This window comes from Acinetobacter sp. WC-323 (assembly GCF_000314615.1).
Lineage (GTDB): Bacteria > Pseudomonadota > Gammaproteobacteria > Pseudomonadales > Moraxellaceae > Acinetobacter > Acinetobacter courvalinii.
On the sequence record NZ_AMZS01000060.1, the window covers coordinates 1 to 230,686 of the forward strand.

216 protein-coding genes, 2 tRNA genes and 3 pseudogenes (1 of these 221 cut by a window edge) are annotated in these 230,686 nt (G+C 42.2%); 112 read left to right on the plus strand and 109 right to left on the minus strand.

The genetic code is table 11. The features are described from left to right. The 6 genes from ACINWC323_RS04680 to ACINWC323_RS04655 all read right to left on the minus strand — a co-directional run. Positions 1-766, minus strand: a 766-nt coding sequence (locus ACINWC323_RS04680; protein WP_009514659.1) for a hypothetical protein, incomplete at its 3' end; no start/stop codon positions are given. Between the two features lie 49 nt (positions 767-815). Further along, the gene (locus tag ACINWC323_RS04675; protein WP_009514736.1) at positions 816-1,934 is read right to left on the minus strand and encodes a hypothetical protein; all 1,119 of its coding nucleotides are present in this window, start codon (positions 1,932-1,934) and stop codon (positions 816-818) included. A gap of 18 nt (positions 1,935-1,952) precedes the next feature. Next, entirely contained in the window at positions 1,953-3,506 is a 1,554-nt protein-coding gene (locus tag ACINWC323_RS04670; protein WP_009514639.1) for a hypothetical protein, read from the minus strand. Further along, a complete protein-coding gene (locus ACINWC323_RS04665; RefSeq protein WP_009514611.1) occupies positions 3,496-6,339 on the minus strand; it encodes a type VI secretion system Vgr family protein in 2,844 nt (947 codons plus the stop codon). The genes ACINWC323_RS04670 and ACINWC323_RS04665 overlap by 11 nt, the downstream gene beginning before the upstream one ends. A 229-nt stretch (positions 6,340-6,568) precedes the next feature. After that, on the minus strand, positions 6,569-6,931 hold the full coding sequence (locus ACINWC323_RS04660; RefSeq protein WP_009514520.1) for a 5-carboxymethyl-2-hydroxymuconate Delta-isomerase: 363 nt from the start codon (positions 6,929-6,931) through the stop codon (positions 6,569-6,571). A gap of 12 nt (positions 6,932-6,943) precedes the next feature. Then, entirely contained in the window at positions 6,944-8,656 is a 1,713-nt protein-coding gene (locus ACINWC323_RS04655) for a DEAD/DEAH box helicase (protein WP_005229701.1), read from the minus strand. A gap of 195 nt (positions 8,657-8,851) precedes the next feature. On the opposite strand from ACINWC323_RS04655, the gene ACINWC323_RS04650 reads away from it, so the two are divergent. Together ACINWC323_RS04650 and ACINWC323_RS04645 are read left to right on the plus strand one after the other, a co-directional pair. After that, positions 8,852-9,817 carry an alpha/beta hydrolase gene (locus ACINWC323_RS04650; RefSeq protein ID WP_009514573.1) on the plus strand — a complete coding sequence of 322 codons (966 nt, stop codon included), beginning with the start codon at positions 8,852-8,854 and terminating at the stop codon, positions 9,815-9,817. Positions 9,818-10,020: 203 nt separating this feature from the next. Next, the gene (locus ACINWC323_RS04645) at positions 10,021-10,734 is read left to right on the plus strand and encodes a glutamine amidotransferase (RefSeq protein WP_009514597.1); all 714 of its coding nucleotides are present in this window, start codon (positions 10,021-10,023) and stop codon (positions 10,732-10,734) included. A 411-nt stretch (positions 10,735-11,145) separates the two neighbouring features. Here ACINWC323_RS04645 and ACINWC323_RS04640 read toward each other — a convergent pair whose 3' ends face one another. Continuing rightward, positions 11,146-12,873 (minus strand): glutamine--tRNA ligase/YqeY domain fusion protein, encoded by a 1,728-nt coding sequence (locus tag ACINWC323_RS04640; protein WP_009514493.1) that lies wholly within the window; start codon positions 12,871-12,873, stop codon positions 11,146-11,148. A 167-nt stretch (positions 12,874-13,040) separates the two neighbouring features. Here ACINWC323_RS04640 and ACINWC323_RS04635 point away from each other — a divergent pair, with 167 nt between their 5' ends. From ACINWC323_RS04635 to nfsB, 3 genes are all read left to right on the plus strand, one after another. After that, positions 13,041-13,550, plus strand: a complete 510-nt coding sequence (locus tag ACINWC323_RS04635) for a peptidylprolyl isomerase (RefSeq protein WP_005229682.1) — start codon at positions 13,041-13,043, stop codon at positions 13,548-13,550. Positions 13,551-13,629: 79 nt separating this feature from the next. Next, a complete protein-coding gene (locus ACINWC323_RS04630; protein ID WP_009514524.1) occupies positions 13,630-14,346 on the plus strand; it encodes a UDP-2,3-diacylglucosamine diphosphatase in 717 nt (238 codons plus the stop codon). Positions 14,347-14,586: 240 nt separating this feature from the next. Then, positions 14,587-15,240 (plus strand): oxygen-insensitive NAD(P)H nitroreductase, encoded by a 654-nt coding sequence (gene nfsB / locus ACINWC323_RS04625; RefSeq protein WP_009514819.1) that lies wholly within the window; start codon positions 14,587-14,589, stop codon positions 15,238-15,240. Between the two features lie 34 nt (positions 15,241-15,274). On the opposite strand, the gene ACINWC323_RS04620 is transcribed toward nfsB, so the two are convergent. The 5 genes from ACINWC323_RS04620 to tsaE all read right to left on the minus strand — a co-directional run bounded on the left by ACINWC323_RS04620 (position 15,275) and on the right by tsaE (position 20,185). Next, complete coding sequence (locus tag ACINWC323_RS04620; protein ID WP_009514489.1) at positions 15,275-16,132, minus strand: EamA family transporter; 858 nt, start codon at positions 16,130-16,132, stop codon at positions 15,275-15,277. Positions 16,133-16,213: 81 nt separating this feature from the next. Beyond that, positions 16,214-16,729 carry an RNA chaperone Hfq gene (gene hfq / locus ACINWC323_RS04615; protein WP_005229674.1) on the minus strand — a complete coding sequence of 172 codons (516 nt, stop codon included), beginning with the start codon at positions 16,727-16,729 and terminating at the stop codon, positions 16,214-16,216. A gap of 92 nt (positions 16,730-16,821) precedes the next feature. After that, a complete protein-coding gene (miaA, locus tag ACINWC323_RS04610) occupies positions 16,822-17,766 on the minus strand; it encodes a tRNA (adenosine(37)-N6)-dimethylallyltransferase MiaA (protein WP_009514679.1) in 945 nt (314 codons plus the stop codon). Between the two features lie 6 nt (positions 17,767-17,772). Continuing rightward, on the minus strand, positions 17,773-19,719 hold the full coding sequence (gene mutL, locus ACINWC323_RS04605) for a DNA mismatch repair endonuclease MutL (RefSeq protein WP_009514599.1): 1,947 nt from the start codon (positions 19,717-19,719) through the stop codon (positions 17,773-17,775). Further along, the gene (tsaE, locus tag ACINWC323_RS04600) at positions 19,709-20,185 is read right to left on the minus strand and encodes a tRNA (adenosine(37)-N6)-threonylcarbamoyltransferase complex ATPase subunit type 1 TsaE (protein ID WP_009514745.1); all 477 of its coding nucleotides are present in this window, start codon (positions 20,183-20,185) and stop codon (positions 19,709-19,711) included. Before tsaE ends, mutL begins: the two co-directional genes overlap by 11 nt. Positions 20,186-20,298: 113 nt before the next feature. Here tsaE and ACINWC323_RS04595 point away from each other — a divergent pair, with 113 nt between their 5' ends. From ACINWC323_RS04595 to ACINWC323_RS04580, 4 genes are all read left to right on the plus strand, one after another. Then, positions 20,299-20,811 carry a hypothetical protein gene (locus ACINWC323_RS04595; RefSeq protein ID WP_009514452.1) on the plus strand — a complete coding sequence of 171 codons (513 nt, stop codon included), beginning with the start codon at positions 20,299-20,301 and terminating at the stop codon, positions 20,809-20,811. 95 nt (positions 20,812-20,906) lie between these two features. After that, entirely contained in the window at positions 20,907-21,806 is a 900-nt protein-coding gene (locus tag ACINWC323_RS04590) for a pseudouridine synthase (RefSeq protein ID WP_009514553.1), read from the plus strand. A gap of 109 nt (positions 21,807-21,915) precedes the next feature. Then, on the plus strand, positions 21,916-22,224 hold the full coding sequence (locus tag ACINWC323_RS04585) for a type II toxin-antitoxin system RelB/DinJ family antitoxin (RefSeq protein ID WP_005229661.1): 309 nt from the start codon (positions 21,916-21,918) through the stop codon (positions 22,222-22,224). Positions 22,225-22,327: 103 nt separating this feature from the next. Continuing rightward, the gene (locus tag ACINWC323_RS04580; RefSeq protein WP_005229658.1) at positions 22,328-22,771 is read left to right on the plus strand and encodes a GNAT family N-acetyltransferase; all 444 of its coding nucleotides are present in this window, start codon (positions 22,328-22,330) and stop codon (positions 22,769-22,771) included. Here the strand turns inward: ACINWC323_RS04580 and ACINWC323_RS04575 are convergent, their stop codons facing one another. Then, positions 22,772-23,485: a pseudouridine synthase gene (locus tag ACINWC323_RS04575; RefSeq protein ID WP_009514683.1), complete on the minus strand. Its 714-nt coding sequence runs from the start codon at positions 23,483-23,485 to the stop codon at positions 22,772-22,774. 246 nt (positions 23,486-23,731) lie between these two features. Here ACINWC323_RS04575 and ACINWC323_RS04570 point away from each other — a divergent pair, with 246 nt between their 5' ends. Continuing rightward, positions 23,732-24,211, plus strand: a complete 480-nt coding sequence (locus tag ACINWC323_RS04570) for a glycine zipper 2TM domain-containing protein (protein ID WP_009514514.1) — start codon at positions 23,732-23,734, stop codon at positions 24,209-24,211. Between the two features lie 143 nt (positions 24,212-24,354). Then, on the plus strand, positions 24,355-25,356 hold the full coding sequence (locus ACINWC323_RS04565) for an LLM class flavin-dependent oxidoreductase (protein WP_162137919.1): 1,002 nt from the start codon (positions 24,355-24,357) through the stop codon (positions 25,354-25,356). A 41-nt stretch (positions 25,357-25,397) separates the two neighbouring features. Here ACINWC323_RS04565 and ACINWC323_RS04560 read toward each other — a convergent pair whose 3' ends face one another. Together ACINWC323_RS04560 and ppsR are read right to left on the minus strand one after the other, a co-directional pair. Next, entirely contained in the window at positions 25,398-26,114 is a 717-nt protein-coding gene (locus tag ACINWC323_RS04560; RefSeq protein WP_032881656.1) for a hypothetical protein, read from the minus strand. 80 nt (positions 26,115-26,194) lie between these two features. Next, entirely contained in the window at positions 26,195-27,031 is an 837-nt protein-coding gene (ppsR, locus tag ACINWC323_RS04555; RefSeq protein ID WP_005229647.1) for a posphoenolpyruvate synthetase regulatory kinase/phosphorylase PpsR, read from the minus strand. Between the two features lie 158 nt (positions 27,032-27,189). On the opposite strand from ppsR, the gene ppsA reads away from it, so the two are divergent. The 13 genes from ppsA to alr all read left to right on the plus strand — a co-directional run bounded on the left by ppsA (position 27,190) and on the right by alr (position 40,224). Beyond that, positions 27,190-29,568, plus strand: a complete 2,379-nt coding sequence (gene ppsA, locus ACINWC323_RS04550; protein WP_004771590.1) for a phosphoenolpyruvate synthase — start codon at positions 27,190-27,192, stop codon at positions 29,566-29,568. A gap of 67 nt (positions 29,569-29,635) precedes the next feature. Beyond that, the gene (locus ACINWC323_RS04545) at positions 29,636-30,400 is read left to right on the plus strand and encodes an RDD family protein (RefSeq protein ID WP_009514716.1); all 765 of its coding nucleotides are present in this window, start codon (positions 29,636-29,638) and stop codon (positions 30,398-30,400) included. A 298-nt stretch (positions 30,401-30,698) separates the two neighbouring features. After that, positions 30,699-31,751 carry a ubiquinol oxidase subunit II gene (gene cyoA, locus ACINWC323_RS04540; RefSeq protein ID WP_005229642.1) on the plus strand — a complete coding sequence of 351 codons (1,053 nt, stop codon included), beginning with the start codon at positions 30,699-30,701 and terminating at the stop codon, positions 31,749-31,751. Positions 31,752-31,754: 3 nt separating this feature from the next. Further along, the gene (gene cyoB / locus ACINWC323_RS04535) at positions 31,755-33,746 is read left to right on the plus strand and encodes a cytochrome o ubiquinol oxidase subunit I (protein ID WP_009514544.1); all 1,992 of its coding nucleotides are present in this window, start codon (positions 31,755-31,757) and stop codon (positions 33,744-33,746) included. Between the two features lie 4 nt (positions 33,747-33,750). Beyond that, positions 33,751-34,371 (plus strand): cytochrome o ubiquinol oxidase subunit III, encoded by a 621-nt coding sequence (cyoC, locus tag ACINWC323_RS04530; protein WP_005229636.1) that lies wholly within the window; start codon positions 33,751-33,753, stop codon positions 34,369-34,371. Then, a complete protein-coding gene (locus ACINWC323_RS0119295) occupies positions 34,371-34,700 on the plus strand; it encodes a cytochrome o ubiquinol oxidase subunit IV (RefSeq protein WP_005229635.1) in 330 nt (109 codons plus the stop codon). Before cyoC ends, ACINWC323_RS0119295 begins: the two co-directional genes overlap by 1 nt. Positions 34,701-34,710: 10 nt before the next feature. Beyond that, a complete protein-coding gene (cyoE, locus tag ACINWC323_RS04525) occupies positions 34,711-35,589 on the plus strand; it encodes a heme o synthase (RefSeq protein WP_009514438.1) in 879 nt (292 codons plus the stop codon). A gap of 381 nt (positions 35,590-35,970) precedes the next feature. Then, complete coding sequence (rpsF, locus tag ACINWC323_RS04520) at positions 35,971-36,354, plus strand: 30S ribosomal protein S6 (RefSeq protein ID WP_004638540.1); 384 nt, start codon at positions 35,971-35,973, stop codon at positions 36,352-36,354. An 11-nt stretch (positions 36,355-36,365) separates the two neighbouring features. Further along, entirely contained in the window at positions 36,366-36,593 is a 228-nt protein-coding gene (rpsR, locus tag ACINWC323_RS04515; protein WP_000090661.1) for a 30S ribosomal protein S18, read from the plus strand. Positions 36,594-36,605: 12 nt separating this feature from the next. Then, complete coding sequence (gene rplI / locus ACINWC323_RS04510) at positions 36,606-37,052, plus strand: 50S ribosomal protein L9 (RefSeq protein WP_005229629.1); 447 nt, start codon at positions 36,606-36,608, stop codon at positions 37,050-37,052. Between the two features lie 115 nt (positions 37,053-37,167). Next, entirely contained in the window at positions 37,168-37,467 is a 300-nt protein-coding gene (locus ACINWC323_RS04505; protein ID WP_009514577.1) for a TM2 domain-containing protein, read from the plus strand. Positions 37,468-37,648: 181 nt separating this feature from the next. Next, entirely contained in the window at positions 37,649-39,094 is a 1,446-nt protein-coding gene (dnaB, locus tag ACINWC323_RS04500; RefSeq protein ID WP_004771579.1) for a replicative DNA helicase, read from the plus strand. Positions 39,095-39,153: 59 nt separating this feature from the next. Beyond that, positions 39,154-40,224, plus strand: coding sequence for an alanine racemase (alr, locus tag ACINWC323_RS04495; RefSeq protein WP_009514436.1), 1,071 nt, complete (start codon positions 39,154-39,156; stop codon positions 40,222-40,224). A 48-nt stretch (positions 40,225-40,272) separates the two neighbouring features. Here the strand turns inward: alr and ACINWC323_RS04490 are convergent, their stop codons facing one another. Continuing rightward, complete coding sequence (locus ACINWC323_RS04490; RefSeq protein ID WP_005229623.1) at positions 40,273-41,007, minus strand: proteasome-type protease; 735 nt, start codon at positions 41,005-41,007, stop codon at positions 40,273-40,275. A gap of 202 nt (positions 41,008-41,209) precedes the next feature. On the opposite strand from ACINWC323_RS04490, the gene ACINWC323_RS20305 reads away from it, so the two are divergent. Continuing rightward, on the plus strand, positions 41,210-42,220 hold the full coding sequence (locus tag ACINWC323_RS20305; RefSeq protein WP_009514728.1) for a helix-turn-helix transcriptional regulator: 1,011 nt from the start codon (positions 41,210-41,212) through the stop codon (positions 42,218-42,220). 328 nt (positions 42,221-42,548) lie between these two features. On the opposite strand, the gene ACINWC323_RS04480 is transcribed toward ACINWC323_RS20305, so the two are convergent. The 6 genes from ACINWC323_RS04480 to ACINWC323_RS04455 form a co-directional block, all read right to left on the minus strand. Beyond that, positions 42,549-42,866, minus strand: coding sequence for a putative quinol monooxygenase (locus ACINWC323_RS04480; protein WP_009514672.1), 318 nt, complete (start codon positions 42,864-42,866; stop codon positions 42,549-42,551). Between the two features lie 78 nt (positions 42,867-42,944). Continuing rightward, positions 42,945-44,264, minus strand: a complete 1,320-nt coding sequence (locus ACINWC323_RS04475) for an adenylosuccinate synthase (RefSeq protein WP_005229615.1) — start codon at positions 44,262-44,264, stop codon at positions 42,945-42,947. Positions 44,265-44,321: 57 nt separating this feature from the next. Further along, positions 44,322-45,488, minus strand: coding sequence for an ATP phosphoribosyltransferase regulatory subunit (locus tag ACINWC323_RS04470; RefSeq protein ID WP_005229612.1), 1,167 nt, complete (start codon positions 45,486-45,488; stop codon positions 44,322-44,324). A 177-nt stretch (positions 45,489-45,665) separates the two neighbouring features. Then, the gene (locus tag ACINWC323_RS04465) at positions 45,666-46,760 is read right to left on the minus strand and encodes a hypothetical protein (RefSeq protein WP_009514631.1); all 1,095 of its coding nucleotides are present in this window, start codon (positions 46,758-46,760) and stop codon (positions 45,666-45,668) included. Positions 46,761-46,829: 69 nt separating this feature from the next. Then, positions 46,830-47,144 carry a hypothetical protein gene (locus ACINWC323_RS04460; RefSeq protein WP_009514482.1) on the minus strand — a complete coding sequence of 105 codons (315 nt, stop codon included), beginning with the start codon at positions 47,142-47,144 and terminating at the stop codon, positions 46,830-46,832. Between the two features lie 39 nt (positions 47,145-47,183). Further along, positions 47,184-48,209 (minus strand): type I glyceraldehyde-3-phosphate dehydrogenase, encoded by a 1,026-nt coding sequence (locus ACINWC323_RS04455; protein ID WP_009514798.1) that lies wholly within the window; start codon positions 48,207-48,209, stop codon positions 47,184-47,186. A 257-nt stretch (positions 48,210-48,466) separates the two neighbouring features. Here ACINWC323_RS04455 and alaS point away from each other — a divergent pair, with 257 nt between their 5' ends. From alaS to csrA, 3 genes are all read left to right on the plus strand, one after another. Continuing rightward, positions 48,467-51,157, plus strand: a complete 2,691-nt coding sequence (gene alaS / locus ACINWC323_RS04450) for an alanine--tRNA ligase (protein ID WP_009514681.1) — start codon at positions 48,467-48,469, stop codon at positions 51,155-51,157. 66 nt (positions 51,158-51,223) lie between these two features. After that, complete coding sequence (locus ACINWC323_RS04445) at positions 51,224-52,504, plus strand: aspartate kinase (protein WP_005229607.1); 1,281 nt, start codon at positions 51,224-51,226, stop codon at positions 52,502-52,504. A 237-nt stretch (positions 52,505-52,741) separates the two neighbouring features. Next, positions 52,742-53,005, plus strand: coding sequence for a carbon storage regulator CsrA (gene csrA / locus ACINWC323_RS04440; RefSeq protein WP_004771563.1), 264 nt, complete (start codon positions 52,742-52,744; stop codon positions 53,003-53,005). Between the two features lie 56 nt (positions 53,006-53,061). Here csrA and rnhB read toward each other — a convergent pair. Further along, a pseudogene (rnhB, locus tag ACINWC323_RS04435) lies at positions 53,062-53,634 on the minus strand (ribonuclease HII); the annotation flags it as partial. Between the two features lie 36 nt (positions 53,635-53,670). Beyond that, positions 53,671-54,054 (minus strand): hypothetical protein, encoded by a 384-nt coding sequence (locus ACINWC323_RS04430; protein ID WP_004771561.1) that lies wholly within the window; start codon positions 54,052-54,054, stop codon positions 53,671-53,673. A 225-nt stretch (positions 54,055-54,279) separates the two neighbouring features. Here ACINWC323_RS04430 and ACINWC323_RS04425 point away from each other — a divergent pair, with 225 nt between their 5' ends. Next, positions 54,280-54,837: a cytochrome b gene (locus tag ACINWC323_RS04425; protein ID WP_005229594.1), complete on the plus strand. Its 558-nt coding sequence runs from the start codon at positions 54,280-54,282 to the stop codon at positions 54,835-54,837. Between the two features lie 55 nt (positions 54,838-54,892). Here ACINWC323_RS04425 and ACINWC323_RS04420 read toward each other — a convergent pair whose 3' ends face one another. From ACINWC323_RS04420 to ACINWC323_RS0119300, 4 genes and pseudogenes are all read right to left on the minus strand, one after another. Continuing rightward, the gene (locus ACINWC323_RS04420) at positions 54,893-55,891 is read right to left on the minus strand and encodes an adenosine deaminase (protein ID WP_009514741.1); all 999 of its coding nucleotides are present in this window, start codon (positions 55,889-55,891) and stop codon (positions 54,893-54,895) included. Positions 55,892-56,003: 112 nt separating this feature from the next. After that, on the minus strand, positions 56,004-57,323 hold the full coding sequence (locus ACINWC323_RS04415) for an NCS2 family permease (RefSeq protein ID WP_009514810.1): 1,320 nt from the start codon (positions 57,321-57,323) through the stop codon (positions 56,004-56,006). A 329-nt stretch (positions 57,324-57,652) separates the two neighbouring features. Then, complete coding sequence (locus ACINWC323_RS04410) at positions 57,653-57,838, minus strand: hypothetical protein (protein ID WP_032881658.1); 186 nt, start codon at positions 57,836-57,838, stop codon at positions 57,653-57,655. Positions 57,839-58,146: 308 nt separating this feature from the next. Next, positions 58,147-60,393, minus strand: a pseudogene (locus tag ACINWC323_RS0119300) (TonB-dependent receptor). Between the two features lie 326 nt (positions 60,394-60,719). On the opposite strand from ACINWC323_RS0119300, the gene ACINWC323_RS04405 reads away from it, so the two are divergent. Then, positions 60,720-60,941 carry a DUF6500 family protein gene (locus ACINWC323_RS04405; protein ID WP_009514772.1) on the plus strand — a complete coding sequence of 74 codons (222 nt, stop codon included), beginning with the start codon at positions 60,720-60,722 and terminating at the stop codon, positions 60,939-60,941. Between the two features lie 224 nt (positions 60,942-61,165). On the opposite strand, the gene ACINWC323_RS04400 is transcribed toward ACINWC323_RS04405, so the two are convergent. Together ACINWC323_RS04400 and mnmG are read right to left on the minus strand one after the other, a co-directional pair. Then, positions 61,166-61,498 (minus strand): DMT family transporter, encoded by a 333-nt coding sequence (locus ACINWC323_RS04400; protein ID WP_009514501.1) that lies wholly within the window; start codon positions 61,496-61,498, stop codon positions 61,166-61,168. Between the two features lie 118 nt (positions 61,499-61,616). After that, positions 61,617-63,497: a tRNA uridine-5-carboxymethylaminomethyl(34) synthesis enzyme MnmG gene (gene mnmG / locus ACINWC323_RS04395; RefSeq protein WP_009514640.1), complete on the minus strand. Its 1,881-nt coding sequence runs from the start codon at positions 63,495-63,497 to the stop codon at positions 61,617-61,619. A 251-nt stretch (positions 63,498-63,748) separates the two neighbouring features. Between mnmG and ACINWC323_RS04390 the strand changes: the two genes are divergently transcribed. The 9 genes from ACINWC323_RS04390 to ACINWC323_RS04350 all read left to right on the plus strand — a co-directional run bounded on the left by ACINWC323_RS04390 (position 63,749) and on the right by ACINWC323_RS04350 (position 73,145). After that, positions 63,749-64,141, plus strand: a complete 393-nt coding sequence (locus ACINWC323_RS04390) for a hypothetical protein (protein WP_005284740.1) — start codon at positions 63,749-63,751, stop codon at positions 64,139-64,141. A gap of 184 nt (positions 64,142-64,325) precedes the next feature. Continuing rightward, entirely contained in the window at positions 64,326-65,228 is a 903-nt protein-coding gene (prmA, locus tag ACINWC323_RS04385; protein WP_005229571.1) for a 50S ribosomal protein L11 methyltransferase, read from the plus strand. 14 nt (positions 65,229-65,242) lie between these two features. After that, on the plus strand, positions 65,243-66,103 hold the full coding sequence (locus tag ACINWC323_RS04380) for a DUF3426 domain-containing protein (protein ID WP_009514641.1): 861 nt from the start codon (positions 65,243-65,245) through the stop codon (positions 66,101-66,103). Positions 66,104-66,477: 374 nt separating this feature from the next. Beyond that, positions 66,478-66,747 carry a DNA-binding transcriptional regulator Fis gene (gene fis, locus ACINWC323_RS04375; protein ID WP_001086304.1) on the plus strand — a complete coding sequence of 90 codons (270 nt, stop codon included), beginning with the start codon at positions 66,478-66,480 and terminating at the stop codon, positions 66,745-66,747. A gap of 80 nt (positions 66,748-66,827) precedes the next feature. Continuing rightward, on the plus strand, positions 66,828-68,402 hold the full coding sequence (gene purH / locus ACINWC323_RS04370; RefSeq protein WP_009514779.1) for a bifunctional phosphoribosylaminoimidazolecarboxamide formyltransferase/IMP cyclohydrolase: 1,575 nt from the start codon (positions 66,828-66,830) through the stop codon (positions 68,400-68,402). Between the two features lie 179 nt (positions 68,403-68,581). Continuing rightward, entirely contained in the window at positions 68,582-69,868 is a 1,287-nt protein-coding gene (purD, locus tag ACINWC323_RS04365) for a phosphoribosylamine--glycine ligase (protein WP_005229564.1), read from the plus strand. Positions 69,869-70,476: 608 nt separating this feature from the next. Further along, positions 70,477-71,352 carry a MetQ/NlpA family ABC transporter substrate-binding protein gene (locus ACINWC323_RS04360; protein WP_009514678.1) on the plus strand — a complete coding sequence of 292 codons (876 nt, stop codon included), beginning with the start codon at positions 70,477-70,479 and terminating at the stop codon, positions 71,350-71,352. 72 nt (positions 71,353-71,424) lie between these two features. After that, complete coding sequence (locus ACINWC323_RS04355; protein WP_009514505.1) at positions 71,425-72,453, plus strand: methionine ABC transporter ATP-binding protein; 1,029 nt, start codon at positions 71,425-71,427, stop codon at positions 72,451-72,453. Further along, positions 72,450-73,145, plus strand: coding sequence for a methionine ABC transporter permease (locus tag ACINWC323_RS04350; protein WP_004654491.1), 696 nt, complete (start codon positions 72,450-72,452; stop codon positions 73,143-73,145). Before ACINWC323_RS04355 ends, ACINWC323_RS04350 begins: the two co-directional genes overlap by 4 nt. A gap of 45 nt (positions 73,146-73,190) precedes the next feature. Here ACINWC323_RS04350 and ACINWC323_RS04345 read toward each other — a convergent pair whose 3' ends face one another. Together ACINWC323_RS04345 and ACINWC323_RS04340 are read right to left on the minus strand one after the other, a co-directional pair. Beyond that, entirely contained in the window at positions 73,191-74,060 is an 870-nt protein-coding gene (locus ACINWC323_RS04345; protein ID WP_032881659.1) for an arginase family protein, read from the minus strand. Next, on the minus strand, positions 74,054-75,040 hold the full coding sequence (locus ACINWC323_RS04340; RefSeq protein ID WP_009514710.1) for a hypothetical protein: 987 nt from the start codon (positions 75,038-75,040) through the stop codon (positions 74,054-74,056). The genes ACINWC323_RS04345 and ACINWC323_RS04340 overlap by 7 nt, the downstream gene beginning before the upstream one ends. 353 nt (positions 75,041-75,393) lie before the next feature. Between ACINWC323_RS04340 and gloB the strand changes: the two genes are divergently transcribed. The 10 genes from gloB (at position 75,394) to ACINWC323_RS04290 (ending at position 87,042) form a co-directional block, all read left to right on the plus strand. Then, a complete protein-coding gene (gene gloB, locus ACINWC323_RS04335; protein WP_009514602.1) occupies positions 75,394-76,125 on the plus strand; it encodes a hydroxyacylglutathione hydrolase in 732 nt (243 codons plus the stop codon). A 299-nt stretch (positions 76,126-76,424) separates the two neighbouring features. Beyond that, positions 76,425-76,631, plus strand: coding sequence for a hypothetical protein (locus ACINWC323_RS04330; RefSeq protein ID WP_004771531.1), 207 nt, complete (start codon positions 76,425-76,427; stop codon positions 76,629-76,631). A 301-nt stretch (positions 76,632-76,932) separates the two neighbouring features. Beyond that, positions 76,933-78,315, plus strand: coding sequence for an adenosylhomocysteinase (gene ahcY / locus ACINWC323_RS04325; RefSeq protein ID WP_009514753.1), 1,383 nt, complete (start codon positions 76,933-76,935; stop codon positions 78,313-78,315). Between the two features lie 73 nt (positions 78,316-78,388). After that, positions 78,389-79,225, plus strand: a complete 837-nt coding sequence (gene metF / locus ACINWC323_RS04320) for a methylenetetrahydrofolate reductase [NAD(P)H] (RefSeq protein ID WP_005229551.1) — start codon at positions 78,389-78,391, stop codon at positions 79,223-79,225. Between the two features lie 22 nt (positions 79,226-79,247). Then, positions 79,248-79,964 carry a 16S rRNA (uracil(1498)-N(3))-methyltransferase gene (locus ACINWC323_RS04315; RefSeq protein ID WP_005229549.1) on the plus strand — a complete coding sequence of 239 codons (717 nt, stop codon included), beginning with the start codon at positions 79,248-79,250 and terminating at the stop codon, positions 79,962-79,964. A 119-nt stretch (positions 79,965-80,083) separates the two neighbouring features. Continuing rightward, positions 80,084-82,954, plus strand: coding sequence for a putative bifunctional diguanylate cyclase/phosphodiesterase (locus tag ACINWC323_RS04310; RefSeq protein ID WP_009514685.1), 2,871 nt, complete (start codon positions 80,084-80,086; stop codon positions 82,952-82,954). Between the two features lie 191 nt (positions 82,955-83,145). Then, a complete protein-coding gene (locus ACINWC323_RS04305; protein ID WP_009514604.1) occupies positions 83,146-85,416 on the plus strand; it encodes an NADP-dependent malic enzyme in 2,271 nt (756 codons plus the stop codon). Between the two features lie 96 nt (positions 85,417-85,512). Further along, the gene (locus ACINWC323_RS04300) at positions 85,513-86,739 is read left to right on the plus strand and encodes a multifunctional CCA addition/repair protein (protein ID WP_009514748.1); all 1,227 of its coding nucleotides are present in this window, start codon (positions 85,513-85,515) and stop codon (positions 86,737-86,739) included. A 142-nt stretch (positions 86,740-86,881) separates the two neighbouring features. Next, positions 86,882-86,957: transfer RNA gene (locus ACINWC323_RS04295), tRNA-Asn, on the plus strand. A gap of 9 nt (positions 86,958-86,966) precedes the next feature. Beyond that, positions 86,967-87,042 (plus strand) — tRNA-Asn (locus ACINWC323_RS04290). 109 nt (positions 87,043-87,151) lie between these two features. Here the strand turns inward: ACINWC323_RS04290 and ACINWC323_RS04285 are convergent. From ACINWC323_RS04285 to ACINWC323_RS04230, 13 genes are all read right to left on the minus strand, one after another. Then, the gene (locus tag ACINWC323_RS04285) at positions 87,152-87,808 is read right to left on the minus strand and encodes a MiaE family protein (RefSeq protein ID WP_009514820.1); all 657 of its coding nucleotides are present in this window, start codon (positions 87,806-87,808) and stop codon (positions 87,152-87,154) included. Between the two features lie 4 nt (positions 87,809-87,812). Beyond that, the gene (gene pdxJ / locus ACINWC323_RS04280) at positions 87,813-88,541 is read right to left on the minus strand and encodes a pyridoxine 5'-phosphate synthase (RefSeq protein WP_009514627.1); all 729 of its coding nucleotides are present in this window, start codon (positions 88,539-88,541) and stop codon (positions 87,813-87,815) included. Positions 88,542-88,596: 55 nt separating this feature from the next. After that, a complete protein-coding gene (recO, locus tag ACINWC323_RS04275) occupies positions 88,597-89,304 on the minus strand; it encodes a DNA repair protein RecO (protein ID WP_009514802.1) in 708 nt (235 codons plus the stop codon). 9 nt (positions 89,305-89,313) lie between these two features. Beyond that, positions 89,314-89,511 (minus strand): NF038104 family lipoprotein, encoded by a 198-nt coding sequence (locus ACINWC323_RS04270; RefSeq protein WP_005284684.1) that lies wholly within the window; start codon positions 89,509-89,511, stop codon positions 89,314-89,316. A 15-nt stretch (positions 89,512-89,526) separates the two neighbouring features. Then, positions 89,527-90,555, minus strand: a complete 1,029-nt coding sequence (gene era, locus ACINWC323_RS04265; protein ID WP_005229533.1) for a GTPase Era — start codon at positions 90,553-90,555, stop codon at positions 89,527-89,529. Between the two features lie 4 nt (positions 90,556-90,559). Beyond that, entirely contained in the window at positions 90,560-91,255 is a 696-nt protein-coding gene (gene rnc, locus ACINWC323_RS04260; RefSeq protein ID WP_004771512.1) for a ribonuclease III, read from the minus strand. Beyond that, positions 91,224-91,601: a DUF4845 domain-containing protein gene (locus ACINWC323_RS04255; protein ID WP_005284677.1), complete on the minus strand. Its 378-nt coding sequence runs from the start codon at positions 91,599-91,601 to the stop codon at positions 91,224-91,226. The genes rnc and ACINWC323_RS04255 overlap by 32 nt, the downstream gene beginning before the upstream one ends. Positions 91,602-91,625: 24 nt before the next feature. After that, positions 91,626-92,489, minus strand: a complete 864-nt coding sequence (gene lepB, locus ACINWC323_RS04250; protein WP_005284675.1) for a signal peptidase I — start codon at positions 92,487-92,489, stop codon at positions 91,626-91,628. Positions 92,490-92,560: 71 nt separating this feature from the next. Further along, positions 92,561-94,378: a translation elongation factor 4 gene (gene lepA / locus ACINWC323_RS04245; RefSeq protein WP_005229528.1), complete on the minus strand. Its 1,818-nt coding sequence runs from the start codon at positions 94,376-94,378 to the stop codon at positions 92,561-92,563. A 531-nt stretch (positions 94,379-94,909) separates the two neighbouring features. Then, positions 94,910-95,023 carry a hypothetical protein gene (locus tag ACINWC323_RS20560; RefSeq protein WP_009514844.1) on the minus strand — a complete coding sequence of 38 codons (114 nt, stop codon included), beginning with the start codon at positions 95,021-95,023 and terminating at the stop codon, positions 94,910-94,912. Positions 95,024-95,312: 289 nt separating this feature from the next. Continuing rightward, positions 95,313-95,498, minus strand: coding sequence for a hypothetical protein (locus tag ACINWC323_RS04240; RefSeq protein ID WP_005284672.1), 186 nt, complete (start codon positions 95,496-95,498; stop codon positions 95,313-95,315). A gap of 226 nt (positions 95,499-95,724) precedes the next feature. Then, complete coding sequence (locus ACINWC323_RS04235) at positions 95,725-96,183, minus strand: acyl-CoA thioesterase (RefSeq protein WP_005229525.1); 459 nt, start codon at positions 96,181-96,183, stop codon at positions 95,725-95,727. 115 nt (positions 96,184-96,298) lie between these two features. Next, on the minus strand, positions 96,299-97,675 hold the full coding sequence (locus ACINWC323_RS04230; protein ID WP_009514777.1) for a Do family serine endopeptidase: 1,377 nt from the start codon (positions 97,673-97,675) through the stop codon (positions 96,299-96,301). A 372-nt stretch (positions 97,676-98,047) separates the two neighbouring features. Here ACINWC323_RS04230 and nadB point away from each other — a divergent pair, with 372 nt between their 5' ends. Beyond that, the gene (gene nadB / locus ACINWC323_RS04225; protein ID WP_171062219.1) at positions 98,048-99,685 is read left to right on the plus strand and encodes an L-aspartate oxidase; all 1,638 of its coding nucleotides are present in this window, start codon (positions 98,048-98,050) and stop codon (positions 99,683-99,685) included. A gap of 80 nt (positions 99,686-99,765) precedes the next feature. Here nadB and ACINWC323_RS0119305 read toward each other — a convergent pair whose 3' ends face one another. From ACINWC323_RS0119305 to pabC, 5 genes are all read right to left on the minus strand, one after another. Then, the gene (locus ACINWC323_RS0119305; RefSeq protein ID WP_249364869.1) at positions 99,766-100,119 is read right to left on the minus strand and encodes an immunity 22 family protein; all 354 of its coding nucleotides are present in this window, start codon (positions 100,117-100,119) and stop codon (positions 99,766-99,768) included. A gap of 43 nt (positions 100,120-100,162) precedes the next feature. Continuing rightward, positions 100,163-100,588, minus strand: coding sequence for a tetratricopeptide repeat protein (locus ACINWC323_RS04220; RefSeq protein ID WP_009514609.1), 426 nt, complete (start codon positions 100,586-100,588; stop codon positions 100,163-100,165). Positions 100,589-100,669: 81 nt separating this feature from the next. Further along, on the minus strand, positions 100,670-101,275 hold the full coding sequence (tmk, locus tag ACINWC323_RS04215) for a dTMP kinase (protein ID WP_009514557.1): 606 nt from the start codon (positions 101,273-101,275) through the stop codon (positions 100,670-100,672). Next, entirely contained in the window at positions 101,275-102,354 is a 1,080-nt protein-coding gene (mltG, locus tag ACINWC323_RS04210; RefSeq protein WP_009514523.1) for an endolytic transglycosylase MltG, read from the minus strand. Before mltG ends, tmk begins: the two co-directional genes overlap by 1 nt. A gap of 1 nt (position 102,355) precedes the next feature. Beyond that, positions 102,356-103,168, minus strand: a complete 813-nt coding sequence (gene pabC / locus ACINWC323_RS04205) for an aminodeoxychorismate lyase (RefSeq protein WP_009514843.1) — start codon at positions 103,166-103,168, stop codon at positions 102,356-102,358. A 252-nt stretch (positions 103,169-103,420) separates the two neighbouring features. On the opposite strand from pabC, the gene ACINWC323_RS04200 reads away from it, so the two are divergent. The 6 genes from ACINWC323_RS04200 (at position 103,421) to ACINWC323_RS04175 (ending at position 108,947) form a co-directional block, all read left to right on the plus strand. Continuing rightward, complete coding sequence (locus ACINWC323_RS04200; RefSeq protein ID WP_009514723.1) at positions 103,421-104,428, plus strand: sulfate ABC transporter substrate-binding protein; 1,008 nt, start codon at positions 103,421-103,423, stop codon at positions 104,426-104,428. 31 nt (positions 104,429-104,459) lie between these two features. Beyond that, positions 104,460-105,062 (plus strand): RBBP9/YdeN family alpha/beta hydrolase, encoded by a 603-nt coding sequence (locus ACINWC323_RS04195; RefSeq protein WP_009514522.1) that lies wholly within the window; start codon positions 104,460-104,462, stop codon positions 105,060-105,062. 75 nt (positions 105,063-105,137) lie between these two features. Further along, positions 105,138-105,971 (plus strand): sulfate ABC transporter permease subunit CysT, encoded by an 834-nt coding sequence (gene cysT, locus ACINWC323_RS04190; RefSeq protein ID WP_005229508.1) that lies wholly within the window; start codon positions 105,138-105,140, stop codon positions 105,969-105,971. After that, the gene (gene cysW, locus ACINWC323_RS04185; protein ID WP_009514839.1) at positions 105,968-106,867 is read left to right on the plus strand and encodes a sulfate ABC transporter permease subunit CysW; all 900 of its coding nucleotides are present in this window, start codon (positions 105,968-105,970) and stop codon (positions 106,865-106,867) included. The genes cysT and cysW overlap by 4 nt, the downstream gene beginning before the upstream one ends. Positions 106,868-106,878: 11 nt before the next feature. Further along, positions 106,879-107,949 carry a sulfate/molybdate ABC transporter ATP-binding protein gene (locus tag ACINWC323_RS04180; protein ID WP_005229505.1) on the plus strand — a complete coding sequence of 357 codons (1,071 nt, stop codon included), beginning with the start codon at positions 106,879-106,881 and terminating at the stop codon, positions 107,947-107,949. Positions 107,950-108,023: 74 nt separating this feature from the next. Continuing rightward, positions 108,024-108,947, plus strand: coding sequence for a CysB family HTH-type transcriptional regulator (locus tag ACINWC323_RS04175; protein WP_009514756.1), 924 nt, complete (start codon positions 108,024-108,026; stop codon positions 108,945-108,947). Between the two features lie 103 nt (positions 108,948-109,050). Here the strand turns inward: ACINWC323_RS04175 and carO are convergent, their stop codons facing one another. Beyond that, on the minus strand, positions 109,051-109,800 hold the full coding sequence (gene carO / locus ACINWC323_RS04170; protein ID WP_005229499.1) for an ornithine uptake porin CarO: 750 nt from the start codon (positions 109,798-109,800) through the stop codon (positions 109,051-109,053). A gap of 556 nt (positions 109,801-110,356) precedes the next feature. Here carO and dapD point away from each other — a divergent pair. From dapD to ACINWC323_RS04130, 8 genes are all read left to right on the plus strand, one after another. Beyond that, entirely contained in the window at positions 110,357-111,178 is an 822-nt protein-coding gene (dapD, locus tag ACINWC323_RS04165) for a 2,3,4,5-tetrahydropyridine-2,6-dicarboxylate N-succinyltransferase (protein WP_009514743.1), read from the plus strand. Positions 111,179-111,313: 135 nt separating this feature from the next. After that, positions 111,314-112,024: a 7-carboxy-7-deazaguanine synthase QueE gene (queE, locus tag ACINWC323_RS04160; protein WP_005229495.1), complete on the plus strand. Its 711-nt coding sequence runs from the start codon at positions 111,314-111,316 to the stop codon at positions 112,022-112,024. Positions 112,025-112,098: 74 nt separating this feature from the next. Further along, the gene (queC, locus tag ACINWC323_RS04155; protein ID WP_199949367.1) at positions 112,099-112,767 is read left to right on the plus strand and encodes a 7-cyano-7-deazaguanine synthase QueC; all 669 of its coding nucleotides are present in this window, start codon (positions 112,099-112,101) and stop codon (positions 112,765-112,767) included. A gap of 32 nt (positions 112,768-112,799) precedes the next feature. Then, positions 112,800-113,222, plus strand: coding sequence for a hypothetical protein (locus tag ACINWC323_RS04150; protein ID WP_005229494.1), 423 nt, complete (start codon positions 112,800-112,802; stop codon positions 113,220-113,222). 94 nt (positions 113,223-113,316) lie between these two features. Beyond that, on the plus strand, positions 113,317-114,003 hold the full coding sequence (locus tag ACINWC323_RS04145; protein ID WP_009514559.1) for a Dph6-related ATP pyrophosphatase: 687 nt from the start codon (positions 113,317-113,319) through the stop codon (positions 114,001-114,003). A 19-nt stretch (positions 114,004-114,022) separates the two neighbouring features. Next, positions 114,023-114,484, plus strand: coding sequence for a peroxiredoxin (locus tag ACINWC323_RS04140; RefSeq protein WP_009514495.1), 462 nt, complete (start codon positions 114,023-114,025; stop codon positions 114,482-114,484). 114 nt (positions 114,485-114,598) lie between these two features. Then, the gene (locus ACINWC323_RS04135; RefSeq protein ID WP_005229488.1) at positions 114,599-115,165 is read left to right on the plus strand and encodes a CAP domain-containing protein; all 567 of its coding nucleotides are present in this window, start codon (positions 114,599-114,601) and stop codon (positions 115,163-115,165) included. A gap of 12 nt (positions 115,166-115,177) precedes the next feature. After that, entirely contained in the window at positions 115,178-115,540 is a 363-nt protein-coding gene (locus ACINWC323_RS04130) for a glyoxalase superfamily protein (protein ID WP_009514747.1), read from the plus strand. A 13-nt stretch (positions 115,541-115,553) separates the two neighbouring features. Here the strand turns inward: ACINWC323_RS04130 and ACINWC323_RS04125 are convergent, their stop codons facing one another. Beyond that, positions 115,554-116,126, minus strand: a complete 573-nt coding sequence (locus ACINWC323_RS04125) for a nicotinate-nicotinamide nucleotide adenylyltransferase (protein ID WP_162137921.1) — start codon at positions 116,124-116,126, stop codon at positions 115,554-115,556. 107 nt (positions 116,127-116,233) lie between these two features. Here ACINWC323_RS04125 and ACINWC323_RS04120 point away from each other — a divergent pair, with 107 nt between their 5' ends. Beyond that, positions 116,234-117,034 (plus strand): enoyl-CoA hydratase-related protein, encoded by an 801-nt coding sequence (locus tag ACINWC323_RS04120; RefSeq protein WP_009514835.1) that lies wholly within the window; start codon positions 116,234-116,236, stop codon positions 117,032-117,034. A 128-nt stretch (positions 117,035-117,162) separates the two neighbouring features. Further along, positions 117,163-118,305, plus strand: a complete 1,143-nt coding sequence (locus tag ACINWC323_RS04115; protein WP_009514771.1) for a glycerate kinase — start codon at positions 117,163-117,165, stop codon at positions 118,303-118,305. Positions 118,306-118,311: 6 nt separating this feature from the next. Here ACINWC323_RS04115 and ACINWC323_RS04110 read toward each other — a convergent pair whose 3' ends face one another. Both ACINWC323_RS04110 and ACINWC323_RS20490 read right to left on the minus strand, forming a co-directional pair. Further along, complete coding sequence (locus tag ACINWC323_RS04110) at positions 118,312-118,626, minus strand: YqfO family protein (protein WP_009514486.1); 315 nt, start codon at positions 118,624-118,626, stop codon at positions 118,312-118,314. 62 nt (positions 118,627-118,688) lie between these two features. Further along, positions 118,689-118,820 (minus strand): KGW motif small protein, encoded by a 132-nt coding sequence (locus ACINWC323_RS20490; protein ID WP_005284612.1) that lies wholly within the window; start codon positions 118,818-118,820, stop codon positions 118,689-118,691. A 257-nt stretch (positions 118,821-119,077) separates the two neighbouring features. On the opposite strand from ACINWC323_RS20490, the gene ACINWC323_RS04105 reads away from it, so the two are divergent. Further along, on the plus strand, positions 119,078-120,076 hold the full coding sequence (locus ACINWC323_RS04105) for a hypothetical protein (protein WP_009514607.1): 999 nt from the start codon (positions 119,078-119,080) through the stop codon (positions 120,074-120,076). Then, on the plus strand, positions 120,066-120,680 hold the full coding sequence (locus tag ACINWC323_RS04100) for a hypothetical protein (RefSeq protein WP_009514740.1): 615 nt from the start codon (positions 120,066-120,068) through the stop codon (positions 120,678-120,680). Before ACINWC323_RS04105 ends, ACINWC323_RS04100 begins: the two co-directional genes overlap by 11 nt. Before the next feature lie 75 nt (positions 120,681-120,755). On the opposite strand, the gene ACINWC323_RS04095 is transcribed toward ACINWC323_RS04100, so the two are convergent. After that, positions 120,756-121,952 carry a multidrug effflux MFS transporter gene (locus ACINWC323_RS04095; RefSeq protein WP_009514790.1) on the minus strand — a complete coding sequence of 399 codons (1,197 nt, stop codon included), beginning with the start codon at positions 121,950-121,952 and terminating at the stop codon, positions 120,756-120,758. Between the two features lie 74 nt (positions 121,953-122,026). Then, positions 122,027-125,857, minus strand: a complete 3,831-nt coding sequence (gene purL, locus ACINWC323_RS04090) for a phosphoribosylformylglycinamidine synthase (RefSeq protein ID WP_009514449.1) — start codon at positions 125,855-125,857, stop codon at positions 122,027-122,029. A gap of 541 nt (positions 125,858-126,398) precedes the next feature. Here purL and ACINWC323_RS04085 point away from each other — a divergent pair. The 12 genes from ACINWC323_RS04085 (at position 126,399) to pal (ending at position 138,717) form a co-directional block, all read left to right on the plus strand. After that, the gene (locus tag ACINWC323_RS04085; protein ID WP_009514571.1) at positions 126,399-128,567 is read left to right on the plus strand and encodes a tetratricopeptide repeat protein; all 2,169 of its coding nucleotides are present in this window, start codon (positions 126,399-126,401) and stop codon (positions 128,565-128,567) included. A gap of 257 nt (positions 128,568-128,824) precedes the next feature. Continuing rightward, positions 128,825-130,165: a deoxyguanosinetriphosphate triphosphohydrolase gene (locus ACINWC323_RS04080; RefSeq protein WP_009514702.1), complete on the plus strand. Its 1,341-nt coding sequence runs from the start codon at positions 128,825-128,827 to the stop codon at positions 130,163-130,165. Beyond that, positions 130,165-130,839, plus strand: a complete 675-nt coding sequence (locus ACINWC323_RS04075) for a hypothetical protein (protein WP_009514471.1) — start codon at positions 130,165-130,167, stop codon at positions 130,837-130,839. Before ACINWC323_RS04080 ends, ACINWC323_RS04075 begins: the two co-directional genes overlap by 1 nt. A gap of 8 nt (positions 130,840-130,847) precedes the next feature. Further along, the gene (gene ruvA / locus ACINWC323_RS04070; RefSeq protein WP_005284596.1) at positions 130,848-131,453 is read left to right on the plus strand and encodes a Holliday junction branch migration protein RuvA; all 606 of its coding nucleotides are present in this window, start codon (positions 130,848-130,850) and stop codon (positions 131,451-131,453) included. Positions 131,454-131,460: 7 nt separating this feature from the next. Further along, complete coding sequence (gene ruvB, locus ACINWC323_RS04065) at positions 131,461-132,456, plus strand: Holliday junction branch migration DNA helicase RuvB (protein WP_005229454.1); 996 nt, start codon at positions 131,461-131,463, stop codon at positions 132,454-132,456. A gap of 174 nt (positions 132,457-132,630) precedes the next feature. Then, positions 132,631-133,521, plus strand: a complete 891-nt coding sequence (locus ACINWC323_RS04060) for a hypothetical protein (RefSeq protein WP_009514762.1) — start codon at positions 132,631-132,633, stop codon at positions 133,519-133,521. Between the two features lie 151 nt (positions 133,522-133,672). Further along, the gene (ybgC, locus tag ACINWC323_RS04055; RefSeq protein ID WP_004771451.1) at positions 133,673-134,080 is read left to right on the plus strand and encodes a tol-pal system-associated acyl-CoA thioesterase; all 408 of its coding nucleotides are present in this window, start codon (positions 133,673-133,675) and stop codon (positions 134,078-134,080) included. Between the two features lie 24 nt (positions 134,081-134,104). Next, positions 134,105-134,803 (plus strand): protein TolQ, encoded by a 699-nt coding sequence (gene tolQ, locus ACINWC323_RS04050; protein ID WP_004771450.1) that lies wholly within the window; start codon positions 134,105-134,107, stop codon positions 134,801-134,803. After that, positions 134,803-135,255, plus strand: coding sequence for a protein TolR (gene tolR, locus ACINWC323_RS04045; RefSeq protein WP_009514473.1), 453 nt, complete (start codon positions 134,803-134,805; stop codon positions 135,253-135,255). Before tolQ ends, tolR begins: the two co-directional genes overlap by 1 nt. 3 nt (positions 135,256-135,258) lie before the next feature. Further along, positions 135,259-136,746 carry a cell envelope integrity protein TolA gene (tolA, locus tag ACINWC323_RS04040; protein WP_009514803.1) on the plus strand — a complete coding sequence of 496 codons (1,488 nt, stop codon included), beginning with the start codon at positions 135,259-135,261 and terminating at the stop codon, positions 136,744-136,746. Between the two features lie 98 nt (positions 136,747-136,844). Next, positions 136,845-138,128 (plus strand): Tol-Pal system beta propeller repeat protein TolB, encoded by a 1,284-nt coding sequence (gene tolB, locus ACINWC323_RS04035; RefSeq protein ID WP_009514575.1) that lies wholly within the window; start codon positions 136,845-136,847, stop codon positions 138,126-138,128. Positions 138,129-138,150: 22 nt separating this feature from the next. Further along, positions 138,151-138,717 (plus strand): peptidoglycan-associated lipoprotein Pal, encoded by a 567-nt coding sequence (pal, locus tag ACINWC323_RS04030; protein ID WP_005229441.1) that lies wholly within the window; start codon positions 138,151-138,153, stop codon positions 138,715-138,717. Between the two features lie 58 nt (positions 138,718-138,775). Here the strand turns inward: pal and ACINWC323_RS04025 are convergent, their stop codons facing one another. Continuing rightward, entirely contained in the window at positions 138,776-138,961 is a 186-nt protein-coding gene (locus tag ACINWC323_RS04025) for an NF038105 family protein (RefSeq protein ID WP_005229431.1), read from the minus strand. Positions 138,962-139,138: 177 nt separating this feature from the next. Here ACINWC323_RS04025 and ACINWC323_RS04020 point away from each other — a divergent pair, with 177 nt between their 5' ends. From ACINWC323_RS04020 to ACINWC323_RS04000, 5 genes are all read left to right on the plus strand, one after another. Next, the gene (locus tag ACINWC323_RS04020) at positions 139,139-140,110 is read left to right on the plus strand and encodes a class 1 fructose-bisphosphatase (RefSeq protein ID WP_005229430.1); all 972 of its coding nucleotides are present in this window, start codon (positions 139,139-139,141) and stop codon (positions 140,108-140,110) included. A gap of 59 nt (positions 140,111-140,169) precedes the next feature. Further along, positions 140,170-140,946, plus strand: coding sequence for a TrmH family RNA methyltransferase (locus ACINWC323_RS04015; RefSeq protein ID WP_005229429.1), 777 nt, complete (start codon positions 140,170-140,172; stop codon positions 140,944-140,946). Between the two features lie 160 nt (positions 140,947-141,106). Next, on the plus strand, positions 141,107-141,724 hold the full coding sequence (locus tag ACINWC323_RS04010) for an RNA polymerase sigma factor (RefSeq protein ID WP_004771436.1): 618 nt from the start codon (positions 141,107-141,109) through the stop codon (positions 141,722-141,724). Next, positions 141,711-142,034, plus strand: coding sequence for a hypothetical protein (locus tag ACINWC323_RS04005; protein WP_005229427.1), 324 nt, complete (start codon positions 141,711-141,713; stop codon positions 142,032-142,034). The genes ACINWC323_RS04010 and ACINWC323_RS04005 overlap by 14 nt, the downstream gene beginning before the upstream one ends. Next, positions 142,024-142,413, plus strand: a complete 390-nt coding sequence (locus ACINWC323_RS04000; RefSeq protein ID WP_005229425.1) for a DUF3106 domain-containing protein — start codon at positions 142,024-142,026, stop codon at positions 142,411-142,413. The genes ACINWC323_RS04005 and ACINWC323_RS04000 overlap by 11 nt, the downstream gene beginning before the upstream one ends. Before the next feature lie 58 nt (positions 142,414-142,471). On the opposite strand, the gene ACINWC323_RS03995 is transcribed toward ACINWC323_RS04000, so the two are convergent. From ACINWC323_RS03995 to cxpE, 4 genes are all read right to left on the minus strand, one after another. Beyond that, positions 142,472-144,934: a CSLREA domain-containing protein gene (locus ACINWC323_RS03995; RefSeq protein ID WP_009514841.1), complete on the minus strand. Its 2,463-nt coding sequence runs from the start codon at positions 144,932-144,934 to the stop codon at positions 142,472-142,474. A 14-nt stretch (positions 144,935-144,948) separates the two neighbouring features. After that, positions 144,949-146,817, minus strand: coding sequence for a rhombotarget A (gene rbtA / locus ACINWC323_RS03990; protein WP_009514448.1), 1,869 nt, complete (start codon positions 146,815-146,817; stop codon positions 144,949-144,951). Positions 146,818-146,933: 116 nt separating this feature from the next. Beyond that, complete coding sequence (locus ACINWC323_RS03985; protein ID WP_004771428.1) at positions 146,934-147,632, minus strand: DnaA regulatory inactivator Hda; 699 nt, start codon at positions 147,630-147,632, stop codon at positions 146,934-146,936. A gap of 20 nt (positions 147,633-147,652) precedes the next feature. Continuing rightward, complete coding sequence (cxpE, locus tag ACINWC323_RS03980; RefSeq protein WP_009514801.1) at positions 147,653-148,846, minus strand: chloramphenicol efflux transporter CxpE; 1,194 nt, start codon at positions 148,844-148,846, stop codon at positions 147,653-147,655. A 133-nt stretch (positions 148,847-148,979) separates the two neighbouring features. On the opposite strand from cxpE, the gene purM reads away from it, so the two are divergent. Next, positions 148,980-150,050 (plus strand): phosphoribosylformylglycinamidine cyclo-ligase, encoded by a 1,071-nt coding sequence (gene purM, locus ACINWC323_RS03975; RefSeq protein ID WP_009514808.1) that lies wholly within the window; start codon positions 148,980-148,982, stop codon positions 150,048-150,050. Then, positions 150,047-150,676, plus strand: coding sequence for a phosphoribosylglycinamide formyltransferase (gene purN / locus ACINWC323_RS03970; protein WP_171062221.1), 630 nt, complete (start codon positions 150,047-150,049; stop codon positions 150,674-150,676). The genes purM and purN overlap by 4 nt, the downstream gene beginning before the upstream one ends. A gap of 30 nt (positions 150,677-150,706) precedes the next feature. Here purN and ACINWC323_RS03965 read toward each other — a convergent pair whose 3' ends face one another. The 3 genes from ACINWC323_RS03965 to sppA all read right to left on the minus strand — a co-directional run bounded on the left by ACINWC323_RS03965 (position 150,707) and on the right by sppA (position 153,088). Beyond that, positions 150,707-151,081 (minus strand): hypothetical protein, encoded by a 375-nt coding sequence (locus ACINWC323_RS03965; RefSeq protein WP_009514785.1) that lies wholly within the window; start codon positions 151,079-151,081, stop codon positions 150,707-150,709. 8 nt (positions 151,082-151,089) lie between these two features. Further along, on the minus strand, positions 151,090-151,881 hold the full coding sequence (locus ACINWC323_RS03960) for an alpha/beta fold hydrolase (RefSeq protein WP_032881661.1): 792 nt from the start codon (positions 151,879-151,881) through the stop codon (positions 151,090-151,092). 184 nt (positions 151,882-152,065) lie between these two features. Beyond that, complete coding sequence (gene sppA / locus ACINWC323_RS03955) at positions 152,066-153,088, minus strand: signal peptide peptidase SppA (protein WP_005284545.1); 1,023 nt, start codon at positions 153,086-153,088, stop codon at positions 152,066-152,068. Between the two features lie 102 nt (positions 153,089-153,190). Here sppA and ACINWC323_RS03950 point away from each other — a divergent pair, with 102 nt between their 5' ends. Beyond that, positions 153,191-154,180 (plus strand): lysophospholipid acyltransferase family protein, encoded by a 990-nt coding sequence (locus tag ACINWC323_RS03950; protein WP_349303597.1) that lies wholly within the window; start codon positions 153,191-153,193, stop codon positions 154,178-154,180. Position 154,181: 1 nt separating this feature from the next. Here ACINWC323_RS03950 and ACINWC323_RS03945 read toward each other — a convergent pair whose 3' ends face one another. The 4 genes from ACINWC323_RS03945 to ACINWC323_RS03930 form a co-directional block, all read right to left on the minus strand. Then, on the minus strand, positions 154,182-156,608 hold the full coding sequence (locus ACINWC323_RS03945) for a DNA internalization-related competence protein ComEC/Rec2 (protein WP_009514845.1): 2,427 nt from the start codon (positions 156,606-156,608) through the stop codon (positions 154,182-154,184). Positions 156,609-156,696: 88 nt separating this feature from the next. Next, a complete protein-coding gene (locus tag ACINWC323_RS03940) occupies positions 156,697-157,932 on the minus strand; it encodes a lipoprotein-releasing ABC transporter permease subunit (RefSeq protein WP_005229407.1) in 1,236 nt (411 codons plus the stop codon). Next, positions 157,925-158,614, minus strand: coding sequence for a lipoprotein-releasing ABC transporter ATP-binding protein LolD (gene lolD, locus ACINWC323_RS03935; RefSeq protein ID WP_005229406.1), 690 nt, complete (start codon positions 158,612-158,614; stop codon positions 157,925-157,927). Before lolD ends, ACINWC323_RS03940 begins: the two co-directional genes overlap by 8 nt. Continuing rightward, positions 158,607-159,842, minus strand: a complete 1,236-nt coding sequence (locus tag ACINWC323_RS03930; RefSeq protein ID WP_032867489.1) for a lipoprotein-releasing ABC transporter permease subunit — start codon at positions 159,840-159,842, stop codon at positions 158,607-158,609. The genes lolD and ACINWC323_RS03930 overlap by 8 nt, the downstream gene beginning before the upstream one ends. Before the next feature lie 25 nt (positions 159,843-159,867). On the opposite strand from ACINWC323_RS03930, the gene ACINWC323_RS03925 reads away from it, so the two are divergent. Continuing rightward, positions 159,868-160,449: a PilZ domain-containing protein gene (locus tag ACINWC323_RS03925; RefSeq protein ID WP_005229403.1), complete on the plus strand. Its 582-nt coding sequence runs from the start codon at positions 159,868-159,870 to the stop codon at positions 160,447-160,449. Between the two features lie 8 nt (positions 160,450-160,457). Here the strand turns inward: ACINWC323_RS03925 and ACINWC323_RS03920 are convergent, their stop codons facing one another. Further along, a complete protein-coding gene (locus ACINWC323_RS03920) occupies positions 160,458-161,351 on the minus strand; it encodes a DMT family transporter (protein WP_005284533.1) in 894 nt (297 codons plus the stop codon). 7 nt (positions 161,352-161,358) lie between these two features. Beyond that, positions 161,359-161,829, minus strand: coding sequence for a YaiI/YqxD family protein (locus ACINWC323_RS03915; RefSeq protein WP_005284529.1), 471 nt, complete (start codon positions 161,827-161,829; stop codon positions 161,359-161,361). Positions 161,830-162,058: 229 nt separating this feature from the next. Between ACINWC323_RS03915 and ACINWC323_RS03910 the strand changes: the two genes are divergently transcribed. Both ACINWC323_RS03910 and ACINWC323_RS20285 read left to right on the plus strand, forming a co-directional pair. Next, complete coding sequence (locus ACINWC323_RS03910; RefSeq protein WP_009514561.1) at positions 162,059-162,997, plus strand: hypothetical protein; 939 nt, start codon at positions 162,059-162,061, stop codon at positions 162,995-162,997. A gap of 35 nt (positions 162,998-163,032) precedes the next feature. After that, positions 163,033-163,176, plus strand: coding sequence for a hypothetical protein (locus tag ACINWC323_RS20285; RefSeq protein WP_004771301.1), 144 nt, complete (start codon positions 163,033-163,035; stop codon positions 163,174-163,176). A gap of 76 nt (positions 163,177-163,252) precedes the next feature. On the opposite strand, the gene serC is transcribed toward ACINWC323_RS20285, so the two are convergent. Continuing rightward, positions 163,253-164,332: a 3-phosphoserine/phosphohydroxythreonine transaminase gene (gene serC, locus ACINWC323_RS03905; protein WP_009514815.1), complete on the minus strand. Its 1,080-nt coding sequence runs from the start codon at positions 164,330-164,332 to the stop codon at positions 163,253-163,255. 348 nt (positions 164,333-164,680) lie between these two features. Here serC and ACINWC323_RS03900 point away from each other — a divergent pair, with 348 nt between their 5' ends. Genes ACINWC323_RS03900 through ACINWC323_RS03885 form a run of 4 tightly spaced genes read left to right on the plus strand, consistent with a single transcriptional unit; the run spans position 164,681 to position 169,596 of the window. After that, positions 164,681-166,177, plus strand: coding sequence for a TolC family protein (locus ACINWC323_RS03900; protein WP_032881664.1), 1,497 nt, complete (start codon positions 164,681-164,683; stop codon positions 166,175-166,177). A 12-nt stretch (positions 166,178-166,189) separates the two neighbouring features. Next, positions 166,190-167,353 carry an HlyD family secretion protein gene (locus tag ACINWC323_RS03895; RefSeq protein ID WP_009514510.1) on the plus strand — a complete coding sequence of 388 codons (1,164 nt, stop codon included), beginning with the start codon at positions 166,190-166,192 and terminating at the stop codon, positions 167,351-167,353. 3 nt (positions 167,354-167,356) lie between these two features. Beyond that, positions 167,357-168,487, plus strand: coding sequence for an ABC transporter permease (locus ACINWC323_RS03890; RefSeq protein WP_009514670.1), 1,131 nt, complete (start codon positions 167,357-167,359; stop codon positions 168,485-168,487). After that, complete coding sequence (locus ACINWC323_RS03885) at positions 168,484-169,596, plus strand: ABC transporter permease (RefSeq protein WP_009514707.1); 1,113 nt, start codon at positions 168,484-168,486, stop codon at positions 169,594-169,596. The genes ACINWC323_RS03890 and ACINWC323_RS03885 overlap by 4 nt, the downstream gene beginning before the upstream one ends. Before the next feature lie 25 nt (positions 169,597-169,621). Here the strand turns inward: ACINWC323_RS03885 and gyrA are convergent, their stop codons facing one another. The 7 genes from gyrA to xerA all read right to left on the minus strand — a co-directional run bounded on the left by gyrA (position 169,622) and on the right by xerA (position 178,560). Further along, positions 169,622-172,351 (minus strand): DNA gyrase subunit A, encoded by a 2,730-nt coding sequence (gene gyrA / locus ACINWC323_RS03880; protein ID WP_009514697.1) that lies wholly within the window; start codon positions 172,349-172,351, stop codon positions 169,622-169,624. Between the two features lie 345 nt (positions 172,352-172,696). After that, positions 172,697-173,353 carry a hypothetical protein gene (locus ACINWC323_RS03875; protein WP_009514447.1) on the minus strand — a complete coding sequence of 219 codons (657 nt, stop codon included), beginning with the start codon at positions 173,351-173,353 and terminating at the stop codon, positions 172,697-172,699. A gap of 213 nt (positions 173,354-173,566) precedes the next feature. Beyond that, on the minus strand, positions 173,567-174,529 hold the full coding sequence (locus ACINWC323_RS03870; RefSeq protein ID WP_502322129.1) for an MBL fold metallo-hydrolase: 963 nt from the start codon (positions 174,527-174,529) through the stop codon (positions 173,567-173,569). Between the two features lie 87 nt (positions 174,530-174,616). Next, positions 174,617-175,456 carry a helix-turn-helix domain-containing protein gene (locus ACINWC323_RS03865; RefSeq protein ID WP_009514638.1) on the minus strand — a complete coding sequence of 280 codons (840 nt, stop codon included), beginning with the start codon at positions 175,454-175,456 and terminating at the stop codon, positions 174,617-174,619. Between the two features lie 76 nt (positions 175,457-175,532). Beyond that, positions 175,533-176,468: an FAD-binding protein gene (locus ACINWC323_RS03860; protein ID WP_004771288.1), complete on the minus strand. Its 936-nt coding sequence runs from the start codon at positions 176,466-176,468 to the stop codon at positions 175,533-175,535. 17 nt (positions 176,469-176,485) lie between these two features. After that, complete coding sequence (locus ACINWC323_RS03855) at positions 176,486-177,235, minus strand: electron transfer flavoprotein subunit beta/FixA family protein (RefSeq protein WP_004771287.1); 750 nt, start codon at positions 177,233-177,235, stop codon at positions 176,486-176,488. A 431-nt stretch (positions 177,236-177,666) separates the two neighbouring features. After that, positions 177,667-178,560: a site-specific tyrosine recombinase/integron integrase gene (gene xerA, locus ACINWC323_RS03850; RefSeq protein WP_162137922.1), complete on the minus strand. Its 894-nt coding sequence runs from the start codon at positions 178,558-178,560 to the stop codon at positions 177,667-177,669. A 160-nt stretch (positions 178,561-178,720) separates the two neighbouring features. Here xerA and ACINWC323_RS03845 point away from each other — a divergent pair, with 160 nt between their 5' ends. Continuing rightward, the gene (locus ACINWC323_RS03845; protein WP_009514705.1) at positions 178,721-179,332 is read left to right on the plus strand and encodes a LysE family translocator; all 612 of its coding nucleotides are present in this window, start codon (positions 178,721-178,723) and stop codon (positions 179,330-179,332) included. A 48-nt stretch (positions 179,333-179,380) separates the two neighbouring features. Here the strand turns inward: ACINWC323_RS03845 and dapF are convergent, their stop codons facing one another. The 5 genes from dapF to ACINWC323_RS03820 form a co-directional block, all read right to left on the minus strand. Then, a complete protein-coding gene (gene dapF, locus ACINWC323_RS03840) occupies positions 179,381-180,235 on the minus strand; it encodes a diaminopimelate epimerase (RefSeq protein WP_009514792.1) in 855 nt (284 codons plus the stop codon). Positions 180,236-180,241: 6 nt separating this feature from the next. Beyond that, complete coding sequence (lysA, locus tag ACINWC323_RS03835) at positions 180,242-181,492, minus strand: diaminopimelate decarboxylase (RefSeq protein WP_009514450.1); 1,251 nt, start codon at positions 181,490-181,492, stop codon at positions 180,242-180,244. Between the two features lie 22 nt (positions 181,493-181,514). Continuing rightward, entirely contained in the window at positions 181,515-181,751 is a 237-nt protein-coding gene (gene lptM / locus ACINWC323_RS03830) for an LPS translocon maturation chaperone LptM (RefSeq protein ID WP_005229357.1), read from the minus strand. 144 nt (positions 181,752-181,895) lie between these two features. Then, positions 181,896-183,308, minus strand: a complete 1,413-nt coding sequence (locus ACINWC323_RS03825) for an amino acid permease (RefSeq protein WP_032880417.1) — start codon at positions 183,306-183,308, stop codon at positions 181,896-181,898. A 286-nt stretch (positions 183,309-183,594) separates the two neighbouring features. Next, the gene (locus ACINWC323_RS03820; protein WP_009514668.1) at positions 183,595-185,103 is read right to left on the minus strand and encodes an alanine/glycine:cation symporter family protein; all 1,509 of its coding nucleotides are present in this window, start codon (positions 185,101-185,103) and stop codon (positions 183,595-183,597) included. Positions 185,104-185,464: 361 nt separating this feature from the next. Between ACINWC323_RS03820 and radA the strand changes: the two genes are divergently transcribed. After that, positions 185,465-186,853 (plus strand): DNA repair protein RadA, encoded by a 1,389-nt coding sequence (gene radA / locus ACINWC323_RS03815; protein WP_005229351.1) that lies wholly within the window; start codon positions 185,465-185,467, stop codon positions 186,851-186,853. Between the two features lie 98 nt (positions 186,854-186,951). Then, entirely contained in the window at positions 186,952-187,941 is a 990-nt protein-coding gene (locus ACINWC323_RS03810) for a Tim44 domain-containing protein (RefSeq protein WP_009514749.1), read from the plus strand. Between the two features lie 488 nt (positions 187,942-188,429). Here the strand turns inward: ACINWC323_RS03810 and ACINWC323_RS03805 are convergent, their stop codons facing one another. After that, positions 188,430-190,058: an inorganic phosphate transporter gene (locus tag ACINWC323_RS03805; RefSeq protein WP_005229345.1), complete on the minus strand. Its 1,629-nt coding sequence runs from the start codon at positions 190,056-190,058 to the stop codon at positions 188,430-188,432. 438 nt (positions 190,059-190,496) lie between these two features. Here ACINWC323_RS03805 and metH point away from each other — a divergent pair, with 438 nt between their 5' ends. Beyond that, complete coding sequence (gene metH / locus ACINWC323_RS03800; RefSeq protein WP_009514502.1) at positions 190,497-194,183, plus strand: methionine synthase; 3,687 nt, start codon at positions 190,497-190,499, stop codon at positions 194,181-194,183. A gap of 190 nt (positions 194,184-194,373) precedes the next feature. Then, positions 194,374-194,946, plus strand: a complete 573-nt coding sequence (locus ACINWC323_RS0119310; protein WP_032881665.1) for a hypothetical protein — start codon at positions 194,374-194,376, stop codon at positions 194,944-194,946. A 93-nt stretch (positions 194,947-195,039) separates the two neighbouring features. Here the strand turns inward: ACINWC323_RS0119310 and ACINWC323_RS03795 are convergent, their stop codons facing one another. From ACINWC323_RS03795 to def, 3 genes are all read right to left on the minus strand, one after another. Beyond that, positions 195,040-195,510, minus strand: a complete 471-nt coding sequence (locus ACINWC323_RS03795) for a hypothetical protein (protein WP_009514563.1) — start codon at positions 195,508-195,510, stop codon at positions 195,040-195,042. 164 nt (positions 195,511-195,674) lie between these two features. After that, positions 195,675-196,952, minus strand: a complete 1,278-nt coding sequence (locus ACINWC323_RS03790) for a glutaminase (RefSeq protein ID WP_009514831.1) — start codon at positions 196,950-196,952, stop codon at positions 195,675-195,677. Positions 196,953-197,096: 144 nt separating this feature from the next. Next, complete coding sequence (gene def / locus ACINWC323_RS03785) at positions 197,097-197,582, minus strand: peptide deformylase (RefSeq protein WP_009514483.1); 486 nt, start codon at positions 197,580-197,582, stop codon at positions 197,097-197,099. Between the two features lie 132 nt (positions 197,583-197,714). On the opposite strand from def, the gene ACINWC323_RS03780 reads away from it, so the two are divergent. Next, on the plus strand, positions 197,715-197,918 hold the full coding sequence (locus ACINWC323_RS03780) for a hypothetical protein (protein WP_009514579.1): 204 nt from the start codon (positions 197,715-197,717) through the stop codon (positions 197,916-197,918). 46 nt (positions 197,919-197,964) lie between these two features. Here the strand turns inward: ACINWC323_RS03780 and ACINWC323_RS03775 are convergent, their stop codons facing one another. Together ACINWC323_RS03775 and ACINWC323_RS03770 are read right to left on the minus strand one after the other, a co-directional pair. Then, positions 197,965-198,456 carry a DUF2505 domain-containing protein gene (locus ACINWC323_RS03775; RefSeq protein ID WP_005229336.1) on the minus strand — a complete coding sequence of 164 codons (492 nt, stop codon included), beginning with the start codon at positions 198,454-198,456 and terminating at the stop codon, positions 197,965-197,967. Positions 198,457-198,563: 107 nt separating this feature from the next. After that, complete coding sequence (locus ACINWC323_RS03770; RefSeq protein WP_009514813.1) at positions 198,564-198,854, minus strand: hypothetical protein; 291 nt, start codon at positions 198,852-198,854, stop codon at positions 198,564-198,566. A 248-nt stretch (positions 198,855-199,102) separates the two neighbouring features. Between ACINWC323_RS03770 and ACINWC323_RS03765 the strand changes: the two genes are divergently transcribed. The 3 genes from ACINWC323_RS03765 (at position 199,103) to ACINWC323_RS03755 (ending at position 201,562) form a co-directional block, all read left to right on the plus strand. Next, complete coding sequence (locus ACINWC323_RS03765) at positions 199,103-199,543, plus strand: universal stress protein (RefSeq protein ID WP_005284457.1); 441 nt, start codon at positions 199,103-199,105, stop codon at positions 199,541-199,543. A 263-nt stretch (positions 199,544-199,806) separates the two neighbouring features. Continuing rightward, positions 199,807-201,048: an OmpP1/FadL family transporter gene (locus ACINWC323_RS03760; RefSeq protein WP_009514767.1), complete on the plus strand. Its 1,242-nt coding sequence runs from the start codon at positions 199,807-199,809 to the stop codon at positions 201,046-201,048. Between the two features lie 145 nt (positions 201,049-201,193). Continuing rightward, the gene (locus ACINWC323_RS03755) at positions 201,194-201,562 is read left to right on the plus strand and encodes a hypothetical protein (protein ID WP_009514610.1); all 369 of its coding nucleotides are present in this window, start codon (positions 201,194-201,196) and stop codon (positions 201,560-201,562) included. Between the two features lie 63 nt (positions 201,563-201,625). Here the strand turns inward: ACINWC323_RS03755 and ACINWC323_RS03750 are convergent, their stop codons facing one another. The 3 genes from ACINWC323_RS03750 to ACINWC323_RS03740 form a co-directional block, all read right to left on the minus strand. Continuing rightward, the gene (locus ACINWC323_RS03750) at positions 201,626-202,789 is read right to left on the minus strand and encodes an alanine racemase (RefSeq protein ID WP_009514691.1); all 1,164 of its coding nucleotides are present in this window, start codon (positions 202,787-202,789) and stop codon (positions 201,626-201,628) included. 240 nt (positions 202,790-203,029) lie between these two features. After that, positions 203,030-204,316, minus strand: coding sequence for a D-arabinono-1,4-lactone oxidase (locus ACINWC323_RS03745; RefSeq protein ID WP_009514754.1), 1,287 nt, complete (start codon positions 204,314-204,316; stop codon positions 203,030-203,032). Then, positions 204,313-206,061 carry a neutral/alkaline non-lysosomal ceramidase N-terminal domain-containing protein gene (locus ACINWC323_RS03740; RefSeq protein WP_009514834.1) on the minus strand — a complete coding sequence of 583 codons (1,749 nt, stop codon included), beginning with the start codon at positions 206,059-206,061 and terminating at the stop codon, positions 204,313-204,315. The genes ACINWC323_RS03745 and ACINWC323_RS03740 overlap by 4 nt, the downstream gene beginning before the upstream one ends. A 62-nt stretch (positions 206,062-206,123) precedes the next feature. Between ACINWC323_RS03740 and ACINWC323_RS03735 the strand changes: the two genes are divergently transcribed. After that, entirely contained in the window at positions 206,124-207,215 is a 1,092-nt protein-coding gene (locus tag ACINWC323_RS03735) for an AraC family transcriptional regulator (protein WP_032881666.1), read from the plus strand. Positions 207,216-207,502: 287 nt separating this feature from the next. On the opposite strand, the gene tauD is transcribed toward ACINWC323_RS03735, so the two are convergent. From tauD to tauA, 4 genes are read right to left on the minus strand one after another with little or no spacing between them, the layout of a single operon-like run. Further along, positions 207,503-208,348, minus strand: a complete 846-nt coding sequence (tauD, locus tag ACINWC323_RS03730; protein ID WP_004654708.1) for a taurine dioxygenase — start codon at positions 208,346-208,348, stop codon at positions 207,503-207,505. A 16-nt stretch (positions 208,349-208,364) separates the two neighbouring features. Then, positions 208,365-209,246, minus strand: coding sequence for a taurine ABC transporter permease TauC (gene tauC / locus ACINWC323_RS03725; RefSeq protein WP_009514724.1), 882 nt, complete (start codon positions 209,244-209,246; stop codon positions 208,365-208,367). Continuing rightward, positions 209,243-210,034, minus strand: a complete 792-nt coding sequence (locus tag ACINWC323_RS03720; RefSeq protein ID WP_009514775.1) for a taurine ABC transporter ATP-binding protein — start codon at positions 210,032-210,034, stop codon at positions 209,243-209,245. Before ACINWC323_RS03720 ends, tauC begins: the two co-directional genes overlap by 4 nt. A 9-nt stretch (positions 210,035-210,043) precedes the next feature. Beyond that, positions 210,044-211,084 carry a taurine ABC transporter substrate-binding protein gene (gene tauA / locus ACINWC323_RS03715; protein ID WP_171062217.1) on the minus strand — a complete coding sequence of 347 codons (1,041 nt, stop codon included), beginning with the start codon at positions 211,082-211,084 and terminating at the stop codon, positions 210,044-210,046. Between the two features lie 407 nt (positions 211,085-211,491). On the opposite strand from tauA, the gene ACINWC323_RS03710 reads away from it, so the two are divergent. From ACINWC323_RS03710 to ACINWC323_RS03695, 4 genes are all read left to right on the plus strand, one after another. Further along, positions 211,492-212,001 (plus strand): rhodanese-like domain-containing protein, encoded by a 510-nt coding sequence (locus ACINWC323_RS03710; RefSeq protein ID WP_009514629.1) that lies wholly within the window; start codon positions 211,492-211,494, stop codon positions 211,999-212,001. 35 nt (positions 212,002-212,036) lie between these two features. Continuing rightward, complete coding sequence (gene epsC / locus ACINWC323_RS03705; RefSeq protein ID WP_150953190.1) at positions 212,037-212,993, plus strand: serine O-acetyltransferase EpsC; 957 nt, start codon at positions 212,037-212,039, stop codon at positions 212,991-212,993. A gap of 231 nt (positions 212,994-213,224) precedes the next feature. Then, entirely contained in the window at positions 213,225-214,157 is a 933-nt protein-coding gene (locus tag ACINWC323_RS03700; protein WP_009514725.1) for a family 2A encapsulin nanocompartment shell protein, read from the plus strand. Beyond that, on the plus strand, positions 214,132-216,102 hold the full coding sequence (locus tag ACINWC323_RS03695; protein ID WP_009514572.1) for a family 2A encapsulin nanocompartment cargo protein cysteine desulfurase: 1,971 nt from the start codon (positions 214,132-214,134) through the stop codon (positions 216,100-216,102). Before ACINWC323_RS03700 ends, ACINWC323_RS03695 begins: the two co-directional genes overlap by 26 nt. Before the next feature lie 46 nt (positions 216,103-216,148). Here ACINWC323_RS03695 and ACINWC323_RS03690 read toward each other — a convergent pair whose 3' ends face one another. Beyond that, the gene (locus ACINWC323_RS03690; RefSeq protein WP_009514499.1) at positions 216,149-216,790 is read right to left on the minus strand and encodes a LysE family translocator; all 642 of its coding nucleotides are present in this window, start codon (positions 216,788-216,790) and stop codon (positions 216,149-216,151) included. 92 nt (positions 216,791-216,882) lie between these two features. Here ACINWC323_RS03690 and ACINWC323_RS03685 point away from each other — a divergent pair, with 92 nt between their 5' ends. Beyond that, entirely contained in the window at positions 216,883-217,839 is a 957-nt protein-coding gene (locus tag ACINWC323_RS03685; protein WP_009514787.1) for a LysR family transcriptional regulator, read from the plus strand. Between the two features lie 117 nt (positions 217,840-217,956). Next, complete coding sequence (gene chrA / locus ACINWC323_RS03680; RefSeq protein ID WP_009514812.1) at positions 217,957-219,300, plus strand: chromate efflux transporter; 1,344 nt, start codon at positions 217,957-217,959, stop codon at positions 219,298-219,300. A 46-nt stretch (positions 219,301-219,346) separates the two neighbouring features. On the opposite strand, the gene dmeF is transcribed toward chrA, so the two are convergent. Next, positions 219,347-220,279 (minus strand): CDF family Co(II)/Ni(II) efflux transporter DmeF, encoded by a 933-nt coding sequence (gene dmeF, locus ACINWC323_RS03675; protein ID WP_009514738.1) that lies wholly within the window; start codon positions 220,277-220,279, stop codon positions 219,347-219,349. 56 nt (positions 220,280-220,335) lie between these two features. Between dmeF and ACINWC323_RS03670 the strand changes: the two genes are divergently transcribed. Further along, positions 220,336-220,602, plus strand: a complete 267-nt coding sequence (locus ACINWC323_RS03670; protein ID WP_005229281.1) for a metal/formaldehyde-sensitive transcriptional repressor — start codon at positions 220,336-220,338, stop codon at positions 220,600-220,602. On the opposite strand, the gene ACINWC323_RS03665 is transcribed toward ACINWC323_RS03670, so the two are convergent. The 11 genes and pseudogenes from ACINWC323_RS03665 to tssM form a co-directional block, all read right to left on the minus strand. Then, entirely contained in the window at positions 220,597-221,214 is a 618-nt protein-coding gene (locus ACINWC323_RS03665; RefSeq protein WP_009514637.1) for an ATP-binding cassette domain-containing protein, read from the minus strand. The two genes, ACINWC323_RS03670 and ACINWC323_RS03665, sit on opposite strands and share 6 nt — an antisense overlap. Then, positions 221,211-221,906 (minus strand): molybdate ABC transporter permease subunit, encoded by a 696-nt coding sequence (modB, locus tag ACINWC323_RS03660; protein ID WP_009514805.1) that lies wholly within the window; start codon positions 221,904-221,906, stop codon positions 221,211-221,213. The genes ACINWC323_RS03665 and modB overlap by 4 nt, the downstream gene beginning before the upstream one ends. Positions 221,907-221,910: 4 nt before the next feature. Continuing rightward, a complete protein-coding gene (modA, locus tag ACINWC323_RS03655; RefSeq protein WP_032881667.1) occupies positions 221,911-222,681 on the minus strand; it encodes a molybdate ABC transporter substrate-binding protein in 771 nt (256 codons plus the stop codon). A 570-nt stretch (positions 222,682-223,251) separates the two neighbouring features. Next, positions 223,252-223,662 (minus strand): hypothetical protein, encoded by a 411-nt coding sequence (locus tag ACINWC323_RS0119315; RefSeq protein WP_032881668.1) that lies wholly within the window; start codon positions 223,660-223,662, stop codon positions 223,252-223,254. A 58-nt stretch (positions 223,663-223,720) separates the two neighbouring features. Further along, positions 223,721-224,133, minus strand: a pseudogene (locus tag ACINWC323_RS20425) (NF045616 family extracytoplasmic (lipo)protein). Positions 224,134-224,177: 44 nt separating this feature from the next. Beyond that, complete coding sequence (locus ACINWC323_RS03650) at positions 224,178-224,588, minus strand: NF045616 family extracytoplasmic (lipo)protein (protein ID WP_009514807.1); 411 nt, start codon at positions 224,586-224,588, stop codon at positions 224,178-224,180. 30 nt (positions 224,589-224,618) lie between these two features. Continuing rightward, entirely contained in the window at positions 224,619-225,071 is a 453-nt protein-coding gene (locus tag ACINWC323_RS03645; RefSeq protein ID WP_009514480.1) for a hypothetical protein, read from the minus strand. 167 nt (positions 225,072-225,238) lie between these two features. Then, a complete protein-coding gene (locus ACINWC323_RS03640) occupies positions 225,239-225,502 on the minus strand; it encodes a PAAR domain-containing protein (protein WP_009514642.1) in 264 nt (87 codons plus the stop codon). A 33-nt stretch (positions 225,503-225,535) separates the two neighbouring features. Beyond that, on the minus strand, positions 225,536-226,303 hold the full coding sequence (locus ACINWC323_RS03635) for an OmpA family protein (RefSeq protein WP_009514755.1): 768 nt from the start codon (positions 226,301-226,303) through the stop codon (positions 225,536-225,538). Positions 226,304-226,305: 2 nt separating this feature from the next. Continuing rightward, entirely contained in the window at positions 226,306-227,265 is a 960-nt protein-coding gene (gene tagF, locus ACINWC323_RS03630) for a type VI secretion system-associated protein TagF (protein ID WP_009514829.1), read from the minus strand. Between the two features lie 37 nt (positions 227,266-227,302). Continuing rightward, positions 227,303-230,686, minus strand: partial view of a type VI secretion system membrane subunit TssM gene (gene tssM / locus ACINWC323_RS03625; protein ID WP_009514727.1) — the 3' portion only. The gene runs 426 nt beyond the window's last position; only the last 3,384 of its 3,810 coding nucleotides appear in the window; the start codon falls outside the window, past its right edge; its stop codon occupies positions 227,303-227,305.

Consider the following 230,686-nt stretch of genomic DNA (forward strand, 5'->3'; position numbering starts at 1 on the left):
CTTCTTCTGAATTTTCAATTGTATCTGGTGTCGTAAAAAGGTCAGGATTCGTTTTAAAACACTGAACCGCTGGAGCTAATTTCCAGTCTTCAGGATGCTTAGCTGACATTTTTTCTTCATGTATCAGAAACTTACATGCTGAATATGGTTCAGTAGATCGATAAAAACCTGTCACCATAATTGGTTCATCAGTTTTTACACTTATATTAGGATTTAAATAATATTTAGGTAATATTGGAGGATACTCTATACCCACATTTCTTTTATATAGATCATTTTTTAATAGATCTTTATAGTCCCATTGCGAGTCATAGTAATCACTTGCAATAAAGGTATTATTAGCTCTTATTGATACAATATCCTGTTTAGCTTTATAAATAGCAGCCGAGCCTTTTTCAACATGATCCATCCAGTCATAGGGATAATCTCTCCATTGAGCAATAAGAGCATTACGAATGCCATTCATTCTTCTTAATATAGGCAAAAAGCCCTCTTTTAAGTCATCCAAGCCATCAACTAAATGATGGAGGACTCCTTTAAAATTTGGTAGTACGATGGTTCCCCACACATAGTCGGCTTGATGGGATGGATGTTGGGCACGATGATCGGGTGCTAAATGAGCACTATATTTGACTAATAATCCTTCAGCATATTGAATCAGCTCCTCCCATAACTTTACCGTTTTATAGTAATAATCATAAGAAAGAAATTGCTCTAATAAATAGATTTCCCTTGGAAATAGCTCTAGTTTATTTAAATCAATCATTTGAATTATATAAATCTCAAAATTTTAAATGCCCAGAAGGGCATATTAGTTATTCTTCACCATCAAAGATCCAATATTCCTCACCCCAGTCTTTATTATATTTCGGAATTAATGTTCCCTTAGTAAAATACAAGCGCTTCTCCTTTTGGCTAGATAAAATCCAATAACCTGTTCTTGGGCATAGCTCGCCACCTATAACTTTTAAATCAGGTGTAGCAAAAACATCTATCTCCTCTCCACCAATATCCTCAAACTCACCATCAACCAATTCAACAAAGTACCAACTACAGTCAAAGCCAGTAAATGCATTTCTTGCAATCAGCTCTGGGGCTAATCTTAATTGGGTGTCATAATCAAACTTTACATAACCAAAATCGTCATCTATTTTCTTCTTTTTAATATTTTCAATTGCGAATGTTCTTAGTTCTTCAGATGGAGTCCAGGCTGTATATTCATTAAACTTAGAAAATAACTTCTTACCTAAAGCATTTAATGTTTCACATTCTTCCAATTGCCCACCCTCAAAACCACTTTCATCACGGTAAGTCCAAGCAAATTGTGGTGTACCCAATTGATCGCCTACAGGGATATAAACGCCCGTCCTATAAATAGATTCCTCACTATTTATACGTATATCTGTATGAACTCTAAGCTTTGGGACTTTATGATCAAAAATTCCAAGCTCTTTAATCACTTCAAATAAACTATATAAAGTCCATGATCTTGGAGGCTTAACACAAGAATCATAATAACTACATAATCTATATAATTCATCAAAACGCATTTTAAAATCAGCTTCTTCTTCTTCTGACATCCAATTAGGTCGAAACTCGCCCAACATACGTGCTGTATTATATGCAGGTGTCCAACCATATTCATCTAATTTTGTTTCTTCAATTATTCTAATTAACCCTATTCTAAAATCGAGTAAAGATGGGAAAGCATAGGTACTCCAATTGGCTGAGGTATCACCCATTCCCCAACCTTCTTGCAATAGAACACGGTCACGATACTGCTGATCAGCCAAATCAATTACACCACCAGTATACTGAATCAAATCTTCCAGTTTGGTCAGCAACATTTCCAAATAAGGCCGTGAAGTAAAATAATATAACAAAGCAATTGATTGCTTTTGAAAACGAGTCAATTGCTGTTCTGTATTCTGCATTATAACAATCTCTTAATTTTATCTATTAATAACTTGTCCAGATATATTTGGAAGACCAATTCTGACATCTTTTAACTGCTCATCAAAATCCGTCATTCCCCAATTCGTATCATAAGGACCATGAAGATTCGGTTCTTTAATTTTGCTTCGAACTGCCTGATATTTCGCTTTCTCGGCTGGAGACAGACTATTATAAGCATCTCGACTTTTTGGGGATTTAAGCGATAAACGTCCGTAACTATCTATAGGGTAGTAGAAGGTATCATCATACTCTCCCTTTCTAAAAATAATCTGCTCCCAGCCCCCTTCTAAATGATAGGTTTCTTTTCTTAAAGCATCTTTTGTCTGACTTGAAGCTGGGCCTCGCCATACCTTAATAGATTGACCAACAGGAATATCGTAAATTACAAACTGCCCATTCGCATTCCAGTCTGGCCAAACCGCTAAATATTTTCGCCAAGCCGCTTTCGGATCAGGACTATTCTTAATTTTAACGAAGACTTCTTCTGTAACCCAACACTCACCAAACGCACCATTTGCAGGTGAAGTTACCCGGTATAATCTGGCAGGTCCTGAAATAATATCTGCAGATATTTTACTAAAAGATTCAATATTATAGTCAGCTAAAGAAGGATATCCTTCTTTGACTTTTTTATCTATATCACTTCTATAGTCACTAGGTCTCAATGGCTTATTTTTCATACTTCCTTTGCTTAACCAAGTTGGACGTGGCTTTTTAGTACGCATTAAAGTAATGGCACGCGCTTCCGGTAATGTACCTCTAAAGTGAACATTAGTAGTATTTCTCACTGCTGTTCTTTGTAGATATGACTCCATATCTAATCTATAAATAACTCTTGCTAAAGCATCATTAAGTGGTGCCAAAGCTTTTGCCAATGGGGCATCAGCAGCATTTCTAATTTTTCTCACAATAGCGACAGTATTTCTAATTTTATCTTTTAGACCAGGAATATATTTGGCCTTATTTGTTAAGTTATCCAATAGCTGAATTCCTCGGTCAAAAGCAGCCAACAACTCCTTTGCACTAAGCTTATTTTTTACTTTTATAATTTCATTCTTTAAATAAATAAGAATATCTACGTTCGGTAGATATTTTTTAATATAATCTTGTACTTGTTTTTTTCTTAAAAAAGTAATAACCCATGTCATAGCTGAATCGACAGCTTTAACAACGGCTTTGCCCCCGCTTCGCCTTACAAACAAGAAGAATATTTTTAGGACCCCTTTAACCAAACTCCCTAGGCTTGGAAATAAACCAATTAAAGTAAGTGCTAAAGCGACCCAAGCCCACTGATCTGAAATATCTTCATTTAACTTCTTACAATTTGCCACTAAATCACGGACATCACATATCTGATCCACAAATGGGATCATGGAAATTGCAGCATCAAATACAATTTGCCCTGTACTACGATTATCATTGAAGTCTCCTTCAATGGCTTCTACCATCCACTCCCATATACTTTTTTCCTCTTGAATATCTTTTTGTTCACCAGTCATCCAAGCCAATGCATCTCTAGCTTGCGTAGCATTAGGAATACTATTCGCCATTATTTACATCCCCATAACTACGGATTGATGAGTCGTCTTCAATTTCTAATAACTCTTCTAATGGATTGGCAATTTTTTCTTTACCTTCTTGAGTTTCATATACTACTTTTTTTATCGTTTCAGGTGGTACATTTTCATGCCTAGCAAATCCATTAGCATCTAGTTTTCCTGCTAATGTTGTTCCATTTTTGAAGAAAATTTTATAGCCATTATTTGCGATACCCTTTCTTGTTTCAGGGTCAAGATAATCTAATTCAATCCAATTTTTTATATCAGCGCCTGGTAAAGTTATTGGTGTTAACTGAACATTCGCCCCGCCCATAAACAAATGCTGCCCCGCCTTCACCTCAAACTTGCCACCTGTGGTCGGAAAAATCCCTGAGCCATTGAGCTTGATTTGCGAACCACCCGCTGTAATTACAATTTCTTTTGGACTGGTGATTTCTATACGATCTTCGGTCGAGATAATCTGGATGCCTTGCTTGGCCAGTAAATCCATACCCTCCGATTGGGCATGCGCTTCAAACTTACCTTTCGCAGCCACCTGCTTGATCCCATTCTGTGCCGCAAACAGACTAATTCGATTTTGCGCATGCGTAATCAGGTTCTTTTGCGTGCTCAGGTTAATGCTATCGCCCGCCAGCTGATTAATCTGTCCATCCGCAGAAACATGAATATCTTCATGGGTACTCAGGCCAATCCCCGCCGGTGAACTCAGTAGCAATAAAGCTTTATTAAATCTGGCAATTTTTGCTTCTATCTGTTCGGCAAATGCTTTCAATTGTTCAACCGATTCAATTTCGTCAGTCTGTTGGTTCTTGGCAACTTCGCTTAAGGCTTTGGCATTGCTTTGATTACCTTCAAGCTGCTGTTTGGCAGGTTGTGCATCAAGATGCTCGCCTTGCGCCTGATCCTGTTTCTGCGTACTCAGCAACAAACCTTGCCCTGCACGTAGGGCTCCCCATTGATCGGTACGCAGTTCAAAACCTTCACCACGGTCCTCACTTTCAGCCTTGTCCTTTGGGTGGCTCAGTTTACCGAGATTCAGCTGGCTGGCAGCATGACTGCTTTGTAGTTGTGCACTGATTTGTCCCGTGGTGTCATCAAAACGCAGTTGGTTAAAGCCTTCACCTTGATATTCCTTAGACTTGATTCCTGCCAGTTTCTTGGTATCTGGCAGCTTGCCGGCATTGTCAAACCTGGTTGGACTCCGTTTTGCTTCATTAATCCTCCCCACCACATAGGGACGATCAATATTGCCGTCAAAGAAGTTGATCACAACAATCTCACCGATACGTGGCAAGAAACGTGCACCATAACCTTCACCTGCCCACGGCGTCAGCACATCGATCCAGGCTGAATCGGTGTCGTTGTCGTTTGCCCCTGCACCACCATCGTGGCTATGGTCCTCTGTACGGGTAAACAGGAAGCGGACTTTAATGCGTCCCCATTCATCTACATGGATCTCATCACCACTCGGTCCCACCACGCGAGCGCGTTGTGGATGGGCTGCTGGTCGATGCTGCAAAGGGTTGTATTCTGGCACCAATGCCATATTACGGCGTTGTAGCGTCAGCTGATTTGCCTGACGTTCGTCGGCCTGTGCTGCACTCAAGCCTTTTAACGGCCAATGACTGTGCTGAAGTAAGGCATGAACCTGATCTGTCAGGTCCTTGGGTAAATTATTCTGGTTATAAAAGCGTTTTGAGGTAATTAAAAATTCTTTGTCTGCGCCCTGATGCTGATCAATTTCAGGATGTTCATTCAATTCAAACCAGTAACCGACCTGCGCATCCCGAACTGTCGAATTTGCAACAAACTGCTTGGCCTGAGCATCGTAGTATTGTCCTAAATTCTGATTCAGTTTTTCGATCTGGGCATTGCCTGCTTTGGTGGTGCCATCTTCACCATTCAGGTCCTGAATCCAGGCCGGTGAAAAATGCCATGCCTGTTCCAGCGCCAGTTGCTGGTTATCATGTTGGTCACTATGTTGATGCTTACTCTGAACACTACCCGCACCTTCTTCCTGTTCCAAAGCATCGGCCTGCCAACGTTGTACATGGACCGCGCCAGGTTGTAATGTACGCTGGGCGACGAATGCCGTGATACTGTCCTGTGTTTCCGTGGCGCTACTGCGATGAAAACGGATATGACGGCGATCCAAAGCGTTATATTGACTATTATCATCAATCAGTCTGAGTTTCTGGGCCTGAATCTGCTCACTTGAGCTGGCAACTTTTAACTGGGCTTCATCAATCAGCCAGTTAATCCCTTCACTCCGCATCAAACGGGTCAGAAAGTCATAATCGCTTTCATTACTCTGCATAATAAAAGGACGGACATCATAGTCTTTGCTAAGTCCGCTGACATCCAGAGTCAAACTGGCTGCAAATAACGGACTTTTAGACTGCCATTCCTTAAAGATGGTCTGGATGACATCTGGAACTGATTTGGCCATAAATACACGGCTATTACGTCGATGCGTCCATAAAGCTGTCGGGTCTTGTACGCCGAGTTTATACAGGGTGAGCGAACCATCGCTCGCACCAACATCAGCCTGGGTCACGATACCGGTGATACGGGTCAGTTCAGCGCGATCAGTCACAATATCAATGGCAACCTGACTGCCAATAAAACTTTTTAATGGAATGACGGCACTGGTCGAAAGACAGAGCAGTTGAAGCTCAATGCCCTGATTGAGCTGATGAGTGCCTTCTACATATTGTAAGAATACTTGATCATTTAAAGATGAGTTGGAGAACTGAGCATGGATCGCACGTTTTTGCGCGTTCAGCCCTAAAGTCTCTAAAGCTTGAAAGATATTTTTCAGCATCTTTTTATAGATTATTTAATAAAATTTCGCGCATTTTATAAACAGCATACATACTTGTCTATATTTTTAATGTTACGCCCTTACCAGCTTTTCTGCCCATGAACAAAATCATCTGAGAAAATAAAAACATAGCTCACTGTACGGATAAGTCTAAAAAATCAGGAATATTTTTTATTCAAAAATGAATCAACTTCACCTGTGCACTCAAGTGCAGTTGATTCAGATAAAATTAAATGCTTGCCTTAAAATAATATTCGCTTGGCATATCAATTACTTCCACACATAGCTGTAACGGTGATTGATTCTCTACTGGCAGATAGGTCTTTTGTTCCAGTATCGCCAATAAGATGCTGCCTAAATCCTGCTTTTGTGCCGCAGTTCTACCGCTGAGCAAATACAGCTTTAAATGGATATAGGCATCTTGCGTTTCGCCCATTCCAATCAAAAAGGCCTCATCTTTAAAAATACGCGACTTTACATCATTCGGGCTAAACAGCTGGGTTGCAATCAATGCCGAATTGACACTGCTGAGCAATGTGTGCTGATCCAGTTCGGTCAGATTGGCTGAATAGTTGGCAACGAGATGAGGCATGTTTGATTTGTCCTATTCAATAAACAGTAAAGCCAGACGAACCTGATCATAGGCCATACGCGGGCTGGTGGCTTCCACGATGGGACGCAACTTGATTGCACCATCATCGGTAAAATGTTCCGGATTTTTACGCTTATGCAAGCGTTTATAAATCTTGCGCACTTCTTCAACCACTTCATCACCAGGATTGGCCACCGAAATATCCAGCCCCTGCTCCTTATGCAGTCGCGCCAGATGATTGATAATCGTGGCAGGCGTTAAACCACGCTCATGCGCAATATCTTCAATTTCATAACCGCCTTCAAATAAAGCACGGGTTTCATCTAACGTCGCAGCAGCGTAATTCTGCTTGCCGCCTTTGGCAATTTTCTTCTCATTGCGTGCGATTTCAGTCGCGTTCAGCGTACCGCCACAATGACGAATAAAGGCATTGTGCTGGGTCGTGAGATCAATATTTTCAAAGTTGGCTTCCGCTTCGGCAGACAGTTCCTGAAAACGGCGATCAGCTTTAATGGCCAGACTATCCAGTTCCAGTGCCTGCTCATTAAAGCCCAATAATTTCAAACCTGTCAGTGACTTTAAGCGGGATAAAGCCACATAGCCCTGACCTTTCTCAAAGGTATGGCTTAAATTGATTTCTGCCGCTTCCAGCGTCATGCCTTGGCTTTTATGAATGGTAATGGCCCAAGCCAGACGTAAAGGAATCTGCTGATAACTGGCAATCACCTTACCTGCTTCATTTTCGATTGACCATGTTTCTGGCTCAACCAGGAAAGTGGTGCCATCGGTCAATTTGACTTTCGGCAAAATACCTTGCTTATCATCTTCTTCAAAGCCAATGACTTCGCCCAAGCTGCCATTGATATACCCCATATCAAAGTTATTTTTGACGAACATTACTTTGGCATGTTTTTTAAGGGTCAATTCTTCTGGCGCACGGACTGAGGATTTCAGGGTTTCAATTAACTTTTCATTACCGTCCAGCACTGCATTAAATTGATGACTTTCGTTGTCGATTTCATTGAGATGCTGATAGTTAATATTATCCACATCCATATTATGCGTGTACAACCGGGTAAAGGTTTCCCCAATATCATGCTGGCGTGACTGATGTAAGGCCGAGATATGATTGTCCTGAATACTTTGCGCCCGAATCGCATTCAGAATCTGGTTAAGAATCTCGTCATCCTGACGATGTTGTTCAGTTAAATAACAGACCCGGAATTTGGCTTCGACCCAGGCATCGGACATAAAACAGAATTTATCACGATTGTTTTCATCTTTTCTGCCCACAGGCGGTAACTGGAAGAAATCTCCAGCCACAATCACCTGAATGCCACCAAAGGCTTCATCACTTTCTTTAAAGTATTTTAAGACCTGATTCACCAGATTTAGCTGCTTGGCATGCAACATGGAAATCTCGTCAATAATCAGAACTTGGGCATTTTCCAAATGCTCTTTTAAATATTTACGCTCTTTCATACGCTTGAGATCATCATCACTCAAGCTGTCCTTAATCCCGATACCCGCCCAGGTATGAATCGTCATCCCGTTCATATGCGTTGCCGCAATACCGGTCGATGCGGTAATCGCAACCGGAACTTTACGTGCTTTTAAATAATGAATGTACTGATTAAGCGTATAGGTTTTTCCTGCACCAGCTGAACCCGTCAAAAAAACATTTTCCCCAGCTTTAAGTAACTTCAGTGCAGTCTCTTGTTTCATAATTTCTTCAGTCAAAAACAACAGCACATAGCTTAACGATTTTTTAGTAAAAATAAAAATGCAATCCAGTCCCAATCTGCGCTCTAACATGAAATGATGATCCGTGACTCAACTGCTGAGATCGTATATTTACGTTGACATCCAGAGGTTTTCATTTAAGGTATTTATTAATGAATTCAGACTTGATCTATAAAAATGACGACTTCAAATCTTTATACTTATCAGCCAGATATACTAGGTGAAGATTATCAGCAACTGACCTTGAATTTCGCTGATGATTATGATGGGAAAGTTGTAGCCACGCTGGTACGCAAGAAAGCTGCTCAGACCACAAAAAAAGCAGTTTTATATATTCATGGATTTGCCGATTATTTCTTTCAAAAAGAAATGGCAGAACAGTTTAACCAGCATGGTTATGATTTCTATGCACTGGACCTGAGAAAATATGGTCGTTCCAGACTGCCCCATCAGAAATTCTACTATGTACTTGATTTACGCGAATACGATGCCGAAATCAGCAAAGCCTTAGAAGTCATTGGTCAGGAAAATCATCAACAGGTGGTATTGGCTGGGCATTCGACTGGCGGCCTGATTGCGACACTTTATGCGGCACATTATCCGGATCACCGTCTAATTAAAGCGGTATGGGCCAACAGTCCATTTTATGATTTCTACAAAAGTACCCTCGAGAAAAAACTCGGCATTCCCTTGCTCAGTGAAGTTGGTAAAAGACTACCAAAGGCGAAGTTCCCAAGTGGTCTCAATCCATGGTACACCCCAAGCTTACATCAAGATTTCTATGGAGAATGGGATTTCAATTTAGACTGGAAACCGAAAACCATGCCCTTTGTGAATTTAAGCTTTGTGACCGCGATTCACGAAGCACAAAAAGAAATTCATCAAGGCGTGAGCTTAAGTGTTCCAACCTTGATCATGCACTCACATCAATCCAACAATCCGAGAAAATGGGATATTGATGCACAGCAGAGTGATGTCATTCTGGATGTCAAAGATATGACACAGAATGCCAAAAAAATGAAAGGTGATGTACAAACTCTAGCGATTCACAATGGTTTACATGACCTTGTGCTTTCAGCCCCACCGGTACGGGAAAAAGTCTATCAAGCACTGTTTGACTGGCTGGCAGAAAAAATTAAATAATCACATGAGCTTATGATGCTCAGCAGTCACGATAACGTCTGAGCATCTGCCTTGCAGTCAATAACTCCAAACAAACAGGCCATTCTACGAGCATATCTTTAAAATATGCGCTTCTTGCTACAACTTGAGACAGGATGAGGACATCTGCGGTATAAATGTTTTAAGATGCACAAGTTTCCTCTATCCATCCTTGGTACGCGATAATGGCAAAGTCCACCTTTATGAAAACCGTCAATGTGATTCAACATCTTGCCTTTGAAGATCTGGGTACTTTAGAAGATGTCTTTTATCAGCTCGGTTTTCGTGTACGGTATTTTGAAGCAGGTGTCGATGATCTCAGTCCGGCCCTGAATTATGAAGGCCTCACTGTAATCTTGGGTGGACCAATTGGGGTATATGAAACCGAAGATTATCCTTTTCTGCTCGATGAAATTGCCGGATTGAAACAACGCCTGAAAGCCAATAAACCCACCCTCGGCATTTGCTTAGGCGCACAATTGATTGCACATGCATTAGGTGCAAAAGTTTATGCAGGGCAGCAAAAGGAAATTGGCTGGAGTCAGCTAGAGATCAAAGCGGTTGCAAATAATCCGCTAGCATCACTTGAGCATGTAGAAGTATTGCACTGGCATGGTGATACCTTTGATTTACCTGAGCATGCAACATTACTGGCAAGTTCGGCAATCTATCCGAATCAGGCCTTTTCTGTCGGCAATAATATTCTGGCCTTACAATTCCATCTTGAAGTGGTCGGACAGAATTTTGAAAAATGGCTGATTGGCCATACCTGTGAAATACGTCATGCCGGATTATCTATCCCTCAACTCAGAGCAGATAATTTGGCATATGCCATGCAACTGGAACAACAGACTGCAAAAGTCGTGCAACACTTTTTAAATAACTTAGCAAACGCATAATTTTCAAAACCTCCCTAACCATACTCATTTCAAGTGCTTTAATTTTTAAAGCACTTCTTTTACGCCTAAAAATAAGAAAATATGAATTAGAACACATAAATAAATACACTTTAGACAGAAAATAAATACGTTTTGGGACAAATATAGCCCTATAAGAGCTGAAATATTGAAAGAAAATCTAATTCACTCTACTGTTCAAGGAATATGCAGTTATTGCCAAACGATTAATAATATTTTTGTGATTGAGAAAAATGGTTATATTAAAATTCATCAAAAGTTTTCATACGTTGAATACGTATTTAGTCTTGGCTTCCGTTTTACTCATTGTGCTATTGGTTTATTTCTACCAAGTCAATCCGCTTTAATCATGTCCAATTAAAAAGGGCCTAATCTATTTAGGCCCTTTTACTGTTACTTCTTGTCGGCTTTAAAGCTATCTTTCAAGTCAAGAATACGGTTAAACACCGGTTTTTCTGCTTGGTGATCATGCTGATCCGCCACAAAGTAACCTTCACGTTCAAACTGGAAACGATCTTCAGGTTTTGCTTGTGCCAAAGCAGGTTCAATCACGGCCTGAACCACTTTTAATGATTCTGGATTCAGATGAGCCAAAAAGTCATCATCAGCATCTGGTGCGGCTTCGTTAAACAAACGATCATAAATGCGAACTTCAGCCGGGACACCTTTGGTCGCAGAAACCCAATGAACCACACCTTTCACCTTACGACCTTCAGGATTCTTGCCTAAAGTTTCTGGATCAATCGAGCATTTAAGCTCAACCACTTCACCATTGGCATCTTTAATCACTTCATCACATTTGATCACATAGGCATGGCGTAAACGCACCTCACCCTCAGGAATCAGACGCTTAAAGCCTTTAGGCGGTACTTCTTCAAAATCTTTACGATCAATATAAAGTTCACGCGTTAACGGAATAATGCGTTCGCCCATATCCACGTTCGGATGACGTGCATGAGTAAGTTCCAATTCTTCAGGTAAGTTGGTAAGCGTAACTTTAAGTGGGTTCAATACTGCCATACCGCGTGCTGCAGCATTTTCCAATGACTGACGAATACAGAACTCAAGCATCGCCACATCGACAATACCATCGGTTTTTGAAACGCCAACACGCTTACAGAAATCACGCAAGCCTTCAGGGGTGAAACCTCGGCGACGCATCCCCACCACGGTTGGCATACGTGGATCATCCCAGCCGTGTACATAGTTGCCTTCAACCAGTTTACGCAATTTACGTTTAGAGGTAATGGTATAGTCGACATTTAAACGAGAAGACTCGTACTGACGTGGTACTGCCTGCGAATGAACTTTCTCGACAATCCAGTCATAGAATGGACGGTGGTCCTGAAACTCTAGGGTACAGAGTGAATGGGTAATGCCCTCAATTGCGTCTGACAATGGGTGAGCATAGTCATACATTGGATACATTTTCCATTTATCACCGGTTTGGTGATGCTCTGAATGCAATACACGATAAAGAATCGGATCACGCATATGCACATTCGGGCTGGCCATATCAATTTTGGCACGGAGTACAGCGCCGCCCTCTTGGATTTCACCATTACGCATTTGTTCAAAGCGTGCCAGGTTCTCAGCAATTGTTGCATCACGATAAGGTGAGTTTTTACCAGGTTCAACGAAATTACCGCGGTTTAGCTTGATTTCCTCTGGAGTTTGCAAATCCACATAGGCATCACCTTGTTCAATTAACTGAACGGCCCATGCATATAACTGATCAAAATAACCAGATGCATAACGTGGCTCGCCATCCCAGTTAAAGCCTAACCATTTTACGTCGTTGGCAATACCATCAACATATTCTTGTTCTTCAGCATCCGGGTTAGTATCGTCAAAACGCAAATTACATAAGCCATCGAATTCTTCAGCAATCCCAAAGTTCAAACAAATCGCTTTCACATGACCAATATGCAAGTAACCATTTGGCTCAGGCGGGAAACGTGTCACCACTTTTTGGGTACGACCTTCTTTTAAATCATCAGTAATGACTTGACGAACAAAATCTAAGCCTGCCTGTTGTTCTTGCTGCGCAGCATCGACAGAGGCTTGAGTATTCGGCGTCGGGGTCTTTGGCAGTTCTGAAACAACATCATTTGGCTTCATAGGGTGTAAATCACTTCTTACAGTTAAAAATGGGAAATAAAAACGCAATCTTTACTATTTATGAAAGATTTTAACGTTTTTTACTTGCCTTGTAGTTTACAGTTTGCTTATGCTTCTCTCAACCAAAAACCCATGGTCAATTTGCCCATGTTTAGGAGATTAATGTAATGAGTTTTCCTCAAGTCGAATTAAACACCAACAAAGGTCGTATTGTTCTTGAGCTTAACGCTGAAAAAGCACCAAAAACGGTTGCAAATTTCTTAGAATATGTACGTGACGGTTTCTATGACGGCGTAATTTTCCACCGTGTGATTGATGGTTTTATGATCCAGGGCGGTGGCATGGACGAAAACTTCAAAGAGAAAGCAACGCGTGATTCAATCGAAAACGAAGCTGACAACGGCTTAAGCAACGATGAAGGCACAATTGCAATGGCGCGTACTCAAGCTCCGCACTCTGCTTCTGCTCAATTCTTCATTAACGTTAAAAACAACTCGTTCTTGAACCACACGGGTAAAACAGCTCAAGGCTGGGGTTACGCTGTATTCGGTAAAGTCGTTGAAGGCATGGACGTTGTTGAAGCAATTAAAGGCGTTCGTACAGGTAACCGTGGTTACCACGCTGACGTTCCTTTAGAAAACGTTGTGATTGAATCTGCTAAAATTATTTCTGAATAATAATCTCTCCTGAGTAGCATCGCTACGCAGGTCCCTCTTTGTTAAAGAGGGATTTAGGGAGATTAAAAAGGATAAAAATGTGACCTATCTGTTTATCTCAGATTTACACTTGTCACCTGATCACCCTCGACTCGTTCGAGGGTTTTTGGCTTTACTGGACGAATACAAGAATAAAAATACCCAGCTCTATATTTTAGGTGACTGGTTTAATGCCTGGATTGGCGATGATTACACTGCACCGTGGCTGGATGAAATTGTCACTGCCCTACAATCCTTTTCTGCTGCTGGTAATCAGATTTACTTCCAAGTCGGTAATCGTGATTTTGCCTTAGGCCAAAAATTCTTGGACCAATTCAACGCTATTTTACTGCCCGATGTTTATACTCTGGAAATTCATCACATTAAATTTCGACTGGAACATGGCGATGCCTTATGTACCGATGATGTGGCTTACCAGCGTTTCCGCAAAGTGATTCGTAATCCAGTGTTATTAGGCCTAATAAAACGAACGCCGCTCAGTTTTAGGCAAAAACTTGCTAACGGTTTCCGTAAAAAAAGTAGTGCAACCAAACAGCTAAAAAGTTACGACATCATGGATGTGAATGCTCAAGCCGTAGAATCTGTGATTGAACAGGTTGATTATTTAATTCATGGTCATACTCATCGTCCTGAAATCCATCAACTGCAAAATAAGCAGCGTATTGTATTAGGCGACTGGCGTGAAGATACAGCCTGGATCTTAGAGCTCAATCCACAAGAAAATTATCAATTAGATTTTAAACAGTGGAATTATTAAGTATTTAACTAGCTTGGTTACTAAACTATCTATTTCTTATTTGTGTACTTTTTTAATGTTTAAATTCATTTCACTCCTCTCGTGATATTAGGCTTTAATCTTCTTACGCTTGATCAGCGTTTTAGTCATTCTGATCAAGCGCATATACGACTTAAACCGATATCAAAATCACATTTAGCTACTTTCAGCGGCAGTGAGATCAAGTAAAATAAATGAAACTTTTAATTGAGTGAATGACGGATGGATACCTTAGCTACAGCAAAAACACGTTATGCAACCAAAGCTTATGATGCAGAGAAAAAAATTCCAAAACAGCAGTTTGAAAAGCTTTTAGAAATTTTACGTTTCAGCCCTTCTTCTGTGAATATCCAGCCATGGCATTTTCTGATTGCTGAGACAGATGAAGCCAAACAACGTATCGCATCAGGCTTGACGGGCAACTATGTATATAACGCGGCCAAAGTGCTTCATTCTTCGCATACTTTAATCTTTTGTACCCGTACCGATATCTCGGCTGAGTATTTAGAACAGTTATTGCAACAGGATGATCTCAGTGGCCGTTTTAAAGATGAAACAGCCAAACAAGGTCAACGCACCACACGCGAAGGCTATGTCGAGTTTTATCGTAATGAACTGAAAAATCTGCCTGCCTGGATGGAAAATCAGACCTATCTGGCATTAGGACAATTACTTTTTGCTGCAGGTCTGGAAGGCATCGACGCCACCCCAATGGAAGGCTTTGATCGAGATACCATCAATAAGGAATTTGGATTAACCGAAAAGGGTCTAAAAGCCTCGGTCATCGTGGCCTTAGGTTATCGCAGTGACAGTGATTTTAATGCCAAACTGCCTAAATCACGTCTCCCTGATGACGTGATTTTCACAAGTTTATAAGCATTCAAAAAAGGGAGTATTGGTTACTCCCTTTTTACATCATGGCTTTTGCCAAACAAAGTACCGCAACAATACCACTAACCAAACCAATCCAGGTATAGGCCTGTAAACGTTCTTTAAAGAAGATTACACCACTCAATACACCTAATACCACCACCAGAATATTCATACCCGCAAAAACAATGGCAGGCGTTTCCTTGAACAGCATATGTGCCTTGACATATAAAGCGATATTGGCAAAATTCAGTACACCGAGCACTAAACCCGTGAAAATATTTTTAGGCTGCCAATTCGGCTGTGTAATCGCGATATATGCGATTGAAAGGATAAAAGCACCAATAAAGGCCAAGTTAAGCGTAACAGCCGATTGAAGCCCCAGACTACTGCTGTATTTAAGCAGCACATCAATTGCAGCATAACCCGCCCAGACACTGAATAAAAACAACGCAGATTTTAAATTGATGCCTTTACTGGCCTGCTCCGTAGCCTGACCAATAATAATGGCTAAGATTGCAATGATTCCCAAAACCACACCAATCAATTTGATCTGACTAAACTGTTCCCCAAAAATAAAATAAGCGGCGAGTAATGACAAAATCACCGCAAGTCGCTGCGCAATTTCTGTTTTAAGAATCCCTGCGAACTGCAATGATTTTGCCAGGCATAAAAAAATACTCGGCAATAGCACAGCAAGCACTAAAATCAGCCACCAGGGTGTGTGATTGAAAGAAATATGGGTAAGATCGGTTTTAAACCAGTAATAACATAAAATGCTTGCACTTAAATAATTCCATGCAATCATTTGAAAAACATCAAATCCCTTGGCTTTCAGGTATTTCAATACAATCGAGACGAGAACACTACAACATGCCGCAGCAACAATCATTTCCATAATATTTATTCTAACTTTTCAACACACAAAAAAATGCCAGTCGATTAAAAGACTGGCATTTTCTTAAAGATCATCGATCAATTAACGATTATTTTCGTCTTCTTGACCATCTTCAAATTTAGTTTCGCCATCAAAGCCACCTTGATGACCGCCGCCGAAGCCGCCTTGACCACCGAAGCCACCTTGACCACCGAAGCCGCTTTGACCGCCACCGAAGCCACCTTGACCACCGAAGCCACCTTGACCACCGAAGCCACCTTGACCACCGAAGCCACCTTGACCACCAAAGCCACCTTGACCGCCGAAGCCGCCAGTAGAACCTTGACCACCGAAGCCACCAGTAGCGCCTTGAGCCGGGAAGCCACCTGCAGCGCCTTGAGCACCAGCTGGACGTGGGTTACGCGCAGGAACAACTGTAGAAATCGCGTGTTTATAAACCATTTGGCTTACAGTGTTCTTCAATAAAACGACATATTGGTCAAATGACTCAATGTGTCCCTGCAATTTGATACCGTTTACAAGGAAAATAGAAACTGGAATACGTTCTTTACGGAGAGAATTTAAGAACGGATCTTGTAAAGTTTGACCTTTAGACATTTTTAACTCCAAAAAATTTTTAAATCAGCGCAAAAAAACTATCTTTATTTTTCAACTAAAAATTATTAAAAAGACAGCTTGCGAATTTTGCTTTATCCAAAGAAGTTTCGCAAGTCTTCTTTCGCCTGCTTTATCGTCACGTAAGTTTTAAAATCGTGTATTTCTTGCAAAGAACGTAACCAAGTGTATTGACGTTTTGCTAATTGCCTTGTAGCAAATAGCGCTTTGTTCTCCATTTCTACTTTATTTTCGAGACACAAGTCACTTTTTAATAAAAATTCTAAAGCTTGACGATAACCGACAGACCGCATTGATGGTAAATCCTCATTTAAATCGTATTTTTCAATCAACCCCTCTACTTCATTCAAAAAACCCATATCCCACATCTTGCGCAATCTTTGCTCAATGCGTTGATGTAATTCTAACCGATCTGGCATCAATGCGTAGTTATGAAATGTGTAACGATATGGTTGATTTTTAGGTTGTTCAGCTTGTAATTTTGTTATGGGTTGACCGGTAATTCGATACACTTCCAGTGCCCGAATAATCCGCTGTTTATCTGATACTTTAAACTTTTGTCCCGCCACAGGATCAACCGCAACCAGCTCATCATAAACCGCCTGCCAGCCTTCCTGCTCTGCTTTAGAACTGATTGCATCGCGTATACTTTGATCTGCATTCGGTAGATTATCAGCCAGCCCTTCCAGCAAAGACTTAAAGTACAGCATGGTTCCACCCACCAGAATCGGGGTCTTGCCACGCGCATGCATATCATCAATCAATGGACATACATCTTCCACAAATTGTGCTGCCGAATATACTTCTAATGGCGTAATAATATCGATTAAATGATGCGGATACTGCTCTTGCTCTTGTTTGGTCGGCTTGGCAGTACCAATGTCCATATCTTTATAAACTAAAGCCGAGTCCACCGAAATCAGCTCATAATTACCACGCTCGTAAAGTTCACATGCCAATGCGGTTTTACCACTTGCGGTAGGCCCCATTAAATTGATCACGGGCAATTGATTTGACATGTCAAACTACTCTCCTCGAGCAAATAATTTATCTAGTTGATGCAATGGAAACGCGCGCCAGGTTGGACGACCATGATTACATTGACTGGCGAATTCGGTCTGTTCCATTTGACGTAATAAGGCATTCATTTCTGACAGGCTCAATTGCCGATGGGCACGTACTGCCCCATGACAGGCCATGCCCGCCAAAAGCTCATCACGTTTTTGCAATAAACCTCTCGCCTCATCATTGGGGTCCAGATCATTTAATAATTCTGGAATCAGATTAGCAAAGTCAGCCTTGTGCAAAATCGCAGGAACACCACGTACAATTACCTGCTCATCGCCATACTGATCTATTTCCAGACCTAAACGTTGCAATTGTGACTGTAGATCTTCGATCCGCGTCGCCTGCATGCGGGTGATCGAAACCACCTTCGGAATCAGCAATTGCTGTGAGGTCCAGAACTCAGGCTTATCCCATGCCGATTTCATTTGTTGTAACAGAATCCGCTCATGAGCAGCATGCATGTCCACAATAATCAGGCCTTCCGTATTCTGAGCCAGAATGTAGATGCCATGTAGCTGTGCAATCGCAATACCTAACGGAAACTCATCTACTCGAGACGGTGTATTGTCTTCTTCAGTCGCAGTTTCAGACTCATCACGCAAAGGTGCCAAATAGGTTTTCAAGGCATTATTCAATTGTGCCGAACCGTTATATTTGGGTTGCTGAGTTTGGGCTGAATTGTACTGTACCGCCTGCGGGCGACTCTGATGAAAGTCGGTCAACAAATCGGTCGACACCTCGGCAGGCTGAGTGGCCTGTGGTGCAGCTTCTACAGCGGCACGATGTAAATTGAATTGTTCTTGGTATTTTGGCTGTGGTTGATAATTAAAATTATCATCTGCCCCATCTGTTTTCATGGCCTGTGCCAGATCAGCTGTTGCCGTCTGGAATTGCGACAAAGTTGCTTTGGCATAATGCCGGACAAACTCATGCACTTCACGCTGGTTCAGAAAACGGATTTCATGCTTGGTTGGATGCACATTGACATCAATATTTTCGGGATCAACTTCCAAAAATAACAGATAGGATGAATGTTGATGACCATGCAAAATACCGTCATAGGCCATACGTAAGGCATGCGAAATGGTCTTGTCCTTCACAATACGACCATTCACATACACATATTGCAAATCGGCCTGTGCCCGCGCATCGGATGGATGTCCTAGCCAGCCAGACAAACGCATTTTAATACTATCCGAATCAATCCAGTAGGCATTCTGGATAAATTGCTGTCCCAATAATTGTTGCACCCGCTGATATCGTAGTTCACCACTGTCCGCGATCGGCAGGTTTAAACGGATATTATCGTTATGTTCCAGTACAAATCGGATATCGAAATGGGTTAAAGCCAGACGACGCACAATTTCTTCAATATGATTATATTCTGTGGTCGGTTTTTTTAAGAATTTACGGCGTGCAGGCACATTAAAAAATAAATCCTGCACCCGAATATGCGTCCCTTTCTGGGCCGCCACCGCCTGAATCTGCTGATGATCAAATGCTGTCCCGTTCACTTCAACCTGATAGCCAACACCCTGCTCATCCTGACTGCTGGTCAAGGTCAAACGCGATACGGCTGCAATCGAAGCCAAGGCCTCGCCGCGAAAGCCCAGACTCACAATCGCATGTAAATCATCTGCAGTCTGAATTTTGCTGGTGGCGTGTCGCATCACGGCTAAAGGTAAATCTTCCGGATGAATTCCGTTACCATTATCAATGATTTCAATCAGGGTTGAACCACCCTGAGCAATCCGGATAATCAGTTCAGTTGCGCCCGCATCAATCGAGTTTTCTAATAATTCTTTGACCACTGATGAAGGACGTTCAATAACCTCACCCGCTGCAATCTGGTTGGCTAATGCAGCATCAAGGGTATGAATACGACGGGTTGAATCATGCGCCATTCAATTGTTCCTGCAAAATTTGAATTAAAGATTCTGATTCTGTAGTTAAGGTGACAGACCGGGTCAATTCATCCTCTGATTTTTGAATATCAATCACGATATCCGGCTTTGGAATCTCATCGCCACCTTTGGATGGCCATTCAAACAGAAATAAAGCATCGGGCGTTTCCAGATAATCACGAATCCCCATTAACTCCAATTCATAAGGATCATCCAGACGATAAAGATCGAAATGGAAAATTTCTTTACCCTGAATGGTATAGGGTTCAACCAGCGTATAGGTCGGACTTTTTACTGACCCTTTATGGCCGAGATTTTGTAAAAAATAACGGGTAAAGGTCGTCTTGCCAGCACCCAGATCACCAATCAAGTAAATAATGCCTGAATGCACATGCTGAGACAGGATGCGTGCAAACTGTTGGGTGTCTTGTTCATGATTTAAGTTAAATTTCACTGAATATGACATGGCAAATAAAACAAAATTGGGATGCTGGCTATGATAACATTGCCCTGCTTCAAAGCCTAATCAAAGCCATCGACTATTTACCTCAATAACCAATAACAGAGTTAAAAACGCACATGACAGATCAAAATATCACAGGTGAATGGCATCTTGTTGCAAGCACCTCAATCCAACCTGAATCACATCTTGAATTTCTTAAAGATGGCCCCGATCATAATGGCATTTCAAACTGGTTAAATGGCTTTGATGACAAACTTATAGAAGAAGCTCAAGAAACTTCGGGTTTGGTTCTATGTATAAAACAAGATGGCAGTTTTACTGAAGAAGTGACAGGAAACCCTAATGTTTATTGGTTTAATGACGAAGGTTGCTTAGTAGATGTCGCTCCTTTTAATGGCGTACTAGTAGAGACCGAACAAGGGTGTTACCTCAAACCTACAAATATCAATGAATGGGCAATTCCAATTGAAGAAGCCTATGGTGCTTGTGTACTCCGTTATGACGATGGAGATACAAAAATCACCGACCATCTAAGACGTGTAGGAGAATATCTAGTTCGAACCGTAAATGTCGTTACTGATGAAGCATATCTTGACCGTGTTCTGATTAAGTACAAACGAGACAGTTAATTTATTCTTCTTTTGACACACTCAAATTAGCACTTGAATTGAAACAAAAATTTAAGTGCTTTAACACCTCTATTTTTATATAAAAATGCAATCTGATGAAAACTTTCACTCCACCTCTCATTAATGGCGTCAGCGCGAGTAAAGTCTTTTTACCTCATGATCGTTGTGCAAATACCATTTTTGACTATCTCTGCCAGCATTTTCCTCATATCCAGCCCGAAGAATGGCAACAACGCTTTGCCGATGGGCTGATCTATGCAGCAGACGGCACAAAACTCGGTATCGACAGCATTTATACACCCAATACCCATATCTTTTATTATCGTTTTCTGGCAAACGAAATCCATGTGCCCTTTCAGCATGAAATTTTATTTGAAAATGAAGATTTGCTGGTGGTCGATAAACCGCACTTCCTCACCATGACGCCAACTGGACAATATGTCCAGGAAACACTTTTGGTAAGATTAAAAAAGCAGACAGGTTATGCTGAGCTCACTCCTATTCACCGACTGGATCGCGAAACGGCGGGTGTGGTTTTATTCTGCAAAACACCCGCAACCCGTGGCATTTATCAGCAGCTTTTTGCCGAACGCCAAGTTCAAAAGACCTATCACGCGATTGCTGCCTATCGAGCAGAACTCAACTTTCCGCAGAGCTTGCAATTGCATCTGGAAAAGGGAACGCCCTTTTACACCATGCAAATTAATCCTGATAACCCCCCGAATACGGAAACACTGATCGAGTTGCTGGAACATAACCAGCACCTTGCAAAATATCTGCTCAAACCGACAACTGGAAAGCAGCATCAACTACGCGTCCACCTCAACTCTCTTGGCATTCCCATCTTAAATGATCCGTTTTATCCAGTGGTCGCACATAAAACAGATGATGATTTCAGCCATCCATTACAGTTGTTGGCCAAGGAGATTCGTTTTGTTGATCCGGTGTTACAACAGCAAATGCACTTTAAATCAAATTTCGAACTGACATTGTAGATACACCGTAATGACAAAAATTCTATTTTTTCACCTCAAAAATATTGAAATTACATTGCAATGGTTTAAAATACATGACGATAACTAAAAATATGTGGTTACATTTTTTATGCGTAAAACAGAAGTTTATCAGGTTCGCCTCGATTCTCAGGAAAAGAAACAGGCTTTTGCCGTTTTTAAGCAGTTGGGTATCTCCCCTGCTCAAGCCGTTCGTCTTTTCTTTAAACAGGTTGTCCTGACCAAATCGATTCCTTTCGCAATTGAAAACCAGAACATTAATATGGAACAATTGCTTAAGTTACGTAAATCCAAAGCTGCTGCATCTGCCGAAAATCCGTCTGCGATCGAGATTGAGGATGATCATGAAGATCTATTCGAAGAGCTAAATGCACTATTGGGTGAAAGTGACAAAACTTAACAATGTTGCATTTATAAACAAGTTTTTATTTTTTAAGCTGAATTTTTTTCGCTATTCTGACAGTCCAAATAAAATTATAACTGTAAGGTAAGGATGGGCTGGAATGATTGTTAAGCGAGCCACAAAGGAAGATCTTCATCAACTTGCTGTCTTGTTTGACGAATACCGTCAATTCTACGGTGCATCATCAAATCTTGAACAATCCTATCAATTTCTCAAGCAACGTTTTGACAATAAAGAAAGTGTCATTTTCATTCATGTGAAAGACGATGTTATTACAGGTTTTGTTCTACTCTACCTTGCTTTTTCTTCGGTGGCCTGTGAAACCTATTATATTTTAGATGATGTTTATGTCACCCCAAGCTATCGCAAACAGGGTTCCGCCAAACAACTGATTGATACTGCCATCCTTTTTGCACGCCATGAAAATGCGCTACGGATTAGTCTGGAAACTCAAAAAAATAATTACCAATCCCATCGTCTCTATGAACACATGGGATTTATTCAGGACAGCGAATTTAAGACTTATCACTGCTTCTTGAAGTAATTAATCTTCTACCGCAATATTTTGACTCAACTGTTTTTGCTCAGCACTTAAATACATCCATTCACCTTCAGGCAGCTCAGGCAGTTCAAGTAAACCCACTTGATGTCGGTGTAATGCTTCCACCTTATTCCCTACGGCAGCCAGCATACGTTTGACTTGATGATAAACTCCTTGATGAATAGTCATGCTCAACTGATGTTCCGAAAATAATTTAACATCCGTTGCAGCAAAGATTCCTTTTTCATTTCGAAGTTCCACACCCTGCTGTAAGCCCTGAATTTGCTCAGGTGTGATCGGATCTGCAGTAGTGACATGATACACCTTAGGCACATGTTTACGCGGATGAGTCAAGGCTTGTAAATATTGCCCATCATCAGTCAAAAGTAACAGACCTGTCGTGTCCTGATCCAGCCGCCCCACACACTGAATGCCACGATGCAGTAAAATTTCAGGAAATAAACTGAATACACTTTTATGATGTGTGGCCTGATGTGAGCATTCATAGCCCTGCGGTTTATTCAAAACCAGATAAACATGCTCACGATATTGATATTCTTCACCAAACACCTGAAACAGCAACTGATCGGTATTGATATTCTGTTTGGGATTATCACACATCTGATGATCGATCTGGACAGAACCATTTTTAATTAACTGCTGGCAATACTTACGTGAACCAAAGCCTTGAGATTGCAAAATTTTTTCCAGCAGCATATCTAGATCCTAAACCAAACTTTTTCTATTGTACCTGATTAGCACACAGTCCGTTGTTCATTGCTTATTCATTCTTTATTTTTATAATTTATTCACAATTTCTTCACTTGTAATAGAACCCATACAAAACCCTCGTGAAATACTCTCAATCCAGATATTGCACTCCATAATTTCACTAAAAACTCTTGTTACATTTGTCCCAAGCAAAAAGAATACTGTCCAAAAGAATGGATAAGGAGTTTCATCATGAAAGCAAATATGTGGTTATGTAGCGTTATCTTGGCAACCTCGTCAATGGTGACTGTAGCACATGCAGACAATGCAACCCGCGTTGCGGCAACTTCAGCGTTAGGCAGTGTGGTCGGTACCGCATTAGGTAAACAATTTGGTGGTGATACCGGTGCCATGATTGGCTCGGCTATTGGTGGTGCTGGTGGTGCAGCTGCATCCAGTAATAAACGTAACCGTACCGAAGCTGCCATTGGTGGTGGTTTAGGTGGCGTCGGTGGTTATACTGTAGGTCGTAACATGGGTGGTTCCAACGGCGGTTATATTGGTGCAGCCTTAGGTGCGGCTGGTGGTGCAGCGCTCGGTCAAAAAGTTGGCCAAGATCGTGATGAAGACAGCCGCTATGACCGCCGTTATGACAATCGCCGTTACTATAATTCACGTCATAACTATCGTCATGACAATGGACGCCATCGCGGCTGGTACAAAAATCGTTAATCCAGTCGGTTTCTTATTCGCTTTACCTTTTATAGCACCTTCGGGTGCTTTTTTTATGGGCTGAAACAATATATCGAACAAATTCGATATACAAACTCAAACTTATATCGTAGTATTTCGATATATGGTTTTGAGATGTAATGATGAAAACACTACAAGATATAAAGTTCTCTATTCTGGAATTAGCTCCTGTTAGAGATGATAAGAGTATTGAATTTTCACTACGCCACGCTTTAGAGCTTGCACAGCATGCTGAAAAGTTAGGCTATGAACGTTTCTGGTTGGCAGAACATCACAATATGGATGGGATTGCCAGTTCTGCCACAGCGGTTTTATTAGGTTTTATTGCGGCAAACACTCAAAACATCCGTTTGGGTTCAGGCGGGATCATGCTGCCCAATCATGCACCATTGGTGGTGGCAGAACAATTCGGCACCTTGGCAACACTTTATCCAGATCGTTTTGAACTGGGTCTGGGCCGTGCACCGGGTACCGACCAGATGACCATGCGTGCGTTACGTCGAGGACGTCAGGAAACAGAGGATCAATTTCCGCAAGATGTGCAGGAAATTTTACAATATTTTAAAGCACCGCAACCGGGTCAACGAATTATTGCAACGCCTGGGCAAAATACCCATGTACCAGTCTGGTTACTCGGTTCAAGTTTATTTAGTGCGCAACTGGCAGCCAAGCTGGGACTGCCCTATTCGTTTGCTTCGCACTTTGCGCCAAGAATGTTAGGTCAGGCCATCGACATCTATCGGGATAATTTCCAGCCTTCTGAATATCTGGATCAACCTTATGTATCGATGGGTGTCCCGACCGTGGTTGCCGAAACCGATGAAGAAGCTCAACATCTGGCAACCAGTTCTTATCAACGGATCTTGAACCTGATCCGGGGCCACAGCCTGAAACTCAAACCACCCATTGCATCGACTCAAGGTCTGGCAAACAGTTCTGAGCAACTTGCCATTCAGAATTTCTATGCCATGGCGCAAATCGGTTCAGCAGAAACAGTGAAAGCCGGTTTAAATAAAATTGCCAGTCAATATGAAGTAGATGAGTTTATTTTCACCTGTGATATTTACGACACCCAGAAACGGTTAGAAAACTTTAGCCTGTTGATGGACCTTAAAAACAGCTAAATGGCTATCTGAAAGTAAGCATTATTTTTCATAAATGATGCTTACTTCACGACGCCTATATACTGATAAACCGTATTGCTTTTGCGATAACGCAAATACTTGGCCTGTGGTTTTGAATTTTGATCCAGCAGCATAATATCAATCGTATTTAATTTTTTATCACTGCGAATATAATCAGGCACATCATTCCGATCTTCATGATTGTTACAGTCAAAATCAACCTGAATATGATCCAGCAGCTTTGTTTTGGTCTGGAAGAGCTTTATTGGCCGCACCGCTCCCGTTTTAGTCGGCTGAAATGCAGCAATCGCATAAGCACCGACACAACTGCTACCTTTATAATAGCTCTTAACCAGATAAACCGGTTGTTTCGCCAATATCGTTTGCTTCACATCAAAAATGAATCCTGTTTCAACTGCAGTTAAGTGCGTTTTGCCATCATTTTGAATTTGCACATAAGAGGCGTATTCGCCCATGGTTCCACCACCACCGACATCAAAAGTATAAAACTTCAACTGCTGATCCGGTGAAAACTGGATACGCACATGGTAATGGTCTTGCAAAGCAGGAAAGGAATATTTAAAACTGGCTGGATCATGCTCGATTTTCTCGATGATTTCCGACTCGACTGCCTGATTGACCTGATAAAAATCTTTATTTGCATATTTTTGAATGAGCTTTTTTTCAAACTGCGCCAAGGTTTCCGCATGCGTTTGCGAAATCATCAGTAGAGCTAAAAGAACTATATATCTTTTCATTCTATTGTCCTGTTTTTATTATTCCCAAAATAGAAAAAAGCGCAGCACATCGACCACGCTTTTTCTATTAAATCGCATCTTTAACCAATACGACGTTTTAAACCGGTCATTTGCAAAACACGGGTTGAGATTTCTTCAATCGACATTTCTGTGACATTAAGATATTTAATTCCTTCCGAGATATAGATGCCTTCAACTGCACGAAGTTCCATCTGGCATTGACTAAAGCTTGAATAACGACTATTGGCCTTACGTTCATTACGAATCGCGACCAGACGCTCGGCATCAATCATCAGGCCAAACAGTTTATTCTTATGTTCACGCAGCACTTTTGGCAAACGGTTGTCATCCAGGTCTTCCTCGGTTAAAGGGTAGTTTGCTACACGAATCCCGAATTGTAATGACAAATAAATCGAGGTTGGGGTTTTACCAGAGCGCGATACCCCAATCAAAATGATATCGGCTTTGTCATAATGACGTGTTCTGGCACCATCATCATTGTCCAGCGCAAAATGCACCGCATCGATACGGGCTTTATAATATTCAGAATCGGTAACCGCATGCGTTTGCCCGACCAAAGTGGTAGGCGGTACCCCGATTTCTTGTTCTAATTTACTGATCAGGCCTTCAAATACATCCAAATTAACCGCTTTGGCCGTATTAATGATTTCACGAACATTCGGATCAACCAAGGTATCAAAAACCAGCGGCAAAGAGCCATCCCGAGATTGGCAGGCATTGATCTCTGCCACAGCCACCATTGCGGCCTCTTCGGTCGCGATATAAGGCATGATATGGATGTCAAAATCCACGTTCGGAAATTGCGCAAGTAGTGAATGTCCAAGGGTTTCTGCAGTAATTGCGGTGCCATCCGAAATAAAAAAAACGCTCCGTTTAATTTCTTTACTTACGGGCATCAAAATTCTCCTTAAACATTTGTCTTAGTGCTCTATAATCTTTATAGTAAACTCATCTAACATGACTGTCGCTTAGTAAAATACTAAATCTAGGCACTTTTGTATAATTTCATACCAATGATGGTCATTCATACTGCAAAAAAAGTGGAGTAAATACTTTGGAAGCGCGCGTAATCGGTCTGGAAAAATTAGGAAAACACGATGTCGAACTCGTAGGTGGGAAAAACTCATCTCTGGGTGAAATGATCAGCCATTTATCCAATGCTGGTGTATCGGTACCAGGTGGTTTTGCAACAACTGCTGCTGCCTATCGTGAGTTCTTGGATCAAAGCGGCTTAAATGCTCGAATTCAGGCTGAACTTACCCAACTCAATGTTGATGATGTCATTGCACTTGCTGAGACTGGTGCAAAAATCCGTAAATGGATTGTTGACACTCCGCTTACTGCGACATTAGAACAAGAAATTCGTGATGCCTTTGCAGCACTTTCAAACGGTAACCCAGACATTGCCGTTGCTGTACGTTCTTCGGCAACTGCTGAAGACTTACCGGACGCTTCATTTGCAGGGCAACAAGAAACTTTCTTAAATATCCGCGGTATTGATAACATTCTTATCGCAATTAAAGAAGTATTTGCATCGCTTTATAATGACCGTGCCATTGCTTACCGTGTACACCAAGGTTTTGAACATAGTGTTGTTGCCCTTTCTGCTGGCGTACAACGTATGGTTCGTTCTGAAACTGGTGCTGCTGGTGTTATGTTTACACTTGATACCGAATCTGGTTTCCGTGATGTGGTGTTCATTACTGCATCTTATGGCTTGGGCGAAATGGTCGTACAAGGTGCGGTTAACCCTGACGAATTCTATTTATCAAAACCGCTGCTAAATGCGGGTAAACACTCTGTGTTACGTCGTAACCTCGGTTCTAAACACCAGAAAATGATTTATGGTGAAGAAGGTGCAGCAGGTAAATCAGTGGTGATTGTTGATGTTGAAAAACAGGAACGTCAACAGTTTGCCTTAAATGATCATGAGCTTCACGAATTAGCGAAGCAAGCTTTGATCATTGAACAGCATTATGGTTCTCCAATGGACATCGAATGGGCGAAAGATGGCGATGATGGCCAAATTTATATCGTTCAGGCACGTCCGGAAACAGTAAAAAGCCGCCAGAATGTCGGCACAATGGAACGCTACCTGTTAAAACAACGTGGTACTGTAATTTGTGAAGGCCGTTCAATCGGTCAACGCATTGGTTCAGGTAAAGTTCGTGTTGTGACTTCGATTAAAGAAATGGATAAGGTTCAGGACGGTGACGTACTGGTATCTGACATGACTGACCCAGACTGGGAACCAGTGATGAAGCGTGCCGCTGCCATTGTGACCAACCGTGGTGGTCGTACTTGTCACGCAGCGATTATTGCACGTGAATTAGGTGTGCCTGCGATTGTCGGTTGTGGTAATGCAACAGAAGTACTTGCTGATGGTCAGGAAGTGACTGTTTCATGTGCTGAAGGTGACACAGGCTTCATTTATGAAGGTGCGCTTGACTTTGAAGTTCAACGCAACTCAATTCACTCAATGCCACAATTACCGTTCAAAATCATGATGAACGTCGGTAACCCTGACCGTGCATTTGACTTTGCCCAGATTCCAAACGAAGGGATCGGCCTTGCACGTCTTGAGTTCATCATTAACCGTATGATCGGCGTACACCCGAAAGCATTGTTGAACATTGACAGCTTGCCACGTGAAACCCGTGCAGCAGTAATGGCGCGTACCGCGGGCTACTCTTCTCCAATTGAATTCTATGTCGAGAAACTGGTTGAAGGTATTTCTACCCTTGCAGCCGCATTTGCAGACAAGCCTGTGATCGTGCGTATGTCTGACTTCAAGTCAAACGAATATGCCAACCTGATCGGCGGTAAACTGTACGAGCCTGAAGAAGAAAACCCGATGTTGGGCTTCCGTGGTGCAAGTCGTTATGTTTCAGATAACTTCCGTGACTGCTTCGAACTTGAATGCCGTGCCTTGAAAAAAGTTCGTGATGAAATGGGTCTAACCAATATTCAAATCATGATCCCATTCGTACGTACGGTTTCTGAAGCTAAACGTGTGATCGAATTACTTGCTCAAAACGGCCTAAAACGTGGTGAGAACGGTCTCAAAGTGATCATGATGTGTGAACTTCCCACCAATGCATTATTGGCTGAACAGTTCCTTGAACACTTCGATGGTTTCTCGATCGGTTCAAATGACTTGACCCAGTTAACGCTTGGTCTGGATCGTGACTCGGGTATCGTGTCGCACCTGTTCGACGAACGTGATCCAGCAGTGAAAGCGCTTCTTTCTATGGCAATTCATGCGTGCCGTAAAGCAGGCAAATATGTCGGTATTTGTGGTCAAGGTCCTTCGGATCATCCTGATCTTGCAAAATGGCTCATGGAACAAGGCATTGAATCTGTATCATTGAATCCTGACTCAGTGCTTGATACCTGGTTCTTCCTTGCTGAAGAGCAAATCAAGAAAGCCTAATCTTTTTTAGAAAAAGACCCTCTCTGGCAGGGTCTTTTTTCATCTTTAGAATAGAGAATTTTTATTTATGCAAATTTACTTGGCTCGTAACAATCAACAAGCTGGTCCCTATAGTTTAGAACAAGTGAACCAAATGCTTGCCAGTCAACAAGTTTTATTGACGGATCTGGCTTGGCACGAAGGTATGGCTGAATGGAAAACACTTGGTGAACTTACTCAAGGTAAACTTGTATACGAACCTGTAGGTTACTCAGCTTTTGCTGCCCCCGTTGCAACCGAAAGCAATGAGTCTTCTTTTAAAATCAAGGTGGAGCAAAAAGCCAAAGCTGAATTGGCGCCTTTTCACTCTCGTGCGCTGGCAAAAGTCTTGGACTTGTTGCTTTGGTTGCCAATGGCCGCCATTCCTTCATTCTTTTTTAATGAAGCTCAATATAAAGAATTATTTGAAATTCAAAAGCAATTACAGACAGCGCAAGTTGCGTCGAGTAAAGCGGTTGAATTACAACAACAGCTGATGCAGCTCATCCCCAATGAAGCCTGGATGAGTATTTTTGCCTACTTGATTATCATGTTGATGATTCAGGCTTTTTTTATTGCAAAATCAGGCCAGAGTATTGGTAAGAAAATTGCAAAAATTAAAATTGTAGATGCTGAAACATTGACCCAGGTCAACTCAATTCGGGCTTTCTGGTTGCGCAGCATTCTCTTTATTATTCTCAATTTACTGTTTATGCCATTTATTACAATTGTTGATTATGCTTTCTTCGCATTGAACAAAAATCGTCAAACCCTGCACGATAAATTGGCTAAAACTAAGGTAATTAAACAGTAGTCACAATTCGATAAAGAAAAGAGGATTTAATCCTCTTTTCTTTTATATTAAATTGATATCTATACAAAAAGAACTTAACTCAACCTTAATTCCTACAAGATAAATCGGGTTTTAAAACAAGCATTTCAGGCCACTTTATCAGTAGCTTAGTTCTTCAATATGAGGCATAATGCCCAACAACGTAGCGGTGTCGCGTGATTGCTAAGCATTTTTTAAACAATTCTTATCAATCACGCGACACTTTAATCGCTATCCCATAATTTAATTAGGGAATGGGACTCTTCACCGAGGTTGTAAAATGAGACAAACGATTTTAGCTGTATTGTCTTTATCTGCGATGGCCGCGCTCTTAACTGGGTGTGGCGGTGATATGGTACTTCTAAACAATAAAGGTCCAGTTGGTCAAGGTCAAAGTAACTTGATGATGACTGCGATCTATTTAATGCTATTGGTGGTAATTCCATCAATTATTATGGCATTGTGGTTTGGTTGGAAATATCGCGCGTCGAATAAAGATGCAGACTATAAACCTACTTGGGCACACTCTACGACAATTGAGATCGTTGTTTGGGGTGTTCCTGTCATTATTATTGGTATTTTAGCTTGGTTAACTTGGTGGGGTTCCCACAAGTACGACCCTTACCGTCCGTTAGAATCTGATAAAGCACCATTAACTATTCAAGCTGTCGCTGAACAGTTCAAGTGGATTTTTATCTATCCTGAGCAAAACATTGCAACGGTAAACGAAGTACGCTTCCCAGAGCAAACACCAGTAAGCTTTAAGATCACTTCTAACTTTACGATGAACTCGTTCTTCATCCCGCAGTTAGGCGGCCAGATCTATGCAATGGCTGGTATGCAAACTCACCTGCACCTGTTAGCAGATGAACCAGGTGTTTTCCGTGGTTTCTCAGCAAACTATTCAGGTTATGGTTTCTCACAAATGCGCTTTAAAGCACACAGCGTGACTGAGCCGGAATTTGCGCAATGGGTAGAAGCAGTTAAAGCTGGTAATGGTACAAGTATTAACCCTGAAGCAATTCAGAAAGGTACACTTGACCAAGCTGAATTAGCAACTTTGAAAGATGGCGATCGTTCTAAGCATCAGATCGAGCATTTAGTCAACCGTGCTAAAGCTGCTGGTGATGAAGAAGCGCTTGCTAAAGCTGAAGCGATGAAACCGTTCCCGACTAAGCCACACCCAGTGACTTATTACTCATCAGTTGAACCAAAATTGTTTGAAACAATTATCAACCATTATATGAGTAACTATCACGGTGCTGACCATTCTGCTGGACATGCAACAGCAGAAACTCATGCTGCAGCAGAACACGCTGCTCAAGGGGAATAAGACATGGATATGATTTTTGGTAAACTTGGGTGGGATTCGATCCCGACAGAACCCCTTGTACTTGTCACCATGGTCTTTATGGCACTTGGTGCAATTGCTGTTTTAGGCGGTATCACCTATTTCAAAAAATGGGGATATTTGTGGAATGAGTGGTTTATTACGGTAGACCATAAAAAGATTGGTATCATGTATATCATCGTATCTGTCGTCATGCTGTTGCGTGGTTTCGCTGATGCGATCATGATGCGTCTACAACTTTTCCTCGCGAAAGGCGGCGGTGAAGGTTACCTACATCCTGACCACTACGACCAGATCTTCACCGCACACGGTGTGATCATGATCTTCTTCGTAGCCATGGGTCTCGTTGTTGGTATGATGAACATCTCTGTACCTTTACAGATCGGTGCTCGTGACGTTGCGTTCCCATTATTGAACTCTTTAAGCTTCTGGTTATTCGCCGGTGCTGCTGGTTTGATGATGCTTTCACTGGTATTGGGTGAGTTTGCTGCGACTGGTTGGATGGCTTATCCTCCTCTATCTGGCATTCAATATTCTCCTGGTGTAGGTGTTGACTACTATATCTGGGCGCTTCAGGTTTCTGGTCTAGGTACGCTGTTATCTGGTGTTAACTTCTTTGTTACCATCATCAAAATGCGTGCACCTGGCATGAAACTCATGGATATGCCTATTTTCACGTGGACTTCACTGTGTACGGCTGTACTCATCATTGCATCATTCCCTGTATTAACAGGTACCCTTGCAATGTTGACGCTTGACCGTTACTTCGGTTTCCATTTCTTCACCAATGAGCTTGGCGGTAGCCCAATGCTTTACGTGAACTTGATCTGGACCTGGGGTCACCCTGAAGTATATATCTTGGTATTACCAGCATTTGGTCTATACTCAGAAATCGTGGCAACCTTCTCTCGTAAAGCGTTGTTCGGTTATAAGTCTATGGTGTATGCAACCATCGCGATTACTGTTCTTGCGTTCGTTGTATGGCTTCACCACTTCTTCACCATGGGTGCTGGTGCGAACGTGAATGCGTTCTTCGGTATCATGACCATGGTTATTGCGATTCCGACTGGTGTGAAAATCTTCTCTTGGTTATTCACCATGTATAAAGGTCGCATCACCTTTACTACGCCTATGTTATGGACGCTTGGCTTCCTCGTAACATTCGGTATCGGTGGTTTAACTGGTGTACTTATGGCTGTTCCACCTGCGGACTTCCTGGTACACAACTCATTATTCTTGATCGCTCACTTCCATAACGTAATTATCGGTGGTGTGGTGTTTGGTATGTTTGCCGGCATCATCTTCTACTGGCCGAAAATGTTTGGTTGGAAGCTCAATGAAGCATGGGGTAAAGCTGCGTTCTGGTTCTGGTTCTTCGGTTTCTATTTTGCATTCATGCCACTTTATATCCTTGGTTTCATGGGTATGACACGTCGTTTGAATACATATGACAACCCTGAATGGGATCCATACTTGGCTATCGCGTTATTCGGTGCTGTTCTTGTTGCAATCGGTATTGCATGCTTCTTGATGCAAATCATTGTTGGTTTCTTACAACGTAAGGACAACATGGACCACACTGGCGATCCATGGGATGGCCGTACCCTTGAATGGGCGACTTCTTCCCCTGCTCCGTTCTATAACTTTGCGCATGAACCAGATGCAAGCGGCATTGACCGTTTCTGGACTGACAAAGAAAATGGTGTAGCATACGCACGTAACACTAAATATGAAGACATCCACATGCCGACTGATCGTGCTGCTGGCTTCGTCATTGCCATGTTCATTACCCTTCTTGGTTTTGCACTGATCTGGCATATTTGGTGGCTCGTTGTTGTTTCATTCGTTGCAGCTGTTGTTAGCTTGATCGTAAGCTCATTCACCAAGAATGTGGATTACTATGTTCCTGCTGCTGAAGTTGAGCGTATTGAAAACGAACGCTATGCTTTACTTGAAAAACACTTGAAGAAGGACTAAGGAAATGGCTGAAGTACTTCATCACGACAACCACGGCCACGATGGTCATCATGAGCATGATGATACAGACTTGACGGTCTTTGGTTTCTGGACATACTTGATGAGTGACTTGATTCTTTTCGGATCACTCTTCATCGCGTTCGCTGTATTAAGCAGTCATATCCCACCAGGAACCCCAAGTGCATATGACCTGTTCCATGATTCATTAGGCTTCGTGTTAACTGAAACATTTGCCTTATTGATTTCATCGGTAACATTTGGTTTTGCTGTACTGGCATCTTATAAAAAGAATGTAAATCAGGTGATCACCTGGTTATTAATTACATTCCTTTTTGGTGCATCGTTCATCGGGATGGAAATCTACGAATTCCGTCACCTTGTACATGAAGGCCATGGTCCAACTCACAGTGCATTCTTATCATCGTTCTTTACCTTGGTTGGTACACACGGTATCCACGTAACTTCTGGTTTAGTGTGGATGCTGGTATTGATGTATCAGATCAAAAAGAATGGTTTGACTTTACCGAATACACGTCGTCTTGCTTGCTTAAGCTTGTTCTGGCACTTCCTTGACATCGTTTGGATCTGTGTATTCAGCGTCGTTTACTTACTGGGAGTTCTCTAATGAGTAGTCATGAGCATAATGCTGCAGGTGCGTCACACGGTAACTTTAAACAATACACTGTTGGATTTATCCTCTCTGTTATCCTCACCATCATCCCGTTCGGGATGGTGATGGCGGGTGGTTTCAGTCGTGGCGTCTTAGTTACAGTAATCGCAATCACTGCCGTTGCTCAGGTGCTTGTACAACTTGTGTACTTCTTACACATGAATACATCATCTGACCAACGTTGGAACCTTATTGCATTTATCTACACAATTTTATGTATCGCTGTACTGTTAGTCGGCTCTGTGTGGATTATGAATTACCTACACTACAACATGATGATCTAAACTGATTGTCATGTGGAAAAAGTATTTATTCCTGACTAAACCAGGAATTCTCTTCGGTAATTTTATTACCACCTTGGGCGGCTTCTTCTTAGCCGCCCAAGGCTCTATAGACTTCCTCTTATTATTACTGACCTTGCTTGGAACAACTTTTGTCGTTGCTTCGGGTTGTGTCGTCAATAATGTAATTGATCAAGACATCGATCAAAAAATGCAACGCACCATGAACCGCGCGCTTGTGACTAAAACCATTTCCCCTACTGTTGCCATGTGCTATGCCTTGGTCTTAGGTATTATCGGCTTTAGCATTCTCTGGTTCTATGTCAATGCTTATGCATTTTTATTCGCTGTGATTGGTTTTGTGGTCTATGTCGGTTTTTATAGTTTGTGGACCAAACGCACCACAATCCATCAAACCGTCATTGGTAGTATTTCCGGAGCGAGTCCTCCTGTTATTGGTTATACGGCTGTAAGTCATCAGTTCGATATGGCAGCCTTATTGATTTTTGTTGCATATGCTTTATGGCAAATGCCACATTCATGGGCGATTGCAATTTATCGTTTTGACGATTACAAAAATGCAGGCGTTCCGATTTTACCTGTAGCGCGTTCGATTTTAAGAACCAAGATTGAATCACTGATTTATGTGGTTTTATTTACTGTTGCAATGAATGCACTGTATGTTTATGGATACACCAACATGATTTTCTTGGTGATCTGTAATGCACTTTGTATTTACTGGTTCTATATTGGTATTTTAGGATTTAAGGCTAAAGACGATCAGCTTTGGGCAAAACGCTTTTTCCTTTTTTCAGTAATTCTGATTACTGTCATCAGTTTAAGCTTTAGCTTTAGCTTCAAAAGCCCTGCACCATTCTTCCCTATTTTTTAAAAAGATAGAGAACGCTCTATCTTTTTATTCTCCCTCGCTGTAATCATTTCGTGCAATAAAAACATTCGCTTCTTTATTGCCTAAATGAACTCTCTTTTATCCTCCCTCCTCAATTGTTCTGCACTTAATTTAAGCTAAGATTCTCACCCTACCTGCACCTTGCTGTAATTCCATAAACTGTATTTCATCTCCAAAACAAATTGCCGTTACTTTTTTGCTGACCCTACAAAAAATTAAAAAACACAATCCCACTACATTTGCTTTATCACGCTGATTTGACTATAATCCCCGCTTCGCAATTTGCGACATAACTTTTTAAGTTATGACTCCTTGCTTCTGATTTTTATAATCAGGGGCTGCTTAAACCGTAAGGAGCTGACAATGCGTCACTACGAAATCGTACTATTGGTACATCCAGACCAAAGCGATCAAGTTGTAGGTATGGTTGAACGCTATATCTCTCAGATCAAAGAAGCTGAAGGTCAAATTCACCGTTTAGAAGATTGGGGCCGCCGCCAATTGGCTTACCCGATTAACAAAATTCACAAAGCACACTACATTCTTATGAATGTTGAATGTGGTCAAACGACTCTTGATGAATTAGAAGAATTGTTCCGTTATAACGACGCGATCATTCGTAACATCATCATCCGTCGTGAACACGCAATTACTGAAGAATCTTTACTTGCTAAGAGTGCTGAAGAAAAACGTGCGCGTAAAGCTCAACGTGAAGAAGCACAACAAGCAGTTCAAGAAGCTGAATAAGGAGAACATCAATGGCACGTTTTTACCGTCGTCGCAAGTTCTGCCGCTTTACAGCTGAGAATGTTGCGTACATCGACTACAAAGATATCGACACTTTAAAACAGTACATCACTGAAAACGGCAAGATTGTTCCTAGCCGTATTACAGGTACTAAAGCTCGTTATCAACGTCAATTAGCGTTAGCTATCAAACAAGCTCGCTATTTGTCTTTGATTCCGTACACTGACAACCATAAGTAAGTGAGGTGAGCTGTGGACGTTATCTTATTACAACGCATTAAAAACCTTGGTAAATTAGGCGACAAAGTATCAGTTAAAGCTGGTTACGGTCGTAACTTCTTGATCCCTCAAGGTAAAGCTGTAGCTGCAACTGAAGCAAACACTGCTGCTTTTGAAGCTCGTCGTGCTGAACTTGAGAAGCAAGAAGCTGAAGTATTAGCTGCTGCGAATGCACGTGCTGAACAATTGAACGAAGTAAACATCGTTATCACTGCGAAAGCTGGTGATGAAGGTAAACTCTTCGGTTCTATCGGTACTCGTGACATCGCTGATGCTTTAACGAATGCTGGTCTTACTGTAGACCGTGCAGAAGTTCGTTTACCAAACGGTGCGCTTCGTCACACTGGTGAATTCAACATCGCAATCCAATTGCACCATGATGTTGTTGCTGAAGTTCTCGTTACTATCGTATCTGAGTAATTTCTGCAAAGAAAAAGAGCATGTTTTACATGCTCTTTTTTTATGTCTAAAAAATACAAAAAGACTTCGAATTAAGTTTTAAATTTTATAATTCTCACGCTATAGGGTCGCAGATATGCAAAAAAAGAATCGTATCATTGCTTTGGTACTCGCCATGTTTTTAGGTTTTTTTGGAATAGATCGTTTCTATCTCGGTAAAAAGACCAGTGGCGTTTTAAAATTAATTACCTTTGGTGGCTTGGGCGTGTGGTGGTTTATTGATACTACCCTGCTGTTACTGGATGCCTTCCTCTACTCTTTGGGCAAAGACACCGGCTTTGTTAAAGATGCGCAAAAGAATGATCTTCGCTACGGTCTTTCAGCTTATCGCTTAAAAAATGGAAAGTTCGTACAGGACTGGTTTGCACAACCTTAAAGTAAAACGGCCCTTTTTTCTTACATCGATCTGGCCCATCAAGCTGCAATAGCAGAAATGACTATCTATTATGCTATTGCACCACTTACACAATTTTCCCTGAATTAAATTGTCCAGATCAGCTTCATTTGGATTAAGATAGTCACTCGGTATTGTTTCATCTTTTTTATTAGGTCTTGTTATGTCACAGGCGAATGCCAATTTTACAAAAAATTCTCCAAACACAGAGAGTAAAGTGAGTGACTCAGGTCAGCTAAAAGAATTCCGTACCCCGCCACACAATCTCGCTATCGAGCAGGCGGTCTTAGCAGCCTTAATGACAGTGGCTGAATCTTTTGAACAAGTCAGTGACTTGCTCAAAGAAAATGATTTCTATGCAACGCGTCACAAATATATTTATCGTGCCATTGAAAAACTGGCCCAAGAAAACTCGCCTTATGACGCAGTTTTGGTCAATGACTGGTTGCTCAAACAAAACCTGCTTGATGCCATTGGTGGTGAAGAATATTTGATGCAATTGATGGCAGACTCGCCATCAAGCTTCTACAACCTTGAAATTTATGCCAATAAAATCAAGGAATTTTCAACGCTGCGTAACATGATCAAGATCAGCAGTGATATTTTACAAAATGCCTATGACACCAAAGGTCGTCCAGTCAGTGAAATTCTTGATTTAGCAGAAACCAGTATTTTCTCTTTAGCGGAACAGCACAACAACAATAAAAAAGACTCTGGGCCAAAATCAATCAGTTCTGTGACTGCGGACGTTATTACCAAATTAGATGAATTGTCTAAACTAGATGGCAACATTACCGGATTAACCACGGGCTTCCTAGAACTGGATAATAAAACCTCAGGCATGCAACCGGGTGACTTGATTATTGTGGCGGCACGTCCATCGATGGGTAAAACCACCTTCGCCATGAATCTGGTTGAAAGCGTCTTACAATATAACCGCTTACCAGCGCTGGTATTCTCTATGGAAATGCCAGCCGACTCGATTGCCATGCGTTTGATTTCTGCCATGGGTAAAGTCCATCAAGGACATTTACGTTCGGGTAATCTGGATGCGGATGAATGGACCAAAGTCACCGGGACCATTCTGCAATTACAGGAAATGCATCTCTATATCGATGATTCCTCTGCCCTGCCACCTACCGAACTTCGTGCCCGTGCGCGTCGTGTGGCCAAAATGCATGATGGCAAAATCGGTTGTATCATGGTCGATTACTTGCAGTTGATGAAAGTACCCGGTATGGGCGATAACCGTGTCGGCGAGATTTCGGAAATTTCCCGAAGCCTGAAAGCACTTGCCAAAGAAATGCAATGTCCTGTTATCGCACTATCACAGCTAAACCGTAGTTTGGAGAACCGTCCAAACAAACGTCCAGTGATGTCCGACTTACGTGAATCCGGTGCGATCGAGCAGGATGCCGACTTGATCATGTTTATTTACCGTGATGAAGTCTATAACAAGGAATCTAAAGAAGCAGGCACAGCCGAGATCATTATTGGTAAACAGCGTAACGGTCCAATTGGTAGCGTGCGTCTTGCCTTCGAAGGCCAATATACCCGTTTTAGTAACCTCTCACCTGAGTTCTATGCCCAGTATGATGATGAGGAATAATTCTTCCCCTATTTAGCTGCTTTATCTACTTTCCAAGTCGTCCCAAAGGAGAAATCAGGGTGCGCCAAGCAACAGTTTATATTGATAGTGATGCACTACAATATAATTTCAACCGCGTTAAACAACTTGCTCCACATTCAAAAATTGTCAGCATGGTCAAGGCCAACGCTTACGGACACGGAGTCAAAGATTGTTTAGCCGCCTTGGACGCCACAGACGCCTTTGGTGTCGCTTGCCTAGAAGAAGCGCTAGAGATCAGGCAACTTGGTTATCATCAGCCGATCACGCTGATTGAAGGCATATTTTCTGAAGATGAAATGGCACAGGTGATTGAACAGAAACTTGAATGTATCGTTCACCATAGCCAGCAAGTCGAATGGCTAATCCAGCACAAGCAAGCTTATAATGCGTTAGGATTAAAGGTCTGGGTCAAACTGAATAGCGGAATGAACCGTTTAGGTTTTAAAGTGACCGAAATTATCGAGGTCATCCAGCGTTTAAAAGCAGAAGGTTTTACCTGTGTCCTTGCCATGCATTTTGCCAATGCCGATGTCGATAATCCATTGAACGAACAGCAAATACAACAATTTTTGCAGGTTAAACAGGCATGCGCACCAATATTAGCCTCATGCTGCAATTCAGCAGCGATTTATAAATATCCGGAACTGCATTTTGATTTTGTCCGTCCGGGAATCATGCTATATGGTGCCTCTCCCTTTGCTGACAAGAATGTGCATGAGCTCGATTTAAAACCGGTGATGACTTTTAGCGCAGAAATCATGGCCTTGAACCAGATTCAACAAGGTGAATGTGTCGGCTATGGTTCCACTTATGCCGCAACCTGCCCTTCAAGAATTGCCATTGTTTCGATTGGCTATGGAGATGGCTATCCACGCGCCTATATCCAGCAAAACTTTGTAGCTATTGGTCAGCAACTGGTTCCAGTGGTTGGACGCGTCAGTATGGATATGATGGCGATTGATGTAACGAATATTACAGCCGAGATTGGTACCAAAGTAGAGCTTTGGGGCACCCATCGTCTCGTGGATGATGTTGCTACTGCAAACGGCACCATTGGCTATGAGTTATTGTGTCGTTTAAGCAATCGGCCACTGCGTAAAGTCATTTAAGTACACCAAGAATCCAGGCCAATGTCTGGATTTTTTATTTTCCTAGATTTATAAATCATAATCTGCTGTCGGCTTCGGCAATTCTTGCAAACCACGTCTTAAGGTTTCCGACCACTGCTTACTGATCTGGGTGAAATAAAGATCATTTTCACTGATCCGTTTACCGGTTGGAATCTTAAAGCTATCTTTATGATAAACCAGTGCATCGAGTGGCAAGCCGACCGAGACATTGGAACGCAAGGTCGAATCAAATGAAATCAGTGCACAACGCAATGCATCATCCAAAGGCATTTTATAATACAAGGCTCGGTCCAGAATCGGTTTCCCGTATTTACTTTCACCAATCTGGAAATAAGGCGTATCTGTGGTCGCACAAATAAAATTACCCTGCGGATAGACATTATACAGTTGCATTTTATCGCCCTGAATTTGCCCGGCCACCAGAATACTGCAAGAGTAATTCATCTGCTCATGTGGATCAGAAGTAATATCTGCCAGCACCTTACGTAACGTTTTACCAATCAGTTCAGCCACTTCAAACATGGTATTGACGGTATTCAGATTCGGTTCCTGCCGTAAGGTCAGCGCATTTTGCAAATGCCCAATCACCGCCTGAGTCGTCGCCAGATTACCGGAGGTTTGCAAAGCAATAAACCGCTCTCCATCTACCCCAAAGGTGTGAAGCTTTCGAAAAACAGAAATATGGTCCACCCCGGCATTGGTGCGGGTATCACTGATTAGTACCAAGCCTTGTTCCAGTCTTAAAGCACAACAATAGGTCATCTTTTTCTCTCTACATTTAACAAGCCCAAACCTGAAGCGTAGACACCTTATAAATGAATATTTTTTGTCCTTATTTGAAATATTTAAGCAAAAGCGTGTTCATTTCAGTCGTAAATACGTAATCTGGATCGGATGGACTTGCTAAATAGGTATAGTTTTTTTATTGTGTGTGTTTCAGACCATTGAATTACGTATTACGCTTATGTCATCCGTACAAGAAAAAGAAACTTCAAATAGCCTTTATCGCCAGTGGCAGATTTTATCCCGCCTTTCGACCGGAAAATGGATGGGGACCCGAGAACTACAAGAAATTTTAGAACGAGAAGGCATTGATATTAGCCTGAGAACGATTCAGCGCGATCTAAATCAGATTGCGCAACGCTTCCCTATCGAGAGTAATAAAACCGTCCCTCAAGGCTGGCGCTGGCGTTCTGACGCGCCTATTCAAAGCTTGCCGCACATGACCAGTTCGCAAGCAGTGACCTTCATGATGGTAGAAGAGCATTTACGTCACCTTCTGCCACCCAGCTTGCTAGAAGAGATGATGCCTTGGTTTGATCTTGCCAAGCGCAGCCTTTCAACCCAGAACAACGTAAGACAGTGGATTAACCGTGTCCGTATTGTACCTGCGACGCAGCCTTTAATCCCGCCTGTGGTGGACAAACATGCCCAACAGGCGATTTACGAAGGTTTATTACAAGATAAACAGATTGAATGTATTTACCGTGCCAGAACCCATCAGGGCGAAGATAAGACCTATATTCTGAATCCATTGGCATTGGTGCAAAAAGGTGCCGTGATTTACCTGATCTGTACCCGTAATGATAAAACCGAAGTCCAGACCTTCGCCTTACATCGTTTTAAATCAGCAACCGTACTGGACAATCGTGCATTGCATCCTGTGAATTTTGATATTGATAATTATATTGAATCAGGTGCTCTTGGTTTCCGGGTCGACTATAACAAGCCAACTGAACAGATTCAGTTAAAACTGACCATGAGCGAAAGTACCGCCAAAAGCTTCTACGAAAGTCAGCTTAGCAAAGATCAGGTCATCCAAACTCTGGAAGAGAATATTGTTGAAGTTTCTGCAACTGTTCCCTTTACTTCACAACTGGTGTGGTGGCTTAGAAGTTTTGGTAAAAAGATTCTGAATATCGAACCTGCTGCTGTTTATAATGCAGTGAAAGAAATTGAAGAAAATGAGCAATAAAAAAAGAGAACCTTTTCGGTTCTCTTAGACTTTTTATAGGTTTTATTATTAATCACTCAATATTATTCTTCTTGTTATAAATGTCAAACCAACCTCTCTCCCCGCCTTGATCAAAATTGGTTTGCACCTTTTTTAGCGCTGTGATGCAAATTAACATCGGCACGCCAATTCATAGCCATTGTAACGGATTCTCTTTTTCGTCATCGTTAAAACCCTCTTGGTTTGAACGTAAAGCTAATATAACGAGGATTTTTGAGACTGTGAAATAACAAAGTCTGGAATCCAAAGCTGATTTTTTGCTATCACCATTTGCTAGATCAAAGCCGTATTACTGATCATCTTGATTCTCAAACAAGGTCTCAAAACGATGTAGATGCGTAAAACGTCCAGCTTGTGTTTGATATTGATCAATTTGTGGCACCAAGCGCTGAAAATGCTCAGACTGTACATGTAAATCCAGTGCAGCCCGACCATCCCATTCTTCAATAAAAACAAAATGCCCTTTCTGCTTATGATCATGGTAAAGGTCATAAGCGATACATCCTGCCTCAGATCTGGTCTTTTCAACCAGTTCCTGATACAGCGGTAAAACCATCTCAATGTATTCGGGTTGAATAAAGTCTTCTGCAATCAGCTTTAAGGTCATATTGGCTCTTATTTTTCCGAAATTTTTGCATAAAAAAAGCTCTCAAATTCATGAGAGCTTTTTTGTCATCAACTCAGCTTATGCTGAAAATGGATGACGTAATACGATTGTTTCTGCACGGTCAGGACCTGTTGAAACGATATCAATTGGGCAACCAATTAATGTTTCAATACGGCGTACATAAGCCAATGCATTGGCAGGAAGTTGATCGATTTGAGTCAAACCTACAGTAGACTCGCTCCAACCTGGCATGGTTTCATAGATCGGCTTCAAGCTTTCGAATGAAATCGCATCAGAAGAACCGGCACAGCCTGAATCTACATCTTCATAACCCACACAGATTTTCACTTCTTCTAAACCATCTAATACATCAAGTTTAGTCAAGCAAATACCAGACAATGAGTTTACTTCAACTGAACGACGTAGAATTTCTGCATCGAACCAGCCACAACGACGTTGACGGCCAGTAGACGCGCCAAACTCATGACCGACTGTACCTAAGTGACGACCAATCGCATCACCGGTATCGGTTGCTGCATTGTAGTGTAATTCAGTTGGGAATGGACCAGCACCTACACGTGTTGTATAAGCTTTGGTAATACCCAGAACATAGTCTAAATGCAGTGGTCCCATACCTGAACCAGAACTTACGCCACCTGCAGTGGTATTCGAGCTGGTTACGTATGGATAGGTACCGTGATCGATGTCAAGTAATGAACCTTGCGCGCCTTCGAACATGATTGCCTTACCTTCTTTACGGTAATCATGTAACACTTTAGTCACGTCAATCACTAATGGTTCAAGCACTTCACGCCATTCATTGCAAAGCGCAAGTACGTCTTCAAACTTAACTTCTTCAACGCCATAGAATTGAGAAAGCTGGAAGTTATGCAACTCAAGCATTTCCTGAAGTTTTTCTTCAAGCAACGCACCACCGCGGATCAAGTCAGCGACGCGTACTGCACGACGTGCAACTTTATCTTCATAAGCTGGACCAATACCACGACCTGTAGTACCAATCTTGGCATTACCACGTTTTTTCTCACGTGCCTGGTCTAGCGCGATATGGTTCGGCAAGATTAATGGACAGTTTGGAGAAATACGTAAACGTTCTTTAACAGGTACGCCTTCTTGTTCCAGAATGGCCATTTCCTTGATTAATGCTTCAGGAGAAAGAACTACACCATTCCCGATTAAGCACAATACGTTTTCACGTAAAATACCTGATGGAATGAGGTGTAATACAGTCTTCTTACCACCTACGACAAGAGTATGTCCTGCGTTGTGACCGCCTTGATAGCGTACTACCGCAGCCGCTTGATCTGTGAGCAGGTCGACGATTTTACCTTTTCCTTCGTCGCCCCATTGGGTACCAAGTACCACAACATTTTTGCCCATAATAGCCTCATTACATCATGCTGTTAAAATTGGAAACCAAGTCTTAAAACCCGGCAATTAAATCTTTTCAATCACCCACTGACCATTTTGAGACACCATCTGATGGGTCGCATAGGGCACTGAGCTTAAATCATCATTACCTAACAGTTGCACCACACGTAAACCTTGGCTACGCGCATCTACAATTGCATTGAATAAATCTTGTTGATTACCTTTTGGCGCGACAACAGTTTCGATGTCGACAAACTGTGTTGCACCTAGTGCATATAAGTCACAGCTAAAACCGGTTGCTGGACGCGCACGGCCAAAATGTTCGCCAATACCGTCATAACGCCCACCTTGAGCCAGTGGCGCAGCACGATTTGGTGCATAAATGGCATACATCAAGCCCGTGTGATAGTGATAACTACGTAGCTCAACCACGTCGACACCCACATTCAGATTCGGCCAGCTTGACTGAATTTGCGCTAATGTTGTTTTCAATGCATCAAAGGCAATCTTGAAATCAACATCATTTAAAATTTCCTGACTTAAATGTGCCTGCAATGCATCCAGATCACTTGCATAACGACCTAAAGCATAAAAATCTGCACCCATCGCCAAACTCTGGGTAAATTCTTCCAGCTCCGGCAAGGCTTTACGCTGATATAAGTCAGAAAGTTCACTTTCGGTATTTTTATTCAGGCCAGCATGCTTCACCAGACTACGGAATAAACCGACGTGGCCCAGATCTAGATGCGCTCCTTCAAGCGTATGTGTGTGCTCAATTAAAGCGAGCATCACATTGACCATTTCAACATCAGCTTCGATGCTGTCATGACCATACAACTCTGCACCTAACTGTAAAGGCGCACGCGTTGCATTAAAATTCTGTGGTTTGGTATGCAAGACTGAACCTGCATAGCAATAACGTGCCACGCCTTCGACTGGACGTACGTGGGCATCAATACGTGCAACTTGCGGTGTCATATCCGCACGAACGCCAAGCAAACGGCCTGACAGCTGGTCAATGACCTTGAACGTAACTAGATCTAAATCTTGATTCGATTCTGAAAGTAAAGACAACGATTCAATGTATTCAATAAATGGTGTATACACCAATTGATAACCTCGAACTGCGAGGAAATCTAGCGCTTCTCTACGCAATGTTTCAACAACTTGCGCTTGTTCGGGCAATACATCTGCTACCCCGTCAGGGAGCAACCACGTCTCTGAAATGGTCATGTTCCAAACCTAAAATCTGTTCAATGTGGAGGCATCCACACAAAAAGCAACCACATAAAAAAATCGGGTGAATGCCCGATTCAGCGTAGTGTAGCACGAAGATTTATGTGATGCACCTTCGAATTTGCATAAATCTTTATAGTTTTATAATCCGCCCCTCTCAACTCGAATATAAAATTAATGAGTAGATTCAACAGATTGAGTGTTTACATTTGAAAGTCTCGTCGTTGTTCTTATCCCTAAGAACTGCCCAACATCTGAACTATCGCCTTGCTTCCAGTTGATCAGATTCAGATTTTTGATTGTGTTGGCTGCCTGAGTATTGAATGCAAAACAGCCGTTCTCTAATTTGGCATTATTCAATCGTTGATTTTGCTTTATCCATAAATCAATTGGGCTGTCTCCACCTTGATAAGGATGACTTTTTTCATAGGCTAAATGCTTGTCTGCATCCCATACATGACTAGAAAAAAATTGGCTATTGGTACTTTGATTTTCACTATTTCCTAATCTACTGTCTGTTTCAGCCGTCTCTAAGTTTTCCAATCCAATCACTTTATAACCATGCCACTGTGTATCTAAAAGTCTGAAATATTTCTTATCCTCACCCAGATTATTATATCGGTCTACAATTTGTTGCTTCTGCTCATTAAAAGTTGGAGAATCAGTGAAGGAAAAATCAGATTCAATATAAGCTTGATTCCACTGGCTCTGTTTTAGCCGATAACAGTAACTCCCCTGAGGAAATACAGCATCTTTATAGATGGAATAAAATTTAATTAAATTCTGGTCAAGTCGATCAGGATTCGCTGTTAAATCAGAATGATCTCTATAACCCGGCATTACCCGATCAAAAATATTTTGACCTTCTAATTTTACCAGTTGAAAGTTTAAATTCTGCTTAAGTTCAGGTGTGCGTTCATAAAGCCATTGCGTAGAAGATAGCCGTTTAACGACATTCGATTGTGGCGTACCTTTTGCTATCACTTTTGTTTCAGTCAATACCTTCTGATCTAACGGCTCGTTATGTGACTTATTGAAATTAATCTGATTATTCTTAATAAAATAGTTTGTTATCTCAAAATAGTCTTCAACAATATTGTCAGTAGGTTTGGGTTCCTGATAATAAACTTGGTAAAGCACATTTTCCTGAGTTGGTTTTTCTTCAACTTTAGCTCCGTCATTATGACCAGAGCCCCCACCACCACAGGCCGATAGCAGCAGACTGCTTGCGAGAATACAAATACCCTTATTTTTAAAATTCGACTTCATAAAATCACTTCATATTATTTGTTATAAAAATCATATTATATAAATCAACCACATCATACAAAATGTATTTTAATGGCTCTTGTTACTACCTTTCACCATTATTTCTAACACATTGACCATTTCAACGTTTTGCTTTTCTAATGCCGCCATATTTGCCACGGTCCGATCCAGCACTTCCTGTTGCACATGCATTTTTTTGGCAAGGTCCTGCATAATTTCCAGACTCTTTTTAAGATGCAACTCTAAATGCACAACTTTTTCTTCAAGATGCAAAACTTGAAGGTCTTGGTTTTGTACGTCTACATTTTTAAACTGTAACCAGAATAAAAAAGCCACCGCCACCAATAAAATAACAATAAATCCCCAAACCAATATCAATGTCATTGAATACCCCACATTATTTTTTATATCTTATTTAAAATATTAAGTACAAAAAGATTCACACAAATCTAGTAAACGATTTGCATAGCCCCACTCATTATCATACCACGCAAAAACTTTCGCTTGGTGTCCCACTACCATGGTTTGGGTTAAATCCACAATTAAAGAATAAGGTGAATGATTAAAATCACTCGACACCAGATCCTCATCTGTCACCTGCATAATCTGCGCATAATCAAACTGAGCCGCTTTGCTGAGGACTTCATTGACTTTATGCACGGTAATCGGTGAATGTGAAACAAAAGTAAGATCAATCGCTGCCACATTAATGGTCGGTACACGAATAGAATAACCGTCAATCCGGTCTTCCATTTTTGGCATGACCTGTTTTAGCGCACCTAAGGCACTCGATGTTGTTGGAATAATATTTTGCCCAGACGCACGTGCGCGACGCAAATCCCGATGCGCATGATCCAATACTGATTGATCGGCTGTGACTGCATGGATTTCAGTCATCAATGCTGTATCAATACCAAAGGCATCATCAATGATTTTAACCAGCGGCACTAAAGCTTGCGTGGTACACGATACGCTGGAAATGATCTGATCGCTTGCTTTCACCTCGTTGTGATTAACACCATAGACAATCGCAGCATCGACAGAGTCAAAAGGCGCCGCCCCAATAATCACACGCTTCGCACCTGCCTCGACATGACGGGTTGCATCGGCACGTGAACGGAATAGACCGGTACATTCCAGTACTACATCAATATTTAAATCTGCCCAAGGCAATAATTCAGGTTGCTCTTGCTTCAGAACTTGTAGTTTTAGTTGGCGTTGATTGGACTGAATGTTTAGAAAAATACATTCATTTTCAATCAGAATTTCAACTTGCCCGGCAAAGCGTCCGTGCGTGGTATCGTACTTAAATAAATGCACCAGCGTCTGAACATCGGCCACATCATTAATCGCAACGATTTCAAATTGAAACTGTTTTGGACTTTCAAACCATGCACGTAATACATTCCGACCAATTCGACCAAATCCATTGATAGCGATACGTTGCATGTAGCGTCCTTATTCATCAAAACATCATCTTTTCTGTGCTATATGGTAAAACATCAGTTGCCCTATTGAATATAGATTTTTAGCTTAAACACAGTTTTATATGATATTGCTTGTAAAATCGTTGGTGAGGCGGGTATTTTCCGTTATAATTTAGCACTTTTAAAATCTATGCCACGCACCGGGTTCGATTGTAAAACTTTAAAAACAACGTACCTTGTTGCATATAGCCAAATTCAAAATTATGGAGTGTCTTGGTTGTGAGTACTCGCTTTATGACATCAGCTGAAATCCGTGAAGCATTTTTGCGTTATTTCGAATCGCAAGGGCATACACGCGTCGCGTCGAGTTCTCTCGTTCCCGCCAACGACCCAACGTTGCTATTTACCAATGCTGGTATGAACCAGTTTAAAGACTGTTTCTTAGGTCTGGAAAAGCGCGATTATGTCCGTGCCGTTTCATCACAAAAATGTGTCCGCGCAGGCGGTAAGCATAATGACCTCGATAACGTAGGTTACACCGCACGTCACCATACCTTCTTTGAAATGTTAGGTAACTTCTCTTTCGGTGATTACTTCAAACAAAACGCGCTTAAATTTGCCTGGGAATTCTTGACCAGCGAACAATGGCTAGGTTTACCGAAAGATCGTTTATATGTCACGGTTTATCACACTGATGATGAAGCCTTTGATATCTGGAATAAAGAAATCGGTCTAGACGCAGATCGTATTATCCGTATTGGTGACAATAAGGGTGGACAATACGCATCAGACAACTTCTGGGCAATGGGTGATACAGGTCCATGTGGACCATGTTCTGAAATTTTCTATGATCATGGCGACCATATCTGGGGTGGCTTACCCGGCTCACCTGAAGAAGATGGCGACCGTTTCATCGAAATCTGGAACAACGTTTTCATGCAGTTCAACCGTACTGCGGATGGTGTGATGCACCCTCTTCCGGCACCTTCTGTCGATACAGGTATGGGCTTGGAGCGTATTTCTGCAGTATTGCAACATGTTAATTCAAACTATGAAATTGATTTGTTCCAGCACTTATTAAAAGCAGCGGCTGAAATCATTGGTTTGGATACCACTGCCATTGAAGCTGAAGCGAAAGCACAAAATAAACCGGTTGAATACCCTGCTTCTTTAAAAGTGATTGCAGACCATGCACGTTCATGCTCATTCCTGATTGCTGACGGTGTTAATCCTTCAAATGAAGGGCGTGGTTATGTGTTGCGTCGTATTATTCGTCGTGCAGTCCGCCACGGTAACAAGCTCGGTGCGACCGGTTCATTCTTCTACAAGATGTTGCAACCGCTGATCGAAGTGATGGGCGATGCTTATCCAGAACTTGCTGCACAGCAAGCACGCATTGAAGCGCAACTGCTGAAAGAAGAAGAGCAATTTGCGAAAACACTTGAGCAAGGCCTGAAATTACTTGAAGGTGAATTGGCTCAACTGAAAGGCAATGTCATTCCAGGTGAAACTGTATTTAAACTGTATGACACTTACGGTTTCCCAACGGATTTAACGGCTGATATTGCACGTGAGCGTGACCTGACCATTGATGAAGCTGGCTTCGAAGTTGAAATGGCTGCACAACGTCAACGCGCACGTGATGCAGGTAAATTCGCAGTTGACTATAACAGCATTGTCAAAGTTGAAGGCGAAACTCAGTTTGATGGCTATGACGCGACTCAAGGCCAAGGTCAAATTGTTGCGATCTACAAAGATGGCGTTCAGGTTGATGAAATTAACGAAGGTGACGAAGCACTTATTGTTCTAAACCAAACCCCTTTCTATGCAGAAAGCGGTGGTCAGATTGGTGACACAGGTATCTTCAAAAACGATACCGGTATCTTCGAAGTACAAGATACTAAAAAATCGGGTGGTGCTTTTGTCCATCAAGGTATCGTGACCATGGGTAGCCTAAAAGCAGCTCAAAATGTTGAAGCGACTGTTAAAGCAGACATCCGTGCTGCAACAGCGCGTAATCACTCAGCGACTCACCTTCTTCATGCCGCTTTACGTCAGATTCTTGGTGAACATGTACAACAGAAAGGCTCTTTGGTTGCCAGTGACGTTTTACGTTTTGACTTTGCCAACGACCAACCAGTTTCATTTGAACAGTTGCAACAGATCGAACGTTTAGTCAATGCTGAAGTGATTGCAAATACTGCGGTAACCACTGAACTGCTTGATATCGATACAGCAAAAGCCAAAGGCGCAATGATGCTGTTCGGTGAAAAGTATGGCGAGGAAGTTCGCGTACTGTCGATGGGTTCAGTGATTGAAGAGAAAAACTTCTCAATCGAACTTTGTGGCGGTATTCACGTGAAGCGCACGGGTGATATTGGCTTGTTCAAAATCACTTCTGAAGGTGGCGTAGCTGCGGGCGTTCGTCGTATTGAAGCCGTGACGGGTACCAAAGCAGTTGAAGTCGTTCAAAAAGCTGAAACTGATATTCAAACCATCAATGGCTTATTAAAAGCACAAAAAGATCAAACAGTTGAAAAAGTTGAAGCGATTGTCGAAACCGCGTCTAGCCTGCAAAAGCAAATCGAGCAGCTAAACCAAAAATTAGCCAGCTTCCAGGCGGCTGATCTGTTGGATCAAGTCAAAGAAATTGCGGGTCGTCAAACTTTGATTACCACTGTACAAGGTTTAGATGCCAAATCATTACGCAATCTACATGACAGCGTAAAATCAAAATTGGAAGATGCAGTCATTATTTTAGCTGGTGTTGATGGTGATAAAGTGAGTTTAATCGCCTCTGTCGCTAAACAATATGCTGCAACTCTAAAAGCAGGTGACATCATCAAACACTTGGCTCAAGAGCTGGGTGGTAAAGGTGGTGGCAAACCTGACTTAGCACAAGGTGGCGCGCCACTTAACGAGAAGTTTGATCAAGTGATGGCAGCATTACCTGCCTGGCTTGAGCAATAAACAAAACTTCACTTTTGTGTAACTGACCCTGATGCCTCTCAGGGTCATGGCTTATATGGAACAACTATGGCATTAATCGTTCAAAAATATGGCGGTACCTCTATGGGTACTCCTGAGCGCATTTTAAATGTTGCTCGTCGTGTCAAGCGCTGGCATGATCATGGTCACAAGGTGGTCGTGGTCGTATCTGCAATGAGTGGTGAAACCAACCGCTTACTTGCGCTTGCCAAAGCCATTACCAGCACCCCTGACCCACGTGAATTAGATCAAATGGTGTCAACGGGTGAACAAGTAACGATTTCCATGTTAGCTATGGCACTGAATTCAATTGGTGTAGAAGCTAAATCATATACAGGTCGTCAGGTTGGGATCAAAACCGATAGCGCGTTTACCAAAGCACGTATTGAATCGATTGATACTGACGTGATGACGGCTGACTTAGATGCAGGCCGTGTAATCGTTGTTGCTGGCTTCCAGGGTTATGATGCCAATGGCAATATCACAACGCTGGGCCGTGGTGGTTCTGATACTTCTGGTGTTGCCCTTGCAGCCGCATTAAAAGCAGATGAATGCCAAATCTATACCGATGTGGACGGTGTTTATACCACTGACCCACGTGTAGCACCAAAAGCGAAAAAAGTCGACCGTATCTCTTTTGAAGAAATGCTTGAAATGGCATCTTTAGGTTCAAAAGTTTTACAAATTCGCTCTGTTGAATTCGCAGGCAAATATCAAGTGCCATTACGCGTATTATCAAGCTTTGATAATGAAGATGATGGCGCATTTGATGAAGATTTCAAACAAAACGTAGGCACACTAATTACGACTGAGGCAGAAGACGACATGGAACAACCAATCATTGCAGGTATTGCATTTAACCGTGACGAAGCAAAATTAACCATTTTGGGTGTTCCTGACGAGCCAGGTATTGCTTCTAAAATCTTGTCACCTATCAGTAATGCCAACATTGAAGTGGATATGATCATCCAGAATGTTGAAGAAGATGGTACGACTGATTTCACGTTCACGGTCAACCGCAACGATTTGGCGAAAGCGAAAGCGATTTTAGACCAAACTGCTAACAGCATTGAAGGTTGTGAAGTTGTAACCCGTGATGACATCGTAAAAGTCTCAATCGTGGGTGTGGGTATGCGCTCTCATGCAGGCGTAGCGAGCAAAATGTTCACTGCACTGGCTGAAGAAAGCATTAATATTCTCATGATTTCTACATCAGAAATTAAGGTTTCTGTCATCATCGAAGAAAACTACCTTGAGTTGGCAGTTCGTTGTTTACATACAGCTTTCGGCCTAGACCGTGAACACGGCGAAAGCAGTGCTCGTGCTTAATTAATAGCTGCTTAAACATATTTACTTGTGAGTAAATAAGAAAAAAAACAGAGCCACTATAGTTTTTTTTATAGTGGCTCTGTTATATTAGCCCTGAGGTTTTTAAGAAGATTCTCACAGAACTTACGAAAAAGAATGTTTTTTACATATTTCTGTTAGAATTTTCTGTATATTAGGCTGTGCTTTCGAACAATGAATTCCCTGTCGCAAGTTTAAGCGTTTAGCAAGGAGATAAACATGCTGATTCTGACCCGTCGTGTCGGAGAAACATTAATGATTGGGGATCAAGTCAGTGTTACTGTGCTTGGCGTAAAAGGCAATCAGGTGCGTATTGGTGTAAATGCTCCAAAAGAAGTTTCTGTGCATCGTGAGGAAATTTACCAACGTATCCAACATGAACGTGCCATGCATGAGCATCTGCAACATCTTGATCAAGATTATCAACATTCTTATGAAGAAGATAATAACGAGTTCCCTCGTCATAATAACTTCAACCGTTAATGTGCAGAATTCTTTTCTGAACAATTAAAGCGACTATTTATAGTCGCTTTAATTGTTTATATACCTAGTGCTTTTTTCACAGGTCCATAACTGCGACGGTGTTGATCAATTACACCATGGGTCGCGATCGCTTCAAAATGAGCCTTGGTTGGATATCCTTTATGTTTGGCAAAGCCATAGTCCGGATATTGCTGATCAAGCACCTGCATCTGGCGATCACGTGTGACCTTGGCCAGAATACTGGCTGCACTGATCTCGGCATGACTTGCATCTCCCCCGACAATTGCTTCACACGCAATCGTTATTCCTTTTGGAATCTGATTACCATCCACAATCACTTTTAATGGCTGGGTATGCAAGCCTTCTACCGCACGACGCATTGCCAGAAAAGTCGCCTGTAAAATATTAAACTCATCAATTTCAGCATGTGTTGCTTCAGCAATTGACCATGCCAATGCCTTTTCCTGAATTTCCAAGAATAATTTTTCGCGCTTCTTCTCTGTTAGTTTTTTAGAATCATTTAAACCTTGAATCGGATTATTTGGATCTAAAATGACGGCAGCGGCAACCACAGAACCTACTAAAGGTCCACGACCCGCTTCATCTACACCTGCAATTGTCATACTACTTCTCTCAAAATAGGCTGATGACTCAGCCTGATCTTATTAACCTGCTTTTTTAAAGGTTTCCGCCACACATGCATTTACAGTTTGTGAAACCACTTGAGTCACAATGGTTGCACGAGCAGTAGGATCAATGGCAGCTGTCGCTAATTCAACTGCTGTTACGCTGTTTGGTGCTTTTTCGCTAACACAACCACAGACTTCAGTCTGGATATTTTCACGTTGTTCAGCAGTCATTACACGTGTTGCTGTTTTCCAAGCCGGTAATGTATTAATCTCATTAATACATTTTGCATTTACCGCAACTTTTAATGCCGCCATACCCAATTGCTGAGAAGTCGCGCCAGCCGAGTTGCTGCCATCTGGTGTTACACATCCTGTTAGGGCTAAAACAACAGGGGCAACAATAAGTACCAACTTTTTCATGATTCCTTACCTGTATCTAAATTTTTGGCAGGCGTATTGTGCCTAAATGAATGGCTTTATGATATGACTCAGCACAAACTTTACATAATATAACAATTATAACTAAGCAAGCTTTTGTACCACCGTTCTAAGCATAAAACGCTCCGTTACATTTCCATTGTATGAGAAATAACAAGGTGTTATTAGAATAAAAAAATCCATTTATAAAAATGCCAGGATGTTGCAATGTCAACCTCATCACAATATTACACCCGTACGGCGCAAGTCATTCATTGGCTCATGGCTGCAATTTTTATCATTGCCTGGCTGATTGGTTTTTACAGTGGTAATTTTCTGAGCTATGAGGTTGATGGCAGCTTTAAAGGCGATGTAATCACCCTACATAAGAATATTGCCACGACTATTATTTTCTTGGTGGTGATCCGGATTTTCTGGCGCTATACCCACCCTGTTCCGCAACTGCCAGATACCATGTCACCCATGATGAAAAGCTTGGCCCATGTCGGACATTTCTTGCTGTATTTAATGTTATTAGCTTTACCGATTACTGGCTGTTTATTTAGCTGGAGTGCCGGACACCCTGCACCGGTTCTGTATTTATTCGAAATTCCACGTTTAGTACAGGACAACCCTGATCTGATGGCCATTGTTAAACCCATCCATATTTATCTTTCATGGTTTGCAGGCTTATTGGTTGCTGGGCATGCCTTAGCGGCCATCAAACATCATGTAGTTGATAAAGATAATGTGCTACTTAGCATGTTACGCCAGCCTAAAAAATAAAATGTCCAAATATAAAAAAACCGCTTAAAGCGGTTTTTTTATTATACGAAAACAATTAGAGCATGTTGACTTCAGCAATCCACTTTTGCTTTTCTTGATCCGAGATAAATGAAGCCTCAAAAGAGTTAATCGCAAGCTGCTTTAATTCTTCATTGCTCAGATCCAGCGCCTGCTGAATGGCAATAAAGTTATCATTCATATAACCACCGAAGTACGAAGGATCATCTGAATTAACCGTTACGTGAACGCCTTTCTGTAATAAACGGCGAATGTTGTGATCAGCCATATCATTCACGACACAAAGCTTTAAATTACTGAGCGGACAAACGGTCAAAGGCATCTTTTCTGCAATCAGACGTGTCATCAGTTGTTCATCTTCTTCCGAACGCACACCATGGTCAATACGATTGACTTTAAGCAAATCCAGCGCTTCCCAGATATATTCTGGTGGACCTTCTTCACCTGCATGCGCCACAATCAGGAAACCTGCTTCACGTGCTTTGGCAAATACACGCTCAAATTTCGCAGGCGGATGCCCTACTTCACTTGAGTCCAGCCCAATGGCAATAATGTCATCTTTAAAAGGTAAGGCCTGTTCAAGGGTTTCAAATGCTTTCTCTTCGCTTAAATGGCGTAGGAAGCACATGATCAATTGAGAGCTAATGCCTAATTTCGCTTCGGCATCTTTACAAGCACGTTTCAGACCCGCAAGAACCGTTGCAAACTCTACCCCACGCTCTGTATGCGTTTGCGGATCGAAGAACATTTCAGTATGTACGACACGATCTTCAGCACATTTTTCAAAATATGCCCAAGCAAGGTCATAAAAATCCTGCTCATGCACCAGCACATTCGCGCCGGCATAGTAGATATCTAGAAAAGATTGAAGATTGTGAAAGTTATACGCCTGCTTCACTTCTTCAACAGATTGATAAGGAATCTGAATCTGATTACGCTGTGCAATTGCAAACATCAGTTCCGGCTCAAAAGTCCCTTCAATATGCACATGCAATTCGGCTTTGGGTAAGGCACGAATCAGCTCGATTTGATTCATATAAACTCCACGTCTAAAGAAAAAAGGGTGTTACCAAACGGACACCCTTTTCGGGTTCTTTGCTGGAATAACAATAGCAGCAAAGAATAATGTAAAAATAATAAATCTTGGATTAGCCGCCAAAAGCAGCGAATTTAAATACCCAAAGTGCTGCGATGATCCAGACCATATACGGTACAGTTTTCGCTTTACCTGTAAATAATTTCACCAATGCGTAGCTAATAAAGCCCATGGCAATACCATCAGCAATTGAGTAGGCAAATGGCATAAATACAATGGTTAAAAATGCAGGTACTGCTTCAGTAATATCATCCCAGTCAATATTGGTGATTCCTTGGATCATCAACACACCAATGAACAATAAAGCAGGTGCAGTTGCAAAACCTGGTACAGATTGAGCCAATGGCGCAAGGAATAAACAGCTTACAAACAAGACTGCGACCACAACAGCAGTCAAACCTGTACGACCACCTGCAGCTACACCTGATGCAGATTCAATATAAGGTGTCGTTGATGAGGTACCTAAAGCAGCACCCGCGACAATCGCAGTTGAATCGGCAAATAAGGCTTTTTTCAAACGTGGCAATTTACCATCCTGCAATAAACCTGCACGATGCGAAACACCTACCAGCGTCCCTGTACTATCAAATAAATCGACAATAAAGAAAACAAAGATCACGCCGACCATACTGGCTGTAAACAGACCTTCAAAGTCCATTTGCATAAATGTCGGTGCAATCGAAGGAATCTCGCCAACCACACCCTTAAATTCATTTAAGCCCATTAAGGTTGCAATCGCAGTCACCGCCAAGATACTGATAATGATAGCGCCACGTACCTTAAACTGATGCAACACCACAATGAGCAGGAAGCCGAATAAGGCAAGCAAGACAGTTGGCTGTTTAATATCACCCAGTCCAACCAAAGTTGCCTGATTGGCAACAATAATGCCTGAGTTCTTTAATGCAACCAAAGCCAGGAACAGGCCAATACCGCCACCAATGGCAAATTTAAGTGACATAGGTATCGCATTGACAATTGCTTCCCGGATTTTAAAGAAGCTGATCGCAAGGAAAATAATCCCTGAAACAAAAACCGCAGCGAGTGCTGTTTGCCAAGGCACACCCATGCCCAAACAGACAGAATAGGTAAAGTAAGCATTCAAGCCCATACCAGGTGCCAGTGCGATTGGATAGTTCGCAATAATCCCCATGACCAAACAGCCGATTGCAGCAGCCAGACAGGTCGCAACAAACACCGCTCCATGATCCATCCCTGTTTCAGAAAGAATGAGCGGATTTACAATAATGATGTAGCACATGGTTAAGAATGTGGTTACACCTGCCAAAACTTCTGTTCTAAAGTTAGTTTTGTTATCGCTTAATTTAAATAAGCGTTCTAACAAACCAGCTGAAGCATTAGGCGTTGTCATAACATAGCACCTGTTAAAATCTAAGATCGTAGGACGTGAAATCTATACTCTTGTGCGGCAATCTTTTTTGAATTTGCACAAAAGAGTACTCGAAGCTAGAAAGCAATCTATATGCCAGCTTGGTACTTGTTACATAGACAACATGTATAAATTTAATTTCGCTATCAAAACGTAAAAAGCCGCATATCTTGATGCAGCTTTTTATTTAGTGGTAAATATTTTAACAGATTCTATTTAAAACTTGCGCATCGCCAAGCAAAAAAAGACCATTTAATCGACGATCCCAAGTAAACCATTGCATTACCAGCCCCATACCTGATCAATGCCTACTAATTACTTGGCTTATATGAAGACAGTTGGTTGCGGGGATCGTGTTGAATCGTATCCAGGCTATGCTCTGCATCCTGTACAATTTTCATGAGTTCTTGGCGCTTTTTGGTTTGTGCATCGACATAGGCAACATAGCCTAAAATGACAATGGCAAAGCTCACAAGCAAACTAAGTATAATCTTCATTATTATTATCTCTATTTTAATGTTTTCTTTAATACTAGCAAAAAAGTATTAAACCAAGTACAAATAAGCATAATAAAACCAAAAATGAGAACCAAATCACAATTATACAGTTCTTTTTAAGTTTTATTGCTTATTTTTCATACAATTAGATATTAGAATATTACCGTAATTTAAGCAATAGCATTTTATATAATTCAATAAGATAGATATGAATTACATCTTTATTTTCATAGTCTATTTTATTGATTAACAAGAAAAAAGCATCTTTGCTAACACAGAGATGCTTAAAAGAAAATCAACTCACTTATTTAGAACTGGTAATTTAAACGCACCAAGAAGTTGCGTGGCGTACCAGGCATTGACTCAGAGCGCCAATATTCTTTATTAGTCAAGTTATTAACGGCTAAAGTAATATTCCAAGGATTAGCACTATATCCAATCGCAGCATCAAGACGAGTAAAGCCTGCAAAATCGTTCGGTTCTCTATCTAAGTTACCATTTGGATAAACCTTGGCATCACCGACATAAGTTGCACCAATTTCACCATAAATCTTATCTGTTGGTAAATAACGAACAAATACATTACCTGTGTGACGAGGTGTATTATTTAACTCTTTGCCAATATTTGCAGGTTTGTTGTCTTTAGTGACCTCTGTATCCATATAACTATAACCGCCACGGACAAAAAGATTATCCAAAGCGCGCCCGATAAAGCTAAACTCGATGCCTTTAGATTGATGCTGCCCACCCACAACCCATTCTTCTGGCTTATTTTCAGGATCTGGTTTATAGCGGATATTATTTTTACGAATATCATAAATAGAAAATTGTGTACTTAGACGATCATTCAACCAGTCACTTTTTACACCCACTTCATATTGTTCGTTATATTGCGGTTCTGCATCAAATGCACTCACTTTTGTATCTGCAGAGACGACACTTACCCCTACACGCCCACCGAATGGTGCAAAGCTTTTGCTATAAGAAGCATAGAAACTCTGACTCTAAACCGGCTGCCAGATCAAACCGATATTAGGACTAAAACTCTCGCCATCAATACTACGGTGATAGTCTTTGTCATCAGTCGGTTTTAAATGATTCGTAGTTTGTGAATGAAAATAGTCATATCTACCACCTAACATTACTTTAAAATAGTCATTGAAACTGATGAGGTCTTGAATAAACACCCCATAACCTTCTGACTGGTTGTAGTTATGTTGATTAATGGCTTTATTGCCTGCGCGATTTTGTTGTGTAAGCGCACCTGTTAATGGATCATAAAATCCATCAATTCTTGAACCATTCATATTTTTATTTGCCAATAGTGGTTCACGTTGTTCGTAGGTCCAGTCGGCTCCGACAAGCAGGTTATGCTTTAAACGACCAGTATCAAACTCACCACGAATATCAAAGGTATTGCTGGTGGTTTTATTATTTGTTTTCTGCCAATAATAATTTTGCGAAATTTTTCCTACATTATTATAGCAACGGCGTTGCTCCTCCGGGACATAATTACTGTCTCCAACCCTACTGCTTTCACCATTAGTTGTAGTTGATCTGGTAGCACAGTAGGTACCACCATAAAAATGATCAAAATTTTGCTCAGCTTGACGGTAGCTTAAAGCCCAATGGAAATTCCAGTTTGGTGCAAATTCATAATTCAAATCAGAACGCGCGACTTGCAATACATCATTAACAAAATCACCCTCTTGCGCAAAACCAGTTTTTATTGAGGTACCTTTTGGAAGCGATGTATATGACGGTCCACGATCAGGAACTCGATGCAACTTGTCATAGGTATATTGCATGGTCCAAGTTAAACCTTCATCATTTTTATAAGTAAAACTCGGAGAAAGCATTTCGATTTTATTTTCAATGCCTGAACGGAAACTATTCGACTCTCCGTATTCACCTGTCAAACGTACTGCTACGTTGTCATTCAATACTTGGTTGAAATCGACTGTGGTACCATAATTATCATATGATCCACCATAAATACCAACAGAACTTTTAGAATCAAAATTGGCGAATTTACTCACCATATTGATCACGCCACCACCCGAGCTACGCCCATAAAGTACAGATGCAGGGCCTTTTAAAATCTCGATACGTTCAATATTTGCAGTACTACGACGAACTTGACCGCTTTCACGAATACCATCACGATAGATATCACCAGTATCTGCATTAAATCCTCTTAAGTTGATACCGTCTCCACGCATGTCATAACTGGTAGAAACCCCTGGCGTACCTTGCAACATGACACTCAGATCATTGGCACCATAAATTTTGTATTTTTGCACATCAATCGTATCAATGGTCTGCGGAATATCTTTTTTCTTCAAACCATTACGCGTTACACTTGCCTGCTCATAATCGATATAGCTCTTGATCGGATCAAGCTCACTCATCGCTTCAATTTTAATGGTAGGCATCACTGCCGTTGGCGTAGTTACTTCATCTGCAAACGCATAGTGCGCTTGCAACATCATCACGGTTAACAAACTTAGCTTAAAAGCAAATTTGCTGTTCCCACCCAAATGAAAATTACTCATAAAACTCTCAAAAAATTCAGACGAAAAATTCAGACGAAAAATTAAAAACAAATTAAAAAATATAAAACATTACAATTTTAATAAAAATCATTCTCATTTTCACTATATTTTCCTCCAATTCCATTTTTTAGATGTTTTCTTAAACAACCTAGACAATTACCAAGGCTCTACTCAACCTAAATTAGACGCAAATCCCTCTACTCTACACTTTAAAAGATATGAACCATCTAACTGTAGCTACAGGAAAAATTGCCTAAATATTCAATAAAGACTTAGCCCGAAAGTGCTAGAATCAGCTCATCTAGCATCAATTGTTTTTATAAAAAATGAGAAAAGAACTTCAAACCAAAATCATTCAGGTCTGCAATGAAAAAATTGTCAAAAAAGGCAGTGATGTCGGGCTTTCTTTTTATGCTTTCTTTGCCAATAAAAATGATGATCCTGAACGTTTAATGGAAGCTGCTCACTGGTGGATCATGAAGCATCAGCTTAATCATTTTGAAAAGGCCACTAAAATTAAAGCTTTAATTTTAAGTGAATCTATTTAAAAAATGAGTCATGAGAAATGCATGGGTCATAGAACTGATAGACTAAAGGAACAAAGCTTTGATTAAGCAGCACGTTTTCTTTTAATAGAAGCTTATAACCATATTAAAATCCAAACGAACATTGAGCAGCAGAATCAAAAGCAAAATATTGCAGTAATGTTATAAAAATAGCCAAAGGATTTTAAACCGAACTCAACCAGTTCGGTTTTTTTATTATTAAAAAATTAATGCGAACTGGATTTTGACAATAGATTCAAGATCAATACGCCACTCATAATCAGCGCAATTCCAATAATCCCCCAGACATCCAGTTTTTGATCAAACATGAACCAGGCTACTATAGTAATTAAAACAATCCCGACGCCTGACCAGATCGCATAGGCAATCCCGACTGGAATGGTTTTAAGCGTCAAAGAGAGACCGTAAAATGCAATCACATACCCCAGCACAACAACAATTGAAGCGAGCGGCTTGGTAAAACCTTCACTGCTTTTCAATGCTGAAGTGGCAATCACTTCCGCGATAATTGCGATAAATAAAATAATCCAGTTTTTCATTTCACCGCACCTCAGCAGGTCTATATTTATGACGATAAGAGTAAAATACTCAGAGAAAAAAACACCCTTCTATTAAAGGGTGTTTTTAGTATTTATTTCAACAAGTCGAGTTGAAAGCTTAGGCTGACTTCTTGGCCATATTGTTTTTACGGATGGTAATCATCAGTAATTGTACAGCGGCTGGTGTTACACCTGGAATACGGCTTGCCTGCGCTAAGGTTTCTGGACGAACTGTCTTTAACTTTAAGGTAATTTCACGTGATAGACCTGAAATACCATCATATTCAAAATCAGCAGGAATCTTGGTTTCTTCGAGACGCTTCAATTGCGCCACATCTTCATGCTGACGATTAATATAGCCTTCATATTTCACCGCAATTTCAATTTGCTCGCCGACTTGTTGTGAAACTTCCGAACCTGTTAATTCCGCAATTTGACTGAAATTGATATTTGGACGTTTCAACAAATCAACCGCACTACATTCTTTGCTGAGATCGGCACCCGTCATTTCAACGAATTTTTTACCCATTGGGTTGTTTGGTGCAGCCCACAAATGTTGTAAACGAGAGGTTTCGCGCTCAACTGCTTCCATTTTTTCGCTATAAGCCGCCCAACGCTCATCATCCACCAGACCCAGCTCACGACCAATCGTAGTTAAACGTTGATCTGCATTGTCTTCACGCAACATCAAACGATATTCCGCACGTGAGGTAAACATACGGTACGGCTCTTTGGTGCCTAATGTAATCAGGTCATCAACCAACACGCCCATGTAAGCCTGATCACGTTTTGGTGTCCACTCTTCTTGTTCCCAAGCACGGCGCGCAGCATTTAAGCCTGCAAGTAAACCTTGTGCTCCCGCCTCTTCATAGCCTGTGGTACCGTTAATTTGACCAGCAAAATACAGGTTTTGAATCGCTTTGGTTTCAAGTGTGAATTTCAAGGCTTGTGGATTGAAATAATCGTATTCAATCGCATAACCCGGACGCAGGATATGCGCATTTTCCATACCACGGATCGAACGTACCAAATTGAACTGCACATCAAATGGCAATGAAGTCGAAATACCATTTGGATAAAGCTCATGGGTATCTAAGCCTTCTGGCTCAAGGAATACCTGATGTGAATCTTTATCTGCAAAACGATGAATTTTATCTTCAATCGATGGGCAATAACGTGGGCCAACACCTTCGATTACACCCGTGTACATTGGTGAACGGTCTAAACCGCCACGGATAATTTCGTGGGTTTTTTCACTGGTATGCGTGATATAGCAATTGACTTGCTCAGGGTGCATTGAGGCATCACCCATAAATGACATGACAGGAGATGGAAAATCACCCGGTTGTGGCGTCATGACCGAGAAATCCACTGAGCGAGCATCAATACGTGGTGGTGTACCTGTTTTTAAACGTCCCACAGGAAGTTTAAGTTCACGTAAACGATGAGCCAGTGCAATTGATGGTGGATCCCCTGCACGGCCGCCACTCGAGTTTTGTAAACCGACATGGATCACACCACCGAGGAAAGTACCGGTTGTCAGTACCACAGTTTTGGCATCAAAGCGAATACCCATCTGGGTCACAACGCCCTTCACTGCATCGCCTTCAACAATTAAGTCATCTGCCGCTTGCTGGAAAATGTCCAGATTGGCCTGATTTTCCAACGTATCGCGAATTGCAGCTTTATAACGTACGCGATCTGCCTGTGCACGTGTTGCACGAACCGCAGCGCCCTTACGCGAATTGAGAATACGGAATTGAATACCACCTTTATCCGCCGCAAGCGCCATGGCGCCACCAAGGGCATCAATCTCACGGACCAGATGTGATTTACCAATACCACCAATTGCCGGGTTACAGCTCATCTGACCCAAAGTTTCAATATTATGCGTCAACAATAATGTTTGTCTTCCCATACGTGCCGCAGCAAGCGCCGCTTCCGTACCAGCGTGACCGCCACCAATTACGATAACGTCGTAAACTTTAGGATAGTGCATAGTGGTAAATATGTATTCAAAAAATGACAGAGTATTATATAGGAGTTTTGCAGCAAATTGGCAAAAACCGTCAACATTCTGATGAATTCTAAGCCGCAGTTATGCTGACAAAACATACAAAAAGAAACGTTCTGTTGCATTTTCATCTTATACTTAACAGAGCTACTTAAACTATTAACTCGAACACCATTGTTTTATTTGATGAATTTCTTATCCTAAAAAGTGCATAACAAATACTTTAGGAAAATGATATGAACACAAAGCTTTTATTTTCATCTCTTATTTGTAGCCTATGTTTTAGCGTAGCTGCACATGCGGCGGATACCAAAGCTACCCAAGACCCACAAGCCAAAAAGTATCAACAGGTTTGTAAAGGCAAAAAACAAGGTGACCCAGTTTCATTTGCGTATAAAGGCGTTGTTTTCAACGGTTCGTGTGAACCGAACGAAGCAGGTAAACTCGCATTCCAGCCACCTATGCCGGCTTCTAACGCTGCTGTAGACACACAAAGTCGTCTCTCTGAAACCCAGTCCGCGCCACGTCCAGTGAGCAGTGCTCCTATGGAAGCTGCGCCCGCGATGAATGCACCGGCAGCGACTCCTGCTCCGCCAGTTGCTCCAGATGTTGAACAGACTGCGCCATAATTGCAGCAAGAATAAAGAAGGTCTTCATGACCTTCTTTTTTTGTCTATAAAATCTAAAAACAATGTTATAGCGCTCACGCCGTCAAATATTTGCTGTTAAAATTGTAATCTGTCTATTTTATAATCCCTTTAATAAGTTTTAATCTATTACAATACCCACAAATACATTTATTTAGGTTTTCCTGTGAACTGGCTACAAATTCATATTACTGTTGATCAAAATCAAGTTGAACTGACCGAAACATTGCTTCTTTCATTGGGTGCGGTGAGTGTTACTTTAGATGATGCAGAAGATCAGGCCCTGCTTGAGCCGTTACCAGGTGAAACACCTTTGTGGAATAAAGTCATCGTTACAGGTATTTACCAACAAGAAGAAGATGACCCGATTGATGTAGATGCTTTGGAAACTTTCCTTAAAGCTCAACTTCCAGATGTGCCGATGCGCCATGAATACCTTGAAAATCAGGTGTGGGAACGTGCCTGGATGGATTATTACGAACCGATTCAAATCAGTGAAAAATTCTGGATTGTTCCTGAATGGTTAGAACCACCTGAAGCCGATGCAACCAACATCAAGCTTGATCCAGGTCTGGCTTTTGGTACAGGTAACCATGCCAGCACTTTCTTATGCTTACAATGGTTAGGCAAAACCGATGTTAAAGATAAAGTTGTCATCGACTATGGCTGTGGTTCAGGTATTTTAGGCGTTGCTGCCCTTTTATTAGGTGCTAAAAAAGTTTATGCAACCGATATCGATCCACAAGCTGTACTCGCAACCAAACAGAATGCCGAGTTAAATGGCGTGCTCGACCGCCTTTATGTCGGCTTGCCGGAAGAGTTTGATCAGGAATTCAAACCTCAACAGGCTGATATTCTGGTTGCCAATATTCTTGCAGCCCCACTGATGGCACTTGCGCCTGAATTCTCAACTTTATTAAAAAATGAGGGCGAGTTCGCACTAGCAGGTGTAATTGAAGAGCAAGTTGCTGATGTTTCTAGCGTTTACGCCGAGTTTTTTGATATATTAGAAATTGAAAAGCGTGAAGAAAACTGGTGCCGCATTTCAGGAAAACGAAAAACAAGCTGAGAATTTTATAAATTATGAGTGAAAAACAAACCCGCTGCCCTAAATGTTCAACTGTGTACAAAGTGACCCTTTCACAACTCAGTGTTGCACAGGGCATGGTTTGTTGCCCAAAATGCGTGATTAACTTTAATGCATTAACTAATTTGCTCGAAACAGACAGTGAAGCAACACCAACACCCATCAATCGCTCACTGTTTTCCTCGATCCAGCCAGATAGCTCATTTGCAGAAAAACAGATGCAGATCCTACGCATCTTCGACCAGAAAATTGAAAATTCTAATATTGATCTGCTTACCTATCTAAATAACCTGAATTATTTTAATACCGAACCGGTTACCGCCCTGCCCAACCTGAATCTTTCAGAAGATGCACTTTTAATTGAGCAGGAAAATAATGACAAACAACATGGCTGGTTGTATTACACCCTTTGGGGTATCGGTAATATTGCCCTGATTCTGGTGTTTGCTTTCCAGATTTTATGGTTTAACCCGAAACTGATGCATGAAAGCCCGGCATTAAATCAGATGTTTAATTATGTCTGTGGTGTTTTCAACTGCAAGATCAGCAATGAGCAATATCAGTCGCTGTCATTTGAGAAAGTAAAATTGAAACGGGTTGAGCAGGATGCCACAGGTTTTTCAGGCGTATTGCTTAATCAGGATGCCAATAGCGTAGTGTTGCCTCCAATAAAAGTGGTACTTAAACAAAATGGTGAAGCGATTTCATCTACGGTTTTAAAACCACAAGACTATTTAGTTGACAGTTTAAAAACGATTCAACGCATTCCATCCAATAGCCCTTTTCGCTTCGAATTTACCATTCCAAAAAGCAAAAATAGCTTCAATGACTATAGTTTAGAATTTGTACAGCCCTAAAAGCTCAAAAAAGTGACAAAAAAACAAAAAAAAGTGCAGTTAATTTGCTCACTTTTTCGCTGACAGTGGTATGATACGCGCCACGAATGCTTTGACCCACTTACTCCTCGTAATTTACAGACAATAAAATCGTTAAACGAACTGTGCTTTTACCCAATAAGCGCATTGTTGGTTTTTTTGTTTTTGAAAGTAGGCGGTAACAAATATTTAACTATTGTTACGCTTATTTTTTACACAACTCGAGGATTTGTGGCAAGCTAATAGTCCTTTTGTTTTAGAGTCACTGTTTTAGGATCTAAAACGGGGCTCAGTAATTTAGACCACATTTATATCACTTTACCCAAGTGATATTTTGATTTTTCGGATTAACACGCATGAATAGCAAATCTCCTATTTTTACGGCTCAATCTGATGTCGCTCTTCGCATCCATGTAGATCGCGCAGTTCGTCATTATTTTGCACAATTGCAAGGTGAGCAACCATCTCAAGTTTATGACATGGTTTTAGCAGAAATGGAGAAACCTCTTTTATCTGTGGTCTTAGAATATACTCGTGGCAACCAAACGCGTGCTGCTGAGATTTTAGGCCTTAACCGCGGAACTTTACGCAAAAAGTTAAAAGCTCACGGTTTAATGAGTGAATAATTGATAAAATGCTCACGTTCTCGTGGGCATTTTTTTTGCCTTTGTTTTAATCTGTAGACTTCAAACTGTTGACTAAAATCATGACTATCAAACGTGCTTTAATCTCTGTATCCGACAAAACCGGAATCGTTGAATTCGCTCAAAATCTTGTAGCGCTAGGGGTAGAAATTTTATCTACGGGCGGTACCTATAAGTTGCTTAAAGACAACAATATTGCCGTCGTAGAAGTTTCTGAACATACAGGTTTTCCTGAAATGATGGATGGTCGTGTTAAAACACTGCATCCAAAAATTCATGGAGGCATCTTGGCGCGTCGTGGTCTGGACGAAGCGGTGATGCAAGAACACAACATTGATCCGATTGATCTGGTGATTGTTAACCTGTATCCATTTGCGGCAACGGTGGCGAAGCCAAACTGCTCGCTTGCAGATGCAATCGAGAACATCGACATCGGTGGTCCGACCATGGTTCGTGCGGCAGCGAAAAACCACGCTTCAGTGGGTATTATCGTCAATGCAGCGGACTACGACACAGTCGTTGCCGAGCTAAAAGCAAATGGTACGCTGTCTTATGAAACACGTTTCGATTTAGCAGTTAAAGCATTTGAGCATACAGCACAATACGATGGCATGATTGCATCTTATTTAGGGGCACGCGTGGGTAAAGCAGAAGGCGAAGCGGATCTCTTCCCGCGTACCTTCAATACGCAACTGAATAAAGCACAAGATTTACGTTATGGTGAAAACCCGCATCAGAACGCAGCCTTCTATGTAGAAGAAAATGCAAAAGAAGCGTCTGTTTCTACTGCCAAGCAATTACAAGGCAAAGAACTCTCTTATAACAATATTGCAGATACCGATGCAGCACTTGAATGTGTGAAATCATTTGCGAAACCTGCTTGTGTAATCGTAAAACATGCTAACCCTTGCGGTGTTGCAGTTTCACTGGATGGCATCAAGGCAGCATATGATCTTGCTTATGCAACCGATCCTGAATCAGCATTTGGCGGCATCATTGCATTCAACCGCGAATTAGACACTGCGACAGCACAAGCAATCGTTGATCGTCAATTTGTTGAAGTGATTATTGCACCAAGCATTGCGGATGGTGTACTTGAAATCACCGGTGCGAAAAAGAATGTACGCGTACTGGTCTGTGGTGAACTTCCGGCCATTGATGCACGTGCGCCACAGCTTGACTATAAACGCGTGAATGGCGGTTTATTGGTTCAAGACCAAGACTTGGGCATGATCACTAAAGATGACCTGAAAGTTGTGACCAAACGTGCGCCGACTGAACAGGAAATTGATGATCTTATCTTTGCATGGAAAGTTGCAAAATATGTGAAATCAAATGCGATCGTGTATGCGAAAAACCGCCAAACCATTGGTGTAGGCGCAGGTCAAATGAGCCGCGTCAACTCGGCACGTATTGCTGCGATTAAGGCTGAACATGCTGGTTTAGTGGTTGAAGGTGCAGTCATGGCCTCTGATGCATTCTTCCCGTTCCGTGATGGTATTGATAATGCTGCCAAAGCTGGCATTAAATGTATTATCCAGCCAGGCGGTTCAATGCGTGACGAAGAAACCATTGCAGCAGCAGATGAAGCTGGTATTGCCATGGTGTTCACGGGTATGCGTCACTTCCGTCACTAAATGATCTGAGTCTCAACGCAATCCCCCTAAATCCCCCTTTAAAAAAGGGGGACTTACTTTTTCACCCGAATAAGCTTGCTCCCCTCTTTCGCAAAGAGGGGTTTGGGGGAGATTCAGAGGGACTTTTTTATTCTGAACAGGTATATTCTTAGATACGGAAAAAGGGAAATAACTTTATAATGAATATTTTAGTTTTGGGTAGCGGTGGCCGTGAACATGCACTTGCATGGAAAATCGCACAAGATGCAAAAGTCACTCAAGTTTTTGTGGCGCCAGGTAATGCAGGCACTGCAACTGAAGACAAATGCAAGAACGTTGAACTCGATATTTTAGACAATCCAGCCATTATTGCTTTTGCCAAAGAAAATGATGTGGCATTAGTGATTGTTGGCCCTGAAGCACCTTTAGTAAATGGTGTGGTGGATGCAGCACGCGAAGCTGGCTTAAAAATCTGGGGACCAACCCAATATGCAGCGCAGCTAGAAGGCTCTAAAGCATTTGCAAAACACTTCTTAAAGCGCCACAACATTCCAACCGCTTTTTATGATGTCTTTACTGAAGTTGATGCCGCTAAAGCTTATGTAGAGCAAAATGGCGCACCTATCGTCATCAAGGCAGATGGCCTTGCTGCGGGTAAAGGTGTGATCGTAGCCATGACCAATGAAGAAGCTTTTGCTGCGATCGACGATATGCTTGCAGGCAACAAATTTGGTGATGCGGGTTCACGAGTTGTGATTGAACAATTCCTTGCAGGCGAAGAAGCAAGCTTCATTTGCATGATCGATGGCAACAACATTTTGCCAATGGCAACATCGCAAGATCATAAACGTATTTTTGAAGGCGATGAAGGTCCAAACACAGGTGGTATGGGTGCTTACTCTCCTGCGCCTGTGGTTACTGCGGAAGTCTTTGAACGTGTCATGAATGAAGTGATGCGCCCAACCGTTGATGGTATGGCTGCGGACGGTCACGTTTATACAGGTTTCTTATACGCGGGCTTGATGATTGATGAACAAGGTCAACCACGTGTGATCGAATTCAACTGTCGTTTTGGTGATCCAGAAACCCAACCGATCATGATGCGCTTAAAATCATCTTTAGTTGATTTGGTAGAAGCAGGTATTGCAGGTAACTTGCCAGCTGAAGCTGAATGGGATGAGCGTAAATCGATTGGTATCGTGCTTGCTGCCGGTGGTTACCCTGAAACTGTTCGCAAAGGCGATGTCATTTCAGGTCTTGGTCAATCTCCAGAAGACACCAAAATTTTCCATGCCGGTACAGCAATGAGTGCTGATGGTCATGTGATTACTGCAGGTGGTCGCGTACTCTGCGTTACGGCATTAGGTGATACGGTACTTGAAGCACAAATCAATGCACTAGAGGTGTGTGGTCAGGTCACTTTCACTGGCATGCAATACCGTAGCGACATTGGCTATCGCGCCATCGCCCGTGAAAAAGCAGAATAAGTAAATCCTGTAAAAAAGCCTTCTTCGGAAGGCTTTTTTTATTCCTTAAATTGCATAATTTCCACTTCTATATTCATTATTTAAATATAAAATTCAGAAAAATATATATTTATGTTTTAATTCAACCTGCTACAGCACTTTTTTTAAAAAACCATAAAACTATCATCAATTTATATTTACTTAAGCTGCAATTTCTCTTAAATAATCATAGTCTTATACCTTATTGTACACGCTGTTGCTCTGTCCCCTGCACTAAATTATTGCTATGATTGCCGAAATTTTAGATGTTGTTTTTATGTTAAATCAGTATTCTTTTTCATTGATTTCAAATGATTAGAATATTTAGCCTAACAAAACAAATTGCAGCTAAATCCAAATTTGATTAGAAAAAGATATGAATACTTATTTCCCGCTGTATATATACTGAATGGGAGCATGAATATTCATTTATTTTTCGCGTGTTGTGGAAAGGACTCTACTGAAAACCTCAAGAATAATTCACGTGATTGTTTGAGGACGATGCCAATTTACAACATACAAACCTATTGCAATCATTAATGCTCGAGAAAGGCTGATTTTCTCGACATTATTCCGATTAGGATTTATACATGAAAAAGCTGATTAGTCTTTTTTTAAGTGTATCGGTGTTATTACTTGCAGCTTGCAGTAAACAACCGGATACCGCATCTACCGAGCAAAAAGGTGATGCTGCTGCATTACAAACTGTTGTAATCGCTTCTACAGGTTCTGACGCCGATATCTGGCGTTATATTGCAACTTTACCTGAAACTAAAGCTGCAGGTCTAAAACTCGAAATTAAAAACTTCACTGATTATGTTGCAATGAATACTGCAGCAGCAAACAAAGAAGTTGATCTGAATGCATTCCAGTCTTACGCTTACCTTGTGGCATTTAATGCTGCCAATAAAGATAAGATTGCACCGGTTTCAACCACCTATTTAGAGCCAATGGGGATCTACTCAAGCAAAGTCAAGAAAGTTGAAGAGTTTGCTGAAGGTGCCACCATTGCCATTCCAAATGACGGCGCGAACGAATCACGTGCATTATTACTTTTACAAAGCGCGGGCTTAATCAAGTTAAAAGCTGACTTTGATCCGGTAAAAGGCACGCCTGCTGACATTACTGAAAACCCGAAAAAAATTGTGATCAAACCAATTCAAATGGCAACAGCTGTACGTGTTAAAGACGAAGTTGATGCAATTTTATTAGGTAATACACTGGCAATGGAAGGTGGTTTAAACGTTCTGAAAGATGCGATCTTCTATGAGCCTGTAGATCAAAGCACCAAGCTGAATGTAAACGTTTTAGCCACTGCAGAATCGCGTAAAGATGATCCTGTATTGCAAAAAGTTGGCACGCTTTACCACACTGAAGCAGTGAAGAAATATGTACAAGAACACTTCGCGGGTACGAAAGTTGACGTGAACAAACCAACAAGCTACCTCACCGAAGCGAATTCGTAATATAATAGTCTCAAATAAAACAGGCAAAGTGATTTTGCCTGTTTTTTCTTTTCTGCCATAGTACTGACGAACATGATCCAATTTAAAAACATTTCGAAACACTATCAGTTGAAAGGTCAAACGATCAATGCACTGGACCAGATCCATTTAGAGATCCCGGACGGCAGTATCTTTGGCATTATCGGCTATAGTGGTGCAGGTAAAAGTACACTGATCCGTTTGATTAATTTGCTTGAACGCCCGACGCAGGGACAAGTCATTATCAATCAAAAAGACTTTACTGCGATGGACGCACGCACACTTCGTCAAGAACGTGCAAATATTGGCATGATCTTTCAGCACTTCAATCTTCTTCAGACCAAAACCGTGTCTGAAAATATTGAGATGCCGCTTAAATTATTGGGGCACAGTAAAGCTGAACGGGATAAACGTCTGGCTGAATTGCTCGATTTTATCGATCTAAAACATAAAAAAGATGCCTACCCTGATGAACTTTCAGGTGGTCAAAAACAACGTGTTGGTATCGCACGTGCGCTAGCCAATCACCCTAAGATTCTACTCTGTGACGAAGCAACCTCGGCACTTGACCCACAAACCACCAAATCAGTTCTGGCACTCTTAAAAAAGATCAATCAGGAACAGAACATTACCATTGTCATGGTCACCCATGAAATGGATGTGATCGAATCGGTATGTGACTATGTAGCCGTAATGGAATCAGGTCATGTGATTGAAACCGGTCCAACCTTGGATATTTTCAGCCAGCCGCAGCACCCAACCACCAAAACCTTTATCCAAACGGTTTTGCAGCAGCAGTTACCTGTCAATATTTTGAGTAATCTTGAACACCAGCATCACAATAGTATCTATAGCCTGCAGTTTCTGGGCACTTCGGCACAGGAAACCGTGATTCAGGCTGCGATTAAACAGTTTGATGTCAGTTTAAATATTCTGTTTGCCAACATGACCGAGATTAATGGTACCGTGATCGGACAAATGTTTATTCAACTGCTGGGCGATCCGTTGATCATTCAAGAAACCGTAAAGTTCCTTGAACTTCAAGGCGTGAAAGTAGAACAATCTGGAGTGGTCAGCCAATGAGAGATTTAATTGTACAATGGCTCACGCAAGTCACTGCTCCTTTTTGGCATAGCTCGCTCTCGATCGACCAGTTTGTAACGGCGCTGCAAGAAACTTTCCAGATGGTATTCTTCTCTTTGCTATTTGGTTGTATTTGGGGCTTGATTCAGGGTATTACCCTGGTCGTGACCCGCACTGGGGGTATCCTACAAAATCGTGCGATTTATTATTTCCTCAATCCGATTGTGAATGCCCTGCGCTCCCTGCCCTTCATTATTCTTTTGATCGCTGTGATTCCACTGACTAAAATGCTGGTGGGTACATCAATTGGCACATGGGCTGCGATTGTACCGCTCACTATCTATGTTGGGCCATACTTAGGTCGTTTGATTGAAACCTCTCTGCTCGAAGTCAATGAAGGTATTGTTGAGTCCGCTCAGGCTATGGGCGCGTCACCATGGCAGATCATCTTCAAGTTTATTATTCCTGAAGCACGTAGCTCCCTGATTCTTAACCTGACCACAGGCACGATTTCCCTGATCGGTGCAACAGCAATGGCAGGTGCAGTCGGTGCAGGTGGTATCGGTGACTTGGCAATTTCGTATGGTTATCAACGTTTCGATACCAGCGTGGTGATTTTAACTGTAATCGTGTTATTGCTATTGGTGCAAATGGTACAGATGCTTGGGGATTGGTTGGCTAAATTGCGCTAATCAATTACTTCAAAAAAAACGCTCAACTTGAGCGTTTTTTGTTTTTTAGTTGGAAAAATAGATTTCATTGGCGGCCTTAAAAGTATTCACATGTAAAGGCACCAAATCATCCAGCGCCTGATATCCCCCTGCCAATACAAACAAGAGCGGAATTTTCATTTTCTTGGCCATGTCAAAGACAATACGATCCCGTTCAAATAGCAACTCAGTGGTCAACCATCTGGAACCATATTTATCATGTTGATGACAGTCCATCCCGGCCTGATAAATCATCAGATCCGCTTCCCAGCGTGATGCATACTGAAAAGCCTCAAAGATCGCCCCCCGGTACAAATCAAAATTTCCCTGTTTCGGATGAATATATCGGGTCAGACTACGTTCACCCGCCTTGCAGCCAAAACGGATGCCAAAAATGCCAAAATTAATCAGGTTGGTCATACGGTTGGTAAAAATAGCCGTACCATCCCCCCCATGTTGATCACAATCCAAAATGAAGATCCGTTTCTCAGGATATTGCTTGGCGACCAGTGCCAGACCATTAAAAGTGCAATACGCGGCACCCGATTCATAACTGGCGTGATGAAATCCTTGGGCAATATTGGCAGCGATTCCTTCTTTCAAGGCAATCTCAGCGCCTCGCAATTGTCCCGCCTGAACCGATAAAATTGCATCTCTCAACTGCTCGTTCCATGGCTTAAAACCTTGGATGGTGGCGAATGCCGATTGCCCTGATAAAAAAGCATCGACGTAGTGTGGATGATGTAATTTTCTTAAGATCTCAATATCAATCAGCCCTGGATCAACCAGCTCTGCCATTTGCTGCGTACGCAGCACATCGGCAACAGCAGTGAGTTTTTCCATACTATTGGTATGCGTCTGTGCAAAGTAGCGCGGAGAGTAACAAGCCTTTAGCATGGATGTCCTACATAAATCTGATCTTTGGCAATATCCATCAGCTGACTTAACTCAGTGCTATCTGGTCTGAATAATCCATTATCGATCTGTTGTTTAAAATGATAACCAAATGCCCGCGCACGATGTTGTGGCGAAACAGCCAAGGTGGTTAGACGTAAAAACCAGAAACCATTCATTTTGGCAATCGGGATCACATAACCTTTATATTGCTTGTTTTTATACTTTTCGAGTTGCTCAATTTCATAATGTGTAGAGAATAAACTGCCTGCCGGTAATCGCACACCATTCATCATTAAAGGAACCAGACTGATACAGGAATGGTTATCCCCCATATTCAGCTTTTCCATCATCACCGGTTGATCCTGTTGATCTACAAAAATATTGATTTCGCCCTGCCGCAATAAACGGTGATGGGCAATGCGCAAAAAGAATTTTTCCGCCATGGGACAAGAACCTACCTTAGGCTTTTCAGCCAAAGCCTGACATTCGATCATGCTGAAATCCTGCGCTGTATGAGGGAGGATAATATCGGCAAGCAACTGACAGATCAGCTTACTTTCTTCGAACTGGGCATATTGATGAATATTTCTGAGTTTGGCTTGGAATTCCACTTCCTGTCGCAAATATTGAGTAAATGGTTCTTGTATATCTAAACGCTGTAAACATTGCTGGACATCCGCATTCATATCCAGATTACGCCATGTTTGTAGTGACAGGCCATAGGAAGCAGATTGGTTGAGAATATTTTTCAGCGCTTTGCTTTCATAATCTTCAAAAATGCGTAAATCCTGAAACCCGACCGGATCACGCACCTGCGAAACAAAATCTGCAATCACCCGCGTTGCTTGTGTATAGCCACAACCTCTGCGCTCTGTTTGATGGCTAAAGTGTTCATTTAACATTTCTGTCAGTTTGGCAGAGAGCGGATATAAATATTTTTTAAAAATCATGACCACTTCGTGATCAGCCACATCAGACATAAGCTCCCCCTGCTTTGTTATGATGATTTACAACGACCTCATCCTTATTTTGTTAAATCTAATTTTTAAATAGTTTAGCTTTAATAAAGTATTTCTTATAGGATCAAAGATGAATATAAATGATTCACTTATAAGACTTTTCTTTCATCTTTATTGAAAATACAACACTTGTCAACTATTAATAAATTGCGTGGATATCGACGTCAGAATCTGCCTTAAAAAGTCAGTATTACTGTACAAATGCAGCGCTTTTTTGCACTGAATGACATTTGCACTTAAACTAGAGGCAGGCACTAAACGTTTAGTACCCCCACCCACAATAACCACATGCAATAAAGATTCAGGATTCGGTCATGCACTATAAGATTCATGTCATTGACGTCAAAAATGCCTTAAAAAATTATATCTGGTTATTGGAAGATACCCGCAGCAAAGAAGTGGTTGCGGTCGATCCCACAGAAGCCGATCTGGTCATCGCCTTTTGCCAGCAGCATCAACTCACGCTGAAACAGGTCTGGCTGACCCATTGGCATCCAGACCATATCGGTGGTGTCCCTGGCTTATTGGCCAATCAGAATATTGAGGTCTTTGGGCCGCGAGATGAATTGAGCAAAATCTCTCTCATCTCAAACCCGCTACAGAATAATGATCATTTTCACTTTAATGATCTGAAAATTGAGGTGATTGCAACACCAGGCCATACCTTAGGTCATATCACGTATTTTATTGAAGAAATGGATAGCCTGTTCAGTGGCGATACCCTGTTTGCAATGGGCTGCGGGCGCTTATTCGAAGGCACAGCCGAACAAATGTACCATTCCTTAAATCGACTGGCGGCATTACCTATCCAGACCAAAGTGTATTGCACCCATGAATATACCCTTGCCAATGGCGAGTTTGCCTTGACTGTCGAGCCGCATAATGTGGCCTTGCAAGAACGGATGCGACAGGTCAAAGCATTACGTGATGCAGAGCAAATTACCTTGCCGAGTAGCATTGAACTGGAACTTGCAACCAATCCATTTTTACGTACTGATAGTGCTGAGGAGTTCGCGTGCATCCGTAGCCTGAAAGATCAGTTTTAATGATTGATGTTAATTTAAGCGATTCATTTTCTAGGCTTCATTTAAGCTAGAAAATGAAATCATTTTTTACATTTGTCATGAAATATTTATTTAAAAAATAATTTTTAAATCCCAAAAATTAAAAATAGTTTAGTATTTAAATTCAAATAGATATAAAAACACTAGATAAAATTATACTTAGAAAAATTACGCTAATTTTACATTACTTACACGTGGCAAAATAATTCTATGTATTGCCCCTTTAAAAAAATTTGGCTGACCCTTATTAATAAATACATGTTCACAAGGAGATCTCTGGCATGAAAAACAGAGTTGTTAAAGCAAAAAACGTATTGGCTTTCCGTATTTGGTTAGAAAAATTGGGATATTCAGTTAAAAATCTTACAGATAACCGTGGTTTTACCTTCAGCTTTAAAAAAGAATATGGTTTGGTGACAGGCGATCTCTCAGGTAATGCTTTAGCAATGCAGTTGGGTGAAGAATTCGAAGATCATTTAAAAGCCTAATGATAAAATTTCCAAAACACGAGGGTTCCAAAGGGATTTGGAATCCTTGATTTATAAAGATAAGCATAGTTCCAACTTTATCTCCCTTTTTAATTCTTCATTTTCTAGCCATTTCCAATAAAAATTTCATTGGAACGCAACCGATTTCCAAGTATCATATTGCCCAGTCGAGGGATGCTGCGACAATTGATCGGCACGAAAGATCAATTTGCCAGGCTCGACGATCGGTTAAACATTCGCTTTAGCCAACAACGGCATCCGCGAACAGAATGATCCATACTATTTTTTCTAGGAGATCCTGATGAACGCGGTGAATGCTTCATTTACAGATTATAAAGTTGCCGATATTTCCCTTGCTGACTACGGTCGTAAAGAGATCAAACTTGCTGAAGCAGAAATGCCAGCTTTGATCGGCTTACGTAAGCGTTATTCTGCTGCTAAACCACTTGCTGGGGCAAAAATTCTGGGTTGTATCCATATGACCATCCAGACTGCTGTTTTAATTGAAACATTGGTTGAACTTGGCGCAGAAGTACGTTGGACTTCATGCAACATCTTCTCGACTCAAGACCATGCTGCTGCTGCCATTGCTGCAAGCGGCGTGCCTGTATTTGCCTGGAAAGGTGAAACAGAAGAAGAATATGTATGGTGCCTAGAGCAACAGATCAATGTGAATGGTCAGCCTTGGGATGCCAACATGATTCTGGACGATGGCGGTGACTTGACTGCACTTGTTCACGAAAAATACCCTGCGCTGTTAGAACGCATTCACGGTATTACCGAAGAAACCACAACAGGCGTACAACGTCTATTGGAAATGTGGAAAGACGGTTCACTTAAAGTTCCTGCCATCAATGTGAATGATTCGATCACTAAATCGAAAAACGACAACAAATACGGTTGCCGTCATTCATTAAACGATGCGATCAAACGTGCAACTGACATGTTGCTTTCTGGTCGTCGTGCACTTGTGATCGGTTATGGTGATGTGGGTAAAGGTTCGGCGCAATCTTTACGTCAGGAAGGCATGATCGTACGTGTTACTGAAGTGGACCCGATTTGTGCAATGCAGGCATGTATGGATGGCTACGAAGTTGTTTCTCCATACAAAAATGGCGTACAAACTGGCAAGAAAGAAGACATCAATCACGACCTACTCGGCAATACTGACCTTGTTGTAACAACGACTGGTAACTATCACGTATGTGATTCAGCCATGTTAGATAGCTTAAAAGCGGGTGCGGTTGTATGTAACATCGGTCACTTTGACACTGAAATCGATACAGCTTACCTCCGTGGTTACAAGTGGGTTGAAGTAAAACCACAAGTCCACCAGGTGTATCGTTCAGAAGATGAAAACAACTATTTGATCCTTCTTTCAGAAGGTCGCCTAGTCAACCTTGGCAATGCCACAGGTCACCCATCACGTGTCATGGATGGTTCTTTCGCCAACCAGGTTTTAGGTCAAATGCATTTATTCGCTGAGAAATTTGCTGATTTGCCTGCCGATCAAAAAAAAGCAGCGATTCGCGTAGAAGTACTTCCTAAGAAATTAGACGAAGAAGTTGCTGCGGCAATGGTTGTTGGCTTCGGTGGTGTATTAACACAACTGACGCAAGTACAGGCAGATTACTTAGGCGTTCCTGTGGAAGGCCCGTTCAAATCTGACGCTTATAAATACTAAGAACATCAGGGCAGACGTTTTACGGACTGCCCTTTTTTCTAAAATTTTCCAGGCGAGTTAAAAAGGATTTGAAATGACCAAGCGTGTTCCTATTTCTTTTGAATTTTTCCCACCCAAAACTGATGCGGGTGCGGAAAAATTACGTGTTGTTCACCAAGAACTACAACTGTTAAATCCAGAGTTTTTCTCCATTACTTATGGTGCTGGCGGTTCTACCCGTGAACGTACCTTAGCGGCGATCAATGACTTTAATGGTCAAGGCACCCCTGTTGCACCGCACTTGTCTTGTATCGGGGATGATAAGGCACGTATCGCTGAGCTATTAGACTTATATAAATCTCAAGGGATTGACCGTATTGTGGCATTGCGTGGTGATTTACCGTCAGGTCAGGTCGGCCTGGGTGAACTCCCTTATGCTCAGGATCTGGTTCGTTTTATTCGCGAACATTCAGGTGACCATTTTCACATTGAAGTCGCTGCCTATCCTGAAATGCATCCACAAGCAGACAGTTTCGATGGGGATATCCAGCGTTTTGTAGAGAAAGTCAATGCGGGTGCCAATGCGGGCATTACCCAATTTTTCTTCAATCCAGATGCATATTTCTACTTTATTGAACGAATTGCCAAAGCAGGCGTGAATATTCCAGTTGCACCAGGTATCATGCCGATCACCAATGCAAGCAACCTGATCCGCTTTGCTGATGGTACAGGTGCCGAAATTCCACGCTGGATCCGTAAGCAACTGGCTGCCTATGGTGATGATAGCGCAAGCATCAAAGCTTTCGGTCACGAAGTGATTGTGAATCTGTGCGAACGACTGATCGCGGGTGGCGCACCAACCCTGCACTTCTACTCAATGAACCAAACCGAACCGACTCGACAACTGGTTGTTGATCTTGGTTTAAACTAATTTGTACGAGCCCTACCCAAGCATGAATCGTTTTTATATCGAAACCGAATTAAATACTGGCCATACCATTGAATTAACAGAATCGGTATTTCATCACTGGGTACGCGTGCTTCGTGCCAAAGAACAAGAACAGGCCATCTTTTTCAATGGAAAAGGTGGCGAATATGTGGTCACACTGACTCAGATCAACAAAAAAAATGCCTTTGTTTCAGTTGATCAATTTGATACAGCAGATCGTACTGCACCTTTTAAAGTGATCTTAGGACAAGTTATGAGTAAAGGGGATCGTATGGATTATGCGATCCAGAAGGCCACTGAACTCGGCGTGAGCACCATTCAGCTCTTAACCAGTGAACGTTGCGAAATGCGTTTAAAGTATGATCGTGACCAAAAGAAACTGGATCACTGGCAGTCTGTTGCCATTGCCGCATGTGAACAATGCGGCATGAACCGTGTACCGGAAATTCTTGCGCCAATTTCACTCAGCGACTGGGTTGAGTCCGATTTACCTGCCTCACGTTTTGTACTTGCCCCGAATAAAGATCAGGAAAATGTATTGTTAAATAGTTCACCGGATCTGGCCTTACTGATTGGCCCCGAAGGTGGCCTAAGTGAAGCAGAAATTAACACGGCCAATCAAAATAATTTTAAAAACTGGTGTATTGGAGATCGGGTTTTAAGAACAGAAACCGCGCCGGTTGTGGCTTTGTCCATTTTGAATTATCACTTTGCTCCCTAATCATGCCTGAGCATTGCTTTCCATTTTATTTAGCGCTAATTTAAATCGCGAATCGACTATGTTTACAAAAAAACAAAGACTGTGCACATAGATAAAAAATGAAAAGGATTATGCTTTATATGTTAGGGGTACAGGACAAAAGCTTGCCACAGTTTATCTATACGGATCAAATTAGTTATCCGAATCATGTCCGCTTATTTGTCATAAGTGTGTTTGGTATTTGTCTGTTAGATTATGCGCTGTTTGGCGCTTTTTATACATTTGAATCCAATATTTTTACCATCTGGATGAGTATAACCCTTGCCATCCTGTTGGGTTTTTCCTGTATTTGTCATTTTTTATTAAAACGTTACTCCGCGATTCGCTATAGCCACACCACCCATCTTATCTTTCAATTGATCTGTTTTTTTACCGGTTTATTGATTGGTGCCAATACGGTTATTATTAATGATTATTTAGGCAATGATGTTCCGAATTTAATCGGCACGCATGTTTTAACACTTACCGCGTTATTACTGACTGCCTCTCATATTATTGCGCTGACTTTTTTAACCCAACATATTCGTTATTTCTTCTTATTTTTTATCCCGAGTATCACGCCATTATTTATTTCCCAGCTTATACAACGGGATCATGAACATAATTTATTCTATCTGGCCTATTATTCATCTTTTTTCGCAACCGTACTTTGTGCTCAGGCCACCTACAAGATTCACAAGCATCTGGCACTGGTGCTTGAAAAAAATAAACAGCTGATTGATGTCGCAGAACAGCACAACCACTGGACAGAAGAACTGTGCCAGCAACTGCAGCATGAGGTGAACAAGTCTAAAGATATCGAAGCCCAGTTGCAGTTCAATAATCATTTGCTCGAACAAAAAGTTCGTGAGCGTACTTTTGATCTGACCCAGATGAACGAAAGTTTAGAGGAAAATCGTCAGAGTCTGGCCTTGGCACACGAAACTGCAGGTATTCAGCATTGGGACTGGAATCTTGAAAATACCATTCATAATATAACTCCACCGCATGAAGTTGAGCATAATGCCCAGAACCTTTATACCCTGCTCAATGAGGTTGCCCACCCTAATGATGTTGAACGGGTAAAAAACACCCTCCATCAACACTTATCCGGCCAAACCCCACGTTATGAAGAAACCTTTCGTGTTAAATATGGAAATGGCGACTGGACCTGGATTCACGCTGTCGGTCAGGTCATTTTAAGAGATCCGAAAAATGGCAACGCTTTACGTATGGTGGGTGTGCACCGTGATATCAATCAGGAAAAGAAAGATCAGGAACGGCTGAAATTGGCTGCCAATGTGTTTGAACAGGCCTCCGAAGGTATTTTCATTCTGGATGAACACTTTAATTATGTTGAGATCAACCCTAAATACGAACAGCTGACTGGTCTGGATAAGCAAGCTGTTGTAGGCAAACAGCTGTTTGAAATTACCAGACAAAATAAACAGCATCATCATAATTTTCATCTCTCCATCTTGGATACCCTGCGTGAAGCGCAGGAATATGAAGGTGAATTTCAGGAAACCTATATCTCAGATAAGTCATGTTTCCTCTGGATTCATATCAATGCGGTCAAAGATGAACAGGATCGCGTTATTAATTATATCGGTATTGTTTCGGATCAGACTGAACGTAAGCATCAGGAACAGCGCTTATCGTATTTGACCAATTACGATACGCTAACCGACCTGCCCAACCGTTTTTATTATCAGCAGCAACTGCATCAATATCTGGTCAATGAACCTGCCATTCAACATTTGGCTGTTATCCGTCTAAACATTGACCGTTTCCGCGCACTCAATGAAATCATCAGCAATAAAGCCGGCAATGAGTTGCTCAAACAGGTGGCACAACGTCTACGCATCAGTAATATTGATGCCCTGCTGGTGGCGCATTTAAGTGCAGATGATTTTGCGATTATTTATGAGATATCCCATCTGCATCCGCCTATTCATCAACTCTGCAATAACATTGTAGAAGCTTTTAGCAAGGCTTTTTATATTGCCGATCAGGAGTATTTTGTCAGCATTTCTATTGGCGTGGCCATTTATCCAGAGCATGGCCGTCAGGTGGATAATTTAAATACCCATGCTGAACAGGCACTGAACGAAGCCAAACGTTTAGGCGGTAATACCATCCATTATTATTCCAATGAAAGAGCCAATTTTGTTGCCAAATACAGTGATCTGGAACTTGATCTGCGAAAGGCCATTCAGAACAAGGAACTGGTGGTTTATTATCAACCAAAGATCAGCGCAATCGATGACCAGATCAATGGTTTTGAAGCCTTGATTCGCTGGAAACATCCAAGCAAAGGATTAATTATGCCAAGCATTTTTATTCCTTTGGCAGAAAGTACCAGTTTAATCTCTGATATCGGACAGTTTGTATTACATGAAGCAGCCAAGCAGTTACAGGCCTGGCAGCAACTTGGCTTCAATAATATCAATATTGCCGTCAATATTGTGGCCCAACAGATTTTGCGCGGTCAATTACTGCATGATATTGATGATGTCCTGTTGACGTATGGCATTTCTGGCAAAAATCTGGAACTGGAAATTACCGAATCCGCTTTTCTGGAAAATACCGAAAATGTTAAAACCATTCTCAATGCCCTGAAACAACGTCAGATTTGCATCGCACTGGATGACTTTGGTACCGGCTATTCTTCTCTGGCCTACTTAACCGAATATCCAATTGACATTTTAAAAATTGATCGTGCGTTTATTTTGAAAATTGGCAATCCGAAACAGGATGCGATCGTTAATGCCATGATCGCTATGGGCAAAACCATTGGCTTAAAAGTTGTGGCCGAAGGTGTGGAAACCGAACAGCAACGCGACTATCTCAAAAAACAAAACTGCGACATATTACAGGGTTACCTGTTCTCTAAACCATTAACTGCGACTGCTGCAACGGAGTACCTGCAACAACACCTACAGCTGTCAACGGCAAGATATTCCATTTAAATGTGAATTTTAAGCTTTTTGGTCCTTTTCTTCGAAGCAAATCTAGCCTGTGAATCGCTGTAACGTTGAGTGAAAATAAGCTTTTTTGACTGTGCGAAAGCATGAACTAGTGCTATATTCTTGTGCACTTATCTTAATATAGTAATTGGACGTGTATATGTCTGATTATTATCGGAACAAATGAGACTCAGATGGACGATCAATCTTTAAAACAAGCCGCTTTGTATTACCATGAATTTCCTACACCTGGAAAAATCAGTGTGACGCCAAACAAGCAGCTCGTTAACCAACGAGATCTAGCGCTTGCTTATTCCCCTGGTGTTGCAGCTCCATGTTTAGAAATCGAACGTGACCCTTCTACCGCTGCAAAATATACAGCACGTGGTAATCTGGTCGCCGTCGTGAGTAATGGTACTGCCGTGCTTGGTTTGGGAAATATTGGTCCTCTTGCTTCTAAGCCGGTTATGGAAGGTAAAGGCGTTCTATTTAAAAAGTTCGCTGGTGTTGATGTCTTCGATATCGAAATTGATGAAAATGATCCAGACAAAATCGTTGATATCGTTGCGGCCCTAGAGCCAACTTTTGGTGGTATCAACCTTGAAGATATCAAAGCGCCAGAATGTTTCTATATCGAAAAGAAACTTCGCGAACGCATGAAAATTCCGGTATTCCATGATGACCAACATGGAACCAGTATTATTGTCGGTTCAGCATTGCTCAATGCTTTACAGATCGTAAATAAGAAAATTGATGAAATTAAAATTGTTGCCTCAGGTGCAGGTGCTGCTGCACTTTCTTGCCTAGATTTACTTTGCGCATTAGGCGTAAATAAAAACAACATCGTTGTAGCCGACTCTCGTGGTCTTTTGACCACTGCCCGTGAAGGTCTGGACGAGTCTAAAAAACGTTATGTTCAAGACATTCAAGCCAGCCAGTTGCATGAGGTCATGGCAGGCGCAGACATGTTCCTTGGTCTTTCCGCTGCAGGCATCTTGACCAAAGAAATGGTTAAGGAAATGGCTGAGAACCCGATTATTTTTGCCTTGGCAAACCCTGATCCGGAAATTTTACCTGAACATGCACACGAAGTTCGCCCAGATGTGATTATGGCAACAGGTCGTTCTGACTATCCGAACCAAGTGAACAATGCACTTTGTTTCCCTTATATCTTCCGTGGTGCACTGGATGTTGGTGCGACAACCATTAATGAAGACATGAAAATTGCCTGTGTCCACGCGATTGCGCGTATGGCACATGTAGAAGCAGATGCTGCAACTTATGGTGAAAAATCAGCTTCATTTGGTCGTGACTACCTGATCCCTCGCCCGCTTGATCAACGTTTGATTCTGGAAATTGCACCAGCCGTTGCCAAAGCAGCAATGGATTCTGGCGTCGCAACCCGTCCAATCGAAGATTTCTCTGCATATCGTCAACGTCTTTCTGAGTTTGTTTATAACTCGGCATTCTTGATGAAACCAATCTTTGCACAGGCGAAGACCGACCCGAAACGCATAGCTTATGCTGAAGGTGAAGATCTACGCGTATTACGTGCAGTTCAGATTGCTGTTGACGAAGGCTTGGCAAAACCGATTCTTGTTGGCCGTACCGCGGTAATCGAAGAGAATATCAAAAAGCTTGGTTTACGCTTACAACATGGTGTAAACATTGAAATCGTCGATCAGGAAAAAAATCCTCAGTACGAAGAGTTCTCTAAAGAATATCACCAGATCATGCAACGCAAAGGCGTTACGGTTGAATACGCGCAACGTGAAGCACGCCGTCGTTCTACACTCATCGCAGCCATGCTGGTGAAGTTTGGTCAAGCAGATGGCATGTTATGTGGTACTTATTCAAGCTATGACATTCACTTGGATTTCGTGAAAAATATCATTGGCTTGAAAGAAGGTCGCAGCACATTCTTTACCTTGAACGCCTTGATGCTTGAAGATCGCAATTTATTTATTGCCGATACCTATGTAAACACCAACCCAACTGCGGCTCAGCTAGCTGAAATGACCATTTTGGCAGCAGAAGAAGTTCGCCGTTTTGGTATTACACCGCGTGTTGCCCTGCTTTCACACTCGAGCTTTGGTAGCGATCAAACCGATCCAAGCGCACAAAAAATGCGTGAAGTTTACCGTTTGTTGTCTGAACAGGCTCCTGAACTTGAAGTTGAAGGCGAGATGCATGGTGATGCTGCATTAGATGAAAATATTCGTCATTTTGCATTCCCGAATTCACGCTTCAAAGGCTCGGCAAACTTGTTGATTATGCCTAACCTCGATTCGGCAAACATTTCATTCAACCTGTTAAAAGCAACTTCTGGGAATAATGTGACCATTGGTCCTATTTTACTCGGTGCTGCAAAACCTGTTCATATTCTGACACCTACGGCAACGACTCGCCGTCTGGTCAATATGACAGCATTAACAGTTGCTGAAATTCAACAAAGCCAGAACTAAGTTCACCTAAGCGAAGCTTTTCTGGAAAAGCTTCGCTTAGCGCTTGAGAAAACCTCTATTCTGTAGCATGATTGTGTGAAGAATAGAGGTTTTTTCATGCAAGTTTATTTAGTAGGCGGTGCAGTCCGGGATCATTTACTCGGCCACCCCTATCACGAAAAAGATTATGTGGTGGTTGGAGCAACACCCGAGCAATTATTGGCCGAAGGTTATCAACCTGTCGGTAAAGATTTTCCTGTATTTCTACATCCAAAAACAAAAGAAGAATATGCGCTGGCACGTACCGAACGCAAATCTGGTGTGGGTTATCATGGCTTTCAGTTTTTCACTGATACCAGCGTAAAATTAGAAGACGATCTGATTCGTCGTGACCTGACCATTAATGCAATGGCAATGGATGAAAATGGCACAGTCTATGATCCCTATGGTGGTCAGCAGGACTTGCAACACAAAATTCTACGTCATGTTTCAGATGCATTTACCGAAGATCCATTACGTGTACTCCGCGTAGCCCGTTTTGCCGCACGTTATGCCACTTATGGCTTTACTGTTGCAGAAGAAACCCTGCAATTGATGCGGAAAATTGCCCAGTCAGGTGAATTAAGTGCATTAACGCCCGAACGCGTCTGGAAAGAAACCTCTCGTGCCTTAATGGAAGATCATGCAGATGTGTATTTCCAGATCTTAAAAGACTGTGATGCCTTGGAAGTCTTATTCCCGGAAATCAATGCATTATTCGGCGTTCCTCAACGTCCAGAATATCATCCTGAAATTGATTGCGGCATTCACACCCTGATGGCACTAAAACAGGCCTGTCTAGCGAATTATGCGCTTGAAGTGCGTTTTGCGGTGCTGGTACACGACCTAGGCAAAGCACTTACTCCTGTAGAAGAATTGCCAAGACATATTATGCATGAAGAACGTGGTATTCCGCCCGTTACTCAAATCTGTGATCGCTTGAAGGTACCGACTGCGCTTAAAAATCTGGCACTGATCGTATGTAAAGAGCATTTAAAATGTCATCAGGTAAAGAATCTGAAACCAGGTACCTTATGGCGCTTGTTACAACGTTTGGATGTGCTACGTCGGCCAGAGAAAGTAGAAGCTTTTGTACAGGCCTGTGAATGTGATGCCAAAGGTCGTTTAGGTTTAGAGCAACGTCCTTATCCGCAAGCCCAATATATGCTAGATGCAATGCAAATCGTCAGAAATATACGTGCGCAGGATTTGCCCGAACATGTCAGCGGCCCTGAAATTGGAGAAATGCTGATTCAATATCGAATTGATGCGTTGGCAAAGTTCAAGGAACAGCACATTAACTGATTAATTTTTAAGTAAATAAGATCTTTTTCCAACATTTTTTGCTCGGTTTACGCTGAAAAGATTATTAATCAAGCAAACGATTAATTTTATTTACTATTGTTGTTGACGCATCTGCTTTTCATGCCTAAAATGCGCATCAGATTCTCCAATAGCTCAGTCGGTAGAGCGACGGACTGTTAATCCGCAGGTCCCTGGTTCGAGCCCAGGTTGGAGAGCCAATCTACTATTCTCCCATAGCTCAGTCGGTAGAGCGACGGACTGTTAATCCGCAGGTCCCTGGTTCGAGCCCAGGTGGGAGAGCCAAGATTCTAAAAAGCCCTGATCATTGATTGGGGCTTTTTTTATGAGGGTATAACATCAAATCCCATAAAAAAACCTCTGTTGATCAGAGGTTTTTTCTTTCAGATTCAGGTTAAGCAGCCACTGTTGCAGGTATACCACTATGAAAACGGAAGGTATCATCTGGAGTTAAAATCAGATTTTTTTCGACTTCACGGATATATTCAATACGTTGCTGAATATCTTCTTCCGGGTCTTTGAGTTTCGCTGATTTTGCAACATCTAAAGCCAATGCTAAATAGTCCTCAAAATGGCGAGATTCCGATTTAAGTAAATAACGGTAGTAACGCCCCAGCTCATCATCAACAATCGGTGCCAGCGCATAGAAACGCTCACATGAACGGGCTTCTACAAAAGCACCAATAATCATGACATCAATCAATGCTTCAGGCTCATAAGTACGGATTTCTTTACGCAATCCGCCTGCATAACGCCCTGCACTCAAGCCCTTCCATTCTTGGCCGCGCTTGTTCATGAATTCCAGCACCTGCTCATAATGTAGCATCTCTTCACGCACCAATTGTGCCAATTTCACTTGCAAATCGGTAAAGAAGCTATAGCGGAACATCAAATTCATGGCTGTACTTGCTGCTTTCTTTTCACAGTTGGCATGGTCTTGCATCAAGATATCAAGGTTATTTACCGCTTCATCTAACCATGCCTGAGGCGTTGTACAACCCAAAAACGCAATGACGGGTTGCATCAGCTCATCATAATTTACACTACTCATCAATTTATCTCGCAGCAGCCTGAATTGCTGCTTTCATATCTTTTACCGCTTGGGCCAGTCCAACGAATACGCTATCGGCAATAATTGAATGCCCAATATTCAGCTCATGAATTTGCGGGATCGCTGCAATCGCAGCAACATTGTCCAGATTTAAACCATGTCCTGCATTGACCACCAAACCTTTGGCAGCTGCGTACTCTGCACCTTTGATAATACGCGCCAATTCGGCTTGTTGCTGTTCGTCAGTTTCTGCATCTGCATAAGCACCGGTATGAATTTCAATCGTCGGCGCACCACATGCGACAGCCGCATCAATCTGTGCCAGATCTGCATCGATAAATAACGACACATCACTACCAATTGCGGTCAGTGCTGCCGTTGCCGCCTTCACTTTTTCAAAGTGCCCTACAACATCCAGACCACCTTCGGTGGTCACTTCTTGACGACGCTCTGGGACAAAGCAAACATGCTGAGGCTGAATCTCTTTGGCAAATGCAACCATTTCGTCTGTCACTGCCAACTCAAGATTCATTCGAGTTTTCAGCAACGGACGCATACGACGTACATCATCATCCTGAATATGGCGACGGTCTTCACGCAAATGTAAGGTAATCCCCTCTGCACCCGCTTGCTCACAAACCAAAGCAGCCTGAACTGGATCAGGGTAAGTTGTACCACGTGCCTGTCTTAATGTTGCAACATGATCAATGTTTACACCCAAGATTGCAGCCATAAAAAATATCCTATCGGTTGAGCCCTGAATAATAATTTTCAATACATCAGGAATATCAAGTTTGTGTACTTTGAATCCAGAGTTGACGGCTTTTGAGTGGCCGGTCACCCAGCAATGAGCTAATCATTTGACGGTATAGTTTACCCAATAATTGCAATTGTTCGTGAGAAAAATCCTGACCATCTTCATAGTTTTGCATAGCCGCAATCAACGTACCGGAAAGTGTCGAACGTGACGCTTGTGCAACCGGCAAAAAGCCATCATTCAACTGAAATTGGTAATGCCGAAGTGGCATAATTTGCTGCTGATTGGCATCCACTGAAAAATCGATGGCATAGCCCAGCTCTTGCAATAAGACATGCTCGAATTGACGCAGGATTTGGCGCAAGAATAAGGACGCTTGCTCATGTGAGGCGAGCTGCTGTAATTGCAACAAGGTCAACTGATATTGCTCAAATGTCTGAGGCATTGCTTCTTCCAAAGGACAAAGGCGCAACACAATTTCATTGAGATAGAACCCAGCAAAAAAAGCATCGCCATGAAAGAAAACAGGCTGGTTCAGAATTTCCAGTTTAGTGAAGTTTTTAAGCTCGGATTTGCCTGTCGCTTGCAAGCAAATAGGTTGATACTGCGGTGGAGGAATCTGTCTTAAGATTCCATCCACCCGACCATATTCTTGTGTAAATAAATGCACAATATGGCTTTTTTCACGATATTTACGATGATGAATCAAATAGCCATGCAGGACTTCATTACGCATCATGGAACGAGATTAGTCCTTCTTCTTGTCATCCTTTTCTTCATCATCGCCATCAGGAATAACCGCACCGACCACAGCAGCCGTGCCTTTGACCACCCCTTTGGTTGTCTTATAAGCCACTTTAACAGGTACGGTCACAAGTTTATGAATACAGCCCTGCAACATGAAAATACATGTCACGATTGCGAATACACGAATTGTTGTTTTCATACCTGTTTCCATTGCTTAAATATCGCTATAGCCCAAGCTCTTTAAAGCACGCTCATCATCAGACCAGCCGCCTTTGACTTTCACCCAAAGCGTGAGCATGATTTTTTGTTCAAACATTTTTTCCATGTCTGCACGTGCATCCATACCGATACTTTTCAGCTTCGCACCTTTATCACCAATGACAATGGCTTTTTGTCCTTGTCGCTCAACAAAGATGGTTGCATCAATATAAGTACAAGGTGGTTTTAAACGACCGGTTTTTTCATTGACAGTCGCTTCTTCTGTTTTAAAAGATTCAATCTGTACAGTCAAATCGTATGGCAGCTCTTCACCTAACTGGCGCATGATTTTCTCGCGAATAATTTCACTCGCAAGGAAGCGTTCCGAACGATCGGTAATCTGGTCCAGTGAATACAACGGTGGCTGATAAGGTAAATACTTTTCAATGGTATCACGCAGATGTTCAAGATTGGCACCACGTAATGCCGATACCGGAACAATCTCGGCAAAGTTCATTAACTTGGCACGTTCACGAATCAATGGTAATGCTTCGTTTTTGTTCTCGAAGGTATCCAGCTTATTGATCACGAGGATCACAGGCATATCTGCATTTTTCAGCTTTTCCAAAACCAGTTCGTCGTTTTGAGTCCACTTTTGTGCATCCACCACAAATAAAACCAGGTTTACATCACGCAATGCCGAGTGAGCAGCGCGGTTCATCATCTTATTGATGGCACGGACTTCTTTCTTGTGCATCCCTGGCGTATCTACAAATACTGCCTGTGATTTTTCGCGAGAATCAATACCAACAATCTTATGACGTGTGGTTTGTGGCTTACGTGAAGTAATTGATAGTTTTTGACCCAATAAATGGTTCATTAAGGTCGACTTACCGACGTTTGGACGACCAACGATCGCAACAAAACCGCTTTTAAAATCTGAAGGAATCGTGGTTCCTTGAGAACTAAAAAATTGATCAATCAAGTTATTGCCGTCTTGCTGCTCAGCTGCTGCTTCTGGCTTATTTTCTTCTGAATGGGACATCAGGTTATTGCTCCAATAATTTTAAAATCTCTGCCGCTGCCGTTTGTTCGGCAAAACGACGACTTGAGCCCTCGCCTTGAATTTTTGGCAATCCATCGACTAAACATTCCACTTTGAAATGCTGATTCGGTGCATCGCCCTGAATATCTACAACCTCGTAAACTGGGAGAGGTTTTTTACGTGCTTGTAAATACTCTTGCAAACGTGATTTCGGGTCTTTCAGTTGATCTGTCGGTTCGATATGATCAAGATATGGTTCATACCATTTTAACACAATGCGTTCCAGCAGGTTGAGATCATTACAGTCTAAATAAATAGCACCAATAATTGCCTCTACTGTATCCGCCAAAATCGATTCACGGTGATGACCACCTGATTTTAGCTCGCCAGTGCTTAAAATTAATGACCGACTCAGTTGTAAATCATTTGCAATTTTTCCTAAGGCCTCCTGTCGAACCAGCGTCGCACGCATTCGCGTTAAGCGGCCTTCATTTTCCAGCGGATAGGCATTGTACAAATAATTTGCAACGATCATTCCCAATAACGAATCGCCTAGAAATTCTAGGCGTTCATAATTGTGTTTATGGCTGACAGAACGATGGGTTAAGGCCAGTTTTAACAAATCAATCTGTTTAAACTGGTGACCAATTCGTCCTTGCAACCGAGTATCATTGAGCTTGTTTTGCAGATTTTTGGTCAAAAGTCTTCTCAAAGGTCATAACTAGACTAATATTTAGCATGAAAGGCTTACGGATTTCATACTTCTTGATTACCACAAGATCATCTTTATAAGTCACTTGTGCAATATCTTTAAAATGTAGATCACGGATTCCGTTCATATCAAAACGTTGATCCATCTGGGAGGCAAACTTACTTGGTGTAATGTTTGCTGGGCTATCTTTTAATAAGCTTTCAATCTGATTATTAATCAGCTTGTCATCCCAGTATGCTGGCCAAATTGCAATTGCTGCTTTTACAGCAACTGCAAATAAAACCACCCCAAATAAAATTGCAATATACGAAGTCCCAAGTTGAGATTTACGCATCTTTATATTTCCTTTATGTTTTTATCAATCAATCTTACCATTTCGGTTGAAACTTGGAAGATTAAAGCCTGGCTCTTTATGCATCCATATATAAAAAGCTCGACCCGTTAAATTCGCTTCAGGTACAAAGCCCCAAAAACGACTGTCCGCACTTTGGTCCCGGTTATCGCCCATTGCGAAATATTGACCTTCAGGTACGGTGACTTCCCAATCCTGTCCATTGCTTTTGATAAAGACGTCATTGGCTTTAGCAACAAATGGCACCAAGGCTTCAGCACCTTTTAACTGCGCAAACTGGAACTGTTCAACCAGTGGGTTACGCCCTTCCAAATAGCGGATCAGATGCTGATGCTCACCTAAGGTTTCTTTAAAATACAAAGCAGTCGGCGTATCTTGCTGGTCTTTCACACGTGAAAATTGTGTGGCAACTTTTGCAATTTGCTGACCATTAATCGTCAACTCACCCGCTTTAAACTGGATATGGTCACCAGGCAAACCCACTACACGCTTAATGTAGCTAATCGTAGGTTGTGGCGGATAGCGGAACACAATTACTTCGCCACGTTTCGGCTCGCCAACATTAACCACTTTGGTATTGACCACAGGTAGACGTAAACCATAATCAAATTTATTGACCAGAATAAAATCACCTGTCTCCAGGGTCGGTACCATCGAGTCAGAAGGAATATTAAACGGTTCATATAAGAAGGAGCGTAAGATCAGCACGACCGCCAACACTGGCCAGAAGTCATATGCCCATGTGATAAGAAAGTTTTCCTGATTCCGCCCTTTATTTGCACGTTGTTTAAATACAAATTTATCAAGCAACCACACCAGAAAGAAAATCAGTGTCGCTGGTACCAGAATCAAATTAAAATCAAAATCCACAAACCCTCTCTTGCAGTCTCACTGCTCGTTTTGCAGCTGGGTAAACCAGAGGTTTCCCCAGCCTCATTTCTTTATCTATCGACTTTCAATACAGCCAAGAACGCTTCTTGTGGAATTTCAACACTTCCCACTTGCTTCATACGTTTCTTACCTTCTTTCTGCTTCGCAAGAAGTTTCTTCTTACGTGAAACGTCACCACCATAACATTTGGCCAATACGTTTTTACGCATCGCTTTCACAGTAGAACGGGCAATGATTTGTGCACCAATCGCAGCCTGAATCGCAACATCATACATTTGGCGAGGAATCAGATCTTTCATCTTCTCTACCAATGCAATACCACGATGACGTGCATCCTGACGGTGGCAAATCATCGCCAAGGCATCGACCTTCTCGCTATTAATTAATACATCTACCTTAACCAAAGCTGAACTTTCGAAACGAACGAAGTTATAGTCGAGTGATGCAAAACCACGTGAACATGATTTTAATTTGTCAAAGAAATCCATGACCACTTCAGCCATTGGAATTTCAAAAGTAATGGAAACCTGATTCCCCAGGAATTTCATGTCTTTTTGAACACCACGACGTTCGATACACAGTGTCATGACGTTACCTAAATATTCTTGTGGCACAAGGATATGGCATTCGGCAATTGGTTCACGCAAGTCTTCAACTGTAGAACCATCCGGCATTTTTGATGGACTGTCGATATAAATGATATCGCCTTTCTTAGTCAAAGCTTCGTAAATGACCGTTGGCGCAGAACTGATCAGATCCAGATCGTATTCACGCTCTAAACGCTCTTGTACGATCTCCATGTGGAGCATACCCAAGAAGCCACAACGGAAACCAAAGCCTAATGCATCTGAACTTTCCGGTTCAAAGAATAAAGCTGAATCGTTGATCTGTAGTTTTTGTAGCGCTTCACGGAAGGGTTCAAAGTCACTTGAATCAATCGGGAAAAGTCCAGCATATACCTGTGGTTTTACCTTTTTAAAACCAGGCAAAGTTTCCACTTCCGGCGTAGAGGAAAGCGTGATGGTATCACCGACTGGCGCACCAAAAATATCTTTAATACCCGCAATCACGAAGCCAACTTCACCGGCTTCGAGGATGTCGGTTTCAGTATGTTTCGGATTGAACACGCCCACTGAAGTGACCGGATGAGTTTGACCTGTCGATTTAACCAGCATCTTGTCGCCCTTACGGATACGACCTTGCTTGATACGGACTAGGGAAACAACCCCTAAATAGTTGTCAAACCATGAGTCAATAATCAATGCCTGCAATGGTGCATCACGGTCGCCTTCAGGTGCTGGAATGACATCAACCAGACGCTCAAGCACACCTTCCACACCTAGACCGGTTTTTGCAGAACAGGTGGGTGCATCAGTCGCCTCAATCCCGATAATTTCTTCAATTTCGTGAATGACACGTTCAGGCTCGGCCTGAGGCAAGTCAATCTTGTTCAAGATGGGTAAAACTTCCAGCCCCTGCTCAATTGCGGTATAGCAGTTAGCAACCGACTGTGCCTCAACCCCTTGTGCAGCATCGACAACCAGCAAGGCACCTTCGCACGCGGCCAAAGAACGCGACACTTCATAAGAGAAGTCAACGTGTCCTGGGGTATCAATAAAGTTTAATTGATATTCCTGACCATTCGGATGGGTGTAATACAACGTCACCGAAGCGGCTTTAATTGTAATCCCACGCTCACGCTCAAGCTCCATAGAGTCTAATACTTGAGCTTGCATCTCACGATCTTGTAAACCACCGCACATTTGAATGAAACGGTCAGCCAGCGTCGACTTGCCATGGTCAATGTGTGCAATGATCGAGAAATTGCGTATATTTTTGATATCTACGGATTTTTTAGCTTGCGCCATGGGTTACCTTAAGAATATGTACACAGCAATCTAATCAATTAAATAATTGCCTATTGCTGCGAAAAATAATGTTTAAAAAGTTCGGCACAGTATAAGCACAACAATGTTAAAAATATAGTGTTAAAAGTATATGTGACCGAGACTACATCGCGATGCTGAAAAGCAATATTTAAGCGAGAAATTAATTTTCCCCACCTGAACCTGACAATTGCTTTAAAAAATGCTGCAGAGTTTGTGAGTGGTACAAGGCTAAGAATGGATGACCTGTCTTGGTGCCGTGCCATTCCATCCTTAATTTGATAATGCAAAGCTTGTATGACGAGTTGAGCAAGATTCGAAAACAGCAACAGGATACTTCACGGTATGTATTCAACAAGCGCATATCGAACCTGAGAAGAATTTTCTTCTCCGCCTGAAGTTTGGTTTATGCTTCCAAATGCTGATAATGAACAAACTAAACCACTTAAAAGTAGCAGGATGAGCCCCCTTCCAGAACAACTTAAAACCTATTTAACCATTTAATTTTTAACATTAATTTGGATTTACATAATAGAAATAAAAAATCAGAATCGCGAGCAAAATGCTGGCAAGAGTTAAATAGCATCCCACGGTATTAAAGCTTTTTACGAATTTTAAGATATCCATACTTCATGATTTTTAAAAACATTGTGATCATTATCACAGATTTTACTCAAAACAGTGAAATAACCTCCGATAAAAGCATCAATTAATCCGACCAGCTTTTTCGCTCGGTTTTACACACTTTTGATATTAAACATTCACGGTGAGAGCTATCAAAAATGCTCAATTGCGTAAATTTCGGTTTCAATGTCAGCCTTCAAGGCAAAAATGCATGGCTGAGCTATCGCGATAAATTTTCTCCCATACAAAAGCCGTACTTGATCAGTACGGCTTTTTCATCATCTTTTTTTAATTATTCAATTTTATGCCAGAACATCACGGTTAAATTAAACTCGGATTTAATTAAAAAAGCACAAGCAATCAGACCTAGCCCCACAAACAGGAGTGTCATATCAAAAACAACACTTCCGATTACAAGTACAATGCCTGCAAACAAGCACAGCAAATAAAAAACAACAACCCCCACGTTGTCATTCATCATGTTCCCCAAAACACAATCTAAGAGACTACAAAATAACCAATATACAAAAATTATACAATCAGCTTAATCTATTGAATTTTTCGCATAAGCTAGCGTTATTAAACGTTTTTTTAAGTGTTTAATCCGAGTTTAGGTTAATTGATTCACTATTTTTAAACTTAGCTTGATGAATTGATCGTAAAATGCTGCCCTCTGATCATTCATTTGCTGCTGATTCCTAAATTTATTCAGACTGCGTATATGAAATTGAAAAATCCATTGGATTTAAATCTGGTGAAATCGGTTGGTAAGCCTGAGTAAAACTCGGTGACATCCGTTTTGGACGTCCTGTTTCAATTTCAATACAGGCCCATTTGGTATTTCCCATAAACAGAACACTTTGGTCTTTCGGACGATAAAACGCATACTGACGGAAAGAATATAAGGCATTTATATCATCTAGCCATGTACGCAAGATGATGTGTTCACCTTCCAGAGCGGCTTTGCGATACTGCACATGATGTTCAACCGCGACCATTGCATGTTTAAGTTCCAGATACTGAGCAAGTCCTAACCCTAATGTTTCGATATGTGCTGCAGCGACATCCTGCATCCACTGGATATACATCACGTTATTGACATGGCCCAATACATCGATATGCTCAGGTTGAACTTGTAATTCCAAATCAAAAATCGTACTCATTTATCTGGCTTCTTTCATCAATCAAAACTCAGCTAGATACACTAGTCTAAACTGCAGTGTATTACAAAATAAAAAACCACCCTTTTCAGAGTGGTTTTGAGCAACCCTAGCAGATTTAAGGTAGACGTAAACCTAGAATTGCACGTTGGCCCTGACGGATAATGGTCACACGGGCAACACTATTCTTCGGCAAGGCACCCACCGTTTTAGCGAACATCTGACTGTTGGTAATCGCTATACCATTAACCTGAACAATCACATCCCCTGCGACCAGATTTGATAATGATGCAAGGCCACCACGTTTCACATCCTGAATCAGAATACCATTACGGATATCCAAACGCGCTTGCTCAGCCGCAGTCAGGTCTCGAATACTCATGCCTAAACCGCTGGTTGGATTATTTTTCTCAGCATCCGCAGCCGTATCGTCTGGTGCCGTCCCCAGTGTTGCAGAAATGGTGCGTGTTTTATCATCACGTAAAATTTCGAGCTGGACGGTTTGATTTGGCGCAATGCGATTCAATGAATAAAGTAAATCGCCTGTGCGTGAAATCGGCACACCATTGGCTTTTAAAATCACGTCGCCTGATTTTAATCCTGCTTTTTCAGCAGGTGATTTCGGTGCAACCTGTGTGATCAAAGAACCTTCCGGTTTTGGTAATTTATAAGCTTCGGCCAGATTACGATCGATGTCTTGCAGCATGATACCAAGATATGAACGTGTTACTTTACCTGTAGTCTTTAACTGTTGTACCACATCCATTGCAACATCGATTGGAATCGAAAAAGACAATCCCATATAACCGCCGGTACCACTGAAGATACGTGAGTTAACTCCCACCACTTCACCACGCTGGTTAAACAATGGACCACCAGAGTTCCCCGGGTTCAGTGCGGCGTCTGTTTGGATAAACGGTACTGAAGTTTCACCACTCATATTACGTGATTTGGCACTGACAATCCCCGCTGATGCAGAATAATCAAAGCCAAATGGCGAGCCAATCGCGAGTACAGGTTCACCGACGCGAAGCTGGTTAACATTACCAATTTTTAATTCCGGGAAATTGCTTCCATTGACTTTAAGTAATGCAATATCCGTACGTTCATCGCTACCAACAAGTGTTGCATCAATTTCACGGCGGTCATTCAGGATGATACTAATGCGGGAAGCATTTTCAACCACATGACGATTGGTTAACAAGTATCCGTCCTTACCAATAAAAAATGCACTGCCGTAGCCGGTTTTTTCCTGTGGTCCCTGTTGTTGCGGGATAATCACCTGATTACCAAAAAAACGACGCAAAATTTCCGGAACCTGTTGTTGTAATAACTCTTCCTGAGTCATTTTCTTGACCACATTGACACTCACCACAGCAGGACTGACCTGCTCAACGAGATTTGAAAAATCTACTGGCGATGCAGCATTGACTTGAGCAGCTGCTACCGTAAATACCGCAGCATACATTCCTTGTTGTAAATAGCGACTTTTCATGAAGCAAGAACCTACATACTGTTGATTAAAATAAAAGTTATGATCTATGTTTGTAGCATAACCCTAGCATTCTTTTCGTAAAAAAATGTTTATATTTTCAATGCATACAACCAAATAGAACAATAAAATGTGAATAAATTATGGAGCCTTTTCCAGATGTTCACCTTTCAATTAAGGTTTTATCTCGGACAGCTTAAGGCTAGATTAAAACCATGTATTGAAAGTTAATCGTTTTCTCATTCATACAGATGAGGCCAAATTAATCAATAAATAAATCACATTCGCTAAAAATTCACTCAATTTCAGGCAGATTGGCCCTTGCCTTTTTGACAAAAAAGCGGTGTCATTAGCGAACGTTTAAAACTGAAGCAGATTGACATGCCTGATTTAAAAACAATTCACCATTTTGATGTGATTATTGTGGGCAGTGGTGGTGCAGGTTTAAGCCTCGCACTCTCTTTACCAAGTCATTATAACATTGCAATTCTGGCAAAGGCGGCGCTGACGGAAGCCAGTACCTTCTACGCACAAGGCGGTGTTGCGGCAGTCTTAGACGAAACCGATTCTATTCAACAACATATTAATGACACCATGATTGCAGGCGGTCATTTGTGTGAGCTAGATGCAGTCAAACATACCGTCGAAGGTGGCAAACCATCCGTTGATTTCCTGCTCAAGCAAGGCGTGCAATTTACGCTAGATGAAGACGAACAACTGCATCTCACCCGTGAAGGCGGCCACTCCCAACGTCGTATCATTCACTCTGCCGATGCAACCGGCAAAGCCATTTCAACCACGCTGGTTGAACGCGCTAAAGAACGAAAAAATATTACAATTTTTGAAAATTATATTGCGATTGATCTAATTACCCTACACAAGCTTGGTCATCAACATCAAGCTAATCGTGCGATCGGCCTCTATGCTTTAGATGAAGCCAGCGAACAGGTTCATACTTTCTTGGCTCCATTTACTGCACTTGCCTGTGGCGGTGCAATGAAAGCGTATCTCTACACCTCAAATCCTGATATTGCGACTGGTGATGGGATTGCCATGGCCTATCGTGCCGGTTGTCGTGTCGCCAATATGGAATTTAACCAGTTCCACCCCACCTGTTTATATCATCCAAAAGCGCGCTCATTCTTAATTACCGAAGCGATGCGTGGTGAAGGTGCTTATTTACGTTTACCAGACGGCGAACGTTTTATGCTGCGTTTTGATGAACGTGCTGAACTTGCTCCACGCGATATTGTGGCACGTACCATTGACCATGAAATCAAACGTTTAGGTATTCGTCATGTCTGGCTAGATATCACCCATAAATCGCCAGAGTTTATTACTGAACATTTTCCGACACTGTATGCCCGTCTGCTTGAACTCGGTATTGATATCACCAAAGATATGATTCCTGTGGTTCCAGCAGCACACTATACCTGTGGTGGTGTAGTGGTCGATGAACATAGTCAGACTGATCTCGATGGTTTATATGCCATTGGTGAAACCTCTTATACAGGTCTACACGGCGCCAACCGTATGGCCAGTAACTCACTCCTTGAATGTTTCGTTTATGGCATGAGTGCAGCAGAAGATATTGAACAGAAGTTTGATGCTGAGTTTCAATTTCCAGATGTCCCAACCTGGGATGAAACGCAAGTCACCGATGCCGATGAAGATGTGGTCATCTTACAAAACTGGGATGAACTGCGTTCGACCATGTGGAACTATGTGGGTATTGTCCGTACCACCAAACGTTTACAACGTGCCTTACATCGTATTGAAATGCTCAAGCATGAAATCACTGAGTATTATCAGGATTATCGCGTTAGCAAGAACCTGATTGAATTGCGTAACCTGGTTCTGGTTTCAGAAATGATTGTACGCTGTGCGATGGAGCGTAAGGAATCACGTGGTTTGCATTACACACTGGATTATCCTGAACTCTCCAATGAAATTCGTAAGACGGTGCTCACACCGCCAAACTTTAAAGTAGAACAGCCGTTGGTGAATGAGTAATATTTATTTTAGACAAATACTAAATTAATAATTGGGCTGAATTACTAGATATAAGTAATGTTGGCCCAGCCAAAACTTGATTATTTATAAGGAACTGCGCACAAAAAAGTAAAGTTTTCTGTTGTCTTGTCTAATTCATATGAAAAATTATATATCAATATTATTGAATTAATAGGAAAAGGCAACCTAAAGCCCTTTAAAGTTATTTCCTCTTTTATCTTATCTAAATAAGAAAAACCTTCTAAAATTATCTCGAAATTACTAGTTAAATTATGGAAATCCTTTTCAATAAAATCGTCATCTACAAAATCTATTTCAAATTCTTTTGAAAAAATAGATCCTATAAACTCACCATCCAATGAATAATCATTAAATGTATAACTATTTAACGAATCATGAGAATCTAATACCCCCCCAAATAGAGACATAGTCATTTTTCTGCATCACTCATCACCTAATACAACATAAACCATCTGATTAAATATCAACCATTTGTTCTAAAAATTCTAAATATTTGGGATCATCTTCCATGAAAATATCGATGCCCCCTCCCATATAAGCTCGAACAAATTCATCTTGTGCTTTTTCCCAATTTTCTTGTTCAAAATAATACTGTCCTAAACGAAAGTGTATATATGGATTACCCAAACCATTTGGACATTGCAAAGCATTATAAAAAGCTTTGAAAGCTTTCTCATTATTATTAAGGTGTAAATGTGCATCACCTACTGCAACGTATATCCATGTTGCTGCTTCCCACTCTTGATGATTGGAAGGCAATAAAAGCAAAGCATCCAAATATAAATCCTTTGCTTCCTCAAACTGCCCTTCTGCAACCTGCTTATCGCCTTGTTTACATAAGTCCATAACATGTTGATAAACATTATCAGCTAATTTTTTCATAAAAAACCAACCAAACAGAAGTAAGCCATTGATAATTCGTTAGTTCACAATAATGGAAAATAAATTGTAATAAAACAGCTCTTAGAGCAGTTTTATATAATTTAATGCCTCTTCAAACACAACATCAGCATTTTGTGTTGCATCCAAACGTTTGATCCGTTCAGGCTCTGCTTGCCACAAGGTCTCATAACCCGCACGTACTTTAGCAAAGAAACTCAGTTTCTCTTGCTCAAAACGATCCAATGCCCCGCGCTCTCGCGCACGAGTCATGCCCAACTCAATCGGCGCATCTAACCAAAAGGTAATATTCGGCATTTTCGCCACAAAGGTTTGATTTAACAGTTGCAGCTTTTCCTGACTCAAACCACGTCCAGAACATTGATAAGCAAAGCTGGCATCGGTAAAACGATCACTCAGCACAATTTTACCTGCCTCTAATGCAGGTAAAACCACTTGCTGTAAATGCTGTGCACGTGCTGCATAAATCAATAACAGCTCAGTATCATGACTCATTTGCTCTTCATGATTTACTGCTAATAATAATGAACGAATCTGCTCAGCCAATGGGGTGCCGCCCGGTTCACGGGTCAACACCACTTCTTTACCTTGCTGTTCAAAGTACTGATGAATTTTACGAATCAGCGTAGTCTTCCCTACGCCTTCCGTCCCTTCAAAACTAATAAACATTATTCGCCCTGCTTTTTCTTTGAACGTAGTACAGTTAAATATTCTTGCACTGCACGATTATGGTCTTCTAAAGACGCGGTAAATTTATGTCCACCATTGCCTGTAGCAACAAAATAGATATTTTTGGCATCGTCAGGATGCATCGCTGCTTCAATTGCTTTCTTACTTGGCAAAGCAATAGGTGTTGGCGGTAATCCATTGATGGTATAAGTGTTATAGGCCGTTGGCGTACGTAAGTCATTACGGGTGATATTGCCTTTATAGTTGTCGCCCATGCCATAAATCACGGTTGGATCGGTTTGTAAGCGCATACCTATTTTCAGACGACGGACAAACACACCTGAAACCTGCTGTAGCTCACTATCCAGACTGGTTTCTTTTTCAATAATCGAAGCCATGATCAAAGCTTCATACTTATCTTTGTACGGTAAGTTCGGTGCTTTCTTGGCCCAGGCTTCATCTAATGATTTCATTTGACGGCGATATAAATCGGTTAAGATTTTCTTGTCCGTTTCACCTTTGGCAAAGAAATAAGTATCTGGTGCAAATAGACCTTCTGGGTGTGTATATGGAATGTCTAATTGCTTTAACAGTTCAGATTGAGGAAGGTCAAGCAAGGTATTAGTGACATTCGAATCTTTTCTTAAACTCTGAATCAACTGAGAAAATGTGGTTCCCTCAATCACCAAAATACGGTTCATCTGCGCATTATCTGCATCAGACAGCATATCCATGACCTGACGGACCGTCATGCCTTGCGTAATTTTATAAACACCTGCTTTCATGGTGTCATGAATCATAAACTTCTGATAGAGCTTTAAAACTATCGGAAAGTTCACATTATTTTCTTTGGCTAAACGATCAATAAAACGTGAATAGGTATCGCCAGAAGAGATGACCAGAAGTTGTTTCTTGCCTTCTACTGGATAAGCTTTGAATAAACTTGACCATACAATGCCAAAGATCACCAAAATAAAAACCACAATGGCGATCAAAAAGGCTTTAAAAAAAGAAAAACTGGATTTTGGTTTCGCTTTTGGCTTTTTCTTACTTTTGCTGGAACTAGGCGGCTTTGGCATATTAATCAATCTGGCTAAGTTTTAACGTTTCAAATAAATCAAGATAAGGTTGTTGCTCTAAACAACGGTCATGAAATCGAATCACCGCTTTCATCGGGTGCAATGCATTGCAGAAGAATAAACTCTGAATACGGCCAATTTCATTCATCTCAATACAACGCTGCTCACATTTAACCTGATTTTGCTGCATTCTCGATAGAATTTTGGCCCGCATCACACCGTGGACGCCATTATAGCGAAGTTCAGGCGTAATCCACCGATCATTTATACGAATAAAACAATTACTGCTCACCCCTTCAACAATAGCCCCCTGCACATCACTGACCAATGCTTCCAGCCAGCCATGCTGATCTGCCTCTTGCTTGAGTAAGACCTGCTCTAATCTATTTAATGTTTTCAGTCCAACCAGATGTGGCATATTCAACCCCAAGGCATGATTTAACAGGCCACTTTCAATCCATTCAGGTTGAAAAACCTGCGTCACTCTCGGGTAATACCAGACATAAATATCGGCTGCATGTAGCGGTAGACTATAGCCACGATCTCCCTCACCGCGGCTAATCACCACTTTTAAGGTACCATTCAGCATTGCATATAGCTGCTGTAAATGTACAAGTGACTTTTCAATCAAGGATAAATCGGCATCGAGGCTTAGGCTATTACAGGCCAGTTTTAAACGTGCAAAGTGCAACTCTTTTAGCTCAAAATTTCCGTGAAAAATACGTGCTGTGGTAAAGCAACCATCACCATAATGAAAAGCACGGTCTAATAAAGGAATGGCGTCAATTAACTGTCCATTTTTATAACACTGCATGATCTAAGCACCTACTCACTTAACAAGACCGCACGACCAAAAAGAAATAAATATTTGATTTTAAACAATTATAACAATTAAAAGAGTGAATTAAAAATGTGTTATATATCAATAATTCAGCAAAGCTTATCTGTTTTATCTATTTCTATATTTTTCATAACAAATTCGATTTTAATTATTTTTTTTGCAAAAAAACTGGCGTTATGCTGCGTACATATTCCAAACAGTGATTTAGTTTTTAAGGGGTTTTCCATGCGTTTTTCTCAAGTTAAAGTCGGCGTCATTGCTGCATTACTCTCAGTTTCTTCATTTGCGGCACAAGAGTTCTTAAATGTCTCTTATGACCCAACTCGTGAACTCTATACCGATTTCAACAAACAGTTCAGTACCTTCTGGAAACAGCGTACCGGTCAGGATATCGATTTTAAACAGTCACATGGCGGCTCAGGTAAACAGGCCCGTTCCGTGATTGATGGCTTAAATGCAGATGTAGTTACACTTGCGCTTGCAGCAGATATCGATGAGATTGCTCAAAATGCAAAATTACTCCCAGCAGACTGGCAAAAGAAATTACCGAACAACTCTACGCCATACACCTCAACCATTGTTTTCCTGGTTCGTAAAGGTAATCCAAAACAAATCAAAGATTGGGGTGACTTGGTTAAACCAGGGGTAGAAATCATTACACCAAATCCGAAAACCTCTGGCGGTGCACGCTGGAACTACTTAGGTGCCTGGGCATGGGCAAAACACCAGAAAGGTGGTAACGACGCCAAAGCTCAAGAATTTGTTCGTCAAATTTATAAACAAACCAAAGTACTTGATTCAGGTGCCCGTGGCGCAACTACAACCTTTGCTGAACGCGGTATCGGTGACGTATTGCTGGCTTGGGAAAATGAGGCCTACCTAGCCGTACGTGAGCAACCAGGCAAATTCGAAATCGTTACACCTTCTCTTTCTATTCTTGCAGAACCGCCAGTTGCAGTGGTTGAAAAGAATGCCGAGAAAAAAGGCAATCTACAAATCGCCCGTGGTTACTTGAACTACCTGTATTCACCGGCAGGACAAGAGATTGCTGCACGTAACTTCTACCGCCCACGTAATGCAGCGGTATTAAAGAAATATAGCAATGTATTCAAACCACTAAAACTTGTCACGATTGATCAAGAGTTCGGTGGCTGGACCAAAGTGCAAAAAACCCACTTTGATAATGGCGGTATCTTTGACCAAATCGTCAAACAGAACAGCACAGGTAAATAATTTACTTGACGGGTAAATAGGGAGAGCGGACATGATTCATACGGTAATTGTTCCAGGTGTAGGTGGTAGCGAAGCGCAGCATTGGCAGTCTTGGTTACAACAGCAACTCGTGTCTAGCTCTCGCGTTGAACAGAAACATTGGGATCTTCCAGTATTAAGTGAATGGATTGCCCAGTTTGTAAAAACAGTCGCAGCCGCGCCTGCGCCAGTGCAAATCGTGGCACATAGCTTTGGCTGCTTGACCAGCGTTGCTGCACTTGCTGAGCATCCAGAACTTCGGGCCAAAGTTAAAAACCTGCTTCTGGTTGCGCCTGCCAATCCAGCACGTTTTGGTGAAGCCGGCTTTGCACGTCATAGCTTGACAGACTATCAACAGTATTTTCAGCAGCTCAACATTGAGGTACCCACCACCTTATTGATTAGTGAAAATGATCCTTGGCTGGGATATGTCGATGCATTACAACTGGCCCAGGCATGGAAACTGACACCAATTAATTTAGGCGCTGTGGGTCATGTTAATGTTGCTTCCGGATTCGGTCCTTTTCCGGAAATCCTGAATTATCTGTTACCTGAAAAAAAGACGCAGTTCGTTGCCCGAATGAGTCAGGCAAACTTTAATCTGAAGTTTGCCTAAGTTCCGCCCCGTATTTTTAGTCATCGCATTATTTATTTGCTGGTTTTAGCAAACCTTTCTCTTTGAGGAAATATCATGTCGCAGCGTTCCCGAGTGCTGCCTGGGTTTGGTCTCTCATTAGGCTTTACCCTCGCTTACGTGTCTTTGATTGTGCTTATTCCTTTATCTGCTGTATTTATCAAATCTTTAGGGATTGGATGGGATGGCTTATGGGAAATCTTAACCTCAGAACGAATTTTAAAATCCTTGCAACTTAGTTTTAGTGCAGCGCTGATTGCTGCATTAGTGAATGTTATTTTTGGCTTGTTACTGGCTTGGTGTCTGGTTCGCTATAGCTTTCCTGGTAAACGTATTATCGATGCTTTAGTCGACTTACCTTTTGCGTTACCGACGGCGGTTGCAGGTATCGCGCTTACCTCTTTATATGCTCCAACAGGCTGGATCGGACAGTATCTTTCTCCTCTTGGAATTGAAGTAGCGTATACGCCAATCGGGATTACACTGGCACTGATCTTTATCGGGTTACCTTTTGTGGTTCGTACCGTACAGCCTGTACTCAGTGATATTGAAACCGAGCTAGAAGAAGCGGCTTCTGCCCTCGGTGCAAATCGTTGGCAGACGATCACTAAAATCATTTTACCGATCTTGTTTCCAGCGGTACTTACCGGTTTTGCCTTGGCCTTTGCCCGGGGTGTCGGAGAATATGGCTCGGTGATTTTTATTGCCGGTAACCAGCCTTATAAAACCGAAATCGCGCCACTGATGATTATCTCTCGTTTAGAAGAATATGATTATGCAGGTGCAACCACGATTGCGGTCGTTATGCTTGTTCTGTCATTTGCCATTTTATTTTTAATTAATTTAGTACAAGCATGGGCAAGCCGCCGTACAGGGAGAGTTGCGCAATGAGCTTAAATACCAATAGCAATGCTTTGGCACTCAAACTGCAAAGCAGAGACGCCACCCGTGAACCGATCTGGGTACGTTATAGCTTAATTGCTGTGGCTTTAATCTTCTTTTTAAGCTGCTTACTGTTACCCCTGATTCTGGTTTTTGTTGAAGCGTTCAAGCAAGGGATTGCAGTCTATATCAATGCTCTGACCGATTCGGACACCTTATCCGCAGTCAAACTCACCTTAATCACTGCAGCGATTGCAGTTCCAATTAATGTGGTGTTTGGTGTAGCAGCGGCATGGGCTGTTGCCAAATTCCAGTTCCGAGGTAAAGCCATTCTCACCACGATTATAGACATACCGTTCTCGGTCTCTCCTGTAATTGCAGGTCTAATGCTGGTACTGATTTTTGGTGCTCAAGGCTGGATGGGTGGCTGGTTAATGGATAACGATATCAAAATCCTCTATGCCGTACCTGCGATTGTATTAGCCACTATTTTTATTACCGTTCCTTTTGTTGCACGTGAATTGATTCCGTTGATGGAAGCACAAGGTACCGAGGAAGAAGAAGCCGCAATTGTACTTGGTGCTTCTGGCTGGCAAACCTTCTGGAGAGTCACTTTACCCAATATCAAATGGGGTCTGATTTACGGCGTGATTCTGTGTAATGCCCGGGCAATGGGTGAGTTTGGTGCAGTATCCGTGGTTTCTGGCCATATCCGCGGTCAAACCAATACCTTACCGCTCCACGTCGAGATTCTTTATAACGAATATACCTTTAGTGCTGCATTTGCTGTGTCATCGTTACTGGCATTTTTAGCAATTCTCACTTTGATCTTGAAAACGTGGCTCGAAGTCCGCCAAGAACAAGCCAATCAACATCAGCCCACTCAAGATCAACCTAGCCATTAAGGAATAAGCACATGAGTATTCAAGTTAAAAATATTGAAAAACACTTTGGTGCATTCCATGCGCTAAAAAATATCTCTTTAGATTTTCCTGAAGGTGAGCTGGTTGCCCTACTTGGTCCTTCAGGCTGTGGTAAAACTACCTTATTACGGATTATTGCAGGTCTGGAATCTGCCGATGGCGGACAGGTTTTACTTGAAGGTGAAGATGCAACCGATATCCATGTGCGTGAACGTCAGGTTGGTTTTGTATTCCAGCATTATGCCCTGTTCCGTCACATGAGCGTTTTTGACAATATTGCCTTTGGCTTACGTGTGCGTCCGCGTGCCACACGTCCATCGGAAGCTGAAATTAAGAAACGCGTGACGCGCTTGCTGGATCTGGTGCAACTTGGTTTCTTGGCAGATCGTTACCCGGCCCAGCTTTCTGGTGGCCAACGTCAACGTATTGCCTTAGCCCGCGCACTTGCAGTTGAACCACGTGTTTTATTGCTGGATGAACCATTTGGTGCACTGGATGCCAAAGTCCGTAAGGAATTACGCCGCTGGCTACGTACCTTACATGATGAACTGCATATTACCTCGATCTTTGTCACCCATGATCAGGAAGAAGCTTTGGAGGTTGCAGATCAAATTATTGTCATGAACAAAGGCGATGTTGAACAAATCGGTTCACCACGAGAAGTGTATGAAAAACCGGCAACGCCTTTTGTTTTTGATTTCCTTGGTCAAGCAAATCGTTTTGAGGGTGAGCATACAGGCGGTATTATCCGTATCGGCGATGATCGTATTCAGTTACCAACCAGCCTTGAGGCCCCGCAAGGCAAAGTCATTGCATTTGCACGACCAAATGAATTACATATTCATACCCAGCCTCAAGCCAATACCATTGAGGCAACCTTCTTACGTGAAGTATGGATTGCTGGCCGGGTTGTCGCTGAATTACAAGATCGTAGTGGACGAACCATTGAAATTTTATTAAGTGTAGAAGAGGCGAACTTACATCAATTCAAACCAAATCAAACCGTTTGGATTAGTGCTGCTCAACTTCATTTATTTGCAGATCAATCAACGCAAGTTGCTTAGAAGAATACTTTGAGGGCGGTTAAACTATCCTTGCAGGACTTTAGCCGTTTCTCACCTTATGTGGAAAAAAGACTATGAACTTTCAACAACTCAGAATTATTCGAGAAACTGTTCGCCAAAACTTTAATTTAACCGAAGCATCTGCGGCCCTTTATACCTCTCAATCTGGCGTCAGCAAACATATCAAAGATTTAGAAGATGAACTCGGCGTACAGTTATTTGTACGTAAAGGCAAACGCTTACTGGGTCTGACCGAGCCAGGTCAGTCTTTACTCAGCATCGTGGAACGCATGTTGGTCGATGCCGATAATATTAAACGCCTCGCAGATGATTTTAATAAAGTTGATGAAGGCACACTGACCATTGCCACCACACATACCCAAGCACGTTATGTGCTGCCACCGATTGTGAATCAATTTAAGAAACTATTTCCTAAAGTTCATTTGGTTTTACAACAAGCCAGTCCTGTTGAAATTGCAGAAATGCTGCTTCAGGGTGAAGCCGATATCGGGATCGCAACCGAATCATTAACCACAGAAGAAAATCTGGCCAGTGTGCCGTATTATGAATGGCACCATAGCATTATTACCCCGAAAGACCATCCATTGGCAAAACTAGATAAAATCAGCCTGGATGTATTGGCTGACTACCCACTGATTACTTACCACGGCGGTTTCACGGGTCGTTCAAAAATTGATAAAGCTTTTGAAGATGCACAACTTCATGCAGACATCGTAATGTCAGCACTTGATGCCGATGTCATTAAAACCTATGTTGAACTGAATATGGGCGTCGGGATTGTCAATGATGTCGCTTATGATGCTGAACGTGATTATCGCCTCCAACAGATCAAGACTAATGTATTTGGCGTAAATACCACTTGGATCGCAGTACGTAAAGGACATCTATTACGTGGCTATGGTTATGAATTCATTTCCTTATGCTCCCCAGAAACCGATATTAAAGCTTTGAAAAAAGTCGCTTATCCCGAAGAATAATTGATCCTGAACATAAAAGGCGCATGATGCGCCTTTTATGTTGTCTATTTCACAGGCATAAAAAAACGAGCATAACGCTCGTTTTTTATGCTGGATGCATGGATTAGAACTTGAAGCTCACACCCACTTTCGCAACTGGCATCCATTCATATTTGTTTTTGTTGGCAATTTTGTCTGCTTCACGATCAGCTGCCGCTTGACCAGACTCAGTACCACCTACTTTTACCAGTCCTTCAGATTTTAAATCAACTTCAGGGTTACCAGTATAGTAAGCACCGACTTCACCAAACACACCAACGTTTTTATAAACTGGAGTATTTAAACCAAAACCTAGGTATGGAGCAAGTTGGTTATCATAATTTAAATGGCCTTTAACCGAACCATTTCCGCTTGGGGCGTTATAGTTAGAACCATCAATTTTAATGGTGTCATTTGAGTTAGATACTGATTTTTTCAAATCATAGCTATTATCAAGGTAACCAACACCTGCCGCTACGTATAACGCACGCGCAAATGCATTTTGATTCGTTCCCCATGGATAAATTTCAGCATTTAAATATGCATTTTTGTTATCCATATCCATATCATATTTCGTGCCATCAATTTTTAAACTGTCTGACCAAGAAATATCGCCACCATTGTAACCAAGGCTTAAGCTAACGTATGGGTTGACTTTATATGAAATTGCCCCACCGTAACCAGTAGTACCCACTTCAGCACGAACTGAAACTGGATCTAAGTATGAAGGAAAAGCGTAAACAGATTCCTGCACAACTTGTTCATCTGCCGCAAATGCAGTACCTGCAATCGCTGTTAATGCACCTGCTGCTAACATAACACGCAAAGCTTTCATTGAAGTCTCCTCAAAAATGCTCTTATTTAAAGTATAATTGTTACTGTGGACACAGCATAAAATAAATAGCGCTATTTTTTTATACAGAAACTGATTATTTTTTGTTATTTTTTGATACAAATTCGAAGGAATTATGTATTTATAAATTATAGATAAAAAACAATAAGCTCCATTTTTATGACAGTTTTGTTGCTCAATTTTAAAACAAAATATTGTAACTACTTTTTTCAAAGATTCTGAGGGTCTGCTGCCACTTTATCTATGGTTGCGACAATGGAGATTTTTTAGGCGCTACAAGGCATGGCTTGTGAAGTTTAGGCTTTCTAAATGAACAAGACATAACGATGTAGCGACAAAAAAACTCCTTGTCCCAAAGGGTTATAGCTAAAACTCCCTCATACTTCGTTATGAAACTTGGCAAGGGAATAGCCATTCCCTGCGTTTCATGCCTCGTCTGATAAAATTTTAGCTTATAACGCAACCTATTTATAAAATGGCAACAGACCCTACAAAATTAGTGTAAAATCTTCAAAATTTTTTTGGAAGAAGGAAGATCATGTCTCAGCTTTCTACAATCATTGAGCAAGCATTTGAAGACCGTACCAACTATAGTGCAGCGGACTGCCCAACTGAAATCCGTCAAGCTGTAGAACAAGCATTGGCTGGATTAGATAACGGTACACTACGTGTTGCCGAAAAAATCGATGGTGAATGGGTTGTTCACCAGTGGCTGAAAAAAGCCGTTTTGCTTTCATTCAAACTCAATGATAACAAACCGATCGAATCGTGTGATCTTCGTTTCTATGACAAAGTAGATACCAAACATTCAGGCTGGACTGAAGAACAGTTCAAAGCTGCGGGTGTACGTGTGGTACCGCCTGCAGTTGCCCGTCGTGGTAGCTTCCAGGCTAAAAATGTGGTGTTAATGCCTTCTTATGTCAATATTGGTGCTTATGTAGATGAAGGTACAATGGTTGATACTTGGGCAACTGTAGGTTCATGTGCACAAATCGGTAAAAATGTTCACTTGTCTGGTGGCGTTGGTATCGGTGGTGTTTTAGAACCTTTACAGGCAAACCCGACTATTATTGAAGATAACTGTTTCATCGGTGCACGTTCTGAAATCGTTGAAGGCGTGATTGTTGAAGAAGGTTCGGTCATTTCAATGGGCGTTTTCATCGGTCAATCTACCAAAATCTTTGATCGTGAAACGGGTGAAATTCACTACGGCCGTGTACCAGCAGGTTCTGTGGTTGTTGCGGGTAGCCTTCCATCAAAATGCGGTACTTACAGCTTATATGCAGCCATCATCGTGAAAAAAGTGGATGCAAAAACACGTGCAAAAACCAGCTTGAACGATTTATTACGCGCTGACTAATTTGTAATATATACGGAACTTAATGGTTCCTCGGAGCTTTCGTGGCTCCTCGTCTCTACGATCAGTCATGGTCGTAGAGATTTTGTTTTTTATGTAGCATGCTGCTTGTGTGGCACCTGTCTGTGGTAACTATTTATGGCTTCCTTACGTTCTTCTGCAATTCCTGTCTCTGATCCTGCGGCTGGTTTACGCATTACGGAGATCTTTTACTCTTTGCAAGGCGAAGCGAATACCTTTGGTCTACCGACGGTGTTTATTCGCTTAACAGGTTGTCCGTTACGTTGCAGTTATTGTGATACCACCTATTCTTTTGAAGGCGGCGAGCGTTTATCACTGGAACAGATTATCGAAACCGCAAGCCAGCATAAAACACCTTATATTTGTGTCACAGGTGGCGAACCGCTTGCACAACCAAACTGTCTGATCCTGTTACAACGTCTTTGTGATCTTGGTTTTCAGGTTTCTCTTGAAACCAGTGGCGCTTTGGATGTTTCCAAGGTTGACCCACGTGTTTCCAAAGTGCTGGATTTAAAAACACCCACCTCGAAAGAAGATCACCGTAATTTGTTCAGCAATCTTGACCATCTCACCCCACATGACCAGATTAAATTTGTGATCTGTAATCGTGAAGATTATGAATGGTCAAAACAACAGCTGGAACAGTTCCAATTGCAAGACAAAGTGAGTACGGTTTGGTTCTCACCTGCTTTTGCAGTGGAAAAAGGTGCAGTTGCCCTGCCAGCATTGGCACGCGACTTGGCCCAATGGATTTTAGAAGACCATCTCCCTGTTCGTTTCCAGCTACAGTTGCACAAACTGTTATGGAATGATGAATCCGGTCGTTAAAAGCTTATGAAAACCATATCTCCCATAGAAATGGTTTCCTCAAATTTATTTTAGGTTGAATAATGGAAAATAATATGCGTTCTCGTGCCATCGTATTATTGTCTGGCGGCTTAGACTCAACAACATGTCTAGCCTGGGCACAGGCAAATTATGAATGTATCGCCCTCAGCTTTATGTATGGTCAACGTTCAACCACTGAACTTGATGCAGCAAAAGCACTCGCTCAACGTGCAGGCGTTGAACACCGTATCATTAATATTGATTTAGGCAATTTAGGCGGTTCTGCGCTTACAGATCATAACATTGAAGTTCCAGAACAATTACAAGAAGGGATTCCTGTAACTTATGTTCCAGCACGTAACACAATTTTCTTGTCTTATGCCCTTGCTGCGGCCGAAGTTTTTGACGCTGCTGCCATTGTAATTGGGATCAATGCTGTTGATTATTCAGGATATCCAGATTGTCGACCTGAATTTATTGACGCTTTTGCCAATCTTGCGCATTTAGCAACCAAAGCGGGCGTTGAAGGAAAACCCCTTAAAATAGAAACACCTTTGTTACATTTATCCAAAGCGAATATTATACGCTTAGGCATCGAACATGGCGTAGACTACAGTCAAACGGTATCCTGCTATCAGGCAGATGCTCAAGGACGTGCATGTGGCAAATGCGACAGTTGTCGTTTACGTCAACAAGGTTTTATCGAAGCAGGTATTGCGGATCCTACGCGTTACGCTGAATAATCGATATTAGGGTAAAAAATTAGGTACATTATATGAAGTTTTCTAAATCAAATCTTATTCTTTCTACAATGATGTCAGCTGCTGCACTTTTTGCGACAGCAACTCACGCAGCTGATAATCCATTACAAACTGCGTATAAAAGTACCAATGTAAAAGCAGCATTGGTCAACGTATGTAAAGACCAGACTGCAAAAGGCGGTAAATTAACAGCGGCTGAAGTTAGCAAGTTCTGTGGTTGCCAGATTGATGCTCAAGGTAAAGTAACTGAAGCGCAAAAATGGGAAATCCAGAGCGCAATCAATGCCAAGAAAAGCCCAAGCTCGTTAGGTTTTGTGCAACAGCAAAATAAAGACCTACAAGCATGTTTAGGTGCTCCACTTGTCAGCAAGTTAGAGAAACTGACTGAAGAAGCAATGAAAGCTGCTCAACAACAGCAACAGGCTCCAAAAAAATAAGCCTGTATTGTTGAAAACAAAGCCTGCATTTATGCAGGCTTTTTTATTGGGCTTTGTTAAAATCCCCTTTATCTAGAATCAGTTGAATAACACCATGCAAGATCAATGGAAAACCAATGCCGAGCAACGACAGTCGATCGTCTCGTTCAGTGGTGGTAAAGACAGTTCCCTCGCCTTATACCATGCCATGCAAACAGGCACTGTGATTGGGCTCATTGTCATGCTGGAAGAACAAGGTCAGCGTTCTCGTTCCCATGCGATGCCGCTGGAGATTATCCGGGCACAAGCAGATGCGGTTGCTTTACCCGTGTTTATGACCTCTTCCAGTTGGGCTGATTATGAAACAAAGTTCATTGCCCTGCTCGATCAAGCCAAACAACATGGTGCAGAAGTGCTGGTTACTGGTGATCTGGATATGCCTGAGCATGGTTGCTGGCATGATCGAGTCACCCAGCAAGTGGGACTGAAACTGGGCATGCCACTTTGGTTACGCCCTCACCGTGAGGTGGTCGAAGAATTTATTCAGCTGGGGTTTAAAAGTGTCATCGTCACCATCAATCTGAAACTGGGTATGCAAGTCGAAGATCTGGGTAAAATTTTAACACTGGAATACATCCAAGAGTTGGAAGATCGTGGCGTTGATCCATGCGGTGAAGGTGGAGAGTTTCACACCACCGTGATTGACGGACCAATTTTTAACAAAGCTATTCCTGTACGTCACGGCGATATTGTTTATCATGAAGAATATGCTTTTTTACCGCTTGAGCTTGAGCAAAACTAATTTTATCGAAGGATGAACAATGTCTGAGAATATTCAATTACCGAATCATGTATTCCCAACCACACAAGGTGAAATCAATCTGGCCGAAACTGGCAGTGAATGGTTAGTGCTCTATTTCTATCCTAAGGATTCAACCCCTGGCTGTACCACTCAAGCAGTAGGCTTTTCTTGCTTGAAAGATCAGTTTGATGCCTTAAACTGCCAGATTATCGGGGTATCTCGTGATTCAGTTAAAGCACATCAGAACTTTACCGAAAAGCAATCGCTCAGTATTGATTTAATCAGTGATAAAGAAGAAGTGCTGTGTAAACATTTCGACGTGATTAAAGAAAAAAATATGTATGGCAAACAGGTCATGGGCATTGAACGCTCAACCTTTATTTTCCATAACAAGCAGTTAGTAAAAAGCTATCGCAAAGTTAAAGCGGCTGGACATGCTGAACAAGTATTAGAAGACTTAAAAGGCCTGCAAACAGCTTAAGATGATTCTATAAAAAAGCGGATTCCATATCCGCTTTTTTATTCAGGCAAATTGCTGTTCACTTGCTGCTTAGCGTATGATAAGAAAATTAAAATTAATTAAAAGATACTGAAAATGAATCCTCTAAAACCACTTTCTAGCCTTATCTGTCTCATGTTCTTATCCGCTTGTAGTACAAGCACACCTGCGACATCTCAACAACAGTCCTTTAGTGTCGCACAAATCAATCAGCCGACCGCCTCAATACGCTGTCAGGATATACAAAACCCTGCTTATCAGCAGGCTATTCTGAATGCAATCAATGAAATTCGACAGCATCCTCAGCAATGTGGTGGTCAGCATTTCCCTGCCGTAGCTCCGTTAAAATGGAGTAATGCTTTATCCCAAAGTGCGTTTGCGCATGCGCAGGATATGGCTCAACACAGTATGCTCGGACACACCAGTAGCACAGGTCACGATTTTAGAAGCCGCTTAAAGACACAATTTAAAGGCCACGGCGGTGGAGAAAATGTGGCACGTGGACAAAATAGCTTGAATGAAGTGATGGCAACATGGCTGGCCAGTCCGGTACATTGTCGCAATTTGATGCATCCAAAATTTACAGACTATGCGATCGCCTGTACAGTTGATCAATCCGCGAAGCAAAAAACGTATTGGACTCAACAATTTGGTGTTCGATAAAAGGGAATAAGCATGCAATCTGGCTCAATTACCCCCATTCTCCGTATTTTCGATGTCGAACTTGCCCAATCATTTTATCTGGACTATTTGGGCTTCCAACTCGACTGGCAGCATACTTTTGGGGATAACTTCCCTGTTTATCTACAGATTTCCAGAGAGGATTGCATCATTCATTTATCTGAGCATTTCGGTGATGCTAGCCCGCACAGTGCCATTCGTATTTATTGGGAAAACCTCAGTTTGCTTCATGCGGAACTGGATGCAAAAGACTATAAATTTGCCAAACCTCAAATGCAGAAAACCGATTGGGAGACATTGGAGCTGAGTATCACCGATCCATTTTCAAATCGAATTATGTTTTGGGAAGATGCCTAGTCTCCCCAAGCGATCAAGCTTCATCAATATTGGAACGATCATTATCCTTAAATTTTTGCTGTAATTTCGGATAAACTGCCGATTGCTGAAAGTCATTTAAAAACTGAATGGTGCCATCAGGGAAAAATTCGGTTTGAATCTCCCCCCGATAGTACGCTTCACGCATGGGCGTTGCAGAAATCGAGTTTTTCAAACTCTCCAGTTCCACCATCTGCCACTCAGGAAATAAACGTAAATAATAGGAAGATTCATCCTTAAAGTGACCAATCAGACCGACTTTTGCATCTGGTTGAATGATCCCGTTGACCAAATCTTTGACCTGCTTGACCCATTTTTCATCGTTATACACATCAACCACATGGACAAAATGAATGCGCTTTTGATTTTGTTCAGAAAAGTTCGACAAGATCATTTTCTCACGCTCAACCGCCAGAAAAGGATTCTTGATGTTACGTTCCGATTGAGCCGAACCTAAAGCCAAGATCACGTTTTGACTTTGTTGTAACGCAATTTCAATGGTTTGCAAATGTGCCAGATGAAATGGCTGGAAGCGTCCAATAAAAACGAGATAGTCAAATGTGTACATAGGCTTAATTTCACTTTTTTGTGAACTCATCAGTTGTGCCATTCTGGTAAATATGCGACATAATGAGTGCACTTAACAACAATCTGGATTAAAGCAAGGATAGTACGATGACACTTAGCTGTATTCAACAACCTCATCAACATTTGCAAGCAAATTTAGAAGATGGCGTACTCACCTTAGCCATTAACCGTTCAGAAGCAAAAAATGCCCTCTATGGCGAACTTTACCTGTGGATCGCAAGAGCCCTAGATGAAGCCGATGCGGATAAAGACGTTCGTGTGGTGATCTTCCGTGGTGCAGAACAAGACTTTACCGCGGGTAATGACATGAAAGACTTTATGGGCTTTATTCAAAAGCCGCATGAAGGTAAAGCGGGCGATCAACCGCCATTTGTGTTATTAAAAGCAGCTGCCCGTTTTTCAAAACCGCTAATCATTGCAGTCAAAGGGGTTGCGATTGGTATTGGGGTTACGATTTTATTACATGCCGATCTGGTGTTTGCAGACAATACGGCCCTGTTCCAGATTCCATTTGTCAGCCTTGGCCTGTCTCCGGAAGGTGCAGCTAGCCGTTTACTGGTCAAACAGGCAGGCTATCAAAAAGCAGCCGAGTTATTATTCACGGCGAAGAAATTTGATGCAGCAACGGCGGTAAAAGCCAATCTGGTCAATGATGTGGTTGAAGATGTCTATGCCACTGCACAGCAAACTGCACAACATTTAGCTACGCTGCCATTGGCTTCAATCAAACAAACTAAAGCACTGATGAAACAGGACTTGGCTGAAATCATTCAGTGTGTTGATGATGAAGCTGAAATCTTTATGCAACGTGTACGTTCTCCAGAAATGATGGAAGCGGTACAAGCCTTTATGCAAAAACGTAAGCCTGATTTTTCTCAGTTTAATTAATCACGATCCAAATCATTTAAACAAACCACTTAACCCCAAAAGTTAAGTGGTTTTTTATTTTTTCCAATCTGGATATTTACGGGCAGACCGTCTAAGCTCGACTCAGATCAAAACTAAATTTTAAAACTATGAAAGTCGTCATTGCGCCTGATTCATTTAAAGACAGCTTATCTGCCCAATATGTAGCAGAAGCGATTGCTTTGGGTTGGCAACAGGTTTTTCCTGATGCAGAAATCGTGACTTGCCCCATGGCGGATGGCGGCGAAGGAACAATTGACGCAGTTTTAACAGCTTGTTCAGGTCAATGGCGTGAGCAAAGAGTACAAGGCCCACTTGGTGAATCGGTACTGGCAAAATGGGGCTGGTTAGAGGCTGAAAAGATCGCCATCATTGAAATGGCACAAGCCAGTGGTATCCAGTTGCTAAAGCCTTCACAACGTAATGCCTGTATCAGCAGTACTTTTGGTACAGGTGAGCTGATCCTTGCTGCTTTGGATGCCGGTGCTAAGGAAATTATTCTGACAATTGGCGGTAGCGCAACCAATGATGCAGGTACAGGGTTACTCCATGTATTAGGTGCCAGATTTCTGGATGTGGATCATCAAGTCTTGACTGCTGGTGGTCTTGCCCTGAAAAACCTGGCACAGATTGATCTGGAAAATTTTGATTCACGAATTCAACAGACTAAATTTTTATTGGCCGCTGATGTCACCAATCCACTTTGCGGAGTAAACGGCGCTTCACATATTTTCGGGCCACAAAAAGGGGCTTCACCTCAACAAGTGTTGGCCTTAGATCAAGCCCTCTCCCACTTTGCCGACGTTACTGCTCAATACTTTGGCTTCGATCAACGCAATGAGGCTGGTTCGGGAGCTGCGGGTGGTTTAGGTTTTGCGGCTAAAACATTCTTAAAGGCCGAGTTTCGATCGGGTGTCGAAGTCATTGCAGAGTTAAATCAACTTGCCGATAAAATTCAGGGGGCGGATTGGGTGATTACTGGCGAAGGTAAACTTGACCAACAAACCTTAAATGGCAAAACCCCATTCGGAGTCGCCAAAATAGCACAAGCTGCCAATATCCCTGTGATTGTGATTGCAGGAACACTTGGGCAAAACTATCAAGCTTTATACGAACATGGCATTACCGCTGCCTTTTCTTTAACTTCCGGCCCAAGCACGCTAGAACAAGCCTGTCAAAATGCAGCAGAGTTGATCCGCACACGCACAACCGATATCGCCCGATTAATTCAAAGCACGATGCCTGGTAAATAATAAAGCTTATTGAATATCTAAAATCTGGATAAACTCAAAGGCCGGTTCTTCATAAGGATGGCTTGCCTTTAAAGCTTTTGCCACCGCACTAGCCTTTTGTTCAGAGACAATGGTTTCAACTCGCCATTCTTCGAGCTGCTCTAATTCATCCAATTGCCCCAAAAAAGGATTTGCACCTTTAACGGGCTTAAATTGCCCGATGCCTTTGACTTGCCAAGCACAATGTTCGTAATTACCAATACCGCCCGCACCAGCTTCAAAAACCGCTTGTTTGGTCACTTCCAGATGAGATTCAGGTACGTAATAAATCAGTTTTAACATCGTAAAATGGCTCAAATTAAAATCAATCTGGCTTCAATCATAACGGTATAAGTGCTGAACAATCAAAGTGGAAGATTAATCATGAGATAACTTACAGCAATAAATAGCAATTGGATAAACACCGTGAAGCCAAACCAAAACCAGCCTTTGTCTTTTGAATAGCTTGTTCTTAAATAGTTTTCATTTTTCATCATGCGGTTCTCGTCTATGTTATTCATTGTGAAAATATAAGAAGCAAGAATTGAGCCAATTATTTTTAATTAAGGTTATTGATTGTGTCATTAATTGAAAAAAATCAGGAAAATTTTATGATAAATAAATCTCTCTGAAATAAAAATCTCATATATAGAGATTAATACATAAAACTCTTTCTTATTCAAAAATAGAGTGCTGGCTTGAAATAAAAAAACTAAATGTTATATTTAAGCAAAATCATTTTTAAATTAATTATATGACTTCTAATACTTATACCTATGAACTTGCAAATTTCGTATGTAAATTTAACAATCACAATCTAGTTGATATGCTTCACGAAATTATATTACCTGCTTTTACAATTGAGGACTCATGGAAGGTTAAGCGAGGAGTTTTTTTCTTTCAATCGGTCAACGTTATCCAATTACCTAATAATAAAGAAGAGACCTTTGCCATAGTAGGCCGATTTATCCGCGACACCAGATTAACAAGCACCCAAGTCTATGACTATGAAACTAAAGAACTAAAATCTCAAAAAAGTTCAATACAGACCTCACCATCAGCAATTTTTGTTCTTATTTTAAATAATCATCGCTTGATCTATTTGAAAGAAACACCTCATGCTCCAACCTTAGAGATGTTTAAAGATACTTGCCAAACATTCTTTCGTCGTCAAACTAAGCAATATATTGAGACTCTACCTCAAGAAGCTCGGAAAGATTTTATCAAGACATATGGTTTACCAGATGTCACTATCACACCTCTAAATACTCGAGAGAGTTTAGAGGAATTTCTCAATCAATATAAAAAGATTGAAAGTATTAGAATTACTTTAAAGAAAAGAAATGATGAACTACAATTTAAAAATGATTTAATTAAAAAAGCACAATTAAAAACTGATGCAATTAAAAGTTCGACTACTACAATTTCCTTCGCAAACAAAAAAGAGGGATTAGATTTCGATCAAACACTCGAACAGCTCGATGAAGCAACTGAGCAAGGCAATCAAGGAATTCTTATAGAAGGAGTGAATGAATCTGGAGATATGATCAAAGGAAACAACGAAAAATTTAAAGTTATTAAAACAATTAGTGGTGTTAATCTAGAAAATATTCTTGAAACTGGAAAAAAATTATATGAATCTTTTTTAAAATTAAGTAGTCAAAAGAAAATTATTATCCCCGAGACAAAAGATTCTGTTAAAAATAAATTAGAAGTTCTTAAAACTCTTGAGAAACACAACAATGGAAAGTAATAAAAATGTAAAAATGTGCGAAGAGTTATTAAAAGAAAATAATCTATTTGAGGTCTATATAGCTTCAAGAAAGATTTCTTTTTCTAAAACAAATAAATTTCTACTACTTATATTTAGTATTATATCTATATTTTCCACTCTAGGGATTGAGGATAAAGAATTTGTAGAGGCTATTCCAGCAATTGCCTCTACACTTTTAGGAGCTGTATTAACAGTTTTAGGATTTCTAATCGCAGGCTATACAATTTTTTGCTCTGTGCTTAGCCACAACCTTTCAATGGAACTATACAACTCTGAAGATAAACCTTTTGGCTTCTCAAAACTCAAGTACTCTCACCTCTTATTTATGAGAGTCTTTTCCTATTATCTAATATATACCTTCCTCCTATTTATCATAGTTTTTTTCTGCAAATCTACATCCTTATCTGCACTCATCTCACTTATATCACAACATGATGAATGTATTTTCTTAATAACTAACTACATTTTATATAATTTTCTTTTTATAGGAATATCATTTCTCCTATTACAATTAGCATCATTCATATTCAATATTTATCATACTGTAATGACATCTATATGTTCAACAGAAATTAATAAATAAAAAAGATCTTAAATTTTTTATATAAATATCAAATAAATCAACATTAACTTTGGTTAATTTAAAGACTTAAACCATCTACAGGTTTAACTGCCTTTTCTCATACAATGTCATCGCAAACGCCAAACCACACAAAATCACAAAACCACTGGTCATTGGAATCAAGGTGCCGTTATACAGCTGCCCAATGATCGAAGCGAGTATTAAAGACAGTACAGATGAAGATGCCCCAATAATCGCCGAAGCCATACCCGCAACATGCCCCATCGGTTCCATTGCTATCGCATTCAGATTTCCAAACAATGTACCAAACAATAAAAACAGAATGCAGGCATACAACATAAACATCCAGAATGAAACGGTTACACCTGCAAGCTGGATGATCAAAAATACCAATGAAATTAAACACAGGCCAAGAAAGCCATAAATACAAATCGGACGCATGCCAAACTTCATCACAATTCTAGAATTGGTAAAAGACGCAATCCCCATCACACCTGCTAATAAAGCAAAGTAGGCACTAAACTCCTGCCCTGTTTTGCCAAATTGCTGCATAAAGATTTGCTGTGACGTTCCAAGATAGCCAATGAATCCACCAAAACAGAAACCTGCACAAAGCAGATAACTCATGGTGGTTTTATTGCTCACCACCTCTTTAAAGCCATCCTTAAATGCTTGTACCCGCATCGGCAGACGATTCTCAGGCACTAAGGTCTCTTCCAAGCGCAAAGCAACCCATGCTCCCACAACCGTGGCATAGACCATATACAATACAAAAATATCGCGCCAGCCAAAGAAATGGATAATCAGTTGCCCCAAACTCGGCGCAATTGCAGGCGCGACCATAAACACCATCATGATCAGAGACATGATGCGCGCCATTTGGGCACCGCTATATTTATCCCGCACAATCGAAATCGAAGCGACATAAGGTCCAGAAACGCCAACACCCTGAATAAAACGTCCGATCAAGAACCATTCAAAGCTTTGGGTGGAATAGCACAATAAGCTTCCTAAAAAGTAGATCACAATACCTGTGAATAAAATCCGTTTCCGTCCAATCGCATCGGACAATGGTCCTGCTATCAATTGACCAATGGTCATGCCTGAAAAAATGCTAATAATCACCCATTGGGTCTGATTGCTATTTTGCAGGGTAAAAACACGACCAATTTCACCCAGTGCAGGTAAAACCGCATCAATTGAAAATGAGACGATCGACATCAGTAATGCCATCAATAGTGCAAATTCGTGGAAATGGATTTTTGATTTCATTTTTGTTGTCCATTGATGATTATTGTATTTGGAATTAAATAAGCCACCTGACGGTGGCTTATGGCATGGATTGATTAACCAATAAATTTACGTGCGTTACGGAACATACGTAACCAGGCACCATCTTCAGCCCAGTCTTCTGGCTTCCAAGAATGCTGTAAAGCACGGAAATTACGTTCTGGATGCGGCATCATTACCGTTGCGCGACCATCTTTAGAGGTTAAGCCTGTAATTGCTTCAGGTGAACCATTCGGGTTCAACGGATAATGTTGAGTTGGATTACCCAAGCTATCTACATAACGCAAGATCACTTGGTTCTCAGCATTTAAAGCAGCAATTTGCTGTTCAGTTGCAACCAGACGGCCTTCACCATGCGCAACCGCGATTGGTAAAATCGAACCTTGCATATCTTCAAGCAAGACCGACACCGATTTTTCTACACGAACGTTCACGGCACGCGCTTCAAATACTTCTGAGGTATTACGGTGGAAACGGCCCCAATGTTCTGCACCCGGAATCAGTGGTGCAAGTTGCGACATCATTTGACAGCCATTACATACGCCTAAGCTGAAGGTGCTCTCACGATGGAAGAACTGTTCAAACTGGTCACGTAACTTGGCATTGAACAAGACTGATTTCGCCCAGCCACCGCCAGCGCCCATCACGTCACCGTATGAGAAACCACCACACGCCACTAAACCTTCGAAATCGCTCAAGCTGACACGACCGGCAAGCAAGTCACTCATGTGTACGTCGATGGTATTAAAGCCGACTTTGTCAAATGCAGCAGCCATTTCAACGTGACCGTTGACACCTTGCTCACGCAAGATGGCCATATTTGGACGACGTGTATTAATAAACGGCGCTTCAACAGGTTCATTCAAATCATAAGTCGCTTGTGCAATCAAACCTTTATGGTTTTGATCTGCGATTAATGCAAACTCTTGATCCGCAGTTTCTACGTTGTCACGTAAGCGTTGGATCTGATGCGATACTTCTGCCCATGCTTGTTGCAATTCAGCACGCTCTAGCGTTAAACCATTGACAGCCAATTGATCCGTGCTATTTACACGACCAACCACTGCGATTGCATCTTTCAGACTAGAGGCTGCAACCTCAACTTCTAACTGTGCCCAATCCGCCGCTGTGATTTGCAGCACCGCACCAATTTCTTCAGCAAACAAGCTTTCAGTGCTTTGATTTTCTAAAGCTACACCCAAGCGTGAAGCAAACATCATTTCAGCAACAGTCGCGAGTAAACCACCATCACCGATGTCATGGTAAGCCTTGATCACACCACGATTATTCCAGTCCTGAATCAAGGCAAAGAATGCTTTGAAGTCATCAAAACTATCGACGTCAGGTGTCACTGAACCAATGGCTTTATATACCTGCGCAAGGATCGAACCACCTAAACGGAACTGTCCTTTAGATAGGTCAATACGCACAAGGACTGAATCTTCTAAATTTTTAAGTTCAGGTGTTAAAGTTTTACGTACATCCAATACAGGTGCAAATGCAGTAATGACACCCGACATTGGCGAAGTCACGGCTTTCTCTTCACCATCGTTCCACGTCGTACGCATTGAAAGTGAATCTTTACCGACTGGAATTGCGATGCCTAGAGCAGGACACATTTCCATACCAATCGCTTTCACACCTTCAAACAAGGCTTGGTCTTCACCTTTTTGACCCGCCGCTGCCATCCAGTTCGCAGAAAGTTTAATATCGCTGATTTGTTCGATGTTGGCACACGCAATATTGGTGATTGCTTCAGCAACAGCTAAACGTGCAGATGCCGCAGGATTTAACAAAGCAACTGGCGGACGTTCGCCCATGGCCATTGCTTCACCTGTGAAGCCTTGCAAGCTTGTGGTCGTTACTGCAGCATCTGCTACAGGAACCTGCCAGCGACCAACCATCTGGTCACGTGCAACCATACCGGTAATCGAACGGTCACCGATGGTGATCAGGAACGATTTAGACGCAACGGTTGGATTTTTCAAGACGCGGAAAATCGCATCTTTTAAATCAACTTTTGCAGCATCAAAGTCATTTCCAGTACGTTCAATCGTTTCATAGGCACGTTGCATACGTGGCGTGCCGCCCAACATCACTTGCATTGGAATGTCGACCGCATTGTTGTCAAACAGTGGATCTTCAACGGTTAAATGACGCGCTTCAGTCGCTTCACCCAATACTGCAAACGGGCAACGCTCACGTGCACAGATTTCTTCAAACTGTTCTAAAGACTCTGGACGAATCGCAAGTACATAACGCTCTTGCGCTTCGTTTGACCAGATTTCCATCGGGCTCATACCTGGCTCTAAAGATGGAATCTTACGAAGATTCAATACCGCACCTAACTCATGATCATTCACCAGTTCAGGCATGGCATTGGATAAACCGCCCGCACCTACGTCATGTACAGACACGATCGGGTTGAAGTCTTCCAAGCGCCAGCAAGTATCGATCACTTCCTGGCAACGGCGTTCCATTTCCGGGTTTTCACGTTGAACAGAAGCAAAGTCCAAGCTCTCGCCCATGGTACCGCTGTCTACAGAAGATGCCGCGCCACCGCCAAGACCGATCAACATGGCAGGACCGCCCAATACAATGAGCAAGTCCCCCGGTTGAATCGCATCTTTTTCAACATGGTCAGGACGAATGTTACCGTAACCACCTGCAATCATGATTGGCTTATGGAAGCCTTTCACTTCACCATTCACATTCTGTTCGAAAGTACGGAAATAACCATTTAAAGCAGGACGACCGAATTCGTTGTTAAACGCAGCACCGCCCAATGGACCTTCAATCATGATTTGTAATGGCGATGCCATACGTGAAGGTTTGCCGTAGTTTTCTTCCCATGGTTGTTCGAAACCAGGAATATTCAAGTTTGAAACGGTAAAGCCCGTTAAGCCTGCTTTTGGTTTACCACCACGACCGGTTGCACCTTCGTCACGGATTTCACCGCCCGAACCTGTTGCAGCACCCGCAAATGGCGCAATTGCAGTTGGATGGTTGTGGGTTTCCACCTTCATCAGGATATGAGCAGCCTGACTCTTATATTTATAAACGAAGTGGCCATTTTCATCCGCTTTCGGATAAAAACGCATGGTGTCATAACCCACGATCACAGACGCGTTATCTTTATATGCCGATAACACATCGGTTGGCGATTCTTTATAGGTATTCTTGATCATCTGGAACAAGGACAATGGTTGTTTCTCACCATCAATTGTCCATTCAGAACCAAAGATTTTATGACGACAGTGTTCAGAGTTCGCTTGAGCAAACATCATTAATTCGATGTCGTTTGGATTACGACCGAGCTTGGTAAAAGCTTCGGTAAGGTAATCAATTTCCTGCTCAGATAAAGCAAAGCCAAACTCATTGTTGGCTTTGACTAATGCTTCTTTACCTTGACCCAAGATATCAATTGAGTTTAACGGCTTCGGTGCGGTTTCCGAGAATAACGCTTTTGCATCATCAATATGAGCAAAAACGCTTTCTGTCATACGGTCATGTAAGGCCAGTTTCACTTCGTTTGAAATCTCTTTCACCCCTTTCAAGGTAAATAAAAGACCACGTTCCAAACGGTGAACCGGGGTATTACAGTTTTTGAAAATATCTGTTGCTTTAGATGACCACGGCGAGATTGTCCCGACACGCGGTGTCACTAAAATCTGGATTTCATCACTTGCAGCTTGGCGAAGTTCGAAAGATTGACCATCGTTTAAAAGTTGTAATGCCGATTGATGTTGCTGCTCGTTGAGCGCTTGATCAAACAAATAAACCCACTGGCTGTCAAAAGATTGAACAGAACTCATTGACGTTAATCGGTTTAAGAGTTGAGCTTTCTTGAAAGAAGAATGTGCTGATGCACCGGCCACGATAAACATGTTGACTTTGGCTCCACGGGCGGGTCTAACGAACCTACCACAATGTGACTTATAAGAGAGCGCATATTCTACTGTGAAAGGCGCTTTTCAGCTAGCCATATCCATCTTAAAAATCAGAGTTTTCTGCTTCAAATGATTTAATTTATTGTAGCTTTATCCATTTTACTTTATTCGTAACAATTCATTTACTGCAAGGGACAAAATATCGGTGCATTCCAAATTTGGTTTCCTGATCCGGCAGCAAATACCACACACCCAGTCAAGCCGACCATAAAACGACTTTTCTATACGCTGATTCTCCGGTACATCTCAGCAGAGATCACAACAAGCTCAGCCACTCGATAAATACGGTGGAATGGGTGCATCACTTAAACCCTACACCAGTACCTATCTGCTGTTTATCTCAATAGCTAAGCTTTAATTTTCTCAGCTCTATTTGCCATGACCCGGATCAGATCAATAGCTTGATAGTAACTTGACTGAAAAAATATATAATACAGACCTGTCTTCCTAACAACTTAGAACGGCCTAGAGAGCTTCAATGAATAAGCAAATAATCGAGCAACTATTTAAACAAAAGAAAATTTCCCAATGTATTGAAGCTGCTGAAGAATATTTAACAGAACATCCCAACGACCTGGATACCCTCAAGACCATGCTGGAATATCTGTTTGAGCATGAAGCCTCTTTAGAAAGTACAACTCAACCTCTCTCCTTGCTGAATAGTGAACAAGCAGATCAATATAAAGCGCTAATACAACGCCTTTATCAGCAGGAAAATGAGAAAGAAGCAGCACTGCGTTATTATTTATTGCTCGCCAAACAACAGAAAGATGTAAACGATTTCTTAAAATATGATGCTGAATATACTGAGCTTTATCAACAGCACTATGCTCATAACCGTGAAAGCCGCGATATCATGATTTCACAGCTCTGGCTCGACAAAGTGTATTTTTTAGCGTCACAACAATATCCTGACTTAATCACGCAAATCGAAAATGGTATTGATCTGCTCTCTGTTGAAGATGAAACCGAGTATTTGCATTTGGCAGAAATTGCGTATGAGCATCAAGAAATCACGCTGGCGCAAAAAATATTATTAAAACTGATTAAAGGATTAAATTACCAACCCGAGGTTCCGGCTGGATTAGTCCGCTGGTATCACCGCTTTGAAGAGCTAATTAACAACGGTTATGAGCATCCGGAAGTGCGCTATTACCAAATCATTATTGAACGGAACTATTATGAACAACTCAATAAGACAGAATCTGCCTATTATCAACGCAGTTTAGCCACTATTGAAAAATATCCAGATGAAGCTGCTGCTTTGCATTTTGCTGGAACTTATCTGTATGAAAACGAACAATATCAGCAAGCATTCACTTATCTGGAAAAAGCCCAAGCCTTAAAACCGGATGTTGTGACCTGGCGTAGATGGCTAGAATCAAAATATCTGCTGCAACAACCCATCAATCTGGAGGTTCCGGTATTCAGCACGGCCCTGCCCAGAGATCTCTATGCTGCGGGGGTGAGTCTGAACGAGTTTTATGAGGAGAATTACCATTTCGATGATCAGATCACATTCGAGCTGACTCATTTAAATTGTGAAATTTATCGTCAGTCTTATCACGCCTTTAAACAGTACTATGAGCAGAATCAATACCCAAGCGACTATCACGGTAATTACCATTATTTTGCGATGTGTTGTAATAACTATGCCATCAAGCTGATCAGAACCGGACACTATGATCAGGCAGCTGCTATTGCCACGGAAGGATTAAATTACTCCGAGTTTATGGAGTTACACTTTACCCGAATCTGGGCTTATAAAGAGGCGCAAAATTACCAAGACATGGAGCATGCCTTAGCAGAATATTTTGAAAAATATGATGCAAGCTGTGTGCCATTTACTGAACATCAAATTCGGGTAGCAGAGTATGTGGCCTGCAAAGCAAAATTAGGCAAAATCAACAATATTCAGGAAGAAGCTGAAAAAGTCCTGTTTCAGCTATATCAATATGCTGCTAAAAAACCTCATCTGCATGATGAAGATTATCGCAACCTACAGGTGGCAGAATGTGCAGTAGAGAATCTGATTTATGAACTGTATGAAGATCAGGATGCATTGATTCGCAAAGACTATTATGAAAGTGTTACTACGCGCTTCCCTCTCGCGTCTCAACCCCATTATGTGTTAATGCAGGTCTATAATGAGTTAGAGGATTATGAAAATATAAATGCATCCGCTTATCGCTATTTAAAGTTGAAACGCAGTTTTATGATGGCACAACAGGACTGGGACAAGACGATTTACCTGATCATTAAAAGTTACTGCTTACTTGAACAACATGAGCAAGCGATCCAGTTTTATCAGCACCATGCAGCCAGAATAGAGCAGGAATTTGATCCGGAAGATTATCCGTTGCTCAATCAATACCTCATGAAAAGCTTTCTCAGATTGGGTGATTTTGCAATGGTACATCAGCTGGCGGAACAGTCTCGAATGATTTATGAACAGCAAGCCTGGGCCTATAATGACCTTATGGAAAACATCTATCTGCTTGAAGCTGAAGCATACTATAACAGCGGTCAGATCAAGCAGGCGCACCAACATCTGGATCACATCCTGTCATATAGCGACCATATCCCTATTGCCGCGCACTACAAGAAATCATGGAAAAAACCAGGCTTCTTCTCCAGATTTTTTTAAGCTCAATTAAATGGCTTTGCTCTGACTTATTTATAGGTTTTTATTTAATGTATGAATAAGTCAGATCTTTTGTCTGACTTGCTAGGACGTTCCGAAATAAGCCTGCTGCTTGTAGGCTGTTTATTGCACAGCATAGCAGTCGATTCGATAGCCTTAAGCCCCTAAAACAAGCAGCAAGACAATTTATGTCGCCCTACTCTAGTGCTTTAATCTTTTTTTTGGCATGATGAAACTGAATTCATAGTGAATAATGATAAATGGAACAAATGCGTTGGTTAGAATTGCTTTCTGCAATTCGTTTAGGCAGTAAAAAAAGCAGTACCGAATTGGCTCGAAGCCCATTCCATAAAGATTATGACAGAATTATATTTTCCCAAAGCTTTCGCCAACTGAATAGAAAAACCCAGGTTCACCCGCTTACACAACACGATGGTATTCATACCCGCCTTACTCACTCACTGGAAGTGTCTTGTATCGGCCGCTCACTCGGCATGCTTGCCGCTGAAAAAATCAAAGATGAATTACCGATGTGGATCTCACCTGCCGATGTCGGGGCGATCATTCAGGCGGCTTGTCTGGCCCATGATATTGGCAATCCACCCTTTGGTCATGCCGGTGAATATGCCATCCGTGAATGGTTTGATGATGCCTCTCATCGGGACTTCCTCACCAAACTGACACCCGAAGAACAAGCCGATGTGCGTCAATTCGAGGGCAATGCCCAAGGACTTCGCCTGCTTAGCCGGATTGATTATCATCCAGATGATGGCGGAATGCGCCTGACCTGCGCCACGCTAGGCGCTTATTTAAAATATCCATGGCTATCCAAAACCATTGAAGAACAAGGTGATACGCCTTCCCATCAACGGGCAAAGTTTGGTTGCTATCAATCTGAAAAAGAAATTTTAAAACAACTGGCTGAACAGCTTGGCCTGATTCAACTCGGTGAATATCATTATTGCCGTCATCCTCTGACCTATTTATTAGAAGCTGCTGATGACATGTGTTATGCGCTGATTGATCTGGAAGATGGCATTATTCTGAATATGTTGAACTATGCCGAAGTTGAACCGATTTTTTTGAACCTGATTGCCGATTACGGTTATCCCGAGGAGCTCCATTTACCGCATACCACCTGGCAACAAAAAATTGCGGCTCTACGTGGTCGTGTCATGAAGCGTTTGGTCGATGAAGTCACCACTGCTTTTGCCAAGCATCATTTTGAAATTCTGACAGGCCAGCTCAAAGGTAGCCTGTTACAATATTGTTCACCGGATATTGAAGCCGGTATTCAAACCGCCAAGAATCTTGCCAGAGACCGTATCTTTGAACATCCTCAAAAATCCGGTTTAGAAATTATTGCACATCAAAGTTTGCAAACCATTCTGGATGCCTTTATTCCCCTGACCATGCCACATAAGGCACTCAGCTTTAAAGAGCAGCGATTGATGTCAATTTTGCAACATTCAGGCGTAAATCTGCAAAACAACCATTATAGTAATATCATGCAAGTTCTTGATATTATTAGCAAGTTCTCAGACCATCAGGCTTATAGTCTGGCGCAAGAGTTGCAAGGCAATAAGATAGGCTTTTTTTAGTGAAGCGATTTCTTGATGACGGGAAGACTTGGGGTACTTTTGCGAAGTATCCTATTTTAGTTGTATGTCCTTTTTGCCAGAGTCATGCACGAGTAATTCAACCCGAACAAAATGATCAGACTGAAAAAAAAATAATTTTTACTTGTATATTCTGTTGTAAAACTTTTGATCAAGACCAGCAGCAACAAAACAACTTAGGCTATTTTGACGAGATCAACGTAGAAATTAATCAAACCTGCACTTGTAAACGTGGGAAATATTACTTTTCCCAATCTTATGCTCGGCCCAGTATTCTTCCACCTTTTATCAAACTGAATTGTACTTTCTGCCAAAAAGAGCAAGTGTATAATTCCCCTTATCCGTTATGGACCTATAAAATCCCCAGAAAATCAGGGTTTGAAATCAATAAAGATCCTTTCTTTGGTTATCGGCTATATCTCACTACAGAAACCAGGCATGGTCTTATTTTCGTGTATAACATGGAACAGTTAAATGATTTGAAGGCTTACATCTCTGCTGAGCTAAGACAGAGAAGCTATACAAATAAGAATAAAACTTACTTAAGCCGATTGCCTGCCTGGATAAAATCCGCACGAAATCGCAAAGAAATCCTGAAAGCTATTTTGCGTTTAGAACAAATGGCTACTACTATTCAACCATTAACAAATAAGTGAAAGATTCAATGATCGGATGTTTGATTGGCGAAGTGTTTGCCCTGGAAGCCCCAACCGTATTACTCAATGTAAATGGTGTAGGTTATGAAATTGACACACCACTTTCGACATTTTGCCAATTACAAAAAGGACAAAAAGTCACGTTATGGACCCATTTAGTGGTCCGTGAAGATGCGCAGCAACTATATGGTTTTAGCGATGCTCAGGAAAAAACCATTTTCCGCACACTCCTCAAAGTGAATGGTGTAGGGCCTAAAATGGCACTCGGTATTCTTTCAACCTTGAGTGTTGAATTACTGATTCATACCATTGAACATGATGATGTGAATACCCTGATTAAAGTTCCGGGTGTAGGTAAAAAAACTGCTGAACGCTTAATGATTGAATTACGTGACCGCTTTAAAGCATTGGCTCATCCTGCAGGTGGCTCAAGCAATGCTGCGGCAACGCAAATCCAGTTCATGTCAAATTCACCTGTTGCCGAAGCCGAAGCCGCATTACAATCACTCGGTTATAAGCCGGCTGAAGCACAAAAAGCCGTTGCAGCCGTCAAAGCAGATTATACTGAATCAGCCGACATTATCCGTGCTGCGCTTAAATCCATGATGAAGTAATAGATATATGCAAGATCGTCTTATTAGCGGAACAGAAAAACCTGAAGATCATTTTGATCGCGCCATTCGCCCTACGTCTTTGGCTGATTATATCGGTCAGCCCGTAGTGCGTGAGCAAATGGAAATCTTCATTGGCGCAGCCCGTGGTCGTGGTGAGGCACTCGATCATACCCTGATCTTTGGCCCGCCAGGCTTGGGTAAAACCACCTTGGCAAATATTATCGCACGTGAAATGGGCGGTAATTTAAAATCGACTTCTGGTCCAGTGTTAGAACGTGCTGGCGATTTGGCTGCCATGCTGACCAATTTGGAAGAAGGTGATGTTCTGTTTATTGACGAAATCCATCGTCTTTCACCCGTAATTGAAGAAATTCTGTATCCGGCGATGGAAGATTATCAACTGGATATTATGATCGGTGAAGGCCCTGCTGCCCGCTCAATCAAGCTCGATCTACCTGCGTTTACTTTAGTTGCAGCCACCACACGTGCGGGGTTACTCACTTCGCCTTTACGTGACCGTTTCGGGATTGTGCAACGCTTAGAGTTCTATTCGGTTGAGGATTTGACCCATATCGTGACACGTTCTGCCAATTTGATGGACGTGCCGATTACCCATGAGGGTTCAACCGAAATCGCCCGCCGTGCACGCGGTACCCCACGTATTGCCAACCGTTTATTACGTCGTGTTCGTGATTATGCCCAAGTCAAAGGTACAGGTGAAGTAACTCAAGACATGGCACAACGTGCTTTAGACATGCTCAATGTCGATAAAGCTGGTTTAGATACGCTCGATCGACGTTATCTGAGTATGTTGCTGGAACGTTTTGAAGGACGACCAACTGGTGTCGAAGCTTTAGCCGCAGCGATGGCAGAAGACAGCGGAACGCTGGAAGATGTAATTGAACCGTATTTAATTCAGCAAGGATATGTGATGCGGACTGCACGCGGCCGTATTGCAACCAATATGGCGTATTTGCAATTTGGTATGACACCGCCTGAATAAATACTGAATAGAATAAATATCGTATTAATGCGATATTTATTCTATTAACTAGTTCGATCATTTTAAAAACAAAATATCTGGATATTAAAAATAAAATTTCCTGTTATAATTTTTCATCTTAAAATTACACCACACATTCAAACCAATCAAAATCCAATATAAAGGGTGAAAGAAATGTCAAACAAATTATTAATTTCTACTATATGCTCTGGGGCGCTATTATTAACCGCCTGTGGAGGTGGTGATGATGACAACCAGCCCAGCTTTAATGGTAAAGAAAAAATAGACTACACCAAAGCAGAGTCAATCCAATCAATTTATGAACCAATCGTCACATTATCTCAAGAAGATGACAATATCGTTCTCATTGGTAATGAACTTGCAGAAAGTATTTATTATGACATCAATGCTGGCAATAACTTTAAATGTTCAGTAGGCTCATATACAAAAAATAATGATAAAAGCATTACCTTCAATAACTGTAGCTTTGTAACTTCCGTAAATGATGAAGACAATGCATTAAATCGCTTAAGATTTTTTACTATCTCTGGATCAGTAAATAGTAAAGAAGTATTATCTACAGATTCGGTACGTTATGAAACCACGTTAAAAAATTTCAAAATTATTTCACCAAGTGACTCCACAATTACTTACAATGGGAGCCTTGTAAGTAAATACACACCTGCATCCACTCAATATCAAATTAAAGCAATGACATTGAATGTATTCGATGACAAAACAAAAAAATCTCAACAGTTGATGATCAATAATTATCAACTTAATGTAAATAATCTTATGCTTACTGCACTAGGAGATATTCAGGGTAATCCTGAAAACAAATTTTTCTCAGTAACTTTCAAAAGTAATCTCAGATTCGCAAGCAGTAATGATAAATTAGCTTTCCGTCCTAATTTTGCTGAAATTATGATTGAAGATACTAACAATATAAAAAACACGATTAAAATTTCAAATACAAGCAACTCCCAAGCATTGATTAGTGCATATGCAAATGGCATCACAGTGGTTGGTTTCCCTAAAACTATGGATTGGGATGAGCTTAATTAACTTTAGATAATTGTCTTTTTTATGAAGCCCTACATGTTAGGGCTTTTTTTATCCGCATCAAGAATATGTTATTTATTACTATTTCCATCTTCGAATTGACCCCCTATCATTCGCTAACTAGTGCCGACTGAGCATGGAAATAGGTAAAAACATGGCTAATCATTTTGAATTTAAAATTCGCGTTTACATCGAAGATACAGATGCAGGTGGTATCGTCTATCACGCCAACCATATCCGTTTTATGGAACGTGCGCGCACTGAATGGTTACGTGCTGCGGGTGTAGATCACTACTGGCATCAACAAGATTACAACTTTGTAGTGCACCAGATTCAGGTCAAATATGTACGACCTATATTAATGGATGATTTAATTACCGTTACAGCACGTGTTATTTCGTGTAAAGCCGCATCATTTGTGTTGCAACAAAATATTTATCGTGGTGAAATCTTGCTGGCTTCAGGTGAGGTTGTGTTGGCATGTTTAAACAAAGAGTTAATGCCACGTCGACTTCCTGATGAAATTCGTGACCTGATTCAAAAAGAATTGGCACAGGACTAAAATAAACTTTCGGCACAGTAACTTATGGCAACTAATTTAGAATCTTCTCTACACATCTCCGACCTTATTTTACAAGCAAGTCCTGTTGTACAGCTGGTCATGCTGATCTTATTACTTGCTTCAATTTACAGCTGGTATCTGATTGCAAAATTACATATGGGCTTCAAAAAAGCAGGACAAGATGATGAGCATTTTCAAAAGATGTTCTGGTCAGGTGCCGAATTAAATACCCTTTATAACAATGCTCAACTCAACTCTAAACGTCGTGGTTTGGAAGACATCTTCTATCAAGGGTTGGGTGAGTTTTTTAAATTACAAAAACGTAAAGCAGATACCAACCAGACTATCGAAGGAACTGAACGTATTCTTCGTGTCGGTTTAAGCCGTGATCAAGGTGGTTTGGAGCAAGGTTTAGGCGCGTTGGCCAGCATTGGTTCGGTTGCACCTTATATCGGTTTATTTGGTACTGTCTGGGGTATCATGAATGCCTTCATCGGTCTCGCTGCAGTTGATCAAGTCACTTTAGCCACCGTTGCACCGGGTATTGCCGAGGCTCTTATCGCCACCGCAATCGGCTTATTTGCAGCTATTCCAGCGGTACTTGCGTTTAACCACTATACCGCCAAAGGTGAATCAATCTATTCAGACCGTGCCTTATTTGCAGAAGAAATGGTTGCTCTTTTACAGCGTCAAGCAATTGGAACGACACAGGAAGATGCATAATGGCGATTCAACGATCTGGACGTTTTGAGCGGATTAAGAAACCACTAAAAAGCGATATGAACGTGGTTCCTTATATCGACGTCATGTTGGTGCTACTGGTCATTTTTATGGTGACCGCACCCATGATCACCAGTGGTATCAAAGTGGATTTACCTCAAGCCAATAACCATCCCATTGAATCTAAAGACATGCCAGCAATGGTCACGATTGGTAAAGATGGTGATATCTTTTTGCAATATCAAGAGCACAAAGGCAGCGAACCGCTATCACTTAACCAGCTTGAAACCCTTTTAAGTGAGGCACAAACTCAAGCCGAGCAAGAAAATAAGCAACTGACTGTTCTGGTGAATGGTGATAAATCTCGTCCTTATGGTGAAGTGGTTTCACTGATGGCGAGTCTACAAGAAGCTGGCCTAACTCAAGTTGGCTTACTGACTGAGCCGTTAAAATAAGCTATGAAAAAATTTCAAGAGCCGCCTTTTAAACAAAATGCGATTGCACTGGGTTTCACACTCGGTGTGCATGCAATCGCGATTGTTGGCTTACTGTTTTTAGGCTTGAGTAAACCACCAGAAGAGCCTAAAAAACTCACCACTATTTTGGTGAAGCCAGAAGATTTACCTTCATCGCTACAGCAGCCTGAACAACAGGTCACGGCTGACAAACAGGCACCAGAAGTGGTCAGTCCGAATGTAGATCCGACCCTACCTGAAAATATTCCTGTAGCCCCTCCACCACCAACGGCTCAACAACTTGCAGCCGAGAAGCAAAAGGCAGCACAAGCACAGCAGGCAAAATTAGCTGAACAAAAACGTAAAGCTGAAGAAGCTGCTCACGCTCAGCAAGAGCAGCAACAACGTAAACTTGCAGAAGCACAAGCACAAAAACAACGTGCAGATGCTGAAGCAAAACGTCAGGCAGATACGAAAGCTAAAAATGAAGCTGAAGCAAAACGCAGAGCTGAACAAAACGCGAAAGCTGAAGCAGCCGCTAAAGCTCGCCAGAAAGCAGAGCAAGATGCCAAGTTAAAACGGCAGAAAGCGGCTGAAAATGCCAAGCTTCAAGCTCAGCAGGACGCGAAACGTAAAGCTGAGGCAGATGCTAAACGTAAAGCTGATGCCGATGCCAAACGCAAAGCTGATGCAGACGCTAAACGTAAAGCCGACGCCGATGCAAAACGCAAAGCCGATGCAGACGCGAAACGTAAAGCTGATGCCGATGCAAAACGGAAAGCTGACGCAGATGCTAAACGCAAAGCCGACGCAGATGCTAAACGTAAAGCAGATGCCGATGCGAAAGCAAAAGCTGACGCGGATGCCAAACGCAAAGCTGATGCAGACGCGAAACGCAAAGCTGAGGCAGATGCTAAACGTAAGGCTGACGCGGATGCCAAACGCAAAGCCGATGCAGATGCGAAAGCAAAAGCTGACGCGGATGCAAAACGCAAGGCTGACGCCGATGCAAAACGCAAAGCTGAGGCCGACGCCAAACGTAAAGCTGATGCAGATGCGAAAGCAAAAGCTGATGCCGATGCAAAACGCAAGGCCGACGCCGATGCAAAAGCCAAAGCTGAGGCAGACGCGAAACGTAAAGCTGAAGCAGAAGCCGACGCAAAAGCCGCTGCTGCTAAAAAAGCAGAACAGGATGCTGCTCAGAAAAAAGCCGATGCAAAACGTATTGCATCAACAGCCAAACGTGATTTTGAACAAAAAATCTATCGTGCCTGGAATATGCCATCGGGTTCATCAGGTCAGCGTGCCAGCGCACGTGTTACCTTGAGCGATAGCGGTGCTGTATTATCTGTTGTTGTTTCTGCAAGCGATCCAGACGTGAAAGCAAGTGTAGAAGCTGCTGTTCGTGCTGCTGCGCCTTATCCAATGCCAGATGATCCTGTTGCACGCCGTGAGGCAAGAAGCTTTACTTCAAGTTTTACTGCAAAATAGTAATGAATAGTTAACGTTATAGGCTTTTAATAGCACAAAGCCTATAACTGTGTTAAATAATCAACAGCCACAAAAATACGACGCAAGTAATTGTAACTATGGACAAGACTCGTAAACACCTCCTCTCTTTAGCAGTTTTCGCTGCAATTAGCACAGTTGTTCCTACTGCAACTTTTGCTCAATTACATCTAGAAATTGCTAAAGCACCTGAACAAGCACCAAAAATCGCGATCATTCCATTTGCCAATGACAATGCGATCTATCCAATTGTGGAAAGCGACTTGAATCGTTCAGGCCGTTTTACCAGTGCATCTCAAAACCTACCTGCAACTGCCAGCCTCAATCAGGTACAGGCAGGCGATTGGCAAACTGCGGGTGTGCCTTATGTCGTCGTGGGTCAAATGAAGGCTGTGGATGCCAATACATTTGAAATTCACTACCAGTTGTATGACGTACAAAAACAACAATATCTACTAAATGAAGTCCTGACTGTGCCTCGTTCACGTGTGCGTCAAGCAGGCCACCTGATCAGTGATACGATTTATCAGGCCTTAACCGGTATCGCAGGTGACTTTAGCGGTCGTATTGCCTATGTATTACGTAATCAGGCGACTCCTGCACAACGTTATACCCTGCAAATTGCAGATACGGATGGCGAACAGCCTAAAACAGTTCTGTCATCACGTGATCCGATCCTTTCTCCGGCCTGGACACCTGATGCCAAGAAAATTGCCTATGTGTCTTTTGAAACCAAACGACCTGCAATTTATCTACAGGATTTAGCGACTGGCCAGCGCGAAGTGCTAGCTAGCTTCCGTGGTTTAAACGGTGCACCGAGTTTCTCGCCAGATGGTAAATCAATGCTATTTACTGCATCGATGCACGGCAACCCTGAAGTCTATCAAATGGATTTAAGTACCCGCCAAGTACAACGCATGACCAATGACTCTGCGATTGATACCGAAGCGCGCTACTCACCAGATGGCAAATCTTTCATCTTTACCTCGGATCGCGGCGGTTCACCACAAATTTACCGCTATAGCTTTGATAACAGTTCAGTCAAGCGTCTTACCTTTAAAGGTGCATTCAATGCGCGCGGTACCTTAAGCGCAGACGGTAAAAAGATTGCCTTGGTGCATCGTCCAAGTGGCAGTAACTACAAAGTTGCGATTCAGGATATTAATACAGGAATCACCAATATTCTCACGCCAACCAGTTTAGATGAATCACCAAGCTTCTCGCCAAATGGTCAAATGGTGGTTTACGCAACGCGTGAAGGAAATCGTGGTCTTTTATCAGTCATGTCTACTGATGGTCGTTTCCGCATGAATTTACCAAGCGAACAAGGTGAAGTTCGTGAACCTGCTTGGGCACCAAAATAAATTTAATTGATTGGAGAATCATATGAACATTAAATATCTAACGCTGCCATTAATTGCTGCGACACTGGTTTTTACGGGTTGTGCAAGCCGTAAACCTGCTGCTGAAATTACCACAGGCACAAATCCGAATGGTGCATCATCAGTCAGCACTGACGGTTTAAGTGAAGATGCCGCTTTAAATGCACAAAACCTTGCTGGCGCATCTTCAAAAGGCGTAACTGCTGCCAATAAAGCATTCTTGGCAAAACGTGTTGTTCACTTCAACTATGACAGCAGTGATTTATCAAACGAAGATTATCAAACATTACAAGCCCATGCCCAGTTCCTGGTTGCAAATGCGAATTCTCGCGTTGCCCTTACAGGTCATACTGATGAACGCGGTACACGTGAATACAACATGGCACTTGGTGAGCGTCGTGCCAAAGCCGTTGAAAGCTTCTTGATTACCAATGGTGTGAATCCGCAACAGCTTGAAGCAGTTAGTTACGGTAAAGAATCTCCAGTGAATGCAGGTCATGACGAAGCTGCATGGAAAGAAAACCGCCGTGTAGAAATTAACTACGAAGCAGTTCCACCACTATTAAAATAATTGTGGTTTCGCTATAAATAAAAATGCTCACTTCATGTGAGCATTTTTATTTGATTATTTAAGATGAGGATTGAGCGTCAGGCTTATTTTGCATCGACTCAATCAAATCATGCTTATTAAACTCTTTATATTCTGGCTTGGCCTCATACTCTTTCCATGCATCCTTCACATTTTCTTTGGAAATCGTATCCAAGTTAATGGGTTCACTTGGCGTGGGCGTTGCCTCAAAATTCTTGGTTGTCATCTTTAGCCTCCAAACATCCTGTTTAGTATCTATGCAACATAGCATGTAATGGCTTAGTTGTAATCATAAAAGCAACATAAATAAAGTAAGATAATTTTTATTTTTGGACGATCTCATCTAGAATAGCCACATTCATTTTTATCAATTTTTGACACGGCTAAATCGGAGCTATTCAATATGTCAAACCTTACTTTGACCCAATACCTAGAACAACAAAATGGGAATTTGACTCCAGAGTTGGCACAAGTCATTGAAACAATTGCAGCAACCTGCCAGACCATTGACCAAGCCTTACAAAAAGGTGCTTTAGCGGGTATTTTAGGTAGCGCGGGTAATGAAAATGTCCAAGGTGAAACCCAGAAAAAATTAGATGTCATTTCAAATGATTACCTGATTGATGCATTGAAAGCACATCCACAGGTAGGTGGCTTGGCTTCAGAAGAGCTGGATGACTTCACCCCTGCTCAAGAGAACGGTAAATACCTAGTTTTATTTGACCCATTAGACGGTTCAAGCAACATCGACATCAATATGTGTGTGGGTACCATTTTCTCTATCCTTCCAGCAAAAAATGCAGTTACCCAAGCTGCTGATTTTATGCAGGCAGGGACTGAGCAAGTTGCTGCCGGTTATGTACTTTATGGGCCTTCAACCATGCTCGCACTGACTGTTGGTGCTGGTGTTGTATTCTTTACTTTTGACCCGACGACACAAAGCTTCTTGTTAACTTCTGAAAAAGTTCAGGTTTCAGCAGATACACAAGAATTTGCCATTAACTCGTCTAATCAACGTCATTGGGAAAACCCGGTAAAACGTTATATTGATGAATTACTTGCAGGTAAAACCTCGGTGCGTGAGAAAGACTTCAACATGCGTTGGGTTGCATGCATGGTTGGCGACATTCACCGTATCTTATGCCGTGGCGGTATCTTCCTTTATCCTTATGACTTGAAAGACCCTAAAAAAGCAGGTCGTTTACGTTTGATGTATGAAGCAAACCCGATGAGCATGTTGATCGAACAGGCTGGTGGTGCCTCTACAACAGGCCGTGTTCGTATTCTGGATATTCAACCAACCGAACTCCACCAACGTGTTCCAGTGATTATTGGTTCAAAGAATGAAGTTGAACGCGTCACCAGCTATCACTAATTAATTTTAAAATCAGGGCATTATCATCCATTTATAATGCCCTTTTGGATGTTTATCTTATGGCGGTTATTTTTCTAGAATCAAAAGACAATGCAAAGATCAAACATTTGCGTGGACTGATCGAGCTGAACAGCGCCCGAAAAAAACACCAGCAAACAGTTCTGGAAGGTACTCATCTTTGCCTGGCTTGGTTACAACAGCAGAAAAAAATCTTTTCTCTCTTTACCACTGAACAGGCTCTCAATCACCCAGAGTTACAACAGGTGATTGAATTACACCAAGGGCATATTTTTGTCATTAGCGAAGTACTCTATAAAGATTTGAGTACTCTAGGCACAACCTTGCCCTGCTTAGCCATTATTGATCTGCCAAAAAGCTCAGTGACCATTGATTTTAAAGCAGATACACTCATTCTTGAAAATGTTCAGGACCCAGGAAATGTCGGTACACTGTTGCGTTCTGCAGCAGCTGCCAATATTAAACAGGTAATTTGTACGCAAGGCTCGGCTTCATTATGGTCACCTCGTGTATTACGTGCGGGTATGGGTGCCCACTTCAGTCTGACTTGTTTTGAAAATTTCCAACTCAACGATCTGCTTCCAAAGTTTCAAATTCCTGTATTTGTAACCAGCTCACATCGTTCAACCAGTTTATATACCCAAGATTTAACCCAACCTTGTGTATGGATCCTGGGTAATGAAGGCCAAGGTGCAAGTGACTACGCCCTAGAACATGCTCAAGCGGTTACAATTCCTCAGCCGGGTGGTCAAGAGTCTTTAAATGTTGCAATTGCGGGTTCAGTCTGCTTCTTTGAAATGGTGCGCCAACGTCAGTAAAACGTTATTTTATTTTAAATACGCGTTTTTTACTGGGAAAATCTATTACACTACTAAAAATAATTGCTTAAGTTGTCAACGCGCCCACCATTTTCAACGTTATATGATTAATGAATTGAAATAATAATGGTGGGTATCCATGACAGGATTTTCCATCTCTATGGATTTAGCACCTAAACAGGCTCGAACAGAAAACGGTACTGATCGTAGTACGGTTGAACAACGTCTGCGTTTCTTTATGCAAGACGTGACTGGTCGTGCGCTTGTGATGATGGAAAGTGCGACACAGGGACAACAAGGTATTGCAATGGATCTGGTTCAGGAAGCCTTTATTTCATTGCATAAATCCTATGCCGATAAGAGTACCGACGAATGGTATCCCCTGTTCTATACCATATTGAATAATAAGCTCCAGGACTGGAGAAGAAAGGAGGCCCGCCGGGCAAGTCCATTCTCATTATTTAAAAAGATCAGTTTAGACGATGACGAAGAAATCATTGATGTAGTCGATGAATCAACTCCAAATCCATTTGAGTTCCTTGATCAGGAAGTCACCATGGAGGAAATTCAGGCTGCAATCAATCAACTACCGGTCCGTCAGCAACAAGCGTTCATGTTAAGAGCATGGGAAGGCTTTGATACGATGACGACAGCGCAAATTATGGATTGTAGTGAAGGTAGTGTAAAAACACATTATCACCGTGCAATTCAGGGACTCAGAATTGCCTTAGAGCACTTAAATCCACATACGGGAGGATCATCAGATGAAAAAAGATGAGTTCGCTAAACAAGTGACTTCCAAACTTGATCAACTTGCAAGAGAGCAGCACCACAATAAAATGCGGGTGATGAATCATGTTTTAGATACCGTACAAAAGAAACCAACCTCTTATTACAGTATCTGGAAAATGACAGGTTTCGCCTTTGCAGCCGCGATTATGGGCATTGCCGTATTGCCAAGTTCTTTACAGTTAATCGATAAACCACAGAATCAGGTGGTGGTGAATCCAAAACTTTCACCTCAGATGGTTGAAGACATGGAAATGTTACTGGTTCTAGGTGAGGATAAAGTTCCGCATGGCAGCTAAAAAATTAGCACTTGTTGTGTGTACGCTTGGATTATTGCAAACCAGTTTTGCGGGTTCAGAACGTTTCTGGATTTTTTCCAAACAGAATAAACCGACGACTGAAGAAGCATGGGATGATTTAACCCCTGAAGAACAACGCGTTTTAATTAAACGCTATCAGTCTTTAAAGGAAATTCCAACCACACAAAGCTCGCAACTCCAGCAGAGAATGGAGTGGTTTACCCAGCTGCCCGAAGATGAAAAACAAAAAATGCGTGATGTCTGGCAAAAAATGAGTACTCAAGAACGCACCACCTTGCGTAAACGCATGCAAAATGCGAGTACCGAAGAACGCGTCAATATCCGCGAAGAATATTTAAGTAAATACGCCGAACATTGATTTTTGAATTTCATAAAAAAAAGAGCGCCAAATATGGCGCTCTTTTCTATTTCATGTTTTATTTTTTCATACGGCGATAAGCCAATAGACTGAATAAACCAAATATAGATAGGAAATTCAAACTACCGCCTCCACCTTTACCACTGGCATTTGCTGTACTGTTAATTTTTACAGTCGCAGTATTTGAGATCAAACCATCAGCATCAAAAACCTGATAATTAAATGAATACTTAAATGGATTAAAGATATTTATTTCCTGAACATAAATATTTCCACCATAACAAGTTTCTTTTTCAAAATCTCCAGGAGGACATGAACCTTTACGGTCAGCCGTCACGCTAATATTTTCTGATGGGACATTAGACAATCGAATTGGTAGCTCAACACCGTCTGCATTTTTCCAGAACTGAGGCTTATTCGGATTACTGTCTGGCCCTTTTCCACCCTCTCCCGTATCACCATAATCATTGGCGAAGTTCAGCAGGTTGATAGCAACCTTTTCCTTCTTCTGATATTTTAATGTAACAGAAGTATCCTTTGCTTCAGGCGCGATATTCTCAAATAGTGCACTAATCAATCCAGAAGAGGTAATTGAAGAGTCTGCTCGATACTGAATAGTATATTTACAAAAGAAATTATCGCCCCCTTGTTTCGGTCTATCATCTTTACGGTAGAAAATAATTTGCTCTAAATCTTCATTCCATTCACAAACCAGATTTTCAGCGTCACTTTCATCTATATTTTCAACATCTTCATTGATTTGCCCTTTCCCTAAAGGTTCAGTTGTAACAATATAATTTTGTTTATTAAAGAACGCTAATTTAGAAGTACCATCAGCTTGCTGAGTTTCTTGGGGAATCGGCAACTGATAATTTTTTAAATCAATATAGATTGCTCTATACTTTAAAGTACTCTGGGTCTTCTCATATAAGTTTTTATACTCTTGTGCACGAACCTTATAGTAAGTTAAGAAGTCAGGATTATTTGGCTGCTTAACGAGATCGTTAAAGAAATCTAGCTGGTTTTTGTAGTTTGCCAATAATGTTGTCAATGAAATATTGGAGACATCAACAATATCACCCGCTGTCAATTTCATTAACTCTACGGAACCAATATCGCAGGAATTACGCGAGTCTGGATCATAATGCAATGTACCATCGGTAATACGTGCTATATTGCGCTGGTCTGTTGCACTACAGCCAGTGACACCCGTATTAAGCAAATCTTTTTCCAACTTGGTATTTACTGGATAATATAGGGGTAAGAAAGCCGTAGACTCTGATTCTGGTTGCAAGGTAGTTAAAAGCGTACGGATATTAACAGCACTAATATCAATATTGGTATGCTTCTCAGGTAAGGCCAGTTTTGGTAAATCACACTTACTTGCCCCATTTAGAGAAAAAGCGTTATAAAGCGGGACGATATCTACTTCTTTCTCTTCGGTGACATCCCCTAACAAATAACGGCAAGAATAGCCTCCATTATTATAAGCAAGCACATTGAAGCTTAATATTTTCAGCCCTAACTTATCATATAGAAAAGCAGAGTAAGCATTGTTCTCCACGATGGTATTACTGAGTAAATTAATACTACTCAAGTTACTTAAAATACTAGAGTTGTTTGTAGGCGTACTGCCTATCTGACTATCACCTGTAAATTTAATCAAGCTACCATTTGATAAGTTTGCTGTATTTTGCGCAATCGTATTCGTGCTTAAGGTGACTAGAGGTTCTCCACAGAAATCTAACATACTACTTGAATCTGTAGATCCATTCGCAATAAGACTACTTCTACTGATATCAATCTTGCGTTTAGAATATACATTATCATTAATACAACTCATGGCGAGTAGGCTACCTAAAGGTGCCTTGTTATTTTTCAGTAGGCTCCCTACAGGCGCCTCATCCTTATTATCCAATAAATCACTATCAATATTTAAAGAGGATGATGATCCAGCCAAGAAGATTGCTCCTCCACTGATCGCCGCCTGACTATCTAGGATTTGAGTGTTTTGTAAATTGACATTGCCCCCTGCATAAATTGCACCACCACGGTCCGCAGTTTTACCATTCACCAGAATAATATTCATTAAATTTAAGGTACTATTATTACCGGTCGTATTAAAAATACGGCCTTTTCCTCTGGCATCAATCGTTGTTTTCAACGCCGTTTGTGCAGGATAATCATTAGTAATAATACTTCTTTTTTCCCAATCAACAGGACTTTTACCCCAAATAACAATATCAATCTTTGGGGCCAATTCTCTATCGAGTACATAAGTACCTGCATCTAATTGAATTGATTTAGTGGTAGCGGGTGAAGTATCTGTGACTTGACACCCACCATAAGACTTTCTGTCCGCTGCCGTTTTAAGTGCTTCTCGTAATGAACAGGCAGAGTTATTTTCACCATCTTCATCTACAAAAGTTGTGACCTGAATTGGCGCGCTACTTGTTGCTGCAAAAAGCGGCATCGCCGCAAGCACCAAGGTCGCAAGCAAAGTTTTTTTATAGTTTTTCATCTCATCATCCCTGATTATGATTTAAAGCGACGTAATCCAATTAGCCCGAATAATGCAAAAATTGCACCTAAGCCAAAGCTGCCACCACTAACATTGACAGTTTTACTTTGAAAATTATTAGGCGGAGCTTGAGAAATCTTGCTTGGGATTGTAATGTAATAATTTGAGACATCATTAAAACGCGTTGTTGTTGTCATCACCCGCATATTAAATTCATCAGACCCATGCCAATTTCCATCGGGTACATACGTAATATTGCCTTGCTGATCAATGGTCAATTTCCCTTTGGAGGGTGTCTGTCTTTGCTGGATATCCAGACAACCTGGTTGCCAAGGTAAACCATCCTGACGTTTACCCAAAACCTTCTCACATGAAGCCGGATCAAGTAGTTCACCATCCAACAAACTATCGGCGATACTGAATTTAGCAATTTCGCCATACAGAATATCTTCCCCAGTAATAGGAATTTCATCTCGATTTATAACTAATTCAATCGCCCCAAGATCACATAATTCACCATAACCACTACGTTTTTTTCCACGCTGGTCTGAAACTTCACAAATTGTTGCAGAGCCAGCAGTTGTTCCATCACTATAAATGCGCCCTTTGTTCACAATTAAAGAGTCTGTGAGCTTGGTATATGACATCAATAAACGTGGCTTAAAATAACCTAACATTTGATCTTTTGGTGTGTAATATGGACATAACAGACCATCTGCAGGAGGTGCAGCACATTCGCCTTCATCATTAGTGCCACCTGCGATGAGTTTATTATTTTCTATGAAAAAGTTAGGGCTACCACTTGGTGCATTACGATCACATTCCGGGGTAATTAAGTTACTTTGTATAACCGCTTCATCATCGGCAGAACTAGCACAGTTATTTGCTTCATTTGCAACCATAATACTATTGGAAATATAAGCACTTGGTTCCAGTTTTGTCGTGGTTTTACCATCTGTCGTGGTTGAAACCTCTCTCATCGGTGCCTGTAAAAATAATCCCGCGGCATTTTTAATTATCGTTACATTATTTAGCAACATCCCGCCACGAATATTTGCAACATAGCCACCTTTATTATGAAAAACGGTACTATTGCGTAGGCCTGATACACGATCTTCAAGCACCTGTGATGTCGATTTATCTGTAAATGCTGTTTGTGAGTAAAGTAAGGCGCCAGTTTCTCCTTGAGTACCTTCGTTATCACGAATTACAGATTGGGTTATTAAATATAGAGGCATCTCACTATAAATGACTGCGCCCTGATCTGCCTTATTACCTTGTAGCAGGCTATTACTGATCGTTAATATACTTGCGGTTTTTTTTCCATCTGCTACCGTACCTGCATTATAAATTGCACCTCCTCGAACAGCATTTCCTCCCAATAAACGGGAATACTGAATGCTAAGCGCCTCTCTATTAAGGATTAAGCCTCCATCAGTAACTTTATAGCCTGAACCCTTTAAGTTTAATTCAACAAGAATTACAGGAAGTAAAGTCTCTTCCACACTTTCATCGTTAATGACAAATAAACGATCATTGCCTGCCATTTTAATAGTCGCATTATGCATGCCTTTCTGATTATCGTTAAAACTGCCACTTACCGCAGTCATGATAGCCATGCCAGCTTTAATATGAATTGCTGATTTTAATGTATACTCTTTATCTCTTTGCAGGATGATCGTATTACTAGAAGTTTTATCACCACAGCCCTGATAGCCATTTTCATATTCTTTTTGACTTCTTTTATTTAAAAACTCTACGGCGTTGCGCAGAGAACAACCGGTATAATTCTCGTCATCAGCTAATGTGTTGACTTGGATATCCGCAGAATAAGCGTGCCCAGTCATCACCAATAACGTGCAGGCAAGCGTCCGTTTGAGCATACCGATCTCCTTTCATGTTTTTTCATTTTTTTTAGTTTTACAAACTAGGTGTTTGCAACCACATTCCTTTGTGCGTACTTTGTCATAGCTCTCAAAATTACTCAAGAAATTTTATACTATTGGCGATATTCATCTATCAAGGCATAAATTTGCTTAAGAGTAGTATTGGATAGCTTGGTTTTTTCGCCTTTCAGCATTTTTTCAAGTTGGGCTAATGTTTGTAATAATATTGAGGCCTGATGTGGCCCATTACTTAATAAATAATCAACAATCTGCTGGTCAAAATGAATACCGCGACGGGTCATTACCGATTGAAGTAAGGCTTGACGGTCAATATACGAACTGCCATTTGGGACTTTAACACTGACTGCTTGAGTTAATCTTGATTGAAGATCAGGCAGTTCCAGTTTTAATTCAATCGGCGCAACCCGAGAAGAAAACACCAACTGACCTTCATGATTATTCATCAAATGGAAAACCGCTTTTTGCCAATGCGGTACACCACTAATGGCGTCAATATCATCCAGTGCAACCAGATCATAAAACTCTAGAGAAGTAATTGCTTCGATCGGTGCATCTAATAATTCGAGTAGCGAGACTTTAATTGCAGGCCGCCCCAGCTCCAGATAAGAATCACAGATCGCAGAAAGCAAATGGCTTTTACCTGTTCCTGCTCCACCATAGACATAGAATCGGCTGACCAAACCCGCATGTAATTGTCTGACTGCATCAACCACAGGCCCCCAACCCGGCCCCGAAAAATCACTGATTCGAGCATCGAGTTGTGGTTCTATATCCAGTTGTAGTTGACGCATATATTTAATATGTTCCTCAATTACTTTAAATCTTTCGGGTTTGAAGTCTCTGTATCTTGAGAGTTTTTAATTTGAATATCAAGCTCTACTTGCTCTGAATCCACATTTATGTGCTGAGTTTCACCCTGTACCAGTACAACTTCTGTGGTAGAACCATAGAAGCGGCTTCTTTCATAATTATCACGTGCATGTTTAAGCAGCACCACAATCACCGCAGCCACAGGTAAAGCAATCAGCATACCCAGGAATCCACCCAGCTGTGCCCCTGCCAATACTGCGAAAACAACAGCCACAGGTGACAGACCAATCTTATCACCCAGCAAGAAAGGTTGCAGAATATATCCCTCGACCATTTGTCCAATCATGAACACCACACCGACAAGCAGCAATTGGGTCCAGTCCAGTCCAAACTGGAAAAGTGTCGCAACCACAGCAGCAATAATCCCGACACCAAATCCAAGATAAGGAATGATACTTGCCAAACCAGCAATCATGCCAATAATTAAACCGACTTCCAGCCCAATCAGCTGTAACCCGACGGCGTAAACGATTCCCAGCAAAAGCATCACAAGGAACTGCCCTTTGACAAAGGCGCCTAAGACGCTATGGCATTCACGCACGATGGTTAAGGTTGAAGCTTCATATGGACGTGGAATTAAACGTCTTAAACTTTGCAGCATTCTCTCCCAGTCCAGCAGGAAGTAGAACGAGATGATCGGAATAAGGATAACCACACCACCAATCTGAATAAAGTTCAATCCTGATTGGGCGACTCGCAATGCCATGGTCTGGATGCTGTCAGCGCTGTAATTGGTCTGGATATAATCCATTACGGCTTTTGAAATCTGTTCAGTGTCAATTTCCATAGGTACAACATTAAAGGTATGTGATACCCACGGTAGGAAAGTGGCATTGATCCAGTGGATACCCGCAGGAATACTATCCCGGGCATACATCAGCTGTTTCCAGATCAACGGTACCAAGAACCACAACACCATGGTAAGGGTCACACCAATTCCAATAAAGACGATACTGATGGCTAACCAACGCGGTAATTTGATTTTGACAAGGACATCCACTAGTGGACTAAACAGGTAGGCAATAAAAAAAGCACCTACGAAAGGAATGACGATGGGCTTTAGCAGATAGAGCACCCAAAGCAGTAATGCGAGCCCAGCGAGGATAAAGATACGACGTAGTACCTGATCTTGCATAAAATCTAGCCTTTTATTGTATATTCGTTATAAATAAAAAAAATTTTAATTAAAGATAGCATTTTCGAGCATAAATAACATAAGAGTTTCGTATATTCAGGTTATAATCTGCCGCCAATGCGGAGACTTCACTATGAGCAACTCAACTTCTACCCCAAACACTGGTTTAAGCTATAAAGATGCGGGCGTCGACATTGAAGCGGGCGACGCACTGGTCGATCGTATCAAATCTGTCGCGAAACGCACCACTCGTCCTGAAGTAATGGGCGGTCTTGGTGGTTTTGGTGCGCTATGCAAAATTCCAAAAGGTTATGAAGAACCTGTATTGGTTTCAGGCACAGATGGCGTAGGTACCAAATTACGTCTGGCACTCAATCTCAATCGTCATGACACGATTGGTCAAGATCTTGTGGCAATGTGTGTTAACGATTTGCTTGTTTGTGGTGCTGAGCCACTTTTCTTCCTCGACTACTATGCAACAGGTCATCTAAATGTTGATGTGGCAGCCAATGTAGTGACAGGAATTGGTACAGGTTGTGAACTTGCTGGTTGTGCATTGGTTGGTGGGGAAACTGCCGAAATGCCGGGCATGTATGAAGGCGAAGATTACGATCTTGCCGGTTTTGCTGTCGGTGTAGTTGAACACAGTAAAATTATTGATGGAACAAAAGTGAAGTCTGGTGATGTACTCATCGGTGTGGCATCAAGTGGTGCACACTCAAATGGCTACTCATTACTACGCAAAATCTTAGATGTTAAAAATGTAGACCTGACCCAAATCGTTGATGGTCGCCCGCTTGCCGATGTTGCAATGGAACCGACGCGCATTTATGTAAAACCGGTCCTCGAACTTTGCAAACAAGTTGATGTGCATGCCATGGCTCACATCACCGGTGGCGGTTTACCAGGTAACTTACCGCGTGTTCTTCCAAACGGCGCGCAAGCAGTGATTGATGAATCAAGCTGGGAATGGTCTGAGTTGTTCCAGTTGTTACAACGAGAAGGTAATGTAGAACGCTTTGAAATGTATCGTACCTTTAACTGTGGCGTTGGTATGGTGATTGCAGTTGATCCAAGTGAAGCGGACAAAGCCATTGATGTGTTGAATGCTCAAGGTGAAAAAGCCTGGAAAATTGGTCACATTCAGGAAAATGCTGAATCAGTTGAAGGCGCTGACGAAAAAATTCGCGTGATCTTTGCATAATGAGAATTGCTGTCCTTGTTTCAGGCAGCGGTAGTAACTTACAGGCCCTGATAGATGCAAATCTGTCAGGGCAAATCATTGGCGTGTTATCAAACAAAGCTGATGCTTATGCATTACAACGTGCGAAAGATGCCAATATTGCAACCGCTGTTATTTCACATAAAGATTACCCGAATCGCGAAAGCTTTGATGCAGCCATGCACCAGCAACTGCTAGCATGGCAGGTGGATCTGGTGATCCTTGCAGGTTTTATGCGGATTTTAACACCAGGCTTTGTGCTGCAATGGCAAGGTAAAATGTTAAATATCCACCCTTCTCTGTTGCCTGTATATAAAGGCGTTAATACCCATCAACGGGTATTAAATACCGGAGACCGTCTGCATGGTTGTACCGTTCACTTTGTGACAGCTGAACTGGATGCCGGACAAAGTATTGCGCAATCTGCCATTCAGGTAGGTTTACATGATACGGTAGAGACTTTGGCGCAACGCGTGCATGAACTTGAACATTTTATCTATCCTCAAGTCGCGCAATGGTTTTGTACAGGGCAACTGCGCTGGCAAAATGGCCAAGCCTATTTTAACCAGAAGCCTTTAGAACGACCGATTCAGTTTGCTCAATTCTAAAAAATAAAACGCATCTAAGGATGCGTTTTTTTATGACTTTAAAAGATAGGTTAAATATTTTTCTTGAAAAATATTTAACCACTCCATGCTTTCATCTGCGTCATGTTCATCAGCTAAATGCAATAGAAAAACTTTGATGCGAAGAAAGCAGTAATACTCATCTTCTTGAAATGAATACTGATCAATTTCTTGCCAGTTTTTATGGTTGAATCGATCAAATACGCTTATAAGTTGGTCTTGGGCTTGCACATTGCTTAACGCAAGGCCAAATATATCTAAAAAATTGCTAATATATTCAACCCGTTGTTGATAAGCATCAAAAAAAATCAGTACGCTTGCTTGGCAACTTTCTTGCCCATAACCCAGCAAGCCCAGTGCATTTAGAATAATCTCAGTATTTCTCATCGAAACAATTAAAGCACCAGACTTTTAATTTTCTCAACGGTATCCAGTGGATGCTCCAATGGGAACATGTGCCCTCCTTCAACAACAGAAAATGGAATAGCCAGTTTCTTTTTCGCAACCTGCGGAAATTTCTCTTTTAAAAACACACTATCTTGACCTACCACTAAATGTACTGGCACAGGTGGCTTCGGCATCGGTAACCACCACATCGATGGGGTTGTTCTAAACAGCTTCACTTCATCCTGCTTAGGAATGGTTAAGGTAACACCGCCCCGCTGCGGATCAACGGTTAAGGCATGATCAATGTAGGCTTGAAAACAGTCGGCATCGAAATGTTGGTAAAAACCACGTGAACCCAGCAGCTCAGCCGCTTGTTCACGCGACTCCCAATGGTCACGACGGCGTGCAGATAAACCCGCAGGGGTAATTTTATCCACCAGCTTAGGTTTAAAGAGTTTAGCCAAATGAAACACAAAAGATGCCTTACCAATGATTAGGGGAGGATCCAGCATAATCACTTGGGAAAATAACTCGGGGCGACGATAGGCAGCCATTAAAGTCAGAACCGAACCCAAAGAGTGTCCTACACCAATCACTTGGCGTCCTTGGGCTTGCTGAACAATATTATCAATGACCTGATCGACCAGATGTGTCCAGCCATGCGTAATCGGATAACGTTTGTCATTGCCAATTTCAGCCAGATAAATAATGTCATACTGATCTTTAAGCTGATCAAATAGCTTTTGATAAACTTTAGAAGGGACACCGTTGGCATGGGCAAAATGAATCAAGGGTTTCATAAAGGGTTCTTTATTTGTTTTCACTGATCGTTCAATTATCCTGCTCTACACATGTATTGCAAATCAAAACAAGAACTGCCCAGTTATTTTTACAATAAAAAAGGCTGTGAAAAACACAGCCTGAGTATGAAGAATCTATTCCAGCAAAAGCATCGCTTTAATAAAGTTGGAACAATTTGACCTGTTATTGAATTTTCGCGTTCTGCTGAGTCTCCAGCTGTGACGCAAGCGAACTGCTAATTCCTTCACCAATCTTGGCGCCCATACGGCCTAAAATCGACTCAAAAGGATTACGTTGAACAGTATAGTCCACTTTTTGTTCAACTTTAAGATCACGCATCAGTGTGGTAATGCTACCGCTACGATCTGCAATACCTAAAGCAATCGCCTGTTCACCTGTCCAGAATAAACCAGAGAATACCGCTGGATCGTTAGTCTTCAAACGTTTGCCACGACCTTCTTTTACCGCATTGATAAAGTGAGTATGGACATTATCCAGTACAGATTGCACATGTTGTTTTTGTGCCGGATCTAACGGCTTAGTCATACTTAAGATATCTTTATTACTTCCCGCAGTTAAAGTCCGGTCTTCAATCCCTAACTTTTGTGCCAGTCCGCTTAAACCATAGTTTGGCATGATCACGCCAATAGAACCCACCAAACTCGATGGATTGACAATAATTTCGTCAGCAGCAGACGCAATATAATATGCACCTGACGCACCCATATCACCAATCACTGCATAGACTTTCTTGTCTGGATGCTGTTTTTTCTGGTAGCGAATTTCCTGCCAGATTTCATCTGACTGTACCGGCGAACCACCAGGAGAGTTAATATTTAAAACAATTGCTTTACTGCCACTCGCCTCAAACGCTCGTTTAAGCGCTTTATTGGTATCTTCACTGTTAACAGTCGACTGACCCGCAGATGAATCAATTGTCCCTATAATATCAATCACGGCCAGATGGTCGCTGCTGATATTGGTGGTTGATTTCTCTGTCGATGTCGAGCAACTCTTGGTCATTGCAATCAGGACAATGAGTAAATAAGCGAAACCTAAACATTTAAAAAAGATACTCCAACGACGGCTACGTCGTTGTTCCTCTACAGAGGCAAGAACGGCTTTTTCTAAAATCTGCCATTCTTTGCCCGTAACATTGTCACTATTTGTTGATTCATTTTTTGGTTTTGGTGGCCAATCGGACATAAGATTCCAATCCAATATGTTTTAAAGTGGCTTTATTATATACGCTGATTTCAACAAAACTGTTTAAATAACTTGTTTTAACTTATAATTATTTTTTACATTATACTTTTCCTTTGTAATTTTTCTCATACCGCCTCCATGACCCATTCCAGAACGATCAGCTCAAATTACCGTCTCATCAAGCTCCTAAGTCGTCAGCCGATTCAATTAGGACGTTTTTTGGCACGGCTGGTTGCTGGACTGGTCAATACTTTTCAACTATCTAAACTTTCAAAAATTATTTGCCTGAATATAAAGATCGCATTTCCAGATATGGAACCGCAACAAAGACAATTATTAACCAAACACGCCATTCAGAATGAACTCACCTCTTATTTCGAGTTTTTGAGTATCTGGGGGGCATCTAATCAGAAGAATATTCAGCGTATTGATACCGTTCAGGGCGAACACTACCTGCATGAAGCGCTGGCAGAAAAAAAAGGCGTGGTCTTAGTTGTTCCTCATTTTGGCACTTGGGAAGTGATGAATGCATGGTTAGCGCAATATACCCAAATGACCATCTTATATAAGCCCGTTAAGAATCCTGATGCTGACCAGTTTGTCCGTGATGCACGTAGCCGTGAGCAAGCGCATCTGGTCCCGACCGATGAAAGTGGTGTACGACAAGTTTTCAAAGCCTTAAAACAAGGTGGTACTACCGCCATTTTGCCTGATCATACCCCCGATCATGGCGGCGACATGGTGAATTATTTCGGTATTCCCTTAGCTTCCAGCAGTTTAAGTGCCAAGCTAATCCAGAAAACCAAGGCCAAAGCCCTGTTGCTTTACACCAAAAGAAATGAGCAAGATGGCTTTGATATGTTCATTGAGCCAGTCAATCCTCAAATTTATGAAGGCAGTGCCGAGCACGGTACCCTGATCATTCATCAAACTTTAGAACAACTGATTCAACGCTATCCGGAACACTATCACTGGAGCTATAAACGCTTTCGTGCCAATCCCGCATTGAAGAAAATTTATGATATTGATGAACAGGAGGCACTGGCTCAGGTGGCCACAGTTCGTCAGCAAACACAAGCAGGGATTGCTTAGGCTATTCTCGTTGTAACCATTTCCTTTGCTGCCGTTGCAGCTTTATTTCAACTTTGCCATGCTCAAACAGGAAACTCACCGACCCTGTTCGTGTAGTATTAAGTAACGGAATATTCAGAGCTTGCAGACGCTTTTGGACTTCCCGGCTCGGATGCCCATAACGATTATTAAAGCCAGCTGAAGCAATCGCCAGCTTGGGTTTTAAAACTTTTAAAAAATCATAAGCAGAACTATTTTTACTGCCATGATGGCCTAAAACCAGAACATCTACTTTTAAATCTGGATATTGCTGTAGCAACTTAAATTCGGTTTCCCAGCCTGCATCGCCCATAATCAGAAAGTTTTGATAAGGTTGAGCATTGAGAAACTGCAGATAGACCACACAAGATTGCTCATTCTGTTGATGTTCGGCAAAATTCAGGCCATCTTGCGTAGGCGACAAAATCTCAATTTTAAGATTGCTATATGACCAATGCTGACCCTGTTGGCAATAGGAGAAATTGTCCTTAAACGGGAGCTTTTCACTTCGTTCACTTGACTGCACCTGAGTAATCGCAAAGGCATTTTGTATAGCCGGAAATGCGCCACTATGATCCTGATCCAGATGCGATAGAATGACGTGATCCAAGCTACGAATACCCTGCTGTCTTAGGAACGGGATGTCGACTCGCTCACCGATACCAAATTTTCGCTCGTCATAATTACCGCCCGTATCAATCATTAATGTCTGTTGCGGATGCTGTAAAAAGATCGCCTGCCCTTGTCCCACATCAAGAATAGTTAAAGTTGTAGATTGAGTGTTAACGCCTAAAAGCATGGGCAAAAAGCAGATGCCGGCCCAAAGCTTGGGTACGCTTCCTCTAGGCATAAATAAAATGACCAATCCCAAGATCAAGCTCAGCATCATGCTAGGTGTATAACTAACCCCGTATAATGCTGGGAACAGGTGCTGTAAACCGTTTAAGCCCCACAACAAGAATGCAAGCAACTGATCATTCAGCTGAAACAACAATAGCCCCAATGCGGGAATGATCAGCCACAGACAAGCAGCAAGAATGCCTAGCGGCACCACCACGCCACTTAATAGCGGAATTGCAATCAGATTACTCAATGGAGCTGCCCAAGAAATCTGCTGAAAGAAAATAATCACCAGTGGCAATAAGGCAATAAAAACTTTCCATTGAGCATCAATCAACACTTTAATTGCCAGTATCATCTTTTGTATTGAGGTCTGCACTTGATCTTGAGGTAAGTGTGCTGTCGTTTGATAGATTCGTAGCAGAATAAAACAGGCCCCGTAAGATAACCAGAATGCTGCCGACAAGATGCTAAATGGATCATAAATCAGCAGTAAGCTAGCACTATAGATCAGCAAAGCCAGAGGTTGGATAGACTGTCGCAAGATCAGGAAAAGACTGGCAATCAGCACTGTGAACAGCGTTCTAATAGCCGGAATCTCAAAGCCGACAAAAGCTACATAAAGTACAACACTGGCAACAAAAGGAAAAATAACCAGAATCTGTCTGGGTTTCCATAAATATAATTCTGGGCAATAACGCTGTATCAACCTTTGGCACAACCAGGTCAGCATCAAAGCAAAGATTAGTACATGAGGCCCTGAAATAGCCAGTAAATGGGATATTCCCAGCAATTGAAATTGCTGTTTTAGCTCGCTCGACAACAGGCTTTCATCGCCAGTCAGCAAAGCTAGCAGCAAACCTGGATGTTGCAGAGAGCTTGTTTGCAGCATGTGCCGGAAGTCCAGCCGCATGCCTTCAATTTTTAACAGCAACCTGGCTTTGAGCGTACGTTGTTGCTTATCGTGTTGCTGATAACCCAAACGATAAATCTCATCAGGGCTTAACGGCTGAATCTGCCTGACTGAAAATGCAGAGAAAATATTCTGCTGTAAAAACCATTTTTCCTGATCAAATGCTCCTGCTACGGCATAACTATGCGCAGGCCTGATCATCCCGTTGATCCGATAATAACGCCCCAGTCGTAAGCTCGGCTGCTGCATGGATTGCTGGGATGCTTTATTCAGATACAGTAGCCAGTCTACTGGCTGGCTATGCCGATTGAGGACTTCAGCAATCTGTTTTTGCCCCTCGTCTGTTATTTCATCTATTTTTTTAATATAAACAATGGTTTCAAAGGGTTGAACCTGAAGTTCTCTTAAACTTAAACGTTGTTCTAAAGCCACATCAGCATAATGATAACCGGTACAGCACAATGCCCAGCTGCAACTGCTTAAAAGGAGCGCCTTATACCAAGCCCGCTGAAAATAGCGCTGCCTTTTATATCGTCCTAAAGCCAATATCAGACTTGCTAAAATCAGCCATATCCACCATGTTTGTCCTATAAAATGGAAATCCTGCCCCATCAAAGCAATACCGGCAATCCAGCCGAATAAAATAATCTTCAACATTTCTTAACATTGGATTTAGTTTTTCTAAAGACAAAATTAAAGCCCCTTTTCGGAGCTTTAACAAGAGGTCTTATTCAATATTTATGCATTATTCATAGCGCAATGCTTCTGCCGGCTGAACTTTTGCTGCACGTAAGGCAGGATAAATTGTTGCCAGTAAACTTAATAACAATGAAACACTTACCACCAGCAATACATCTTGCCAACGTAAATATGAAGGCAGATAATGCACAAAATAGGCATCTAATAAATTTAAGCCAAAAGTGGTATTCACCCAAGACACAATATTACCAATGCTTAACGATAAAATAATCCCTAAAACCGTACCCAATCCGGTGCCAATCACACCAATAATTGTCCCCTGCACCATAAAGATTTGAGTAATCAATAAGGGCGATGCACCTAAAGTACGTAAGATGGCGATATCTGATTTTTTATCTGTCACCAACATCATCAGGGATGAAATAATATTAAAGGTTGCCACGATAATAATGAGGAGCAGTAATAACCCGACCATATTTTTTGCCATTTGAATGGCACTAAATAAGTTACCTTGCGTATAGGTCCAGTTCGAAGCGTAAAAATTACTTGGTAATTTTTTGATAATACTCTCGGAAATCTCCGGTGCAGCAAAAATGTCATCCAGTTTTAAGCGAATGCCTTGAGCACCTTCCGGTAAGCGTAATAGTGTCGAGGCATCATTTAATGCCACATATCCCACCATCGAATCGACCTGAGTACCAATTTTAAATATACCCACCACTTCGAAACGTTTGAAGCGAGGCACTACCCCTGCGGATGAATTGGTGGCTTCAGGTAACACAAGCGTCACCGGATCATTCAGCTTCAAGCCTAGACTGTCTGCCAGATCCTGACCGATCACAATACCATATTTGCCTTTCTTCAAGGCCTCCAGACTACCGGCTTGCATATAGTTATGAACAATAGAGACCTGTTTTTCATATTCCGGTTCAATGCCTGAGATCATGATCCCAGTTACTTCGCCATGTGCAGTCAACATCCCCTGTAACTGTGTATACGGCGCAACAGCAGCCACATGGGGCTGTTTAGCAATGTCTTGAGCCAGGTCTTGCCAGTTGGTCATAATCTGAGTGGAGGCAATCGTCGCTTGTGGCACGATTCCTAAAATACGGTTTTTCAATTCCCGGTCAAAACCATTGATCACGGACAAAACCGTAATCAGTACCGCAACACCCACCGTGAGACCAATCATGGTCATCAATGAAATAAACGACACCAGACGGCTTTTTTTTCTCGCCTGTGTATATTTCAGCCCAATATAAAATGAAATGGGTTTAAACATGCTCACCCACCCATATACCATCTTGCATATGCAAAATTGAATCCGCTGACTGGGCCAGTTGCTCATCATGGGTCACGATCAACATCGCCATATTGAGTTCTTTTTTCAAATCGGTGAGCAGCTCGAAAATACTGAGCGCGGTTTTACGATCCAGATTTCCGGTCGGTTCATCTGCCAGCACCACCGCAGGTTTGGTCACCAGAGCACGCGCCAAAGCCACACGTTGCCGTTCACCACCCGACAATTCACCCGGTTTATGATCCATACGATGAGACAGGCCAACACGATCCAGCAGATATTCTGCCTGCTTTTTTACGTCCTTAAAATTGCTCTCACTGCGCAACATTAATGGCATTGCCACATTTTCCAATGCAGTAAATTCTGGCAATAAATGGTGGAACTGATAAACAAAGCCCAGATATTGGTTACGCTTGTAGCCACGCTCCGCTTCGCCTAAATTATCAAAGCGTTGACCTTGTAAGAAGACTTGTCCTTCCGAAGGTTGCTCCAAACCGCCTAACACATGCAACAAGGTACTTTTACCTGAACCGCTTGAACCCACAATCGAAACGAACTCGCCGGCATTGACTTGCAGGGATAAGCCTTTGATCACTTCAACTTTGCTTTTGCCATCATCGAAATGCTTAAAGATATTTTTTGATTCTAGAACGATCTTACTCATAACGTAATGCCTCGGCTGGTTGCGTTTTCGCTGCACGGATAGCAGGGTAAATTGTTGCTAAAAAACTGATAGATAAAGATGCGGTCACAACAATCAGGACATCTTGCCAGCGTAAATAAGAAGGTAAATAGCCAATGACATAACCACTAAATAAATTAAGTCCAAAGGTGTGATTTAACCAGCCCACCAAATCACTGATGGTTAACGCAAAAGCGCTACCTAAAATCACTCCTGTCACCGTACCCACCACCCCAATAATGGTCCCTTGTACAATAAAGACAGACGTAATAAATCGTGGTGAAGCACCTAAGGTACGCAGAATTGCAATATCTGCCTTTTTATCTGTGACCACCATAACCAGTGACGAAACGATATTAAATGCAGCCACCACAATAATCAGAAACAGCAGTAAACCTACCAGATTCTTTTCCATTCGCACCGCACCAAACAGACTCCCATGCGTTTCTTTCCAGCTAGTTGCATAAAAATTATCTGGTAATTGTTTAACAATCTGGTTCACCACATTCGGCGCCGCAAAAATGTCATCCACTTTAAGACGCACACCTTGGGCACCATCCGGCAAACGTAATAAGGTCGAGGCATCATTCAAGGCAATGTAGCCAACTGTAGAATCCACTTCTGCACCGACACTAAAAATACCGACAATTTTAAAGCGTTTAAATCGTGGCACCACACCTGCTGGAGACGGCGTTGCTTCAGGCAGTACCAAGGTCACATTGTCATTCAGGCTCAGACCCAAGGCATCGGTCATATCTTTACCGAGCACAATCCCGAACTCGCCTTTTTTTAATGCATTTAAATCACCTGCAACCATATGGTTCTGGATAATCGACACCTTGCTTTCATATTTTGGCTCGATCCCTGTCACCATAATACCGGCGACTTGCCCTTGCCCAGTCAACATCCCTTGCAATTGGGTAAAAGGCGCAGCACCTGTGACATGCGGGTGATGCTCAACTTTTTTTACAAGCTCAGGCCAATCTGTTAGAATTTGATTAGAAGAAACAGTGGCTTGTGGAACCATTCCAAGGACACGATTTTTTAATTCGCGATCGAAACCATTCATGACCGATAGCACTGTAATCAGCACAGCAACACCAAGCGTCAAGCCGATCATGGAAACTAAGGCGACAAAAGAAATAAAATGATTACTCCGCTGAGCACGAGTGTATCTCAACCCTATATACAGCGAAATTGGCTTAAACATACCATCTAGTCCGAGGTGATTTATTATGGAAAATTCACAACATCATCTTGTTGACGACAACACTGAACGTCGTGTGATGTCTCGTATTGATGCCGTGTTGAGAATCAACTATCAAATCATTCCCGATGATGTAGCGCTGAATGACCCGTATGATTCCCATTTCGTTTTGCCCCGCTATTTTCTACTACTTGCAGAATTAGATCAATTTGATCATGCGTTTCGCTACGAATTAGAACAATTAAATGAAAAAGATCAACAAATTGCTCGCATCTTATCCCTTTTTAACCAGAAATTAAACCTGATTACAGGGTCTTATTATGACAATATCGTGCAATCCTTATTGCCGGTTCCTGAGCAGGTCAATGTTTCCGAGAATGGATTAAGTTTCTTTAGTTCTCAAGATATTAATCAAGGCACCTATATCCACATTACCCTGAGCCACCCTGAAAATTTCTTCCATATCGCAGCCATTGCGCAAGTTGCCCATAGCACCGCGGAAGAACAGGGAAAATTCCGTATCGGTGCCTATTTTATTACGCTCAATCCGCAAGATCGCGCTAAATTGGCTGCCAGTATTCGACAGGCTCAACAAAGTGAAGCCAGCTGATTCCATCCTTAAGATTTCAAACGGCGATATGCCCTTAAATCCCTGAAGAAGTACAGCACTAAACCGAACAGGATAATACTCGCGCCCACAAAGACCTGAGCTGATATTTGTTCATGGTTCAGATAAGCGCCGATCAGAATCGCCAGCATCGGTGTCATGACAGTCGTGAGTGATAATGTGGTCGCCTGTAAGTTCTGCACCAGCTTAAAATAACAGAACATGGCAATTAACGAAGCCATCACGATGGTATAGGTCAGTGCAAACAAAGACTTTGCAGAAGGAAAATGCGTTGGGGCATATTGCCAGATCCACGGTATCAATAATGTAGCCAATAAGGTTGAGACCAGAATTGAGCCGGTGGCCTGCGCCATCACTGGCAAGTCTGCATTAATCTTCTTGACCAGAAAAATCGACAATGAATAAGAAAAAACGCTGATCAGCATTAAAATAATGCCAATCGGCTGTACATGCTGCTGGCTACCACTCAAGCAAATCATGGCCAAGCCGATAATTGAGGTTGCCATTCCCAGCCACTGCAAACCTGCCAGCTTCTGCTGAAAACCAAAACGACCAATCAGGCCAGCCATAATCGGTGCCAGACCAAACATCAAGGCGATCAGCCCCGAACTCAGATAAGCCGTGGCTGCATAGGTAAAGATTTGCGAACCAATCAGACTCAATGAGCCTGCGGCATAACTCAATAGGGCAATTTTATGAGTGGGAAATTTCACTTTTAACAGTAATAACACCGTCACAGCGAGTGGTAAGGCAATAAAAAAGCGGATCAGCAATGCCCACATCGGATGCAGGTCCGAAACACTCCACACAATTGCAAGCGGCGTGGTTGCCCAGATAAAGACCAGTAGTCCATAAGTGAGCATCAGGTTTATACGTGATGGCATACTCAACTCAAGATGCTGTTTTTCGTTTTTGTTTTAAAATGGTCTGATCCAGAGAACTGGAAAATTCACGTTTATCTCGTTCTGAAATTGGTGGTGGCCCACCAGTCTGTACCCCAGCCCCACGTAAGGTATCCATAAAATCACGTAGATGGAGACGTGCTTTTACGTTAGCCGTGGTATAGATCTCACCACGGGGGTGAATGGCAATTCCCCCTTTTTCAATTACTTGCGCCGCCAGCGGAATATCTTGTGTAATGACAATGTCATTTTCTTGCATACGTTCCACAATTTCCTGATCCGCCTGATCTGCCCCGCTCATCACCTGAATGGATTTAATCCGCATGGATGGGGTGATACCGACATTCTGGTTGGCAACAAAGGTCACTTCAAGTTGATAACGATCGGATGCGCGTAAAATCACTTCACGTAAAATTTTAGGTAAAGCATCAGCATCTACCCATAATTTAAATGGCAGCACGTTGACGAAAACTCTTGAGAAGAAAAGACTAGTGTAGCAGATTACGGGAAAAGTAGAGTTAACAAAGCGGCAGTCATCCCATGCATTTTTTATTTGCTTCGACTGGAGTAAAGGTTGATATCAGCTTAAAAATTAAAATAAATTTTAGAGAATTACAGATTCAGACTTGAAATATCCCGGTTACCCTCGATTTAATAGAATAAGTTCAATCTTTTTAGCCTCTCGCTTTATGAAAAATCAAAACAATCCAGAAATCATTAAAATTCAAGATCAAAATTTCGGTAATCATGTCGAGCATTGGAACTTATTGACAGATACACCCGAAACTGATGTTCCCAAATGGTTAGGACTGGCCCTTGATGCACCGATTATGCCAATGGGGCTATGTGAAGATGAACATGAGATGGATCAGGCATTCTGGTTGATTCAAGGCCCAAGCGGTGAATCTGTTTCGATTAACCAGATCATCGCGGTGGAAGACCAAAAACCACGTGCATTAAAAACTGCATTTCCAAGTTTCGAAAGCCCGTATAAATATGATGCCAAAATTGAGCGAATTATTACCTGTGATTCTGCCACTCAGGCCGTATTACGGTTAAATTTAAATAAAGATACCACCATTTATGCCTTTGATAATCTATTCAGTGTAAATAGCTGTCAATATGACAAAAATCAAAGCTATAAAGTTCAATTTAATGCTTGGGCCTATGAATTGGAAGCAGTGGCTGCAGATGAGAAAATCATTGTAGATGATCCTGCTTCGATTAAACATCATCGCGCTTTAAATGCAATTTTGGCAGAACATAATGGTGTAGCGCCAGAAAATTTACAGGAACTGATTAATGAGTGGCAGCCAAAAACACCAGAAGATCAAGAACCTGTCACGGTCGACTTTTCTAAAATGGTGGCTTATTTATTTGGTGAAACTTTAGGTCAGGAAGATGAAGCCTGGTTCCAGGGTAATATTGTTGGTAAAACTCAAATGCAGTTTATGCAGGATGAATATACCCTGTATGACGTAACTCTGGTTTTAGAAGATGATTTACCGGCAATCCTGATTCGTATTGCCACTAAAAACGAATTGTATAGAAACTTTAACATTGGCCAATATATTCGTGGCAACCTATGGATTCAGGCCAATATTTATGCTAAAACTGCTCTTGAGTGACAAAAAATCACATAAATGGCATTTTAGGCGTTCTAATGAAAATTATACCAGAACAAACAACCACCAGTCTGATTCATTCGAGTGATCAAGGTCTTAAACTTGATGTTGGTGCTTTTTGCTTTTTCTTACTCGGTATGTTCTTAGCAGCACTTATTTTTCATCAAATTGGCTTTTTCTGATTTTTGCGCATACCCTTATTCATATAAATAAAAGCCCTCAATGATGAGGGCTTTTATTTTAACTGCTGTTTATGGCTTAACCATGACGTTTCGCAAAATCGTCCATAAAGTGAACAAGAGCCTGAACACCTTCTAACGGGACGGCATTATAAATACTTGCACGCATGCCTCCCACTGAACGGTGGCCTGCCAAGTTCAATAAGTGATGCTGTTCAGCTTCTTGCAAGAAAGTCTTTTCAAGTGCTTCATCCGCCAAGGTAAATGGTACATTCATCATTGAACGGTTTGGCACTGCGATCGGATTGTTATAAAAATCGCTCGAATCAATGTAACCATATAATAACTTGGCTTTTTCCTGATTCACTTTATAGATGGCATCTACTCCACCCTGCTCAAGCAACCATTCAAATACCAGACCTGATAAATACCATGCGTAGGTCGCTGGGGTATTGACCATTGAACCATTCTTGGCTTGGTCTGCATATTTCAAGATGCTTGGAATTTCCGGCTTGGCCTGGTCAAGTAAATCATCACGAATAATAACGATGGTCAAACCTGCCGGACCGATATTTTTTTGCGCACCGGCATAAATCAGGCCAAACTTGCTGACATCCAATGGTGCAGACAAAATGCTAGATGAATAATCACAGACCAACGGTGCATTCACATCTGGAATAGCCGCGAATTGCAAACCACCAATGGTTTCATTATCTGCATAATGTACATAGGCTGCATCATTCGACAGATTCCAAGTACTCTGTTCAGTGATCGCATGTTTACCATCAATAAGCGTACCCGCTTCAACAATATTAATATCGCCATAGCGTTTCGCTTCTTTTAGCGCTTTTTCAGACCAGATGCCAGTATGGATATAGTCTGCCTTGTTATTTTTACCTAACAGGTTCAACGGAATCGCTGAGAACTGTAAGGATGCCCCACCCTGTAAAAATAGCACTTTATAGTTTTCTGGAATGTTCATGAGCTTACGTAAGTCAGCTTCAGCCTTCTCTGCCACGGCAACATAATCATTGCTACGATGACTCATTTCCATGATCGACAGACCTTTGCCCTGCCAATTCAACAATTCTTGTTGAGCTTTTTCTAAAACGGCAGTAGGTAATGCAGCAGGACCAGCGCAGAAATTATAAGCACGCATGAGTTTTCCCTTGTTAAAGTGGAACAAATTGGAATGGGAATTTAATCATAGATTGGCGAAGCTTGCAGCAGCTTATGCAGTAAATATTTCAATTTGACTGCAAAAAAAGTATTAATTTTTCAATCATGTTCTGTCATTACAATTATTTTAGGCCAAACTTGCCAGCCCTTTTCCCGAACCTAAAACGTCCCGGTTTTTCGCCATTTTATTTAGATTAAAAACTCTACTTTTTACAAATTCACTACACCAATCTGAGCCATATAACTATTTAATTAAAAACATAATATTTTAATTTTATAAAAAGAATTTAGACTAACGCAGGATATTATTAAATTGCGACATAACCTGATGTTGAAACAACATGACCGACCAGATTTCAAGGTCAAGCGCTTTCCCAAAATGTTAAGCTTGAGTATAAGCCTGATCAGCTGTGCCTTATTTTCATCTTCTGTATGGGCCCAGACATTCAGCTATAGCGAGGCTGAACAGTATGTGGTCGAAAATGCCTATGCCTCCCAAGCCCAACAAGCTCTGCAACAAGCTTCACAACTTGAGATGGAGGCGGTTAAAAACCTGGGCCTTCCCCGTATTGATTTAAATGCCCGTGCTTATTCATTTCATAGTGAAACCAGCGTGCCTTTAGGCTCAAGTAAACGACGACTGGAAAATTCGCTGACCCGTGGTTTTGATGACAAGTTATCACAATGGGAAAATGTATTACCGCCTGAAGTGATTGATCAGGTTAGTCAGGGATTTGATCAAACCGTAAGTGAAGGTCTGAATCAGGTGCCGAACAATGTCGATGTTACGGTTAAAGACCATGATGTGCGTACCTCAGTTTCCATGGTGATGCCGCTCTATACCGGCGGTAAAATTAGCAGCGCCAAACAGATTGCCACCATTCAGGCACAACGCTCAAACATTAGCGAAAAACAACAACAAGACTCGCAACGTTTTGAGATGATCCAGTCTTATTTTAATGTGCAATTACAGCAGCAATTACTGAATGCCAGCCTGTTTAATTTAAATGCCATGCAGGAACATTATGACAATGCCCTTAAACTGGAGAAGCAAGGCTTTATTAATAAGGGCCAGCGCATGCAATTTGAGGTAGCACGTAATAATGCGCAACGTAGCTATCAAAATGCTCAATCGAACTTACAAGCCAGTCAGTTTAGCCTGCAAAATTTACTCAAAACCAGAGAAAGTTTAAATCTCACCACCCCTCTGTTTGTGAATAACGTACAAAACCATTCGCTGGATAAAATGCTGGCAAATTATGATCAGAATTCCAGTCTGATCAAAAAGCTGCAAATGGATACCCAACTGGCCAATGAAAATATCAAGGTTCAGCAGTCAGCCAAAAAACCGAGTGTTTTTGCCTTTGGTGAATATGGACTGGACAGCAAAGAGAACTGGATTGTCGGCGTCATGGCAAAATACAATTTATTTTCGGGCATCGATAACAATAAAAATATCCGGGCAGCCGAACTTAAAAAGTATGCAGCCGAACTGATGACCGAACGCACCAAACAGGAAGTCGAAAATGTGTTGTATAAGTCTTATAGCGAATTAAGTTCCTCACAGAATAGCCATCAATTGCTGGTTCAAAACACCAAAGCGGCACAAGAGAACTTACGTATCCAGCAGCTTTCCTTTAAGGAAGGCATGGGCACGGCGACACAAGTGATTGATGCACAAAACGCCCTCAGTGCTTTAAAAAGCGAAATGGCGCTTAATTCATATAAATACATTTTATCTCTCGCAACACTTTTACAAAGCTATGGCTCGATTGATGAGTTCAAGCTGTATGTTCATCAACCACGTACTGACTATATCCGTTAATTGGAGAATTTTATGAGCCAAGATCAATCATCATCCAATTCAGAACGCGATAAAAATCAAGTGGACAACAAGACTGAAACGCAAGCGTCTGAATCAGCTCAAGCACAAGTGAGCGCGACTGAGCAAATTGCGCAGCCACAACCTGAGACATCAAACTCAAATACCCAGCAGCCACCGAACGAGCCAGCTAAAAAAGGCAAGGCAAAAATCATCGGCCTGATTATTTTGATTCTACTTTTGGGTTTAATCGCTTTTGGCTTGTGGAAAGCCTATCAACCGCAAGCTATTGAATTGCAAGGTCGGGTTGAGTCAGAAACCGTGCATATCAGCACCAAAGTGCCTAGTCGTATTGAAGAGTTCTATGTTTCCGAGGGACAGCCAGTTAAGAAAGGTCAGGCTCTGGTTCGTTTTGTCAGCCCGGAACTTGAAGCAAAAAAAGAACAGGCCCAAGCAGCTTTACAAAGTGCAACTGCATTCCACTCCACCGTTTATCGGGGTGCTCAACAAGAAAATATTGAGACCCTGTATGCCAACTGGCAAGCCATGAAAACCCAAGCAGAATTGGCAGCAACCACCTATAAACGTGGTGAAACCCTTTATCAGCAAGGGGTGATTTCTCGTCAACGTCGCGATGAAATGCGGGCTGCACAGACCTCTGCACGTGAAACTGCCGAAGCTTCTTATCAACAGTATGCCCGTGCCAAACGTGGTAGTACCGAACAACAGAAATCAACTGCGGATGCACAAGTTGCAATGGCACAAGCGGCAGTCAAAGAAGCCAATGCATTAACAGCAGAAACCAAACTGTATTCACCAACAGACGGAACCGTATCAAAAACTTATGGTAAACCGACTGAGTTAGTCGCAACAGGCGTGCCTGTGGTCAGTATTATCGAAGACCACGATTTGTGGGTCAGCTTAAATGTTCGCGAAGACATGTACAGCGCTGTGTATCAAATGAAAAAAATTGAAGGTTTTATTCCGGCTTTAAATCAAAAAGTCAGTTTTAAAGTCAAAAACATTGATGCCGAAGGTGATTTTGCAACCATTAAAACCACGCGCCAGACCGGTGGTTATGACATACGCAGCTTTAAATTCCACTTGGTGCCTGAGCAACGCATTCCAGATTTAAAAGTCGGCATGAGCGTACTCTTTAAAATCGAAGAGGCCAAATAACCGATGTTTGCTGTCATGCTTCGGGAATTACGCTATCTCAAACGCCATAAAGTCGATCTGTTTATGGCGGTTATCGCCCCATTGCTGGTGATTCTGCTGTTTGGCAGTATGTTTTCAGCCGGTAAGGCTGAGCATCTGCCCATTGTAGTGATTGACCAGGACCAGAGTGAAATGAGCCGTAAGGTGATTCGTAGCTTAAGTCTGAACCATACGTTACAGGTCAAGACCATCACTGCCAGTCAGGATGAAGCCGAACACCTGATCAACAAAACCGAAGCCTGGGGATTCGTGATGATCCCCGAAGGTGCTGAACAACGGCTGGTCAAAGCCCAAGATGCACAAATCAGTATCGCCTATAACCAGTCATTTTTTAGTATCGGGAATACCATTTCCTCAGCCATGCTCATCAGCACCCTGAATGGCATGGCGGAATATATGGGACAAAGCTATCTGTCCAATACAATCCCCTATCTGGACATGCCCACCCCACACATCAAGATCTCGACCTTATATAACCCAAGCATGAGTTATGAGTTATTTCTTGAGCCGTTTATGGTGCCAGCCGTTTTACACTTATTGCTCTGTTGCTGCGTGGCTTTTGCCATAGGGCAAGAGTTTAAGCGCAAAACAGTGGGTGAATGGGTGAGTTCCAAACAAGTGGTTTCCAGCCTACTCGGTAAAATTTTGCTCTATGTCTTTATTTTCTGTGCCTGGACCTGGTGCTGGATGTTCTGGTTAGCACAGATCCGCGGTTACTTCATTGCAGGTTCACTCACGCTGATCTTGGTAGCACAATTTTTACTGTATTTTTCCTACGCCGTGATCAGCAGTACCGTGGTACTCGCCACCCAAAACCTGCCTAAAACCTTTGGTTTTATTGCTCTTTATGGCGGTTCTTCACCCAGCTTCTCAGGGATTACCCTGCCCCTGAACAATGCGCCTGCATTTACCCAGTTCTGGTCAATGATTATTCCCTATACCCCTTATGCCAAGCTGCAAACCGAACAGTGGATTATCGGCAGCGATCTGCATGTCTCAATGGTTCCCTTTGCTATTTTGCTGGTCTTCGCGAGCTTATTCTTTGCGTTAAGCGTGCGTCTGTTGAAGAAAAATACTCAGGAGCTGAGCGCATGAAGTCATTTTTCAGCTATTACCTACAGACCTTTAAGAATATTTTTGCCAACAATTCGGTATTCACCACCCTGATTGCAGCAACCCTGCTGTATAGCTTCTTCTACCCAACCGCTTATAAAGCACAAACCGCAGAAGATATTCCGATTGTGATTGTGGACGAAGAACAAAGCATTTTGACTTCAAAAATCATTAGTCAGGCATCCAATAGTCCGCATATCAAGATCACCACGGTGACGGATAATTTTCTGGAAGCACAGCACATGGTGCAGAACCAGCAAGCTGAAGGTATCTTGTTACTCCCCGAGAACCTCACCAATAGCTTGAAACGCGGGGAAATGGGCGGCATTGGCCTGTACTTGAGTACAGCCTATTTTATTCGGACCAAAGAAGTTGGCGTAGGTTTGGCAAGCTCAATCGAATACACCCTGAAAGAACATTTAGAGAAATTCGGTAATGCCTCTGCTTTCGAACCAGAACTTTCGATTCATCAGATTCCCTTATTCAATACCATGTCAGGTTATGGCAGTTATATCTTCCCTGCTGTGGCCAGCCTGATCATTCATCAGACTATTGTGTTGGGTCTTGCCATGCTGATTGCCAGTTACCGTGAACAGGGCTGGGTCGCAAAGCCGGTTGAATTCTGGGCCACATTCGCCGCCATTTTTACCACTGGCTGCCTGAGCTGTCTATATTTATTCGGCTTTACCTTCTGGCTATATGAATTTCCACACGGTGGCAACTTCTGGGGCATGTTGCTTGCCGTTCCAATCTATGTCAGTTGTGTGATTGGCTTGGGCATGCTGCTCGGTTCACTGGTGGATATGCCGGAACGGGTTGGGCATCTGATTGTGGTGACTTCTGTTCCATTGTTCTTACTGACTGGCACAGCCTGGCCTCATGAAGCCATGCCGCACTGGATGCAATGGTTGGCTTGGATTTTTCCTTCAACACATGGTGTCCAGATGTTTGTCCAGCTCAATCAAATGGGTGTACCAACCTCTATTGTGATACCAAAACTGATTTATCTAGCTACTGTCGCTGCCATTTTACTGGCAATTTCTTATTACCGTTTAGTAATGATGCAACCCATAAAAAAAGGAAGCTCATAAGCTTCCTTTTTTATTACCTCAATGATTACGCTTCAGGCGCATCATCTTTTGGCTCAGCAACCACTTCTTCAGAAGTCACTGTTTCAGCTTCAGTATTTTCAACTTCATCTATAGCATCTAACTCTTCGTCATCTTCTACAGCTTCAATCGAAACCACACCCACCAGGGTTTCAGCATCGCTTAAACGGATCAAGCGTACACCTTGCGCATTACGGCCCGTTGTTGCCACTTCAGCAGCACGGGTACGTACTAATGTACCGCCGTCAGAAATCAACATCAGTTCTTTGCTTTCATCAATCGATACTGCACCCACTAGCTCACCATTACGTTCGCTGGTCTTGATCGCAATTACACCCTTACCACCACGTTTCTTGGTCGGGAAGTCATCTACTGGCGTACGTTTACCATAACCGTTGGCACATGCACACAGCACTTCACCCGTTTCAGGTACAACTACAAGCGAAACGATACGGCTGATGACATTTGAATCTGATGAATCATCATTGTCATCGCTGTCATCATTTTCAACATCGGCATCTTCAGCTTCGATACTGTTGCTGGCGAAGCTGACACGCATACCGCGTACGCCTTTGGCGGTACGACCCATCGCACGAACATCAGTTTCAGCAAAACGGATCGCCTTACCTTCATTCGAGAACAGCATGATCTGCTGGTTACCGTCGGTAATCGCAACACCGATCAAGGTATCTTCATCATTTAGCTCAATTGCGCGTAAACCGTTTGAACGGACATTGCTAAATTGCGCTAGTTCAACACGTTTTACCGTACCTGATGCAGTCGCCATGAATACGTAATGGTTCTCTGGGAATTCAGTCAACGGTAAAATAGCAGTAACAGTTTCATTCGCTTCTAGAGGAAGTAAATTGATAATTGGACGACCTTTGGCACCACGAGAGGCTTGCGGTACTTCAAATACGCGTAAGCGATATACCTTGCCGACATCGGTAAAGCACAGCACGGTTGCATGGTTCGACGCCACAATTAAATGCTGGATGATGTCATCATCTTTCATTGCAGTGGCAGACTTACCACGACCACCACGGCGTTGCGCCTGATAATCAGAAAGCGGTTGGGTTTTCGCATAACCGGTTTGAGACACAGTCAATACAACTTGCTCTTCAGGAATCAAGTCTTCACGGCAGAAATCAACACCAGACTCGACAATCTCAGTACGACGACCATCACCATATTGTTGCACGATCAACGCCAGCTCTTCACGAATTACGCTCATCAACAAATTGAAGTCATTCAGAATCGCTGTTAATTCAGCAATTTGGCCTAAGATTTCAGTATATTCAGCGTGTAACTTGTCTTGTTCCAAGCCCGTTAAACGGTGTAAACGCAATTCTAGAATCGCGCCAACCTGAGTTGGTGACAAGCGATAAATATCACCTGACAAGCCAAACGGACGTGCCGGATCTTCGCCTTCAATCTCGTCTGGACGAACAGAAATCGCGCCTGCTTTTTCCAGTAAGGCAACCACACCGCCACCGGCCCATTCGCCAGCCTGTAAACGCTCACGCGCCTCAGCCGGATTGGCAGAAGTCTTGATAGTCTCAATAATGGCATCAATATTAGCCAAGGCAACGGTCAAACCTTCCAAGATATGACCACGCTCACGCGCCTTACGCAGTTCGTACATGGTACGACGCGTTACAACTTCTTGGCGGTGACGGATAAATGCCGCAATAATATCCTTCAGGTTCATCAACTTCGGCTGACCATTATCCAGGCAGACCATGTTGATACTGAACGAGTTTTGAAGCTGGGTATGCAAGAACAGGTTATTCACTGCAACTTCTGCATTTTCGCCACGTTTCAAGTCGATGGCGATACGCATCCCTTCTTTATCAGACTCGTCACGAAGCTCAGAAATACCTTCAATTTTCTTTTCTTTGACTAACTCGGCAATACGCTCAATGGTTTTTGCCTTGTTGACCTGATAAGGAATTTCAGTAAAGACGATCGTGGTACGACCTGTTTTCTGGTCTTCTTCGAAGTGATATTTACCACGAATATGCAAACGGCCCTTACCGGTACGGTAGGCATCTACAATGCCCGATTTACCGTAAATAATACCGCCTGTAGGGAAATCCGGGCCCGTGATGTGCTCCATCAATCCTTCTACAGAAATATTCGGATTATTGGCATACGCCAGACATGCATTGACCACTTCAGTCATGTTGTGTGGCGCCATGTTGGTCGCCATACCCACTGCAATACCCGTCGTACCGTTAATCAGTAGATTTGGAATACGCGTTGGCATCACCTGAGGAATACGCTCGGAACCGTCGTAGTTGTCTTCCCAGTCAACCGTATCCTTTTCCAGATCGGCCAAAATTTCATGGGTGAGCTTTTGCATACGAACTTCGGTATAACGCATTGCTGCCGCGCTATCCCCATCGACCGAACCGAAGTTACCCTGACCATCCACCAGCATGTAACGCAAACTAAAGTCCTGCGCCATACGAACGATTGTTTCATATACTGCGCTATCACCATGCGGGTGATATTTACCGATTACGTCACCGACAACACGAGCAGACTTTTTGTACGCTTTGTTATAATCATTGCCCAATTCGTGCATCGCATATAATACGCGACGATGAACAGGTTTTAGACCGTCTCTCACATCTGGCAATGCACGAGATACGATTACGCTCATCGCGTAATCTAGATATGAATGCTTGAGTTCGTCCTCAATGGCAATCGGTCTGATTTCCGATACGCTCATGCATACTCCTTGTTTACAGGTAGAGAGTTGTACCTGTTTTTATGTCTTCAATCTTGCAAAAATTCAGCTCAAAGACTTGAACTAAAATAAAAAATACAGCGAAAAATTATAGCATAAAGCACAAAATAACGGTAAGTTTAAGCCTGCAAAAATAGCATTTTTTTACAATAAAAAGGATATATAAATGAATGACTTAAAATTGCTAAAAACAGAAAAGCGCCGATAAAAATACTTTGCTCAGCGGTTTGGATAAAAAAGCAGCAAACCCTGCTGCAAAAGTCGCTGATTGAGCGCAATTCCGTATCGGTTAAGCCCCGAGCTAAACCGTTTAAAAAGTCTCTATTTTTATTGATAGGGCTTGGGAGAAAGTTCTGACTGCATCGCCGGCATGAGCTTGTCCTGTTCAGTCACCCGATCCTGCTGCATAAAATAAAAAGCAGAACAGAACAGCGCCAGAATAAATGGATTTTCGTAGAGCTCTTCCACGATATCCTGATTCGCATGATTACTGAGCAACAAGGTGTCAATAAAGCGATGATGCTCGATACTATCCGCCAGAAATAATGACAAAATCGCAATCAGTAAATACCAGAACGGCAACTTGAGCTGTTGCCACTTATACTTGATTTCAGCTCTTAAGTGCGGAGAAAACAGCATCAGAACCACAGGTGCAATCACAAAAATTGAAATGATCCGATAATAGACATGCGGAACTTCAGGAAAAAAATCACGCCCCCAACTAATGCTTCGCCCAAAGAACATCAACCACCACGCCATGGCCCAGATCCAGAACCATTTCTTCTGCTCAGTTAAGGTCTTGGGTTTGACATAGAACCAGGTGAACGGAACACAAGCCAATAACACAATGGCCTGAAAGGCTTCCAGAACATGGACATTCCATGTCAACAGTACAGCACTTTGGGCAATGGCTAGAAATGCGGTAAGAGATAAAAGGGAGAATAAAAACAATACAACGCCATTTAAGCGGAAATCAAACTTCATTATTCAACAAAAAAACCAGCGAAAATAAAAGTCTAACAAAAGTGTACTAATGAGTACACTTTTAGCTTAATTGAAATTAACCATTAAGAAAAACTTAATTTAATACGATTTAAATCAGTACCTTAAATTAGCAACAGTATCGTTGCATAAAGGAAACGCTCTGTCTCATAAGCTTGAAGCTGCTATCAGCGAAGAAAAAATCAAAGCCACCCATCACTGTTCTGGGCGATATTGGGCTGGAATCCATTGATAGCCGTGCGCATTCTTGCCGATATGACCAATGCCGGGAAAAGCCACATGTGCAGCGCCAATCCACCATTGATGTTGAGAGGCTTGTTCAAAAATATGTTTACGCACTGCAATAGCACTTCGGGAATCCGTATCCGGTTTATAGCTGGCTTCGGGATACGGAAATTGCACCGCAGCATAATGCACCACGTCCCCCAGTCCCAAAAATTTTTGTTCATTTTGTCCATCCACCAGATAAGAGGAATGGCCTTCGGTATGCCCCTGCGTGGTGATCAGTTGTACATTGGGCACATGGAAAGAGGTTCTGGTAAAGGCATTCAACTGTCCTGCCTGCTGATAAGGTTGTAATGCATCGCGGGTCATTTTAAATAAAGGTTTGAAGAAATCAGTGGCTTTTGCTTCGTTCTCTGCTGATGTCCAATAGTCGACATCCGCTTTGGCCAGATACACCTTGGCATTTGGATAAACCATTTTCCCGTTTAAGCTAATACCACATAAATGATCAGGATGGGCATGGATAATCAAAATCGTATCAATCTGCTCGGGCTGTACTCCTGCCTTTTTCAGGTTTTCCGGAACATGTCCCAAGCTTGGGCCAAAGCATTGGGACGTGCCAGCATCAATTAAAATATTCTGGGTCGGAGTTTGGACCAGATAAGCCGAAAAGTCAGTCACGATCTGATTGTGCTCATCGACAGGTACAAAATTCTGAGCAAATAACCGGTTGGCTTTTTCCGATGAAATTCCCAGCAAATCGCTACGAGGCAAGCCAAGTTCGCCGTCAAACAGCGCCGTCACTTTCAGATTTCCAATCGGTTGTAAAAAATATCCTGCGACCTGCTTGAGCTGGGGACTGGATTCAGCATGGACAGTAGCTGCACTAAACAATAATGCAATCAGGATCGGTTTTAATAATTTCACGTCCATCACCTCGATATTGGATTGATTTAAATCTAATCATTCCTAATGATCAAAATCGCTCAATCATCGACGTGAATCGCTCAATCTGGATGATTACAAAGCTAAAACGTTAGGATCAATCTGATAACGCTGCATAAATCGGGCACGGAACGTCGCAACCGATTGATAACCGGACTTCGCTGCAATCGTTTTCATCGGCAGTTTGTTTGAATACAACAACTCCAGTGCATAGGCAAGCCGGGCACGGGTAATGATTTCTCTTAAAGACGTCTGTTCGTGACTGAGTTTACGCCGCAATGTGGCACTGCTTAAACCTAGGCGCGCCTCAATTTCACTGGATTGCCATGCATGTTGTGGTTGCTCTAGCACCCACTGGTAAATTCGTTTGGAGAGTTGTGGAGCAGGAACAATCAGTACATCAGAACACTGCTGTTGACATAGCTGCACCAGTATCGCTGCAATCGACAAACGTGCCTTGACCAGATCCTGTTCAAATAAAGCGGTTTGCCAGCTTAGAAGATGAGAGGCAAAATCATGGATTGAAAACCGTAAGATTGCTTCTGTTTTATCGGTAATTGGCTTGGCCCAGATCATCTGTGCAGCCTGAATCACCTCTTCACACATCGGCACCAGAATGGTTAGATATTCGCCCGTTTCCGGATCTGGAATATTGATGGTATCGGCAACAGTATCGGGCTTGATAATAAACAGATCACCCGCACTGAGATTCACCTGTTGATGATGCAGCGTTAATTGTTTCTGCCCATGCAGAATCATGCCCATGTGTAACTGGTTCACTTGAATATTCGCTAGCCCATGCTGATTTTTTGCCCGAATACATAAGTAATCCCGCGCCATATCTGCACGTGCCAAGCTGACCAGCGAACCATGTAAATGCTGTGCATCCATCGTAGCCGTAGAATCAATATTCATGATCAATCCAATAAAAAACGCCCTTGTGCAATGTATAGCACAAGGGCGTTTTCTTGAATAAGTGGCAGACTGTAAATTACAGTTTGCTTACCAATTCTGGAACAACAGTGTTTAAATCGCCCACTAACCAGTAGTCAGCAACGCTGTTGATTGGCGCTTCTTCATCTTTGTTGATTGCAACAATCACTTTAGAGTCTTTCATACCTGCCAAGTGCTGAATCGCACCAGAGATACCAATCGCCATATAAAGATCAGGCGCAACGATTTTACCCGTTTGACCAACCTGGAAATCGTTTGGTACGAAGCCAGCATCTACCGCAGCACGTGAAGCACCTTGAGCAGCACCAAGCTTGTCAGCTAATGGATCAAGGACTTTGTGATAGTTCTCACCAGAACCTACACCACGACCACCAGAAACAACGATACGTGCAGCAGTTAACTCTGGACGATCAAGTTTCACGATTTCTTCGTTTACAAAGGTAGAAATACCAGCGTCTTTTGCTTCAGCAACCGCTTCAACTGCAGCAGAACCACCTTCAGCAGCAACTGCATCAAATGCTGTACCACGAACGGTACCCACGATGATTGCTTCGTCAGATTGAACAGTTGCAATCGCGTTACCTGCATAGATCGGACGCTTGAATGTATTTGCAGATTCAACAGCGATGATGTCTGAAATCATGCTGACGTCAAGAAGTGCAGCAACACGTGGAAGGATGTTCTTACCCGTTGTTGTAGATGCAGCTAATACATATTTGTAACCGCCTTTCGCGATGTCAGCAACTAAGCCAGCAACGTTTTCAGCCAATTGGTTTGCATAAGCAGCATTGTCAGCAAGTAATACTTTGCTCACACCAGCAACTTTAGCAGCAGCGTCTGCAACTGCTTGAGCGCCAGAACCAGCAACCAATACAGTAATATCACCACCGATTTTTTGAGCTGCCGCAACAACGTTTAAAGTTGCACCGTTAAGTGTCTGGTTGTTGTGATCAGCGATAACTAAAATACTCATGATTTTATCCTTCTGTATTAGATCACTTTCGCTTCGTTTTTCAATTTTTCAACAAGCTCGTCTACAGACTTCACTTGTACGCCAGCTTTACGTTCAGCAGGAGCTTCAACTTTAATTGTTTTAAGCTTAGTACCTGTTGCAACGCCATAATCAGCAGGTGATTTGGTATCAAGTGGCTTTTTACGCGCTTTCATGATGTTTGGAAGAGCAGCATAACGTGGCTCATTCAAACGTAAGTCAGTCGTGATGATTGCAGGAAGTGCAAGCTCAACAGTTTGTAAACCACCGTCGATTTCACGAGTTACCTGAACTTTACCTCCGTCAACTTTAACTTCAGATGCGAAAGTACCTTGACCTGCACCCAGTAAAGCACCAAGCATCTGACCTACTTGGTTAGAGTCGTCATCAATTGCTTGTTTACCAAGAAGAATAAGTTCCGGTTTTTCAGCATCAACTACGCCTTTCAAGATTTTAGCAACTTCAAGAGCGCCAACTTCATCAGCAGTTTCAACTAAAATACCACGGTCAGCACCTAGCGCCATTGCAGAACGAATTTGTTCTTGAGCTTCTTTAGCACCCACTGAAACCACAACGATTTCAGAAACTGTTCCTTTTTCTTTTAAGCGAACCGCTTCTTCCACTGCGATTTCACAGAATGGGTTGATTGACATCTTAACGTTGGTAAGGTCAACCCCACTATTGTCCGGCTTAACACGAACTTTAACGTTGGCATCAACCACACGTTTTACAGCGACAAGAGCCTTCATGTAATCCTCGGCTGTTCTAAGCAAGTAAATGTAATGAAGAGTATTCTAACTCTTCGATTGAAACTTTTTAGGTGCCCTATCTTGCAATGTATTTGGCATTTCGGTCAAGTCACAATTTCCGCTACAGCCATAAAAAACATGAAACGCTCAGTTCACAAATTGAAAATAATGATTCATTCTATTTATTTAGCTCATCAAGATGATGAATATTAAACTTTGATTTTTTTAATATTTTATAAAATTCAACGATCTAAACCAGCATTTTTCATCAGGATTGCAATGATCTGTAACGGATCGTTTCCTGCAAATTTGGTTGCCTTTTCACTTTTATAAAAACGTGGCAATTAAGTAATAACATCAATTCAACAAATGTACGGAATAAACGGGAAAAGTAGACGACGATTAATCGTTCAAATTTGCAACATAATATATCAGGAACTCGCCTTTTGCGCCCGTGGATGGGTTTGATCATACACTTTTGCCAACTGATCAAAGTCGACATGGGTATAGATCTGGGTGGTGGAAAGATTGCTATGTCCCAACATTTCCTGCACGGAACGTAAATCGCCACTGGCAGATAACATATGACTGGCAAAACAATGCCGTAATAAATGCGGATGCAGGTCGACATTGACACCCGCTCGTTGCGCTTGCAGCTTGACCCGATTTTCAATTTGTCGTGGTGTTAAGGCATTGCCGCGTTGCGAGATAAAAACCGCAGAATCCGCATGAAAGCCGCCTTGCCAGATCCGATAGATTTTTAGCCATTCCACCAGACTATCTTTGGCTTTGCTTCCAAATGGGACTATGCGGGTTTTATTGCCTTTACCTGTGATACGTAATAACTGCCGATTAAAATCAATATCCTTGATGCTTAAGCCTTGCAATTCTGCCAGACGCAAACCACTGGAATATAGCAGTTCCAGCATGGCTTTATCGCGTAGCCATAATTGCTGCTCAACAGGTTTTTCGGGGGCAGCCTGATCTAGAATTTGATGAACCGTCTCAATATCAATCATGCCCGGTAAAGGACGTGGCTGGCGCTTTAATTTAAAATCTTCAGATGGATTCTGCTCCAGATATTGTCCTTGCTCTGCCCACTTCATAAATTGGCGAATAGAAGTCAAATGTCGCTGTAGCGTGCTGGAACTCAATTGATCCCGCTCAACACGGGCAGCCAGATATTCTCTCAGGTCTGAAGCTTCAATATCCTGGAGCTGTAATTGCTTTTGTTCACAAAACCGGAAAAAATCAGTTAAGTCGCGTTGATAGGCCGCAATGGTATGTTCCGACTGATTTTGAATCATCCGTTCTTTTAACCACATGGATAGTAGTTTTTCAGGGGTTTCCAAATGACGCTCCATGCTGAAAACAAGACCTAGCGACAGTCTAGCAAATTTTTCCCTCGATTCCTGCTAAACCTGCTCGAACAATGTATTGCACTGTACTACAATCATTTTTCAAGTTTTAAGTGGTGCCCTCATCATGACAACAATGCTTATTCCCTATCTGATTGCAATTACCCTGCTGACCATTACCCCCGGGCTTGATACCACGCTGATCATCCGTACCGCAACGCTTGAAGGTAAGGCCAAAGCATTTCAAGCGGCCTTGGGGATTAATCTGGGTTGTATCGTGTGGGGAGTTATTGTGGCTTGTGGATTGGGCGCCTTATTGATGACCTCAGATCTGGCCTTTAATCTTTTAAAATGGATGGGCGCCATTTATCTAGCCTGGTTAGGACTCAATCTGATCTTAAAACCTCGTAGCCAACTCGCTGGTCTGAATGATTCTACGACGGCGCAAAACTGGTTTATCAAAGGTTTTTGGGGCAATTTGCTTAATCCTAAAGTCGGTATTTTTTATATTTCCTTTTTACCGCAGTTTATTCCCCAGTCCTCATCTCCAATCATCTGGACCATGGGCTTGGTGATGATTCATGTGGTAATTGGGTTGTTCTGGTCGATATTCCTGATTGTTGCAATGCAGTCCATTTCAGCCTATTTAAAACAACCTAAATTTATTCAATATATGGATCGGATCACAGGCAGTGTGTTTATCCTGTTTGCTCTCAAGCTGGCATTGAGTAAACGATAAAGCATAAAAAAGCGCGTTTTTAAAACGCGCTTTTTTCATCTGGGTTGATCAGCCCTGAAAATATCTTAAATCCAGACGGGCATCATAGACATGCGTGGTTGGGCCTGTCATCCACACCACATCCCCTTCACGCCAAGCAATGTGTAATTTACCGCCCGCAAGCTGAACTTCAACTTCATTTGCTAGCAAACCACGGCGCATACCACTGACTGCGGCAGCGCAAGCCCCTGTACCACAGGCCAAAGTCTCGCCAACACCTCGTTCATACACACGTAAACGAATATGCTTTTCATCCAGAATTTGCATAAACCCCGCATTGACACGTGCAGGGAAACGCGCATGTGATTCCACTTGTGGCCCCATACGTTCTACATCTGCCGTTAATACATCAGGAACGATGGTCACCGCATGCGGATTCCCCATGTTCACTACATCAATATTAATGCTTTGATTGTCTGCTAATGCAAGTGCGTATAAGCCTTCAGTATCTTCATGCGCTTGCGTCACAAACGGAATCTCTTCGGGAAGAAACTTCGGTTGCCCCATATTGACACGCACCCAACCGTTAGCACCCAATTCAGGTTCAACAATCCCTGCTTTGGTTTGCACACGGATTTTGGTTTTGGTGGTCAGTTGACGCTCATGTACAAAACGGGCAAAACAACGCACCCCATTACCACACTGCTCGACTTCCGAGCCGTCGGCATTGAAAATTCGATATTTGAAATCAACGTCCGGTAAATCGGGTGGTTCAACAATCAATAGTTGATCAAAACCCACCCCAAAATGACGATCTGCCAAACGCTGAATCGTGACTGTATCTAAATAAGCACGCTGGGTAACGAGATCAACGACCATAAAATCATTGCCCAAACCATGCATTTTGGTAAACTCTAAATACATCTCAACTTATTCCTCAGGCAATAAACGTTCTTTTTCCCAAAGTGATTCTATGGTTTCACGCTCACGAATTAAATAGGCTTGATCACCACTGACCATCACTTCGGCAGCTCGGCCACGGGTATTATAATTAGAGCTCATCACAAAACCGTATGCACCGGCACCCAGCACCGCCAGTACATCATTTTCCTGAAGCGCCAAGTCGCGCTCTTTACCGAGGAAATCGCCTGTTTCACAGATCGCACCGACCAGATCCCATGTTTTCACTTCAACATCAGCACTCGGATTCACCGATTGAATATCCATCCATGCTTCATATAAGGCAGGACGAATCAAGTCATTCATCGCCGCATCAATAATGGCAAAATTACGGTGGCTGGTTGGTTTGAGTAAATCTACTTTGGTTAATAATGCGCCCGCATTGGCAGAAATACTACGCCCCGGCTCCATATAGACTTTGAGGCCCAGCTTTTCTAAAGCAGGACGCATGGCATTGGCATATTCTTCAACACTTGGCGGCGTTTCATCTTTATAACGCACGCCCAAACCACCGCCAATATCAATATGTTTGAGGTTGATCCCCAGACTTTTCAACTGCTCGATCATTAAAATGACACGATCCAGCGCATCGACAAAGGGTTGCGTTTCCGTCAACTGCGAACCGATATGGCAATCGATTCCGACAATCTCCAGATTCGGTAATGACGCTGCATATTGATAGGTTTCATTGACCGTATCGCTTGGAATACCAAACTTGTTTTCTTTCAAACCTGTTGAGATATAAGGATGCGTATTGGCATCCACATCAGGATTTACACGTAACGAAATCGGTGCTTTTTTGCCAAGTTTTGCTGCGACTTTCTGAATGCGGTCCAGTTCGGCATGCGACTCCACATTGAAGCAGGCAATCCCAACATTTAAAGCCTTTTCGATATCCACTTCAGATTTACCCAAACCGGAGAAAACAATTTTTGCAGGTTCACCACCGGCTGCCAGTACCCGTGCCAATTCGCCACCTGTCACGATGTCAAAACCCGCACCCACTTTTGCCAATACACGAAGAACAGCCAGATTTGAGTTTGACTTCACTGCAAAACAGATTTGATGATCAATAAAATCAAAAGCACGATGCATATCCAAATAATGCTTTTCAAAAGTGGCTTTTGAATACACATATAAAGGCGTGCCATATTGCTGTGCGAGCTGATCCAGTGAACATTGCTCAGCGTGCAATACTCCATTAATGCGAGTGAAACTCATGAAGATGTCCTTATTTACAAACTTAAGGTGAGATGGTCTGTGATTGCGGCAATGAGGTTGCCTGGCTGTCCTGTTCTACTTCATCAGTGTTTACATCAGATGAGGTTTTAGCCTGAGTTGCTTCATTTTTATAAAGCAGATATTTTGCGCGTTTGTCTTGGTTTGGATCAGATGGCAAATGCAATTCACCCGTCTGGCCACAGGCAGTTAAAACAATACTGCTTAATAATAAACTGATCGAACAAATGACTTTAAGCATCTGAGCACCTAACTTTTACAATTCGGAGCAGTATAGCGTGATCATTGGATTGGCTAAAGTCTAAACTTGAATGAATCAGGCAATAACCATAAAAAAACGCCGACTTTAAAGGTCGACGTTTTGATACTTCAATCTGGTTATTGCTTATTTTTTTCTATAGAAGAAATAACCAATCGCTAGAATGACAAACCAGATCGGGCTGACTTTGAGCGATTCTAATGTGGTTTCATCTAGTGCAAGGAAGTAAATCGTTGCAAGGAAGAATAAAATCACGACCCAGCAAGTGAACACTCCACCTGGAAGTTTAAAGCTTGATTGCGCATGCAACTCTGGACGGTTTCTGCGGTAGTTAATATAACTCCACATGATAATGATCCATACGCAGATGAACAGAATGGTTGATAGTGTTGTTGCAAGCGTAAATGCTGTGACTTCATCATTGGTACCGGTCTGCAACTTATAAACAAACTGCACGAATGCACCGATAAAGATACAGATTGACGAGAAGATCAATGCTTTAGACGGAACAGCCGATTTAGACAGTTTTCCAAACAGTTTAGGCGCTTGTTGATCTGTAGATAGACCAAACAACATACGACTGGTCGAGAAAACACCACTGTTCATGGATGACATCACCGAAGACAATACCACCAGATTCATGATAATCGCAGCCGAGGCAATACCTGCTTGTGAGAAGATATTAACGAATGGACTCACTTTAGGATTGATCTGATCCCAAGGCGTCACACACATCACCACAAACAAGGCCAATACATAGAAAATAATGATACGGATCGGAATCGAGTTAATCGCTTTCGGTAGGTTACGTTTTGGATCTTGCGTTTCAGCAGCCGTGGTACCAACCAGTTCCACCCCGACAAAGGCGAAAATTGCAATCTGGAAGCCTGCTAAAAACCCTTCCAGACCTTTCGGGAACATGCCGCCATGGCTCCAGAGATTTGAAACACTTGCGACTGTTCCTGAAGCATTGGTAAAGCCGGTAAAGATCATCCATAGGCCCACCGCAATCAACACAATAATTGCAGTAATCTTCACCATTGCAAACCAGAACTCCATTTCACCGAATAATTTAACGGTGACCAGATTCAGGCCCAGTACAAACATGATCGCGACCGTACTAATCAGCAATCCGCCTAATGGGGTAAACGACTCTCCGCCATTAAAGAATTCCAGATAGTAAATAATGGCCGATAAATCAGCGATACCGATAGTGACCCAACAGAGCCAGTAGGTCCAACCAACAAAATAACCTGCCCAAGGGCCGATCAGATCGGTCGATAAATCGATAAAAGATTTGTAGTTCAGGTTAGACAGTAACAGTTCTCCTAATGCACGCATTACGAAGAACACCATCAAACCAATGGTCATATAAATAAACAGGATAGATGGCCCAGCCAAACTGATGGTTTTACCAGACCCCATGAACAATCCTGTTCCGATTGCACCGCCAATCGCAATCAACTGTAGATGTCGATTAGATAGACTACGGTGAAGTCCGCTTTGCTCAGCAGCCTCACTCAGATTTTGATTCGACATTTTACAAAAACTCTCCAGTGTTTTTAATCCCTTAGCTAAAACCAGCTGTTTATAACGATACATACCCTTTTCAGTATCTTTTTTCGCTATCCATGCTTGGGCTTGTTTTAGCTAAGTAATGTTGTACCTGTATTTGTCAAAATACAATTGAAGCCGATCATACGCACAAGGCCAAAACAATACAATGAACTTGTGCGGGCAACTTGGTCATCCTGGAAGCAAGCACAAATAAAAAAGAAGTGGCAATCAAGGCCACTTCTTAGCTATGAAAAAATGAATCTATAACTTAATCATCAGATCTTGACTGCTGTTTACGCTTAAGACGCTCTTCCCAGAAGGTCGCATTACGGATGCCGAGTTTCAACGGATCAAACACGAACTCCTTAACACCTGCTTTCTGTTGCTCTTCGTAATCCTTCAAGGCTTTGATGGTCGGTTTCCAGATAAAATAGGTCACGATAATGCCAATAATATTGATCCAGGCCATGAGGCCTACCCCAATATCACCGATACCCCAGATATAACCGGTTGCACTGATAATGCCGTAGGCAACTGAAAGAATAATAAAACACTTGGTGATAAAGAGCAGCGAAGGTGTTTTGGTGATATAGCTCAGATAGGTAATATTGGTTTCTGCAATATAGTAATAAGCCACAATCGTGGTGAATGCGAAGAAGAATACAGCCAGCGCTACAAAGATTTGACCAAAACCTCCAAAAACTGTGCTGACTGCCATTTGGGTAAATGCAGGTGAACCGATTTCGGTTGCCGGCGAAACATGCTGCACAATAAACTGCCCGGCTTCTAAAGTGCCTTGTACGTTATACATGCCTGTAATCAGAATCATAAAGGCCGTTGCTGAACACACAAACAGGGTATCTACATAAACCGAAAAAGCCTGTACAAAGCCTTGCTGGGCCGGATGTTGCACTTCTGCAGCTGCAGCAGCATGCGGCCCTGTGCCTTGCCCCGCCTCATTAGAATAAACACCACGTTTTACCCCCCAACCAATTGCGGCGCCGATCCCTGCCATCGGTGAAAAAGCATCTGTAAAAATGAGCTTGATTACCCCCGGCAATTCCTGAATGTTCATGACCACAATAATCACCGCCATCAGGATATAACCCAGCGCCATAAAAGGCACCACCAGCTCTGCAAAGCGCGCAATCCGCTTGATGCCTCCAAAAATAATGATCGACAGTAAAGACACCACCACAATCAGCGCCAGCAATTTGAATACACCGATATCACCAAAGACAATCGCACCCTGGCCGGTAATCTGGGTAAAAGCGTTCCCGACCGCATTGGCCTGAATTCCCGGCAAAAACAGACCACACGAAACAATGGCAGCAATCGCAAATAGAATCCCTAACCAACGCTGGCCTAAACCCCGGTCAAAATAAAAAGCAGGACCACCACGATATTGCCCCTGATATTCAACCTTGTAAATTTGACCCAGTGTGGACTCGACATAGGCGGTACTGGCGCCAAGAAATGCCACCAGCCACATCCAGAACACCGCACCTGGGCCACCGAAGCCAATGGCGGCCGCCACGCCGGCAATATTACCGACCCCGACACGTCCCGATAAGGAGACCGACAAGGCCTGAAATGAAGAAATTCCCTGTGCGGAGGAGGAACCATTAATTAATAGTTTCGCCATTTCCTTGATCTGACGAACCTGTACAAACCGAGTTAAAATAGAAAAAAATAAACCAGCACCGAGGCATAAATAGATTAGCGCTGGACTCCAGATAATTCCATTTACCCAATTTACAATCTCTGCTGCACTCATAGACATCAACCTTTATTATATATTTTGAAAAGATAGTCACTGTTGAATTTTTCATTCGTCTGAGCATGAGCAATATCTATGCCATTCGATCAAAATCTCCTGACAACAAATAAGCAAATACACCAACACCATCCATGGAAAAAGTGAATTGAACAAAAAAAGCGATTGCTAAAAACACACGGTCTAAAACTTGTAAAAGTCGTATATCATGTTATTTTTCTGAGCACTTCCCTTTAACCAATCTGTGACGAAATCATGCCGTCTTCGTTTTGTTATTCCTTAAACAACGATGGACATGTTTAGAAATTTTTCGTCCTGATTCTTTTTTATCTAATTTTAAGAAAGTTTTCAATTTTATCTTATGGCAAAAATCAAATCCGTTTACAGATGTGAACAATGTGGTGCAGATCATCCGAAATGGGCAGGTCAATGTTCAGAGTGTGGTGAATGGAATAGCCTGCTCGAAGTCCGTGTTGAACCGGTGGTAACACATCGTGGCCAGCCTAAGATGGGCGGAGGTTATGCCGGGCAAGTGGCGAATCTGACTACACTTAACCAGATCTCGGTTTCACAGGAAACCCGTCTGCAAACCGGAATTAGCGAGTTTGACCGGGTCTTGGGTGGCGGACTAGTGACAGGTTCAGTGGTCTTGATTGGCGGTGACCCGGGGATTGGTAAATCAACCATTCTGCTGCAAACCGCAACGCATATGGCCAGCAAAAAAAGTTCTGCGCTATATGTCACCGGTGAGGAATCCCTGTCACAGGTTGCCTTGCGCGCACAACGTCTTGATCTACCGACCGATTCGCTGAAAGTCATGGCTGAAACCTGTGTCGAACGGATTTGTGAAGTACTGGCTCAAGAACGTCCTGCTGTTGCAATTCTGGATTCGATTCAGACGCTGTATACCGAAACCTTACAGTCAGCGCCAGGCGGCGTATCGCAAATTCGTGAATCTGCAGCATTACTGACCCGTTTTGCCAAAAATAGCGGCACGGCTTTATTCCTTGTGGGTCACGTGACCAAAGAAGGCGCGCTGGCAGGTCCACGTGTTTTAGAACATATGGTCGATTGTGTGCTGTATTTTGAAGGCCAATCCGACTCACGTTACCGTATGATCCGTGCGGTCAAGAACCGTTTTGGTGCAGTCAATGAACTGGGCGTATTCGGCATGACCGATAAAGGTCTACGTGAAGTTGCCAATCCTTCCGCAATTTTCCTGAGTCGTTATGATGAAGCCATCCCGGGTTCAATCGTGATGATTAGCCGTGAAGGCACTCGCCCACTTCTGGTCGAAGTTCAGGCACTGGTGGATGATGCACATGGGCAGCCACGTCGCGTGGCACTTGGTTTGGAACAAAACCGTTTAAATATGCTCTTGGCGGTGATGCACCGACATGGTGGAGTTCAAACTTCAGGACAAGATGTCTATGTCAATGTGGTCGGTGGTTTAAAAATTACCGAGACCGGTTCTGATCTGGCGGTATTACTAGCCTGTGCGTCCAGCCTAAGAGGCAAAGCCTTGCCACAACAACTGGCTGTTTTTGGCGAGGTGGGTTTATCCGGCGAGATTCGCCCTGTACCGAATGGTCAGGAACGCTTAAAAGAAGCGGCCAAACATGGCTTTAAGTATGTGATTTTACCGCGAGGTAATGCACCACAAAAACCGGTTGATGGCGTCCAAATCATTGCTGTGGCACGTTTGCATGAAGCCTTAACCGAAGCCATGCAGCTCAGTGATGAGCTATAACCCGCGTCTGACATAAAAAAACATACTTTTCTAGTTGAAATTCGATGTAAATACCTTCATAAATACATTTACAAATTGAATTTAAATAGGAAATTTCGATGCAAGTACACCAGCGTGGCTTGATGGCAGCTCTTTTGATGGCAACTTTGGTCGCTGCACCGCTTGCGGAAGCAAAACGTGCAGGTGGCGGTAAAAGCCATGGCATGAGCAGATCTAGTTCATCTAGCCAATCTTACCAGCCGTCACGTCAAGCAGCGCCAGCGCCTCAACAACAAACTGCGCCTCAACGATCAGGTCCAGGTGTGGGCTCTATGGTTGCTGCGGGTGTCGCAGGTGCAGCCGTTGGTGCTGTAGCTGCCAATGCATTGGCGGATGACAAACAACATAACCCGACTACGACTGAGCAAGAACAAGCTGCTCAGCAAGCACAACAGCAACAGGAAGAAAAAGGTGGAATTCCTGGCTGGATCTGGGTCCTTCTTGCTGCTGCCATCGCCTTCTTTGTGTTCCGCAAATTGGGCGCAAAAAAAAAATTAGCCAGCAATAATCCTTACGCGCCTAACAATGGCGGTCAAAACAACTTTGGCCGTCAGGCTCCACCTCAAGCGGCACCACGTCAATCAGCGGATAACACCAATATCTTTGGTCAGTCTGTCGCTGGTGGTAGCGCTGCTCCTCAAGCCCCATTTGGTGGCGCGTCTATGAGCAGTGGCAATCAATTACCAGATGGGACTGAACCTGCTGCCTTCTTACGTATTGCCCGTCAACGTTTTAACCATATTCAATCGGTTAACAGCGCCAGCAATATTGAGGAAATCCGTCGTTATTTAACCCCTGAGCTTTATAGTTCAATGCACAGCGATATCATGGCCAATCAGGATCAGGATGTTGCCGAGTTTAGCAATCTGAATGCGATGGTGGTCGAAAGTACGACTGAAAATGGTCAATATGTGGTGAGCGTACGCTTTACCGGCACAGTAAGTGAAGATCTAAATAGCTTGCCACAACCTTTTACTGAGATCTGGCATTTTGTAAAACCTGCCGGTTCACAACAAGACTGGGTGGTTGCGGGAATTCAACAAGCTTAATTGTGGTATGAAATAAAAAAAGAGCTATTTCGATAGCTCTTTTTTTTTTATGGCTCTTATTTTAACAGGAACAAAAAAAGCCATTCCCTAGAGAATGGCGGAGTGTAAAACAACAAAAATTATCGTTCTTATTGAGATAGGTCAGCACAACCTGGCACGATCTGTCTATTGATACTAACGGATAAATGCTTTAAAAAATATTCCTCTTTTGGGGAATAAAACGCTTTTATTGGGGGTCATTTTCAAGAATACTCGTTCTCACCTAGACGGTAATGAATTTTACCTGCAACATCTTCACCTAAAGCGGTTCTTACGCCCATTTCGCCAGATCACCCTCCCTTTGTACTGCTCAGGTTAAATCACCTTGTAGGCTTTGATAGAGCCTTCACAAGCAGAGATCTGTCTACGCCATCAAACAATACCCATAAAAAAAGGCCTTGCCGTAGCAAAGCCTTTAAATTTTATTCAAATCTAATGATTCAGTCTCATTAGACAAACTGTAAGAATAACCAGTATAAACCACCAGACAATGCAATCGTTGCCGGTAAAGTGAAGACCCATGCAGAAAGAATGGTTTTCACGGTATTGAAGTTTAAACCGGACTTATTCGCAACCATGGTCCCCGCAACCGCACTGTTTAGTACGTGAGTGGTTGATACCGGCATACCCAAACCATCAGCCGCAGCAATGGTACTCATTGCCACAAGTTCAGCAGACATGCCCTGACCATAGGTCATATGGTTCTTACCGATACGTTCACCCACAGTCACTACGATACGTTTCCAGCCCACCATCGTACCCAGACCCAGTGCCAGTGCTACTGCAACTTTAACCCAGTTTGGAATGTACTGTAGGAATGAATCCAGGCTATTACGATATTCTTTGACCACTTTGGCCTGACTTTCATCCATTGCTGGTAAAGCTTCAGCTTTGTCTAAACGTTTGAATGTCGTAGTGCTCAAATACATGTCATTACGGATTTCACTCACTGCCGCTTCAGGAATCAATTTAAGATCACCATAGCCTGCAACACGTGTACCGATATGAGAAGTCATGCTTGCAAGTGCAGGAACAACTTCAGCGGTTTGCTCTTTGGTCTGGATATATTTGGTTAATACATCACGTGCTTTTTCATCGGTCAGCTCGTTTTGATTCACATTCAAAACGACCGCAGTCTGAGTAGAAAGTTGCTCAAAAGACTGTAAATGTTGTGCATCCAGATTTTTGTTCAATGAGTAAGCCAATGGTACCAACCCGATCAGGATCAACATGATTAAACCCATGCCCTTTTGACCGTCGTTTGAACCATGCGCAAAACTTACGCCTGTACAAGTAAAAATCAGGATTGCACGAATCAGTGGTGGCGGCGGCTTATTGCCTTCTGGTGGCTGAAACAGCTCCATTTGACGTTTAAAGACTTTTTTCACCAACAAGAACAGGATTGCAGCAAACGCAAAACCGATCAATGGCGAGAATAATAACGCCTTACCCACCTTAATCACCTGATCAATATCAATGCCGCTACTGGTCGCCCCAGCAGACGCATTCAAGATATGATTCATGATGCCCACACCTAAAATCGAACCGATTAAAGTATGTGAACTTGATGCAGGAATTCCCAAGAACCACGTGCCCAGATTCCACAGAATCGCCGCGATTAACAATGCAAAAACCATCGCAAAGCCGGCACCACTGCCGACATTCATGATCATTTCTACAGGAAGTAATGCAATAATACCGTATGCAACCGCACCACTCGCCACCATAACCCCAAGGAAGTTACAGAAGCCAGCCCACATTACTGCTGCCGGTGCAGGCAAAGCATTGGTATAAATAACCGTCGCTACAGCATTTGCCGTATCGTGAAAACCATTTACAAATTCAAAGCCTAAAGCGATGAAAAGTGCCGTCGATAAAAGAATAACTGAATATAAGCTTAACGGCGGTACATGTGCCAGATCAGCACTTAACTGAAAACCGATATAAACCAGTGTTGCAACAATAATTGTCAAAAACACCGGCATAAAAAATTTCGGTGTAGGTACATGTACATTCGTCGATTTTGCCTGAGAACTGGCAAGCGGTGAATCCGAAACAGGAGGAAGATTAGAATTCATGTAGACGGTGAGAGGATAATAAAATCCTCTGTATTGTTTAATTAAATTATGACAATTATATGACAAAGGGCTGTCATATAAAGCCAAAATTTCATATTTTTATAGCGTTTTTTAGGCTTTTTTTACGATAATTTTGTCCTGTTTTAAAATTTAATAAAATAAAAACAATGGCTTATAAACACATCATATCCAACCAAACTGTTTGTCTGATTTTGCAACAAATGCTAAGAAAGATGACATATTTTTGTCATATTCTGATTAATTTGTTGGCTTTTTAAGCATTATTCCGTTCGATTATGACAATTGAATGAACATTTTATGACATTTTCGAAATGACCCGATGAATCACTGTTCTGAGTTGTTGAAAATACGCGCTTTGACCTAGCTTCTGTTACAATGCCCCTGCTTTTTATCTTCATCATCGACCGGGGTTTCTGAATGTCCACGCTTACCACCCTACAATCACTTCTTGCCCAACGCATCCTGATTATTGATGGTGCAATGGGAACCATGATTCAACGCCATAAACTAGAAGAAGCAGATTATCGTGGTGAACGCTTTGCAGACTGGGCATCAGACCTGAAAGGCAATAATGATTTATTAGTTCTGACACAACCACAGATTATTCAGGGCATTCATGAAGCCTATCTGGATGCTGGCGCGGACATTATTGAAACCAATAGCTTTAACGGCACCCGCGTTTCCATGTCGGATTATCACATGGAAGATCTGGTACCGGAGATCAACCGTGAAGCAGCACGTTTGGCACGTGCAGCCTGTGACAAATATTCGACTGCAGATAAACCGCGTTTTGTTGCCGGTGTGCTTGGTCCGACATCACGTACCTGTTCGATTTCACCAAATGTTAATGATCCGGCCTTTCGTAACATTACCTTTGACGAACTAAAAGAAAACTATATTGAAGCTGCTCACGCCCTGATCGAAGGTGGAGCTGACATCCTGCTGATTGAAACCGTGTTCGATACCTTGAACTGTAAAGCTGCGATCTTTGCAGTAAAAGAGGTCTTCAAGCAAATCGGTCATGAACTGCCATTGATGATTTCAGGGACTATTACCGATGCCTCAGGCCGTACTTTAACCGGCCAGACTGCAGAAGCATTCTGGAACTCGGTGCGTCACGGTGATTTACTCTCGATCGGTTTTAACTGTGCATTGGGTGCAGACGCGATGCGTCCACACATCAAAACCATTGCTGATGTTGCAGATACCTTTATTTCTGCCCATCCGAATGCTGGCTTGCCGAACGCCTTTGGTGAATATGATGAAACCCCGGAACAAACCGCAGCATTCATTAAAGAATTTGCTGAAAGCGGTTTGATCAATATTACTGGTGGTTGCTGTGGTACTACACCCGACCACATCCGTGCCATTTATCATGCGGTCAAAGATATTCAGCCACGCCAAGTGCCGGAAACCATTCCTGCTTGCCGTTTAAGTGGTTTAGAACCCTTTAACATTGATGAAAACTCTTTGTTCGTTAACGTTGGTGAACGTACCAACGTCACCGGTTCAAAAAAATTCCTGCGCCTGATTCGTGAAGAAAACTTTGCCGAAGCTTTGGAAGTGGCTCAGCAACAGGTTGAAGCGGGTGCACAGATCATCGATATCAACATGGATGAAGGGATGCTCGATTCGCAAACCGCGATGGTACATTTCCTCAATCTGGTGGCATCTGAACCTGATATCTCTCGCGTGCCGATCATGATTGACTCATCAAAATGGGAAATCATTGAAGCAGGCTTGAAGTGCGTACAAGGTAAACCTGTGGTGAACTCGATTTCCCTAAAAGAGGGTTATGACGAGTTTGTCGAAAAAGCACGCCTGTGCCGTCAATACGGCGCTGCGATTATTGTCATGGCCTTTGATGAAGCGGGACAGGCTGATACCGCTGCACGTAAACGTGAAATCTGTAAACGTTCTTATGATGTGTTAGTCAATGATGTCGGCTTCCCTGCTGAAGATATTATTTTTGACCCGAACGTATTTGCCGTGGCAACCGGGATCGAAGAACACAACAACTATGGCGTTGACTTTATTGAGGCTACGGGCTGGATCAAACAGAACTTGCCGCATGCCATGATTTCTGGCGGTGTATCGAACGTTTCCTTCTCCTTCCGTGGTAATGAACCGGTGCGTGAAGCGATTCACTCGGTATTCCTGTACCATGCCATCAAGCAAGGCATGACCATGGGTATCGTCAACGCAGGTCAAATGGCAATTTATGACGATATTCCAAAAGAACTGAAAGAAGCTGTTGAAGATGTAGTCCTGAACCAGAACCAAGGTGAATCGGGTCAAAATGCCACAGAGAAACTGCTTGAAGTGGCTGAAAAATACCGTGGTCATAGTGGCGCGCAACGCGAAGCTGAGAACCTTGAATGGCGTAACGAGTCGGTTGAAAAACGTCTGGAATATGCCTTAGTCAAAGGTATCACCACGTATATTGATGAAGATACCGAAGAAGCCCGTTTAAAAGCCAAACGTCCACTCGATGTGATTGAAGGCGCCTTGATGGATGGTATGAATGTGGTTGGTGACCTGTTCGGTTCAGGTAAAATGTTCCTGCCACAAGTGGTGAAATCTGCACGTGTGATGAAACAAGCTGTCGCTTGGCTGAACCCGTACATCGAAGCTGAAAAAACCGGTAGCCAGTCTAAAGGTAAAGTGTTGATGGCGACGGTAAAAGGTGACGTACACGATATCGGTAAAAATATCGTGGGTGTGGTCTTGGGCTGTAACGGTTATGACATCGTTGACCTTGGCGTGATGGTACCAGCAGAAAAAATCCTGCAAACCGCAATTGATGAGAAATGTGACATCATCGGTTTGTCTGGTTTGATCACCCCATCTCTGGATGAAATGGTGTTTGTTGCCAAAGAAATGCAACGTAAAGGCTTTAACATTCCTTTACTGATTGGTGGGGCAACCACATCGAAAGCACATACCGCAGTGAAGATTGATCCACAATATCAAAATGATGCAGTGATCTATGTGGCCGATGCTTCACGTGCAGTCGGTGTTGCAACCACCCTGCTGTCGAAAGAAATGCGTGGCAACTTTATTGCCGAGCATCGTGCTGAATATGCCAAGATTCGTGAGCGTCTAGCTAACAAGCAACCGAAAGCCGCCAAACTCAGCTATGCGGAATCGATTGAAAATGGTTTCAAGGTGGATGATAACTATGTGCCACCGATTCCAAATACATTAGGTACGCAAGTCATTACCAACTATCCATTGGCGACACTGGTTGAATATTTTGACTGGACACCATTCTTTATTTCTTGGAGCTTGGCGGGTAAATTCCCGAAAATCCTGACAGATGAAGTTGTGGGTGAAGCAGCCACTGATTTGTATAATCAGGCGCAAGCGATGCTGAAAGACATTATCGAGAATCATCGTTTCGATGCCCGTGCTGTATTTGGTTTATACCCTGCACAACGTACAGGCGCAGATACAGTCAGCGTATTTGATGAAGCCGGTCAAAAGGTTACTCATACCTTTGAGCATATCCGTCAGCAATCTGACAAAGTGACGGGCAAACCAAACTTATCTTTAGCCGACTTTATTAGCACCTCTAAAGACCATACCGATTATCTCGGTGGTTTCACTGTATCAATCTTTGGTGCAGAAGAATTGGCCAATGAATATAAAGCCAAAGGTGATGATTATTCAGCAATCTTGGTTCAGTCGTTGGCCGATCGTTTTGCCGAAGCATTTGCTGAGCATTTGCATGAGCGTATCCGTAAAGAGTTCTGGGGCTATAAAGCCGATGAGACTTTGAGCAATGAAGAATTGATCAAAGAGAAATATGTCGGTATTCGTCCTGCACCAGGTTACCCTGCTTGCCCAGAGCATTCTGAAAAGGCAGTGTTATTTGACTGGTTAGGTTCGGAAGCGAAGATTGGCACCAAGTTGACTGAACACTTTGCGATGATGCCACCTTCTTCGGTCAGTGGTTTCTATTATTCGCATCCTGAAAGTGAATACTTTAACGTGGGCAAGATTTCTCAGGATCAGCTTGAGGATTATGCAAAACGTAAAGGCTGGACGCTGGATGAAGCGAAACGTTGGTTAGCGCCGAATTTAGATGATTCGATTGGGTAAGCAATAAAGAAAAATCCCCTCTATTGAGGGGTTTTTTTATTACTTATAATTAAATATTATAGAAGTTATATAGCTAGGATATCAGTTTCTAAATAGATTTAACCATTAAAAATCGCCAGCTTAATTTTTTAAATTTGAGGAATTGTAGTAAAATTTGATATTCATAAAATTCGTCTGCACCCAGCTTTAAATGATCAAATATTCTAAATTAAATCAAGAGTATAAAAATAAATTAGCGATTACTCTTGCTTTAATTTTTACAGCCTTTCTTCTTTTTATAATAGCCCTGAGCATTCACAAACTTCTCTCACCAAAGAAGATAATTAAACCAATACCGTATCAGCATCTGGAAACAGATAAGCACATGACTTATGAATTCAGGATTAAAAAATTTAATAAGTCAGATACAATATTCATCATTGAAAATCAAAAAAGAATCTATCTTTTTGACTGTTCAAACTATTTGGAAACTATCTGTACGCATGATCACGACAAAGCTTTAAACCACCAAATAAAAACAGCAGATATTATAAAAATAAACGATAAATTTATAATTAAAAATATGATTTGGGTGGATTCCGTTGCCAAAAGGCAATTTCAACATACATTGAAAGATCACCAACTCTTGGAAATATATGAAGCGAATAGTAAAACCTCTTATGTAACGATAGCTATCTTCTTAGCTTTCACTTGTGGAGGTTTGTTTATAATCCTTTGGGGTCATATTTATAAATCTATTTTAAAAAGACTCGACTCAGTTTGAATTGTTTCTGTAGTTCCTAAAATACTTTTAAAATTGGCTAAAACACTTATATTTTAGCCTTTAGTTGATCTTTTAACTCGCCATTCTCAAAAATTAACAATCATCAAAGAACAATTTATATTTTAGAAGTTTCCCATTTTTAAAGACGAACTCTATTGAATCATTTCCACTCTCGGCAAGCCCACTATAAACAATATTCTTGTTTTCAGAGTCTCCCCACAATTCATATTTTTTAAACTGTTGCATAAAACTCTTTTGATCTATCCCACCACGAATTTTTTGTCCGTGGAACAGCAGCCCATTGTTCTGACTTAAATAAACCTCTTTAATAACACCTGTGTCTAAAAGCTTAAAACTGCCATAATCATATTCATCAGGAAAATTACCTCCATTACATTCATCTGGTTTACCTTTAATAATGCTTTTCGGTTTACCTAAGGAACGGATCGGTACTTCCCCATTACTGTAAGTTTTGCCCTGAATGACAGGTTGCACAAATGGAGCAGCAAGGAGTGGAGATGAAATCACACACATCAAAGCTAAACTAAAGATTTTATTTTTCATTCTAAATATTCTTCAAAAAACCAAGCTCTTCATTATAAATAAAACTTAAATTAATTTCGCACTTAAATGAAAGTTTATCTAATATGTAGCACGATGTTTAAAGCTGACTTAGGTAAAATATCATCATTCAGAACCTATACCATTTAAATATAGGCTCTCTACTCCTACAGCCCTTTATGCTTCTCAATCAAATCCCCAAGATTCTGATAAACATGCAACACCCGATCTTTATGTGTTCGTGCGTTATCCAGGCGCTGCTCAGGATCAACCAAAAGCAAACTATGCCCATCATCTATCAAGCGATCAATGCCTTCTAAAAACATCCGTTTCCCGACATCATGAATCAAGGAAATCTGGGATAAATCAATCACGATGCTACTGTTATCGACTGGCTCACATTGCAACGTCCGTAACAACATTTCCGCTTCAGTAAATTTCAATACACCACGCAGTACGTAGACACTTAAAGAAGCATCTTTTTCAGTCCGATAATGACTCTGCACAATGGTTTGTGCGGAAGGTGTGCCTTCCATTAAATGCAAGCCCATATCACGTGAGAGTCTTTCCATGATATCAATGCCACGTACACTATTGCCATGTTCATCGAGTCGAGGAGAAAAAGCCGCTATGCTGACCTGACCCGGCAACACACCCAAGATTCCACCTGCGACACCACTTTTAGCAGGAATGCCAACCGTCGTGAGCCAATCCCCCGCTGCATCATACATCCCACAGCTCATCATCACGCTTAGGACTTGGCGTACCACAGCACGATTCAATAAACGCTTTCCAGTTTTAGGGTCAACTCCGCCATTGGCAAAAACACTGCCCATGCGTACCAGATCTTTGACCGTCACCAAGATCGCGCATTGACGAATATAGCCATTCACAATATCAACAGGATCGGATTCCAAAATTCCTACAGTTCGCAACATATAACCGATCGAGAGATTGCGATAAGCGGTTTTTACTTCTGACTCATAAACAGCATCATCAAACTGTAGTTCACGGCCAGCCAGCTCACTCATAAACTGACGTAAAATTTCTGCGCCGGACAGTTCGTCTTTGCTTGGAATCAGGGAATGTGTGGTGATGGCACCCGAATTAATCATCGGATTCTTGGGACGGCGATCTTTTCCCAATGAAATTTCATTAAAGGCTTCACCTGAAGGTTCAACCCCGACTTTTTCTAATACGGCATCAATACCCAACTGTTGCAACACATAGGCATAGGTAAATGGTTTAGACATCGATTGAATGGTGAACTCAATCTCATCGTCTCCTACGGAGTAGATTTCACCATCGCCAGTCGATAATGCCAGTGCCAGACGGTCTGGATTGGCATTGGCCAGTTCAGGAATATAATCGGCGAGATGACCGCTGTTATCTGTATCGCAGGCTTCAATCACATGAGCCAAATAATCAGGAAGCGGAGTTTTCATGTTCAGTCGCCTTACAACAGTCAAATTTTAATCTAGTGAAAATTTATAATACAGAACACTGATAATATTGAAATTATAGCTTTTGTAATGATTTTAGCTCTAGCGGCATTGCTGCAACCACAATCCGTTTGCTACTGGTTATAGCTACTCATTTATTCTTTCGACAAATAAAATCCCGTTTAGGTGATCAACCTCATGCTGCACAATGCGGGCAGGAAAACCTTCAAACGCGGTTTCAATCACTTCACCCTGTAAGGTGTAATAACGGACCTTGATCGCTTGTGCCCGTTCGACCTGTCCCCGTTCATTCGGCACGCTTAGACAGCCTTCTTCCCCGAAACAGGTGGTTTCAGAAAAGGCTAAAATTTCGGGATTGACCATCACCACCGCATCCATTTCAGGTGCATCGGGATAACGTGGATTCGGGCGTGAGGCCACAATAATTAATCTTTTAGAAATATAGACTTGAGGTGCTGCAATACCGACACCATTGCGTTCCAGCATGGTCGCATGCATGGCAGACGCCAGTTGCAATAACCATTCACTATTGAATTCCCCGTTCGCGACTGCCGCCGCTTTAATTTTTAAAACCTCTTCACCACGTTGTGCTACAGGTAGAATTACGCTCATCCCACGCCCTTATAATTGTTTTGACCAAATAGTGGATATTATCGTATTGGATATTTTATCGAGTTACCATAATTTTCATTTAAGAATCTTGTCATAATATATTTGCGAAAAAAATAACACGGGCAAATCCCAATGAATGCAACACAACTGTTTTTAGGTGTGATCTTTAGCTCGATTGGCTTAGGCTATTTTTTATATAGCAAAAAGCAGAACATGACCGTGCCTTTGGTCTGTGGTCTGGTCCTGATGTTTTTCACCTACTTGATTGAAAGTACGGCGCTGATCAGCATCATGGGGATCATCCTTTCGGTTATTCCCTATTTCCTGCGCTTCTAAAAACAAAAAACTCCCCAATCGGAGAGTCTTTTATTCATTGAAAAAATTAAAGATGTTTCTTTAATTCATCAGCAACAATTTCGATTTCAAGATTGCTGAATTTACGGATTTCACCCTCCGCATGCTTCTCTAACATGCCACCAATCAATGGCACTTTAACTTTAACCGTCCATGTTAAAGAGATATTCACTTTTTCACTGTCGCCAGTCACACTACGCTCACCTTTGGCTTCCAAAGGCAGGTTTGCGCCCAGTTCAACCGTAGAAGTTAAGTTCTTTAAATGAGTCACATCAGCACGCTTTAAACGGAATGCATTTTTTAATAATTTTTTTGCCACATCTGGAATATTCACATCCAGATTATATTCACGGCGCAAGGTATAAATATCGCCATTTACCGCCGATTCAATAATTTCCAGGTTTTCCCCAGGAATACGTTTACACACCGCTTCATGCAATGACGTATCTGCCACCAGTCTAGAAAAGTCTTCAATTGAAACACCATGAATTGTTTCATTCACCGTAAATTGATGTGCCATTTTTAAATGTCCATTTTGTTTTATTAGGATTTCATCATTGCGCAAAAGTATAACATTCAAGGCGATATCTCAAAGTCTGAGCCGTTAAAAACAGATGACTGCTCGGATTAGTTATTTTTATTGTAATGATGACGTATGCCTAATTTGACCGTAACACGTTCCATTCGGCTGATATACAGATAATGATCTCCATATTCGATCACTGCATAAAATTGTTCGGCCCCGTCATCTAGCCCCGTGGCTGACCATGTGGTGCCTTGCGGAAACTCATTTAACCATACCGCTTTATAAAAATCTGAAACCGAATCAAAATCAAGATACATATCAGGATCAGCCATGATTTTCGCAGCCATCTGGTCAAATTTTTGTTGCTTAAATGCCTCTAGACTCAATAACACAAAAGTTCCTTATTCATTCAAATACAGTTGAAAGGTTGTTGCTGGCACTCAGGTTCATCTTAAGCTGACTTACAAAAATACAGAGATTTTCTTATCGCTCTATTTTGCGGGGGATTCTGCTGTTTTTCTAGATTATTTTCAGTTTTATCATACAGATTCAGTCTGCACTGATTTGATCGCGCCAGCTCAATATGTTATCAACATCTTATGCTTTATCATTTTTTATAACCATAAAGGAGCACTATAAGATGTCCTATCAAAATATATTAGTCCCGGTCGACGATTCTCCAATTTCCTATGCAGCGGTTCAACATGCACTATCTTTAGCCAAACTATCCGGAGCAAAAGTGACCGTTCTGAGTGTGGTTGTGGTTGACCCTTTTGTTGGCGTTGATTTTTACCAGTTGGCCCCTGCAGTAACCGATTATTTTATGCAGGCTGAAGCACACGCCAAAACCCAGTTGCAGGATATTGCCCAGTCCTTTGTGCGCGACGGTATTCAGGTCGAGACCAAAATCCATCATGGTTCCGCCAGTGAAGGCATTATTTTTGTTGCCGACGAAGTCGGTGCCGACCTAATTGTGATGGGCTCACATGGACGTACAGGCGTCAAACGTTTATTGCTGGGTAGTGTGGCCCGGGCAGTTTTAACTGAATCACATATTCCTGTACTCATCGTCAAGCAATAATCCCCCCATTTGCTTCATAAACCTTGTGCCCGTTCACAAGGTTTTTTTCTTATCAAAATAAAGAAAAATTGACCGCTTAGCCCCCCATCCTGAACATTTACAACCCTATTCCCGCTCTTGAAAAGATGCTTCACTACAAGCATGGACATTGCTTTTCTATTTAAAAATATTGAGTGAAATCAATTTACTGCTAATAGAAAAAATGACCGTTAATAAAAATATCAGCGCTAAAAATAAGACACGGTTTTCCAAGGATGATCACTATGAAACGCAATCCAATTTTAATTGGCATCTGTAGCCTATTTGCCACCACGCTCAATCATGCTGCAGCACTGGATCAATCCGGCCAATCTATTTTACCCTTTCTGGAAAATGGCAATTATGTCGAGGTTGGTGCCACAGCGGTCGATCCTGATATTTCAGGAAAAATCCGTAATCGTCCTGAACTGGTCAATGATCCGCAAAATCTGAACTCAGGCAATATGGGCAACAGCTTTCAATATTATGCTGCTGCGCTCAAGCTGCGACTAACCGACCGGATCAGCTTTGGCTTACTCTATGACCAGCCTTTTGGTGCGGACATTACTTATCCGATGCAGTCCAATAATACCTTCTCGGACAATGAATTCACCCATCAAGGCACATCGGTCAATGTTGATACTGAAAGCATTAGCATGATTTTGGGTGTCAGTCCCTTTAGCAACTTTCAACTCTATGGCGGTGCTGTCTATCAATCAGTCAAAGGTGATGTCGCGCTGCGTGGTAACTCATACAGTGAAGCCTTTAATGGTTATGATGCCAAATTTAAACAGGATCATGCAGTGGGCTGGCTGGCAGGGTTGAGTTATCAGATCCCGGATATTGCCTTAAAAGCCGCAGTGACCTATCGCTCCAAGATCGACCACGATATGCAGGTAACTGAGACCATGTTTGGTGAACCTCTGGAAGTCACCACACCGGGCAAGACTAAAATTAGTACACCACAATCCGTGAATATTGATTTTCAAACGGGAGTGTATAAAGGCACACTGCTCTATAGCAATCTACGTTGGGTCAACTGGAAAGATTTTCATATTCGACCGGCTCAATTTGGTGCAGTGACGGAGTATCTCACTGGCGTAATCAGTGATGGTGCATATACAGGTGGTTTTGATTTAGACAGCTACCAAAAGGATCAGTGGACAGTCAATCTCGGACTTGGACATCAATTTACTGAAAAATGGAGTGCCTCCACAGAAGTCAGTTGGGACTCGGGTACCGGCGACCCGGCCTCCACCTTGAACCCCACCAAAGGCTCTTGGGGGATTGGTATAGGTGCCCAGTTTAATCCTGCCCCGAACTACTTTATTGCCGCAGGCGTTAAATACTTCTGGTTAGGCGATGTGGTGGCCGAAGACGGTACCTATTACATTCCTGTACCGGGGATCAAACCGGTTGCTGAACAAGCCGATTTTAAAGATAACAGCGCCATTGGCTATGGTTTGAAGATGGGTTATCGTTTTTAATCATTCAGTCTTATCCAGCCAAGTAGACTCATGATCCAGTTTAATTCCTGCGCCTACTTGGCTATTTTCTGGCATTCAATCCACCTATGAGTTTAAAATCTCAAAATATTACTTTAATAATGAATGTCATCTTCAGGAGAATCCAATGAAAAAAATCACTGTTGTCTTTGCACTATTTATATCTGGCTTAGTTTTTCCTTTCACAACTTTTGCCAATTCGCCTGATCCCAAAGAGAGCATGGATATTTTTATGGGCACCTTAACTATTCAGGATAATAAAGCCATGTTAACGCGATGCGATATTGCGCAGAATGAATATGTGTTAAAAGATGCCGACTGGTCTAAGGAAAAGGCGGTATCAGGTTTTCTCTCCAACGCCACCAAACTAAAACAGCCGATTTATGCAGAAGTGATCGCGGCGTATAAAAGTGAAAAAGATATCAATATTCTATTGGTCGATTCCATTGAAAACCTGACTGAAGCAAAAAGCTGTCATTTGGCCGATTTGTTTTAAAGCTCCAGATACACGGCAAGTTTTTAGCTCGAATATTGATGAGCAAAGCTTTATGACTCATCGTCACTCATTAAAAGTGTGCCATGTCTCAAAAGCATGTGTGCGATACAGTTTTAACTCGGAAAATTGAGGAATAATTGCCTCACTCTGTGTGGGTCTTAAAAACACAAAATCATCGACCTGAATATCACAATTCTTCGGTACATTGACCAGCTCCTGATTACTGCTGCGCCCATACAAGGCATGAGTGTGACACTGATCAGGATAAACATAATCAGCCAGCCAGTAGCCGCCATAAATAAACAGCGCCTTGCATTTATGCGGCAATTTATCCAGTAACGACATCGAAGGCAATTGGGTAAATGGCAATACTTTGAGCACAGGTGCAGCGATCCATAATGCAGGTTGTAATGCCTGTAAAAAATCACTATCAAAATCACTTGGTTTTAACAACATTGAACCAAAAGACAAGTCATTGCAGACACTTGCAGTGGTATGTAAGCTAAAGGTTGGACTGCCACCGCCATTAAAACACAACGCCTCATTCCACAAGGTTGGGAACTGTTTTTGAATCAGCTGCTGATAATGCGCATAAGTCTGTTGGGAGCTGTGATAAGCCAGTTCAGGTTTTTTAATGATGGCAGGGATTTTGGTGACATGCGCATCATAGCCCATTAAGCCAGAAAGTTTTAAATACTGTGGATTTCGCTCAATCAGCTTTAATATTTCGTTCAGCTGTTGTGTCGACTGTACCCCACCACGATGTAAGCCTACATCAATTTCAATATTCACATCTAAACACAGAGAATAGAGCTGGGCAATCTCGAGATATTGCTGTAATCGTTGCTTGGTATCAATCAGCCACTGAATATTGGCATTCGACCATGCTGCATGTTGTTGAAAAAAATGGCGTACCGCTTGAGCCGGCATCGGTTTGCCCAACAAAATATCGGCTTCGGCAAAATTTTCTAATATCGAAATAATATGCGGTTGATGAAATACCATAAAGCGCTGGGTGTTGATCTGGGCAGATAATAACTTGAGTAAATCCAGACTGGCTAATGACTTCACCACCAGACGTGCTTTTAAATGTTTGGCGTGAGCAAGGCGAATCTGAACATGCTGGATATTTTGTTTTAACGCGGCTTCATCGATGATCAGTTGTGGAGTCGCAATCCCCTGTTTTTTCAGGTCCAGATTGAGTTGTTTAAAATAATGATCCAACATGGCTATACCTTTTTCAATCCAAGAAAATTTACATGTAATTTGATACGCGAAAAAGTCATCTACAACCTGAGCAAGCCAAAGCGGCTAAAGCTTTGGCAGAGTGCAAGAAAAATACATCTTACGAGGCTTGAAACGCTGCTCAGGGTAAAAACAAGGTAACTGCAGCTAAAAGCTTAACCCTTAATTGGATGCAAGCCCAATATGACGCCGTTAAGCACTTTCAACTCATAAACATTCGATTTAACCTAAAAACAGCTTTTCCAGATAGGGGTTTAAAAACTTGGCTTCCGGATCAAGCTGCTGACGCAACGCCATAAAATCATCCCACTTTGGATATAAAATCCGTAATTGAGTCGTTGTCAGGGTATGCATTTTCCCCCAGTGCGGACGACCCTGATATTTTTGCAAGATTGGCTCAACCACCTCAAAAATCAACTTCGGGTCTTGTTTGTGATATTGATGCACAGAAATTGAAATGGAATCTTGCTGATAAAACGGACTGAGCCAGATATCATCCCCCTTCACAAAGCGAAATTCGAGTGGAAAAAAGGTGGCCACTTTATACTTTCTTAATGCATGCAATATTTCATCCAGACATTCAACTCCACGATCTACAGGAATCTGATACTCCATTTCATTGAACTTGGTATTCCGTGGTGTCGGAAAGATTTTACTCGACCAATCCACATAGGTAGTCGGTTTAACAAAAATACCTAATAGCTTCTGTAAATACGGATTCAGTGCAGGAAAACTTCTGGTCAACTCTGAACAGAGGGTCAGCAGCGTATCGTCAGACGGGAAATTTTCCTTACGCGGCAAAACCGCTTCATCGGTCTCATCCAAAGTTTTTAGCATCAACTGCTTTTCATGGGAAAACACAAAGCACTCAATATGTCGATGCTGCTGCTTCCATTGCTGAATATGCTGCATCATGTTTTCTACCGGACACAATTGAATATGCTCTTTCAGTTTATAGCGAGGGCGATTCTGCATGGTGATCTGAGTCAGGATGCCCAAACTCCCCAAAGACACCCGTCCTGCGGCAAAGATTTCAGCATGTTCTGTGCGGCTGCATTGCAGGATTTCACCAGAAGCCGTCAATAACTCAAAAGCCTCCACATAGGCCGAAATACAATGTAAATCTGCACCTGTGCCATGTGTCCCTGTAGAAACCGCACCTGCCAAACTTTGCTGATCAATATCACCCTGATTCATCAAGGCCTGATTAATCGATTGCTGCTGTAGGTGCTGATCTAGATCATATAAACGGGTCCCCGCATAAATACTGCTCTGGCATCGGTCAAGATCCGTCGATGCAATGCCTGCAATATGATCCAGAGACAATAAGGTGGCATCGGTACATACCAACGGCGTAAAGGAATGTCCCGCACCCACTACCCGTATTTTTTGTTGCTGAGCAACGATGCTCTGTAGTTCTTGAATATTGGCAGGATGTAAAACCTGTTGCGGTTTGGATTGTTGAAAACCGGACCAGTTTGACCAGATGCCTTGTTTTAGATTACTCATACTGCCTCTCCTTGGCTAACGGCAGTTTTTACGTTGCCATGATTGCTACGTTTTGCGAGTTCCTGTGCTGGAATCGGTTGTGGTCTTGTCATTTCATCGTAATGACGTTTGTTTTTTTCTAATCCTAATTGTTCTGCTAATGCTTTGAATTTGCTCTGACAGGCAGCCAGTGTCCATTGACCAAATAAAGTGTGTCCCCCTTCATAGGCTTGCACCTGGTATTCTTCATAAGTGGTGACATAACCCATATAATCATTGCAGTAGGATGCTAACCAGACGTTTTCAATTGATGCCTGTACGGCAAGCGTCTGTTTAACCGTATCAACCACACGCTGTCCTGCGATGGTGGTAAATTCTCCTGGACAGCAAATCAAAGCCAATTGACCTAATCGCACAATTTGTAAGGGAACCACACTTGGTACTAAAGGACTGTGCTGAATCGCTCCTGCTTTCACTTGTCGATTCATTTCTGCTATCAACGGATCAAGAATACCGGGCGGAAAACCAATCGGTTGGCCTAAAATCTTTTTGGCACCCGCTTCCAGTACAATCTGTTTCGGCCCTTGAGAGACATATAGTTGCTGATACGCTACAAAATCAGCTGCATTGGAATGCCTGGTTTTCTGTTTTCGAAATTGATCGGCTAAAAACTGCATCCCCATAATTAAGGGTTTGGGTGCGCCTAAACCATCGACAGGTGTGCCTGCAAAAAATGCGGTGCCATGACAAGGCTGACTGGTCTTGGCATGCTTTTGCCCCGCTGCGAACGCCTCTGGAATTTCAATATTACTCAGATCGACATAAGACAAGACAGCATCAATCTTGCCTTCAACTTTTTGCAAATTTTTAGGGATATTCTGCTGTAAGCCATTCAGAGCCAGTTCACTTTGATAGCGCCCATTTTGTTGCGCGTACTGATATTCTTGCTCGCCTTTGATTTTTTTGCGAATCTTGAGTTGGTCTTTGCCATGGAAATGCGGCGATACATCCCCCGCAGTTGCCTGAGCAAAAATCGTCACTGGATTTTGAATCCCTTGCTCAATTAAAGCCTGCTCAGAGAATGCGGCTGCATAGCCTTTATTATCGCCATCATAGGCGTTTAAAGAATTTCCCAAACAGGTTGCATGAACTCCAAATAAGGAAATAAAGCACTGTAGTTTTTGTTCACGATAGAAACCAATCAGTTGCATTTCACGATTCAAAGCTAAATGCGTTTCAGCTTCGGTACGTGGCTGAACTTCAGGATTATGATTATAAGCTTTGATCGAACGATTCCACGCCACAGGCGTCTGTTCTGGAAAATGCTGAGTCGCTAAAAAAATCTCGGTGTCTTGTTCAGACGCAATCGCATTTTGAATACTCAGTACAATCGCCTCAACAATCGCCTTTAAATGTTCAGGCACAAAACCAGGGGTTGGCATATTATACAAAGCTTCATAACCACAACCACCAGGCCCAGAGTGGGTATGGGTTGCCATGATGACCAATTGATTTTCATCAAATTGTGAGCCTAGGATTTGCATGAGTCGCGCTACCGTTTGGCTGCGTATGGCATAGGTAATACAGCCTACGTCCAGACAGCAGATCAACAGCCGGTTGTGCTGCTGATCGACAATACTGACACTTCTGGCAAATAAAGCTGTACGCTGCTCATAGGCCCGATGTGACCATTGCCCATAACCAAACATGGCATAGCCTTTCGCTGTGATTTTGATTTTCTGCTTGTCCCAACCCACTTGATACATCACGACTTCCTTTCAATTCTTTTTCTAACTGCATTAAAGCATGTTGAAAGTTAATCAAAATTATGCGATACCCAACAGGGTTAAAGACACTTTTCTTTGGGGGGCTAAACGGACTTATGCCTATACACAGCAGCGATAAAAATGAGCAACAACAGTTTATTCTACCCACCATTCTGGCGAGCCTGATTCATTATGCAGAGCAACAGCAGTGGGATTATGCCGCATGGTTTCAAGGTTCAGGTTTGGACATTGCACAAATACGGCAAACCCAAGGTGTGGTTCGTTTTAGCCAACTCTGTGATGTTGTTCGTCAAGCCATGACCACCTATCAACAACCTAACCTAGGCTTAAAGCTTGGCAGTAGTGAAGGTCTGATTTCGATGGGAATTTTGGGCTTTGCCATGCAATCGTGTAAAACCGTGGCAGATGCTTTGGACATTGCGCTGCGCTACCATCGGATTTCTGGCAGCGTCTTGAATATTAACTTTTCCATCCATGCTGATCTGTGTGAGCTGGAAGTCACTGAACCCTATCCCTGCAATGCACTCAAAGCCTTTTTCTATGATGAATTATTTAGCAGTATCATCACCTGTTTAAACGCGATGCTGGGCGATCATGAGGATGTCATCAGCCTTGAACTCAGCTATTTCCCAAGCGACTATCAACAACAATATCACGATCTGTTTGGCTGCCCCATCCAGTTTAACCGTGATAAAAATGTCATGCGTTTTAGCCACCGCCTGTTACAGCGCAGCTTAAAAAATTACAGTCCCGCTAACTACGCAACTGCCATCCATATCTGTGAACAGGCCCTAAAAGAAATCGACCGGCTCAATCAGGTCGGCTATGTGCATTTACTTGATCATTTAATTGAACAGCATTTACCTGAGCGTTTTGAGATGCAGCACGCTGCTGAACATTTACGGATCAGCGAACGCCATTTACGACGGCAATTATTAGCAGAGGGCTTGAGTTTTCAACAAATCCGGCAAAATGTACTGGAACGCAAGGCCAAGCAACTGATTGAACAGAACCTGTCAATGAGTGAGATTAGCCTGCAATTGGGTTTTAGCGAATTACGTGAATTCCGACGTGCCTTTAAACGCTGGACCGGACAAGCGCCTTCGATCTATAAACAAGAGGCTCATTTTTAATTAAATAACACTTTGAAAATTTTGGATTAATTGTTGCTATCTACCATTTTATATAGAACTTTTCTCAGGAATCACTGGTGCTACAGGTCATCCACAACCTGCGTGAGATTAATCAAATGCCATTTCTGCGATTAATTTAAAGAGAGGATGGAAGTAAACAGGTTTTGTGGATGACAATGGTTTTGGTTACTTTTGCCGAAACAAAAGTAACTGCAGCTGAAGGCTTATCCAAAAATAAGATGAGATCTCTGTAAGATTCCACCGAAGCAAAAAATCAAAACTAAATTTTAACTTGCCGCTTGATAAAATGGTACATCACCGTTAATCGTGGCACGATGCATAATTCGATGCGCATCACCATAATCAAATAAAGCCTTATGCTGTGTGCAACGATTATCCCAAATTGCCACATCACCTGCCTGCCACTGCCAACGCAAATGGAACTGCTCATTGGTGGCATGTGCAAATAAATACTGTAGCAATTCAGCACTTTCGGTTTCATCCAGCTCATTAATACGGGTAGTAAAACCTTCACTCACAAACAAAATCGGTTGACCCGTGACCGGATGCGTTCTCACCACAGGATGAACCACAGGAGGATTACGCTTAAAGGTTTCTTCCAGTTTTTTACGCTCAACATCGTTATGCGCGAAACGTTCAATCGGGAAAGACTGACGGATATCATGTGTTGCGGTTAAGCCTTTTAACTTTTGCTGCAATCCTTGATCCAAGGCAGCAAATGCCGCCGCGCCACTCGACCAAAGCGTATCACCACCAACAGGTGGAATCTTAATCGCTTGCAATACACAGCCCAATGGCGGTTTCTGGCTAAAAGTCACATCAGTGTGCCAGAGTTCATTGTCACGCAAATCCTGTTTCCAGCTATCGAGCACAATGATTTCAGGAACATTGTCTACCGATGGATAGATCGGATGAATATGCAAAGAACCAAAACCGCGCGCCAGTTCTGCTTGTGCCTGAGGGGCAAGCTGCTGGTTGCGGAAGAAGATCACATGATGATCCAGCAGCGCCTGTTGAATTTGTTGTGTAGTATTTTCATCAGCCGTGTTTAAATCAACATCGTGAATGATGGCACCGATTGTTGGTTTAATAACTTCAATATTTAACGTCATCTTCTACTACTCACACTTATAACTGTTGGCCATACCAAGGAGATAATTGCTTCTGTAACCAACGCAAAAACAATTCAAAACTTACTGCGACGATCGCAATGACAATAATGCCGAGAACCACGGTATCGGTAATCAGGAATTGTGCCGCCGACTGCACCATAAAACCAATGCCCCGATCTGCTGCAACTAATTCCGAAGCCACCAAGGTTGACCAGCCTACACCCAAACCAATACGGACACCCGTTAAAATATGCGGTAATGCGGTCGGCAGAATCACATGCCAGAATACTTGCGACTGGCTTGCTCCCAAAGATAAAGCTGCACGCTCACGATTGAGCTGATGGCTGAGTACGCCATGGGTACTGCTGATAATCACAGGCGCCAGGATCGAAAAGAAGATCAAAAGCACTTTGGTGGTTTCACCAATCCCAAACCAGATCACCAAGAGTGGCAAATAAGCCAAAGGTGGAATCGGACGCAATAACTCAACCAATGGATCAAGCACTGCACGCACCCATTTATTCAGTCCCATCCATAAACCTAAAGGCACCCCAATCGCAATCGCGGCAACCAAGGCCAATAAGACCCGAGAAATACTCGCGGCCAGATGCTGCCATAAGGTCGCTTTCATAAAGCCTTGCTGGCTGACTTCAAGAAACTTCTGCCATACCGCTTGCGGACTTGGTAAAAACAGGCTTGGGACAATTTTTAATGCCGTGATCAAATACCAGATCACCAATACACTCAGTACACTGGAAAGACTGAGTACCAAACTGCGATGACGAGCAACAAAAGCCCCTATTGAACTTAAGACTGAATCCGAGTGTGCATTGTTGGTCGCTTGCAGTTGTTCTGCCTTGCTCAGTTCATAAGCGGTGTTTTTTGCTTGACCCGTCATACAGCCACCTCATGTCCTGCCTGTTTCTGCACGCGTAAGCGTTCAAACAGTTGCTCACGTAACTGGATAAATTGTGGATCTGACTTAATCGCACGGATCGATTCACCTTGCTGATAACGATCGGCAAAATCCAGTTTTAAGGTCTCGACGATTTTTCCAGGACGAGCAGTCATCAACACCAGCTGATTGCTCAGCAAAAGCGCTTCCTCAATGTCATGTGTGATCAGGAAGAACGATTTATTTTGTTCAATCCATAAATCCAGTACCAACTGCTGCATGGTTTCACGGGTAAAGGCATCCAGCGCAGCAAAAGGTTCATCCAGCAAAATGAATGCCGCATGACTGATCAGGGCACGTGCAATACCGACACGTTGTTTCATGCCACCTGACAGTTCCCAGATATTGGCTTGAGCCACATGACTTAAACCCACAATTTTCAGGATTGCATCGACTTGCTGTTGAATGTCTTGCGCTTTCAAGCCTTTGAGCTGTAAAGCAAAACCGATATTTTCAGAGACATTTAACCAAGGTAACAATGCATGATCCTGAAACACCACCGCACGGCGTGCATCAGGTGCAGTCACCACTTCATGATCCAGTGTAATCTGGCCCGAACTTGGCTGTTGAAAGCCCGCCAAGATATTCAGCAATGTTGTTTTACCACAGCCAGACTCACCCAAAACCACAGTCAAGGTGCCTTCCTCAATCTTAAGATTGATATCTTGCAATACAGGCACGGTCTGTTTGGGAAAAGTTAAATGAAGATGCTCGGCAGCTAATACGCTCATTTCGATCTCCTATGGCTGTAAGAATTGGGTGGTGACATTCGCTTGATAATCAGGTTTAACTTGATCCACCTTGCCTTGGCTTTTTAGGAATGTTGCGGTATCAAAAATATTTTTTGCAAACTCACCCGCTAAAGTCGCGTGCTGTTGCTGGCCATTCAGATAAATATTGCCGGATAACAGTAGAGGAATATCTTTCACATCAGAGCCTGTCAGCTGAGCAATTTTCTGGATATTATCGACATTCTGTTCAAATGCTTTCGGGTCTTGCTGATACGCTTCAACTTGTTTCAAGCTGGTTTGCACAAAAGCTTTTAAGAATTCTGGATTTTTTTCAGCAAAATCTTTACGTACCACCCATAAATCATAAGTTGGTGCGCCCCACTCGCCGACCTGTTTCGAATCGGTCAAGACATGCCCACTGGCTTTGACTTTGCTTAATGCAGGTTCCCAGACATAAGTGGCATCAATATCACCACGCTCCCAAGCTGCCGTGATTTCAGGTGGACGCAAGTTAATAATCTTGACCTGATTATCTGCAATATTCCAATGCTTGAGCGCTGACAACAAGCTGTAATGTGTGGTTGAAACGAACGGCACGGCAATGGTTTTGCCAATCAGGTCTTGCGGGTTCTTGATACCGGATTTGTTACTCACCACCAATGCTTCTGAACCACCTAATTTCGCCGTCACCAGAAAGACCTCAACCGGTAAATCACGGCTTGCTGCAGCGGCCAGCGGACTGGAACCAATATTGCCGATCACCACATCACCCGAAGCCAATGCATTGACCACATCTGAACCTGCATCAAACTTACGCCATTGAATGGCTTGCTTACTGTCACGCTCATAATCACCATTGGCCTGTGCAACCTTGGTGGGATCAACACCAGTCTGGTAGGCAATCACTACTGCCTTGTTGTTTTTAGACTGAACAGGCGCAGCATCTTTTTGATTTTGATAGACAATAAAAGCAACAATCGCCACAAGGACGATCGCTGTAACAATTAGCGGCTTGGTGTTCTTGATGCCCATAATTAGATGATCTTTCAACAATATAGGCTTATGGTATGCGGCATGCCTTATGATTAAAAATAAGAAAAAGTGAGTTGCTTATTCCTTTGTGAGATAAGAATAAGTCTTAGACAATTTATGCTGTTTTTATCATCAATAGCGATATTTTTCAGTGCTCTTGCATTTAATTTTCCAAACTCCCCTTTTTAAATATTTATGATGCAACTTAATGGAAAAGTAAAATATTTATTCCTGATAATTTCATCTTTAAATCCAATAAATGTATTTATTAAAAAAATCATTTTAAACCATATTCTGAATAAGTTAATAAATACCCATTATTTATCAAAAATAGATATATAAATAAATTTTGATTATTTTCCTTAATATAAAAACAGTCCTAAGATAAAAACATCATCCCGCTGATGTATATAAAGGTTATAAAAATGAATGCTCAATTTGATTCTGCTCAAGCTGCAGAATCCAACTTCACTTCAGACGGTTCTTCAAACGACCCACAAGATATCCTGCAACGCGCACAACAATATGCAGAAGACAATGAGCTTGATTTTACCGGCAGTATTCCGCCTGCTGAAGCATGGTTTCTGGTTCAACAAGGTCATGCCATTTTAGTGGATGTCCGCACCAATGAAGAACGTAAATTTGTCGGTTATGTGCCTGAAAGTGTTCATGTGGCGTGGGCAACCGGTACCTCATTCAACCGAAATCCACGTTTCCTGAAAGAACTGGATAGCAAGGTCGGCAAAGACAAAACCATTCTTTTACTCTGCCGTAGTGGTAAACGCTCGGCTTTGGCAGCGACTGCGGCCTTTAGTGCCGGGTTTGCCCAAGTCTATAACGTGCTAGAAGGCTTCGAAGGCGATCTGAACGAACAGCAACAACGAAATCAAAGCAATGGCTGGCGTATTCATCAATTACCTTGGCTACAAGATTGATATAACCTTTGAAGCTTGATGTTTTTTAACCCCTGATTTTGCAAGGAACTCTCGTGAGCCAATGGAAAATACAGCCGGTGGTCGAAGGCTTACAACAAGCACGACACGAATGGCGGGAGCGACAACACCGTATCAAGGAATTTGGTGGACGCGAACTTCCATCCAAAGAGGCGCTTAAATCAATACTGGATGATCTGTGTGGCATTCTATTTCCAATGCGGCTTGGACCCAGTGAGCTGCGTCAGGAAACAGAAGATTATTATATTGCCTATACGCTTGACCGGGTTTTGAATGCCCTGTTTGCACAGGTCAAACTAGCTTTAAATTATGAAGCCAAAAGTCGTGTGAAACCGGTTCCCATTTCGAATAACGACAGGCTGCTATATGAACAGCAGGTCGCTTTGGCACAGACCATCGTGCAGGACTTTGCCAACACCCTGCCGGACATCCGTCGTCTACTCGATGCCGATGTCTGTGCAGCCTATGAAGGCGATCCTGCAGCACATAGCGTCGATGAAGTATTGCTCTGCTATCCAGGGATTTTAGCGATTATTCATCATCGTGTCGCCCATCAGCTCTATCACAGTGTACCGCTGCTCTCACGGATTATTTCTGAACTGGCCCATTCAGCCACCGGGATTGATATTCATCCTGGAGCGCAAATCGGGAAAGGCTTCTTTATCGATCATGGTACCGGCGTGGTGATTGGCGAAACCTCGGTGATTGGTGAATATGTCCGCATCTATCAGGCGGTCACGCTGGGCGCAAAACGCTTCGAAGTCAATGAAGATGGCGCACTGAAAAAAGATTATGCCCGTCATCCAGTTGTTGAAGACCACGTGGTGATTTATGCAGGAGCAACCATTTTAGGCTGCATCACCATTGGTAAAGGCTCCATTATTGGCGGCAATGTCTGGCTCACCCATAGCGTTGCAGCAGGTAGCCAGATTTTACAATCCCCCAGCGAGTCCTTGCATAACAGTAAAGTTTAATTAAATGAAGCAGATGGTTTTTAAATTAAAACGTCCATATTGGTATTTTATATTTATTTTTTATAAATATATTCTTATGACGCATAGAATAATTCAGCATTATTTATCTCATATTAATATTTTTAAAAATAATAAATCAGCTCTAGTCTAACTCAATAAATGATTAAACCACATTGTAATAAAACCAAACCTTTTTATTAACAAAGCCAAAAACAACAGGAAAATTGATTCATGGCAAAAACCAGCGACAAAGCCCAACTTGCACTTGGCGATCATGCAGCCAGACAGCTTGCCAACGCCACCAAGACCGTTCCACAACTTTCGACAATTACCCCGCGCTGGCTCACACATTTATTACAATGGATTCCTGTTGAAGCAGGTATTTATCGTGTTAACCGTGTCAGCAATACCGATGACATCCAAGTGGCATGTACGCAACGTGATGAAGCCACATTGCCGCAAACCTTTGTTGATTATGATGCGCAACCGCGAGAATATTTCTTAAATGGTGTGTCTACCGTTTTGGATATCCATACCCGTGTTGCCGATCTTTACAGCAGCCCGCACGATCAAATTAAAGAACAGTTGCGCTTAACCATTGAAACCATTAAAGAACGTCAGGAGAGCGAGCTGATCAATAATCCCGAATATGGTTTATTGGCCAGCGTCGCAGATGAACAGCGTATCTCAACTTTAAATGGCCCGCCAACACCAGATGACTTTGATGATTTACTGCGTAAAGTCTGGAAAGAACCCGGTTTCTTCTTGGCACATCCAGATGCGATTGCTGCATTCGGTCGTGAATGTACCCGTCGTGGCGTGCCACCACCAACCGTCAGTTTATTCGGTTCTCAGTTCATCACATGGCGTGGTGTGCCACTGATTCCATCCAACAAGATTCCTGTGGAAGATGGTAAAACCAAAATCCTGCTCCTCCGTGTAGGTGAAAAACGTCAGGGTGTGGTGGGCTTGTTCCAACCGGGCTTGGCAGGCGAGCAGTCCCCTGGTCTTTCCGTACGCTTTATGGGTATCAACCGCAATGCAATTGCGTCTTATCTGATCTCACTGTACTGCTCATTGGCAATATTGACTGAGGATGCGTTGGCTGTACTCGAAGATGTGGAGGTGGACAAATATCATGACTACCCAGTTAACTACAAGTAAGCTTTCATCTACAACTGCTGGTCAAGGTCATCCGACGGGTTCTGAAGTGGCCGGTGTTCAACCACCGTCCAACTTCCCGGATGAAGCAACACTATCAAGGCTTGCCACTGAATTTTTTGCTGCATTGCCAAGCTCAGGCAGTGACCATCCTTCTGGTTTGAATCTGGACCTGCCCAATGTCGGTACTCCACCCCATCAACCCCAACCTGCTGAACCTTTAGCAGCCTTAAGTGGACGTGCGCCCAATATTGCCTATGAAAAAAGTTTGAATCCTGAATATCCTGAACATATTCCAAACTATCCCGATTATCCTGAACGTCGTGCCATTGCCTCTGCACCCGTGATCGGTGGGGCGAATTTACCTCGCCCACCGATTGAACCAAATTTTCCACAGGCCATTCATAGTGCACCGAATGTACCTTTGGTTGAGCCTTATCGTCCGTCTACAAGCGAGGCTTCGCCGTTTTATTTTTTAAATGATTTTGCAGCACCCAGCACATCAGGTTCCGACTTTGATGCTGCCAGTTTTGCGACTGCACAATCATTTCAATTACCACATGGCGATGCACTAAAAAGCCTGTTACAGCAAGATTCTCAAGCTTCAACTCAAGTACAAAATAATGCATCTTCAGGATTTTACTTTTTGGATCTGCCGCAACACAATGCAGGTTATGGCAATTATCAGCCGTCACAACCGCAGTTTGTTGCTAGTGCAGCTCAGCCTTTGGATATTCAGGCGATCCGTCGTGACTTTCCCATTCTGCAAGAACGCGTCAATGGTCGTCCTCTGGTCTGGTTTGACAATGCAGCGACCACACAAAAACCACAAAGCGTGATTGATCGTATTGCCTATTTTTATCAGCACGAAAATTCCAATATTCATCGGGCTGCACATGAACTGGCAGCACGTGCAACTGATGCCTATGAACATGCGCGTAATGTGGTGGCCCGTTTTATCGGGGCAAAATCATCCAAGGAAATCATTTTTGTTCGTGGCACCACCGAAGGCATTAACCTGATTGCCAAGACATGGGGGGAGCAAAATATTGGCGAAGGTGATGAAATCATCGTGTCGCATCTTGAGCATCACGCCAACATCGTACCGTGGTTCCAGCTCAGCAAAAAAGTCGGCGCCAAACTTCGTGTCATTCCAGTGGATGATACCGGTCAAATCATTCTGGAAGAACTGCCAAAACTGATTAATAAACGGACCAAACTGATCTCGATTACCCAAGTGTCCAACGCCTTAGGTACGGTCACGCCTGTCGCCGAGGTCATCAAAATCGCGCATGCCAAAGGTGTACGGGTCTTGGTTGATGGTGCTCAATCGGTTTCGCATATGCCAACCGATGTGCAGGCGCTTGATGCCGACTTTTTTGTGTTCTCCGGACATAAAGTGTTTGGGCCGACCGGGATTGGTGCAGTCTATGCCAAACCTGAAATTCTGGAAAGCATGCCCGTGTGGGAAGGTGGCGGCAATATGATTCAGAATGTGAGCTTTGAACAAGTGTTTTATCAACCGGCTCCAAACAAATTTGAAGCAGGCACGGGTAATATTGCCGATGCAGTCGGTTTAGGTGCTGCACTGGAATATGTGGAACGCCTCGGCATTCATAATATTGCCCGTTATGAACATGACTTACTGGAATATGGTCAACATGCATTAAGCAGCGTCGCAGGTTTGAGACCTATTGGCACGGCGAAAAATAAAGCCAGTGTCATGTCCTTTACTCTTGCAGGTTATTCAACCGAGCAAGTGGGTAAGGCACTGAATCAACATGGCATTGCAGTACGTTCAGGACACCATTGTGCTCAGCCGATCTTGCGTCGTTTTGGAGTAGAACAAACTGTGCGCCCCTCTTTGGCGTTTTATAACACTACGGAAGAAATTGATTTGCTGGTGTCTGTTTTGCATCAACTGAGCAGAAACCAAAGGAGCGCTTAAACGCGCTCCAATCAAAATGACTGCCTCAGAGCAGTCATTTTTCTATTCAGGCAAAGGCAACGCTCCAGATCAATCGTATTGCAACTGCACTCAATATAACCCCCATCACCCGTTCAAAATACACGCCAAACTGCAAAAAGCGTTTGCGTACCACCGGCTGGGCGAACATGAAACTGACCAGAATAAACCACAGCGCATTGACCAGACACATCCAGATGCCATAACCGATTTGTATCTTTAACGGGGTTGCCGGACTTACAATGGTGGTAAAAATCGCCAGAAAAAACACGGTCGCTTTCGGATTCAGGGCATTGGTTAAAAAGCCCATCTTGAAGGCCTGCAACGCGCTCGGTTTGCCCGGTGCTTCACCTGCCAGAATATCCAGACTGGCATCCGGCTGGCTGCGCAAACATTGCCAGCCCAAGTAAATCAGATAGGCCGCCCCGGCGACCCGCAATACCGACATTAACCAGACACTTTGCTGGATCAGCACGCCCACACCGACCAAGGTATAAAACACATGTACCGAAATGCCGACACCAATCCCGATTGCTGTAAGACAGCCAATGGCATAGCCATAACGGACACTCTGGCGTACGGTAATAATAAAATCGGGGCCCGGTAAAACAACTGCCATAAAATGGATCAATGCCAAGGCCAGAAACTCATGTCCATACAATTGCCACATTTGATTTATCTCCATCATGACTATAGGAAAAAGATTGTATTGCGATTTTTAAAGCGCGATAATCTAGTCAAAATCCAAATAACTTTTGCTTCATGAGCACAAATCAAGGTCTGGTTCTGTTAACTGAAATGGCAACTTTTGTTAAAGTTGTCGAAACGGAAAGCTTTTCTGAAACGGCACGGCAGCTCGGTTCTACCCCTTCTGCCGTGAGCCGCGCGATTGCCCGTCTGGAACGGGCCTTAGGTACACGCTTATTGCATCGCACCACACGTAAACTGCGCTTAAGTGAAAGTGGTCAACAGGTCTATGAACGCTGTGTCGACATGGTCAATGCGGCACAAGCGGTAATGGAAAGCTCGGGACAGTTTCATATTGAACCACAAGGCGTAATTCGGATCAGTGTGCCCAAAGCCGTTGGGCATTTTATGCTGCACCCACATTTGCCCGAATTCCTGGCACTTTATCCCCAAATTGATATTCAGTTGCTATTGGAAGACCGTTACATTGACTTGATTGATGATGGAGTCGATCTGGCGATTCGTATTACCGAACAGCCGCCAGGTGGCTTGATGGGACGAAAACTGATTGATATTGATCATTTAATTTGTGCTACACCAGAATATTTACAGCAACATGGCACACCGCAGCATCCGCATGATTTAAAGCAGCATCAATGTATTTATTTGGGTGAACAGCCCAATGATTCGAAGTGGAAATTCCAGCAGGAACAGAAATCGATTACGGTGCCAGTCCGTGGTCGTTATGCAGCCAATCATACCGGCGTGCGTCTCAGTGCCGCTTTACAGCATCTTGGCATTGCCAGTTTGCCGTACTTCGTGGCACGCCATGCCTTAGAACAAGGTTCTTTGGTTCAGGTCTTGCCTGATTGGCATTTTAAAACCCATTACAGTGGTGGTGCATGGTTGCTCTATCCACCTACCCGTCATGTTCCACCTAAATTGAGTGTATTCATTCAATATCTGGCAGAAAAATTAGCTGCAGAACCGCTTTTAGTTCAACCAAACTCTACAATAAAAAATAATGATTAACCCATCTAAATTTAATAATTTCATCATTCTGAATTATTAACTCACTAAAATTTATAAACTCAATGCTCAATTTTATTTATCATCTAGAAATAAAAAGAAAACTCTTTGGAATACATCATGCAATCAGCTGATCCTGCAAATCAAACATCAGAAATCCCTTTTTCGCAAGCCTTGCTGTTCTGGCTGAAACTGGGGTTTATCAGTTTTGGCGGACCGGCAGGCCAGATTGCAGTGATGCATCAGGAACTGGTCGAAAATAAACGCTGGATCTCTGAAAAAAGATTCTTACATGCATTGAATTATTGCATGCTCCTGCCCGGTCCCGAGGCACAACAGCTGGCCACCTATATTGGCTGGCTCATGCATCGAACAGCGGGCGGGCTGGTGGCAGGCATTCTGTTTGTACTTCCCTCGCTGTTTATCCTGATTGCCCTGTCCTGGATTTATGTACAGTTTGGTGATGTACCGATCATTGCAGGACTATTTTATGGCATTAAACCTGCGGTCACGGCGATTGTGTTTCATGCCACTTATCGTATTGGCAGTCGCTCACTTAAAAATCCGTTTATGTGGGGAATCGCCGCTGCCGCATTTATTGCCATCTTTGTGTTTAATGTCCCTTTTCCCCTGATCGTTTTAGCAGCTGCCTTGACTGGCTATCTGCTCAGCAGGAAAAAACCGGATTTATTTACGGCTCAGGCAGCCCATCAAAACAGCCATAAAAGCTACGGAACTGCCCTGATTGATGATGATACCCCAACGCCAGCGCATGCCATTTTCTGCTGGCGCAATCTCGTCAAGATCCTGTTCATTGCAGCATTACTTTGGTGTGTGCCGATGTTGCTTTTAACTTTGGGATTAGGTTGGCACCATACTTATACCCAGATGGCATGGTTCTTTACCAAGGCCGCCTTACTCACTTTTGGCGGTGCTTATGCCGTATTGCCCTATGTCTATCAAGGTGCAGTCAATCATTATGCATGGCTAAGTCCGACTCAAATGATTGATGGACTGGCACTGGGTGAAAGTACTCCCGGTCCTCTGATCATAGTGGTGGCATTCGTGGGTTTTCTAGGGGCGTACAATCACGCTGTATTAGGTGCTGAACAGCTGTTTTTGGCAGGTGCACTCGGCGCTGTAATTGTCACATGGTTTACCTTCTTATTTTCCTTTGTATTTATTCTGGCAGGCGCGCCAGTCATTGAATCGACCCATAATGAACTGAAATTCACGGCCCCCCTCACCGCCATTACGGCCGCCGTGGTCGGAGTCATTTTAAATCTAGCTTTATTCTTTAGCTATCATGTGCTGTGGCCAAAGGGCTTTAACCACCCGTTTAATTATGAAGCAGCCTTTATTACCCTTGCAGCGCTGATTGCCTTATTCAAATTCCAGATCAATGTATTGTATGTGATATTTGCCTCAGCATTTTGTGGGCTGATCTTATATATCGGTGCTTAAGCAGAGGCATCGGGTAGCGCAAAATCCTACTCGATGCCACTCAATCTTAAATATGATGAATTTCGACTGAGGCATGCACAATTTCCTCATGAATCGCCAGCGCGGCTTTGACCTGATCAGGATTAAGATCGGTCAATGTCGTTTCCAGACCGACAATACATGAGAACTTGCCTTTCCCCACTTTCCACACATGCAGATCGGTAATGTCAACCTGTGAAAACCCGGCAATCACCTCCCGTATTTCTTCAACCACAGGATGACCCATTTCGGCGTCCAGCAAGGTTTTTCCGGTTTCCTGCATCAGCCCCCAAGACCATTTCGCCACCAGTAATGCGCCCACAATTCCGAGCAAAGCATCCAGAAAATTCCAGCCGAAATATTTGGCTGCAAATAAGGCAATAATGGCCAGAACAGAGGTTACCGCATCGGCAACCACATGCAGAAATGCAGCTTTTTGATTTAAGTCATGATGGTGTTGATGGGCTTCATGATGCTGGCTATGCGAATGGTGATGGTGATCATCATGACCACCTTCATGTAATAACCAAGCACAAATCAGATTGACCATCAGGCCAATAATCGCAATCGGAATCGCCTCATTAAAATGAATGGTGACCGGATTGAATAAGCGCTCCAGCGACTGAATCCCCATCAACAAGGCAACCACCATCAGTAAAATCGCACTGCTATACCCCGCCAGAATTTCAATTTTCCAGGTCCCAAAACTAAAACGTGGATCGTGGGCATAATGTCGTGCCATACGATAAGCAAAATAAGCCAGTCCCAAGGCCAGCATATGCGAGCTCATATGCCAGCCATCGGCAAGTAAAGCCATCGAATTAAAAAACCAGCCGCCCAGAATTTCCAGCACCATCATCACCGCAGTTAAAAGGGTGGCAATTAAAATTCTTTTTTGCGCTAAAGGATTTCCTTGATCAAACTGATGAGAATGACGTCGTTCTAGGTTACTATACTGCATTTATTTTAGTCTTCCAATATACTCCCCCTAGTATATATTTTTTTAGGAAAAAAAGTATGTCTCACCTACACCAAGATAAGAAAATTTTAAATCGTCTTAAGCGGATTCAGGGACAGTTCGCAGCAGTCGAGAAATCGCTCACCAATCCTGACAGTTCCTGCATAGAGGTTTTACAGCAGGTTGCTGCAGTCAAAGGTGCGGTAAATGGTTTAATGAACCAGTTGATCGAACAACACTTAAAAGAACATGTATTAAAAGGTGCCGATCATGTCGATGAGGAGGAAGTAGAAAAGTTTTTCACCTTATTACAACGCTATCTATAAATACCAGATTGTCTTGCTCAGTTGCTCGATCTCGGCATGATCATGACTCACATATAACATCGGGATCTTGATTTCCTGTTTGACCCGTTGAAAAAAAGGAATGATCTCGGCTTTATGCGCCGTATCCAGTGCAGACAGTGGCTCATCTAAAAGCAGCAATTGTGGCGAGTATAATAATGCTCGTCCCAAAGCCACTCGCTGTTTTTCGCCTCCAGACAGCTTAATCGGCATACGTTCCAGCAAATGTCCCAATTTGAGCAACTCAACAATATAGTCCACTTCAAACTGACGTTGTTGTGGTGCAATATGCTTAAAACCAAACAGTAAATTCTGTTTGACGTTTTTATGCGGAAACAGTTGTGCATCCTGAAAAACCAAACCGACACGGCGCTGTTGCGTACTGAGATGAATATTCTGACCTTGATCGAACCAGATCTGATCCTGAATTTTAATCCAGCCCGATTGCGGTCGGATTAAGCCTGCAATGCTGTGTAATATGGTGGTTTTCCCGGAACCCGAAGCCCCAAATAAACCAATTACTGTCTGATCAGATTGAAAGCGTTGATCCAGACAAAATTGCCCTTGCTGTAGCTGTATATAACAATCAATCATGTTGAATATCCACGCTTATTTTTCTGATATCGGCTGAACCACTGTGCAAACCAGAGCGCAAAGAATGCCACCGATAAAGACAACATAATCAGTCGCCACACCGCTGCTTCGGTATCCGGTTGCTGCATCAAGCTATACATCGCCAGCGGTAAAGTCCGGGTTTCACTAGCAATATTGCCAACAAAGGTAATGGTTGCACCAAATTCTCCCAAACTACGACAGAAACACAGAATACTACCCATCAAAATACCGCTACTGGCCAATGGCAAAGTCACCTGTATAAAAGCGCCAAGGGAGGATGCGCCCAAGGTTTTCGCGGCCATTTCCAAACGTTGATCCACCAGTTCAATTGCCAGTCGAATCGATTGTACCAACAAGGGAAAGCCCATCACCGCCGAGGCCAATACCGCCCCTTTCCAGTTAAAGGCAAACTCTAAACCGAAAGGTGCCAGATATTGTCCGAATAATCCGCGATTACCAAACAATTGTAGTAACAAGTAGCCCGGCACCACAGGTGGCAAAACCAAAGGCAAGAACACCAAGGTCTCGAACAGTGATTTTCCCCAAAACTCTTTTCGGGCCAATACCCAAGCTACTAACGTTGCAGGAATGAGGCTAAACACCAGACATGTGGCTGCCACTTTACACGATAGCTTAAGGACTTCAATTTCTTCGGGACTGAGGATCATCATTCAATTACTGCGACACGCTAAACCCATATTTTTTAAATACGGCTTTGGCCTGCCCACTTTGTAAAAACTTATAAAATTTAATCGATTCGGTATTTTTCTTGATCAGTCCCACAGGATAAATAATCGCTGGATGGGTATTTTCAGGGAAGATACCGGCTACATCCACATCTTTGCTGATGGTCGCATCAGTTGCATAAACTATTCCCACCTGACATTCACCGCGGGCTACAAAGTTTAAGGCAGCACGGACATCTTCTGTTTCCACTAGACGAGGTTGAACCTTGTCCCACCAGCCCAGCGAATTCAATGCCTGCTTGGCATATTTCCCTACAGGCACACTTTTGGTATCGCCTGTACACAGCTTGCCCTGAATCACCTTACCTGGATCAAAGCTTTTATCCATTTTTAATTTAATCGGCCGATCTTTAGGCGTAATCATCACTAAACGATTACCCAATAAATTGATGCGATCTGTTGCTGCAAGCAATTGTTTGTTTTGTAAATAATCCATCCACTGTGTATCAGCCGAGATAAATACATCAGCTGGCGCACCTGCTTCAATCTGTTTGGCTAAAGTTGAGGAACCGGCATATGAGGTCTTGATCTGGGTTTTATTCTTCTTTTGATAGATTACATCGAGTTCATTGACCGCATTGGTTAAGCTGGCAGCGGCATATACTGTAACTGATTCGGCAGCAAATGCAGGGGTCTGAAACAATAATCCCGCCCCGAAAATGGCACTGCAAAGACCTAATTTTTTCATCGTTATTGTCATCATCCTGTTCTCAGATTTCGATATGTTTTTAAAAATATATCACTGAATAAAGATACACTAAAAATAACATTTCGCCAGTTTAGTTAGGCTTTATCCTTCATCTCTTTGTAACGCCATCAACAATTGAAAGATTTGTACTAAAAGCAGCTTTTTGGTACAAAAAAAAGCCTATTCAAACATCAAGTTAATGATATTGAATAGGCGTCGTTGTCTATCTTGAACAGATAACATAAATTGTTATCTTAGGAATGAGACAGAAAAATATATAGAATTTTATCATTATATATTTTTAAATATACTATTAACCAAAATAAAGCCGAACAGGTTAATATTTTGGATCTAAATGAATAATACCTATATCAACATTCTGATAGAAGTCAAAACTAGGCCTTCCCTTTATCCCTTCATTACATCCCATTTATCCAATTCAATTAAAAAATAATCTTTGCTATTTAAGACACCTTAAAATATCTCGAGCAGAAACAGAACCATTATTTATTTGCATGTAAATTATTTAACCAACCCAATAAATAATAAAAAATTAAATAGGTAGAGAAAAGTTAAAATAATTTATTTTGGATTAAGATAAACTCTCCCTATATTAACTGTAGTTTCTTTATCTGGGTTGATTGCATTTTGATCTTGTACAAATTTATCGATCTGAAATACAACTGGTTCATAATTTGGAAATTCAATAAATATACTTAAAGGTTGATTCCAGTTTTTATAGTCAGGCTTATTTACACGATAAGTATATATTATAGGTTTCGTTTTAAATTTCCCAATATTATTTGTTTTCACATAATTGTAAGGATCATTTCCAGAAGCATAGCTTGCATAACCTTCGAGATTCCGTAAGGGCTCCTTTGTAACAGCATTGTATAAATAGCCTTCAGCACTTGGTGCTAAGTATATTGTCTGCCTAGTACAAGCTACCAATAAAAAAACAATTGAATATATAAAAAACTTCAAAAAATTCATAATAGTCTCTTTGAATTTTAAGTCTTGACAAATAAATAATTTGATATCATTAATATAATTACTCACAATTCTTTTTACTAGAGTCAATATATTTTATGTCTATCCGACCATTACTCTCGAGCAGACAAATTTTTCTGTGATAAATTTTATTTGTTTCCAAAGTGATTTCATATACAATATTTTTTCGAAAATATCCACAGATATCTGGATACAGCTTTTTTCATTTATAGGCAATACTCCATTTTTATAAAGCTGCTCATAATTACTTTTAAATTGTCTTGTATGATCTATTTCTCCTGTAGATACTACAATACTATTATCATATCCATAATGGGTTTTAGGATTGTTCGTGAATATACATAAATATTCCTGATTAAGTTTTACCTCAAGATCCTTACTTTGTGGATTACATCCAGTGATAAAGACACAAAAACTAAAAACAAATAATAGATTTAGATATGTAGACTTCATCTTGTATAATCTCGGCAATAATTATTTACCACCTAGATAACAAATTAATTACAAGTTGATTTTCCTGGTTCAATATATCTAACTTCCAGCTTATTATCATCATCTATGAGACAAATGCTTGTATGAAAGCTTTTATTTGTATCTAAAATAATTTCGTAAGCAATATTACGTTCAATTTCTTTTAATGGTATTGCAACGCAATTTTTTTCATCTATAGGTAGAGGGACATTAGTATATAGCTTTTCATAAGTACTTTTAAAATCTTTATTATAGTCTATCTTCCCTAAATAAATGAGAAATGTATTATCAAGACCATAATAAGTTTTAGAATTGTTTGTAAATACACATAAATGATCCTGATTAATTTTCACCTCAAGACCCTTACTTTTTGGGTTACACCCTGTTAAGAAACCACAAAAAACAGCAATAAAAACAAATAATTTATAGTTATTCATATTCAAACTCTAAAAGATAATTAAAATCTATCATCTATCATTCCCCCAATCACCTTCATTACATTTAATGATTTCATTTTTTGATAGATTCAACATAGAATTACGTGCCGACAGACATGAATAATTTATAAATTCATACTGTCTCAAATACTTTCCTTTTTTAATTTCCAATCTGATCTGTGTCTCCAAAGTCCCTGCTTTTATGCTTGAAATATCAATACAGAAAATATAATTACTTTGTTTATTCGATAATTTTTTTAAACTTTCTTCATATATCTCAATCGATAATTTTTCATCAAAAACATTTTCTTTATACTTAAATGAACTATCTAACAATCCAAACTCATTAGCAGCGCTCATCTCACTTGTTTTTAGAGCACAAAGCTGATGACCTGAAACTTCGTAATTAAAATTTTCGGTCTGCTTTTCCTTACAACCTCCAAGAAAAGCCATCAATAAGAGTATAGGCAATTGTTTTAACATCAGCCATGCTCATCTAAAAAATCAAGCATTGATCTGTCCAGTAAAATGCGAAATACACAGTTGAGTTGAGCCTGATGCAACGACCAAATTATTGCTCTAACCAGCGACCTTGCCGAAATAGATTAAATTTTAAAGCCCTTTGTTCATTCCAAGAGCTTTAAAAAGTTTTAACCTCTCACAGCTAAGTTCTGCTTCGGCAGCAACTTACAACCACATGATAAAGGATCATTGACACGTGCTGCTGCTTTGCCTATCACCTGCATATTTGGATCACCAGCGACAATGGTCGCAACAGTTTGATGTTTTGGGCAGGTCGCCTTGTCACCGACACAGGCAATCGGAATCCCTTCAATCAAGAAGCTACTGTTACCACTAATCACCTGTCCACCGCCTGTGGTTGGACAACCAACAACTATATAGGGTGTTGCCATAATCACATCCCTCGCCTATAGGTATTTAAACTGTTAAAGCACTTCAAATTCAATTCGACGGTTTTTCCGACGCCCGTCTGCCGTTGCATTATCCGCAACAGGCTGGCTAGAGCCCTTGCCTTCGGTACTCAAACGGTCAGCAGTAATACTTTTACTGACCAAATAACTTTGTACCGCTGCAGCACGCTGCTGGCTTAATACCGTATTCTTGGTAGCATCACCAGAACTATCGGTATGCCCAATAATTTTGACTTTCTTGCCGCCCACCTTGTTTAAAGCCACCGCCATTTCGTCCAGAATCTGTTGTCCTGCCGCGGTCAGGATTGCACTGCCTGATTCAAATTCGATAATTCGGTTTTTCAATGCATCATCAATAATTTTTTGCTCTGCCTGATTCACAGAAAGCTGTGCATTAAAACGATAAGGCTGCTGGACCAAAGCCTGAAAATTATTGGTGATCGGTTGAATGTCATTCGGGTCTGTGATTTTCCCGGTTAATTCAACCTGTGTTCCTCTGACTCGCAATTGCCCCTGCTTGACCTTTTTCAAGTCAGGTGTAATCACACGCGTTACGGAATCACTCCATCCATTCGGTGCTGACACTGGACGGACCTGAATTTTATCGACCACTTGATCGGCGCCATACACCGACTGCATCTTGACCAGAATTGCCTGTTTGCTGGCATCGTTCGGCACTACACCTTCCACCACGATCGGAGCTGCATTGAGCACAGTACTTTGGCCTAAGAGTGTTAAAGCAAAGACCCAACCCGCCGATACAGATTTCAAATTATTTCTCATATTTATTCATCTAAAAAAGTTTGTCGGAATAGCTTTAAGCCCTGATTCAGGCTCATCTGACGCTGACAAAGTGACTGTTCGAGTGTTGCAAGGCCTGCATTTTGCTCCAGATAAGCATCAATCCATTGCGCCTGAATCAATGAAACCCAATGTTCACTCTGCATATTCTGGGTAAAGATATCGCTCAATGCCATGATATCTGCGCCCTGGAAACCGATAAATAGAATCGGCTCCTCCCGGTGCAAGATGCCAATCAGGATTTCGGTATTGTTAATGCCTAAGAATCGTCCAATCATGCCAACCCAGAAAGCAGCAATTTCATAACAATACATATGGTTATTGATCGGCAGGATCAACACCTTATTTAAGCGACTGGTGCCATTCTTTAAAATCGGCTGCAATAACAATCCCAAGCCAATCATGCTTTGTGCGAGTTCATAGACATTGATCTTCATCAATTGTGCAAATGAGTGCATGGTATGATTTTCATAGAAACCATTACATTCGGTCGAGGTAAATAACTGAACCACGTTGGGTAGATTATTCAGCTTTTCCAGCATGATATTGGTATCACGGATACTACGAAGTACCCGATTACGCTGGAACAGATCAACCAGTACCGACTTGTAATAATACGGCGCCAGCAACAGATTCTGATAAGGTTGTTCGACTTCCAGCAGTTGGCTTAATACCATTGGAAATGCTCGCCCTGAGCTATCCTGACTGGCGATCAGGTTGGCTGCCAGAAACATCGGTTCAGCAGGATTGGCGATAAAGAAATCCAGCGCTGGTAAAGACTCATAACGTTGTTTGAAGTCAGGCGCTCGCATGGCATGTTCAAGTGCTTCCGTGATCCATTGATCAAGCACCTGAATCAACGCATATTGCCCTTTGGACTTCAGAAAGTCACCCCGTGCGGGTGTCTTTCCGTAATACAAAGGTGTGGTCTTCACTTGTTGCATCCCAGCCCCTCCTGATGTTCCGTGATTGTCCTTAACATTACGGTGTTACTCCTGGCTGAGCAGGTGCAGCCGGTTGTGGCTTCGGTGCAGCACCCGCAGGGGTTGCTTGCGCAGAAACCACACGTACTGCTTTCTCTGTCACCACTTTATCAACCAGTTGCAAGCCTGCATAACCACGGCTCGAACCGATATTGCCTGAGCTATTACCGCTAATCAGACGGAAGTTCACTTTTAAGGTTAATGATGGTTCAGCTTTGCTGGTCCAGGTCATTTCGAAGCTACCGTTTTGCTCTTTACGCTGTGCCGCATCGATCAAACGGTTAATGCCATATTCACCCGGCTCTTCGAAAATGGTATGGGTCTTGCCCTCAAGATCGACAGCAGTAATACGCGCACCTGGAATTGCCCCCTGATTCGGCCAGACGAAGTTCACCCATTGTTGAATGCCATTTTCAAACACCATCCGCTGACCATCGATATCAATGGTGTACGACAAGTACTGTGGATTCGGTAATGGATAGAACTGGAAGTTCGACTGATTTGACACAGGTGCAGCAGCTGGCTGATCCAGACTACCGGTCGCCATGCCATTGATTGGCGCCACATATTGCTGGAACGCCATCACAAATTGCGGGTTCAGGCTAATGCCCAGATCTTTCCAGGTTTTAGAAGTCAACACATAGCCACGGCGAATCACAAATGGGTCTAAGGCTTCTTTGACAAAGCGTGCAATGCTACCTGTTTCACCAAAGATCTGACCAATTTCATTACTGGTTGCCTGTAAAGTCACACTTGAGTTAAATGGATACTTCTGGCTTAAATTGGTTTTGAATGGTTGATAGGCCTGAATACCCCACAATTTGTTTAACTCATCTTGTGTCGGTGCAATCAAGCTGGCAAATGATTGAGTCAACGGTCCCATCAACAGCTTTTGCAATAACTGCTGGTCAGTATCCTTCAGACCTACCATCATTTTCTCATCCACATATTTCTGAGTGATGTTGAAAACCGAGGTTTGGTCATTGATGGTCTGTTTCACTAAAGCCATCGCACTTGGACCAATCTCGCCTGCGGTTTTCAGATCATTGAACTTGCTGCGGACTTGCGCAAGATTATTCATGTACTCATCAAATAGCGATTTGTCCTGCAAATCATCACGCTTACGCACCAATTGATAGAACATCTGGTACTCTTGAGAAATTGCACCTTGCGCACGGTCCATAGCTTGAGCCGCTGCTCTATCATCCGAATTATTCAAGACTTTACGCTTGAACCAGGCCACAAAGCCTTTTTCAGGGACAGCAAGCTCAGCTTGGACAATCGGGTTATCCCAGTTGGTCTCGATTGCGATCCGTTGTAACAGGGTACGAATCGGTGAGTTTTGAGGTTCACCCAAGATATCAATGGTCTTGACCTGCTGGCTAAACTGATCGGCTTTAGCATAATAAATACCGCTCAGGAACTTTTTCCATTCCGTCACATATTCCTGTTTATACAAGGCCACCAGTTGCTTGCGAATCTGCTCAGGGCTACCCGAGAAGGTCAAGTCATCAGATTGACGGCTATTCAACACCCAGTCTTTACTGTCTGTTGGTTTATTCGCCGCTTCATCAATCGCTTTTTCGACATATTCATCCCAGGCTTTTTGCGTAAATACGCCTGGTAATGCATAGCTGCCCAGCACAATTGAACGGTTTTGCTCACCCACAATCTGTGCAACGGTCACCGCCGGGAAACGTACCGCTGCACGCATCTTGATTTCGTTATAGACACGATCACGCGCTGGCATACCACGAATGACTGACAGGAGTACCTGACGGGTTTGATCAACCACTTGCGCATCTGTTTCAAGGATCGGGAAGCCTTCCTGATTGGCCAAAGTCATGGCATAAGAAAGAATTTTTTCCGCATCCTGAATCATTTCACCACGTGGCATCTGGCCACGGTTGGCATCTAGCCAAGAACGCCAGAAACGCGACACCTGATCACTTAAATGACTGCTATCCATATATTCTGGATTGCTCATCATCAAGTAGGCTTTTAATGCATTATAAGCATCTTGTGGATTGGTATCCGAAGGCTCCAGATATTGTTGAGTCTTGGCAACCTGTTTGATTTCCACATTGACATGGTTGGCTTTCAGAGTTGCTTCATTATTTTTTACACGTTGCAAATACTGAGCAATATTCTGTTGGGTCGGAGTCAGAACAATCTGCTTGATCCCTTTTAAGTATTCTGCTTTTAAGCTCTCACGTAACTGATTGCCTTGGTACAAACCAAAGCTGAATTTGAGTGGACGATGGTCATTGAACTCATCCAGTTGTTGCAAGCGTTCCTGCAAGATCAGTAAAGCTTCAAGCTGGGTGGAAAGCTGTTGTCCAGAAGCTTTTTCCAGATGCACCACTTTATCCAGATCTGCCTGCACATCGGCAATCAGTTGCTGGTTATTGCGATATGACCAGACCCATACGCCCAAGACCAGTGAAACACCGACCAATGCTGCAATGAATCCAATATAGCGCTGACGCTTTTTCGCAGGATTGATATGCTGCTTTACCAGATCCTTATCACGTAAAATTACATTTGAAAACAGGCCTTGCAAGAAATAGCCGTGATTCGGTGCAAGTGATGGACTCGGACCATCCTGACCATTGAGAGGAACCTGCTGAAGCTGGAACTCTTGTGCAATATTTTCCGTCATTGGACTTTCAATAATGCCTTCCTGCAAAGCACTGGTAAAATAAAAACCACGGAATACCGGCTGGAACTGATATGGATTATCTTCAAACAAAGTGCCAATAAAGCTTTTTAATGCCGGTTTCAGGGTTTTGAATTCCAGCGGGAAGGTCATCACACTTGGAGAAATATTTTGCGAATGACGGCGGCTCAAATGGGTCGTGCTTACACTCTTTAAACCGTCATACAGAATCGTGTAATGTTTTTCGAATAATTCAACCGCATTCTGGGATGAGTTCTGCTCGTAAGGCAAGGTTGCGCCCCAAGCCTGATTGTATTCTTGCGACTCATAACAATCGAAGAACTCGGTAAAGCCCGCAATCAGGTCCATTTTCGAGAACACCAGATAAACCGGCACGACTACTTCAAGTCGCTCGGTTAAATCCTGAATACGGGCACGTAAATTCTTGGCCAGCTTCAAGGAGTTTTCAGGACTCTGGCTGATCAGTTCAGCAATACTGACAATCACAATCAGACCATTCACCGGAGCTTTAGAACGGTTTTTCTTCAGGATATTGAGGAAACCCAACCATTCAGAATGATCTTCCGAGTACACCGAATAACGGCCTGCGGTATCCAGCAAGATCCCTTCGGTAGAAAAGAACCAGTCACAGTTACGTGTACCACTCAAACCCGCAGAGACCATCTTTTGATGGGTTTCTTCAAATGGGAACTTTAATCCGGA

What these genes read in the sequence shown, in the direction of transcription:
- ACINWC323_RS04490 (WP_005229623.1), bottom strand. Translation starts at nt 41,007, where the DNA reads ATGACCTATTGTTGTGCTTTAAGACTGGAACAAGGCTTGGTACTAATC.
- ACINWC323_RS03920 (WP_005284533.1), bottom strand. Translation starts at nt 161,351, where the DNA reads ATGCCATCACGTATAAACCTGATGCTCACTTATGGACTACTGGTCTTT.
- ACINWC323_RS03670 (WP_005229281.1), top strand. Translation starts at nt 220,336, where the DNA reads ATGTCTCACCTACACCAAGATAAGAAAATTTTAAATCGTCTTAAGCGG.
- csrA (WP_004771563.1), top strand. Translation starts at nt 52,742, where the DNA reads ATGCTGATTCTGACCCGTCGTGTCGGAGAAACATTAATGATTGGGGAT.
- ACINWC323_RS04315 (WP_005229549.1), top strand. Translation starts at nt 79,248, where the DNA reads ATGAATCGTTTTTATATCGAAACCGAATTAAATACTGGCCATACCATT.
- ACINWC323_RS03775 (WP_005229336.1), bottom strand. Translation starts at nt 198,456, where the DNA reads ATGGCACATCAATTTACGGTGAATGAAACAATTCATGGTGTTTCAATT.
- mutL (WP_009514599.1), bottom strand. Translation starts at nt 19,719, where the DNA reads ATGGCGCATGATTCAACCCGTCGTATTCATACCCTTGATGCTGCATTA.
- ACINWC323_RS04670 (WP_009514639.1), bottom strand. Translation starts at nt 3,506, where the DNA reads ATGGCGAATAGTATTCCTAATGCTACGCAAGCTAGAGATGCATTGGCT.
- ACINWC323_RS03635 (WP_009514755.1), bottom strand. Translation starts at nt 226,303, where the DNA reads ATGAGAAATAATTTGAAATCTGTATCGGCGGGTTGGGTCTTTGCTTTA.
- recO (WP_009514802.1), bottom strand. Translation starts at nt 89,304, where the DNA reads ATGATGCGTAATGAAGTCCTGCATGGCTATTTGATTCATCATCGTAAA.
- ACINWC323_RS04120 (WP_009514835.1), top strand. Translation starts at nt 116,234, where the DNA reads ATGACACTTAGCTGTATTCAACAACCTCATCAACATTTGCAAGCAAAT.
- ACINWC323_RS03795 (WP_009514563.1), bottom strand. Translation starts at nt 195,510, where the DNA reads ATGAAAAATAAAATCTTTAGTTTAGCTTTGATGTGTGTGATTTCATCT.
- ACINWC323_RS04095 (WP_009514790.1), bottom strand. Translation starts at nt 121,952, where the DNA reads ATGAAATCAAAAATCCATTTCCACGAATTTGCACTATTGATGGCATTA.
- ACINWC323_RS04460 (WP_009514482.1), bottom strand. Translation starts at nt 47,144, where the DNA reads ATGACATTGATATTGGTTTGGGGATTTATTGTTATTTTATTGGTGGCG.
- ACINWC323_RS04310 (WP_009514685.1), top strand. Translation starts at nt 80,084, where the DNA reads ATGTTAGGGGTACAGGACAAAAGCTTGCCACAGTTTATCTATACGGAT.
- ACINWC323_RS04285 (WP_009514820.1), bottom strand. Translation starts at nt 87,808, where the DNA reads ATGAGTAGTGTAAATTATGATGAGCTGATGCAACCCGTCATTGCGTTT.
- mnmG (WP_009514640.1), bottom strand. Translation starts at nt 63,497, where the DNA reads ATGCACTATCCTAAAGTTTACGACGTTATCGTAATTGGTGGCGGTCAC.
- ACINWC323_RS04330 (WP_004771531.1), top strand. Translation starts at nt 76,425, where the DNA reads ATGAAAAACAGAGTTGTTAAAGCAAAAAACGTATTGGCTTTCCGTATT.
- ACINWC323_RS04270 (WP_005284684.1), bottom strand. Translation starts at nt 89,511, where the DNA reads ATGAAAACAACAATTCGTGTATTCGCAATCGTGACATGTATTTTCATG.
- ACINWC323_RS0119315 (WP_032881668.1), bottom strand. Translation starts at nt 223,662, where the DNA reads ATGAATTTTTTGAAGTTTTTTATATATTCAATTGTTTTTTTATTGGTA.
- lolD (WP_005229406.1), bottom strand. Translation starts at nt 158,614, where the DNA reads ATGAGTAAGATCGTTCTAGAATCAAAAAATATCTTTAAGCATTTCGAT.
- chrA (WP_009514812.1), top strand. Translation starts at nt 217,957, where the DNA reads ATGCAATCAGCTGATCCTGCAAATCAAACATCAGAAATCCCTTTTTCG.
- ACINWC323_RS04350 (WP_004654491.1), top strand. Translation starts at nt 72,450, where the DNA reads ATGAGAGATTTAATTGTACAATGGCTCACGCAAGTCACTGCTCCTTTT.
- ACINWC323_RS03710 (WP_009514629.1), top strand. Translation starts at nt 211,492, where the DNA reads ATGAATGCTCAATTTGATTCTGCTCAAGCTGCAGAATCCAACTTCACT.
- ACINWC323_RS04080 (WP_009514702.1), top strand. Translation starts at nt 128,825, where the DNA reads ATGGAACAAATGCGTTGGTTAGAATTGCTTTCTGCAATTCGTTTAGGC.
- dapD (WP_009514743.1), top strand. Translation starts at nt 110,357, where the DNA reads ATGTCTCAGCTTTCTACAATCATTGAGCAAGCATTTGAAGACCGTACC.
- xerA (WP_162137922.1), bottom strand. Translation starts at nt 178,560, where the DNA reads ATGTGGTTAAAAGAACGGATGATTCAAAATCAGTCGGAACATACCATT.
- ACINWC323_RS04415 (WP_009514810.1), bottom strand. Translation starts at nt 57,323, where the DNA reads ATGACAACGCCTAATGCTTCAGCTGGTTTGTTAGAACGCTTATTTAAA.
- sppA (WP_005284545.1), bottom strand. Translation starts at nt 153,088, where the DNA reads ATGTCCGATTGGCCACCAAAACCAAAAAATGAATCAACAAATAGTGAC.
- ACINWC323_RS03930 (WP_032867489.1), bottom strand. Translation starts at nt 159,842, where the DNA reads ATGTTTAAGCCAATTTCGCTGTATATAGGGTTGAGATACACTCGTGCT.
- ACINWC323_RS04595 (WP_009514452.1), top strand. Translation starts at nt 20,299, where the DNA reads ATGACAGATCAAAATATCACAGGTGAATGGCATCTTGTTGCAAGCACC.
- tmk (WP_009514557.1), bottom strand. Translation starts at nt 101,275, where the DNA reads ATGTTTATTAGTTTTGAAGGGACGGAAGGCGTAGGGAAGACTACGCTG.
- ACINWC323_RS03960 (WP_032881661.1), bottom strand. Translation starts at nt 151,881, where the DNA reads ATGAAACCCTTGATTCATTTTGCCCATGCCAACGGTGTCCCTTCTAAA.
- ACINWC323_RS03965 (WP_009514785.1), bottom strand. Translation starts at nt 151,081, where the DNA reads ATGAGAAATACTGAGATTATTCTAAATGCACTGGGCTTGCTGGGTTAT.
- ACINWC323_RS04355 (WP_009514505.1), top strand. Translation starts at nt 71,425, where the DNA reads ATGATCCAATTTAAAAACATTTCGAAACACTATCAGTTGAAAGGTCAA.
- ybgC (WP_004771451.1), top strand. Translation starts at nt 133,673, where the DNA reads ATGGCTAATCATTTTGAATTTAAAATTCGCGTTTACATCGAAGATACA.
- ruvA (WP_005284596.1), top strand. Translation starts at nt 130,848, where the DNA reads ATGATCGGATGTTTGATTGGCGAAGTGTTTGCCCTGGAAGCCCCAACC.
- ACINWC323_RS04135 (WP_005229488.1), top strand. Translation starts at nt 114,599, where the DNA reads ATGAATCCTCTAAAACCACTTTCTAGCCTTATCTGTCTCATGTTCTTA.
- ACINWC323_RS03900 (WP_032881664.1), top strand. Translation starts at nt 164,681, where the DNA reads ATGTTGAAACAACATGACCGACCAGATTTCAAGGTCAAGCGCTTTCCC.
- ACINWC323_RS04545 (WP_009514716.1), top strand. Translation starts at nt 29,636, where the DNA reads ATGCAAATTTACTTGGCTCGTAACAATCAACAAGCTGGTCCCTATAGT.
- tolA (WP_009514803.1), top strand. Translation starts at nt 135,259, where the DNA reads ATGAAAAAATTTCAAGAGCCGCCTTTTAAACAAAATGCGATTGCACTG.
- ACINWC323_RS03690 (WP_009514499.1), bottom strand. Translation starts at nt 216,790, where the DNA reads ATGTGGCAATTGTATGGACATGAGTTTCTGGCCTTGGCATTGATCCAT.
- ACINWC323_RS04475 (WP_005229615.1), bottom strand. Translation starts at nt 44,264, where the DNA reads ATGGGCAAAAATGTTGTGGTACTTGGTACCCAATGGGGCGACGAAGGA.
- ACINWC323_RS03640 (WP_009514642.1), bottom strand. Translation starts at nt 225,502, where the DNA reads ATGGCAACACCCTATATAGTTGTTGGTTGTCCAACCACAGGCGGTGGA.
- ACINWC323_RS04590 (WP_009514553.1), top strand. Translation starts at nt 20,907, where the DNA reads ATGAAAACTTTCACTCCACCTCTCATTAATGGCGTCAGCGCGAGTAAA.
- ACINWC323_RS04635 (WP_005229682.1), top strand. Translation starts at nt 13,041, where the DNA reads ATGAGTTTTCCTCAAGTCGAATTAAACACCAACAAAGGTCGTATTGTT.
- ACINWC323_RS04400 (WP_009514501.1), bottom strand. Translation starts at nt 61,498, where the DNA reads ATGAAAAACTGGATTATTTTATTTATCGCAATTATCGCGGAAGTGATT.
- ACINWC323_RS04655 (WP_005229701.1), bottom strand. Translation starts at nt 8,656, where the DNA reads ATGAAACAAGAGACTGCACTGAAGTTACTTAAAGCTGGGGAAAATGTT.
- ACINWC323_RS04380 (WP_009514641.1), top strand. Translation starts at nt 65,243, where the DNA reads ATGAGTGAAAAACAAACCCGCTGCCCTAAATGTTCAACTGTGTACAAA.
- purL (WP_009514449.1), bottom strand. Translation starts at nt 125,857, where the DNA reads ATGTTTATCGTGGCCGGTGCATCAGCACATTCTTCTTTCAAGAAAGCT.
- tolQ (WP_004771450.1), top strand. Translation starts at nt 134,105, where the DNA reads ATGGCAACTAATTTAGAATCTTCTCTACACATCTCCGACCTTATTTTA.
- ACINWC323_RS04580 (WP_005229658.1), top strand. Translation starts at nt 22,328, where the DNA reads ATGATTGTTAAGCGAGCCACAAAGGAAGATCTTCATCAACTTGCTGTC.
- ACINWC323_RS03645 (WP_009514480.1), bottom strand. Translation starts at nt 225,071, where the DNA reads ATGTTAAAACAATTGCCTATACTCTTATTGATGGCTTTTCTTGGAGGT.
- ACINWC323_RS03755 (WP_009514610.1), top strand. Translation starts at nt 201,194, where the DNA reads ATGAAAAAAATCACTGTTGTCTTTGCACTATTTATATCTGGCTTAGTT.
- ACINWC323_RS04390 (WP_005284740.1), top strand. Translation starts at nt 63,749, where the DNA reads ATGAACACAAAGCTTTTATTTTCATCTCTTATTTGTAGCCTATGTTTT.
- era (WP_005229533.1), bottom strand. Translation starts at nt 90,555, where the DNA reads ATGTCCCATTCAGAAGAAAATAAGCCAGAAGCAGCAGCTGAGCAGCAA.
- ACINWC323_RS20560 (WP_009514844.1), bottom strand. Translation starts at nt 95,023, where the DNA reads ATGGATATCTTAAAATTCGTAAAAAGCTTTAATACCGTGGGATGCTAT.
- cysW (WP_009514839.1), top strand. Translation starts at nt 105,968, where the DNA reads ATGAGCTTAAATACCAATAGCAATGCTTTGGCACTCAAACTGCAAAGC.
- ACINWC323_RS03665 (WP_009514637.1), bottom strand. Translation starts at nt 221,214, where the DNA reads ATGATTGATTGTTATATACAGCTACAGCAAGGGCAATTTTGTCTGGAT.
- ACINWC323_RS03820 (WP_009514668.1), bottom strand. Translation starts at nt 185,103, where the DNA reads ATGAGTGCAGCAGAGATTGTAAATTGGGTAAATGGAATTATCTGGAGT.
- ACINWC323_RS04305 (WP_009514604.1), top strand. Translation starts at nt 83,146, where the DNA reads ATGGACGATCAATCTTTAAAACAAGCCGCTTTGTATTACCATGAATTT.
- ACINWC323_RS03765 (WP_005284457.1), top strand. Translation starts at nt 199,103, where the DNA reads ATGTCCTATCAAAATATATTAGTCCCGGTCGACGATTCTCCAATTTCC.
- ACINWC323_RS03910 (WP_009514561.1), top strand. Translation starts at nt 162,059, where the DNA reads ATGAAAAATCAAAACAATCCAGAAATCATTAAAATTCAAGATCAAAAT.
- purD (WP_005229564.1), top strand. Translation starts at nt 68,582, where the DNA reads ATGAATATTTTAGTTTTGGGTAGCGGTGGCCGTGAACATGCACTTGCA.
- ACINWC323_RS04575 (WP_009514683.1), bottom strand. Translation starts at nt 23,485, where the DNA reads ATGCTGCTGGAAAAAATTTTGCAATCTCAAGGCTTTGGTTCACGTAAG.
- hfq (WP_005229674.1), bottom strand. Translation starts at nt 16,729, where the DNA reads ATGTCTAAAGGTCAAACTTTACAAGATCCGTTCTTAAATTCTCTCCGT.
- ruvB (WP_005229454.1), top strand. Translation starts at nt 131,461, where the DNA reads ATGCAAGATCGTCTTATTAGCGGAACAGAAAAACCTGAAGATCATTTT.
- ACINWC323_RS03995 (WP_009514841.1), bottom strand. Translation starts at nt 144,934, where the DNA reads ATGAAAAACTATAAAAAAACTTTGCTTGCGACCTTGGTGCTTGCGGCG.
- ACINWC323_RS04125 (WP_162137921.1), bottom strand. Translation starts at nt 116,126, where the DNA reads ATGTACACATTTGACTATCTCGTTTTTATTGGACGCTTCCAGCCATTT.
- cyoA (WP_005229642.1), top strand. Translation starts at nt 30,699, where the DNA reads ATGAGACAAACGATTTTAGCTGTATTGTCTTTATCTGCGATGGCCGCG.
- ACINWC323_RS04410 (WP_032881658.1), bottom strand. Translation starts at nt 57,838, where the DNA reads ATGAAGATTATACTTAGTTTGCTTGTGAGCTTTGCCATTGTCATTTTA.
- ahcY (WP_009514753.1), top strand. Translation starts at nt 76,933, where the DNA reads ATGAACGCGGTGAATGCTTCATTTACAGATTATAAAGTTGCCGATATT.
- ACINWC323_RS04255 (WP_005284677.1), bottom strand. Translation starts at nt 91,601, where the DNA reads ATGCGTAAATCTCAACTTGGGACTTCGTATATTGCAATTTTATTTGGG.
- ACINWC323_RS03845 (WP_009514705.1), top strand. Translation starts at nt 178,721, where the DNA reads ATGACAACAATGCTTATTCCCTATCTGATTGCAATTACCCTGCTGACC.
- dapF (WP_009514792.1), bottom strand. Translation starts at nt 180,235, where the DNA reads ATGTATTTAGAGTTTACCAAAATGCATGGTTTGGGCAATGATTTTATG.
- modB (WP_009514805.1), bottom strand. Translation starts at nt 221,906, where the DNA reads ATGATGATCCTCAGTCCCGAAGAAATTGAAGTCCTTAAGCTATCGTGT.
- cxpE (WP_009514801.1), bottom strand. Translation starts at nt 148,846, where the DNA reads ATGCAAGATCAGGTACTACGTCGTATCTTTATCCTCGCTGGGCTCGCA.
- queE (WP_005229495.1), top strand. Translation starts at nt 111,314, where the DNA reads ATGGCTTCCTTACGTTCTTCTGCAATTCCTGTCTCTGATCCTGCGGCT.
- ACINWC323_RS04645 (WP_009514597.1), top strand. Translation starts at nt 10,021, where the DNA reads ATGGCAAAGTCCACCTTTATGAAAACCGTCAATGTGATTCAACATCTT.
- ACINWC323_RS03685 (WP_009514787.1), top strand. Translation starts at nt 216,883, where the DNA reads ATGAGCACAAATCAAGGTCTGGTTCTGTTAACTGAAATGGCAACTTTT.
- lepA (WP_005229528.1), bottom strand. Translation starts at nt 94,378, where the DNA reads ATGGCGCAAGCTAAAAAATCCGTAGATATCAAAAATATACGCAATTTC.
- ACINWC323_RS03860 (WP_004771288.1), bottom strand. Translation starts at nt 176,468, where the DNA reads ATGAGTATTTTAGTTATCGCTGATCACAACAACCAGACACTTAACGGT.
- ACINWC323_RS03810 (WP_009514749.1), top strand. Translation starts at nt 186,952, where the DNA reads ATGCAAGTACACCAGCGTGGCTTGATGGCAGCTCTTTTGATGGCAACT.
- ACINWC323_RS04150 (WP_005229494.1), top strand. Translation starts at nt 112,800, where the DNA reads ATGAAGTTTTCTAAATCAAATCTTATTCTTTCTACAATGATGTCAGCT.
- ACINWC323_RS04085 (WP_009514571.1), top strand. Translation starts at nt 126,399, where the DNA reads ATGAATAAGCAAATAATCGAGCAACTATTTAAACAAAAGAAAATTTCC.
- ACINWC323_RS03895 (WP_009514510.1), top strand. Translation starts at nt 166,190, where the DNA reads ATGAGCCAAGATCAATCATCATCCAATTCAGAACGCGATAAAAATCAA.
- ACINWC323_RS04445 (WP_005229607.1), top strand. Translation starts at nt 51,224, where the DNA reads ATGGCATTAATCGTTCAAAAATATGGCGGTACCTCTATGGGTACTCCT.
- purH (WP_009514779.1), top strand. Translation starts at nt 66,828, where the DNA reads ATGACTATCAAACGTGCTTTAATCTCTGTATCCGACAAAACCGGAATC.
- rpsF (WP_004638540.1), top strand. Translation starts at nt 35,971, where the DNA reads ATGCGTCACTACGAAATCGTACTATTGGTACATCCAGACCAAAGCGAT.
- ACINWC323_RS04345 (WP_032881659.1), bottom strand. Translation starts at nt 74,060, where the DNA reads ATGCTAAAGGCTTGTTACTCTCCGCGCTACTTTGCACAGACGCATACC.
- purM (WP_009514808.1), top strand. Translation starts at nt 148,980, where the DNA reads ATGAGCAACTCAACTTCTACCCCAAACACTGGTTTAAGCTATAAAGAT.
- tauC (WP_009514724.1), bottom strand. Translation starts at nt 209,246, where the DNA reads ATGACGGGTCAAGCAAAAAACACCGCTTATGAACTGAGCAAGGCAGAA.
- ACINWC323_RS04100 (WP_009514740.1), top strand. Translation starts at nt 120,066, where the DNA reads ATGGAAAGTAATAAAAATGTAAAAATGTGCGAAGAGTTATTAAAAGAA.
- ACINWC323_RS03825 (WP_032880417.1), bottom strand. Translation starts at nt 183,308, where the DNA reads ATGTCGAATCAAAATCTGAGTGAGGCTGCTGAGCAAAGCGGACTTCAC.
- ACINWC323_RS0119305 (WP_249364869.1), bottom strand. Translation starts at nt 100,119, where the DNA reads ATGACTATGTCTCTATTTGGGGGGGTATTAGATTCTCATGATTCGTTA.
- ACINWC323_RS04425 (WP_005229594.1), top strand. Translation starts at nt 54,280, where the DNA reads ATGTCAACCTCATCACAATATTACACCCGTACGGCGCAAGTCATTCAT.
- ACINWC323_RS04665 (WP_009514611.1), bottom strand. Translation starts at nt 6,339, where the DNA reads ATGCTGAAAAATATCTTTCAAGCTTTAGAGACTTTAGGGCTGAACGCG.
- cyoC (WP_005229636.1), top strand. Translation starts at nt 33,751, where the DNA reads ATGGCTGAAGTACTTCATCACGACAACCACGGCCACGATGGTCATCAT.
- tagF (WP_009514829.1), bottom strand. Translation starts at nt 227,265, where the DNA reads ATGCAACAAGTGAAGACCACACCTTTGTATTACGGAAAGACACCCGCA.
- ACINWC323_RS0119295 (WP_005229635.1), top strand. Translation starts at nt 34,371, where the DNA reads ATGAGTAGTCATGAGCATAATGCTGCAGGTGCGTCACACGGTAACTTT.
- ACINWC323_RS04020 (WP_005229430.1), top strand. Translation starts at nt 139,139, where the DNA reads ATGTCAAACCTTACTTTGACCCAATACCTAGAACAACAAAATGGGAAT.
- ACINWC323_RS04660 (WP_009514520.1), bottom strand. Translation starts at nt 6,931, where the DNA reads ATGCCTCATCTCGTTGCCAACTATTCAGCCAATCTGACCGAACTGGAT.
- ACINWC323_RS04640 (WP_009514493.1), bottom strand. Translation starts at nt 12,873, where the DNA reads ATGAAGCCAAATGATGTTGTTTCAGAACTGCCAAAGACCCCGACGCCG.
- cyoE (WP_009514438.1), top strand. Translation starts at nt 34,711, where the DNA reads ATGTGGAAAAAGTATTTATTCCTGACTAAACCAGGAATTCTCTTCGGT.
- ACINWC323_RS03790 (WP_009514831.1), bottom strand. Translation starts at nt 196,952, where the DNA reads ATGAAAACTCCGCTTCCTGATTATTTGGCTCATGTGATTGAAGCCTGC.
- def (WP_009514483.1), bottom strand. Translation starts at nt 197,582, where the DNA reads ATGAGCGTAATTCTACCTGTAGCACAACGTGGTGAAGAGGTTTTAAAA.
- dmeF (WP_009514738.1), bottom strand. Translation starts at nt 220,279, where the DNA reads ATGCAGTATAGTAACCTAGAACGACGTCATTCTCATCAGTTTGATCAA.
- ACINWC323_RS20305 (WP_009514728.1), top strand. Translation starts at nt 41,210, where the DNA reads ATGTCATCCGTACAAGAAAAAGAAACTTCAAATAGCCTTTATCGCCAG.
- tauD (WP_004654708.1), bottom strand. Translation starts at nt 208,348, where the DNA reads ATGACGTTAAATATTGAAGTTATTAAACCAACAATCGGTGCCATCATT.
- ACINWC323_RS04235 (WP_005229525.1), bottom strand. Translation starts at nt 96,183, where the DNA reads ATGAGTACGATTTTTGATTTGGAATTACAAGTTCAACCTGAGCATATC.
- ACINWC323_RS03855 (WP_004771287.1), bottom strand. Translation starts at nt 177,235, where the DNA reads ATGAAGGCTCTTGTCGCTGTAAAACGTGTGGTTGATGCCAACGTTAAA.
- ACINWC323_RS0119310 (WP_032881665.1), top strand. Translation starts at nt 194,374, where the DNA reads ATGATCAAATATTCTAAATTAAATCAAGAGTATAAAAATAAATTAGCG.
- ACINWC323_RS04340 (WP_009514710.1), bottom strand. Translation starts at nt 75,040, where the DNA reads ATGTCTGATGTGGCTGATCACGAAGTGGTCATGATTTTTAAAAAATAT.
- ACINWC323_RS04060 (WP_009514762.1), top strand. Translation starts at nt 132,631, where the DNA reads ATGTCAAACAAATTATTAATTTCTACTATATGCTCTGGGGCGCTATTA.
- ACINWC323_RS03945 (WP_009514845.1), bottom strand. Translation starts at nt 156,608, where the DNA reads ATGTTGAAGATTATTTTATTCGGCTGGATTGCCGGTATTGCTTTGATG.
- ACINWC323_RS04570 (WP_009514514.1), top strand. Translation starts at nt 23,732, where the DNA reads ATGAAAGCAAATATGTGGTTATGTAGCGTTATCTTGGCAACCTCGTCA.
- ACINWC323_RS04650 (WP_009514573.1), top strand. Translation starts at nt 8,852, where the DNA reads ATGACGACTTCAAATCTTTATACTTATCAGCCAGATATACTAGGTGAA.
- ACINWC323_RS03750 (WP_009514691.1), bottom strand. Translation starts at nt 202,789, where the DNA reads ATGTTGGATCATTATTTTAAACAACTCAATCTGGACCTGAAAAAACAG.
- ACINWC323_RS04240 (WP_005284672.1), bottom strand. Translation starts at nt 95,498, where the DNA reads ATGAATGACAACGTGGGGGTTGTTGTTTTTTATTTGCTGTGCTTGTTT.
- ACINWC323_RS04025 (WP_005229431.1), bottom strand. Translation starts at nt 138,961, where the DNA reads ATGACAACCAAGAATTTTGAGGCAACGCCCACGCCAAGTGAACCCATT.
- ACINWC323_RS20490 (WP_005284612.1), bottom strand. Translation starts at nt 118,820, where the DNA reads ATGATGAAAAATGAAAACTATTTAAGAACAAGCTATTCAAAAGACAAA.
- ACINWC323_RS04195 (WP_009514522.1), top strand. Translation starts at nt 104,460, where the DNA reads ATGATTCATACGGTAATTGTTCCAGGTGTAGGTGGTAGCGAAGCGCAG.
- ACINWC323_RS03875 (WP_009514447.1), bottom strand. Translation starts at nt 173,353, where the DNA reads ATGAAGTTTGATTTCCGCTTAAATGGCGTTGTATTGTTTTTATTCTCC.
- ACINWC323_RS04140 (WP_009514495.1), top strand. Translation starts at nt 114,023, where the DNA reads ATGTCTGAGAATATTCAATTACCGAATCATGTATTCCCAACCACACAA.
- ACINWC323_RS04430 (WP_004771561.1), bottom strand. Translation starts at nt 54,054, where the DNA reads ATGAAAAAGTTGGTACTTATTGTTGCCCCTGTTGTTTTAGCCCTAACA.
- ACINWC323_RS04015 (WP_005229429.1), top strand. Translation starts at nt 140,170, where the DNA reads ATGGCGGTTATTTTTCTAGAATCAAAAGACAATGCAAAGATCAAACAT.
- carO (WP_005229499.1), bottom strand. Translation starts at nt 109,800, where the DNA reads ATGAAAGCTTTGCGTGTTATGTTAGCAGCAGGTGCATTAACAGCGATT.
- ACINWC323_RS04560 (WP_032881656.1), bottom strand. Translation starts at nt 26,114, where the DNA reads ATGAAAAGATATATAGTTCTTTTAGCTCTACTGATGATTTCGCAAACG.
- serC (WP_009514815.1), bottom strand. Translation starts at nt 164,332, where the DNA reads ATGCGTGCTTATAATTTCTGCGCTGGTCCTGCTGCATTACCTACTGCC.
- ACINWC323_RS03925 (WP_005229403.1), top strand. Translation starts at nt 159,868, where the DNA reads ATGGAAAATTCACAACATCATCTTGTTGACGACAACACTGAACGTCGT.
- ACINWC323_RS04480 (WP_009514672.1), bottom strand. Translation starts at nt 42,866, where the DNA reads ATGACCTTAAAGCTGATTGCAGAAGACTTTATTCAACCCGAATACATT.
- ACINWC323_RS04675 (WP_009514736.1), bottom strand. Translation starts at nt 1,934, where the DNA reads ATGCAGAATACAGAACAGCAATTGACTCGTTTTCAAAAGCAATCAATT.
- ACINWC323_RS03700 (WP_009514725.1), top strand. Translation starts at nt 213,225, where the DNA reads ATGGCAAAAACCAGCGACAAAGCCCAACTTGCACTTGGCGATCATGCA.
- ACINWC323_RS03735 (WP_032881666.1), top strand. Translation starts at nt 206,124, where the DNA reads ATGCGATACCCAACAGGGTTAAAGACACTTTTCTTTGGGGGGCTAAAC.
- ACINWC323_RS04200 (WP_009514723.1), top strand. Translation starts at nt 103,421, where the DNA reads ATGCGTTTTTCTCAAGTTAAAGTCGGCGTCATTGCTGCATTACTCTCA.
- ACINWC323_RS04010 (WP_004771436.1), top strand. Translation starts at nt 141,107, where the DNA reads ATGGATTTAGCACCTAAACAGGCTCGAACAGAAAACGGTACTGATCGT.
- ACINWC323_RS04230 (WP_009514777.1), bottom strand. Translation starts at nt 97,675, where the DNA reads ATGAAAAGTCGCTATTTACAACAAGGAATGTATGCTGCGGTATTTACG.
- ACINWC323_RS04420 (WP_009514741.1), bottom strand. Translation starts at nt 55,891, where the DNA reads ATGAATCAAATCGAGCTGATTCGTGCCTTACCCAAAGCCGAATTGCAT.
- ppsR (WP_005229647.1), bottom strand. Translation starts at nt 27,031, where the DNA reads ATGCCCGTAAGTAAAGAAATTAAACGGAGCGTTTTTTTTATTTCGGAT.
- dnaB (WP_004771579.1), top strand. Translation starts at nt 37,649, where the DNA reads ATGTCACAGGCGAATGCCAATTTTACAAAAAATTCTCCAAACACAGAG.
- ACINWC323_RS04455 (WP_009514798.1), bottom strand. Translation starts at nt 48,209, where the DNA reads ATGCAACGTATCGCTATCAATGGATTTGGTCGAATTGGTCGGAATGTA.
- ACINWC323_RS03760 (WP_009514767.1), top strand. Translation starts at nt 199,807, where the DNA reads ATGAAACGCAATCCAATTTTAATTGGCATCTGTAGCCTATTTGCCACC.
- ACINWC323_RS04360 (WP_009514678.1), top strand. Translation starts at nt 70,477, where the DNA reads ATGAAAAAGCTGATTAGTCTTTTTTTAAGTGTATCGGTGTTATTACTT.
- radA (WP_005229351.1), top strand. Translation starts at nt 185,465, where the DNA reads ATGGCAAAAATCAAATCCGTTTACAGATGTGAACAATGTGGTGCAGAT.
- tolB (WP_009514575.1), top strand. Translation starts at nt 136,845, where the DNA reads ATGGACAAGACTCGTAAACACCTCCTCTCTTTAGCAGTTTTCGCTGCA.
- ACINWC323_RS04505 (WP_009514577.1), top strand. Translation starts at nt 37,168, where the DNA reads ATGCAAAAAAAGAATCGTATCATTGCTTTGGTACTCGCCATGTTTTTA.
- ACINWC323_RS04180 (WP_005229505.1), top strand. Translation starts at nt 106,879, where the DNA reads ATGAGTATTCAAGTTAAAAATATTGAAAAACACTTTGGTGCATTCCAT.
- ACINWC323_RS04300 (WP_009514748.1), top strand. Translation starts at nt 85,513, where the DNA reads ATGCAAGTTTATTTAGTAGGCGGTGCAGTCCGGGATCATTTACTCGGC.
- ACINWC323_RS03865 (WP_009514638.1), bottom strand. Translation starts at nt 175,456, where the DNA reads ATGAATATTGATTCTACGGCTACGATGGATGCACAGCATTTACATGGT.
- ACINWC323_RS04005 (WP_005229427.1), top strand. Translation starts at nt 141,711, where the DNA reads ATGAAAAAAGATGAGTTCGCTAAACAAGTGACTTCCAAACTTGATCAA.
- ACINWC323_RS03805 (WP_005229345.1), bottom strand. Translation starts at nt 190,058, where the DNA reads ATGAATTCTAATCTTCCTCCTGTTTCGGATTCACCGCTTGCCAGTTCT.
- lysA (WP_009514450.1), bottom strand. Translation starts at nt 181,492, where the DNA reads ATGAGTTTCACTCGCATTAATGGAGTATTGCACGCTGAGCAATGTTCA.
- ACINWC323_RS03740 (WP_009514834.1), bottom strand. Translation starts at nt 206,061, where the DNA reads ATGTATCAAGTGGGTTGGGACAAGCAGAAAATCAAAATCACAGCGAAA.
- pal (WP_005229441.1), top strand. Translation starts at nt 138,151, where the DNA reads ATGAACATTAAATATCTAACGCTGCCATTAATTGCTGCGACACTGGTT.
- mltG (WP_009514523.1), bottom strand. Translation starts at nt 102,354, where the DNA reads ATGCCAAAGCCGCCTAGTTCCAGCAAAAGTAAGAAAAAGCCAAAAGCG.
- ACINWC323_RS04145 (WP_009514559.1), top strand. Translation starts at nt 113,317, where the DNA reads ATGCAAGATCAATGGAAAACCAATGCCGAGCAACGACAGTCGATCGTC.
- ACINWC323_RS20285 (WP_004771301.1), top strand. Translation starts at nt 163,033, where the DNA reads ATGAAAATTATACCAGAACAAACAACCACCAGTCTGATTCATTCGAGT.
- ACINWC323_RS04130 (WP_009514747.1), top strand. Translation starts at nt 115,178, where the DNA reads ATGCAATCTGGCTCAATTACCCCCATTCTCCGTATTTTCGATGTCGAA.
- rpsR (WP_000090661.1), top strand. Translation starts at nt 36,366, where the DNA reads ATGGCACGTTTTTACCGTCGTCGCAAGTTCTGCCGCTTTACAGCTGAG.
- ACINWC323_RS03870 (WP_502322129.1), bottom strand. Translation starts at nt 174,529, where the DNA reads ATGGACGTGAAATTATTAAAACCGATCCTGATTGCATTATTGTTTAGT.
- cyoB (WP_009514544.1), top strand. Translation starts at nt 31,755, where the DNA reads ATGGATATGATTTTTGGTAAACTTGGGTGGGATTCGATCCCGACAGAA.
- ACINWC323_RS04000 (WP_005229425.1), top strand. Translation starts at nt 142,024, where the DNA reads ATGGCAGCTAAAAAATTAGCACTTGTTGTGTGTACGCTTGGATTATTG.
- ACINWC323_RS04105 (WP_009514607.1), top strand. Translation starts at nt 119,078, where the DNA reads ATGACTTCTAATACTTATACCTATGAACTTGCAAATTTCGTATGTAAA.
- ACINWC323_RS04470 (WP_005229612.1), bottom strand. Translation starts at nt 45,488, where the DNA reads ATGACCATTTCAGAGACGTGGTTGCTCCCTGACGGGGTAGCAGATGTA.
- modA (WP_032881667.1), bottom strand. Translation starts at nt 222,681, where the DNA reads ATGACAATAACGATGAAAAAATTAGGTCTTTGCAGTGCCATTTTCGGG.
- miaA (WP_009514679.1), bottom strand. Translation starts at nt 17,766, where the DNA reads ATGTCAAATCAATTGCCCGTGATCAATTTAATGGGGCCTACCGCAAGT.
- ACINWC323_RS04175 (WP_009514756.1), top strand. Translation starts at nt 108,024, where the DNA reads ATGAACTTTCAACAACTCAGAATTATTCGAGAAACTGTTCGCCAAAAC.
- ACINWC323_RS04585 (WP_005229661.1), top strand. Translation starts at nt 21,916, where the DNA reads ATGCGTAAAACAGAAGTTTATCAGGTTCGCCTCGATTCTCAGGAAAAG.
- ACINWC323_RS04565 (WP_162137919.1), top strand. Translation starts at nt 24,355, where the DNA reads ATGAAAACACTACAAGATATAAAGTTCTCTATTCTGGAATTAGCTCCT.
- ACINWC323_RS03780 (WP_009514579.1), top strand. Translation starts at nt 197,715, where the DNA reads ATGAATGCAACACAACTGTTTTTAGGTGTGATCTTTAGCTCGATTGGC.
- fis (WP_001086304.1), top strand. Translation starts at nt 66,478, where the DNA reads ATGAATAGCAAATCTCCTATTTTTACGGCTCAATCTGATGTCGCTCTT.
- ACINWC323_RS03885 (WP_009514707.1), top strand. Translation starts at nt 168,484, where the DNA reads ATGAAGTCATTTTTCAGCTATTACCTACAGACCTTTAAGAATATTTTT.
- pabC (WP_009514843.1), bottom strand. Translation starts at nt 103,168, where the DNA reads ATGCAGTGTTATAAAAATGGACAGTTAATTGACGCCATTCCTTTATTA.
- ACINWC323_RS04115 (WP_009514771.1), top strand. Translation starts at nt 117,163, where the DNA reads ATGAAAGTCGTCATTGCGCCTGATTCATTTAAAGACAGCTTATCTGCC.
- ACINWC323_RS03940 (WP_005229407.1), bottom strand. Translation starts at nt 157,932, where the DNA reads ATGTTTAAACCCATTTCATTTTATATTGGGCTGAAATATACACAGGCG.
- ACINWC323_RS03650 (WP_009514807.1), bottom strand. Translation starts at nt 224,588, where the DNA reads ATGAATAACTATAAATTATTTGTTTTTATTGCTGTTTTTTGTGGTTTC.
- ACINWC323_RS03890 (WP_009514670.1), top strand. Translation starts at nt 167,357, where the DNA reads ATGTTTGCTGTCATGCTTCGGGAATTACGCTATCTCAAACGCCATAAA.
- ACINWC323_RS04110 (WP_009514486.1), bottom strand. Translation starts at nt 118,626, where the DNA reads ATGTTAAAACTGATTTATTACGTACCTGAATCTCATCTGGAAGTGACC.
- ACINWC323_RS04220 (WP_009514609.1), bottom strand. Translation starts at nt 100,588, where the DNA reads ATGAAAAAATTAGCTGATAATGTTTATCAACATGTTATGGACTTATGT.
- cysT (WP_005229508.1), top strand. Translation starts at nt 105,138, where the DNA reads ATGTCGCAGCGTTCCCGAGTGCTGCCTGGGTTTGGTCTCTCATTAGGC.
- queC (WP_199949367.1), top strand. Translation starts at nt 112,099, where the DNA reads ATGCGTTCTCGTGCCATCGTATTATTGTCTGGCGGCTTAGACTCAACA.
- ACINWC323_RS03720 (WP_009514775.1), bottom strand. Translation starts at nt 210,034, where the DNA reads ATGAGCGTATTAGCTGCCGAGCATCTTCATTTAACTTTTCCCAAACAG.
- tsaE (WP_009514745.1), bottom strand. Translation starts at nt 20,185, where the DNA reads ATGTCATATTCAGTGAAATTTAACTTAAATCATGAACAAGACACCCAA.
- gyrA (WP_009514697.1), bottom strand. Translation starts at nt 172,351, where the DNA reads ATGAGCGTATCGGAAATCAGACCGATTGCCATTGAGGACGAACTCAAG.
- rbtA (WP_009514448.1), bottom strand. Translation starts at nt 146,817, where the DNA reads ATGCTCAAACGGACGCTTGCCTGCACGTTATTGGTGATGACTGGGCAC.
- metH (WP_009514502.1), top strand. Translation starts at nt 190,497, where the DNA reads ATGTCCACGCTTACCACCCTACAATCACTTCTTGCCCAACGCATCCTG.
- ACINWC323_RS03745 (WP_009514754.1), bottom strand. Translation starts at nt 204,316, where the DNA reads ATGAGTAATCTAAAACAAGGCATCTGGTCAAACTGGTCCGGTTTTCAA.
- ACINWC323_RS03985 (WP_004771428.1), bottom strand. Translation starts at nt 147,632, where the DNA reads ATGCGTCAACTACAACTGGATATAGAACCACAACTCGATGCTCGAATC.
- pdxJ (WP_009514627.1), bottom strand. Translation starts at nt 88,541, where the DNA reads ATGGCTGCAATCTTGGGTGTAAACATTGATCATGTTGCAACATTAAGA.
- ACINWC323_RS04405 (WP_009514772.1), top strand. Translation starts at nt 60,720, where the DNA reads ATGAGAAAAGAACTTCAAACCAAAATCATTCAGGTCTGCAATGAAAAA.
- gloB (WP_009514602.1), top strand. Translation starts at nt 75,394, where the DNA reads ATGCACTATAAGATTCATGTCATTGACGTCAAAAATGCCTTAAAAAAT.
- metF (WP_005229551.1), top strand. Translation starts at nt 78,389, where the DNA reads ATGACCAAGCGTGTTCCTATTTCTTTTGAATTTTTCCCACCCAAAACT.
- ACINWC323_RS03695 (WP_009514572.1), top strand. Translation starts at nt 214,132, where the DNA reads ATGACTACCCAGTTAACTACAAGTAAGCTTTCATCTACAACTGCTGGT.
- ACINWC323_RS04620 (WP_009514489.1), bottom strand. Translation starts at nt 16,132, where the DNA reads ATGGAAATGATTGTTGCTGCGGCATGTTGTAGTGTTCTCGTCTCGATT.
- ACINWC323_RS04465 (WP_009514631.1), bottom strand. Translation starts at nt 46,760, where the DNA reads ATGAAGTCGAATTTTAAAAATAAGGGTATTTGTATTCTCGCAAGCAGT.
- lptM (WP_005229357.1), bottom strand. Translation starts at nt 181,751, where the DNA reads ATGCTTAAAGTCATTTGTTCGATCAGTTTATTATTAAGCAGTATTGTT.
- tolR (WP_009514473.1), top strand. Translation starts at nt 134,803, where the DNA reads ATGGCGATTCAACGATCTGGACGTTTTGAGCGGATTAAGAAACCACTA.
- nfsB (WP_009514819.1), top strand. Translation starts at nt 14,587, where the DNA reads ATGGATACCTTAGCTACAGCAAAAACACGTTATGCAACCAAAGCTTAT.